Annotated in this window: 160 protein-coding genes and 4 pseudogenes (1 of these 164 running past the window's edge); 86 read left to right on the top strand and 78 right to left on the bottom strand. The window is 49.2% G+C overall.

Annotation, left to right across the window (positions count from 1 at the left end; translation table 11 throughout):
• Positions 1 to 76: 76 nt before the first annotated feature.
• A complete protein-coding gene (locus GmarT_RS14910) occupies positions 77 to 286 on the top strand; it encodes a hypothetical protein (protein ID WP_002643718.1) in 210 nt (69 codons plus the stop codon).
• Positions 287 to 366: 80 nt separating this feature from the next.
• On the opposite strand, the gene GmarT_RS14905 is transcribed toward GmarT_RS14910, so the two are convergent.
• Positions 367 to 2,466, bottom strand: coding sequence for an amidase family protein (locus GmarT_RS14905; RefSeq protein WP_002643719.1), 2,100 nt, complete (start codon positions 2,464 to 2,466; stop codon positions 367 to 369).
• Between the two features lie 608 nt (positions 2,467 to 3,074).
• Here GmarT_RS14905 and GmarT_RS14900 point away from each other — a divergent pair.
• From GmarT_RS14900 to GmarT_RS14880, 5 genes are all read left to right on the top strand, one after another.
• Positions 3,075 to 3,947 (top strand): sulfite exporter TauE/SafE family protein, encoded by an 873-nt coding sequence (locus GmarT_RS14900; RefSeq protein WP_044236055.1) that lies wholly within the window; start codon positions 3,075 to 3,077, stop codon positions 3,945 to 3,947.
• Complete coding sequence (locus tag GmarT_RS14895; RefSeq protein ID WP_002643721.1) at positions 3,947 to 5,410, top strand: MBL fold metallo-hydrolase; 1,464 nt, start codon at positions 3,947 to 3,949, stop codon at positions 5,408 to 5,410. The genes GmarT_RS14900 and GmarT_RS14895 overlap by 1 nt, the downstream gene beginning before the upstream one ends.
• A gap of 224 nt (positions 5,411 to 5,634) precedes the next feature.
• Positions 5,635 to 6,885 (top strand): NAD(P)/FAD-dependent oxidoreductase, encoded by a 1,251-nt coding sequence (locus GmarT_RS14890; RefSeq protein ID WP_002643722.1) that lies wholly within the window; start codon positions 5,635 to 5,637, stop codon positions 6,883 to 6,885.
• Positions 6,886 to 6,943: 58 nt separating this feature from the next.
• A complete protein-coding gene (locus tag GmarT_RS14885) occupies positions 6,944 to 7,960 on the top strand; it encodes a DsrE family protein (RefSeq protein ID WP_002643723.1) in 1,017 nt (338 codons plus the stop codon).
• 132 nt (positions 7,961 to 8,092) lie between these two features.
• Positions 8,093 to 8,923 (top strand): c-type cytochrome, encoded by an 831-nt coding sequence (locus GmarT_RS14880; protein WP_002643724.1) that lies wholly within the window; start codon positions 8,093 to 8,095, stop codon positions 8,921 to 8,923.
• Positions 8,924 to 9,012: 89 nt separating this feature from the next.
• Here the strand turns inward: GmarT_RS14880 and GmarT_RS14875 are convergent, their stop codons facing one another.
• Complete coding sequence (locus GmarT_RS14875; RefSeq protein WP_002643725.1) at positions 9,013 to 9,603, bottom strand: antibiotic biosynthesis monooxygenase; 591 nt, start codon at positions 9,601 to 9,603, stop codon at positions 9,013 to 9,015.
• A 357-nt stretch (positions 9,604 to 9,960) separates the two neighbouring features.
• Here GmarT_RS14875 and GmarT_RS14870 point away from each other — a divergent pair, with 357 nt between their 5' ends.
• Complete coding sequence (locus GmarT_RS14870; protein ID WP_002643726.1) at positions 9,961 to 10,566, top strand: YMGG-like glycine zipper-containing protein; 606 nt, start codon at positions 9,961 to 9,963, stop codon at positions 10,564 to 10,566.
• On the opposite strand, the gene GmarT_RS14865 is transcribed toward GmarT_RS14870, so the two are convergent.
• Together GmarT_RS14865 and GmarT_RS14860 are read right to left on the bottom strand one after the other, a co-directional pair.
• Complete coding sequence (locus tag GmarT_RS14865) at positions 10,563 to 15,680, bottom strand: WD40 domain-containing protein (protein ID WP_002643727.1); 5,118 nt, start codon at positions 15,678 to 15,680, stop codon at positions 10,563 to 10,565. The two genes, GmarT_RS14870 and GmarT_RS14865, sit on opposite strands and share 4 nt — an antisense overlap.
• A gap of 130 nt (positions 15,681 to 15,810) precedes the next feature.
• Positions 15,811 to 32,319, bottom strand: coding sequence for a LamG-like jellyroll fold domain-containing protein (locus GmarT_RS14860; protein WP_002643728.1), 16,509 nt, complete (start codon positions 32,317 to 32,319; stop codon positions 15,811 to 15,813).
• An 879-nt stretch (positions 32,320 to 33,198) separates the two neighbouring features.
• Here GmarT_RS14860 and GmarT_RS14855 point away from each other — a divergent pair.
• On the top strand, positions 33,199 to 34,098 hold the full coding sequence (locus GmarT_RS14855; RefSeq protein ID WP_149302919.1) for a hypothetical protein: 900 nt from the start codon (positions 33,199 to 33,201) through the stop codon (positions 34,096 to 34,098).
• A 78-nt stretch (positions 34,099 to 34,176) separates the two neighbouring features.
• Here GmarT_RS14855 and GmarT_RS14850 read toward each other — a convergent pair whose 3' ends face one another.
• Positions 34,177 to 35,367 (bottom strand): mandelate racemase/muconate lactonizing enzyme family protein, encoded by a 1,191-nt coding sequence (locus GmarT_RS14850; RefSeq protein WP_002643730.1) that lies wholly within the window; start codon positions 35,365 to 35,367, stop codon positions 34,177 to 34,179.
• Positions 35,368 to 35,505: 138 nt separating this feature from the next.
• Between GmarT_RS14850 and hpnH the strand changes: the two genes are divergently transcribed.
• From hpnH to GmarT_RS14825, 5 genes are all read left to right on the top strand, one after another.
• A complete protein-coding gene (hpnH, locus tag GmarT_RS14845; RefSeq protein ID WP_044236066.1) occupies positions 35,506 to 36,666 on the top strand; it encodes an adenosyl-hopene transferase HpnH in 1,161 nt (386 codons plus the stop codon).
• Positions 36,667 to 37,129: 463 nt separating this feature from the next.
• Entirely contained in the window at positions 37,130 to 38,569 is a 1,440-nt protein-coding gene (locus tag GmarT_RS14840) for a DUF1559 domain-containing protein (RefSeq protein WP_187782293.1), read from the top strand.
• 151 nt (positions 38,570 to 38,720) lie between these two features.
• On the top strand, positions 38,721 to 39,119 hold the full coding sequence (locus tag GmarT_RS14835) for a BlaI/MecI/CopY family transcriptional regulator (protein WP_002643733.1): 399 nt from the start codon (positions 38,721 to 38,723) through the stop codon (positions 39,117 to 39,119).
• Complete coding sequence (locus GmarT_RS14830; RefSeq protein ID WP_002643734.1) at positions 39,119 to 41,908, top strand: M56 family metallopeptidase; 2,790 nt, start codon at positions 39,119 to 39,121, stop codon at positions 41,906 to 41,908. Before GmarT_RS14835 ends, GmarT_RS14830 begins: the two co-directional genes overlap by 1 nt.
• 563 nt (positions 41,909 to 42,471) lie before the next feature.
• Complete coding sequence (locus GmarT_RS14825; RefSeq protein ID WP_002643735.1) at positions 42,472 to 43,845, top strand: DUF1501 domain-containing protein; 1,374 nt, start codon at positions 42,472 to 42,474, stop codon at positions 43,843 to 43,845.
• Between the two features lie 197 nt (positions 43,846 to 44,042).
• Here the strand turns inward: GmarT_RS14825 and GmarT_RS14820 are convergent, their stop codons facing one another.
• The 13 genes from GmarT_RS14820 to GmarT_RS14760 all read right to left on the bottom strand — a co-directional run bounded on the left by GmarT_RS14820 (position 44,043) and on the right by GmarT_RS14760 (position 54,237).
• Complete coding sequence (locus tag GmarT_RS14820; protein WP_149302917.1) at positions 44,043 to 45,200, bottom strand: hypothetical protein; 1,158 nt, start codon at positions 45,198 to 45,200, stop codon at positions 44,043 to 44,045.
• 29 nt (positions 45,201 to 45,229) lie between these two features.
• Entirely contained in the window at positions 45,230 to 45,718 is a 489-nt protein-coding gene (locus GmarT_RS14815) for a hypothetical protein (RefSeq protein WP_002643737.1), read from the bottom strand.
• Between the two features lie 271 nt (positions 45,719 to 45,989).
• The gene (locus GmarT_RS14810; RefSeq protein ID WP_044236068.1) at positions 45,990 to 46,190 is read right to left on the bottom strand and encodes a hypothetical protein; all 201 of its coding nucleotides are present in this window, start codon (positions 46,188 to 46,190) and stop codon (positions 45,990 to 45,992) included.
• Between the two features lie 107 nt (positions 46,191 to 46,297).
• Positions 46,298 to 46,699: a FoF1 ATP synthase subunit delta/epsilon gene (locus GmarT_RS14805; RefSeq protein ID WP_002643739.1), complete on the bottom strand. Its 402-nt coding sequence runs from the start codon at positions 46,697 to 46,699 to the stop codon at positions 46,298 to 46,300.
• 99 nt (positions 46,700 to 46,798) lie between these two features.
• A complete protein-coding gene (atpD, locus tag GmarT_RS14800) occupies positions 46,799 to 48,250 on the bottom strand; it encodes a F0F1 ATP synthase subunit beta (protein WP_002643740.1) in 1,452 nt (483 codons plus the stop codon).
• 74 nt (positions 48,251 to 48,324) lie between these two features.
• A complete protein-coding gene (atpG, locus tag GmarT_RS14795; protein ID WP_002643741.1) occupies positions 48,325 to 49,200 on the bottom strand; it encodes an ATP synthase F1 subunit gamma in 876 nt (291 codons plus the stop codon).
• Between the two features lie 54 nt (positions 49,201 to 49,254).
• Positions 49,255 to 50,772 (bottom strand): F0F1 ATP synthase subunit alpha, encoded by a 1,518-nt coding sequence (atpA, locus tag GmarT_RS14790; protein ID WP_002643742.1) that lies wholly within the window; start codon positions 50,770 to 50,772, stop codon positions 49,255 to 49,257.
• A complete protein-coding gene (atpH, locus tag GmarT_RS14785; protein WP_157158888.1) occupies positions 50,723 to 51,367 on the bottom strand; it encodes an ATP synthase F1 subunit delta in 645 nt (214 codons plus the stop codon). Before atpH ends, atpA begins: the two co-directional genes overlap by 50 nt.
• 79 nt (positions 51,368 to 51,446) lie before the next feature.
• Positions 51,447 to 52,037 carry a F0F1 ATP synthase subunit B gene (atpF, locus tag GmarT_RS14780; RefSeq protein WP_002643744.1) on the bottom strand — a complete coding sequence of 197 codons (591 nt, stop codon included), beginning with the start codon at positions 52,035 to 52,037 and terminating at the stop codon, positions 51,447 to 51,449.
• A gap of 140 nt (positions 52,038 to 52,177) precedes the next feature.
• Entirely contained in the window at positions 52,178 to 52,462 is a 285-nt protein-coding gene (locus tag GmarT_RS14775) for an ATP synthase F0 subunit C (protein WP_002643745.1), read from the bottom strand.
• 82 nt (positions 52,463 to 52,544) lie between these two features.
• Positions 52,545 to 53,405 carry a F0F1 ATP synthase subunit A gene (gene atpB / locus GmarT_RS14770; protein WP_002643746.1) on the bottom strand — a complete coding sequence of 287 codons (861 nt, stop codon included), beginning with the start codon at positions 53,403 to 53,405 and terminating at the stop codon, positions 52,545 to 52,547.
• Positions 53,406 to 53,470: 65 nt separating this feature from the next.
• Positions 53,471 to 53,866 (bottom strand): hypothetical protein, encoded by a 396-nt coding sequence (locus tag GmarT_RS14765; protein ID WP_002643747.1) that lies wholly within the window; start codon positions 53,864 to 53,866, stop codon positions 53,471 to 53,473.
• An 86-nt stretch (positions 53,867 to 53,952) separates the two neighbouring features.
• Positions 53,953 to 54,237 carry an AtpZ/AtpI family protein gene (locus GmarT_RS14760; protein ID WP_044235963.1) on the bottom strand — a complete coding sequence of 95 codons (285 nt, stop codon included), beginning with the start codon at positions 54,235 to 54,237 and terminating at the stop codon, positions 53,953 to 53,955.
• A gap of 924 nt (positions 54,238 to 55,161) precedes the next feature.
• On the opposite strand from GmarT_RS14760, the gene GmarT_RS14755 reads away from it, so the two are divergent.
• Complete coding sequence (locus GmarT_RS14755; protein WP_081459361.1) at positions 55,162 to 56,271, top strand: DUF4912 domain-containing protein; 1,110 nt, start codon at positions 55,162 to 55,164, stop codon at positions 56,269 to 56,271.
• A 48-nt stretch (positions 56,272 to 56,319) separates the two neighbouring features.
• Here GmarT_RS14755 and GmarT_RS14750 read toward each other — a convergent pair whose 3' ends face one another.
• The 3 genes from GmarT_RS14750 to ilvN all read right to left on the bottom strand — a co-directional run bounded on the left by GmarT_RS14750 (position 56,320) and on the right by ilvN (position 59,057).
• Entirely contained in the window at positions 56,320 to 57,189 is an 870-nt protein-coding gene (locus GmarT_RS14750) for a radical SAM protein (RefSeq protein ID WP_002643750.1), read from the bottom strand.
• 180 nt (positions 57,190 to 57,369) lie between these two features.
• Positions 57,370 to 58,374 (bottom strand): ketol-acid reductoisomerase, encoded by a 1,005-nt coding sequence (gene ilvC, locus GmarT_RS14745; RefSeq protein ID WP_002643751.1) that lies wholly within the window; start codon positions 58,372 to 58,374, stop codon positions 57,370 to 57,372.
• 167 nt (positions 58,375 to 58,541) lie between these two features.
• Positions 58,542 to 59,057 carry an acetolactate synthase small subunit gene (gene ilvN, locus GmarT_RS14740; protein ID WP_044235966.1) on the bottom strand — a complete coding sequence of 172 codons (516 nt, stop codon included), beginning with the start codon at positions 59,055 to 59,057 and terminating at the stop codon, positions 58,542 to 58,544.
• 342 nt (positions 59,058 to 59,399) lie between these two features.
• Here ilvN and recJ point away from each other — a divergent pair, with 342 nt between their 5' ends.
• Positions 59,400 to 61,163, top strand: coding sequence for a single-stranded-DNA-specific exonuclease RecJ (recJ, locus tag GmarT_RS14735; RefSeq protein ID WP_002643753.1), 1,764 nt, complete (start codon positions 59,400 to 59,402; stop codon positions 61,161 to 61,163).
• A 14-nt stretch (positions 61,164 to 61,177) separates the two neighbouring features.
• Here the strand turns inward: recJ and GmarT_RS14730 are convergent, their stop codons facing one another.
• Both GmarT_RS14730 and GmarT_RS14725 read right to left on the bottom strand, forming a co-directional pair.
• The gene (locus GmarT_RS14730; protein WP_187782292.1) at positions 61,178 to 65,518 is read right to left on the bottom strand and encodes an outer membrane protein assembly factor BamB family protein; all 4,341 of its coding nucleotides are present in this window, start codon (positions 65,516 to 65,518) and stop codon (positions 61,178 to 61,180) included.
• 76 nt (positions 65,519 to 65,594) lie between these two features.
• Positions 65,595 to 65,804, bottom strand: coding sequence for a hypothetical protein (locus GmarT_RS14725; RefSeq protein ID WP_149302915.1), 210 nt, complete (start codon positions 65,802 to 65,804; stop codon positions 65,595 to 65,597).
• A gap of 340 nt (positions 65,805 to 66,144) precedes the next feature.
• Between GmarT_RS14725 and GmarT_RS14720 the strand changes: the two genes are divergently transcribed.
• The 17 genes from GmarT_RS14720 to GmarT_RS14640 are packed head-to-tail and all read left to right on the top strand — an operon-like array spanning position 66,145 to position 92,846.
• On the top strand, positions 66,145 to 67,782 hold the full coding sequence (locus GmarT_RS14720; RefSeq protein WP_002643756.1) for a DUF1549 and DUF1553 domain-containing protein: 1,638 nt from the start codon (positions 66,145 to 66,147) through the stop codon (positions 67,780 to 67,782).
• Positions 67,782 to 69,473, top strand: a complete 1,692-nt coding sequence (locus tag GmarT_RS14715; protein WP_002643757.1) for a hypothetical protein — start codon at positions 67,782 to 67,784, stop codon at positions 69,471 to 69,473. The genes GmarT_RS14720 and GmarT_RS14715 overlap by 1 nt, the downstream gene beginning before the upstream one ends.
• Positions 69,474 to 69,510: 37 nt before the next feature.
• Entirely contained in the window at positions 69,511 to 71,133 is a 1,623-nt protein-coding gene (locus GmarT_RS14710) for a hypothetical protein (protein WP_002643758.1), read from the top strand.
• Entirely contained in the window at positions 71,130 to 72,173 is a 1,044-nt protein-coding gene (locus tag GmarT_RS14705; RefSeq protein WP_002643759.1) for an extracellular solute-binding protein, read from the top strand. The genes GmarT_RS14710 and GmarT_RS14705 overlap by 4 nt, the downstream gene beginning before the upstream one ends.
• Positions 72,170 to 73,639, top strand: a complete 1,470-nt coding sequence (locus tag GmarT_RS14700) for a hypothetical protein (protein ID WP_002643760.1) — start codon at positions 72,170 to 72,172, stop codon at positions 73,637 to 73,639. Before GmarT_RS14705 ends, GmarT_RS14700 begins: the two co-directional genes overlap by 4 nt.
• A 2-nt stretch (positions 73,640 to 73,641) precedes the next feature.
• Positions 73,642 to 75,501, top strand: a complete 1,860-nt coding sequence (locus tag GmarT_RS14695; RefSeq protein WP_002643761.1) for an ATP-binding cassette domain-containing protein — start codon at positions 73,642 to 73,644, stop codon at positions 75,499 to 75,501.
• Positions 75,498 to 78,560, top strand: coding sequence for a VWA domain-containing protein (locus GmarT_RS14690; RefSeq protein ID WP_002643762.1), 3,063 nt, complete (start codon positions 75,498 to 75,500; stop codon positions 78,558 to 78,560). The genes GmarT_RS14695 and GmarT_RS14690 overlap by 4 nt, the downstream gene beginning before the upstream one ends.
• Positions 78,561 to 78,588: 28 nt before the next feature.
• A complete protein-coding gene (locus tag GmarT_RS14685; protein WP_002643763.1) occupies positions 78,589 to 79,605 on the top strand; it encodes an AAA family ATPase in 1,017 nt (338 codons plus the stop codon).
• A 6-nt stretch (positions 79,606 to 79,611) separates the two neighbouring features.
• The gene (locus GmarT_RS14680) at positions 79,612 to 80,517 is read left to right on the top strand and encodes a DUF58 domain-containing protein (protein ID WP_002643764.1); all 906 of its coding nucleotides are present in this window, start codon (positions 79,612 to 79,614) and stop codon (positions 80,515 to 80,517) included.
• Positions 80,514 to 82,397, top strand: coding sequence for a vWA domain-containing protein (locus GmarT_RS14675; RefSeq protein ID WP_002643765.1), 1,884 nt, complete (start codon positions 80,514 to 80,516; stop codon positions 82,395 to 82,397). Before GmarT_RS14680 ends, GmarT_RS14675 begins: the two co-directional genes overlap by 4 nt.
• 30 nt (positions 82,398 to 82,427) lie before the next feature.
• The gene (locus GmarT_RS14670; protein WP_002643766.1) at positions 82,428 to 84,605 is read left to right on the top strand and encodes a hypothetical protein; all 2,178 of its coding nucleotides are present in this window, start codon (positions 82,428 to 82,430) and stop codon (positions 84,603 to 84,605) included.
• 39 nt (positions 84,606 to 84,644) lie between these two features.
• The gene (locus tag GmarT_RS14665; RefSeq protein ID WP_002643767.1) at positions 84,645 to 85,592 is read left to right on the top strand and encodes an ABC transporter ATP-binding protein; all 948 of its coding nucleotides are present in this window, start codon (positions 84,645 to 84,647) and stop codon (positions 85,590 to 85,592) included.
• On the top strand, positions 85,589 to 87,478 hold the full coding sequence (locus GmarT_RS14660; protein ID WP_002643768.1) for an ABC transporter permease: 1,890 nt from the start codon (positions 85,589 to 85,591) through the stop codon (positions 87,476 to 87,478). The genes GmarT_RS14665 and GmarT_RS14660 overlap by 4 nt, the downstream gene beginning before the upstream one ends.
• 47 nt (positions 87,479 to 87,525) lie before the next feature.
• Positions 87,526 to 89,403, top strand: coding sequence for a hypothetical protein (locus GmarT_RS14655; RefSeq protein ID WP_149302913.1), 1,878 nt, complete (start codon positions 87,526 to 87,528; stop codon positions 89,401 to 89,403).
• Entirely contained in the window at positions 89,384 to 90,343 is a 960-nt protein-coding gene (locus GmarT_RS14650; protein ID WP_002643770.1) for an ABC transporter ATP-binding protein, read from the top strand. Before GmarT_RS14655 ends, GmarT_RS14650 begins: the two co-directional genes overlap by 20 nt.
• The gene (locus tag GmarT_RS14645) at positions 90,343 to 91,905 is read left to right on the top strand and encodes an ABC transporter permease (RefSeq protein ID WP_002643771.1); all 1,563 of its coding nucleotides are present in this window, start codon (positions 90,343 to 90,345) and stop codon (positions 91,903 to 91,905) included. Before GmarT_RS14650 ends, GmarT_RS14645 begins: the two co-directional genes overlap by 1 nt.
• 38 nt (positions 91,906 to 91,943) lie before the next feature.
• Positions 91,944 to 92,846 carry a hydroxypyruvate isomerase family protein gene (locus GmarT_RS14640; protein WP_002643772.1) on the top strand — a complete coding sequence of 301 codons (903 nt, stop codon included), beginning with the start codon at positions 91,944 to 91,946 and terminating at the stop codon, positions 92,844 to 92,846.
• An 82-nt stretch (positions 92,847 to 92,928) separates the two neighbouring features.
• On the opposite strand, the gene leuB is transcribed toward GmarT_RS14640, so the two are convergent.
• On the bottom strand, positions 92,929 to 94,002 hold the full coding sequence (leuB, locus tag GmarT_RS14635) for a 3-isopropylmalate dehydrogenase (RefSeq protein WP_044236084.1): 1,074 nt from the start codon (positions 94,000 to 94,002) through the stop codon (positions 92,929 to 92,931).
• A 461-nt stretch (positions 94,003 to 94,463) separates the two neighbouring features.
• Here leuB and GmarT_RS14630 point away from each other — a divergent pair, with 461 nt between their 5' ends.
• On the top strand, positions 94,464 to 94,742 hold the full coding sequence (locus GmarT_RS14630) for a hypothetical protein (protein WP_002643774.1): 279 nt from the start codon (positions 94,464 to 94,466) through the stop codon (positions 94,740 to 94,742).
• Positions 94,743 to 94,801: 59 nt separating this feature from the next.
• Here GmarT_RS14630 and GmarT_RS14625 read toward each other — a convergent pair whose 3' ends face one another.
• Entirely contained in the window at positions 94,802 to 95,422 is a 621-nt protein-coding gene (locus tag GmarT_RS14625; RefSeq protein ID WP_002643775.1) for a DOMON domain-containing protein, read from the bottom strand.
• Between the two features lie 169 nt (positions 95,423 to 95,591).
• Between GmarT_RS14625 and GmarT_RS14620 the strand changes: the two genes are divergently transcribed.
• The 4 genes from GmarT_RS14620 (at position 95,592) to GmarT_RS14605 (ending at position 100,188) form a co-directional block, all read left to right on the top strand.
• Positions 95,592 to 98,114 carry an excinuclease ABC subunit UvrA gene (locus GmarT_RS14620; RefSeq protein WP_052301193.1) on the top strand — a complete coding sequence of 841 codons (2,523 nt, stop codon included), beginning with the start codon at positions 95,592 to 95,594 and terminating at the stop codon, positions 98,112 to 98,114.
• 138 nt (positions 98,115 to 98,252) lie between these two features.
• The gene (locus tag GmarT_RS14615; RefSeq protein ID WP_002643777.1) at positions 98,253 to 98,711 is read left to right on the top strand and encodes a hypothetical protein; all 459 of its coding nucleotides are present in this window, start codon (positions 98,253 to 98,255) and stop codon (positions 98,709 to 98,711) included.
• 193 nt (positions 98,712 to 98,904) lie between these two features.
• On the top strand, positions 98,905 to 99,132 hold the full coding sequence (locus GmarT_RS14610) for a winged helix-turn-helix domain-containing protein (protein ID WP_002643778.1): 228 nt from the start codon (positions 98,905 to 98,907) through the stop codon (positions 99,130 to 99,132).
• 105 nt (positions 99,133 to 99,237) lie between these two features.
• Positions 99,238 to 100,188: a tetratricopeptide repeat protein gene (locus GmarT_RS14605; protein WP_002643779.1), complete on the top strand. Its 951-nt coding sequence runs from the start codon at positions 99,238 to 99,240 to the stop codon at positions 100,186 to 100,188.
• On the opposite strand, the gene GmarT_RS14600 is transcribed toward GmarT_RS14605, so the two are convergent.
• Both GmarT_RS14600 and GmarT_RS14595 read right to left on the bottom strand, forming a co-directional pair.
• The gene (locus GmarT_RS14600) at positions 100,166 to 102,814 is read right to left on the bottom strand and encodes a ComEC/Rec2 family competence protein (protein WP_002643780.1); all 2,649 of its coding nucleotides are present in this window, start codon (positions 102,812 to 102,814) and stop codon (positions 100,166 to 100,168) included. The genes GmarT_RS14605 and GmarT_RS14600 overlap by 23 nt on opposite strands.
• A gap of 22 nt (positions 102,815 to 102,836) precedes the next feature.
• Positions 102,837 to 103,814 carry a glycoside hydrolase family protein gene (locus GmarT_RS14595; protein WP_002643781.1) on the bottom strand — a complete coding sequence of 326 codons (978 nt, stop codon included), beginning with the start codon at positions 103,812 to 103,814 and terminating at the stop codon, positions 102,837 to 102,839.
• A 134-nt stretch (positions 103,815 to 103,948) separates the two neighbouring features.
• Here GmarT_RS14595 and GmarT_RS14590 point away from each other — a divergent pair, with 134 nt between their 5' ends.
• The 5 genes from GmarT_RS14590 to GmarT_RS14570 all read left to right on the top strand — a co-directional run bounded on the left by GmarT_RS14590 (position 103,949) and on the right by GmarT_RS14570 (position 110,857).
• Entirely contained in the window at positions 103,949 to 105,820 is a 1,872-nt protein-coding gene (locus GmarT_RS14590; RefSeq protein ID WP_149302905.1) for an ABC transporter ATP-binding protein, read from the top strand.
• 173 nt (positions 105,821 to 105,993) lie between these two features.
• Entirely contained in the window at positions 105,994 to 106,428 is a 435-nt protein-coding gene (locus GmarT_RS14585; protein WP_149302903.1) for a CAP domain-containing protein, read from the top strand.
• A gap of 240 nt (positions 106,429 to 106,668) precedes the next feature.
• Positions 106,669 to 108,591, top strand: coding sequence for a peptide-binding protein (locus tag GmarT_RS14580; RefSeq protein ID WP_002649642.1), 1,923 nt, complete (start codon positions 106,669 to 106,671; stop codon positions 108,589 to 108,591).
• A gap of 109 nt (positions 108,592 to 108,700) precedes the next feature.
• The gene (locus GmarT_RS14575; protein ID WP_002649643.1) at positions 108,701 to 109,687 is read left to right on the top strand and encodes an ABC transporter permease; all 987 of its coding nucleotides are present in this window, start codon (positions 108,701 to 108,703) and stop codon (positions 109,685 to 109,687) included.
• A 60-nt stretch (positions 109,688 to 109,747) separates the two neighbouring features.
• Entirely contained in the window at positions 109,748 to 110,857 is a 1,110-nt protein-coding gene (locus GmarT_RS14570; protein WP_002649644.1) for an ABC transporter permease, read from the top strand.
• A 3-nt stretch (positions 110,858 to 110,860) separates the two neighbouring features.
• On the opposite strand, the gene GmarT_RS14565 is transcribed toward GmarT_RS14570, so the two are convergent.
• From GmarT_RS14565 to GmarT_RS14555, 3 genes are all read right to left on the bottom strand, one after another.
• Positions 110,861 to 113,179, bottom strand: a complete 2,319-nt coding sequence (locus GmarT_RS14565) for a transglutaminase TgpA family protein (RefSeq protein ID WP_002649645.1) — start codon at positions 113,177 to 113,179, stop codon at positions 110,861 to 110,863.
• Between the two features lie 32 nt (positions 113,180 to 113,211).
• Positions 113,212 to 114,624, bottom strand: coding sequence for a DUF58 domain-containing protein (locus GmarT_RS14560; protein WP_002649646.1), 1,413 nt, complete (start codon positions 114,622 to 114,624; stop codon positions 113,212 to 113,214).
• Positions 114,625 to 114,791: 167 nt separating this feature from the next.
• A complete protein-coding gene (locus tag GmarT_RS14555) occupies positions 114,792 to 115,256 on the bottom strand; it encodes a peptide chain release factor family protein (protein WP_223123515.1) in 465 nt (154 codons plus the stop codon).
• A 405-nt stretch (positions 115,257 to 115,661) separates the two neighbouring features.
• On the opposite strand from GmarT_RS14555, the gene GmarT_RS14550 reads away from it, so the two are divergent.
• On the top strand, positions 115,662 to 116,183 hold the full coding sequence (locus tag GmarT_RS14550) for a leucine-rich repeat domain-containing protein (protein WP_002649648.1): 522 nt from the start codon (positions 115,662 to 115,664) through the stop codon (positions 116,181 to 116,183).
• A gap of 17 nt (positions 116,184 to 116,200) precedes the next feature.
• On the opposite strand, the gene GmarT_RS14545 is transcribed toward GmarT_RS14550, so the two are convergent.
• Positions 116,201 to 117,586 carry a sulfatase family protein gene (locus GmarT_RS14545; protein WP_002649649.1) on the bottom strand — a complete coding sequence of 462 codons (1,386 nt, stop codon included), beginning with the start codon at positions 117,584 to 117,586 and terminating at the stop codon, positions 116,201 to 116,203.
• Between the two features lie 59 nt (positions 117,587 to 117,645).
• Positions 117,646 to 118,338: a phospholipase D-like domain-containing protein gene (locus tag GmarT_RS14540; RefSeq protein ID WP_002649650.1), complete on the bottom strand. Its 693-nt coding sequence runs from the start codon at positions 118,336 to 118,338 to the stop codon at positions 117,646 to 117,648.
• A gap of 117 nt (positions 118,339 to 118,455) precedes the next feature.
• On the opposite strand from GmarT_RS14540, the gene GmarT_RS14535 reads away from it, so the two are divergent.
• Positions 118,456 to 119,355 (top strand): TIGR01777 family oxidoreductase, encoded by a 900-nt coding sequence (locus GmarT_RS14535; RefSeq protein ID WP_002649651.1) that lies wholly within the window; start codon positions 118,456 to 118,458, stop codon positions 119,353 to 119,355.
• Positions 119,356 to 119,364: 9 nt separating this feature from the next.
• Here GmarT_RS14535 and miaB read toward each other — a convergent pair whose 3' ends face one another.
• The 3 genes from miaB to efp form a co-directional block, all read right to left on the bottom strand.
• Positions 119,365 to 120,897: a tRNA (N6-isopentenyl adenosine(37)-C2)-methylthiotransferase MiaB gene (miaB, locus tag GmarT_RS14530; RefSeq protein ID WP_002649652.1), complete on the bottom strand. Its 1,533-nt coding sequence runs from the start codon at positions 120,895 to 120,897 to the stop codon at positions 119,365 to 119,367.
• Between the two features lie 90 nt (positions 120,898 to 120,987).
• Complete coding sequence (locus tag GmarT_RS14525; protein WP_002649653.1) at positions 120,988 to 121,206, bottom strand: hypothetical protein; 219 nt, start codon at positions 121,204 to 121,206, stop codon at positions 120,988 to 120,990.
• 280 nt (positions 121,207 to 121,486) lie between these two features.
• Positions 121,487 to 122,059 carry an elongation factor P gene (efp, locus tag GmarT_RS14520; protein WP_002649654.1) on the bottom strand — a complete coding sequence of 191 codons (573 nt, stop codon included), beginning with the start codon at positions 122,057 to 122,059 and terminating at the stop codon, positions 121,487 to 121,489.
• A gap of 192 nt (positions 122,060 to 122,251) precedes the next feature.
• On the opposite strand from efp, the gene epmB reads away from it, so the two are divergent.
• Positions 122,252 to 123,259, top strand: coding sequence for an EF-P beta-lysylation protein EpmB (epmB, locus tag GmarT_RS14515; protein ID WP_002649655.1), 1,008 nt, complete (start codon positions 122,252 to 122,254; stop codon positions 123,257 to 123,259).
• Here the strand turns inward: epmB and murD are convergent.
• Positions 123,256 to 124,677 carry a UDP-N-acetylmuramoyl-L-alanine--D-glutamate ligase gene (gene murD, locus GmarT_RS14510; RefSeq protein WP_149302901.1) on the bottom strand — a complete coding sequence of 474 codons (1,422 nt, stop codon included), beginning with the start codon at positions 124,675 to 124,677 and terminating at the stop codon, positions 123,256 to 123,258. The genes epmB and murD overlap by 4 nt on opposite strands.
• A gap of 171 nt (positions 124,678 to 124,848) precedes the next feature.
• On the opposite strand from murD, the gene GmarT_RS14505 reads away from it, so the two are divergent.
• Positions 124,849 to 126,816 (top strand): sodium:solute symporter family protein, encoded by a 1,968-nt coding sequence (locus GmarT_RS14505; RefSeq protein WP_149302899.1) that lies wholly within the window; start codon positions 124,849 to 124,851, stop codon positions 126,814 to 126,816.
• 119 nt (positions 126,817 to 126,935) lie between these two features.
• Here the strand turns inward: GmarT_RS14505 and GmarT_RS14500 are convergent, their stop codons facing one another.
• Positions 126,936 to 127,400, bottom strand: a complete 465-nt coding sequence (locus tag GmarT_RS14500) for a hypothetical protein (RefSeq protein ID WP_149302897.1) — start codon at positions 127,398 to 127,400, stop codon at positions 126,936 to 126,938.
• A 560-nt stretch (positions 127,401 to 127,960) separates the two neighbouring features.
• On the opposite strand from GmarT_RS14500, the gene GmarT_RS14495 reads away from it, so the two are divergent.
• The 4 genes from GmarT_RS14495 (at position 127,961) to GmarT_RS14480 (ending at position 133,372) form a co-directional block, all read left to right on the top strand.
• Positions 127,961 to 129,076: a hypothetical protein gene (locus GmarT_RS14495; RefSeq protein ID WP_044237922.1), complete on the top strand. Its 1,116-nt coding sequence runs from the start codon at positions 127,961 to 127,963 to the stop codon at positions 129,074 to 129,076.
• Between the two features lie 72 nt (positions 129,077 to 129,148).
• Entirely contained in the window at positions 129,149 to 130,108 is a 960-nt protein-coding gene (locus GmarT_RS14490) for a S1C family serine protease (protein ID WP_002646544.1), read from the top strand.
• Between the two features lie 240 nt (positions 130,109 to 130,348).
• Positions 130,349 to 132,100, top strand: a complete 1,752-nt coding sequence (locus GmarT_RS14485; RefSeq protein WP_149302895.1) for a hypothetical protein — start codon at positions 130,349 to 130,351, stop codon at positions 132,098 to 132,100.
• 186 nt (positions 132,101 to 132,286) lie between these two features.
• Positions 132,287 to 133,372, top strand: coding sequence for an EF-hand domain-containing protein (locus GmarT_RS14480; RefSeq protein WP_002646547.1), 1,086 nt, complete (start codon positions 132,287 to 132,289; stop codon positions 133,370 to 133,372).
• 86 nt (positions 133,373 to 133,458) lie between these two features.
• Here GmarT_RS14480 and GmarT_RS14475 read toward each other — a convergent pair whose 3' ends face one another.
• Genes GmarT_RS14475 through GmarT_RS30395 form a run of 3 tightly spaced genes read right to left on the bottom strand, consistent with a single transcriptional unit; the run spans position 133,459 to position 135,463 of the window.
• Positions 133,459 to 134,136 carry a class I SAM-dependent methyltransferase gene (locus GmarT_RS14475; RefSeq protein ID WP_002646548.1) on the bottom strand — a complete coding sequence of 226 codons (678 nt, stop codon included), beginning with the start codon at positions 134,134 to 134,136 and terminating at the stop codon, positions 133,459 to 133,461.
• A 43-nt stretch (positions 134,137 to 134,179) separates the two neighbouring features.
• On the bottom strand, positions 134,180 to 135,133 hold the full coding sequence (locus tag GmarT_RS14470; protein WP_002646549.1) for an aminotransferase class IV: 954 nt from the start codon (positions 135,131 to 135,133) through the stop codon (positions 134,180 to 134,182).
• A 48-nt stretch (positions 135,134 to 135,181) separates the two neighbouring features.
• Positions 135,182 to 135,463 (bottom strand): phospholipase A2 family protein, encoded by a 282-nt coding sequence (locus GmarT_RS30395; RefSeq protein WP_369010750.1) that lies wholly within the window; start codon positions 135,461 to 135,463, stop codon positions 135,182 to 135,184.
• Positions 135,464 to 135,957: 494 nt separating this feature from the next.
• Between GmarT_RS30395 and GmarT_RS14460 the strand changes: the two genes are divergently transcribed.
• From GmarT_RS14460 to GmarT_RS14440, 5 genes are all read left to right on the top strand, one after another.
• Positions 135,958 to 136,878 carry an NAD(P)-dependent oxidoreductase gene (locus GmarT_RS14460; RefSeq protein WP_002646551.1) on the top strand — a complete coding sequence of 307 codons (921 nt, stop codon included), beginning with the start codon at positions 135,958 to 135,960 and terminating at the stop codon, positions 136,876 to 136,878.
• Between the two features lie 88 nt (positions 136,879 to 136,966).
• A complete protein-coding gene (gene dapA, locus GmarT_RS14455) occupies positions 136,967 to 137,854 on the top strand; it encodes a 4-hydroxy-tetrahydrodipicolinate synthase (protein WP_002646552.1) in 888 nt (295 codons plus the stop codon).
• A gap of 100 nt (positions 137,855 to 137,954) precedes the next feature.
• Positions 137,955 to 139,259 carry an ATPase, T2SS/T4P/T4SS family gene (locus tag GmarT_RS14450; RefSeq protein WP_002646553.1) on the top strand — a complete coding sequence of 435 codons (1,305 nt, stop codon included), beginning with the start codon at positions 137,955 to 137,957 and terminating at the stop codon, positions 139,257 to 139,259.
• 178 nt (positions 139,260 to 139,437) lie between these two features.
• The gene (locus GmarT_RS14445; RefSeq protein ID WP_149302891.1) at positions 139,438 to 139,686 is read left to right on the top strand and encodes a hypothetical protein; all 249 of its coding nucleotides are present in this window, start codon (positions 139,438 to 139,440) and stop codon (positions 139,684 to 139,686) included.
• A 432-nt stretch (positions 139,687 to 140,118) separates the two neighbouring features.
• Positions 140,119 to 140,304 carry a hypothetical protein gene (locus GmarT_RS14440; RefSeq protein ID WP_230682492.1) on the top strand — a complete coding sequence of 62 codons (186 nt, stop codon included), beginning with the start codon at positions 140,119 to 140,121 and terminating at the stop codon, positions 140,302 to 140,304.
• Between the two features lie 207 nt (positions 140,305 to 140,511).
• On the opposite strand, the gene GmarT_RS14435 is transcribed toward GmarT_RS14440, so the two are convergent.
• Together GmarT_RS14435 and GmarT_RS14430 are read right to left on the bottom strand one after the other, a co-directional pair.
• Positions 140,512 to 142,245 (bottom strand): alpha-keto acid decarboxylase family protein, encoded by a 1,734-nt coding sequence (locus GmarT_RS14435; protein WP_002646556.1) that lies wholly within the window; start codon positions 142,243 to 142,245, stop codon positions 140,512 to 140,514.
• 271 nt (positions 142,246 to 142,516) lie between these two features.
• Positions 142,517 to 146,233, bottom strand: a complete 3,717-nt coding sequence (locus GmarT_RS14430; RefSeq protein WP_149302889.1) for a family 10 glycosylhydrolase — start codon at positions 146,231 to 146,233, stop codon at positions 142,517 to 142,519.
• Between the two features lie 387 nt (positions 146,234 to 146,620).
• On the opposite strand from GmarT_RS14430, the gene GmarT_RS14425 reads away from it, so the two are divergent.
• Complete coding sequence (locus GmarT_RS14425; protein WP_149302886.1) at positions 146,621 to 148,555, top strand: hypothetical protein; 1,935 nt, start codon at positions 146,621 to 146,623, stop codon at positions 148,553 to 148,555.
• On the opposite strand, the gene GmarT_RS14420 is transcribed toward GmarT_RS14425, so the two are convergent.
• Entirely contained in the window at positions 148,552 to 149,964 is a 1,413-nt protein-coding gene (locus GmarT_RS14420; RefSeq protein ID WP_002646559.1) for a 6-phosphofructokinase, read from the bottom strand. The genes GmarT_RS14425 and GmarT_RS14420 overlap by 4 nt on opposite strands.
• Positions 149,965 to 150,310: 346 nt before the next feature.
• Between GmarT_RS14420 and GmarT_RS14415 the strand changes: the two genes are divergently transcribed.
• Positions 150,311 to 151,528 carry a S1C family serine protease gene (locus GmarT_RS14415; RefSeq protein WP_230682493.1) on the top strand — a complete coding sequence of 406 codons (1,218 nt, stop codon included), beginning with the start codon at positions 150,311 to 150,313 and terminating at the stop codon, positions 151,526 to 151,528.
• Positions 151,529 to 151,592: 64 nt separating this feature from the next.
• Here GmarT_RS14415 and rpmA read toward each other — a convergent pair whose 3' ends face one another.
• The 3 genes from rpmA to GmarT_RS14400 all read right to left on the bottom strand — a co-directional run bounded on the left by rpmA (position 151,593) and on the right by GmarT_RS14400 (position 154,615).
• Positions 151,593 to 151,844 carry a 50S ribosomal protein L27 gene (rpmA, locus tag GmarT_RS14410; RefSeq protein ID WP_002646561.1) on the bottom strand — a complete coding sequence of 84 codons (252 nt, stop codon included), beginning with the start codon at positions 151,842 to 151,844 and terminating at the stop codon, positions 151,593 to 151,595.
• Between the two features lie 166 nt (positions 151,845 to 152,010).
• Positions 152,011 to 152,850: a hypothetical protein gene (locus GmarT_RS14405; RefSeq protein ID WP_002646562.1), complete on the bottom strand. Its 840-nt coding sequence runs from the start codon at positions 152,848 to 152,850 to the stop codon at positions 152,011 to 152,013.
• 481 nt (positions 152,851 to 153,331) lie between these two features.
• The gene (locus GmarT_RS14400; RefSeq protein WP_157158946.1) at positions 153,332 to 154,615 is read right to left on the bottom strand and encodes a serine/threonine protein kinase; all 1,284 of its coding nucleotides are present in this window, start codon (positions 154,613 to 154,615) and stop codon (positions 153,332 to 153,334) included.
• A gap of 532 nt (positions 154,616 to 155,147) precedes the next feature.
• Between GmarT_RS14400 and GmarT_RS14395 the strand changes: the two genes are divergently transcribed.
• Positions 155,148 to 156,446, top strand: a complete 1,299-nt coding sequence (locus GmarT_RS14395) for a CPBP family intramembrane glutamic endopeptidase (protein ID WP_002646564.1) — start codon at positions 155,148 to 155,150, stop codon at positions 156,444 to 156,446.
• Here GmarT_RS14395 and GmarT_RS14390 read toward each other — a convergent pair.
• Complete coding sequence (locus GmarT_RS14390; RefSeq protein WP_149302884.1) at positions 156,433 to 157,782, bottom strand: c-type cytochrome; 1,350 nt, start codon at positions 157,780 to 157,782, stop codon at positions 156,433 to 156,435. The genes GmarT_RS14395 and GmarT_RS14390 overlap by 14 nt on opposite strands.
• A gap of 37 nt (positions 157,783 to 157,819) precedes the next feature.
• Positions 157,820 to 158,644: a PIG-L deacetylase family protein gene (locus GmarT_RS14385; protein ID WP_002646566.1), complete on the bottom strand. Its 825-nt coding sequence runs from the start codon at positions 158,642 to 158,644 to the stop codon at positions 157,820 to 157,822.
• Positions 158,645 to 158,846: 202 nt separating this feature from the next.
• On the opposite strand from GmarT_RS14385, the gene nadA reads away from it, so the two are divergent.
• The 16 genes from nadA (at position 158,847) to GmarT_RS14305 (ending at position 183,994) form a co-directional block, all read left to right on the top strand.
• On the top strand, positions 158,847 to 159,836 hold the full coding sequence (nadA, locus tag GmarT_RS14380; protein ID WP_002646567.1) for a quinolinate synthase NadA: 990 nt from the start codon (positions 158,847 to 158,849) through the stop codon (positions 159,834 to 159,836).
• A gap of 558 nt (positions 159,837 to 160,394) precedes the next feature.
• Positions 160,395 to 161,774 carry an MFS transporter gene (locus GmarT_RS14375; protein WP_002646568.1) on the top strand — a complete coding sequence of 460 codons (1,380 nt, stop codon included), beginning with the start codon at positions 160,395 to 160,397 and terminating at the stop codon, positions 161,772 to 161,774.
• A gap of 60 nt (positions 161,775 to 161,834) precedes the next feature.
• Entirely contained in the window at positions 161,835 to 164,795 is a 2,961-nt protein-coding gene (gene nirB, locus GmarT_RS14370; protein WP_002646569.1) for a nitrite reductase large subunit NirB, read from the top strand.
• A gap of 14 nt (positions 164,796 to 164,809) precedes the next feature.
• Positions 164,810 to 165,580 (top strand): ferredoxin reductase, encoded by a 771-nt coding sequence (locus GmarT_RS14365; protein WP_002646570.1) that lies wholly within the window; start codon positions 164,810 to 164,812, stop codon positions 165,578 to 165,580.
• A gap of 6 nt (positions 165,581 to 165,586) precedes the next feature.
• Complete coding sequence (locus GmarT_RS14360; RefSeq protein ID WP_002646571.1) at positions 165,587 to 167,332, top strand: DmsC/YnfH family molybdoenzyme membrane anchor subunit; 1,746 nt, start codon at positions 165,587 to 165,589, stop codon at positions 167,330 to 167,332.
• A gap of 40 nt (positions 167,333 to 167,372) precedes the next feature.
• Positions 167,373 to 169,571, top strand: coding sequence for a molybdopterin oxidoreductase family protein (locus tag GmarT_RS14355; RefSeq protein ID WP_002646572.1), 2,199 nt, complete (start codon positions 167,373 to 167,375; stop codon positions 169,569 to 169,571).
• A 314-nt stretch (positions 169,572 to 169,885) separates the two neighbouring features.
• Positions 169,886 to 170,926: an alpha/beta hydrolase gene (locus GmarT_RS30010; RefSeq protein ID WP_002646573.1), complete on the top strand. Its 1,041-nt coding sequence runs from the start codon at positions 169,886 to 169,888 to the stop codon at positions 170,924 to 170,926.
• Positions 170,927 to 171,249: 323 nt separating this feature from the next.
• Positions 171,250 to 171,774 (top strand): RNA polymerase sigma factor, encoded by a 525-nt coding sequence (locus tag GmarT_RS14345; protein WP_002646575.1) that lies wholly within the window; start codon positions 171,250 to 171,252, stop codon positions 171,772 to 171,774.
• Between the two features lie 44 nt (positions 171,775 to 171,818).
• Positions 171,819 to 172,379 carry an anti-sigma factor gene (locus GmarT_RS14340; protein WP_002646576.1) on the top strand — a complete coding sequence of 187 codons (561 nt, stop codon included), beginning with the start codon at positions 171,819 to 171,821 and terminating at the stop codon, positions 172,377 to 172,379.
• A gap of 4 nt (positions 172,380 to 172,383) precedes the next feature.
• Entirely contained in the window at positions 172,384 to 173,067 is a 684-nt protein-coding gene (locus tag GmarT_RS14335) for a hypothetical protein (protein ID WP_002646577.1), read from the top strand.
• A 51-nt stretch (positions 173,068 to 173,118) separates the two neighbouring features.
• Complete coding sequence (locus GmarT_RS14330; RefSeq protein WP_149302881.1) at positions 173,119 to 175,863, top strand: DUF1549 domain-containing protein; 2,745 nt, start codon at positions 173,119 to 173,121, stop codon at positions 175,861 to 175,863.
• Between the two features lie 92 nt (positions 175,864 to 175,955).
• Positions 175,956 to 177,254, top strand: a complete 1,299-nt coding sequence (locus GmarT_RS14325) for a DUF1501 domain-containing protein (RefSeq protein ID WP_002646579.1) — start codon at positions 175,956 to 175,958, stop codon at positions 177,252 to 177,254.
• Between the two features lie 81 nt (positions 177,255 to 177,335).
• Positions 177,336 to 177,854 (top strand): hypothetical protein, encoded by a 519-nt coding sequence (locus GmarT_RS14320; RefSeq protein WP_002646580.1) that lies wholly within the window; start codon positions 177,336 to 177,338, stop codon positions 177,852 to 177,854.
• Between the two features lie 299 nt (positions 177,855 to 178,153).
• Entirely contained in the window at positions 178,154 to 181,015 is a 2,862-nt protein-coding gene (locus tag GmarT_RS14315) for a DUF1553 domain-containing protein (RefSeq protein ID WP_002646582.1), read from the top strand.
• A gap of 15 nt (positions 181,016 to 181,030) precedes the next feature.
• A complete protein-coding gene (locus GmarT_RS14310) occupies positions 181,031 to 182,470 on the top strand; it encodes a DUF1501 domain-containing protein (protein WP_002646583.1) in 1,440 nt (479 codons plus the stop codon).
• Between the two features lie 168 nt (positions 182,471 to 182,638).
• On the top strand, positions 182,639 to 183,994 hold the full coding sequence (locus GmarT_RS14305) for a purple acid phosphatase family protein (protein ID WP_002646584.1): 1,356 nt from the start codon (positions 182,639 to 182,641) through the stop codon (positions 183,992 to 183,994).
• Positions 183,995 to 184,149: 155 nt separating this feature from the next.
• Here GmarT_RS14305 and GmarT_RS14300 read toward each other — a convergent pair whose 3' ends face one another.
• The gene (locus tag GmarT_RS14300; protein ID WP_002646585.1) at positions 184,150 to 184,350 is read right to left on the bottom strand and encodes a cold-shock protein; all 201 of its coding nucleotides are present in this window, start codon (positions 184,348 to 184,350) and stop codon (positions 184,150 to 184,152) included.
• A 453-nt stretch (positions 184,351 to 184,803) separates the two neighbouring features.
• Positions 184,804 to 185,052 carry a hypothetical protein gene (locus tag GmarT_RS14295; RefSeq protein WP_149302879.1) on the bottom strand — a complete coding sequence of 83 codons (249 nt, stop codon included), beginning with the start codon at positions 185,050 to 185,052 and terminating at the stop codon, positions 184,804 to 184,806.
• A gap of 601 nt (positions 185,053 to 185,653) precedes the next feature.
• On the opposite strand from GmarT_RS14295, the gene GmarT_RS14290 reads away from it, so the two are divergent.
• Positions 185,654 to 186,451, top strand: a complete 798-nt coding sequence (locus GmarT_RS14290; RefSeq protein ID WP_002646589.1) for a DUF2071 domain-containing protein — start codon at positions 185,654 to 185,656, stop codon at positions 186,449 to 186,451.
• A 50-nt stretch (positions 186,452 to 186,501) separates the two neighbouring features.
• Here GmarT_RS14290 and GmarT_RS14285 read toward each other — a convergent pair whose 3' ends face one another.
• From GmarT_RS14285 to GmarT_RS14245, 9 genes are all read right to left on the bottom strand, one after another.
• Entirely contained in the window at positions 186,502 to 187,839 is a 1,338-nt protein-coding gene (locus tag GmarT_RS14285; RefSeq protein WP_002646590.1) for an anti-phage deoxyguanosine triphosphatase, read from the bottom strand.
• A 140-nt stretch (positions 187,840 to 187,979) separates the two neighbouring features.
• On the bottom strand, positions 187,980 to 188,237 hold the full coding sequence (locus tag GmarT_RS14280; RefSeq protein WP_002646591.1) for a hypothetical protein: 258 nt from the start codon (positions 188,235 to 188,237) through the stop codon (positions 187,980 to 187,982).
• A 479-nt stretch (positions 188,238 to 188,716) separates the two neighbouring features.
• Positions 188,717 to 189,085, bottom strand: coding sequence for a hypothetical protein (locus tag GmarT_RS14275; protein WP_002646592.1), 369 nt, complete (start codon positions 189,083 to 189,085; stop codon positions 188,717 to 188,719).
• Between the two features lie 41 nt (positions 189,086 to 189,126).
• Entirely contained in the window at positions 189,127 to 189,579 is a 453-nt protein-coding gene (locus GmarT_RS14270) for a hypothetical protein (RefSeq protein ID WP_149302877.1), read from the bottom strand.
• A 129-nt stretch (positions 189,580 to 189,708) separates the two neighbouring features.
• Positions 189,709 to 190,227: a hypothetical protein gene (locus tag GmarT_RS14265; RefSeq protein ID WP_002646595.1), complete on the bottom strand. Its 519-nt coding sequence runs from the start codon at positions 190,225 to 190,227 to the stop codon at positions 189,709 to 189,711.
• A 35-nt stretch (positions 190,228 to 190,262) separates the two neighbouring features.
• Entirely contained in the window at positions 190,263 to 190,520 is a 258-nt protein-coding gene (locus GmarT_RS14260) for a hypothetical protein (protein WP_002646596.1), read from the bottom strand.
• 567 nt (positions 190,521 to 191,087) lie between these two features.
• Positions 191,088 to 192,563, bottom strand: coding sequence for a mannitol dehydrogenase family protein (locus tag GmarT_RS14255; protein WP_002646597.1), 1,476 nt, complete (start codon positions 192,561 to 192,563; stop codon positions 191,088 to 191,090).
• Between the two features lie 17 nt (positions 192,564 to 192,580).
• Entirely contained in the window at positions 192,581 to 194,341 is a 1,761-nt protein-coding gene (locus GmarT_RS14250) for a purine-cytosine permease family protein (protein ID WP_002646598.1), read from the bottom strand.
• A gap of 509 nt (positions 194,342 to 194,850) precedes the next feature.
• Positions 194,851 to 196,218, bottom strand: coding sequence for an IS4 family transposase (locus GmarT_RS14245; RefSeq protein WP_002646599.1), 1,368 nt, complete (start codon positions 196,216 to 196,218; stop codon positions 194,851 to 194,853).
• 1,609 nt (positions 196,219 to 197,827) lie between these two features.
• Here GmarT_RS14245 and GmarT_RS14240 point away from each other — a divergent pair.
• Positions 197,828 to 199,282, top strand: a complete 1,455-nt coding sequence (locus tag GmarT_RS14240; protein WP_002646603.1) for an ISNCY-like element ISPlma1 family transposase — start codon at positions 197,828 to 197,830, stop codon at positions 199,280 to 199,282.
• Positions 199,283 to 199,343: 61 nt separating this feature from the next.
• Positions 199,344 to 202,136: a reverse transcriptase domain-containing protein gene (locus tag GmarT_RS14235; protein ID WP_002646604.1), complete on the top strand. Its 2,793-nt coding sequence runs from the start codon at positions 199,344 to 199,346 to the stop codon at positions 202,134 to 202,136.
• Positions 202,137 to 202,353: 217 nt separating this feature from the next.
• Here GmarT_RS14235 and GmarT_RS14230 read toward each other — a convergent pair whose 3' ends face one another.
• Complete coding sequence (locus tag GmarT_RS14230) at positions 202,354 to 202,665, bottom strand: hypothetical protein (protein WP_002646605.1); 312 nt, start codon at positions 202,663 to 202,665, stop codon at positions 202,354 to 202,356.
• A gap of 403 nt (positions 202,666 to 203,068) precedes the next feature.
• Between GmarT_RS14230 and GmarT_RS30385 the strand changes: the two are divergent.
• Positions 203,069 to 203,617, top strand: a pseudogene (locus tag GmarT_RS30385) (IS701 family transposase); the annotation flags it as partial.
• On the opposite strand, the pseudogene GmarT_RS30485 reads toward GmarT_RS30385, so the two are convergent.
• The 10 genes and pseudogenes from GmarT_RS30485 to GmarT_RS30380 all read right to left on the bottom strand — a co-directional run.
• Positions 203,616 to 203,792: pseudogene (locus tag GmarT_RS30485) on the bottom strand (IS701 family transposase); the annotation flags it as partial. The pseudogenes GmarT_RS30385 and GmarT_RS30485 sit on opposite strands and share 2 nt — an antisense overlap.
• 98 nt (positions 203,793 to 203,890) lie before the next feature.
• Entirely contained in the window at positions 203,891 to 204,634 is a 744-nt protein-coding gene (locus tag GmarT_RS14210; RefSeq protein ID WP_198139418.1) for a DsrE family protein, read from the bottom strand.
• A complete protein-coding gene (locus GmarT_RS14205) occupies positions 204,624 to 205,124 on the bottom strand; it encodes a cysteine dioxygenase (RefSeq protein WP_002646609.1) in 501 nt (166 codons plus the stop codon). Before GmarT_RS14205 ends, GmarT_RS14210 begins: the two co-directional genes overlap by 11 nt.
• A gap of 13 nt (positions 205,125 to 205,137) precedes the next feature.
• Positions 205,138 to 205,791 carry a YeeE/YedE thiosulfate transporter family protein gene (locus GmarT_RS14200; RefSeq protein ID WP_149302873.1) on the bottom strand — a complete coding sequence of 218 codons (654 nt, stop codon included), beginning with the start codon at positions 205,789 to 205,791 and terminating at the stop codon, positions 205,138 to 205,140.
• 19 nt (positions 205,792 to 205,810) lie between these two features.
• Positions 205,811 to 206,407 carry a YeeE/YedE thiosulfate transporter family protein gene (locus tag GmarT_RS14195; RefSeq protein WP_002646611.1) on the bottom strand — a complete coding sequence of 199 codons (597 nt, stop codon included), beginning with the start codon at positions 206,405 to 206,407 and terminating at the stop codon, positions 205,811 to 205,813.
• A gap of 16 nt (positions 206,408 to 206,423) precedes the next feature.
• Entirely contained in the window at positions 206,424 to 207,044 is a 621-nt protein-coding gene (locus GmarT_RS14190) for a YeeE/YedE thiosulfate transporter family protein (protein WP_002646612.1), read from the bottom strand.
• Entirely contained in the window at positions 207,037 to 207,567 is a 531-nt protein-coding gene (locus GmarT_RS14185) for a YeeE/YedE thiosulfate transporter family protein (RefSeq protein ID WP_002646613.1), read from the bottom strand. The genes GmarT_RS14190 and GmarT_RS14185 overlap by 8 nt, the downstream gene beginning before the upstream one ends.
• Before the next feature lie 33 nt (positions 207,568 to 207,600).
• Positions 207,601 to 209,001: an MBL fold metallo-hydrolase gene (locus GmarT_RS14180; protein ID WP_002646614.1), complete on the bottom strand. Its 1,401-nt coding sequence runs from the start codon at positions 208,999 to 209,001 to the stop codon at positions 207,601 to 207,603.
• 530 nt (positions 209,002 to 209,531) lie between these two features.
• Positions 209,532 to 209,882: pseudogene (locus GmarT_RS14175) on the bottom strand (N-6 DNA methylase); the annotation flags it as partial.
• A gap of 249 nt (positions 209,883 to 210,131) precedes the next feature.
• A pseudogene (locus GmarT_RS30380) lies at positions 210,132 to 210,334 on the bottom strand (DUF1501 domain-containing protein); the annotation flags it as partial.
• A 97-nt stretch (positions 210,335 to 210,431) separates the two neighbouring features.
• Here GmarT_RS30380 and GmarT_RS30375 point away from each other — a divergent pair.
• Positions 210,432 to 210,608: a hypothetical protein gene (locus GmarT_RS30375; protein ID WP_002646618.1), complete on the top strand. Its 177-nt coding sequence runs from the start codon at positions 210,432 to 210,434 to the stop codon at positions 210,606 to 210,608.
• A 137-nt stretch (positions 210,609 to 210,745) separates the two neighbouring features.
• Here GmarT_RS30375 and GmarT_RS14165 read toward each other — a convergent pair whose 3' ends face one another.
• A complete protein-coding gene (locus tag GmarT_RS14165) occupies positions 210,746 to 211,933 on the bottom strand; it encodes an AraC family transcriptional regulator (protein ID WP_044237948.1) in 1,188 nt (395 codons plus the stop codon).
• Positions 211,934 to 212,191: 258 nt separating this feature from the next.
• Between GmarT_RS14165 and GmarT_RS14160 the strand changes: the two genes are divergently transcribed.
• The 6 genes from GmarT_RS14160 to GmarT_RS14135 all read left to right on the top strand — a co-directional run bounded on the left by GmarT_RS14160 (position 212,192) and on the right by GmarT_RS14135 (position 222,827).
• On the top strand, positions 212,192 to 213,157 hold the full coding sequence (locus tag GmarT_RS14160; RefSeq protein WP_002646620.1) for a DUF1559 domain-containing protein: 966 nt from the start codon (positions 212,192 to 212,194) through the stop codon (positions 213,155 to 213,157).
• A 105-nt stretch (positions 213,158 to 213,262) separates the two neighbouring features.
• Positions 213,263 to 213,673, top strand: coding sequence for a hypothetical protein (locus GmarT_RS14155; protein WP_044237950.1), 411 nt, complete (start codon positions 213,263 to 213,265; stop codon positions 213,671 to 213,673).
• Positions 213,674 to 213,711: 38 nt separating this feature from the next.
• Positions 213,712 to 215,256: an N-acyl-D-amino-acid deacylase family protein gene (locus GmarT_RS14150; RefSeq protein WP_002646622.1), complete on the top strand. Its 1,545-nt coding sequence runs from the start codon at positions 213,712 to 213,714 to the stop codon at positions 215,254 to 215,256.
• A gap of 68 nt (positions 215,257 to 215,324) precedes the next feature.
• Positions 215,325 to 216,422 carry an N-acetyltransferase DgcN family protein gene (locus GmarT_RS14145; protein WP_002646623.1) on the top strand — a complete coding sequence of 366 codons (1,098 nt, stop codon included), beginning with the start codon at positions 215,325 to 215,327 and terminating at the stop codon, positions 216,420 to 216,422.
• Positions 216,419 to 217,438 (top strand): dipeptide epimerase, encoded by a 1,020-nt coding sequence (locus GmarT_RS14140; protein WP_002646624.1) that lies wholly within the window; start codon positions 216,419 to 216,421, stop codon positions 217,436 to 217,438. The genes GmarT_RS14145 and GmarT_RS14140 overlap by 4 nt, the downstream gene beginning before the upstream one ends.
• Positions 217,439 to 217,661: 223 nt before the next feature.
• Positions 217,662 to 222,827: a PVC-type heme-binding CxxCH protein gene (locus GmarT_RS14135; RefSeq protein ID WP_002646625.1), complete on the top strand. Its 5,166-nt coding sequence runs from the start codon at positions 217,662 to 217,664 to the stop codon at positions 222,825 to 222,827.
• A 200-nt stretch (positions 222,828 to 223,027) separates the two neighbouring features.
• On the opposite strand, the gene GmarT_RS14130 is transcribed toward GmarT_RS14135, so the two are convergent.
• The 5 genes from GmarT_RS14130 to GmarT_RS30365 form a co-directional block, all read right to left on the bottom strand.
• On the bottom strand, positions 223,028 to 224,485 hold the full coding sequence (locus GmarT_RS14130; RefSeq protein WP_002646626.1) for a potassium/proton antiporter: 1,458 nt from the start codon (positions 224,483 to 224,485) through the stop codon (positions 223,028 to 223,030).
• Positions 224,485 to 225,369 carry a universal stress protein gene (locus GmarT_RS14125; protein WP_187782365.1) on the bottom strand — a complete coding sequence of 295 codons (885 nt, stop codon included), beginning with the start codon at positions 225,367 to 225,369 and terminating at the stop codon, positions 224,485 to 224,487. Before GmarT_RS14125 ends, GmarT_RS14130 begins: the two co-directional genes overlap by 1 nt.
• A 367-nt stretch (positions 225,370 to 225,736) precedes the next feature.
• Complete coding sequence (locus tag GmarT_RS29530) at positions 225,737 to 226,609, bottom strand: heme-binding protein (RefSeq protein WP_223123526.1); 873 nt, start codon at positions 226,607 to 226,609, stop codon at positions 225,737 to 225,739.
• A 334-nt stretch (positions 226,610 to 226,943) separates the two neighbouring features.
• Complete coding sequence (locus tag GmarT_RS30370; RefSeq protein WP_230682500.1) at positions 226,944 to 227,486, bottom strand: NAD(P)/FAD-dependent oxidoreductase; 543 nt, start codon at positions 227,484 to 227,486, stop codon at positions 226,944 to 226,946.
• Positions 227,487 to 227,525: 39 nt separating this feature from the next.
• Positions 227,526 to 228,188: an NAD(P)/FAD-dependent oxidoreductase gene (locus GmarT_RS30365; protein ID WP_232288125.1), complete on the bottom strand. Its 663-nt coding sequence runs from the start codon at positions 228,186 to 228,188 to the stop codon at positions 227,526 to 227,528.
• A 129-nt stretch (positions 228,189 to 228,317) separates the two neighbouring features.
• On the opposite strand from GmarT_RS30365, the gene GmarT_RS29990 reads away from it, so the two are divergent.
• Positions 228,318 to 228,815, top strand: coding sequence for a MarR family winged helix-turn-helix transcriptional regulator (locus tag GmarT_RS29990; protein WP_002646631.1), 498 nt, complete (start codon positions 228,318 to 228,320; stop codon positions 228,813 to 228,815).
• A gap of 200 nt (positions 228,816 to 229,015) precedes the next feature.
• Here the strand turns inward: GmarT_RS29990 and GmarT_RS14105 are convergent, their stop codons facing one another.
• Both GmarT_RS14105 and GmarT_RS14100 read right to left on the bottom strand, forming a co-directional pair.
• Positions 229,016 to 230,320, bottom strand: a complete 1,305-nt coding sequence (locus GmarT_RS14105) for a DUF1501 domain-containing protein (protein ID WP_002646632.1) — start codon at positions 230,318 to 230,320, stop codon at positions 229,016 to 229,018.
• 91 nt (positions 230,321 to 230,411) lie between these two features.
• On the bottom strand, positions 230,412 to 230,686 hold the final stretch of the coding sequence (locus GmarT_RS14100) for a DUF1553 domain-containing protein (protein WP_198139420.1). 3,433 nt of this gene lie beyond the right edge of the window; only the last 275 of its 3,708 coding nucleotides appear in the window; its start codon lies off the right edge, out of view — the gene reads right to left on this strand; it ends in the stop codon at positions 230,412 to 230,414.

The raw sequence follows: 230,686 nt of genomic DNA, 5'->3' as shown, positions 1-230,686 counted from the left end.
AACGACCAACTGCGACGCCGGGGCGATCAAGGGGCGATGTGTGTCGACCCACAGAGCATGTTTGAGCAGGTTTTTCATGAATCGTGCTGATACAAGGCTGTTTTATAGTGCCGATGTTTTCAGTGATGCGCGCTGTTTCGCTGAAGAAATACTGGATTGCGCGCGACGCAGTTTAGCGTTTATCGCCAGCGGCGCGGCGGGGTTAAGTCGAATTTTCTCAGTGGGAAGAAATATGAGCAGACGTGAGCTGAATGACACTGATGCGTTTTCTTCAGACGCTTTTTGATTACTCAAGTATGAAGGGGAGGGAAGCGAATGAATCCGCATCGCTTCGAATTTGAAACACAACAATCGGCGGTTGCCGTCTTATTCAATTACAGGGCTGTCGCGTTCGTTGCTTTGGATCTGCTCCAGATGTACGCCTTCGGTATTCTGTTTCAGCTGGTAGGTGATCTGTCGGCTTTTCCCCGTGGGGCGGATGTCGCCGGGATCGCTGGTATCGCTGGTATAGAGCGGATAGATTCGCTCGATCGTCGTTGCATTTACCGAAAAGTGATCATTGCCGTAATATCCCACCGTGTCAGTCAGGTGGGGGAAATCGATTCTGGTTAAAGCATCTTGATTATTGAACGTATAGATGAGCAGGGAGTCGGCGTCTTCTGCATCGCGCACGAAAATATAAGCTTCCGGGATACTGTCCTGATTGAGATCTCTGGCCTGCATTCCAAGGACTGAACCTTTAATTTCCTGGCGGATCGGTTTTGATTTGGTCTGTTTTTTCGCTGATTTCAGTACGAGCGTATTTCCGAAATGGATGTTGGGCGACTGCAGATCAAAGGTAACTCCCTGGAATCGATGAATCTGCCTGTATGGTTTACCTGGATTGATTCGATACTTTGTCGCCTGTTCGAAGGCAAATGCCCGGGCCAGTAATTTTGCATCTTCTCCCTGTTTGCCGATCAATGTGACGCCGATGGGGGAGCCGGCCTTATCCAGACCCAGGGGAATCGTAATCGCCGGATAACCGGCTGTGGCGTAGAGAGGGGACTGGTCATTTGCCAGACTGACGATCAGATCGATTTGATTGTCAGCGAAGATCCGGTCGAGTATGTCAGCGGCCTGCCTGCGAACTTGCAGCGCCAGTTGTTCATACTGTCTGGGCAGATCGTTTTCTTCTGAACCGACTTGATCTGCGAATTCACCAGTCATGCTACAGGCATAGGTGACCAGCAGCTGACCGAACGGGACACGTGTTTCGGGCTGTTGTTCATTGTAAATCCGTAGATCCGAGAGCGAGGTCACCGGTGCTCCTGCATTGACGAGATAGCCAACAGTGTCTTGAGCAAGACCAATAAAGATCAGTCGGCTTAATGATTTGAGCTCCTCCGATGGCAGTTGGATTGCCCGGGGACTGGCGTGCGATTTCTGCAGTCCCCGATCAATCCGCTGCATGATTGTGTATTGTTCAGATAAGAATTCCCAAGGAAGAGGAGGGGGAGAAGACCAGAGGATCTCATCCCGCAGAACGCCGACTGACACGTCTTGCAGCGCATCTCTGTTTAACAGTGGCAGATATGCAACGGCTTTTGTATCGATTATTTCCAGCATGATCGCGGCATCAGTGACATTTCTTGTAATGGGGCCGGCGGAATCCTGGAAGCGGACCAGCGGGATGATACCTCTGCCACTGACCATTCCCAGGCTGGGTTTCATGCTGACGCATCCATTCTGGGAAGCGGGTGAAATCAATGAGCCTGAAGTTTCGGTGCCGATACTGGCCGCCGTCAGATAAGCAGTGGTCGAAATTGCGGATCCGCTGCTGGAACCGGAGACTTCCAGACCTGGATGGTAAGGATTGACGCCGGCACCACTGACAGCATTGGCGCCCGTCGGATCCATTGTCAAAGCACCTGCGAATTCAGACAGACTGGCTTTTCCCAATATGACAGCACCGGCAGAACGCAGGCTGGTCACAAGCTCTGCATCCTGTTCCGGACTGTGATGGAGCAGGATTTCTGCACCACCTGTCGTATGAAGGGGCGACTTTGTATCGATATTATCTTTGAGATTGATGGGGATGCCGTGCAGTTGACTATGTATGATGCCTTTAGCTCTCAAGGCATCTGCTGCTCGGGCTTCTGATAATGCATTGGGATTCAGCTCGATATAGCTCCGCAGTTTCTCGTCATAACGCTGAATTCGATCGAGAAAAAAGAGCGTGAGTTCTTCCGAAGTCAGTTTGCCCGTTTGCAGCGCTGCCTGAAGATCCAGAATGGTTGCGTCCCTCAGTTGTTCCTCGATTTCTGCGGCGCGAGTCTCCGAAAATTGATCCAACGATTTTTGAAAAGGCGTGAAGTCGAGTTTTCGTAAACGTGGAGTGTTGTCTTCGTCGGCAAACAGTCTGTCCGACAAAGAAAATATTATCAGAATCAATAAAACGCCATAGATCCTGCCGCGGCGATTCATACAATCTTCCCTCTCAATCAGTGAGAACGATCCCAGGGCGAGCAAGATCAGTTACATACTGATTGACCGACGTGTGAACTGGTACATGCTACCCTGATAAAAAACATACTCCAAGACAGAGCATCATACTTCAGAAAAACCTTCTTCGTAATTCGTAAGTTAATCCCTGAAAGCAGAATATTGAGTTATTGCTTTGCAAAAATGGAGTTCCAGAGCGTTTTTTTTGAGTCCTCGTTGAGTGTCCAGTTCAATCGGAGTTCTCATCGGAGGGGAGAGGATGTAAGCGAGATCACCATTCCCGTGTCCGAATCACATTAGAAAACCGCTCTGAAACTGAACTGTCTGGGGTGTGTAAAATACATCTTAATATGCACTTATGATAAATCGGTGTGGTCAGCGTTTTTGAACATAGGATCTATTTCTAAGAATCAAACAGAAACGCGATTTTCCTGACAGCGACTCTCTTCGAGCAAAATCCTAAGTTATTCCGATGACATATTGTTATGTCGCAACATTACGATATAATAATGCAGCAGGAAAGAAAGTAATGACAAACCATTCGTCTGTTGCCTGCGAAACAGACAATCTGGATAAATCGGAACACTGTCATGGTGTATATTCTGGCTGGTTCTCTGCTGATTGGATTGACCTTAGGTCTGCTAGGGGCAGGAGGGTCCGCGATCACTGTTCCGGTATTGATTTATCTGGTGGGCCATGGGACTAAAGAATCTATCACGGAGTCAATGGCAATAGTGGGGCTGATTGCAGTTGCAGCAGCAGTACCCTATGCCAGTTCAAAGCAAATAGACTGGCGTAGTGTTCTCTTTTTCGGGCTTCCCGGGATGCTGGGAACATTGGCAGGGGCCTGGCTTGGTGGAGTGGCTGCAGAAGCCCTTCAACTGGTCGTTTTTGGTGGTGTCTTACTTGCGGCCGCTCTGATCATGCTCAGAAAACCAGGAAATACAGAAGCGAATAGTGACTCTTCCTCTCAACGGTCCCCGGCGTGGAAAATTGGACTGGAAGGCATCGTTGCGGGGATCGTGACAGGTTTTGTCGGAGTCGGAGGCGGTTTTCTGATCGTGCCGGCTTTGGTGATCCTCGGAAAACTTCCCATGCGTCTGGCGATCGGTACCAGTCTTGTCATCATTGCTTTCCAGGCCGCGGTCGGTTTTACAAAATACGAGTTCTATCTGGTGGCAAATCATATGTCGGTCGACTGGCAGACAATTCTGATTTTCACTGTCGTGGGCATCATTGGCAGTATCATCGGCCGCCACATTAACACCCGTCTGAACCAGCAAAAGCTGAAATCGGTATTTGCTGGTTTTCTGCTTTTACTGGGAGGGTTCGTCATAGTTCATGAAGGTGGTAAGTATCTGCAGGCTTCAGTGACTGACTCAGCCCCTTCTGGGCAAATTCATACGAAGATGATTCAAACTACAAGTCTCACATCAGTTTACAATAATATAGGAGAAGAGTGATGTTACTGAAATATTTCTATGATCCGAAACTTGCCCATGCTTCTTATCTGGTAGGGTGTCAAAAAACTAAAGAAGCAGTTGTCGTTGATCCGGGTAGAGATATCGATCAGTACCTGGAAACAGCCCGACGCGAAGGAGTCAAACTGACGGCGGTCGCGGAAACACATATTCACGCTGATTATGTATCCGGAGCGCGTGAACTGGCTGATCGTGTGGGGGCGAAGTTGTATGTATCAGATGAAGGCCCCGCAGAATGGAAGTATGAATATGCAAGTCAGTATAAATCGCAATTGCTGAAAGACGGCGATACGTTCCTGATCGGAAATATTCAATTTCAGGTGTTGCATACACCGGGACATACTCCCGAAAGTATCTCGTTCCTGCTGACAGACCAGGGGGGCGGAGCCAGTGAGCCAATGGGGATCTTTACCGGTGACTTTGTATTCGTGGGTTCAATTGGTCGACCTGACCTGCTGGAAGAAGCAGCTGGAATTAAAGGGAGTGCAGAAGCAGGAGCGCACCAGTTATATCATTCTGCGGAACGGTTCAAACACCTGCCGGATTATCTGCAGGTCTGGCCGGCTCATGGTGCAGGGAGTGCCTGCGGGAAAGGGCTGGGGGCAATTCCTTCTTCTACGGTGGGCTATGAAAAACGATTTAATCCAGCACTTCAGTATGATGACGAGGTAGCTTTCGTACAATATATTTTGTCTGATCAACCGGAAGCACCGAAATATTTTGCTGTCATGAAGCGTGTAAACAAGGAAGGCCCCGGCATCATCGGGAAGGCCGGTCTGTTTGAGTTTCTGGACTCAGATCGCATTGGGAAAATTCAGAATCAGGCGACGATACTTGATCTTTCCCCTTCAAAAGAATTTTCTCAAGCTCATGTGCCGGGCACAATGAATATTCCGCTTTCGATGCTCGCAGGCTGGGCCGGCTGGCTTGTAGACTACTCGAGGCCTGTGTATGTCATCACGGAACCTGATGAATTAGCAGAGGCGGTACGTGTCTTACAGAAAATTGGTATTGATGAACAGTTGCAGGGCGCATTTCGGCGTGCTGAGATCCTGGCTGACGGGTTGGCGACTGAAAACTATCCCGTTGCTTCCCCTGCTGAGCTGGCTCCACGTATCGAGGCGAATGAAGTCCACTTGATCGATGTGCGTACCGACGCGGAATGGAATCTCAGCCATATTCCTCAGGCAGAACATCGTTTTCTGGGTCGTCTTCCAGAACATTTGACTGAAATTGAACATTCCAAACCGGTTGTCGTGCAATGTCAAAGTTCTGCGCGATCGGCGATTGCCGCCAGTATTCTGCAGGCAGCTGGAATGGATGTCATCAATCTGTCAGGAGGATTCCAGGCATGGCTGGCAGCCGGTTACTCTTCCACTTCGATGGGGCAGGATCAAGTTACCTGCAGTCCCGGCAGCAAGAAAGCCTGTTCTCTGGAGAAATAAGAATGAATTCGTTCCTGGTTTTACTGACAATCATCGCAATATGGATTGTGTTTCATATGTATCTCCTGCCTCGTTTCGGAGTCAAAACATGTCTATTCCAATGCTGTCGCAGACCGGTCCCATCTCCGGCAGAAAAGTCCGGGGACAGAAGGCGGAATCAGTCGAAGACTGACCACTGCGATGACTGAACCCTGTTTCCTGTCGACGTCTAGCGGAGAACAAATATGATTTCCCACATCAGTGAAAATATCCAGAAACCTGACCAGGCAATAAATGACTCTGATCAGGTGATTCACCACCAGGTTGTAATTGTTGGAGGAGGGACAGCAGGCATCAGTGTTGCTGCCCAACTTACCCGCGGCTGGTCGAACCAACTTGATGTGGTCATCGTGGACCCTTCTGACAGTCACTATTACCAGCCCGCGTGGACACTCGTCGGCGGGGGCACCTTTCGCAGGGAAAAAACACGACGTGACGAAGCGTCTGTCATACCCCGCAAGGCGAAATGGATTCGTGATGCGGTGATCAAATTTGAACCACAACAGAACTGTCTGCGAACTCGTGATGGAAAAACCATTCAATACGATTACCTTGTGGTTTGTGCTGGCATTCAGATTCAATGGGATGACGTCAAGGGATTAAAAGAAAATCTGGGTCACGCAGGAATCTGCAGTAACTATTCCTTCGAGTCTGTCGGCAGTACCTGGGATAACATCAGTCATTTCAAGGGAGGAACGGCAATCTTTACGCAGCCCGTCACTGGTATTAAATGTGGTGGTGCTCCGCAAAAGATCTGTTACCTGGCAGACGATTATTTTCGTCAGCAGGGAGTGAGGGAGAAGACAGATATCATCTTTGTCTCTGGAACCAGTAGTCTGTTCGCCGTCGAGAAATACCGGAAGGTTCTGGAACAGGTTGTTCAACGCAAGAATATTGAGACCCGCTTCAACCAAAATCTGGTCGCAGTTTCAGCTGACACGAAAGAAGCGATCTTTCGAGACACGGAAACAGGAGAGGAGAGTTCGATCAGTTATGATATGATTCATGTCACTCCTCCCATGGGACCGCCGGCGTTTATCTCGGAAAGTTCTCTTGCTGATGAGAAGGGCTGGGTCGACGTCGATCAATACACGTTGCAGCACGTGCGGTTTCCCAATGTATTTGCGTTGGGAGACAGCAGTAATCTGCCGACATCAAAAACAGCTGCTGCCATTCGCAAGCAGGCTCCTGTGGTAACCAGAAATCTGAAGTCACTAATCGCGGGTAAACCGCTGACGGCCAGGTATAACGGTTACACATCCTGCCCACTGGTCACCGGCTACGGAAAACTGGTTCTGGCTGAGTTTGATTATGACAAGCTTCCCGACGAAACGTTTCCGTTCAATCAGGCTAAGGAACGCTGGAGTATGTGGCTGCTGAAAAAATATCTGCTGCCATTATTGTACTGGAGAGGCATGCTCAAAGGGCGGGTTTGAAACCTTTGAGCTGACTGATAATTGCACGAGAACTGAAATGATAATAGGGAAGAAACAAATGAAGACACCACTGCTGCGAAATGGAATGTTAGTGATCCTGGTCTGTGTGATAGCCGGTTCGGCTCTGGCTCAGCGAGGACCAGGCGGACGCGGGCCTGGTCGAGGTAAAGGAGGTCACGGGCAAGGGCATGACCGCGATCATGTTGACTTTCGTTATCTGCTGACCAATCATCAGAAAATCAAACGTAATGTACAAGAACTGCCTAACGGCGTTCAGACGTTAACGGAATCGGAAGATCCACAGGTTGCTGCAAAAATCAGGGAACATGTCTACTGGATGAAAGAACGCATTGAAAAGAAACAGCCCATTCGGATGCGGGATCCACTGTTTGCAGAATTATTCAAACATGCCGCGCAAATCAAAATGGTCACCGAGAATACTCCTAATGGAGTTCGGGTAGTGGAGACTTCTGAGGATCCCTATGTTGTGAAGTTGATTCAGGAGCATGCGAAAACGGTTTCCCAATTTGTAAAACGTGGTTTTCCCGAAGCGATGAAAAATCATCCTGTACCCACGACGCAGAAGGAAGCGAAAAAACCGGAATACATTCATCCGAACATTCAACGGTACGGGAAAGTGGTTCAATTACCTCACGCTGCTCAGCAACCGCGGGCTGAAAGTAAACTCTGTGTCGATCTGACCAGAGGAGGGGCAACCGACCAGTTGAATCCATCCATTGAGAAAATCGCGCGGTATGTCAATATTTATGAAGGAGCGGGTAAATCACCGGCCTCAGTTCAAATCGCCGTCGTTCTGCATGGAGATGCCACCTTGTGTGCCTTAAACGATGACGCTTATGCAAAACGGTTCAAAACAGAAAGCAATCCAAACCTTGACTGTTTACACGAACTCCACGAGGCAGGGGTTTCGATTTATGTCTGTGGTCAATCACTGATCGGAAAGGGAAGTCAGCCGGAAGAGGTGGTTGTGTTTGCGGATGTTGCGGTTTCTGCGTTAACATCACTGGTCAATCTACAGGCAGACGGATATGCATATGTCCCTTTATTGAAATAACGTATTGTATTAATTCTTACAGATCGTGAAATTCCCTGTGTATATAATCGCGAGATGAAGCGTGCAGGATGCGGCAGCCCATAGCATTTTGTTTCGGTTATGATTTTCGGGTTAATATAAAGCGAGATTGTCATGCGTCGTAGTGGAGGTGTTATTCTCTTTATTCTTTTCACAGGCTTTTATCTGCTGACGGCGTTGTCGGCAGATACACAAGAAAGATTAACTGACGAGTATAAAGTACCCGACGCATATCCTCCCCGTGAACTGGGTGAGATCATCAGGCTTGGGCGAGCGCTCGTCGAGCAGACGAACGTGCATCCGCTCTCGAAAGACTATGTTGGTAATTCCCTGACCTGCAGTTCCTGTCATCTTAAGGCAGGCACTGACCCGCGTGCAGCTACTTTTCTGGGAATTGCCACTGCATATCCTGCCTGGTCTCCTCGTGAAAACCGGGTGATCACTCTGGAAGACCGCGTGTTGAACTGTTTCATGCGCAGTCAGAATGGAATACGGCCTCCTCTGGGAAGTAAAGTATCTATTGCGATTACCGCTTACATCACGTGGCTTTCGACAGGTAATGCGATCAAAATGAATCATGAAAAACCGTTGGGCCCTAATCATGTCAAGCCTCTCAGGATTCAACCTGAACTGGCTGATACGCAACGCGGGGCGACTTTATATGCGAATCAGTGTGCCGACTGTCATGGAAACGAGGGAGCCGGAACGGAAGAGGGACCGCCCGTCTGGGGTGAGAAATCGTATAACACGGGAGCGGGATTGAGTCGTAATGATAAACTGGCCTCCTGGCTGAAAGTCGCGATGCCCCCTGATGATACAAATCTCTCGGAGCAGGATGCGCTGGATATTGCCGCTTATGTAAATTCGCATGAACGGCCTCGATTTCTGCTTCAGGAGCATTTGCCGGCTGTGGAACGAATGGGAACGTATGACTGGCAGAAATAATAATCAGGTCGCAGGTGCTGCGTTCTAAGCCTTCGAAGCAGGTATGATCAGCAGATTGAGTTCATTAATGATGAAGCAACGGGAAGAAGTCAGTCGTTTTTTGCCACTGGTTGATTTGAGCCGGGATACAGCCAGCCTTTCAGTATCCAGCTTAATAGGGGAATCATAACCCAGGTCATCAGAGGGACTGTGATGGTAGTGGTAATCGCAGAGGCGAGCAGAAAATGCAGTTCGCTCATGTAAGGGCGGATGAGATTGATAATGGGGATGACGGTAACATATACGGAAATCCACACGATGATCGCGATTTTATATTTGGGAGGATGGTCGACCTGCTGTTGTTCGTCATGATGTGTCAGTTCAAACCAGGTTTCCAGTCCTGTATTATGTGTGATTGCGGGAGGGCAGTGTTCCAGTGCATGCAGCCTGGAAATCCAGTACTCACGTTCCGGCGAATTCTTCCAGCGTTCCAGATTCTCCAGTTGATCGAAACGCAATACAATCTGATAAGTGGGTTTCCGGATGGATTCCTGTTTCAGGACCGTGGTTCCCATATGGCCGGGGAATTTGAGTGAAGCCTGAATCGTATTTGTCAGAGTTTCTTCCCACTCTTTTTGATTTCCGGGAGCAGGTTGCGCTGACACGACCATCGTTACAGGATCAGAATTGGGTGCGCGCATCGAAATATGGCTTTCATGGAATGTAAATTGCTACTTTTGTTATCTGATCAAACGCGTTTTCGTTTATGCCATCAGAGCACGGTTAATTCGCCATTATTATAGCAGTCACATCACAGGTTCATTGGGGTTTCAAAAAATAAAACGGTAAAAGATCAATACAAAACAGCTTAGGAAATCTGTTGCAGCCAGGTATATAAACTGGTTACAAAAATTGTCTATACAACATTTAAAATATCTGATAATGCATGTCTGTAATCCCGATAATATTTAGAGAGGGACTGTAGGACGGACTCTCTTACAATTTAGATAGCGCCAGGATTGTAAAAAGTGCAAGCGAAGGGTGGAAGGATTCACACAATGAACTGTCTGTCACGTAAATCAGGGGTTGCTCTGCTGGTTCTGGGGTTAGTGTCCCAGGTTGGATGCGCTTCGATGAACCATACCGAAGCAGGGGCCGCTCATGGTGCGGGAATTGGTGCCATCACCGGTGCGATTATCGGGAATTCTTCCGGTAACGCCGGGGCAGGTGCCCTGATTGGTGCTGCAACGGGAGGACTGGCGGGCAGCCTGATCGGAAATGCAGAAGATGCTCGAGAAGAACGTGACGTAGCCATTGCCCAGGCCAATCACGAACGGATGGCCCGTGCAGCGATTCATAATAACGATGTACTGCAGATGGTTCACAGCGGGGTAAGTGACTCGGTCATCATGGGCGCCATTCGCAGTCGGGGCGGTGCCTTCGATTTGAGCCCCCAGAGCATTATTGCTCTTAAACAGCAGGGGCTCAGCGACCCGCTGATCGAATTCATGCAGCAGCACAACTATGTGAGTTCAACACAGCCTGTGGTGGTCAAACAGGCGCCAGCGGTTGTCAGTTCGCCATCTGTCGTTTTCGTGCGACCACGTCCGCGGCCACGTTATGTTCGACCACGTTATGGCGTCCACAGTCACTTTCATTTTTAACGGTTTAGCTTCACGACCTGCGGGGCTTTATTCTTCCAGTCCACGGTAAGCCACAAAATCGCCTGCCCATCCTGGCTGCCTGTTGCTACAAATCGTCCATTCGGAGAGAAATCGACTGAAGTGACACCCTGTGCATGGCTACTGAGTGTCAGGATCTCTTTTCCTGTATCGGTATCCCAGAGTTTGGCCGTGCCATCATCACTGGCAGTAAAGGCGCGGCTGTCATCAGGTGAAAATACCACCGATGCCACCGGTGCAGTATGACCGGAGAGGACTGTTTTCTTCGCGGTATCAATATCCCAGATGATCGCTGTATTATCCTCGGAACCGGAGATCAGACGTTTGCCATCATGGGAGTAAGCAACCTCACGCACAGGCCATTCATGTCCTTTGAATGTTTTGATTTTCTTACCGGTTTCTGCATCCCACATGACCAGGGTTTTATCGTCTGAAGCGGTTACGATCTGTGAGCCATCGGGTGAGAAAATCGCACTTTTCACATGGGTACCTGATTGATCCAGGCTCCGCAGCATGGCCCCACTTTCGGCATTCCAGATTTTTGATGTACCATCCTCACTTGAAGTGAGGATGCGTTTTCCATCCGGGGAGTAGCGGACCGTGTTGACATAACCATTATGTTTCTGTTCCAGTTTCTTTTCCGCCTGGCCTGTCTGAGTATTCCAGATTTTAGCAGAATTGTCCCAGCTGCCAGTCACGAGCCATTTCCCATCAGGTGAAAAGGCTGCGGAAGCAACGACACCATGTGGGTGAAATGCCATCACCTGCTGCGCAGTCACATCGTTCCAGAGCCGCGCATCACGTCCGCCGACTGTCAGAATCGAATTATGATAAGGTGAAAAGATGGCAGTCCACAGCATGCCTCCCCTGGTACGAAAATCCAGAAACGGCTTCAGTTGACCATTCTTTCCGGGGATTCGCAGTTCTGCACCGGTTTCCAGAGCCCAAAGCTGAATCACCCGCTGCTGCACGTTGGCGGTCAGAAGTCGTTTGTTATCCTGTGAGACACTGACTGAGTTAATCAAGCCATTCACAGGTTGAATGGTCCGCGTGACTTTCGAACTCGCAAGGTCCCAGATTCGTACCAGTCCGTCAGCACAACTTGTCGCGGCCTGTTTACCCTGGTCAAAAATGGCCATGGACAGGATGGCATCGGGATGTTTCAGAATCTGAGCCTGATTTTCTTTACCTGACGCAACATCCCAACTGCCGACCGTGTTGTCGCCGCTGGCTGAAAGTACCGTTTTACCATCAGGCAAAAAGTCTAATGCTGTGATTCGTCGCGTATGCCCAGACAGTTTATGTAATAATTTACCAGCTTCCACATCCCAGAGCATGCAGTGCCCGCGTGCATCTCCACTGACGCAGTATTTTTTGTCAGGTGAAATGGCGACAGCACTCACTTCAGAATGATGCCCGGAAAGTTCTTTCAAAAGTTCTCCTGTCGCGATATCCCAGATACGAACCGTTTTTTCATCACTGCCTGTAACCAGCAGTTTTGAATCAAACGAAACATCAATGGCAGCACTGCGACCGGTGTGCTCAAACCGTTTGTGTTCGGTTCCTGTCTGGATATCCCAGATGCGGACGGAATTATCAACGGCTGCCGTGGCAAGTCGTTTGCCATCAGGCAGGAAGACCGCACTCGAAGCCAGAAACGCGTGCCCTTCGGTAAACTCTTTGTTGGGATTTCCGGTGGAGACATCCCAGGAAATAGCTGTTTTATCACGACTGGCGGTGACCAGCTGTTTCCCATCATGCGAGAAAGAGACATCAAGAATGGCATCGACGTGTTGTGCCAGAACGCGTCCCTTGAGCGTCCGGATTTCAGCATAATTAGCAATGTTCCACAATTTCAGCTGTGCGTCGTGGCTGGCAGAAAGAATCCATTTCCCATCGTTCAGGATCATGGCAGACTGCACCCAGCTGTCATGGCCACGAAATGTTTTCAGCGCTTTTGTCGTCTCGATATCCCAGAGTTTGACAGTATTGTCATGACTGGCAGAGATCAGCATTTTTCCATCATTAGTAAATTCGACAGACTGAACGCTCTCCTGATGACCTTCAAAAGCGACATAGGCTGGTGGTTCATTTTCTTTGCCGGAAACCAGTTTTGAGAAATCGTAAGGGACGATGTCTTCCGGTCGCCATAAAAGTATGCGGCGGTCATAACCACTGGTAACGACATGCGTGCTGTCTGCATCAAGTGAGAAGTGTGCTGAATAAACGGGTCCCTGGTGACCGGTAAAAGGGGCTCCTTTTTCTCCTGTTTCTGTATTCCAGATGACCGCGGTTCCATCCTGGCTGGCTGTGACAATCCGTTTTTCATCGGTAGAGAAGTTCGCATCCCAGACCCACCAGTTGTGCCCCCAGTATCGATTCAGTTGATCGCCTGTTTTCACATCCCAGAGTCGAGCGGTTTTGTCATAGGAACTGGTTAAAAGACGTTTACCGTCTTTCGAAAACGAAATGCTTAACACACCTTCGGTATGTCCCTGATCGAAGGGTGTTTTTTTCGAGGTGTCTTTGAATTTGGTTGGAATCGGTGCATTCGATTCCAGATTCCAGAGTTTGATGAAGCCGGTCGGATCTTCACTACCGGTTGCCAGAGTTTTCCCGTCAGGACTGATGGCGACGGCGAGAACCGGATATTTCTGGTGATCGAAGGCAGCGAGGACTCGTCCGGTCGTACGATCCCAGATGCGGGCGATGCCATCTTTACCACCCGTCGCAAACTGGGAGCCATCGTTGGAAATTGCCAGCGCGTCTATGGGAGCCTGCGCATCAAAAGTCCGGCTGCTCTGAGAGCAGAGGTGCATTAAACGGCCCCACTCCCAGTTGCGCAGATCGGGGGGGCATTGATTAAGTAATTCTACCGCGCTTTCGAATGCATTTTCATCAATTTTGGCAGCGGCCAGACCAATGCGGGCGATGTAAGCTTCGTATTCCTCCTGCCTTTTTGCTTCTTCTGCAATTTCTTTCTGAGCAATGGCTTTCTTTTCCGATTTCTGTGATTCCAGAAGAGCGATCTCTTCTTTCCGTTTTGCTTCAATCGCTTCATCACGAGCAGCGATCGCTTTTTTACGTTCTACTTCCTCTTGTGCACGGGCAGCATCTGCTTTTTTGCGTTCCTGGACTGCCGTGTCGCGTTCTGTCTCTGCGACTTTCTCTGCCGCTAATGCGCGATTGGCCTCAGCGCGGATCCAAAAGAAGGCACCCGTAACCACAAACATCACGGTTGCCAGCATGCCTACAAAAACGCGTTTTGCAGTGCGGAGCCGCTGTTGGCGGGCATCGCGTTCTGCCTGGGCATCACGAATTTTATCGATGAGCTCCTGGTGGGCGGGATCCTCTGAATTTAACAGTGAGAGTCCGAGGTCGTAGTCACCTTTGCCATAGGCCAGTCCCGCATAACTGAGCGTTGCCTTTTCGACGCCGGCCTGCGCTGTACTGTTTTCCGGCCAGAGCGAAAGGGCTTCCTGAAACCCAAACAGGGCACGGGAAAAGAGTTCGTAATTTTCTGACTCAATCGCTTTGTTCAAATCAGATTCGGCACGTGTTGCCAGTGAGATACTTTCCGAATGAGACTGATAAGCCAGAATCGCCTGCTGAAAAGCCTGCACACTGGGAAAGCGATCCTCTGGGCGCAGAGCCATTGCTTTCATGGCGATGTCGACGAGTTCGCCTTTTTTCTCAGTCGCAACAATTTTATTCTTCGCAGCCGCCATCAGACATTTCATGGCGGTCTTGCCGGTATGCGGTGGACGTCCTGTCAGAATTTCATACAGAATGGCTCCCAGCAGGTAAATATCCGAGAGAGGCGAAATTTTCGTAACGGGGCCAGTTGCCATTTCCGGCGCCATGTAAGCAGGGGTCCCCCCCATGCTGGAGGTCGTGATGATGCTGCTCGATTTGCGGAAGCCGGATGTGGATTGTGCCAGTCCCCAGTCCATGACCAGTACTTCACCAAATTCACCGAGCATGACGTTTTCCGGCTTCAGATCGCGGTGTACCACGCTGCGGGAATGAGCAAACGCGACTGCGTCAGCAACTTTCATCAGAATATTAAGGTTTTCCGCCAGGGTGTTTTTACGAACGGTTTTGAGCCAGGGACGTCCTTCGACTTTTTTCATTGAGTAGAACAGAGCGCCGGAGTTGTTGCTGCCCACATCGTAAATGGGAACAATATTCGGGTGATCTAATTCACCGGTGACCACCGCTTCTGCGAGAAACTTATGACGTTGCTCACTGCTTTGCGCGGTTTTGGTCTTCAACATTTTGACAGCGACCTGTCTGTCGATGGAGGTCTGTCGCGCTGTATAGACAACCCCCATCCCTCCCTGGCCCAGGATTTCCAGAAGTTCGTACTCTGCATTGTCATTAAATTCTGAAGTTGTGGTATCACTGAAATCACGTTTTTTGATCACCAGTGAGGTCTGATTGCTGATCAATTCCCCTGGCAGATCGGGAGCCTTGATCGTCATGTCAGGGCGATCTGCCATTGTCGCCATATCGTCCCCCCAGGCAGAATTCATTGTGGCCATCAGTTCGGGAGGGACATCATCGGAAACCAGGGTGGCTTCGATATCGGATGGCGAGTTCCCGTCTTCGACAAATGTGGCACCGATATCGGAATTCTCAACGGGATCATTCAGAATTAACGTCTGGTCATTTCTGTCTTCAGGTTGCTCATCCGGGTTTTCGTTGATCGTCTGCATGCCCGCCCAGTCACCTTGTTCATCCGATTCCATGGTCTGGTCCAGATCAACTGATTCCGGATCGACGATCGTCGCATAAATATCATCCTCGGGAACACTCTCATCGATCGTCTGATCATTCGATGGCAGATTTGCATTCGTATCCTGTTCCGATTCAGGGGCATCACTGGTCTGGAACAGTTCTTCCGATTCAGACGTGTCAAAGGTATCACTGTTGATCGTTTCAGAGTCCCATTGATCAGAAATAATTGTCTGATCAATTTCACTGCTTCGGTCATCAGAGTCAAATTCCGAATCAGATTGAGTCTGATCGTTTTGAGCATTCAGCTCATCAGACGATTCTTCGTTTTCTTCTTTTTTCTCTGGATTGTCATTCATAATGTTACCCGCGTTTTGCCGTTACAGTCGACTATGATTGTAACGTTGCTCTCTTTTTTAATTGAGAATAATGAGTGTGATCGGATTTCTGATTTCTCTATAACAGGAACGAATTCAGCAAATGCTGACGTCAGGGATTATTACGATAAATATTGTAGCGACGATTCAGCAGGCGGTTACCATATTTCTCGAGCGCTGTATCTCGCTCATTGGTTGTTGCCGGCTTCTTTAATAATGATTTTCCATGAAAATAACCTGAAAGCAGGGCCGCGCTACTCCAGGCCTGCTCGCTGCCGATTGTCTGCTGCTGATCGGCCCGAGTGTTCAGTTTGTTGAATTCCCGCATAACTTCGCTCGAATCCAGACGAGGAAACTCAGCTGCTCCCTCCAGGTAAGTTGATTCAGAGGGGAACCAGTTCTGCATGAAATCGGAAATTTCACTGTCGGCACGGATGACGGTCACCATTTCCTCAATCTGTCGCAGTGCCTCAGAAAGGGGATCTTCCGTATTCAGTTGACTCATGCCCTGCTGATCAGTGTCATTGCCGGGATCTGGTTCGGTTGGAGGAGCAGACTGTTCCTCTGTAACATCACTGGCTTTGCCGTTACGAATATCGACATCCATCAGCAGACGAACCCGTTCTTCTCCCGCTTCTTTCAGATAGATCTGATAGCGCCCGTCGGGCAGGGTTTGGAACAATTTCGGCAGATTGTCCAGATCCGATTCCTGCAGAGCAACATCTTCGATCAGATCCCCATTGGGTGCCAGGATTCTCAAAAAGACCAGGCGTTCCGCATTTTTATTTGCTTCGTTAATTGCGGCATCGATCAGCTGTGTATCTTTGTTTGTGAAGATACTCTGGAAATTTGATGTGGAATCGAGAATCACTTCCTGCTGAGGGAAGATCAGGAGTGGCACTTGCGGAGTCGTGTCAATCGCAACAGTCGCGAGTCCTTCACCGGGAGTTTCCAGCAACCCGGATTCGACAGTGAAATCCAGGCTGTTGTTTCCGTCAGAGAAGGTAAACTGCTTATCGCCTTGCATCGTGACCAGAATAGGAATATCTGCTGCCGGGTTTTGTGAGTTCGGATTTCCGGCATAAGTATGCTGAAATTCGAATGAACCGGGGTTATCAAAGTTGAACGTTTCAATGGTACCATCACCCCAGTCGATGGTGATGTAGAAGTTCTGTTCTGAGAAACGCCCAAAGTCACCCGTCACGGTGCCTACACCCGTTGGCAGAATCTGTGGGGTCATGATATTCCGTAAGTCAGGAGGTAAGCCTGCGATGGCACCGGTCTGTGAATTCAGAGTCGTGTTCGAATCAATAGAAACGCCACTGGTTCCATGCCCGGAAAAGATCCCGGTACCTGCTACGCTGTAGTCGGACGTATTTCCCGTATCGTTGATATCCAGGATACCGTCACCAGCCTCGACATTAATGTTCCCATTTCCGCCGAAGGCCCGGACAGGTGAATTCAGCGTTAAATCACCGGGCCCTGTTGATTCCAGATCAATATTTCCACCAGAACTGTTGGTAACTGGCGAATCGACGGTCAGCGGGCTCGCGTTCGAGATGATAATATCACCCGGTGTATCGGCTGAGTTTGTGATTCCAGCAACACCATCCACGGTGCCAATGGTTAATAATCCGCCTCCCAGATTGTTATTGATCTGAATGCTGCCTGCATCTGTATTAATTCCTGCCAGGAGAGATACGGCGGTCTCAATAGAATTAGCTGACCCGGCGCCTGTTGCAGTTCTGATCACTAACTGGCTGGAAGTGATATCTCTGCCGCCTGTATCGCCGGAATCGGTTACGCCACCGTTTGTACTCGTGAGCCGGGTAAAGGTGGTTGTGATTAACTGACCGACGTCGATGTTATCACCGGCATGTAAATCCAGGGTACCGGTTCCTGCATCAAAGACAGTGCCGTCAGACAGACTGATGCCACCGCCGCCCGCTCCCAGACTGGCAGAATCGGCCAGTAATGTGATCTGGCCATTGACGGAGCTGATATCGCCTTCATCACCGAAATTCAAGCTGTTCTGTGCTGTCAGGTCAATCGTTCCCCCGACGGTGCTGAACCCATCGTTAACTTGTATTGAGGAATTTAAACCAGTTGCAGTAACAGCGATGGTGCCTGACCCGTCCGTTGATACAACATTTGTCAGAATTCCCGGATTTTCAAACAGCATTGATCCGTCACTGATAATCGTGATTGCGGAATCGGTTGTTGCTACTTCTTCAAATGTCGCCTGCCTGCCGCCAGTTTGCTGGAAATCGATGGTTCCCAAACCTGTGGTAAGGCGGGTAAAGCTGACATCGCCAGTTTCGGTCGAAGAAGTGTTACTAAGATCAATGTTACCCGTTGTAGTGTTAACAGAGAGTGTACCGCCGGAAATTTCAACGGGATCTGCATTACCAATTCCATTTTCCGCTTGCAGGGTGATTGATCCGCCGGTGGCATCGACATCGATTTCTGGAGCCCCCTGATCATCAACCGCATCATTGATTTCACCAGCTGAAGTGATCGCAATGACCCCGTCCAGACCAGTAACTGAACCCAACAGAATATGACCCAATCCCACCGTTGAAATTGTGATTTCCGGAGTCGTGCCGCCGGCTGCTATCGAAGTCAGTGTCAGCAGATCTGTCTGCGCATCACCGGTATTGGAAACGATTATGTTGCCATCAAGGGTAGACGCAAAGTCTATTGTCAGAGACTCATTCCCGATCTGTTCCAGTTCTAAGTTCCCTGCCGCCGTCGAAAGACTTGTTGCCGTAGCGGCTGTGTATGCCGTGTTATGCAGCAGGATATCGCCTGTCGTTGTATCAGCCGAAAATGTCATAACACTGAATTCAAGTGTGTCACCTATGCCGATTCCCGTAGCTGCGTTGAGATCAAGGCTGGCGGCACGGATATTGAGCGGGTCGGGCAGCCCATCGTTCTGATCAATGATGGCCGCTTGAGAATCGATGAGCACATCGTTTGAAACCGTTTCGATAAATCCGGTGAGGGTTACATCGCCGCCAGCGAGGATTCGGATATCGCCGGCTGTCGACTGGATTATGTCATGTACGATCAGGGCATCGGTTTCGATGATCTGGATTTCACCTGCCGTCGCGTTGACGATGTTAATCTGGTCAACATTCATTTCAATATGCTGATTGGCATCTGCAACTTTACCGACTCCCTGAGTTGCAATAATGGTAACCAGTGCGCCGGATTCATTGGCGATCAGGTCTTCTCCCATGCTGTCACCCGAGTCGATCAGGCTGGAATCCGTTTCGATGCGAATTGCAGAAGCCGTTGCGTTTAAGGTCGTAATCTGGCTTAAATCAATGTCGTCGGTGGCATCCAGGCTGACGGTTCCATCGCCAGCGTTGATGAACGTACCATCGTTCATTGTAATTCCACCACCCGCACCAGCGTCTGCATCGGCTGTTAGGGAGACACTACCTGATGTACTGGTCAGATTTGTTGTGCCGTTGAGAATGATATCATCTGCGGTTTCAATGGTGACGAAGCCAGTCTCACTCTGAATGTTCGCATCGAGAACCAGATCTGCAGCAGTATCTGTAGTTTTGAGGAACAGAGTACCCGCTCCCTGGGTCTGAACCAGATTCGAGATCGTGATAGTGCCAACTGATGTGAGAGAAACGTTTGTGTCGCTTCCCCCGAGCAGGGCAATCGAATCGGAATTGATATCTACCAGTTCGAGGGCAGGGGAGTCATTGTTGATGATCAATTCGCTGCCGGTTGTTGTGCCATCAAATCTTTGAGCAGTGATCTTAACTGTTTCTGCTGACTGTGACTGGAATAAGATTGCGTCCACGGCATTGATATCAATGTCGCCACCACCGGCGTCGATGATATCAGGTGCATCCAGTCGCAGATTTCCGGTTTGCAAACCCGTTGGCACGGTAATAGAGTCATCCGAGACCAACGCAATCGTATCCTGTGTATTGCTGATGCCAGTGGTTGTTGAGACATCAATCGCTCCACCAGTTACTTTAATGAAAGTGGTTCCGGCTGATACGGTGTCCGCATCCAGGTTGAGCAGTTCTGGTGTGGTATTCAGGTTGTGGAGAGTGATGAAGTTACCACTCGTAATATCCATGTGGTCAACAGTCGTCTGAAGAGGATCAAAGCCTGCTTCTGTAAAGACGTTGGTAACTCCGCCCACATTGCGACCCGCGACAATCGTCAACAGATCGCCTGTCGTCAGGTTACTGTCGCTGCTGTCTGAATCCAATACATCCCGATCGGAAGTCAGGCTGATGTCGGCCGTGTTTTGTGCATTTAATGTGGTGACTAGAATATCACTGTCCACGCCCGTTGCCGTCAGTGCAATCCCATTGTTGATGTCTGAAGCAGAACTATTGACTGAGTTTATATTGACTGCATTGATGGTTCCGGCTGCATTGACAGTAATAAATCCATCAAAAGTGGTGAGCTGAGTCAAGGTCACGCTATCCACTTCATCGATGTGGATTCCTCCTGCGTTGGTATTTACTTCTGCGGTAATGCTGTTGACGTCGGTATCGACTTCAATTCCGTCGGCTGTCAATCCTGCACTGCTGGAAGTTAACTGCAGATCGTCTGCAGTAATCCGGTTACCATCAGTCGCTGTGTCGAGAATTCCATCATCGGCAGTTAGTATTACGTCAGCATTTCCGACCGCTGTAATTGCGGTGACGAGAATATCGCTGCTGCTGCCTGTGGCAGTTAAGGTGATATCATTATTGTCGTTGTCTGAATCATTGGTTGAGACAACAGAAGTAGCCGTGATCGTGTCTGTCGAATTGATGACGATTTCACCGTCAAACGTGGACAGGTCCAGCAGTACAATGGCGATACTGTTATCAATTAACAGGCTTCCTGCTTCGGACACCGTTGCAGAAAGTGTACTGATGGCGGTCTCCAGTGGATTGCCGGTTCCAATGCCTGTTACCGCGTTAAGCACGGCGATGGATGAAGTAATGTCGGTGTGTGTATCACCATTATCGAGGATCGAGGCCGAAAGCGAATCAATCTTAACCGTGCCTGTAGTGAGTAAACCTGCCAGCAACACGTTTCCGTCTGTGGTCAGACTGATGTCTCCAGTACCGGCATCAATCAAAGCCCCATCGGTCATGGAGATTACGTCTCCGTTGTTTCCGGCGGCATTATCGGCAATCAGTTTCACTGTACCTGAAGTCGAATCAATCAAAGCGACACTGCCGAAAAGAATATCGTCTTCGGCGGTCAGGGTTACAAAACCCGTGTTACTTTTGATTGTTGCATCAAAGTCAATGCCATTACCCGTTCCGGTGGAATTCCCCAGGAGTTCAATGTCACCCGTTCCCGAAGCGGAGATTACAGCATTGTCCGAGATTTCGATGCCGTCATCTCCATTTGCAGATCCGTCGACCGTGATTGTTCCGTTTACAGAAATGATCTGTCCTGCGGCCGTCTGAACTAAAACTCCCTCAGATGCAGAACCGGCGCCTGTAGAGATTCCGGTAATACTCACTGCTCCGTCGGTTGACTGAATATTGCTGTTGATCTCTACCCCCGACAGGTTAGCAGAGGTGGTGCCGTTGATGATGACATCTGCTGCGTTCACACCAGTGCCACTGGAGACAATTTCCGCCTGATCCACCAGCAGGAAGCCGACTCCAGAACTGGCGTTACCAGTGACCTCTATAGTTCCGTCTACAGATTTTACAGTCGTTCCTGCGTCTTCAATATAGACTCCTGAATTCTGGTCGATACCCGTTCCACCAGTTCCATTGATGTTAATGATCCCTGCTGAGACGCCGATGTCTGTAGAACTGACAGTTGTTCCCGAATGTAAATGCACGCCGTAGTGATTACTGGTACCAGCATCCAGCCCGCCAAAGCCAGTCAGGTTGATACTACCGGATCCTGATGTTGTAATACTGGCATTTTCAGCTTCAATGCCGGTAAAATCCCCAGAAGTTGTTCCTGCAGTATTGGCTTGAAGTGTGATGCCACCATTTACCGTCTTCAGATTACTGCCGCTGTTAAGTTGAATATTGCGGGTTGACGTCAGTAATAAAACACCCGCACTGAAGGTCGAGACGGTCGTCGTTACATCGACGGTCAGGGTGTCAGACGCATTGAAGGTGACCGAGCCCGTTGTTGATTGTGTGTCTTCTATGATGTGCAGAGTGCCCGTGACATTGACGAGCATATCAACGTCGGCGTCCAGCCCCACCTGGGAACTGATTCCCCCGATGGTCAGATTTCCGTTATTGTCAAGGAACAGGCCACCTGTCCCCGCATCGGCTTCAAGGAATGATACGGAAGTGTCAATCGCATCAGACAGTTGCCCGATGCTTAGATTTGAATTCATGATCAACTGACTGGCGGTAACATTGTCGACGCCTGTGCTGTCATTGTCAGTGATGCCTCCGTTCGTGGAGGTAATATCAACGAGCCCTCCTGTGGTCGTCATGGATGACAAGGCGACATCGTCGTAAGCAGACATGAGAATCTGTCCGCCCTGCGATTCGATGGAACTTCCGGAGTCGAGTGTAATTGCACCTGCACTGGAATTGTCATTGTCAGCCGTCAGAGTAATCAGGCTGCTGGACTGGGCGACAATACTGCCAGTTGAAGTCAGATGAATATCATTGTCGGCGAGGAACGTCAGGGGGCCATTAGTACTGGAAACCAGGGCGGTGATCAGTATGTCATTCCCGGCAGTTGCTGAGATGTATTCATCGGTCGTGAAGGCCCCGTTGATGTTGATGTCATTGGTTGAACTGATATCCACGGTAATGCCAGCGCCGCCAGTTACTGAGGCATTATATGTGATATCGCCTGTGGTGTTAGAAGTGAAAACCGTTGAAACTCCCAATACCATATCATCATGATAAGTTTGCGATCCCGTGGTTCTGACAATACCGCCATCAATATTTGTGGTACCACCGGTATTCGTTGTCAGACTGGTCAGTGCAGCAGTATTTCCGACGATGTCTTCAAAGTTCGTATTGCCTACTGTATTGACAACGAGATTAAATGAACCATCTAAAAGTGAATTGAAAGTGATATTACCACTGGAAGAACTCTCCAGTCGCGTATCATCACCCAGCAGAACCTCGTCATTAAAGGTTTGACTCCCGATGGTATCAATACTCCCCCCATTGATATTCGTGATGCCATTTGCATCCGTTATCAGACTGGTGAGTGCATTGTCATTGCCAACTGTGCCATTAAATGTGGTATCACTGTCCGTATTGATTTCGAGAGCGAAAGTTCCATTGAGGGTCATGTTGAAGATGATATCTGCAGTCGCAGTACTCGTGAGAACGGTATTTTCTCCCAGGATGACATCGTCATTATAAATCTGGCTGCCGGTCGTATTTACAATCCCACCATTGAGGTATGTGATACCGCCAGTGTTGGTCGTCAACGTGGTGAGGGCCTGAATATTTCCAACGACGTCCCCAAAGATCGTAGAGCCGGTGGAGTTGATGACCAGATCGATACTGCCGTCAACGGTTGAAACAAATTCAATGGTCTCCCCGTTGGAACTGGTCAAGGTAGAATTTGTTACGAAGTTGACTGCGTTGTTATAAAGTTGTGAACCAGTGGTCGATACGGTACCGCCATTGAATGTTGTGCTGGTCACCCCCGAGGTGCTGATGTCAACAGATGCGGCAGAGATGTCTGCGAGTATGTCGACACTCTCAGCTGAAATGAGCAGATTCCCGGTTACCAGGTTCGTGGTTGTCTGAAATGTTACTGAGTCGTCAGCACCTGCCAGAATTGTCAGGCTGGCGTCGAACATACTGTCAAGTGTGTCTACCTGAATGGTGTCAACGCCGACGGGAGTTCCCAGACTGTCGGTGCGAATCGTGATGGAAGTGGTCGGGTTCAAGAACCGTACAGATTCACTATGTGTGGAATCGATATAAGAATAGTTATCTCCAGCGTTACCATCATCCGATAGAGAAATGATTTCATCAGCATCAGTAAAGTCAAAGTCACGATCAGAGACCAGCAGGTTATCTATAATCGGTTCCAGGCCGGTGAAACTGATCGTGGTAGTGAGATCGCTCAGGGTGACATCTGAAATTGTGATAACACCATCTTCTCCCTCCGCCGGGACGGTATCTGGCGTGAAGACGTAGGCGACGGAATCCGCTTCCAGAGGAACCGCATGATTGAGCACCAGCGTATCTCCTCCAGTGGCATTATTCAGATAATTGCCGTCATTATTCTGAGAACCACCATTAAAGAAAATACCGCCTGATGGATTTGCAAATCCATTGTCGGGCTGGTTCAGGACTAATACATCGTCCCCATCAAGCCCATTGAATGTAATCGAAGTAATATCTTTCAGAACGACCGTGTCCAGAATTACTGGCGTTCCCGTAACATCGCGGGTTAAAACAAAGGTCGCTTCATTTTCACTGGTGAAAGTAATTTCGAGCAGGTCATCCTGACCGGTTCCGTAGACGACGATATCACCGGTTCCGTAAATTCCAGGGTACAGTGTCGGCGGATTCTGGTACGCTCCGATATGCGGTGTCGTAGTGTTAGTGTCTGCGTCAAATTCAGAAGAACCATAGGCGGCCGCGGAGCCAAAGCCGATGGTGAATTGTTCTTCCAGTGAATCGGTTGGCACGTAGTTCGGATCGTTGGCATAGGCAAACAGCGGGTCACCGAAGGTATTAGTCCCATCCAGGGTGACGTTAGAATCCAGATCGTTCCCATTGAATGTGTTGTAAGTGACATTTGCATTCAGGGGAGCTAATACTCCGAAGCCTTGAATCGGGGGCAGGGGAGGCTCTGCTTGAATATAGAGTTGAATCGTCGTGCCACCATTTCCAGCAGCGATGGTAGTACCGGCGGTATCATCCAGATTCCAGTAAGCAACCAGGCGTGGATCACCATTCAGAGCAGAGCCTCCAATGCTGTTGTTCATAATATCAAGGCGTTCTGTTTCTGACAAAACGTCGTTGAACCAGCCGATGTCGTCCATCAGACCATCGAAAGCACGTGCCGGGTCTCCAGGATCCCGTCCCACATTCATCAGGCCGTTGATCGTATCTGTGAAATGAGTGCTGTCAAAGCCAGACAGGTTTTCGTCAAAGCCGGAAAGATAAGGATCCTCAACACCATCAATATAAATATGCATTTCGCCGGTATCGGCGTCCCACGTATATTGAATATTGGTCCAGACGCCCGCTGCACTCCCCTGCCCACCATTCTGGATTGTGAAATCGGAGCCATCCTGTGTGCGTCCATAAAACTGTCCGCCACTATTGTTACGATACTGGAATTCCATCCCACCATTTTCGGGACCTTCGAAGAGCTGGTTCCGTCTTCCGGTATCATCCATTTTGACCCAGAAGTTGAGCGTTCCCTGGTAACCGACATCGAAACTGGCATCCTGGAAAGTTGCAAAATCGTCGATACCATCGAACTCCAGGGCCCCGTCAAACTGACCTTCTCCAGGTTTGAACTCCGGACCAAAGGGCACGATTCCATTGGTGGATATCAGCATTTCGATACCACTGACGTTATCAGTGGCAATATTGCCTGTCGTCTCATCAAAATCCCAGTGCGCTACCATACGACCATCACCTGAGAGTGCCGCTGCACCATTAATACTGGTGCGGATGGTATCGAGGTCGGCCTGATCTAAAGCTTCATTGAACCAGGCGACATCATCCATCAGACCATCAAAGAAGCGAGTGACGTCACCCGGGTCACGGCCCACATTCATCAACTCATTAACCGTACTGACGGTGGCTGTCCACTGACTCAGATCGGCATCGTAAGTTCCGCTGAGATAGCCGACCTCTGTGCCATCAATGTAAAGGTGCATTTCAGGGCCGGAAACACCATTGAAATCCCAGGTATACTGGATATTCTGCCAGACTCCCGTTGTTCCTCCGGCACCACCATTTTGAATGACATACGTGTTTCCATTGCCGTCGTTGCGATTCGGGCTGCCGAAGAACTGACCTCCGCTGTTGGACCGGTACTGGAATTCCATACCACCATTGTTGGGACCTTCAAAGAACTGGTTGCGACGGCCCTGGTCATCCATATTAACCCAGAAGCTGAGAGTTCCCGCGGTACCAACATCAAAACTGGCATCCTGAAACAGACCAAAATCATCGACGCCGTCAAATTCCAGAGCACCACCAAACTTGCCGCCTGCGGGATTCCAGAGTGGGTCGGTTGTCGGCTGCGGTCCATCGTAGGAGAAACCATTAAAAATATTGTCTGTTATGTTTACCGTATTCACAGCCACAGCCAGGGCAGGATCAAAATAAATGCCGCCTGGTTGAGCATAGATACCATTACCATTGGTAACGGCGGAGTCCTGCCAGTCAAACGTGTTATGGACGATATCAATCCCATCTGCGGTCATGGAACCATTGGTGATTGTCAGTGTGTAGTTCTGGTCTCCAGCTTCCTGGAAATCACCGGCAATCAAGCCATTACCAAAGTAGTTATAGGATATGACACCGCTGAATGCGTTGTTATAAGGATCTCCAAATGTTCCCTGTGGTCCAATCGAGATCGGCCCCCAGCGGAAATGGTCTTCACGGAATTCATTGCGGGTAATAAGGAAGTTTTCGCCACTGCCGCTATTTCCATCTCTAATTGCAGCGCGTCCGTAGATGCCTTCAAAGATCGAGTCCGAGACTTCCAGATTATCTGCACCCTCAAAAACGACAGCACTCCGGTAATTATCGCCGAACAGCAGATTATTCAGTGTCGTGAAGTCAGCTGATGTATACAGGACATATCCCCGATAATCAGTAGCGGACGTGTGAACTTCCCAGCCCAGTTGCGCGCCTGAGATGGTAACGTTATCCGCAGAAACATTTACAGCGATGTCGTACGTTCCTGTAGGGGCACCTGCTTTGCGAATTTCAACAACATCTTTCCCAGCGCCCAGCAAAGATACCGATTCGTCAACTTCCAGAGTTCCATTCGTCAGGTAACTGCCGGCAGCAATATTGATAATACCACCTGCACCGGCGATATCGACTGCGTCCTGCAGGTCCGCTCCGCCAGCCGACCCTGATACATTGATCGTTGCTGCATCACCGGAAACATTCGTTGAGACTAAATCGCCGTCCAGTTCGACTGAAGTCGCATTGAATGCAATGGACGAGGCGGCCAGCGTGATTCCGTTGGCGACGGTAATGTCTTCCACGTTGAATTCCAGGTTCTTGCCTGTATCCAGTGAAATACTACCATTTGCGTTGAGTGTATCAGCATCTCCCTCGCCGTTGATAATAAGGTTCGCAGTAAAGTTTGCGGATAAAGAATCGAGATCAATAATGTCTTCGCCGGCACCGGTGTTGATCGTCAGTGTTCCCGTCGGATTGGCAAAAGTGATGATTTCGCCGGCTGTCGAGTCTACCGTAGTCTGTCCGCCGCCCGCGTCTGTAACGGTAATCGTTTCGTCAACACCACTGTAGTTGAGAGTGACATTGGTTGTAATCACGGTGGAAGTAATGGGTTCGAGACCGCTGTAGATAAGAAAATCTGACATGGAACCGTTGACTTGAATACTGCCGGAACTACTGTCGGCGAAGTAGTATTCAACGGATGCAGCGGTACCCACGAGGTTCAAAACATCACCAGGACTACTTGTAATCTGCCCCTGTCCATCATAATTGATCACAATGCCTTCGGCTGCCAGGGCGGTGTCGACCGTCAGGCTGTCATCACCGTCTCCACCATTGAAGTTGATGATGTTAGTGGCTGTCAGTGTACTGGTACCGATCAGAATGCCACCGTTGTAGTATTCAATATTGGTACCTGAAACCAGAATTTCAATCTGATCGTTGTTGGTACTGCCATCCAGTTGAATATCCACTTCACCGGAAATCGCAAAGTTTTCGATTTCGCTGTAAGCGACTGTGGGGAAAGTTCCAGTAACCGAACCAGAGCCATCCCCATTTGAGGAAACCACGGCGGTACCAACTGTCGATGTATCAATATTGAGTTGATCGCCGAGTGGGTTGCTGGTGGGGTCACCGCCTGCAATTGTGTAGGCTTCCGTATCCGGCGTGACATTAAAAATATCAGCAGCACTTCCACCAGTCAGGTTGATAAAACTGCTGAAGTCGAGTGCATTGATACTCTGGTAAGTATTGGCCCCGGTCAGGGTCCAGGTCGCATCGCCGTTGATACCCGTCAGCGAGTTCGTACCTGAGCCGCCGGTGATCTCGTCAATATTCGCAAATGTGACAGATTTGTTTGCTTCCGTACCGTCAAAACCATCTGTACCTCCGAGTGCAGATAACGTGACGTCCAGATCCACGGTATAGCTGGAAAGGTTGAGGTGATCAGTCCCGTCCTGGCCATCAAATGTCCCGTTCAGAGTTGAACCATTATTGCTGAACTGCAGCGTGTCATTCCCTGCACCGGCTTTAATATCAACCGTCTGATTTCCTGTGATAGTGAAGAGGTCCGACTCACTGCCTCCCTGTAACTGCTCAAAACTGGAGAAGCCAAGGGAATTCGTACTGCCATAATTATTAGATGTCCCTATCGACCAGGTGGCGGCTGCATTACGACCGGTTAACTGGTCTGCGGTTCCTGATCCAGCGATGACCTGATTGATATTATCGAATCCACCGGATATGGATGATTCAGTTCCCTGATGACCGTCAAACGATCCCAGAACTGTCAATGTGACATTAATAGAAGATGTATAGAGTGAATAATCGAGGCGGTCTGAACCGGCCTGGCCATCGATGGTTCCTGTCAGAGTAGCTCCATCAGCAAAGGCAAAGACATCGTTCCCGGAATTACCGGCCAGATTGTGTGACTGACTGCCCGTGATCGTGAAGGTATCGACCTGTGTGCCTCCAGAGAGATTCTCAAATCCGCTGAAGCTGAGTGTATTGGTTGATGTATACTCGTTGGTTCCATCAATCGACCAGGCAGCAGTCGCATCAATGCCTGTGAGGCTGTCGGTATCCGTACTGCCTGTAATCGAATTGATATTATCAAACGAAGTTAACGAGGAAGATTCTGAACCGGAGAACCCGTTAGATGAACCCGTTGCAGACAGAACCAGATTTAATGCGAACCAGGAACTCGAATAGTCGAGGATGTCATTTTCTGCCAGACCATCAATACTGCCTGTGATCTGTCCCGATCCACTGAACTGAAACGTATCTACCCCGGCAGCTCCCACCAGGTGATTGAACGCTTCGAACGCGATGCCTGCAACGCTCCCCTGGTTGACGCCATCGATCAGGTAGGTCGTTCCGGCGGTAATACCGGTCAGTTTGTCGAGCGCACCATCACCGATGTATTTTTCGATTCCGGTCGCAAAATTAATTCCTGTCGCGCTGCCATCATTGAGATTGACCGTCACCGCTGCTGTTACCGCTGAAAAATCAATGCTGTCAGAACCGACGCCACCAGCAATCGTCCCGTCAATCTGCCCACTATCAAGAATGGCAAAGGTATCTGCGGCATCATTTCCAGTCAGGTTTTCCACATTCGAGAAGACAACGGCTCCGGAAAGCAGGCTGCCGGTATTGATGCCGTCGATTTCCCAGTCATTGTCCTGGTTGGGAGCCACGATGGTATTTGAGCCAGCACCACCATTAAAGTTGATGCCACCAGTGGCGACGATATCGGCTTCACTCAACTCGATTCGCAGAATATTATTGCTACCATTTCCCGTAATCTGCACATCGGTCACTTTGTCAAACGCATGAGATGGTACAATTTCGTTCGAAGTTCCGGTTTCCAGAATTTGAATCTGACTGCCGTCTCTGATGATGGTAATATCGTCCACAGCCCAGTCGGTTGGATTGACGACCAGCGTCTCAGCCAGGTCGTTCAGGTTGATGGTAATCGTCGCGGTTGCCGTTGAACCAGCATTATCATCAACAATGACATTCAGTGTGTATGTGGGATTGGTTTCGAAGTTCAACAGGCTCTGGTCAGCAACGATAATCTGACCATCGGAAGTGATATCAAATGCGGCAGATCCAGTGCCTCCGGATTCTGTAAATGTGAGCGTATCACCGGGAAGATCCTCATCCGTGGCGACGATCACAGCACCGACACTGGTACCATTGACAGAATTTTCATCGACATTGCGAATCTGATTGACAATGACCGGAGAGTTGTCATTCAGTGGATTGAGATTAATGGTAATAGTGGCGGTATCGGTCGCACCCGCACTGTCGGTGACCAGAATTTCCAACTCATATGAAGTCGCTGTTTCGTAGTCGAGTTGTGTTTGATCCAGAACTGTGATCTCACCCGTGGAACTGACGTCAAATGCCGTCTGACCGCTTCCCCCCGTAAGGCTGAAAGTCAGGCTGTCCGGTGGCACATCCACATCCGTAGCGACAATCGTTCCAACCGATGTGGTATTGCTGGTGTTTTCATCAATGGAGAATGCCTGGTTGTCGGCAACCGGAGGGCTGTTCACAATCAGGACCACATCGTTCCCGTCACCTCCCTGGTATGTTATGTAAACCTGGTTACCGTTAAAACTAAACAGGGTTCCTTCCGCACGATCGACAAATTCGCCTGTCACAGAATCAACATCATCGTTATCAATCAGCAGAAATTCTGTTCCCGCTGCCGCGGTAAATGTACTGGAGATATTGAGCTTCGCACCGGTGAGGTTGACTTCGCCCGTAACCTGTACCTGATCGTATTCTGAACCAGCAGTGGTTCCGTTGATTTCGACATCCAGTGCAGAACCGGCTTCCAGTGTCAGATACTCAGTGCTGATGAATCCAGGGCTTGATCCAGGCGTAAAGCTTCCATCGCTGTGAACAGTCACATCGGCGTTGATAACACCAGAACCACCAAGCACTGCATTTGCATCCACCGTCACTTCAGCAGTGGTGAGTGAGCCATCAATTATTAATGTTCCGTTGATTACACTTGTGGAACCGGTATATGAACTGGTTCCGGACAGGATCAATTCACCTTCACCCGTTTTGATCAGACTGCCATTGCCTGAGATATCTCCAGCATACGTTGCAGAAGTGACTGCAGGAGAATGAACGGTGAGGGTTCCTGATGCTCCTCCCAACAAAACACTGCCTGTCCCTGTCAGAGAAGTGATTGAAAGTTCCAATCCATCCAGATCCAGCACACTGGTGATCGAGGTGAGGTTCACACCTGAAGAGCCGGGAATCGCATATGACTGTGCTAACTGCAAGGTCCCATCATTAATAATGGTCTGGCCGGTATAGCCATTTAAAGCATCCAGAATCACAGTTCCGGGACCATTTTTGACCAGATCGATTCCACTCAACTGTGCCTGAACTGTTCCAGAGCGAAGGTCCAGATTGGACTGAGCAGTCAGCACACCTGTGGTTGCGATGACGGTCCCTTCTTCCAGGATGAAATTGTTGACGGTTTCATCATAGCTGTCCAGATCCAGAGTCGCTCCGCCAGCGAGTGTCAGGGAAACGGTATCTGCCAGCAGATCACTGGCAGTCAACTGGTACGTATCCCCAGTGTTGCCGGAGAGAATCAGACTGGTGGGGGCAAAGTCTGTGTCAAAGGAATCCAAGGTGACGATTGAATTACCACCGGATGTATTGATTGTCAATGAGCCTGAAGGGACCGCAAACGTCGTCAGCTCAAATGCAGAAGATACACTGCGAATCTGCATCTCACCGGGAATGACGGAATCTTCCAGAACGGCATCTAACGTGCCTGCAGGAAGATTGATGACAATGTTGTCAGCAGTACTGTCACCGCCGAAAACGGGTTCCAGACCGGTATAACTGATTTCGGTAATCCCGTTCCCACTGATGTCAATGGATCCAGAACCGGGACCGGTCAGATTGTGCGTCACAGTCGCAAAGGTACCGCCCATGAATTCCAGCGCATCGTTACCCCCCGTTCCCCCATCGAATATGATGGCGATCTCAGTCAGTTCCTGGTTGCTGTAATCCAGTGTCAGCAGATCCGATTCTCCATCTGAACCAAAGAAATGGATTGAAGCCACGCCTGCTGCCGGAGTCGAGAAGAGCAGGGGAGTCGTCTGGTCGGGGTCCAGAATTTCCAGATTCGAACCATTGATCTGAACCACGAATGCGTCATCAGCATCCAGTTGATTCGGTAGAATCACATTTAATTGATCGTTCGTGAGCTCAAATTGTGCGAGGTAAGTGACCGTCGAATCCGTGCTGAACTGGGGGGGCGTACCGGGATCGACCTGCAGTTGAATTCCAATATTCACGTCACCCGTGAATCCTGTGAGATCGATGGAACCCGTTAAGACAAGTGGTTCCTGTCCCAGAAACTGGACTGTCTGTGAAGGATCCGTGCCTGTTACCAGAATCGATGAGATCTGCGTCATGTCAAACTGCAGAATGCTACCAGGCATTGCCTGTCCGTCGTCAACCTGAAGAGTTGCGCCGCCATCGACAACAGAAACAGTGGCTTCATCGTTTGCCTGCGTCAGATTCAACTCAAGTACATCGCTGGAGACACCACCAACGACTGCAGAGACATTGAGAACAATTCGATCTTCAAGCCGGACCAGTTCCAGATCTGCGTTTCGGTCCTGTCTCAGACTGTTAAACTCAAGGTTGGGAGTAGGGTGAGATTTGCCCAGGCATCGATTCAGCCATTTAATAAATCGCACGTTTAAGATGCTCCTTAGAGTATTTGCCTGTGTCCAGGTTCATTTCAGTGTCATCAGGAAAATTTGCCCTGCAGGGGAGAGATCTGAAAACACTCTGGTTAAATAGATCGCGCTCTAAAATAGTTTATATATAAATATGGTATCCTGTTTGAGAGGTACCATTGGGTCTCTTCATTTAGAGGGGGATCTTTTTCAGGGATGGAGTCAGCAGGAACGGCCCTGAAATCCTGGCTTAATTTTGATACCGCAGTGTTTCCCGTGCACTCAGGAGGTTGCGTGTGTCATAGCAGAATATCTCCCCCATATTATCTTTACTCACTAAATGTTATGTCAACGATTTTTAATGGAGCAGATTGATCTGCTAAAAATCAAAAGCAGATGTCTGCACAAACGTTATATGCATCCTAATCAGTCATCTCGTCGCGGTATTCCGTCCTGTTTTCAACCACTCATTTTATAACCGGTTCAAGTGTTGTACGTATTGTAACTGATAAACTACGAAACCTGTTCGCTTAGATTTCATGAATGACTCATAATTCCCCGCTTTTAGCAGCTGCAGACAGCCAGGAAGTGCTGTTGTGTACACTTTGCCGTTGATGTAGAGGCATAATGCATCAGGCAGGTTAGGGGTCTTGCATAGACCTTACTGCTATACAAGGTGGTGATGCTCCAGTCTGAACTACAAAGCCGATAATTGAAAAGAGTACTCCCAGATCTCGAAATCGAGTCATTTTACTGTTGTTTTCAAACGGAGACAGCATACTTTCACGTGGAGCGCCTGATTCAATGAGGTTGCTAGCTAATCATCCAATTGTTTTGACATGCGTCTGCTGCCTGTTAATCAGTGGCTGTGCTGTGAATCAAGGTGCTCATTTTTCGGTGGCGCCAGAGTATGATCACGCCAGGTTCTCTGCCATTTCAAAAGCAATGGAAGCCAGAAGCCAGGATTCACCTCAAAGGACGATCTACGACGTAAAATCAAACAGTTTCAGGGTTACGGGATTTAATAAATTCAATTATCCAGCGAAACCGTTGGATCAGAGTCTCTCAGCTGAGTCGATTCAGGCAGATAAACCCGTAGTTCAAGATCTTGAATTTGACGAAGCTTCTCAATTTCATTCGATTGAACTGGTCGAAGCCAGTTTTGCAACAATTGAGGAACCTGTCGAAGCTCAAAAACCGGTTCTAGAGAAGCCGGAGATGGAGTTTGTTCTTGATCCCAGGCCAATGACTTTACCGACAGTACCACCTGCTCCCGCATCGGGGGCCGCGCTTCCTGGATCGAAACAGGAAAAACAGAAATCCGTTTCACCTCACCTGGTCGAATTGGGACTGAAACCCTTAACAGAGTTGACGTTAAATACGAAACCACCAACCGGCGATTTACCAGCAAATACAGCCGGCGCGCAACTGGAAAAGATTCCCGTGCAACAGGTTGTCATGGGAACGACGCGTGACTGGTCTTTGACGACTAAAGAATGGGAAGCCCCGGCGATTCCTTACAATCCTTTATACTTCGAAGAACCTTACCTGGAACGTTACGGATATAATTACGGACCCGCCATTCAGCCTTTCATTTCTGCAGGTCGTTTCTTTGGACGTGTACCAGCTCTGCCTTACATGATTGGTGCGTATCCGATTCATGAGTGCCAATATGATCTGGGCTACGAACGTCCTGGTGACTGCCCTCCCTATCAGGTGGAGCGGTTACCCTTCAGTGCACGCGGTGCCTTGTTTGAGAGTCTGACCGTGACCGGACTGATTTTCCTGATTCCTTAAGCGAGACTGTGTCCAGTTTCTCCATACCGTTTCAAGGCTATTTGGATCGAGTATAATAGATCGTGAGACGCTCTGGATTCAGATCAGAATCAGCTCATGCTCTTTGAACTTCTGGATTTGTTCCTCATCGACCGTGATACTTAATCCGGGGCCCATTAATGCAGGAGCACGCCCTCCCCACTGAAACGAAAGGTCTTCTTTGATGATGTTCTGTTGCAGTAGATAACGATCAAAGCTTCCTTCCAGAAAGTCAATCCCTTGAATGGATGTCGCGAAGTGCCGGCCTGCAGCAGACAGGATCCCTGTTTCACCCACCTGGCATCCCAGCTGATACCCAATTCCTGCCTGCCGGGCCAGGTGAGCCAGTCTGACCGTGGGAATCAATCCGCCGAGCTTCGAGATGCGGAGATTGAATGCATCACAATATCCCTCTGCGATAGCCACTTCAGCATCCCGATAAGAACACAGCGACTCATCAAGCATAATCTGAGTTGTAAGTTGTCCTCGAATCTGATGGAGGGTGCTGAGATATTTATGGGACACCGGTTGTTCAATTGATTGAATCGCCAGTTCAGAGAAATCAGAAGCATGTTCATCCAGGAGTTGCCGCGTCCAGGCTTCATTGGCATCAACGCGCAATCCCATCTTTCGTCCGGTGAGCATTCTGATTTTTCGAAGCAGGGCAAAATCATCGATCCCTGGTAATCCCACTTTGACTTTGCAACTCTGAAAGCCTGTCAGTCGGTAGAGCAATGCCAGGCTGGCCTGTTTCAGCGGTTTCATCGATGTGAGGACTGCACTGTAATGAACATTATCCCGGCTTTCACACAGTTCAGCGGCTCCGGGAAGAGAAGGAATCAATTCCGAAATCGAAATATTCCAACTACGGGCTGCGGCGTCCAGCAGACTGAGTTCAACCGCACAACGGGCTGCATTGCCGAAGCAGCCTCGTTCCCGATATTGAACGGGCGCTTCGGTCGGTTCAGACAGCTTAAACTCAGAGCAGACTTGTACGACGTCTTCGATCGTATCCAGATGGTTTTCAATGAGGAAACGGAAATCGGTTGCTGCAAACTGGTCAAAAACCGATTCCGCTGATTCTCCTGTAACGTATGTTCGCGGTACTGATTCTCCCCAGCCTGTGGTTCCGTCTGCCAACTGACATTTCACGATAATCGAGGTGGATTCCGAGCGACTGAACAAGGCGTGCTTGATTTTTCGCTTTAAAGGGACTGAAACCTGATACGCGGTAAGTCGGCTGATTCTCATGTGGGTGGCGTTAAACCTTCATTAACTCTATACACTATTGAGACATAGGTGCAAATTGGGGGTGACAGGAATTTCAGAAAGCACTAGGATTGGCTTATTCTGAATGGATTTCGAATTATTCGCAACATGGAGGCGATCGTGGGTGTTCCCCTTTCTCAAATGTGGACTGTAGCTAAGTATGTACTGACACAGCGTATAAAAGGTGTCGAACGCTATCCCCTGGTCCTGATGCTGGAGCCTTTATTCCGCTGTAATCTGGCCTGCGCCGGCTGTGGTAAGATCCAGTTTCCCGCGCACATTTTAAAACAGAATCTGAGTCCTGAGCAGTGTTTTAAAGCGGTTGACGAATGTGGTGCCCCCATTGTTTCCATTCCCGGCGGCGAGCCTTTGCTGCACCCCCAGATGCCGGAAATCGTGGCAGGACTGGTCCAACGCAAAAAATTCATTTATCTGTGTACCAACGCGATCTTACTGGAAAAGCATTTAGAGAACTATCCCCCCTCAAAATATCTTACATTTTCGATTCACCTGGATGGCATTCGCGAAGACCATGATGCAGCCGTCTGCCGGGAAGGGATCTACGATAAAGCAATCAGCGCGATCAAAGCAGCCGTCAAAGCCGGACATCGCGTGACAACCAACTCCACGCTGTTTGAGCATGCCGAACCAGAGCGGGTACGTCAGATGTTCGACGAACTGGCCGAACTGGGAATCGAAAGCATGATGCTCTCTCCCGGATATCAGTATGAGAAAGCCCCTGACCAGGAACATTTCCTGAAGCGGAATCAGACCATTCAGAAGTTCCGCCAGATCCTGTCTGCCCCGAAAAAAGCCTGGAAGTTCAATCATTCCCCACTGTTTCTGGAGTTTCTGAAAGGGAACTGGGAACTGGAATGTACTCCCTGGGGCAATCCCACCTATAACATCTTCGGCTGGCAGAAACCCTGCTATCTGCTGGAAGAAGGTTATGCCGAAACCTTTGCAGAGCTGATGTCGTCCACTCGCTGGGAACAGTACGGCAAAAAGAGTGGCAACCCGAAGTGCCGGGACTGTATGGTCCACTGCGGGCACGAGCCGACAGCCGTCGATCAGACTTTCTCATCCTGGAAAGGATTCCTGAAAGTGGCTTCCTTGACGTTGTTTGGGTCAAAAGATACAGATAAGCCATTACCGACTCCTTCCAGAGAAGGCGTTGGTGCTCCGCATTACACAATCAGCGACCGGGAATTGTTTCAATTGCCAGCGCTCTCTGAAGAGGCAGCTGACGAAGAAGCAGAAGCGCTTAATCTAACGAATTAGTCCCACTGCAGGCTCCTGTTCCATCTTTTGAAGCTTGAGAGTATTCCGAGCCTCTGGATTCGCCCCCCTTGACTTTCCCGGTACCGGCGAATAACACTATACGCTGTTCACATCCTTGTGGAACCCGCGTATCTGCCGCCGTTTCAGACGGGGCAGTAGTCTCTCGCAATCCATGCGTCTGGCTGTAATGGAATTACAATCACAGTTTCGACCGGTTAATCGTCAGGGGTTTTCAATGCGAATCAATTCAAGTCGTGGCAGATGTAACCGTTCTCTGTCGCTTTTTTTGACGATCTGTTTTTTTACTGTTGTCTGTGATGGGGGCGCGGTTTTTGCGCAGGACAGATCTGAGCCTGAAACTCAGAAGCAAACCCCGATACCAGCATTTCCGTTTAATGCGGTGCCTGATACAGCATTCGGAGTAATAGCCGTACGTCCTGCCCAGATTCTGGCAGAAAAATCAATGCAGCCCGTTCGGGAACTGATACAGCAGGAAAAACAGAAAAATCAAACCTTTGATTTATTTGGTCTCGATCCTGCTCAACTGGAAAGCGTTGTATTGATCTATCTCCCTTCCGTGAAGGGGGAACACCTAACTCCTACCTTTATCAAGTATGGCATGGTGATCAAATCAGGTAAGTTGATTGATCGTCAGCTGGCGAAAAAGATGTTCAGCAAACTGGAGCTGAAACAAGCTGACTTTAAAGGAAAGCAGATTCTAACGACTGGAGCCATTGATGGGGATGGTTTATGTTTCTTTGATGACAAAACGATGATCGTTTCAGACAATATTAGTGCGGTCCTGCAGATTATCGAGCAGTTGCAAAGCACAGCAGGTAAATCGTGGAGTCAAAGACTGCAAACTGTAGAACAGTCCTCCGTTGCTGCTGCTATTGATATGCGCATAGTTCGGGAACTTGCCATCGGCCAGCAGATGCACACGCTTGCAGAAAGAATACCATTCTGGCCTGTGCTTTCTCCCCTCTGGGACAATTCCGATGTCGCTTTTTTCAGTCTGAAACTGGATCGCGAACTTTCAGCCAAATTGATTTTTGAACAGAAGGAAAACAGTGAGCAAGTCAAACAGGCGCTGGAAGGAGTCCTCTCACTGGGACAAAATATGTTCGCCCAGATACAGGAAACTGCCAGGAAAAATCCCCAGCGCGTTCAAAAAGGCGATCTGGAAAAAATGAAAGTCATTGAATCTGCATTGCAGGCTGGCCGGGTAACTCAGAAAGTAGACCAGGTCACATTAGCAACTTCCCTGAATGATAATGAAAGTACCCGGCTGCTTGCCAGTCTGGTGCCGGGAATAAAACAGGCCCGGGAGGCGGCCCGGCGTTCGATGTCTAAAAATAACATCAAACTGATCATGCTGGCGCTGCATAATTACCATCAGGTTCACAAGCACTTTCCACCGGCTGTTGTGCTGGGGCCCGATGGAAAAACGCCACATAGCTGGCGAGTCGAGCTACTTCCCTTCCTGGACCAGCAGGCGTTGTACGATTCCTACAAAATGAATGAGCCCTGGGACAGTGAACACAATAAAAAGATTGCGGAGACCCTGGTGCCCGTCTACCACAATCCGAATTCAGAGACTCCGAAAAACGCTTCTTACTTTGTAGTAGTGGGGAAGGACACTCCCTTTGGTACAAAAAAGGGAGTCTCTTTTGCCGAGATGACAGATGGCACTTCCAACATCATTGCCATCGTTGAAGCCAAACAAGATATCCCCTGGACGAAACCCGAGGACATCTCTTTCGACGGTAAGAAGATACCTGACTTCGGCGGTTTTCATGACGGGGGGTATCACACAGGTTTCTGTGATGGATCAGTCCATTTCATTTCCAGCCGAATTGATCCAGAGACGCTCAAAAGTCTGCTGATCTTCAATGATGGTTAGCCTTGATCACCTGCCATGCAGTCCTGAATACTGTGTAAATAAATAATTTTCAGATTCAAGTTGACATCTTTACTTTTTGGATTACTATAAAACCAAATCTAAATAACCAAAACAGGGTGCATTGACCTGATATCATGCAAAGGAGCAGGGGATGGCTCGACCGAAAGCCAAAGAACTCACCGCACGTGAATTGGAAATCATGCACGTTTTCTGGGAACGCAGTGATTCTGACACACCGAAAGAATTAACTGTAGCGGAAGTGCGTGATGATTTAGAACAGGCCGGTAGAGAGTTGGCTTATACTACAGTCGCGACTCTGGTACGGATCCTCGTAGAGAAGTCATTTCTGAAACAGACGAATGAAGAACGCCCATTCCTGTATTGCTCAATCCGGTCTTTTGAAGATGTTTCCGGCAGTATGCTGGGGGACATGATCCAGAAAGTATTTGGCGGGTCCCGAGAAAAACTGTTGCTGCGCCTGCTCGAAGAACGTCAGCTGAATCCTCAGGAACTGAAGAAAATCAAGGAAATCCTGAAGGAGGAGTCCTGATGCATGCAATTGGAATCAGTCTGCTCTGGTTGGGCCTTCAGGTAAGTATTGTGGCCTTGGTTGCAACGATAGTCTACTGGAGCACAAAACGTCTGGGACCACGCACGCGATCCTTTGTCCTCTCGTGTTCAATCGGCATGACACTGCTGCTGGCGCTGCTCGCTTTCTGCCCCTGGCCACGCTGGCAGGCAAGCTGGAAAGCAGCATCTTCCGTGGTAGAATCAGAACGGGCCAATCAGAAGTCGCCACCCCCTGTTAATTCCAGCCAGGATTCAGAATCTACACTCCTTGAAAAGCCACGTCTGGAATCGGAGTGGGGGACCGTCTGGGACGGTTTTCTAAAAGGTTTAAAACAGGAACCGGCCGTCGACCAACCGAGGTCCATGCCTACCCCGGCCGGCATAGCGGGTTGGGTGATTGCAGGTGGATTTCTGGTTGCGATGAGCCGACTCTTTATCGGTTATGTGTCAGTGAAACGAATGGTTCGTCTGGCAATCCCTCTGAATGGTTCTACAGCTGAAGAAACTCTGGATATTCTGGCAGCGGAACAACAGCTGACTCGTCCCTTGACTTTACTGGAACATGATCAGCTGACAACGGCTGCTGTGATTGGCTGGTGGCGACCGACGATTCTCCTGCCAAAGGGCTGGTCTCAATGGAGCAGGGAGCAACTTCGTGCGGTTTTGGCACATGAACTGGCTCATGTGCAACAGCACGATTACCTGACGATCCTGGGAGCAGAACTCAGTCGGTCGCTTTATTTCTATCACCCGCTGATTCACTGGCTCGTCTCACGCTTGCGCCTGGAACAGGAACTGACAGCTGATGAAGCAGCAGCGGAAACCAGCGGTGGCGCAGACTCGTACCTGATCGTTCTGGCTGAAATGGCTGTTTCACAGTCTCCTCATCGGCTCTCAGGTCCGGCGCGTGCTTTCTTACCGACTCATTCCACATTTATGAGGAGAATCGAGATGCTCAAACAGAAGCGATCCCTGAAAACAGTCATCTCACACCCAGTGCGTGCGATGGTAATCTGTTCCATGCTGGCAACCGGTCTCCTGGCGGCAGGACTTCGGGGGCAACAGAGCAGTCTGGCACAACAGACTGCAGCAGAGCTCGTCGCACAGCCTGCGGCGGGGCCTGTTGATTTTAATGAAAGCTTGCGGCAAAAACATGAGGCATTCAAGATTAATACCGTCCCCAATGATGCGCTGGGAGTACTGGCACTCCGGCCGGCCGAACTGCTGTCGCTGCAGGCACTGCAATATGCCAAGGCTCTGATGTTGCAGGCAGAAAAAGAAAATCCCCGCCTCTATCCACTGGGGATACCACTTACCGAAATCAAAACATTGACCGTGATTTTTCTGGCTCCCGAGCCGGACGATCCGTGCAGCCAGCTTTTGGATTATGTGACTGTGATAGAGACCACAAAGGAGATCGATCTGAAGCAGGTGGCAGTCGCTTTCAGCGGCGGAAAGCTGTTCACTCAGGAGGGAATCCACCACCTGCAAGATAAAAATAACTCCGGGGCACAACTGGCAATCGTAAACAACCGTGAGATGATTTATGCGCGACGAGCAGGACCTTTTCGTCAAATCCTCGAAGTACGTAAGACAGATCAACCGAGTCGCTGGGCAGAGCAATGGAAGCCGATCGAGAAGGATTCCATTGCAGCACTGTTCAACCTGAGGCACCTGCGCGAACTGATCTGGAAGAATCAGTGTAAAATAGATTTTAATGAATCGGTCTGGAAAGCATCTATCGCACCGGTCTGGGAACATACCGATGTGATTACTCTGGGTGCCAATGTCAGTTACAAGACCGCGTTGCAGGCAACCTTTTATCAGCAACAGAACGGCGACCAGGTATTTAAAACTCTGGATGCTGCGCAGATTCTGGGGGCCAACATGCTGCAGCAGTATGAGCAGCAGATTCTCCTTCAAAAACAGAGGGAGCAACTTGTGAAACTTCCCCTCGTAAAACTAGCTCTTCAACTGGTCAAGTCAATCCAGTTGGAGCAGCAGGGAAAAGATGTGATATTGACTGCTGTCATGTCAGATCTCAGTGAATTGACCGATAGCACGGCAATTTTTGTACCCGCTATGGTGGAGGCCCGCCAGGCGGCGCTGCGGTTGGAATCCTTACGTAATCTGAAACATATAATCTTAGCCATGCATTATTATGCCGGTAAACACAAACATTTTCCGCCCGCTGTCGTGATCGGACCGGATGGTAAAACTCCTCACAGCTGGCGTGTGGCACTGCTGCCGTTCCTGGACGAGAATGAACTCTATAAGGAATATCGACTCAACGAGCCCTGGGACAGCGAGCACAACAAAAAAGTATTAAAGAAAATGCCGGCTGTCTTTAAAAATCCGAATGACAACCGGTCCGATTATTACACATCCTACCTCGCAGTCGTGGGCCCGAATACAGTCTTAGGCAAATCAATGCGTACTACTGGCGGCGCAATGGCCGGAGGGTCTGGAGGAGGCAGCAGTCCCCCTGCAAAACCAGAGCCCTCAGCAGGCGTCAAGCTCAGCGATATTACCGATGGAACATCGAATACGATTGCAATCGTCGAAGCCAGACGCGAAATCCCCTGGACAAGGCCAGAAGATATACCCTTCGATGGAGAAAAACTGCCGGAACTCGGTGGGTTTTATGCAGGGGGCTTCAACGTCGCCCTCTGTGACGGTTCTGCGCGGTTTTTGCCGAATCAGCTTGACCCGAAGACGTTGAAGCATCTGTTTCTGATCAATGATGGCAATCTTGTTGAATTTCCCTGACTTCGGCTGAGTTACTACTGAAGAGAATGAACTATCACTTCAGGCTGGCCTGAATATGCTGTCAATTGAAAATGTTCTGCTGCCAGTGTGAGCTGATCTTGCGGCAGAAATACAATGAAGTCTCCAGCGGTAGTGTATGACCACAACTGGTCCAAGACTGTCGCGAACTTGTGCACAGAGTGCAGAAAATGGCCGTTTTTGGTGACCTGTTTGTGTCTGAATGCCTCTGTTACGCATGGAAATGTGGTGAACGGGAAGCAGTATATGAAGAGTGTCAGTGATCGTTTTGTTGAATTTCAAGTGATATTTATGGGGAATCATTCAACAGTGACTACGATTTGACAGTAGCAGAAAAAACAGCCGCGCGCGACGCATAACCAGAAGAATAAGCAGATACCTCAGCACATCAAGCTGAAAATCGGGAAGGGGAAGGGGCAAAGAGTCAGGTGACTGAAAAGACAGGTTTTCGGTTTGCTTCGCTGGGCTAACTCCGCTATCATATCAACGACAGTTTATGTTGATTCGATGGTGCTGCGGATCAGAGTTCCCAGGGAAGAGATACTATGCTGACGATTCTTGGCAAACCGACCAGAAAGAACGGCCATTTCTGTGATGGCGTTTCCCGCCGCAGCTTTTTGAAAATTGGTGGCATGGCACTGGGGGGGATCTCACTGCCCGATGTGCTGAGAGCGGAAACAGAGAACCAGTCAGGCAGTAATCACAAAGCTATCATCAATATCTATCTGCCCGGCGGTCCGTCGCATATTGACTTGTGGGATCCTAAGCCGGACGCTCCGAAGGAAATTCGAGGCGAATTCAGCCCGATCAAAACCAATGTACCCGGCATCGAAATCTGTGAGTTGTTTCCGCGCATGGCTACGATGATGGATAAGTTTATCCCAGTCCGGACAATTTCAGACGCAGATGGCAGGCATGATGCCTATCAATGTATGACGGGTCGCAAATTTGGCAGTCGCCAGCCCCCCGGCGGTTGGCCGGCTGCTGGTGCATTTGTTTCTAAACTGCAGGGCCCCGTCAATTCTGCTGTCCCGGCGAATGTTGCCTTGATGTATAAGACGGGAAACGGGACATGGGGAGAACCCGGCACGGGTGGTTTCCTTGGCGTTCAGCATTCCCCGTTCAATCTCGTAGGTCGCAAGGCCCGCAGTTCGCCTGAGAATATGATTCTACAGGGAATTACCCTGGAACGATTGCGTGATCGCGTCAAATTACAGCAGGCATTTGACACGTTTCGTCGCGATGCAGACACTTCCGGTCTGATGGAGAGCATGGATGTCTATTCTGAGCAGGCTATGAATATTCTGACCACTTCGAAGCTGGCAGATGCGCTGGATCTTTCGAAAGAGGATCCACAAATTCTGGCCCGGTATGGCAAAAGTGTTGAGACATTCCAGCGCGATGGAGCGCCTCCCATGATCGAAAACTTCTGCCTGGCGCGTCGTCTGGTTGAAGCGGGTGCCCGTTTTGTTTCGCTGAATTACAGTCGCTGGGACTGGCATGGGCCGGATGGAATGAACTTCCCCAAATCACGCGAAGAGTTTCCACTGCTGGACCAGGGATTATCTGCCCTGGTGACTGACCTGCATGAACGTGGGCTCGACAAAGATGTCTCCGTCGTGGTCTGGGGCGAATTTGGACGAACGCCTAAGATCAATCAGAACAACAGCCGCGACCATTGGCCCAAAGTCTCTTGCGCCATGCTTGCCGGTGGAGGTATGCAGACCGGACAGGTCATTGGTAAAACCAACCGTAAAGGCGAATACGCGAGTGATCGCCCCTTAAAATTTCAGGAAGTCTTTGCGACTCTCTATCAGAAGGCGGGTCTGGATCTAAACGGAACGCGAATCTTCGACACAAGTGGGACGCCACAATATCTGGTGGACCAGGGAATAGAACCGATGCGGGAAGTAATCTAATCTCTTATTGCATTTTCCGCTACATTGCACTGAGGTGATCGGCGTTAAAGTGAAGCACATTAAAGCCTGTCAGTGCGAACGGTTTTTCCAGGTGATTCAGATCGATTAGACAGTGTCCAGCTTTACTGAAGCGTCCCCAGAGCCATTCAGACCGAGTACGTCAGATTGAGAGACGCTACGCTTAAATGTGATAGGTTCTAGAGTTTAACACGTCCCGGTGCTTCCTCTGTTTCTTCATCGAATGAAGTGGGAGGGCGAAATGGATTCTGGTCGGGCAGAGGAGTCGAGTCATTCGCAGGAAATGTTTCTGCCTCTTCGAAGCCGACGTTCGCTGGCTTCCATTGTGGCACTGATTCCGCCGGGACGGACCAGTTGGGTTCTGTCCGTTCTGCAATACGGGAATCAATTCGCATGGGGCGTGTGTCTTGCAGAGACGCCTGCTCTGATGGCAGATGTGCTCCCAGGTCAAGAACCGGATAGCCCGGATATTGTGGGACTTCCCATACTTCACCAGGTACGTTAGCCGGATTGACGTCGATATTTGACATCGTCATTGTCAAGACGATCCCCGTTTGAGGCCAGTCAAGTTTAATGACATGAGGCAGGATCGCATTGGTATTGCTGCAGTTCCGGTATTCACCAAAGGTCGCAGTGGCGATCCGCTGCCCCTGACTGTCATACAGGGACTGTTCAATGATGTAACCGGTACAGAGATTGACCACAAGAATTTTCTGAACAAGTTTGCCATTGGGCAACAGGCGATCTGAAATCAATTTGACATTGGGTGAATTCTGTCCCTCTTTTTGAATTGAAAGCTCTTTTTCATTCAGCGGTACGACACGCAAGGCTTCGAGCAACCAGTCCGGTTCGAAGGGAATATTCAACTGGGAGCCCATCGATTCATAGTGATCATGCCTGAGAGTAAAGACCTGTTTGGGCTCGTTCCGTTTGACCCAGAACCAGAAGCGTTCATCATTTGAGCCAAAGTCGACTTCAGCCCCCAGGGGAGAACTGGCACGTAAACGGAAGCGTTTGGGCTGTTCGACGATCAACATGGCGTTTAACGCCGGCATCGGCAGACCGCCTTTTTGACGCGCTTTGATTTTGACAGAAGAAGACTGCCAGCCATATACGCCCGCCGTCTGGTTATTCAAATGATTTACGATTTGGGTGTAAGTTGCATTGGGAGGTAGCACACAAACGGGAGCCTGCTGAGGCAGGAAAGTACGCACGGAAGCACAAGCGGGAAGGAACATGCCTATGCAGAGCAGAAGTACAAACTTTAGAGCCAGAAAGTAAGTGCGCATCAGTTGCGTAGGTCTGCTGATCTCTGTTCTTCCTTGAACATGTGACATAAGTTTAATCCATCAGCGGGGCGTACCCCTTATTCCCACTCTTCGAGAAATTGTGTATTCAGTTGCTGTTGTAATGCTTCGATCTCTGCTTCTTCGAGATTCTGATCACGAATATCAAAATTTCCTTCCCCATGAGTCCCTGACAGTTGCAGATATGATGTCTGATCTTCCGACCGAGAGCCTTCCAGTTTTAATCGTCGTTTTTGCACGAGAAATAAAGCCAGTACGTAGAGAAATTTTTCCTGTACCTGGTTGGGAGTTTCATACAGTTGCTCGAAATACTGCATCAAGGCATCCGGGTCAATTTTTTTCGGGCCGGTCGCCACTGCCTCCGGTACCTGCAGTTTCCATTCACCTACAGCCCCTTCAGGCGGACCGGACCAGGCTTCTTCCGAAAAATCCATTCTGATCAGTTGTCCATTTTTTTCAACTATCACAGAATGTACCAGTTCACCAGGCACAAAATCTTTGCCCGTTGAAGAGCAGGTTTTTCCTAATGGTTTTAAATGATAGTCCATTTAAAATGCTTGTTCCGTAGATTCAGATCAGATTTCCATTTCACGCCGAATGTATTTGTACACACGGCGAATCCTAGAGTAATCGTGAATTTACCTCAAGATGATTCTGCGGAGAAAGACGCGATTCCTGCTGTGATATTCAAAATAATATGGGTGATAAAGACATGACAGGTAGAGGTTTACGGTGCGTCGCATATTAAGGGAGCGTTTCCAGGTCCTTTTGGACCGAGTATCATCGATCGAGAGACGCTATCGTTAAATGTAATGCGATCTAGGAGCCTGTAAAGAAGCGGCTTGCAGAGCCACCCTGCTTAACGATGGGAATTTCAATCCGTGCTGTACAACGGGGGCAATGGCCTGCGTAGGCTGTTCCCGCATGATTCTGGTAAATATTGACATAGACATTACAGCATTTGAAATGCACCCCGACGGTGGGGCGAGGCTGGTGAGGCGTGGGGCTCTGATCCGTCATCCCGTGACTCCCGATACAAAAAGAAGCTGAAACGCGCGAGGCAGTTTCAGCTTCTTTATGAAATTCAACGTTGCAGATCAAGGTGAGTTTTTAAAATCTCAAATTGATTACTTCTGGTGTGCCAGAGCCAGCATGGCGCGGGCCCGGGTTTGATCTTTATCACGAGCATTACATTGCTCATCACCCACGGCAGTTCGGTTCAAAGCTTCGTCAAGCATTTTTTCAGCCTCGGCAGCATCCAGCTTACTGAGCGGGACGGCCGATTCTGTCAGTATCGATATGACAGTGCCTTGTACTTGCAGAAAGCCACCATCGACAAAGTACCTGCTTTCGGTGCCATCAATTGACTCAAAGGAAAGTTCACCATATCCCAGGCGGCCGACCATCGGCATGCGCCCGGGCAGAATTCCGATTTGTCCGTCGAACAGGGTACAGCGCAAACTCTGCACTGGCTGATCCAGCAGAGTCGTTTCCGGAGTGACTAACAACAGGCGAAAATCTTGAGCCATTGGTGCTCTAACCACATCTAAAACAGGATTGCAGATAAACTCTGTGACAGGAAATGAATTCACAGTCACAGAGATTTCGAATAACGATATGACCGAAAACTATTCAGCCATTCTCTTGGCTTGTTCTTCCGCTTCTTCAACAGAACCGACATACATGAAGGCAGATTCAGGAAGATGATCCCACTTACCCGCACAGATTTCTTCAAAGCTGCGAATAGTATCTTCCAGTGGTGTAATTTTACCAGCCTTACCTGTGAAGACTTCTGCCACGAGGAATGGCTGTGACAGGAAGCGTTCGATACGACGGGCACGATGCACGATCAGTTTGTCTTCTTCACTCAATTCATCAACACCCAGAATTGCGATGATGTCCTGCAATTCACGATATCGCTGTAGAGTCTGCTGAACTTCGCGGGCCACCCGGTAGTGACGCTCACCCACATATTGTGGATCGAGAATACGACTGGAAGAAGCCAGTGGATCGATCGCCGGATAAATCCCTTTTTCTGAAATCTTTCGTTCCAGATAAATGAATGCGTCCAGGTGGGAAAATGCAGTTGCAGGGGCGGGGTCGGTCGGGTCGTCTGCAGGTACATAAACAGCCTGCACACTGGTGATCGCACCGTTTTTGGTAGATGTAATACGTTCCTGAAGTTCCCCCAGTTCGGTACCCAGGGTAGGCTGATAACCTACAGCTGATGGCATACGTCCCAGCAACGCAGACACTTCACTACCAGCCTGTGAGAACCGGAAGATATTGTCGACGAAGAGCAGGGTGTCAGTACCGGTAGTATCACGGAACCATTCCGCCATCGTCAATGCGGACAGAGCGACACGCAGACGAGCGCCTGGAGGCTCGTTCATCTGACCGAACACCATACAGGTCTGTTCAATCACGGACCGGTCAGTCTGACCGATTTTAGTTTCCTGCATTTCGAGCCAGAGATCGTTTCCTTCACGGGTCCGTTCACCTACACCGGCGAATACGGAGTAACCACCGTGTGCACTGGCGATACGGGCAATTAACTCGGTCAGAATCACGGTCTTACCAAGTCCAGCTCCACCGAACAGACCGGCTTTACCACCACGAACGAAGGGGGTCAGCAGGTCAACCACTTTGATCCCGGTTTCGAAGAGTTCGGTTTTTGCACTCAGGTTTTCCAGCAATGGTGGCTTGCGGTGAATGGGCCAGCGCTCGTCTGTTGAAACTTCACCGCGACCATCGACGGGATCGCCCAGCAGGTTGAATACCCGTCCCAGAGTTCCTTTACCGACTGGAACCGATACCGGAGCTCCAGTATCGATAACGTCCATGCCGCGGACCATACCATCAGTCGATGCCAATGCCACGCACCGGACACGTCCACCGCCCAGATGCTGCTGAACTTCTCCGGTGACGTTGATCTCAACACCTTTGTTGTTTGTCTTCACAGTCAAGGCATTGTAAATTTCCGGCAGCTGTTTCTCAGGAAATTCAGCATCAAATGTAGAGCCAATGATCTGAGTGATTTTGCCAACGGTCTGTGTTGTGCTGGCTTCGGTTGTCGCCATTGATATGTCTCTGCTTTCTGATATTGATCAATCTGTAAAAAACCATAAAGTGCCCACGTAAGGCGTGACGGAAATTACTCCAGGGCAGCGGCACCACCAATAATTTCGAGGATTTCCGAGGTGATCTGTGACTGTCGTGCCCGGTTGTATTGAGCAGAGAGTGAGCCGACCATTTCGTTGGCGTTCTCTGTTGCTCCTTTCATCGCCACCATACGGGCAATCTGTTCGCTGACTGCTGCATCCAGGAAACATTTAAACAAACGTGCTTTAAATGCTGTCGGGACAATCTCTTCCAGGATTTCCTGGGCAGAGGGCAGAAATTCGTAGTCATATTTTTGAGTGGCAGTTGACTCTTCCGCAGTATCCAGTGCTCCAATTGGCAGCAGGGAGTGTACGGCAGGCTGCTGTCGAGAAGACGAAATAAATTCCGTATAAGCGACATCGAGTCGGTCAATCTTGCCTTCGATGTATTCAGTAATATATCGACCGGCAAGTTCGTCAACTTCTTCGAATGTCGGACGATCTTCAAAGTGAGTATAGGAATGGGAAGGTTCAATTCCCTGAAACTTCAGAAAACTGATCCCACGCTTACCGGAAATTTCCAGTCTCACATTCTGACCACTGGCTGTCAGTTCTTTATGGCGTTTTAATGCCGCCTTCAAAACACCTGAATTGTAACCGCCACACAAACCACGATTGGAAGTTAAAACAAGCAGTACAGAGTTTTTTTCTGTCTCATGTTTCTCCAGAAGTGGATGATGAAATTCCAGATTTGCCTGAGACAGATCTGAAACAAGTTCAGAGATCTTTTTGGTGTAAGCAGCAGCCTCCGATGCACGGTCCATGGCTTTCTTGAATCGCGCGGTGGCGATCAATTCCATGGTCCGTGTGATCTTACGGATGTTTTTTACCGCTTTTAATCGTTTAACGATGGCACGTGCTTTGGCCATTTGATTCTGAACCCGTTTTAGATTATCTGTTCAAACAAAGAATTCAAAAGTTGATCAGGCGTTCTTACGTAGAAACTGTTCTACGAAAGTCTTCAATACCGTCTTCAACTGTTCGATCGTGTCGTCTTCCAGTTTCCCGGTTTCAGTGATCTTATCGGTGATTTCCGGATACTGATCGTGGATAAACTGCAGCATTTCTGATTCTGCCTGCTGTACCTGGTTAATTGGTACCGCATCGAAGAATCCTTTCGTACCAGCATACAGACTGACAACCTGATCGGCCATTGACATCGGATTGAACTGCGGCTGTTTCAGCAGTTCTACCATTCGATATCCACGATCCAGTTGTGCCTGAGTTGCTTTATCCAGCTCTGTACCCATCTGGGCGAATGCTTCCAGTTCGCGGAAAGCAGCCAGGTCCAGACGCAGACTACCGGATACACTTTTCGTTGCTTTGGTCTGGGCATTACCACCCACGCGAGAAACACTGATCCCCACGTTAATCGCAGGACGAATCCCGGCGAAGAACAGGTCTGGTTCCAGGTAAATCTGACCATCGGTAATTGAAATCACGTTGGTCGGGATGTAAGCCGAAACTTCCCCTTCCAGAGTTTCAATGATGGGCAGGGCAGTCATGGAACCGCCACCCAGTTCATCACTCAGTCGAGCGGATCGTTCCAGCAGACGGCTGTGACAGTAAAATACGTCACCAGGATATGCTTCACGCCCGGGAGGACGTCGCATCAGCAGTGACAGCTGGCGGTATGCCTGGGCCTGTTTGGACAGGTCGTCATACACAACCAGAGTATGTTTACCCTGATACATATAGTGTTCTGCAATCGCAGCACCAGCGTAAGGGGCAATGTACTGCAAAGGAGCAGGGTCACTGGAAGATGCACTGACGACAACGGTATAATCCATTGCGCCGTGTTCCTGCAGCTGATTAACAATGCCGGCGATCGTCGCAGCGCGCTGACCACAGCCAACATAAACGCAGATGACATCTTTACCTTTCTGGTTCAGAATGGTATCGATGGCAATGGCGGTTTTCCCTGTTTTGCGGTCACCAATAATCAACTCACGTTGACCTCGACCGACGGGGGTCATGGCGTCAATCGCCTTGATCCCGGTAGCCATGGGCTGCTTCACAGGCTGCCTGGCAGCAACACCAGGAGCTGCATATTCCAGGGGACGGGATTCTGTCGCCACAATGGGACCTTTTCCATCAAGTGGAATTCCCAGTGGGTCAACAACCCGTCCCAGCAGTTCATCTCCAACGGGGATGGACAGCAGGGTGCCTGTACTACGGACTTCATCACCTTCCGCGATTGCCAGATAATCACCAAAGATAATAATACCAACCGAGTTTTCTTCGAGGTTGAAGACCTGTCCCCGCACCCCGTTTGAAAACTCTACCATTTCGCCAGACATCGCAGAAGAAAGACCGTAAACGCGTGCGATACCATCGCCCACTTCCAGGACTCGCCCTACTTCACTGGTCTCAATTTCGCCGCGAAAGTCTTCAATTTCCTTCTGGATAACTGAAGCGATCTCGTCCGCTTTGAATTTCATGAATGCTCCTATTGCTCAACCGCCCGCGTAACTGTTTGAGACGCGTACGAAGAGAACCATCATATACTGTGTCATCAACCTGAATCACCAGACCACCGATAACAGACTGGTCTATAGATGTTTGTAGTACTGGAGAAAAACCCAGTGTATCACTCAAGCGTTGTTTAATACTCGATAATGTTTCATCGGTCAGCTCAAAAGCAGAGCGAACGAGAACCATTTTTTTACCGGATTCCGTATCACGCATCGTAATGATCTGAGACATGATCTGCTCGAACAGTTCGAGCCGGTCATGCCGTGCCAGAACTCTGAGGAAATTAGTCAGCAGTTCAGAAGCATGCGGGGCAATCACACGATCAATCAGATTTAACCGTTCATCTTTATTCAAAGAATGAGATGTCAGAATCTGACCAAAATCCGGAAACTGAGTGGTCACCGCGTTCAGAAATTCAGAAACCTCTTCGATCGCTGAATCCTTATCAGACTCCTGAATCGTTCCCAGAAAAGCTTTGGCATACACCTTGGCAATTGATGTTGCACTGGGGTCTTCCATTACACTGGGAATATGAGTTTTAATTTTTTTCTGATCGTTCACGCGGATCATAACTCACAACTAAAGGATAAAATAATTCAAACAAAACAATTAAGTTTGAATAAGTCGCTTCTACTGCAAATCAGTTAGAACTGCCGGATATCTGAGACAACGCCTCGTTAATCAGCCGATCACGATCTGATTCATTCAAAGCACGTCCGAGGACCTGCTCCGTAGCATCAATCACACGTCCATTGATCTGGTCGAACAGATCTTTCAAAGCCAGTTCACGAGCTCGTTCAATTTCGTCAACAGCGTGAGTTTTAATGGACTCCGCTTCCTGACGAGCCTGTGCGAGTACGTCCTGCTTAATGCGATCTGCATCTGAACGAGCTTCGACCATCATTGCCTGGATCTCATCCTGAGCCGCCTCGATCTTACGTGCGTGCTCCTTAACTAATTCTTCAGACTCTTTCTGCTTGGATTCTGCCGTATTGATGGCAGTAATCACTCGCAATTCCCGTTCGTCCAATGCCTGAATCAATGGTCCCCAGGCAAATGCCCTGAGGACAAAGATAAAGACGACAAACACGATGAGTGACCACAGTGCCAAGTCTGTTTTCCAGTGCAGAGGTGGTCCTGATGGATGCTCAGCTCCTTCAGCCGCATACAATGATGCATCTAAGCCAAGCAATCCACTGCCCAGGATCACGCCACTGACTATCATCAGCATGATGAGACACCGGCTTGTAAAAAGACTTTTTAACATGATCAGAATTTCTCACATTGAAGTCGAAAGTAACAGTTGGGAACTCGCGCGTTCACAAAGAACGCGGCTAGTCCTGTAAGTTCGTAATACTGTTTAAAGTACAATTAAGACATGCAGATGATAAGTGCGAAGAATGTAGCACCTTCGATCAACGCTGCAGCAATAATCATTGCAGTTTGAATTTTACCACCAGCTTCGGGCTGGCGAGCGATGGCTTCTACAGCAGAAGCACCAATTTTACCAATACCGAAACCGGCACCGATAATGGTAATGCCTGCACCGAGAGCACCCAGTGAAATTCCGCCACCAGCTTCTTGCGCCATTGCAGGAACAGCTGTGGCCAATACAACAACGCATGTCATGTACATAATCCGTAAAGCCTGGATCATTGTTTTTATCCCCTGACCTTTCTCAACGAGGAACACTCAAACGAAATATACTAAGCAAGTCTGCGGGCAGGCTGACGATTCTCTAGTGAGGATTGACAGCAGCACTAATAAACAGAGTTGCAAGAAACGCAAAAACATATGCTTGCAGGAACGCAACGAACAGTTCCAGCAGGCCAACTAAAATCTGGGCGATGATGCTGGATGGCATCACAATTGCCCACATACCGGTATCAGCGGTCATGGCAATAAAACCCAGAAACACAGCAATCACAGTATGTCCGGCCATGATGTTGGCAAACAATCGAATTGCCAACACCGCATGTTTGATCAAGAAACCAGCCAGCTCAATCACCCAGATCATCGGCAGTAAAATCACTTTTAAACCAATGGGTAATTCCATTGAAGGAGCCAGTGACAACCAGAACTGAATGGGTCCCTGTTCCCGCGAACCGTAGATAACAACAGCACAGAATGTAGTAAATGCTAATGCTATTGTCACATTCAACTCACCGGTCGCAGACCCCATCCAGGGAAAGACCCCCAAGAGATTGCAGATGAGTACATAAAAGAAGCAGGAAAGCACAAAAGGCAGATATTTATCAGCAGGATGTCCTACTTTCGGGCCGTGGTGATGTCCATGTCCGTGGTCATCATCATGGTGTCCTTCACCAATGGTGGGACGTACGACTTCGTCACGCATATAGATGACAATCGATTCCCAGAAGTTCCACCAGCGTCCGGTTACCACCTGTCCCCCTGCAGCCCGTTTTGCCAGGCCTCGAAACACAAAAAACAGGAACGTAACAGCAACTAATTGCAGGAGCATGAACTTTGTGAGCTGCAAACCGAAAATCTGGGGCAAATCAATATGCATTTCCCAGGGGAGTTCGAAGTGCGAAATGTCGCGAACGTGATGGAATTTATCATCGTGACCGGCGGCCATTGTTTAAGCTCGATTCAAAATTATTTCTGTTTAAAACATTGTTAACTGAAAACAGCTTCGGCAGGTTACCGAATGATCAACAAGGTTTCAACCAATAGAGAAGCAAAGTAACAAATCAGTAACCAAATCAGAAAATTCAAAAACTCGGCGGAACCAAAATCAGTTCGCAACTTGATAATGATTAACGTACCGATACCGACAATCATTAATCGGAGCAGCGTAGAAACACCCATTACAGCAACCGGTGCCGCATCGCGATAAAGAAAACCCGATATGAGAAACACCAGTATTCCGGGCACCAGACACAAAACAACAGCGTATGTCAGGCCTTCAACAGCACGTGCCCCCACAATCGTATAAGCGGGCACACTCAGAAGAGCATAGAGACCCAGCAGACTGACAGCAAGAATGCTGCACTGTTTGAGCGGGTTTCTGGTTGGCGTATCTGGCGTTGATTGCATTTGACGAAATTAATATCGTTGTGTTTTAGTGTAGATCAATGAGAACCGTGGGGCTGATTGGATCTGGTCGTTCACAGTCATTGATATCAGTTGTTTGTGATCGTTTCATCGGCTTCATCCTTTGATCGATCTTTACTCTTTCGTTCTTTACGCTCCGCTTCTTTAGCCATATGCAGTAAATGTGTCATGCCGGTAACAAAACCGAGCAGGGCACCCACTGCTGTCAGCCATGGGGTAGTATCCCATTTTCCATCGAGCCAATGTCCCAGAAAAGCAGGCAGTGCCATTTCGAGACTCACTGATGTCAATTTACTGACCCACTGATGGGCTTCCGCTAATGACGAGCGAGTCTGCCGATCTGGTCGCGGCATGGTAGCTGCTTTCAGAAATGAAGCATTAACGCGAAATACGTTACAGAGCATCTGTCAGTTCATGTTAAACAAACAGATTAGAAACAGACTCTAAAGGCAATGTCCCGGATAGTCAAAGAACTCACCATTGGAATTACTTGAAAACCATTTTTCTCATTATTGACATCGACGCCGATCAGGACCTATTAGTCATAGGAATCAAAATCAGACTTAAAGGTCAAAGTAAGTGATTCCGTTTGAGGTTTCTGCCCTACTGTTCAATTCGATTCCTATATTCTGCCCGCCTTTCTGTGGGGTTATCTAAGTGTTGGTGTCAGAAGGACAGTGCGAGCCGCTGCAGATTCCCTGGAAGTGAGGTCGATGAATTTTTGATGAGGCTAAAATTATAAATACAATGATAGCAGTGTGATACAGCGCCATGCTGAATGAATCTTCACAAATCAGAATGCTCCGATAGTTGCTTTTTATAGTCTCTCGTGGTAAAACTAGGCTCATGTTTCAATAATGATTCATACGTCAGCCTGTCGTAGGTGGCATTGGATCTGTGGCAGACATTCACCTGTAAAATTGGTTTTCAGAGCATTAAACCGAGTTTGCAACCTGTTTAGACGTCCATTGTTGTGGCACCAGGATTACTTTAACAGCTATTACTTAACTGCTTATAGTTCCTGAAAATGAGAATAACTACCTAGTGGCTTTCTGTTCTGAGGAGAGTAGCGTCCTGGTCGAAATTTAGATTTGACGTTTACATATTGTTCATCGCATTCCGGTCGTCGGAAATAAAGGACTTTTCATCTCAGACGACTGGCTGAATGTGCTGGAACGGGGCAGATGTGCTAAAACTTGAACCCGAGTGTCATGGATGACTGAAGCAAAATTAAGACACCGACCAGTGTTTTGATTGATATTTGGGAGTCATTCCTAATGTCCCCAACGATTCTAAAGTCCCTCGAGAGTCAAACTCGTCGTGATTTAGCTGCCACTGCAAAATCTCATGGTATCGCCGGTTGGCATGGCATGCGAAAGCAGGAGTTGGTTAAGGCCATTGCCAAAATAAAGCTGGCAAAATCAAAATCCAAACCCAAAGCAACTACCACAACACCAAAATCCCCGCCTGCAGAGGCTACCAGACCTGCTTCTGTTCCTGCTTTCCCTTCTCAAAGTGCATCCAGCCAGACTCCCTCGGAGCATCAGGCTCGCATTCAAAAACTGCTCAAGTCGAACGGTCATACATCTCTCAGCGACAAAATGCATCCGACTTCTGAATCAGTTGAAACGAAGCTCAATGCACAAGTCAAAGATTCCCACTGGTTACTGGCCAACTGGACGATTACCCAGGGAAGTCTAGACCGGGCAAAAGCAGCATTGGGTGCCTACTGGTACCAGGCGGTTCCTGTGATCCGTGTGTACGATATCACAACGAATGAAAACAGCCGCACCAGTAAAGCTTATGTTAAAGATGTTGAGATCAAGATCGATTCCGGTTTGTGGTATGTTCAGATCGATCAGCCGGCTCGTTCATACAAACTGCAGCTGGGTTTTGTCACTCCCCAGAATAAATTCTTCGGGCTGGTTTACTCGCATAAACTGACCCCACCAATGCCCGAAGTCTGTGAGAAAGGAAGTAAAACCAAACGTGCTCTCGACAGTAATTATTCTGCAACACGTTCGCGTCGTTATACTTCACGGAATGAGAACAACGGGACTCCGATTTCCCGATTATCTCTGCCATTAACACTGGATTCGAATGGCGATTCAAACGGTTCGAAGAGTAAGAAAGCCAAAAAAGAGTTCCACGTTGAAACGGAACTGCTGATCCATGGTACTTCGGATCCACACGCAGAAGTCACTTTGCTGGGCGAAAAGATCCCGGTCAGTAAAGAAGGACGCTTCGCACTGCGGTTGAGCCTGCCTAATGGCAGACAAGTGATTCCAGCCGTAAACACGTCGTCCAACAAGCGTCGTCAGCAGACGATTGTGCTGGCAATTGAACGGAACACGAAAGATCTCGAGCCAGTCCAACTGGACGAGTAACGAATTTGCGCTCGCATCGCCAGATGACTGACAGAGAGCGCTTCTCTGTCAGTCGGCGTTTCCGTAATAGACTTCGACAGGTAGCTTTGTCTGCTCAGCCACTTTGTGTGCGATTTCATCAACTTGTGTGGTACTGAGCGAAGCAACATACTCTTCAGCAGTACGCCTGGCGATAGTATAAACCTGCACCAGCTTGATTTGCCCGCCAGCTTGAACAATATCATTCAGTCGGGAACAGTACGCGTCAATTTCCTCGTTTGATGGTGGCTGCTGATTCACCAGCATAAACAGGCTCTGAATCACAATGGGACGCTGCTCTGCTGCCAGATGCAGGTTATCAAGAACCTGGGAGAAGCGGATTTTCGTGCGATCAATCGTCTTGAAATAGTCTTCCGTCCCCGCATCGAGTTTGGCCCAGATTTCTCCCTGGTTTTCATCAAAAATCGCCAGGGCTGCCTGCGTACTCGCACGATGAAACATACTGGCATTGCTGATCAGCACCATTTTCACTTCAGACGCAGAGTGCTTCCGTTTCAACGCTGCCACTTGTTTGACGATCTGATCGAAGTTGCGGTAAGTGGTCGGTTCTCCGTCACCTGAAAAGGCGATGTCATTCAAACGCCGTAATTCTGCTGGAACTTCCGAAAACTTCGGGTCCTGATAAATTTCACCACTGAGCACAAACTTCAGCATGTGATCCAGTTCCTGCATCAACTGTTCGGTGCCGACAAAGCGGGTTTCTGATTCTTCACGGCGATCTACCTGACAGTAGATGCAGTCGAAGTTGCAGATCTTATCGGGATTCAGATTGATTCCAATCGAAATCCCCTTACTGCGGCGGGAAAGCACCGGATAGACAAACTTATTGTCATGATAAGTTCGCTGATGCTGCGAGTGCAGAGGCAGTGATGAAGACATGTTCTGTTTCCCGGTGAATGAAAAGTGGTTCTCTTTTTTTATATGACTCAGCAATGGTAAAGACAAGTCGTGCTGGAAATGTTATCACAATCATGTGGATGATTTAATCCATAAAAAAACGTGATAGAAACTTCATAAGCTTCTACCACGTTTCCAGTTATGTGTTATCTACTGAATGGATTAAACTTCTTTGGAATCAATCCAGCTCATCATGCGGCGAAGTTCTTTTCCAACGGTTTCAATCGGATGTTGTCGATTCAGGCGTCGAATGGCTTTGAATGAAGCCTGATTTGCTTTGTTTTCCAGCAACCAGTTCTTCGCGAATTCACCAGTCTGGATCTCAGTCAGGATCTTCTTCATTTCCTGGCGAGTTTCATCGGTGATAATCCGGGGGCCACTGGAGTAGTCGCCGTACTCGGCTGTATTGGAAACACTGTACCGCATGTAGTTCAAACCACCTTCGTAGAACAGGTCCACGATCAGTTTCAGCTCATGCATACATTCGAAGTAAGCCATTTCTGGCTGATATCCGGCTTCCACCAGAGTGTCAAAGCCGGCTTTGACCAGTTCACTGACACCACCGCAGAGTACAACCTGCTCACCGAAGAGGTCTGTTTCTGTTTCTTCCGCGAATGAGGTTTCAATCACACCACCACGTGTACCACCAATACCTTTGGCGTAAGCTAAAGCGAGCTGGCGGGTACTTTCAGCGGCGCCATCAACCAGAGCAATCAGAGAGGGAACACCGCCCCCTTTGACGTATTCGCTGCGTACCAGATGGCCAGGTCCTTTAGGAGCAACCAGAGCAGCATCAACACCAACTGGTGGAACAACCTGATTAAAATGAATGTTGAAACCATGTGAGCAGAGCAGGAGGTTCCCCTTGCTGAGGTTCGGCAGAATTTCTGTTTTGTAGAGGTCGCCTTGAACTTCGTCTGGCAGCAGGATGTTAATCAGATCGCCTTGTTTTGTTGCTTCTGCGATCGAGACTGGTTCGAAACCATGGCTGACGGCCAGATCGTAGTTTTCGCTCCCTTTGCGCTGCCCAATAATGACATTGCAGCCACTGTCGCGAAGGTTTTGCGCCTGTGCATGTCCCTGGCTTCCGTAGCCAAGAATGGCAATCGTCTTGTCTTTCAACAAAGACAAATCTGCGTCGTCATCGTAATAAATTGTTACTGCCATAATCCTGATCTCTTGTTATTTTCATGTAAGGCTGAGAGAAGCAGAACCAGATCTACTTCTATGGGAACTTGGGCCATCAGTTGTTGCTTTTTGAGAAACAACATCCTGCCCGGAGAGAACAATGCAACCGTCATTTACAGCTTGCGTAGTTTGTTCTGGTGGACGATTTAAACTGTTTCCACAGTCTCTGAATCCACATCTGCTTTCACTGTTTCTGAACGTAACAGGGCAATTCGTCCTGTACGTACGATCTCCAGTATTCCAAACGGTCGCATAACATCAATGAATGCATTGATTTTAGATTCCTGACCGGAGATTTCGATCATCACGTTTTCAGTGCTCACGTCAACGATTTTCGCACGGAAAATTTCGACTAATTCACGAATTTCTGATCGTGTTTTGCCAGGTGCCGAGACTTTCATCAACATCAGGTCACGTTCCACAAAATCCTGACCGGAAAAGTCAACCACTTTCACAACAGTGACCAGCTTTTCCAGTTGTTTTCGGACCTGATCGAGCTTGCTGTAATCACCTACGACAAAAGTAATTCGGGAAAATTCAGGTTCTTCAGTTTCGCCGACGGCCAGGCTCTCGATATTGAAGGCGCGCGAGGCGAGCATCCCCGAAATATGGGCCAGTACACCCGGTTGATTCATTACAAGAGCAGAAAGAACGTGTTTCATCCCAAAACCTTAATTCGTATTTCAATCAGTTACAGAAGTATCGTGAAATCGATAGCAGCCCACAGTTTAGTCAGGAAGCAGGGTCCCGACAAGTCAGGTCACTGTTATCTCCGATTTCTACCTTGATGATCAGTTCGATTGAGCCGATTATGCTGCTATCCTGCTTTCTGCACAGACAAAGTTCGGGCAATTCAGGTTCGATCTCTCTGAATCCAAACAAACAGTCTCACTTTTTGTACTTTTAGAGAAACCTGCTGTTTTGACAGGCGGACACGACTCTGTTTTAATTGATAAGCGCTGTACTTCTGATTTTGAACTTTAAGCATTGAATCGAGAGCAGGGATGACTCAAAACTGGCGTTTTGCCCCCCATGATGAATCACAGGTACGCCGCCTCAGTTCTGAAATGCGAATCTCGCCCTTACTGGCGCAGGTCTTGATTGCCCGAGGACTTCAGGACGCTGCCGCTGCGCGAAGCTTTATTGATGCCCGGATGACCGAGTTGCTGGAACCCGGTTCCATGCCTGGCGTCGAAACCGCCTCGGATCGAATTGTCGCCGCGCTCAAAGACAAACGTCGCATCACCATCTATGGCGATTATGATGTAGACGGAATGACGGCAACCAGCATTCTTCTGCAATGCATCACGCTGGCAAATGGAAAGTGTGACTACTTCATTCCCAACCGACTCGATGATGGATATGGCTTAAACTGTGACGCGATTCGACAGTTGCACGAGGAAGACCCGCAGCGATTGCTGATCACGGTCGACTGTGGAATTACCAGTGTGCAGGAAGCTGCTCTGGCTCGGGAACTGGGCCTGGAACTGATTATTACCGATCACCATCAGATGGCGGATGAATTACCGGCAGCAGACTGCCTGGTCCATCCGCGACTTCCTGACAGTGATTACGAGTTCCCCCATCTTTGCGGAGCTGGTGTGGCTTTAAAACTGGCGTGGGCGGTCTGTCAGAAACTGGGAGATGGTCAGAAAGCATCGCCGCAGATGCGAGAATATCTCAAGTGTGCCGTCGGACTGGCGGCCATCGGTACGATCGCTGATGTCGTGCCTTTGGTGGGCGAGAACCGGATCCTGGTCCGCTACGGGCTGAGTGCACTGGCAGAACGGGCGCCGCTGGGATTACAGGAATTGATGAAAGTTGCAGAAATCAAAGCGGGGCAGATGCTGGATACAGAAGACATCGGGTTCGCGATCGCACCTCGTCTGAATGCCGCCGGTCGCCTGGGACAGGCCCGCCTGGCAGTCGAACTGTTGACCACCAGTAACCAGGATCGTGCCTCTCAGTTGGCTGCGTATCTTGATGAACTCAATAAAAATCGCCGGACGGTAGAACGACGCATTTTCAAACAGGCCAAGGAAATGGTCGAAGAAAATGCGGAATGGGAAGAGCATCACACGCTGGTACTTGCGCATGCAGACTGGCATCCCGGAGTCATTGGTATTGTTGCGAATCGGGTTTCGGAGCATTTTGAAAAACCGACAGTATTGATAGCCCTGGATGCGACCACACGCACCGGGCAAGGTTCCGCACGATCTTTTGCCGGATTTGATCTCCATGCAGGTTTTTCCTCGTGTTCGGCACATCTGGTCCGCTATGGTGGTCACCAGGCTGCAGCAGGCCTCAAAATTGAAGAAGATAAAATCGAAAATTTTCGGCAGGCATTTGCAGAATATGCGGCCGATGCGCCTAAGCCTTCCGAAGACGAACTGCTCGTCCGCATTGATGCGGAAGTCTGTCTGAATGAAATTACCAAACAGGCGGTACGTGAACTGGATTGCCTGGGTCCCTTTGGCCAGGAGAACCCGCGACCTCAATTTGTGGCAACACGCGTGCAACTGGCTGAACCGCCACGTACGATGGGGGAAGGCGGCCGCCATCTTTCACTCGTCTTCCAGCAGCATAATACCAAAATACGTGCCATTGCCTTCGGAAAAGGGGAATGGGCCACTCAAATGGATGAAGATGGCGGGCCGTTTTCAATCAGCTTTGCCCCTGGCATTAATCGTTTTCGCGGTTTCGAAAGTGTGCAGCTTCAGTTGAAAGACTGGGTTTCGGAAAAGTCAGAAGCCTCTATTCCATCCTGACTCTTCGTACGGACTCAGTTTTCATTGATCAGTTCAATTCCGGAAATGACCGGTAAATATCTTGAGTTGTCAGCCGGTACCAGTTCCAGTTCGATTCGATCCTGAACCGCCACTTCATCGAATTGCAAAACCAGGCTCCGCATGGCCCGCTCAGTCTGTTTTCGGATATCCAATGAGTTCTGCACGTGCTTTCCCTGTAGATTGATGTGAAACAATCTTTGGCCGGCTGCTACTTTTTCGTCTGGCTCCGTAAAAGTCAGTTTGACTGTGTAATGTTTTGTATCAGCTGCAGGAGACTGTTTAGATTCCAGATCTTTTTGCTCGGAGGTATCTGCCTTCATCTTTAATACAAGGCGTGCGGAGCCAGATGAGGCCCCCTTATAGGAGCGGGCAATGCGGGTCCCCGTTCCTGTGATCAGAAAACAGACAGATCCTCCTTTGGACCAGCCTGGCTGAGACAGCACTTCCTGAAGCAGCTTTTTCAGATCGGGGGTGGCCTGACCTGCTCCATGCGCATCCAATTTGGTCCAGGCAGGGGGAGACCATGTGATATTTGTTTTGGTCCGCTTGCGGGAAGAGAGGTTCCGCTTTGATTCTACAAACGGTTGTGGATTCGCTGATGCTTCTGCTTCGATTTTTAATTGTGATGGCGATTTTCCAGTCTCATCCACGGTAAACTGAATCCAGGCCGACTCCAGCTGATCGCTGGCTGAGAGGGGAATCTCCGAAAAACGCAGTCCGACGACTTGAGGATCACCCGCATCCAGTCCCAGTTCCAGATCGCTGCTATGAAGTTTGACCTGTCCTTTAGAATCTTCTTCCGCATCATCCTCTACACCGGCGATGGGAATGCCAGGGAGTGGGGGGGCATTGGTCTCCTGTTGAATTGCGATTGTGATTTTCTGTGGATTAATGATTCCGGAGGCAGCGACCCAGTTCATCCCATCGCTTCCTGAAGAACTCTGAACTTTCAAAGCGTGATGGCGAAACAACTCATGTTTTTTGTTGGAAACAGTTACTTTCAAATCAGGTGACCGTCCGCCGACGCTGGGGTAGTCCAGCCAGAGAGTACCGTTTTCTGAACTTCGATCACCGGGTGCTCCAAAATTGATACCGGCCTGTTTGACTATCCCTGCAGACTTTGCATCGCTGCCTAACTGGCTGGTCGTCCAGAATTCAATCTCCGGCATATGAATTAATGCAAGCGAGGTCTGGTTCTGATAGGAACAGCTACAGGTGCGTGTGTAATCAGGGGCGTTCAGTACGCCGTTTGCTACAACCAGATTCGACGTGCAGCTTGATTTGAATCCTCCGAAGTTTCCGGTTCCACTCTGGGATTGCAGGTCATAAAAACCGGCAGCCCCAGAACGAAATGTCAACAGGTTTTCACTGGCAATCACATAATTGCAGCCATAGCTGCGTGTGAATTTAAGCGTTTCTTGTTGCTGAGTAATCGGATTGGTAATGGTATAGGGAGAGCCATCCAGAATATTGAATGCGCCTCCTGAGACTTCATAAGAATTTGCCGAAGTGATAATCAGGTCGTTATGCAGGACACAGGGACCGGTATATTTCCGTTTCTGATTTTGCCAGCGGATGGAGCCATCATTCGCATTGTAGGCAATCATTCCCTGTCCGATTTCATCACTGAGCCGGTCTTTCGCCCGTGCTCCTGCCTGCAACAGCAGGTCGTGTTTTTCGGAATATCCGAGCCAGGAACCAAATATACTTTGACGGGTCGACCAGAGCTCTTTACCGGATCGTATATCGAAACAGACAATACGATATTTTGAAGGATCAACGAGCCCGCGCCGCGATAGTTTTTTCTCGGCGCTGGCAGGTAATTTATCCAGGCAGTAGATCCGGTTTTTGCCTGCCACGATGGCGTTATGCAGAAAAGAATGAATCGCATCTGCCTGCCAGAGGATCTCACCGGAATGACGATCATAGGCGATTAATCCCTGGCTGGCGGAAAGGTCTGCCGCAACTGGTCCATCTTTTCCCGGTTTTTCATCAACCTGTTTTCCAAAATGACCGAACCCGTTTCCGGCCAAAAGGATGTCATCGTAGACGGCGATGAAGGCCCATTCCTTGCGAGAATCAGGCAGCTTGATAATGCGTTTTGTAGCGCCATCTCTCGTATCTAATACATGACATTCGTGCTGCATCGCCAGATAGACTTCATCGGCAGTTGCAATGTAATTTGTTCCCCGGGCATTCGCCCCCGGAATGTGGCGCTGGTTGTATTGAGTACTGAGAGGAGTGTCTTCATAGGTAGAGTTGAAGTAAATCCCAAATGTTCCCAGATCTTCGAATTCTCTCCGCCAGAGAACCTGACCCGTGTAGACATCACGGGCACTAAGACTGTTCATCCCTTCCAGGAAGGTTCGTCCGCCGATCACCTGTTCGGGAGGGCCGTGACCGTGGCGGGGTAAGATGTCCTCGTGTGAATTTCCACCAAACCAGAGAACTCCCAGTGGAAGCTTCACACGCTTGTCATTCGATTTGACTGTATTGGCGATGTCGCCATACTGGTGGGTCCAGTCCGCAGAATCGGGCAGGGCTCCCTCTCGAGAAATCAAGTGACCGTTGGCAGTCGTTTTCAGCTGTGCCTGTGCCAGATCGGATTCCTGCAACAGACGATTGAGCTTTTCAGCCAGCTCCTGGTCGGCATCAGGGATCCAGATCACACCGCCGTAGGGACGAACGGAACGATAAATCTGCTGTAATTGTTCCGCATTCAAAGCTTGGGCAAAGTCGTTACTGAGCAAAGTCAAGCGTGCAATATACTGAGGCGCCTGGTAAGAAACGGGAGTTCCCTCATGAATAGAAATTCGCGAGCCGTAGAATCTCAAAGCATCATACCTGGCTCTTAAACGGGCAATTTTGTCGCTGTTTTCTTCAATCACAATCAGTTGTAGTTTTGAGTTCAACAACAGGGCATCAATCAATGCCTGATTCTCTGCTCCATAGCACATCGCATATCCTTGATTCGATTGTGCCTCAGCAAGGAGTGCATTGGCCAGTTGCAACGCCTGAGGATCAGGCTCAGACAGCACTAACGGTTCCGAATGATCCTGTTTCTTACTCTTGCCGGAAGAACCAAATGCCAGGATGTCTCCGTTTAAAGTGACAGCAAACAACTTATCATCAGCCGCCAGTAAACGCAGGATTCCCTGGGGAACCGATTGTTCCCAGGCAACTTCTGGTTTTTTGTCAGGATCAGCGGGAAGCTGGATTGCTGATAATTTATTTTCTCCGGCTGCATAGAGTCGTTTGCCGGCGCGGATGAGATCTCCCTGACCATCGGCGGAGATGGACCAGAGTGGCTGGTGAGTGGCTTTGCTGGCTTGAATCAGTTTTTTTTTGTCTTTCACCATTGCTGAATAGATCAGCCCGTCGTGCAGTACCGGTTCATTATAAACAAACAGATTTGGTAAACCCGTTTCCAGGTTGTACGCACGCACGCCGCGGTAACGGGTATGCACAAAGAACTCTTTCTGGCCGGCGATCACAAATGAGCCTCCGTTGCCTTTGCCGCCCAGATGAAAATATTTGAGTGTTCCTGTTTTACGATCCAACGCAGCGGGAACAGATCGACCGCCGGGAACCAGCAGTAGATCTTCTGTTGCCACCAGAGTCCCCTGGGGAGCAACGCCAGCGAAGGAAGGCGCACTGTGAGGTTGTTTGATATAATCGGCGCTGGTTGAATCATTCACCCAGTTGACATTTCCGGTCTCTGCATCCAGTGCGTAGATAAACGTGCCCATAAAAGGCCAGATACTTGCCGCAAAGTAGACCGTGTCATCATAGAGAACAGGCCCCCCTCGCGCTGGCCAGGCTGAAATGACTCGTTTGTTGCCCAGGGCCTTTTGTGCCCCTGGTGCCCCCCGGAACTTCCAGACCAGTTGACCTGTTCCGGAATCCAGGCAGTATAAAAAACCATCATCACTGACCAGGTAGACTCGCGATTCTGTCGCAACAGGTGAAAACCGGATGGGGCCTTCTGCGAAAAACGTCCAGATTGTCTTACCGGTCTCTGTATCCAATGCAAGCAGTTTATCCGCATCATTAAAGCCGACATACATCTGTTTGCCGAACACCACCGGCTCCAGAATTTTGTCATACGTCATCAGGTCATTATTGAGCGTATCATCCCATACCTGTTCGCGTGCACCAAACGAGCGGGACCAGATCGGAGCCAGCTCTTCAGGCAGTTCGTCGGGAGAGGATGCGGTGTGACCTGCATCATAGCGCCACATAGGCCAGTCGCCCGCTAAGAGAGAATTCTGAAGCACAGGGACCAGGCAAAGCAGACAGAACCAGTTTCGAATGTACAATTTTATTAAAGACATGTGCGTTTCTATGGATCGGCAGGGAGGAGGTTGGTGAGACGGTATTCGTACATACTTTCCTGTTGATTTTAGTGGATTAAGCGTCCGCGTTGCTACCATTTTGTTTCTGGTTTTCTCCAGAACGTAAATTCATACATAAGGTAGCGATTCCCCAGATCAGAATAATAAATCCGGCAGTATTCCAGAACCAGCCCAGATCTCTATCAAGAGTCGCAAAGTAGAGCATGCCTGCTCCGGCGGCGATGACAAAAAGATCATCTTTATACCTTTTGATGAACAGCTTCACATGAGTCAGCATTCTTGGATCTGATTTCTTTTAGAAATGAGGTGACAATTGAGAAATAGTTACGCAAAAAGCAGGATAAAAGCGGTCTCACTGTTGAACCGAACCGACAAAATGGCCGTTCACCATCATGAAAGCCGGCTTTGACACCCCAGACGATTTTATCGACCTGTGACAGCAGTGTGACAGGTCAAATCGCCCTTGTATTCACAATCTGGCATTGTACAATTGACTATATAATACAGAGTCTTCATTTCAAAGTCCCGTCTGGGATAAAGCGTACCTTAAATCAGGCAAAATCAACGCCATTGAGGATAGTCGAGAAGTGTTGCGAGAACTCATAATGCGTTTCGATCCACTACGTAAGACAGCAGGACTGTCTGGATTACTCGTATTACTGATTACTCAGACAATGATCTCGGTCTCTCCTGCAACCGCACGCTCAGAAGTTCCGCAGAAAACCGGTTCGTTATCCGCTGAAATTGATCGATTGATTCAAGAGGCACAAAAACGTGAAGGAGTGATTCCAGCGCCTCGTTCGACAGATGCAGAATTCATGCGTCGCGTTTCTCTCGATCTGGCCGGGAAAATACCACCCGTCGCAGAACTAAGAAGTTTTATTGCAGATCACTCATCGCAAAAACGGGAACAGCTGGTAGAGCGTCTCTTGGCGAGCCCTGGTTTTGTGGTGCATTTCACGAACGTCTGGCGCGACATGCTGTTGCCGGAACTGAATACGAATCTCCAGGCCAGAGGAGAGATTCCGGAATTTGAAGCCTGGTTGCGATTACAATTTCAGGCAAATGTTCCCTATGACGAAATCGCCCGTCAAATCATCAGCACATCACTGAGAGCCAACTCACGAAGACAGCCCAGTGAAGTCATTCAGGAACTGACACCCCGTGCTTATTATCTTGTAAAACAGTTCAAGCCCGAGAATCTGGCCGCGGGAACCTCCCGGGCCTTTCTGGGGGTACGAATTGAATGTGCTCAATGCCATGACCATCCCTTTGACAGCTGGAAACAGCAGCAGTTCTGGGAATATACGGCATTCTTTTCGAATATCGATCAGTCAGTTTCAAGTCAGGTTTCCGCTGGATTACCCCTGATTCAATCGGGGCGTGCTCCCCAGATTAAAATTCCCGATACAAATCGGCTGGTTGATGCCACCTTTCTGGATGGACTTCGCCCGGAATGGGAGCCGGGGGAGGTGACTCCACGCTTAAGGCTGGCTGAGTGGATCACAGCAAAAGATAACCCCTATTTTGCCAAAGCAACAGCAAATCGTGTCTGGAGCCTCTTCTTCGGACGGGGAATTGTTGATCCGGTCGATGATTTTTCTTCTACGAACCGTGCCACTCATCCGCTTCTTCTGGAGTTGCTGGCAGATTCTCTGCGTGAGCATGATTACAACTTAAAATTCCTGATAAGCGAAATCGTGAACAGCCAAGCCTATCAGCTTACCAGTCGTCAGACTGACTCCAGCCAATCTCGGGTTGAATGGTATGGTAAAATGCCTGTCCGGGGGCTGACGGCGGAGCAGATCTTCGCCAATCTGGTACAGGCGACAGGATTCTTCAGGCAAACAACTGAGGTCGATCCATTTCTCATTTCTCAAGGGAATAACAGTCCCGAGACAGAAATTGGTGACCTGTTTCAGCAGGATGCTGAAAATCAACTGGACCCGCGGTCAACAATTTTGCAGGCCTTGGCCCTGATGAATGGCACTTTTATGACAAACGCCACCAGTCTTGAACAGTCAGACGTCTTTACGGCGATCGTAGAATTTCCCCAACTGACAATCGCAGAAAGAATTGAAGCTTTTTATCTGAGTACCTTATCACGTTTTCCAACGACATCAGAAACGAACAAACTGACCGACTATATTTCATCTGCCAACACAGAAGATGAGAAAACACATGCTTATTCCAATCTGTTCTGGGCGCTGTTAAACAGCAGCGAATTTTTATTGAATCATTGATGATGAATCCTGTGTCGAAAACCATTATTGTGTTATTTGTGATGGGAATATCTGGCCCCTTTTTAAAGTCCGATATTCAGGCGGGAGAGGTACCCCCTGTTTCGTCCAATCACAATTCTGCCCAGAGGGTCATTTTGCTGGCACCTACTGCTCCGATCATTCTGGAACTCGATCTGCTGGTTGATCAGTCAGACTTCCGATCGATCAGCAACGATTACATTGACAGGATATTTGCATCACTCGATCAAGATGAAGATGGTTTTCTCGATTTAAAAGAATTGAAGTCTCTGCCGGCATTTGGTATTCAGCGTTTCGATAAAGGAAAACCGCAGACACGCCTTCAACAGCTTGATTCAGATCTCGACCAGCGCCTCAGTCTGAGCGAAATTGCGGTCTATCTTCATAGCGGTCAGGGCACTGCATTTCGGATTGCCGGCGTTCCATCACGAAGCTCCCAGGTGATCGAGTTGTTTCGTAAACTGGATCAGGATCAGAATGGCACTCTCAGCGATACAGAACTGCAAAGCAGTCATCAGACACTGTTTCTGTTCGATCGCGATGAAGACGAAGTCCTTAATCTGGCTGAATTACGCCCGTTTAACTCTAACCGATCGAATACGGTGTCCCAGAGCCCATTCCGTCAGGCAGAAGTAGAAACTCCTTTTCTGCGGCTGGATCATGATCGCTCGGTCAACAAAGCCATTGATGAGATCTTAAAGAAGTACATTGAATATACCAATCCTGAAAAAGATGCAATCTCTGTCAGTTGCTTTCAACAGGCTCGACAGGATACTGCACGACTTCAGGATTCAGACCAGAACGCAGATGGCTTTTTAAATCGCAAAGAGCTGTTTGAGTACCTGCAGAGTCCCTTAGTAGATGTTCAATTACAGATCCATATTCCGCGACAGCAAACATTTCGACCGCAACTCAAGTTTCTCAATAAAACAACAAATCGCGTCAGTGAAGTTCAGACGGTTTCAAGTTCCAGAATTGAATTTCACATCGATGGGCTGTTACTGGAATTACGGGTTAAAAGTACCCGTCATCTGCTGGCAGATAATGTGAGATTTTATCAGACAAGATTTCGCGTGGTCGACGGTGATAAAAGCGGATATCTGACTGAAGCGGAATTCAGACAACTGAATTTACCGGGCTCTGAATATCAAAAAGTCGATTTAAATAAGGACGGGATGCTGTTTGTCGAGGAATTAACCGATTTTTTAATCAAAGATACTGCCGAAGTTCAGAATCAGGTTGTCATGACAGTAGCCAATGATGGAAAATCCCTGTTTGAAATCCTTGATTCAGATCTGGATCGTCGATTAAGCCCACGGGAATTGCGAAACAGTAGGCAACGTGTTAAAGAATATGATGGTAATCGTGACCAGGCACTCGATCACAGCGAGTTGAAAGGTCATTTTAAAATTACGTTTGAACTGGGTAAGCCGGAACTGTTTGTATTCGCACCGCGTTCAGGTGCCATGTCGATGCAACAGAATATGACGATCCCGCGAACGGCTAATGGTCCTCGCTGGTTTCAGCGTATGGATCGCAACCGGGATGGAGACCTGTCGCCACGGGAATTCCTGTTTGATCAGGCTCTGTTTCAAAAATATGATACTAACCAGGATCGTCTGATCAGTCCTGCAGAAGCAGAAGCTATCGGAACGTCTGCAAACCAAAACTGAAGCCGGCATTATTCATCCCTGTTTTGAGGTGAGACCAATGGAACAGATCACAAAATCGACTCGATTAATCAATCGCGTTCAACAGCGGATGGCTCTGGCCGTGTGGGGGCAAAAGATTTTCGTATCCTTCTGTATCACACTGGGGGTGTATCTGGCTCTCATGCTTTTCAGCCGATTCTCAGGGTACCTGTCGGACTGGTTTACGCTACCGTCACTGGGAGTCGTTGCAGTCGGGACGGTTGTTCTGTCGATCATACTGTTCCGCAAACCGGACAATGAACAGGCAGCGCGACTGATTGACCAGAATCAGAAAACCAAGGATCTGTTCCTGACAGTCACAATGCTGGAAGAAGCCATTGGGAACTATAAACCACTGGTGATTCAGGATGCCGAACAGCAGGCAGTGAAAATACAACCGACTCAAGTGGTTCCTTTTGTATGGGCCAGGCGTTTTGCGATCTGCTGCTCTGCCGGGCTGGTGCTGTTCCTGTTACTGGAATACACCCCCCAGTTTGACCCGTTTGGCAAAGTTCAGGCAGCGGAAGTCGAACAGGAGAAAGTCAAAGAGTTTCAGAATACGAAAAAGGCAACGCAAGCCCGGCTCGCGGAATTGAAAAACAAAGATGACGGCGACAGTGACGAAGAATCAAAAGAAGTCAAACTGGCTGTCGAAAACCTGAAATCGGATTTTCGCAAGATGGTGCCCGGAAAAAAACTGGAAAATGCAGAGACTCTCGCGGCTCATCAGAAATCTCTCGGCAGCCAGTGGCGAAAACGGGCTGAAGAGAACATGAAAAGCATGATGATGAAAACAGACCAGGCGCAAAAGTTTGGTGGAATGTCAAAAGAAGAGGGGATGCAGAAATGGAGTAAGGAACTGCAGGAAGGCTCAACTCAGTCTCTCATGAAAGAAATGGAAGAACTCAAAGAGAAACTGCAGAGATTACAAAAGGAGACAGACCCGGTAAAACGGGAACAACTGAAAAATGAAATTCAGAAAAAAATGAAAGAGATGGAATCGTTTGCCCGTGAGCAGACCAATTCCAAAGCAATGGCAGCAGCGTTAAAACGGGCCATGAAGCAGATGCAGATGGCTCAATCCAAGGGAATCCCACAGGAAGAAGCGCTTCGGGAAGCCATGCAGTCAATGGATCTGGCAAAAATGGAATTAAAAGAGGTTGCACAGTCGGCGAAAGATCTGAAAAAGCTGGAAGAAGCATTAAGCGCTTTGTCGAAGGCGAAAAAGGTAAATGATAAATCAGGTCTCGATGGAGAAGCGTGCGAAAACTGCCTGACCCTGGAAGACTATGAGGAATTGTATGCGAGGTTGATGGGAGATATGCAGGGAGAAGGGACCGGCGGTGAAGGGCAGGGTAGCGGAGGCAAAGTCGATGAAGATGATACGGGTGACAAAGGTTTCAAAACAGAAAAATCAAAGTCTGCCATTACAGCTGGTAAAGTACTGCTCTCTTTTAAGACAAAAGGACTCAGTGACCGGGGAGAAGCCCGTAAGGATTACAAGAAACTGTTCGGCGATTTGAAACAGGGAATGAGTGAAGCAATCATGCAGGAACAGATTCCTCCCGGATACCACGAAGGCATCAAGAAATATTTCAATTCGCTTGAGAAAAAAACTGAAGAGAACGCAACCGGCAAATGAATCAAACCAGAGGACGCAGGACCTGGTCGGGATGGTTGATGCTGGCGTTTGTTGAGATCGCTGCCATCGTCATGATCGGACTGGTCTTTTATTACCAGAACCGGGAGGAAGCTCTTGTTGTCTACTGCGCCCATGATGCTGTTTTCTCAGAGAAGATTCTCAAACAGTTCGAGCAGCAGACGGGCATCAAAGTCGAGCCGCGTTTTGATACGGAAGCCACTAAATCGCTGGGCCTGACAAATTTAATCATCAGGGAAAAAGATCATCCACGGTGTGATGTATTCTGGAATAACCAGGCTCTGGGTACAGCCGCTTTAAAAGAGCAGGATTTGCTGGCTCCCTACCAGGGACCAGGCTACCAGAGAATTCCAGCTGCCTTCAAAGATCCCGAGGGGCACTGGACGGGGTTTGCGGCTCGCCTGAGAGTTTATATTGCCAATACAGATTCTTATGAACTTTCCTATGAAAATGTAGCGAGTACATTCACAGGGCCTTTGAACCAGGTCGCGATCGCAAAACCTCTCTATGGTACGACACTTTCACATTTTACGGTTCTCTGTGACGCCTGGGGATTAGCCCGACTGCAGGAGTGGTATCGTGCACTACAGGAACAGGGAATACAGGTTACATCCGGCAACTCCAGTGTAAAAAATCTGGTTGCTACCGGTGCATGTATCCTCGGATTAACGGACACCGATGATTATTTTGTGGCCGTTGATGCAGGGCAGCCTGTTGCTGCAATACCGGTATTAGTTGAAGAAAAAGCCCTGCTGATTCCCAACAGTGTTGCCATCATCAAAGGTACAAAACGCCGAAAGCAGGCCGAAGCACTGGTTGATTACCTGCTTTCGGCGGAGGTTGAACTGGAGTTATCGCAATCGCAGTCGCGTCAGATTCCCTTAGGAAAGGTCAACTGGGATCAGGTACCGGAAGAAGTTCAGAAGTTTCGCCCCTATATCAAACAGGCATACCCCCTGTCTGATCTCGTCAATCAGAGAAAGCGGACCTTGGACTGGCTCAAGTCGGAGTACTTGAAATGAGCCTGACCACCGTCTGTGGTGTGACCGTGTTACGCAGTCTCATCATTTCACTGATTGGAGTCTACCTCTGTCAGCGACTGTCGTCTCTGATTGATCGAACTGAAACTCGCTACACCATTTTTGTATGGCTAGTGGCACTGGCTCCGATATTGGTTCCGGAGCTGATTGTCGGCTATACCTGGTCGCTGTTGACGACACATCTGATTCATTTCCCGGTTCTTGGAGAAGCTGTTTATTCGATTCTGGTATTACTGAGAGTCGTTCCAGTGGGACTCCTCTGTTATCACATGACTGCAGGAACGCAAATTTCAGTCGAAGCCGATTTCATCCGCAAGGCTGCTTCGAGAGCTGGAAATGCGATTTCCCGTCTACCCGTAAAGTGGAGTTTCTTTCTCAGAAAAACATTAGTACGCACGGTACCTGTGTGGTGCCTGCTGTTTCTGCTGGCTTTTCAGGAATTTGAAATGGCCTCCTTACTCTATCTGAATTCCTGGACGGTATGGATCTTTGATGCCCAGGCGGGTGGGGTACCAGTCAGAGAAACGCTGGTCTATCTGGTGATCCCGCTGATCATTGAAGTACTACTGATAGCGGGAGTGTTGTATCTGTTAAGAAGTCTGGAACAGCGACCAAGCTATCTGCAACAGCATCGTCACTCAAAAGTAAACCGAATGCAGCGATTTACGGCTGTCAGCTATCTGGCGGTCGCAACATGCTGCGTAGTCCTGATTCCCCTGGCAATGCTGGGCTGGGGTGGATTTCTTTCTCTGAAAATTGTGCTGCAAAATCAATTACAAATCATGGGAACCATTCAGGAATGTGCCTGGGGAGTCTTATATGCGACGACATCCGGGATTGCTGCTTGGGGATTGGCAACCTGCTTTATTAACCGAACGCAATCCCGTTTCATCAAGGTAATCGGCTTGATATGTTGTGTGCCGGGCTTGTCTGGATCATTGCCCCTGGCGCTGATCATTGCATCTGTTTTTTTGACGCGGGCAGGGAACTGGCTCTATGGAACCCCAGTCCCGGTTTTACTGGGTTTTGTGCTGTACCTGTTTCCCCGGGCGGTGTTCATCAAGCTGATATTTCAAAAACAGGAACAAAACGAGTCCATATTCCTGGCACATTTACTGAAACAAGCTGTTTGTTCTCATCAATCAGTGAACGGCGGTCGTCTGTTGTGGGTGACCAGAGGACGCATGCAATACTGGGCCGTTGCGGTCCTGGCTTTCTGGGTCTACTGGGATGTGACGATCAGTTCAATCCTCGCTCCGAACAGTGGTATGACTTCAGCAGTTCGTCTGTATGGGCTGATGCATTATGGCCAGACATCCGTTTTATCAGCAATTAGTTTGATCTGCTGCTGTATTCCTGTTTTACTGGCGATCATACTGTTTCCTGTCGTCCGAAGAATCTGGATTCAATTCAATCACCAGTCTGAATTTAATCATTTCGTGCCATAATAATGTCCACACTCAGTCCACAATCAGAATCGCTGTTATGGTCACTGACTGATGTCAGTCTCAACTGGGCCAAGGGTACGCGGTTGACTGAGATTAATCTTGAGATTCCTGCAGGTGTGACTGCCGTCATGGGATATTCCGGAGCCGGCAAAACGTCTCTCCTGAATTTACTCGTTCAGTTTGAACGCCCTGATCGCGGGACTGTGACACGGACTGAAACATTGCCGTCACAGGCGAACTGCCTGGACCTGTTCTGGGTTCCTCATACGCTGGGGCTCTGGCCGCAATACACCGTATTAGAACATTTGACATTAGTCTGCCCTCAAATCGAGTTGGAGCATTTTTCACCGGAATCACTGCTGGATGATTTTAATTTGAAACCTCTGGCTTCAAAATATCCAGGTCAACTCTCGCAGGGAGAAGCTTCCCGACTGGCAGTTGCCCGCGCCCTGGCGAGCCATGCGCGGGTCATTGTGCTGGACGAGCCTCTGGTACACGTGGATCAGGCACACTGGCCTGCCTACTGGGATGTGATTCGCCAGTTTTGTCAGGAACGTCAGATCTCACTCGTCTTTTCGAGTCATTCCCCAGAACTGGTTTTACGGGAGGCAACATATCTCGTGTGCCTGGAACAGGGGCGGACCGTCTTTGCGGGAGATGTGAATGAGTTATATTATGATCCACCATCTCGCCAGCTCGCCAGTTATCTGGGGCCTGTCAATGACCTGAGCATGGTCGATCGTCAAGCGATTGCAGAAAACGAGAAGCCTCCCCGTTTTACCCGCCCTGAGCAGCTGTCGATTGTCAGCGACGATCAGGGGGTCTATGAAGTACAGGATGTGAAGTTCTGCGGTTCGGTTGAGGAAGTCACTTTGAGCGGTGGTGTAAATACGCAAACCAGTCCGACATTGTATCATCGACCTGCACGAGCCAGTTTGCTGAAAGGGGAGCGTGTTTCAATTCGACTGCTGCTGCTTTTTTTATGCATCCTTTTTCAAACCAGCTGTAATGATAAAACGCCGCAGCTGACGTTTTCCGAGACGGTCCAATGGCCCGTACCCGCGGAAGGCCTGAAGGTTCCTGCGCCGCGCAGTTTGAATGTGGGGCCCGGTGATGAACTCTATGTACTGGATAATGCGGGGCGCGTCCTGGTCTATAATTCGGAAAATGAGCTGTTTCGACAATGGGAGATGCCTGATTTTGAAATTGGCAAACCTGAGGGGATCTGTCTGTTGAAGAATGGCCAGATCGCCGTAGCCGATACACACTACCACCGGGTTGTATTCTTTGATCAACACGGAAAGGTTCTTAAATATCTGGGGGAATTGGGAGAAGGCCCCGGCCAGTTTATTTATCCGGTGTCTGTCGTTCAGGATCCGTCTGGTAATATGTATGTCAGCGAATATGGTGACAATGACCGTGTCCAGAAAATTTCGGAGCAGGGGGATTTCCTGCTGGAATTTGGTAGTGTTGGCACCGGTCCGGGTGAATTTCAACGCGCTGCCGGGATGATCTGGCATGATGGGAAGATCTACATATGCGATGCAGTAAACAACCGGATTCAGGTTTTTTCTGATGAAGGACAGTTTCTCGAGATTCTGGGCACGAAAACCGGAGGTTTGCCTCTCTATTACCCGTACGACATAGCCATCGATCGCCATCACAATCAGCTTTATATCGTCGAGTATGGGGCCGGACGCATCACCAAAACAGAACTATCCGGTCGAATCTTAGGGGTATATGGAAAGACAGGAATGAATCAAGGGGAATTTCTGACTCCCTGGGGACTTACAGTAAATTCCAAAGATCAGGTATATGTGGCTGACACGGGAAATCGATTGATCGTAAAATTGATACCATGAAAATCAAAGAACTTTATCGCCAGTTAGTTCCTCGACCACGCACCCCGGTGACGTGGATGCGGGCGGTTCCTTTGATTTCCTTTCTGGTTCTTTATGCCGTCTTGTGTATCGTGCTGGAACAGTCGGGAGTTTTACTGTTTGCCAGACCGTGGGCTTTTGTATTAATCCTGTTTTCCGTCTGGGTGTGGTGGCTGTCCGTAGCAGGCTATGGTGGCTTGAGCAAAGGCCGGGCGCTGGCCGCCTTGATCTCTCGTCTGGTGATGCTGGGGCTGTTTGTGATGCTGATTGCAGAACCCCGGTCGGTCCGCGTGCGCGATGTCATCTCAGTCGTCTACGCCGTGGATCATTCCGATTCGATCGGTGAAACTTCGGTCGAAACCGCATTAGATTTCGTGATAAATACAGTGAATGGGAAACCCCAGACTGATGAAGCGGGTCTGGTTGTGTTTGGTAGAAACTCAGCCGTCGAACTCCCGCCCCGCGTCTCCTTTCCCTATGAGGCTTTAAATTCTCGGATTGACCGTGATGCCACAAACCTGCAGCAGACGCTTTCTCTGGCTGCTGCGATGCTGCCCGAAGAAAATCGGGGGAGGATCGTTCTGATCAGTGATGGTACTGAAACGGAAGGTTCCATTTCACGAGTACTGGATGAGTTAAAGTCACGAGATATTGCCGTTGATGTGCTACCGCTGCACTATGAATACGACAAAGAAATCTGGCTGGAGAACCTGGAACTGCCGCGGTTTGTCAAGCTGGGAGAAAACTATGAAGCAGCGATTGTGCTTTCTTCGCTGAAACCAGGTAAAGGCAAGCTGGTTTTACGCGAAAACGGCAAAGTAGTTGGTAATCCCCAGGAAGTGACATTTAAAGCGGGTAAAAACCGTTACGTGATTCCGATCTACTTAAGAACCCCCGGTTTTTACGAATATTCTGCCACCATCGAAACCGAACGTGGGGAAGACCACCTTACTGAAAACAATACAGTCTTGAATTATATTTATGTCGAAGGGGAAGGCAAAGTTCTGATTGTCACTAACCCTGCCACTCCTGGTGACGAGGCTGCCAATACAAAAAAAGACTGGCAATCTCTGGAGAATGCCATCCGTGAAGGGGAACGAAATGTAGAGACAATCTCTGCCTATGAATTTCCCAGCGACTCACTCTCACTGATGCCTTATGATGCGATTGTATTTGTCAATGTTCCTGCGGACGCGTTCAATGTCATTCAACTGAAGGCAGTTCACGACGCCATCTTCAACCAGGGGATCGGCTTCATGATGGTCGGGGGAGAAAACAGTTTTGGTCCGGGTGGTTATCATCGTACCGTGATCGAGGATGCGCTCCCGGTTACGATGGACATTACGAAAAAGAAAGTCCTGCCGAAAGGGGCACTGGCGATCATTTTGCATACCTGCGAATTTCCGGAAGGAAATACCTGGGGAAAACGGATCACCAAACAGGCCATCAAAGTGCTGGGCGCACAGGATGAAGTGGGTGTGCTGGTCTATGATTTTATGGATGGCGAAAAATGGCTGTTTAAACTGATGCCCGCAGGCGACTATGAAAAAATGGTTCCCAAGATTAATGGTGCGCAGATTGGTGATATGCCCAGCTTTGCCAATACGATGCAACTGGGATTGAATGGCTTAATTAAAAGTGATGCTTCCACCAAGCATATGATTATCATTTCAGATGGCGATCCTCAGCCCCCCACACCGCAGTTGATTGGTCAGTTTCTAAAGAACAAAGTCAGTGTCTCCATGGTTGCCATCTTCCCGCACGGCGGCGAGGATATCTCCAAAATGCGTGATATCGCCGGAGTGACGGGAGGACGTTACTATTTTCCTTCTGATCCCAATCAGCTGCCTTCCATTTTTATTAAAGAGTCAAAAACCCTGAAGCGGAGCATGATTCAGAACGAAACCATCACCCCAGAAGTGGGCATGATCTCACCGGTTTTAAAAGGGATTGCTGCTATTCCGCAATTGCATGGGTATGTGCTCACGACGATTAAACCGCGGGCAGAGGGGGTGCTGAATGCTCCTGAAAAGGAAGAAGCGGAAGGTGAGATCGACCCGATTTTGTCATTCTGGCGATACGGACTGGGAACCACAGCCGCTTTCACATCAGATCTCTCACCCAACTGGGGAGCCGACTGGGTCAACTGGGATCAGTACCGTGCATTCGTTAAACAGCTGATGATTAAAATCTCCCGAGTACAGAAACAGGATCACCTGAAGATGTGGAGCCATACTTCGGGTAATAAAGCCACAATCATGGTTGAAGACTTTCATCCAGAAGAGTCGTTCTTAAATGTGGCAGCCCGTATCTCGGGTCCGCATGATCGTCAGGAAACAGTTGTGCTTAAGCAGGTCAGCCCCCGTCGTTATCAGGCGACAGTTCCGTTATGGGGAAAAGGCCGTTACCAGGTGATATCGGTCGGGAAGTCAGGAGATCGGGAAGATCACGCAAACGGCGGATTTATCGTTTCCTATTCTCCCGAGTTTTTACGGTTCCGATCAAATCCGATCGTGCTGGATGAGATTGCAGAACGGACAGGCGGTAAGCGACTCTCACTGGAAGATACGTCCGATGATATTTACGGTCGACGGGATCCTAAAATGAGTTCCAATCCCATTTTTGACTGGTTCCTGATCGCATTAGCGATTCTGGTGCCTCTGGATGTGGGAATCAGACGCATTCAAATTGACTGGTACATCATCAAGGGCTGGTTTCAATTTGGAAAAGATGACAAAAACAGTACAGCCACCATGGGCGCCCTGCTGCAACGAAAACAGGATATTACCGAGGAGATGGATTCACGCAGAGGTCAGCCAGACCCGCTGAATCAGCAATCTACCATTGCAAAACTGCAGGAGCAGCGGCAGCAGACAACCAGGACACCTGAACCCGGTAAAACAGAAACCAGGCCGCCCGACAAGAAAACAAATAAACCTCCCGCGCCACCAGCAGGTGGTGCGGAGGGAAATCAAAGCACAACAGGCCGACTGCTCGATTTAAAACGCCGCAGAAATTCCGACGAAGATAAAGATAAATAAGACCGTTTAACATCGTGGAGATATGAAGATGAATCAGCCAGAAACCACTGAAGAACCGATTGTTCTGCAGGCGGAAGCCGACCATTTCAAAAAGAATTTCAATGAAGCCAGATCCGAAATCGCACGGATGATTGTCGGACAGGAGCGGGTGGTGGAATCAACTCTCTATGCCTTGTTTTGCGGCGGAAATGTTCTGCTGGAAGGAGTACCGGGACTGGGAAAAACCGAACTGGTCAAAGCCTTATCACGCGTGCTGGACCTGAACTTTCAGCGAATTCAGTTTACTCCGGACCTGATGCCCGCAGATATCATCGGAACGAATATCATGAGTACCGATGAGACGGGTACTTATCGTTTTGAATTTCGAAAAGGTCCTATATTCACGCAGTTACTGCTGGCTGACGAAATCAACCGTGCTTCTCCTAAAACGCAGTCAGCGCTTCTGGAAACGATGCAGGAAGGCACGGTAACCGCGGCAGGCACTCATTTTCGACTTGACCAACCTTTTTTCGTGATGGCAACTCAGAACCCGATTGAACAGGAAGGAACGTATCCACTTCCTGAAGCACAGCTGGATCGTTTCATGTTCAAGATTAATGTTCCGTTTCCCAGCCGAAGTGAACTCAATACGATCGTACAGCAGACGATTCTGAAGCAACCAGTCGAACTGAAGAAACTACTTAACAGTCAGCAAATTATAGAATTGCGAGGTATTCTGGATAAGGTGGTCGTTGTCGAACCGATCCGGGATTATGCCATTCGCCTGGTCCTTTCGACTCATCCCGGAACCGATTTTGCCGTAGATGATATTCGGCGTTTTGTGCATTGGGGAGCCAGTCCTCGTGCCGCCCAATCGTTAATTAAAGCAGCCCGGGTCCGGGCGCTCAGTGAGGGACGAGCCCATGTGGCCTACGAGGATGTGCGCTATTTTGCCAACGAAGTATTACAGCACCGCGTTCTTTTAAACTATGACGGGCAGGCGGAAAATGTCAGCGTGAAAGATCTGGTTGAACGAATTTGTCAGGAATTACCGGAAAAGGAATAATCACAGGTGTCGCAGGGATCTCCACTCACACAGTTCACAACGTTATTTGATAATAAAACATTATCGATACTGGAACGTATGCGCTTGAATCCCACGCGGCGACTGACAAATCGCAGTCGTGGAGAGCACCTCTCCGGAAAAGGAGGAACAAGCACTGAATTTTCCGATTACCGTAATTACGTTCCCGGCGATGATGTCCGCTACATCGACTGGAACATCTTCTCACGCTTGAACCGCCCCTTCATGAAACAGTATCAGCATGAAGAAGAAATGCATGTGGTATTAATTCTGGACGCGTCATCTTCCATGGATTATGAGAATAAATTTCTGCGCTGCCAACAGTTGGCTGCTGCGTTTGGTGTAATGGGGCTACTCAATTTTGAAAAGGTCAGCGCCTATGTTTGCCATAACAGGGGAGAGCGTCCCCAACAGTTCCTGCCGACAACCGGTCGTGGCAGCATGAAGAGACTGTTTGATTTTCTGAGCAACATAGAGCCCGGTGGCGATTCCCCCGTCGAGAGTGCGGTTGACGATGTACTCAGGTCACATCGCGGTCGTGGGATCGCGATTCTACTGTCAGATTTTGAATCTTTCGGCGATCTGCAACGTCCAATGAATCTGCTTTACAGTTCCGGGCTGGAAATATTTGGCGTACAGATCCTGGCACCTTCTGAAATAAATCCGGAAATCAATGGCGATTTGCGACTCGTGGACAGCGAAAGTGGTCAGACCCTCGATATTTCCTCCGCCGGAGACCTGTTAGGCCTGTATCATGAACATAGATGCTTGCTGGAAGAGCATCTGGCGACCCTGTGTCGTCAGCGTTCTGGTAAGTTTCTGATGGTGAACAGCGGCGACAATCTGGAATATGTCCTGTTCGATCAGTTGAGACGGAAAGGGTGGGTCGTATGAATTTCTGGCCTGGCTTTTACGCTCTGCAAAGCGCCTGGTTTCTGTTCCTGCTGGTACCACTGGTCATCTTTTATTTTCTCAAATTAAAACGACCACATCAGCGAGTCCCTTCACTGGCCCTCTGGAGTCAGGTGATCAACGATCGTCGGGTGAATTCGCCGTTCCAGAGATTTAAACGCAGTATCTTATTGCTACTGCAGATTCTGCTGCTGCTGTTTCTGGTATTAGCTTTAATGCAACCCTACATGCAAAGTGGCGCGGAGCGTGCCGAATATCTACCGATTTTGATCGACTGTTCTGCGAGCATGGCTGCAACAGATTCTGAATCGGGCAAAACACGACTGGACCTGGCGAAAGAACGTGTGACTGACCTGATTGACAATATGCTACCTGACCAGCAGTTCTCACTGATCGCCGTCAGCTCGACAGCCCGTCGACTCACGGCATTTACTGACAACCAGCGTGTCTTAAAGAAAGCACTTGCTGATTTGACTGTCGATGATGTCCCGAGTCAACTTGAAGATGCGTTACGAATGACACAGGCTCTGTCGCGTACCGCTCCCATCAAAACGGTTCTCTTTTACTCGGATGGCAACTTTCCCCGCGAAGTGAATTTTGATTTACCCTTTGACCTGAATTTTCAGTTACTCCCGGCGGCAGGGGGCAACATGGGAATCACATCGTTAAATGCACGAAAAAACCAGTCCGGGAACTGGGATGTGTTTATTCGAATTGAAAACTCCAAACAGGCGGACAGCCCCGCTGAGGTCGAACTGATTCAGGACGGCAACAGTGTGGCCAGAGAAGAGATCGTACTGGGGAGTGGTGATTCTCAGCGACTGGAATTTTCAATCGCTGCAGATAAGGAATCCAGATTGGAAGCGAAATTAACACCTCGATCACCCGACAGTCTGGCTGCGGATAACCATGCGTTTCTCACCATACCACAATCCAGACAATTACTGGTCTATATTGATCCGGAATTGGCCAGCTATCGATACGCGCTGGCTGACAATCCGGAACTGCTTCTCTATCCACAGGAAAAAAGCTCGACGGCTCCCCTGGAATACGATCTGATTATTGGTACCTCAGAAAAAGATCTTAACAGATCAGCGCTGGTGAAAGTGGGGGTCGGTTTTGTTCCCGAAGATTTAACAAAACTGATCTCTTTGGAGAGTAATCTAACGGATGTGGTTGACTGGAATCGCAGCTCATCCTTATTGCGTCATGTCGAGCTGGCGGATGTGCAGATTTCTCAGCAACCGGTCTGGGCTGAAAATGCCAACGTGGAAGATCTGGAAGCACTGGGATACGAAGCCCTCATCCATGGACGACTCGGCCCCCTGTTATTACAGAAACGGGATGCAGGCGAACTGGAATACTATTATCTGTTTAATACTGATCGCTCCACGATGCCTTATCGTGTCGGCTTCCCGATTATGGTATCGAACCTGGTTCAGTTGACTTTACAGGAAGCGGGGATTTCCGAGACCCAGGCAGCAGCGACCCCCATTCTCCCTCCCTTGGAGTTACAGCCTGATACTCAGTATGAAATCCTGACACCAGCCGGAAATGAATTGCGCGCAGAAAGCGACCAAAATGGGCGGATATCTGGAGTTGCCGCTTTACATACTGGTCAATATACCGTTAACGGTGCAGGAGCAAAGAATGTCAAAATCAGTGTAAGTCTTTTAAACCCTTTAGAGACTTCACTCGTTTCAGAAGATGAGATCCAATTCAGTGAAGTGCCTGTCACCGCGACTCAAACGCAAGTCGACAGTGACAAGCCCCTCTGGGGGGAGTTTGCCTTTATTGCATTTTTGCTGCTGTTAGGCGAATGGTGGTATTTCCAGAAACGGCCGGCAGGAACAATGTCATAAACCCGATTGATTAAAACAGGTTGGAAACGTATGAATTGGAAAGTCCTGCAACTGGTCTGGCTGGCTTGTGCCTTTACAGCGCATCTGGCGGCAGCACAGTCAAACCCGATCACAGTTGATATTCATCAGGCGACTCAGTTTCCCAAAGGTAATGGACCGCTTTCGTTAGTCTGGGAATGTACTGTCTCTACTCCGGATCTGCTCGAAGGGCATTTTCTGGTCACAGCCTATGATGGAAATGAGCAGTTTGGACAGTTTCAGTCGCATGATGTGGCATTGCATTCAGGATTCCATGAAGTTCCCATGATGCTGCCTTCAATGAAGGTAGATAACCCCTTTTCCGAAGTAAAATTACGCCTCAGTTTTATCACACCTGAAACTCGTTATGATTTCAAAGATGCGTATACACTGAAAGTCGGTCGCAAACACCAAAGAACACTGGCTGTCGGAGTCTGTGATCCGTTTATCGAAAATTTACCACCTGTTCTGAAGACCTTCCTGGATCAATTGAAATTTGAAGCGATCAGCCCCAAAGAGCTGGTTCAGCTCGGTAATCGACAGATTGAGATCCCATCCGAGATCGCAAAACAGGGTATTATAGATGCGCAACCGCTGACGATGAACCTGAAAACCCATTCGATACACGTGCATCCGGATGATTTTCCACAGCTTCCCATTGACTGTCATCAGTATGACATTCTTGTGATTACAGCCCGGGGGCTGGATGCATTAGAATCGCGTCATATGAAAGCCATTCTGCAGTGGGTCCGTTCGGGAGGCAGTTTATGTGTGCTCCCTGGTGAGTCGACGGACTCCAGTCGACTGGCCTTTCTCAATGCATTGCAGGAAAGCCGCGAGAGCGCTCCGCTGTTAGTGAATTCCAAGGGACAAATTGTCTTTTCAGAGATGAATCAGATCCTGTTTACCCGGACCGGTTGGGGACGGTCGATTATCCTGCGCCAGCAGGCACTGGAAAACAAATCACTCTCTTCTGATCAACAGGCCCGGATTCCGTTTTTTTTATGGAAACTGAAACAGTCACAAAAGGAATATTATGATCAACAGCATCACTGGGATGACAAGAAGCTGATTCAGAATTACTTTGAGCGGGAAAGGCAGGCAAATTACCGAAACTATAATTCGTATGCCACTTCAGAATTGCTCAGCCTGAAATACCAGCCTCTCTTTACGGGCGGGATGTTAATTAATGATCTCATGCCGGCAGAATTGCAGATTGTTCCCACCTGGGTGATTGGAACCATTTTGCTGGGATATGTATTGATGATAGGTCCAGGAGAATATTATCTGCTGGGATACTTTAAAATACGACGGTTCACCTGGATCACGTTTCCATTCATTTCAATTTGTGTCGCTCTGTTTGCTTTTATCATCTCTGACTATTACATGCAGGCTTCTCACGAGCGGAAAACGCTGTCGATTGTCGATCTGGACAGCAAAGGGTCACCAGTCAGGGAGAATGAGATCGAGTTGCTTTTCACAGGTTCCTATCAGACTATCGAAACCAGAATTAAGTCGGGATTATTCAGTCCACTCAATCAGTCGGAGTTGGGCAGGGGGTATGATCGCTTTAATTCTCCCCGGAATACTGCACCCGGGATGGTAGGGGCTCCCTTCTTCCAGGGATCCATTCCCACACAATACTCTGTCTATCAACGAATGCCTCAATGGACACCTCAGTTGAACCGGATTGTCAATAATTACCCTCAAAAAGAACAGGCTGGATTTGACTGGTCGTCGATCACTGTCGATCAACTGAATTCTGATGAAAGTCGCACGAAACTGAAATCCCAGGTTAAACAGACATTTGGTGAGAATGCTATCCTATTGATCTATCAAGGAACGACCGAAGGAAAACCAAAGCGATTTACTCTTTATCTGAATGAGCGACTCGCGGGAACCCCACTACGGCCCGGTAGGATCACAGCATTATTAACCCCCATCCACAGGCCGCATACGCAATATCAGGTTCAGTCGCAGGAACAGGTCTGTTTTATGGATGATCTGTGTGTCCGGCAACAGCAGGGTATATTTCAGATCGTTTCCCAAACGTCTCCTGCAGGCGGAAGTGATTTCGAGGACTTAAGTATTCTGGACTCCTCTGATTCCCGGCAGTGGCTGGTAGTCGTTTATGTTCCGGGCAATGAGCGGGATACTATTTATCGTCAATTCATCGTGTCAGACACTTAAGATGACAACCCATTCTCCAGTTAGAACGTTACAAATTCTATGAGCACGCAACCTGCAATGGTGGAAGTTAAAAATCTCTGGGTCCGCTATGGGAAGTATGAAGCCGTCAAAGGTATTTCCTTTTCCATACCAAAGGGAGAAGTCTTTGGTTTTATTGGGCCGAATGGAGCAGGGAAATCTTCAACAATCAAAGTTCTGGCAACGCTGCAACGCGAGTATGAGTGTGATGCGGTCAAGATTAACGGGATCTCTGTTAAGAAAGCGCCCCATCTGATCAGAGAAATGATCGGTTACATGCCTGATTTTTTCGGCGTGTATGAAGATCTGACAGCCCGGGAGTACCTGCATTTTTTTGCAGCCGCTTATCGTATCAATCGCAATCGCAGAAAGGCAATTGTGAATGATGTTCTGGAACTGACCGATCTGACTGAAAAAATCGACGCACCTGTGGATTCGCTTTCCCGCGGCATGAAACAACGTCTGGCACTGGCGCGAGTCTTACTTCATGATCCAGACCTGCTGTTACTGGATGAACCCGCCAGTGGTCTGGACCCGCGTGCCCGTATCGAAGTACGGGAACTGCTCGTCGCGCTCAAAGAGATGGGAAAAACCATAATCATCTCCAGCCACATATTACATGAACTTTCGCAGCTATGTACCAGTATCGGAATTATTGAAGCGGGGCAGTTCGTCACCCAAGGATCATTAGACCATATCTACAAACGGCTGGAACTCAGTCGCGTCATTCATGTGCAGGTTGTCGGTGAAATGAACGGCATCTGTCAGACAATTGAATCCTTCGAGGGCGTCATATCTGTCAGTGTTCAAGCAGACCGCCTGGCGATCCAACTTCAGGAAGATCAACTGTCGGTGGAAGATTTACATGCCAGGCTGGCTGCCACGGGTGCCAAAATCCGCAAGTTTCAGGCAGAAGCCATGGATATGGAAACCGTCTTTATGAAATTGACGGAAGGGAAGACGGCATGAAAAAGCATTTTCTTCCAACTGGTCTGCCACTGCTCTCGAAAGAACTGATCGAAATGGCCAACCGCCGTCGCACCTACATTATTCGCACGGTCTATGCCCTGCTGTTTCTGGGATGTGTGGGTTTTATTTATATGGACAATCTGGCGCCTTTAATGACTAATCCTCTGGCGATGCTGGGGCGGGGGCGAGATATCTTTAAAGCTATGGTCTCTCTGCAGTTTGCCGCTATCTACATCCTGCTGCCGGCTATCACCTGTGGCGTGATTACACAGGAAAAAGAGCGTAACAGTCTGGGGCTGTTACTGATCACCAGGTTAAGCCCGGCTACCATTATTCTGGAAAAATATCTGGGGCGACTGATTTCCATGCTGACGTTTCTCATGCTGGGACTCCCGATTCTGGCTTTTGCCTATTCACTGGGGGGAGTTTCTCCTGCCATGTTTGTCAACGGTCTCTGGTTGCTTCTGCTGGCCATGCTTCAAGTCGCGGCTTTGGGGGTGCTATGTTCCAGCTATTTCCGAACAACGGTTGCGGCCTTCATCGCAACCTACCTGATTGGTTTTCTCATGTTGTTTGGTCTTCCGATCGCTTATGAATTGAATCTGCTGTATTATCAGAATGCAGCCGATCTGATCGTCGATGTGATACAGCGTATACCGTACATGGGAGAATTATTACCACCCGGGAATCGTCCAAACCAGGAAATTAACTTTTTGTTTTATGCTCCCCACTGGTTTGATCGGTTCTCCTGGACAGCCGGCGGAACTTCTGTCGTAAGAACCGTTATCTTCAGCATTCCCATTCTGCTGAGTACATTTGTGTTTTTAATATTTGCGCATTTCTATCTGGTTCGACGTGCATTTTTACCTTCCAACAACTTTCTGCTGAAAGTTTTCAAAAAGCTGGATCTTCTGTTTTCCAAGATCAATAATAATCGTGTGACACGTGGAATCGTGCTGGTGAAAGACAATGTTCGCCTCCCGGAAACTAAGCCGATTGCCTGGCGTGAAACGTCCAAGAAGTCGCTTGGTACATTTCGATACCTGTTTCGTATCCTGGTCCTTATGGAAGTCCCGATTCTGTTTTTGTGTATTATTATTGCCACCGGTGATCCGCAGCCAATTGTTCCGGGCGCGGTCATGTTACTGTGGTTGATCTGGGGGATCACCGCGTTGTTTCTGGCCGTCTCCGCCACCAGCCTGATTGCCGGGGAGCGGTCTCATGAAACGCTTGACGTATTGCTGACGACTCCCATTTCAGGTGCCGAATTACTGGACCAGAAGATTGCCGGGGTAAAACGCTTATGCCTGGTCTTACTGATCCCGCTGTTGACGATTGTCCTGTTTGAAACATGGTGGAAATGGGAAAATTTTCAGATGAACCGGGGACATCAATATGAGACTCAGTGGCTGCCGTATTTAGTCGGCTCCCTACTGACCCTGGGGATTTATCTGCCAATGCTCGTTTACCTGTTCTGCTGGATTGGTATGAAAATCAAATCTCAAACCAAGGCGATTCTGACAGCCCTGGGAAGTATTCTTGTGTGGTGTCTGCTGCCGTTTATCCTGGCATTCCCGCTGTTCATCCTGATTCCCAACCTGAAAGAAGATTCTGTGCTTTACGGTCTGTTTCTGGGACCGGCTTCCTATCTGGTGATGAATGAAGTCGCCGAATTTCATGCTTTTGGTTCGGCGTGGCCTCCACTGGTCGTCAATGCCATCATCTATGGGGGATGCCTTTTGTTGTTTCGTACGCTCTGCCGTAATCATATTGATGAAAATCTGGGGCGTCTGGGTTATAATAACAGTAGCTACTATCGTCCCGATTTTGATTCAATTGATGGCATCTCTTTTGATCAACAGTCTCCGTTGAGCTCTGATCTATGAAATACCGCTTCACAAGTATCCTGCATTCCATTACAGGGAATATCAACTTGCGTTTCATAATGGGAATAATCCTGTTATTGCTCCTGCCCGGCTCCGTTTTCGCAATTGATATCGAGGAAGTAGTCTGGGGATTTAATAACCAGCAAACCCGGAATCAATGTATTCCCGTTTCGATTCTCCTTCGTAATAACACCCCTGAGGCTTTTGATGAACCGCTTCATCTGAACCGACTGCAATTCGATGGCAGCAGAGTGGGGGCACCGTTGGTGCGAAAAGTGTTTCTGGCTCCGTTCACTTCCCAATGGGTTCAATTCTATCCATATATCAGCAATTCATACCAGACAGACTGGTCATTGAACTGGGGGCCCGGATTTCTATCCGGAAAGAAACTGACCAGGGCTGAAAATAACAGCAATCCCAACTCAGATCTTTCCGATGTGCGATCGCGCATTATTTTAAGCCGCTCTGACGGAATCATCAGGAAAGTGGGACACTTCAAGCAATTTCCGGAAGAGTTATTTCCCCCCTCCGTTACAGCAACTGATTCACTGGACGAAATCATCATAGGACACGTTCCCCGTTGGGATGCAGCCCGTAAGGTCTCCTTTATGGACTGGCTTTATCAGGGGGGGATCGTGCATCTGTTGACCGATGATACGACAGGCGAAAATCTGATTTTCACAACCAGCATGGTCGAACTAAATTCACCACTGGAGTTTTTTCGGATAGGTGAAGGGCTGGTGATACGCCACAATCTTAAATTGTCTCAGATGACTGATAATGTGCTGATTACGGCGGTCAATAAAATTCATGAACGGGAAGCGGAAAACATCCTGAATCATCCACCTGAAGTCAAGCAGAGTATAACCGTCAACAGCCAATACAATAATAACGGATATGGCGATATCAATTATAATTTATTACATGAACTGACGGAGCTGACACATCCTGATCACAACTGGCCTCTCATCTATCTGATGTCGCTGCTATATCTGTTCATGATATATCCCGGATGTTTCCTGTTTCATAAACGTCAGAAAAACTCACGTTACCGTAATACCCTGTTATTCGTTCTGTTTACCATAGTCTGTTTCAGCACCATTTTCTGGAGTATCGGAAAACGGGGTTACGGTGAAAAAACAACAATGAACAGTTTACTGGTCGCGACCCCCTTACCGGGAAACTATTTCGACACGACCTGCTGGATTAACTCCTTTGTGACAGATGGTGGCTTGTATCAATTTCAAACGACAGCAGAAAGCTCCATCTTCACCACCGCGCAGGACATGGAACGTGTCAAAGGTTTTATTGCTAATGGGATTGATGGAAAGATTCAGGCAGACATCCCGGCGTTTACCAGCCGCCCGTTCATGTTTCGAGCTAAAGTGCTTTTTCCAAAACCGGAATGCGAAATTGTTGATTATCAACTCAATCGTGACGGGAACCTGGAAGATCTTATACTCAAATTTCAGCCAGGCTTACCGACCGCGAATTCTCGAATCCAGATCCTGTTTCGCGAAAAACTGTATTCGGCCAGGCAGACAAAAGAGAAAGACGGATCTACTTTCAAGCTCAACCAGGGAGGGGTGATTCCTCTCGCGACCTGGAGGGCAAAACTTCATGATAATTTCGGTCTCAGTACGTCCTATCCATACCGCAATCAAACCAAAAACATCTCCGAAGTTTACAACAAACTCTACGAAACCCTTGTCATTAAATCATTAGATCTGACATCAGAGGAGGAGGTTGTTCAATTCCAAGGCCATCAGTCTCGTTTTAAATTATTTTATTATTGTGATATTCCAGACGAATTTAAGCTCAAGACAGATGTACGGGGAGCACAGCAGGGGCGCATCCTGTTCGTCTATGATTTCGCCTTACCTGAGAAACAGATTGCGGAAAATAATGAATCATCCGATCAATAGTCAACCAGTCATCGATATTCAGAATGTGTCTCATTCCTTCAAAGGACATCGCGCATTGCAGGGGATCAGTTTCCAGGTCCAGCCTCAATCGCTGCATGGATTTGTGGGTCCGAACGGGGCAGGTAAAACCACCACGCTGAAAATCATCTGTACGCTACTGCGTCCCCAGGGCGGTAAAGTTGAAGTCTTCGGACATGATGTACGATCGTCTGTGAAAGAGATCCGAAAACGAATCGGATTCATGCCCGATCATTTCAGTACTTATCGTCAGATGACCGTATTTGAGTATCTCGACTTTTTTGGGGCTGCTTATGGTCTGGGACTCGAACAGCGGAACCAGGTGATCAATGATGTTTTGACATTGACTGATATGGACGGCCGTAAAGATTCCCTCATCAGTGGATTGTCGCGGGGGATGCAGCAGCGCGTCAGCCTGGCGCGTGTGCTGGTCAACGACCCTGATCTGCTCTTACTGGATGAGCCGGCTTCCGGCCTGGACCCCCGTGCACGAATTGAACTGATGGAAATCCTGCAGGAACTGAAACGTATGGGGAAAACTATTTTCATCAGTTCGCATATTCTGAGTGAACTGGCAGAATTGTGTGACAGTGTGACAATTATTGATCGGGGACTGGTCAAGTACAGTGGTACGATGGACGGACTGCTGACACACGAACAGGAACATCCGATCTACAAAGTCATGCTGGAATCAGAAGTGGCAGGACTGAGCGATTCGCTGTTAGCCGAACCTGGAATTATGAAAGTAGAACCAACAGAAAAACTGCATGAATTTCGCATCACGTTCGATGCTTCGCTCACAAATACAGGAATACTGTTATCAAAAATCATCGAGCTAAACGGAACCATTCATTCGTTCCAGCGTGACAAGAAACACCTGAACCAGGCATTCCTGGACCTGACAGAGCAGGGAGTGCGTTAATGTTACAGGGAACGTTTGCACTATTTCACCGTGCGTTATGCGTCGACTTCCGGCTGACGCGAACCCATTTATTACGATTTTTGTTCGCCGTCCTGATTCTGTTTTGCCTGATTGTTGCGCATTCCAGCAGCCGTTTCATGGGAGCTGCCGGACTTGCTTTATTTTCCAATATCATTTATCTGAATTTTGTGTTTATTCTGATGGCGGGTCTCAGTTTTTTTGCCAGCGCCATCACAGAAGAAAAAGAAGAACAGACGATCGGTTTGCTATTGATGGCGGGCGTAAATCCCATTTCACTGTTACTGGGAAAATCCCTGCCGCGACTGGTTTCTGCTCTCATACTGCTCTCGATCCAGTTTCCCTTTACGCTGCTGGCGATTACTCTGGGGGGAGTCACTTTCTCACAGGTAATCGCGACATATGCGACTCTGTCAGCATTTCTGATTGGATTATCCAACCTGGGACTGGTCTGCTCGGTGGTCTGTGCAAGGTCGCGGACTGCCTCAGCTCTGGTGCTCATCTCCCTGGTCCTGTATTTCCTGGGGCCTCCCTTACTGGGCTTGTGCATTGATGGGGCCGTTTCTGCGAGATGGATTGCATCCAACTCACTAATTGCCCGAGGAGCAATGGCATTTGTAGAGAACTGTTATGAATCCTCTGTCTTGAGACAGCTCAACCTGATCCTCGCTTCCGGATTTAGTGAAAGTGCCTGGGGATTCCAGTTCTGGACCAACCTGATTGCAGGTGCTGTGTTCTTCCTGTTGGCCTGTTTGTTCTTCAATCGGTATGCGCTGACTGAGATCTCCACAGATCCCGGCCGCGGGCTGATTTCCAAAAAACGGAACCGGATTTTTTCCCCAGGTCGCGCCTGGATGCAGGCATTAGCATGGAAAGATTTCTATTTTGTGAATGGTGGCCTGGGGATGGCGTTAATCAAACATGCCTGTTACGGAGCCGCGCTGTTTTCTCTGTGTGCCTATATCAATTTTTCATCTCAGAGTTATTCTCTGCGTGAAATGGGACTGACTGTATTCTGGACCATGCTGATTGTGGTGCTGATTGAAATCAGCCTGATTTCTTCCAGGGTATTTCATGTGGAGATTCAGTGGAAAACTCTGGTTTCGACAGCAATGCTTCCGCAATCAATGGCGCAGATTGCCTACGCCAAGCTATTTGGATCAATGTTGGCTGTCATACCTGCCTTCTTTTATCTGATCATTGGAGGGTTAATCGGGATCGAAGAAATGACGCAGGATCTGGGTATGGTGCTCGCAGAACCTAGTTTCTGGCTGACCTGTATTGAAGTTATCTTTTTCTGGCACCTGACGGCCCTGTTATCGACGTTTATCAAATGGGGGGCATTACCACTGGCATTCGTCCTGATGTGGGTTGGCAATATGATCTTCTTTATGGGCATGAGCATGATCGCTTTTGGAAGCGGTGGGAGTGGGCCGGAAGTCTTTGAAGCGATCATTATCCTGTTTACTTTGTTTCTTTCAGCCGGTATTGTAGGATCACATTTTGTCATTAATGAACGTCTGACTTTCCTGGCTTCCCAATAAGCGGGGGCATTGAATTGGTGCAGAGCACTGGAGTTGCAATGGAATCTAAAGTAAGTCGAAGAAGACTGTTACAGTCATCAAGTATTTTAGCTGCTTCCGCGCTCGGGCTGGATTTACAGCAGTCAACCGCCGGCGAAAAGCAACCGCAGGTTTCGCCTCAGCCGCTGAAGGGAAATATTAATCAATCAGTCGTGCACTGGTGTTTCAAAAAGTACTGGGATATTGAAAAAACCGCGCAGATTGCCAGTCAGCTGGGAATTAAAAGCGTCGAACTGACACCTGCAGAGAACTGGGACACCCTGAAAAAATACGGTTTAACCTGTGCGATCGCATCCAGCCATGGTTTTAAATCCGGTTTTAATAACCCGGCCCATTGGGATGAATGCATTCAGATTTTACGTAAACGGATCGATGAGTGTGCTGCCGGCGGGGTAAAAAATGTCATCACTTTTACCGGAATGCGTGACGGCATCGATGATGAGACCGGGGTGAAAAACTGCGTTGCCGGTTTCAAAAAGATCATCGGCTACGCGGAGAAGAACAATGTGAACCTCTGCCTGGAAATGCTTAATTCCCGTGATGCCAGCCATCCGATGAAAGGGCATCCCGGTTACCAGGGAGACCATACCGAGTACTGCATTGATATCATCAAGCAGGTCGGCTCTGATCGGATGAAACTCCTGTTTGACATCTATCATGTGCAAATTATGGATGGGGACGTCATTCGACGCATCCGCGAGCATAAAGATTATATCGGTCACGTCCACACAGCCGGTAATCCCGGGCGAGGTGAACTGGATCAGAAGCAGGAAATCAACTATCCCGCAATCATGCAGGCATTACAGGAGATCGGCTACAAAGGCTATGTCGGGCAGGAATTTATTCCCACGCGCGACCCTTACGAGGGCTTACAGCAGGCAGTCCTGCTATGTGATGTTTAAACTCAAACTGTCTATAAAATAAAAGCGGCGGAGAACTGATTGATTCTCCGCCGCTTTTTATCTATTGAATTCAGGCAACGATTCAGGAAGAAAGTTCCTGAATGACACAGTCACCCATTTCTGTTGTGGAAATACTCTTGCCTCCCGCAGCGATATCAGCAGTACGATGACCGGCTGCCAGAACCCGGGCGACCGCTTCTTCGACGGCAGTCGCTTCTGTTTCCAGGTTTAAGGAATGCCTGAGCAGCATAGCTGTTGCCAGAATTGTCGCCAGGGGATTGGCGATCCCTTTCCCGGCGATATCCGGGGCAGAACCATGAATTGGTTCATACAGTCCCGGTCCATCAGCGCCTAAAGAAGCAGAGGGAAGTAATCCCAGGGAGCCAGGCAGCATCGAACCTTCGTCAGTCAGAATATCACCAAACATATTTCCTGTGACAACGACGTCGAAATCCGACGGGCGGGAAATCAGGTGCATTGCCATCGCATCAACGAGGACCACCTCGTACTCGATATCGGGAAATTCATTTTTGATTACATCAGCGGCGACCTGACGCCAGAGTCGTGAGACTTCCAGCACATTGGCTTTATCAACCGAGGTCAATTTACCACGACGATTACGAGCCGCTTCGGCTGCCAGTCTCACAATGCGGGCAATCTCTTTCGTGGTGTAGGTCATGACGCTGAATGCTTTTTCGCCGTCTGGATGTTCCATTCTGCCGGATTCGCCGAAGTAAATCCCACCGGTCAATTCTCGGAAGAACAGAATATCGGTTCCTTCTATGATTTCCCGCTTTAAAGGCGATGCATCGAGCAGCTCACTGTAAGGTTTAATGGGACGCAGGTTCGCAAACAGGCCCAGTTCTTTACGGATTTTGAGGAGCCCTGCTTCGGGACGAGTTTTGGCCGAAGGATCATCCCATTTGGGTCCCCCCACGGCTCCCAGCAGGATGGCATTGGATGCTTTGCAGGTTTCCAGAGTTTCAGCAGGAAGCGGGTCGCCAAATTCATCAATGGCATTGCCACCCATCGGACAGCTGGGAGTTTCAAACTGATGATCATATTTCTGTGCGATTGTATCGAGAACCCGTTTGGCCTGTGCTACGATTTCGGGACCAATTCCATCGCCGGGCAATAATGTTATCCGCGCTTCCACAATCATTTCCTCATTTGTACTTATCAACGTGATGATTCAGGTGATTTCCTATACGAAAGAGTTAATTTAGCGACTGTACATCCAAAACTCCAGCCGGCGCCGACATGATTTTTGCGGAGGGGAACTGACAAACTGTGTCAGACCGAGATTTAAATCAAATCTGAAGTTTGTACAGCACAAACACATGATCCTTAAAAACTGCATAACCGGACTCGAAAAATATGTGTAAACACTTAATTTTATCGGCAAAATCAAGAGTTTCGCTCTACGGTCCGATAAGAAAGATTAGATCCCGCTATGGATTATGTGTCTTGCCATAGCAGGTTAAACATTCAAAATTGTCGTCGATTCGCATTCACAGCCCTGAAATGACTTCAGGAAGATACTTTGAGACAAGGGCTTACGCTCAGGAGGAGCAAGCGAAATAGAAATCGATGTAAGCTACAGGACAGGGACATCGCATGTTTCGCTCTTCATTTTTTGCTGCCGGTTTATTCGTCTTACTGACTGGTACTTCATTCTTATTTGTCGACAAGATGGTTCTCACCCACAAAGTAGCCGTGGAAGAAGAACCGGAACCAGTACGCGAGCCTGAATTTCGCGGATTTCTGGGGATGACAACGCTGAATGAAGAGCAGCAGGAAGAATTAAACCCACCTGACTGGGCTGCTTTCAGCCTCATGTCAATTGGTGCCGTCACAATGCTCTACGCAGCTGCATTACCTAAAAAACGGTCGTAAAACAGATCTACTTGCAGAATCAATTACCGTGAGGAGCGATTGCCGCTCCTCGCGGTTTTTTATTGTTCAAACCTTAATGTCGCCCACAAACTTGGATCCTGGGCGAAAGGGAACTCATGATCCACAATCATGAACTGCTCTCCCAGTTCGGAATCTGTGATTTTGTAGTAGAATCCTGTCTGTGGATAAGAAGCGGGATCGAAACCATAGAGTTCAGAAGCAGGCAGCCATACGTCCAGAGCGTAGCCTGTTTTACTGATCTTTGACCAGAGACCAACCTTTTTCAGATCACATCGGGGAGCATCTTCCTGGGCACGATGAACCGTCTGTTGTAGACAAACCGGTTTCCCTGAAAGACCCACTGGTTGAAATTCAAAAGAATGACAGTAGCGGCTGGCACGATGGATTGTCTTGGTATCGCGGGTATCGATCCAGACCTCAAGCGACTCTGCTGGTGTGACTGGATGTTTTTTTTGATTGACCTGCAGGCTGATCGCCAGGCCTTCTGCATTCCAGGCGACTTTGAGTTCCCCCCATTTATTTGACTTGTCGTACGTCAGATCGGGGAGCAGTGCAGACCCCGGGAGGTTCAATAATCGCCCCCGCTTACGGGGGATATCCTGTATCTGCGGCAGCGTGATTGAATGCCGAAACAAAAATGAACAGGGAATGATTGACATGGTAATTCAGACTCTCGGATTGACGTGATCTTTAAATTTAATCCTCACGATGTAGAATCATAGCATTCCCGTTCCAGATATTCTATTCCCGATTATTTTACTTCACCGTATTCAGCAGCTGATTTACGCTTTCTCCCTAAGGCTCTCCATGCGATATCAGAACACTCAGATGATTCGAATCAGGGGCGCACGCTGTCATAATCTGAAAAATATCGATGTCGATCTGCCTCATAACCAGATCTCTATCGTGACTGGAGTCAGCGGGAGCGGGAAGAGCAGTCTGGTCTTTGACACTCTGCATCAGGAAGGTCAGCGGCGATTTCTGGAAAACCTGTCATCGGGTACCAGACAACTGTTTAGCCAGGCCCAGCCGGTTGCCGTTGACCAGATTCTGGGTTTGCCCCCCACCATCTGTTTTGATCAGACACAAAGAGTGCAGTCAAAGCGCAGCACACTGGCAACCCTGACTGAGTTGTACGATTTATTTCGACTACTCTATGCAAAACTGGGAATCGTTCATTGTGTGAATTGCGGCCGGGCATTGCATCAACAGACTCCAGAGCAAATCGTCGATCTGGTACTGGCACTCGAAGATCGTAAAAAAGTCATGATTCTGGCCCCGGTTGTCTCAGCCAGAAAAGGAAATCATTCTGCACTGTTAAATCAGGTTGCCAGGGAAGGGTTTGTTCGCGCCAGAATTGATGGGGCAGTCATTGATATCACTCAACCGCACGAATTACCGGAAGATGTTCCGCATGATATCGAAATCGTGATTGATCGCATCATTGTGAAAGAGGGAATCCAGTCACGTCTGAAGGAATCGGTAGACCTCGCTTTAAAACAGGGAGGTGGTACCTGTCTGATCAGCCATCAGATTGAATCAGGCTGGTCTGACCGTTATGTGAGTACACGCCTGGCCTGTGGAGAATGTAATCTCAGTTTTCCCGATCCCGAACCGGTCACATTCAGCTTTAACAGTCCCCATGGTGCCTGTCCCACCTGTGAAGGTCTGGGAATCATCGAACCATCAGAATCTGAGTCAGGTCAGATTTGTCCAGATTGCCAGGGCGCCCGCATCAGTCAGTATGGACGCTCGATCCTGCTAAACCAGCAGTCAATTGACCAGGTCGTACAGTTTACCGCTCCCGAAATCATCAACTGGCTTGATCAATGGAAGGCAGGGGAGGCTCAGGGAATGAGCCTCCAGGACCAGGTCATCGCAGATCAGATCGAGCCATCCATACGAAAAAGACTGGAGTATCTGACTGAGATCGGATTAGGTTATATTCAGTTATCACGTCCTTCCAAAACTTTATCGGGTGGTGAATTACAGCGTGCCAGACTGACTGCCTGTCTGGGAGCGGGGACAACAGGTGCCTGCTACATTCTGGACGAACCAACGGCGGGTTTGCACGCGAATGAGACTCAGAAACTGCTGAGGATTTTACAGCGTCTGAAGCAGGCCGGGAATACAATCATTGTTGTTGAGCATGATCACGATGTCATTAAAGCCGCAGATTATCTGGTGGATATTGGTCCGCAAGCCGGTGCAGAAGGGGGAAAACTTGTTTTCTCCGGCGACTATGACGCATTCATTCAGCATCCGGAATCCATGACCGCTCAAGGCTTAACGGCCCGATTTCAGAATTCGCCACAGGCCCATCGCTCGAAAACCAGCCATGAGCAGTTTGTACAACTTACGGGAGCACGAACCAATAATCTGAAAGAGATCTCAGTTAAAGTTCCTCTGCAGCAGCTGGTCTGTGTTACCGGTGTCAGTGGCTCCGGAAAAAGTTCTCTTATCATGGAAACACTGGTTCCTGCTATCAAATCGGAATTGAACCGACGGCCGAATCCTGCTCTGCAGTATGATTCTTTGCAGGGGGTGGAATATCTGCAGCAGATTAAAATCATAGATCAATCTGCTTTGGGAAAGAACGGGCGTTCCAATCCCGCGACGTATTGTGGTATCTGGGACGAAGTCCGAAAACTGTTTTCGAAAACAAAAACTGCACGACTGCGAGGTTATACGGCACGACGATTCAGTTTTAATTCCGCTGAGGGCCGTTGCGGAGCATGCCGTGGGACTGGTGTGAAACGAATCGATCTGAAATTTCTCCCACCCGTATTTCTTCCCTGCGAAAAATGTCATTCAAAACGATTCAACAGGGGGACTTTATCGGTTACCTATCGAGGCAAAACAGTCAGTGACGTTCTGGAAATGTCTATTGCTGAAGCCGGCGAGTTTTTTGAGTCGATCCCTCGCATCAAAAGGATCCTGCAGGTATTACTGGATCTTGGCCTGGGATATCTGGCTCTGGGGCAGCCCGCTAATCTGTTATCGGGTGGTGAAGCGCAGAGGCTCAGGCTCGCCTCAGAACTGTTCGCTCCCTTAAATGGCATGACGCTGTTTGTTCTTGATGAACCAACACGCGGGTTGCATTCACATGATATTGAGTGCTTACTGCAGACATTAAACAGATTGATCGATGCAGGAAATTCGGTACTGGTGATAGAACATCATCCTCAAGTGATGTGTGCCGCGGAATGGTTGATTGACCTTGGTCCTGAAGCTGGTAATGCGGGAGGTTACCTCATCGATGAAGGTCCACCGGCATTGATTGCTGCCAACCGGCGGGGAGCGACGGGAAGAATGCTGTACGAACTGATTGGCGATTCTGTAGACGATTGAGTTTTTTTCATAAGTCAACCGAAAGTAACTCCTGCAGAATCTCTACACATTCATTATACTGATCTCAGGTTTATCAACAGCCACCTGAATGTCCGTCAAGATCCCCGATTGTTTAAGAAAAATTAAGCTGCACGAATCATGAAACTATTTAATGAGTATGGCGTTTCGTTTGAATATCCTGATGATTGGGAACTGACAAAAGAAGTAAATGAAAAAAACGGAGAAATTCAAATCAGTGTCGCTGCAGCTGACTCTTCGTTCTGGATGATTTCTCTGTTTCTGGTTGATATTCCAGCAGAAGAATTACTGAAAAAGTCGCTGGAAGTCTTTCAGGAAGAATATGAGGAACTGGATGTGTATGAAGCTCATGTCAGACTGGCTGGCAAGGAGTGTTCTGGTTACGATCTCGAATTTGTCTGTTCTGAATTGATCAACAGTGCCTTCCTGCGAGTCTTGAAAACCAGCCTGTTCACCGCATTTATCCTGTATCAGGGAACAGACCAGGATTTACAGAATTCTCTGAAAGATCTGGAAGCGATTTCTCTAAGTCTGGATATTTTTGATAATGAATTTGACGGATATCTGGATATAGTTTAAGTTTAAGTCCTGTGAATGAACAAAACTCCGAAAATCAATGATTGCTTACTTAAGACGACCGGAATTATAATACTGAGACAAAACAGTTATTAACTGGCATTCAACGGTATGACACCGATGCAACGTATTGGCAGTGGAAGCCGCAACCGTACTGTTACCGAAAACTGCAGGTTTATCGTTCAGGAGCATTTTGATGTCAGCGGAAATTGAATCACATCAGGTTGAGAGCATCGGCGTTGTTGCAGGAGTTGTCTGGCAATACTTAAGTGAACATGAACCTGTGACGCTGAGTAAACTGTCGCGTGAAATCGAAGCCCCCCGTGATCTGGTCATGCAGGCAGTCGGGTGGTTAGGCCGAGAAGGTAAGATTGAATTTCATCAGGGATCTCGCAGCAAACTGATCTCACTGGTGAATGAATAATTACGAGGATTTCTATTGCTCCTCTGACTGCAAAATACGGGGCACATTTTTGCAGAAGAGAGCGGCGTTATCTTTCCCGCCATCTGCCCTGAGGAGGTCACAGCGTTGAGTGACTCAAAAATCAGTGAACTGTATCAACAGGCACGTACTCTTCAGAAATCTCGAGAAATTGTAAAAGCGATCGAGATTTACGAGCGGATTCTGAGTATCAAACCAGCAGAAAAAAAGGCGCATGTCTCCATTGCGACAGCTTACTTTCAGTTACAGCAATACCCTGAGGCGATAAAGCATTTTGAGGAAATGACTCGCCTGGCCCCCATGGATGCTTCACCGTATATCAATATGGGCGCCATCTATAACCGTATGGGTGAATACAAAACGGCGCTGGACGTACTAAGAAAGGCCGTTCAGAAAGACAAAAAATCAGCAGACGCATTTTACAACATGGGAATAGCTCACAAGGGTTTAAATCAGTTGAGCATGGCGGTTACAGCCTATAAACAGGCAATCGTCATTAATGGTCAAATGGTCGATGCTTATTTCAATCTGGGTAATGTGTATCTGGAAATGAAAAATCATTCACAGGCACATTCCAGCTTCACACGGGCGCTGGAAATCTCACCTGGTTTCAAAAAGGCCAGAAATGCAATGAAAATTCTGGATGCTGAAACCGTAAAGGAGAAAGAAAAACTGAGCCCATTTGGACGCCTGGTTGATGAATCGACACTCCGCAAAAAAGGCACCAGTGTTTCCACTTGCGATCTCAGTATCGAAGAGCGTGAGAATGACCGCCGTGTCATTCATAAACTCTGTGATGATATCACTGAGATCAGTCATACCATTGTTGAAGATTTAAAGAAAGGTGTGAATCCGGGCCTGTTGAACCTGAATCGATGTATCTCTCAGGGTGAAAAGCACTATTCTGAACTGGATGAAGTTTATGCGACATTCCAGAAGAAAGTGAAATCGCTGGCTGAGATGAGAAAGCTGCTGAATCATCGTATGCTCGAGTTGAAGAGTCATGAAGAATTAATCAATTCAATCGGTAGAGATTGAATTCAGATTCCTGACCTGGTGAATCTGAACAGGAACGATCCCCCCGAAATGGAGTTACCTTCAGGTGACCAGCCTTGTCTATCAGACAGGTAATCGCTCCGTGCTGGCGAGTCGAGTAAATTTGTACGTTTTCTGAATAGATCTTTTTCAACTCCGGAATCGTCTGCTTCTGTCCTCCACTGACAATCACATAGACAGGCTTCGCCCACTCATTCAAATCCCGGGTATTCGCAGATCGACTGCCATGATGTGGAGACAGGAGCACATCCACCCTATCAGTTGTCGGTTCGCTTAACAGTTTTTTGAGTCCCGCGCCTTCTAAATCTCCAGTGAGTAGAATCTGACGCCCGCCATAACTGACTCTCAGGGTCAGGCTGGATGGATTGTCTTCCTGATAGAGATCACCATATTCGGGATGCAGGACTTCAATTTCCGTTTTTTCTCCCAGGGTAATGTGGTCACCTTTACCGATGAATTGAATGGGCACACGAAACGCCAGTGCCGTATCACATAATTCGATCGTTCCCCGTTGTGATCGCGTCAGAAAAGATTGGGGAAAAGCAAGTTCGCGCACATAACCGTTTGCAATCAATTCTTCTGCAGAATTAAAGTGATCACGATCTGCGTGTGAAATCAACAGCAGATCAACCCTGCGAATTCCACGCGCGAGTAAGGTTTTCTTAATTTTTGAATAAGTTTGTTCCACAGGCGACATTGACCCTGCATCATAGAGAATGGTCTCTCCATCCGGTGCCTCAATCAAAATTGATACTCCATGATTCACGGCAATAAAAGTACATCGCAGGCACGGCTCCTGTGGAATCAACAGCGGAACCAACAGCCCCGTCAAGATCCAGACCGGTAGCAGCGAAAGCTTCAATTTATTGACAACTCTGCCGGAGGCCCAATTAAGCTTCCAGATACCTGGCAAAACGGATAACAGCAGCAAGATATAATACACCAGTATCCACCAGGGGGCAGGGGCAGATAATTCGAAATGGGACAACGGCAGATTAGAAGTCCACTCCACGACCCAAAGCAGAAACCGCAGACTCTGGTCAAAACAAAATCCAAAAATACCAGCAGTGAACGGGAGCAGGGAGCCGACAAACATCAGCAGATAGCCCAGCAGGAGAATCAGAAACAGAAACGGGAAGATCAGACTATTCACAATCAGTCCGGCTGGGGCCAGCAGTTGAAAGTGACAAAGAACCAGGGGGGCTGTTGTGATCCAGATGAAGAAGGTAACCAGAAAAACAGTGTAAAGCATGCGAAAATACTGAAAGCAGAACCGCTGTAAAGGTGTCTGCAGAAGTGGATCACTGGCTTTCAGTCGCCAGCGTAACGGCAGCCAGGTTTGCTGGTACAGGTTCTGATAAAAGTCCTGATTAACCGTCCAGAGGATTGCTGCAACGGCCAGAAACGAAAGCTGTGTTCCCACATCAAACAGGTCTGTTGGATTAATCAGCAGGATAATCAGTCCAGACAGACATACCAGATTCAGAGTGGTAATGGTGCGCCAATTGACCAGCCCCCACGTAACAAGCACACAAAATGAAGCGGCTCTTAAAATCGGCGGACGGATCTCAATGATCGAGAGGTAGAACAGAATCGCCAGGGTCAAAAAAGTGACCGTCACTGTCCGTGGCAGGTTCAGGATATGGCAAAGACTCCAGACAAACGCGCTGAAAAATCCAATATGCAACCCGGAGATCGCTAAAAAATGGATCAATCCGGACTTGCTGAATTCCTGACGTACTTTGGGGCTCAAATCTTTACGCTCACCCAGCAGTAGTGCCAGAGCGACTGGCTGAACAGACTCTGATGTATTCTTAATGATGAGTGTTTTGAACCATTCATGAACTGACGTCCGTAATCGGTTCCAGGAATAGTCATTTGATTTCTGGATCAGTGTTACCGCTTCAGGTATTTTGACAGAGAGTATCGCATCAATTTTCTGTCTGCGATAATAGGTCGAAAAATCATAATCTGCGGGGTTGTCAGGTTCTGTACAATGCTTCAACTCACCACAAAGATTGATCAAATCTCCTGCTGCCAGCTGATCTGAAAGCCCTGGCGCGGATGGTTTTCGATTTTCCGTTATGAAAACACGCACTTTTCCCGCAACAGGAATCTCGGAGTTTTTGACCAGGAGTTTCTGACAGGTAAATGTAAACTGAATCCGCCGCTGAGGCTGTTCCGGATTCAGTAATTCGCCTTCGCCTAACTCGCGTATTTCCGGTTTAGATGAAATGAGACCAGTCAGTCTGACAATACATTTTGGAGCCGGATGCTGTTTGACAGAGGGGAGCAGTCGGGTGACATCTTCTGAACTTCGACAATACCAGAATTCGTGATGCCTCAAAGCACCCAGGCAGACGACCATCGCCAGCAACATGAGTGTGGATACTTTTCGCCAGTGAAACCGGTACGTCAGTAGCCAGCAGGTTAAGGCAGCGAGAGCTGGCAGGAACCAGAAATAAATCGTCAGATGCAACCAGGCATCCAGCAGAATCCCCACAGCAAAACAGATCAACACACTTAAGGCTGGAAATCGTTGAGGAACAGGCAGAACCTGATCCCCCGAGCCTGGTCTCTGGTCAGTCTGGTCAGGGGATTCGTTCATCAAAACTGGAACCCCGGCGATTTCAAGGGACTACGGGTAGATTTAAATCAACCTGATTGTGCATTGTATAAAAACGAAATCGATTCGCATCAGGAATCAATAATCCGCTTGACTGATTGACTTCGGGCCTGGTCAACGGGTTTCCGGAATATTTAACCCAGTCAATCATATTTTTGGAAGCAGCGATATTTGTTGTCCATAATGATGGTTTTTGCGCAGCGTCTGTACCGTGAAATATCATGTAATAGGTTCCCTGGTACTTGATCAGCTGATTCATGGCAATCATTTTTTGATCATAAGATTCAGGGCCGGGCAGCATAACTGGCTGGTCGTTGTTTATATTTGTCCAGACTTTCATATCCGGTGAAGTCGCCAGCCAGATCCCTGCATCCCGTCTTTCATAAAACAGATACCAGGTTCCTTTTTCATACCAGACGACAGGTGTTCCATAGGGACCGGCGGCAATGGGTTTCCCGTCCGACATGCGAACATCCAGTGCACCAACGCGGGTCCAGTTTACCGCATCAGTGGAAGTCAGATGCTGGGCAATGTCATCCTTACCTTCGGCAAACATGTGGTAGGTTTCACCGTGTTTGATCACCATCATGTCTTCGACCCAGTGTTGCTGGTAGATGGGATTACAGGGAGAACGCGTCCAGTGAATGCCATCGCAGGACCAGGCATAACCGAGTTTTTTTATTCCTTCGCGGGTTCCATCGTAGCCGGTAAACCAGAGGTGATAGAAATCACCTTCTTTGAGAATCCAGCCACGCTCTCGGATTTTTACGTCCCAGTGACCGGGCCCCTGGGCCTCAAAGATCGGGTTGGAAGCATAGGGTTGAAATCTGGTTAATTCCTCCGGAAAACGGATTTCTTCAGCAACAAGCGTCGAAGAGATCCCGCAGAACAGTACCGTGATTACGAGTCGTAAGGAACATTGTAAATATGTGTAGAATTTCACCGTGGGTCCGTTCATTTTATAACAATCATCAGGTTTCATGTGTTTCCACTGCCATCTCATTGAAGTTTCGTTATTATACGCAGATCACTTTCCGAAATTCAAAGTGTCAGAGATGAATTCTGAGTGCACCTGCGAGACAGGTCATTTTGAAATCAGAACCAAAAGGATTTATCATGCCAGAGACAGCAGCGTTACTCGATATTCAGGGACTGAAAACCTACTTTCATACCAGTCGCGGAGTGGTCAAAGCAGTAGAAGATTTAACTGTCACCATCGAAAAAGGGAAGACCCTGGGACTGGTGGGTGAATCGGGTTCCGGCAAATCCGTGACTTCGCTTTCCATCATGAAACTGCTGCCTGACGCCGCTGCAAAAATTGATGCCGGATCGATCTCGTTCCTCGGTAAAGATCTCGTGAAATTGTCCGATCCGGAAATGCGCAACATCCGGGGACGTGAAATCAGCATGATTTTTCAGGAACCGGGAACTTCTCTGAACCCCGTGTTCCGTGTCGGAAAGCAGGTGATGGAAGCAATCATGCTGCACCAGAAGGTGACGGCTGAGGAAGCGAAAAAGCGAACAATCGACCTGTTTCATGAAGTAGGGATTCTCGATCCAGAAAGACGATTCTCAAGTTATCCCCATGAGATGTCCGGTGGTCAGAAACAACGCGTGATGATCGCGATGGCATTGAGTTGTAACCCGGAATTATTAATCGCCGATGAACCCACAACGGCACTTGATGTAACGATCCAGGCCCAGATCCTGAACCTGATCCGCAAGTTACGTGATGAGCGCGGGATGTCTGTGTTGTTTATTACGCATGATTTAGGTGTCATTGCAGAAATAGCCGACGATGTGGCCGTCATGTTTCGGGGTAAACTGGTGGAATATAAACCGGTCGTCGAGATCTTTGAAAACCCGGAACACCCCTATACCAAAGGCCTGCTGGCCTGTCGACCGTCATTGGATTCCAAATTTAAGCGGCTGCCGACTGTCTCAGATTTTATGGATTTTCAGGAAACCAGTTCCGGCGAATACCTGATTCAGGAAAAGCTTTTTGACGAAGCTAAATTCAAGGACACCACAGCGCATGGGCGCCCCCGGATCCTGCATCCCCGTTCAGAACTGGAGTCACTCGGGTACCACTGGGATGATGTTCATAATCTACCCGAATCCCGATTTATCGAAGCGGGAGAGAAGCCGATTTTAAGACTGGATCAGCTTCAGGTCTACTACCCGATCAAGAGTGGCATTATCAAACGAACCGTCGACCATGTGAAAGCCGTCGATGGCATCTCTTTGAATATTTATCGGGGACAGACGATCGGACTGGTGGGAGAATCCGGGTGTGGTAAAACGACAACCGGTAAGGCGATTGTCGGGCTGGCTCCGGTGACCGATGGTAGAATTCTGCTGGAAGGAAACGATCTGGCACATATGACGCGTTCCGAAAGAAAACCGTTTCGGCGAAAAGTGCAGATCATATTCCAGGACCCATATAGTTCTTTGAATCCGCGCATGATGGTCTCCACGATTATCACTGAATCCATGATTGCACATCAACTGGGTAAATCGAAGTCAGACCGACGCGATCGGGCAGCCTCACTTCTGAAAGAGGTCGGTCTGCCTGTTGATTATCTGGATCGATATCCCCATGAGTTTTCCGGTGGGCAACGTCAGAGAATTTCGATTGCCCGCGCGCTGGCTGTCGAACCAGAATTTATCATCTGCGATGAATCGGTATCTGCACTCGACGTTTCAGTGCAGGCACAGGTCTTGAACCTGCTCAAAGATCTGCAGGAACAACATAACCTGACATACATTTTTATCAGCCATGATCTGAGTGTGGTGAAGTTTATGTCCGATATGATGGCGGTAATGAATGCGGGAAAACTGGTAGAACTTGGCCCGTCCGAAGCCATCTATCAGAACCCGCAACAGGAATATACTCGAAAGTTGATTGAATCTGTACCGGTTGATGATTTGTCACAAATTAAGGCACGGGTTGCACATAGAAAAGAACAGGCAACAATGCACAAATAAGAAAATATATGTGGATTTGTCTATATGATTAGAGGTCTCCCATTTCTGCTTTCCGTACAGTAGACCACCGGAATTGCCATTGCTAACCTTGCCGTGCAGTCTACGGAACCGGCAAGGTTTATGCCGGTGAAATATTTTAACATCCTAGGTACGGAAAGATTAGGAAAGTGGTAATGACTATAAAACCATCATGGAAAGTCGTTTTAACTGGTCTGTTTTGTCTGCTGTTCATTCAGCCTGTTTTTTCAGAAGAAGAAAAGAAGGAAGGCGAACACGACTGGTTACTGAAAAACCCCACCATTCAAAAGCTGTTGAAACTGCATAACGCAGAACGCGCACGCAATGGAATGCCAGCCTTGACATTGAACACGAAGATGTGTCTTCAGGCTCAGGAACATGCTAACTGGATGGCTCAGACTGGCTACTATCAGCACAGTAATTTGCCCTGGCCAGAAATTATTTTTCAGGGCCCCACTTCAGCCGCCGCTGCTGTGAATGGCTGGATCGCTTCACCCGCTCATCACTCCATCATGTTGACGGGGACCCAGGCCGGATTCGGGTTCATGGTTTTAAATGGTAACTATTACTGGGTGGGAGTCTTCAAATAAGCACACCCGTGAATAAGCCGATTCAAAAGCAGTCGGCACAGATTTAAAAAAACAAGGCTGATTTTGGTTGACGGTAAGTCTAAATGTAACTTACCTTTAAACCAGAATCAGCCTTGTTCTATATGGATGAGTCTGCCACAATCTACGGATAGCGTCTCACACTCTGGTTCTGGATCAAACAAACCAATTGACCTCCCGTGATTTTTCCGACTTTTCAATGGAGTAATTGAAGGAATATCCATGCATCAATATCCCCGTTTCAACCTGTTCTTCCTGTCCCTCTTCCTGATGTTTGCCCTGACAGGCTGCCCCGGCCCTGCCACTGAGGAGGCCGAAGATACTGAAAAAGAAGCAGAAACGAAAGAAGTTCTATTGGAGCCCTTCGACGCTCCCAAACTTGCTGATTTAGATGCGCAGGTGGAATGGGAAGAACAACCTGTTCTGGACAGTCTGGAGCTTTTACGGGAACGCCAGAGTCAGGAAAAACCGCTGGTGAGTGTGGACGAAGCTCTCAAGCTGAAAAACACCAATCAGGAAATCAATGAAAAAATCCTGAGTGCTCTGGGAAGATTACCCAAAAACGACGAAGAAGTAGACTGGGGGGCAACCATCAATCGACACGTGGGGGCCGACCTGAAAAGTACCAACCCGATTATGGGAAGTTCGGCAGTTGAATTTGAAGTCTCTTCTCTTACGGGTTTTGGTCTATTCAGTTTCGACTGGAATTTCAAACCATTCGCTGTTTCAGACACTGTGGTTTCCTGGCAGTCCAGTAAAGATAAACTTTATGACAAAGTGGTTCTGCGGGATGACCTGACCTGGTCTGACGGCACTCCCATCACTGCACATGATATCGTGTTTACTTTCAAGACGATCATGAACCCGGAGGTACCTGTTCCTGCAGTTCGTTCTGGAACAGACCAGATTCGCTGGATTGAAGCTTATGATGACCAGACACTGGTATTCTTTCACAAAGAGTCTCTTCCGACCAACGTCTGGAATCTGAACTTTCCGATTATCCCCAAACATATCTATGAAAAAGAACTGGAATCAGATCCAACACTACAGGACAGTCCCTACCATGTCAAATTCGAAAATGCACCCGTCACAGGGGGGCCGTATGAAATTGAAAAACGGGAACGGGGACAGGAGATTCTGCTGAAACGCCGCGAAAGCTGGTACATGCAGGATGGCAAGCAGGTCCGCACAAAACCGTACTTTGAAAGGGTGCGTCTGCGCATCATTGAAGATCCCAATACTGCGTTACTTGCCTTGAAGAATGGGAAAATCGACGAGATGGCACTCAATCCCGAGCTGTGGAAAACACAGACCGAGGATGATGATTTCTACAAGACCTGTACCAAAGCGAACGGTCTGGAATGGGTATATTTCTACTTTGGCTGGAACTGTGAAACCCTGTTCTTCAAGGATAAAGAAGTGCGACAGGCAATGTCCTACGCTTTCAATCATAAAGAGATGCTGGATGAACTGTGCTACGGGCTCTATCAGCCTTGTACCGGCATTTATCATGAGACAGCCTGGATGGCCCCTAAACCCATGAGCAAACCTTACACGCAGAATCTGGCGAAAGCAGAGAAACTGCTGGATGACGCCGGCTGGATTGATCACGATGGTGATGGAATTCGCGATAAAGAATTTGATGGCAAGGTCATTCCATTCCGCTTCAGTATCATGACATCCAGCCAGCCTTTGTCCCTCTCGATCTGTACTCTACTGAAAGAGAATCTGGCCCAGATCGGGGTTATCTGTGAAGTGAAACCCACGGAATTCACCGTCATGCAGGAGAAGGCACGAAATCATCAGTTTCAGGCCATGTTCGGAGGGTGGGGAACAGGTACGGATCCGGACACTTCGATCAATCTCTGGAAGACAGAAGCGGCTCGCAATTATGTCAATTACTCCAATCCCGAAGTGGACAAGCTTTTCGAAGAAGGTCGTCGTGAATTCGATGTCGAAAAAAGAGCAAAGATCTACGGCAAAATCCATGAGCTGCTGTATGAGGATCAGCCTTATACCTGGCTCTACTTCCGTAATTCCTTCTATGGCTTCAACAAAGATCTGAGAGGCTATGTATTCAGCCCGCGCGGCCCTTATGGGTATGGGCCGGGCTTTTCCAGTCTCTGGAAACCAGCCGAAAACTAGTCTGTTACTGACTCACCAAACTGATCATCAGGCATTTCTGTTCTCATGCAGAAATGCCTGACGGGTCTCGGGAAGAATGCTGTTACTCATTACGGATTGATTACGAAGCATGTTCAGCTATCTCGTGCGAAGGCTATTCATCGGGTTAATTACCCTGTTATTGATCACCTTCATCATTTTTGGTCTGATCAGAAACATGCCGGGATCTCCGATCTCCGTCAACATGGCGATGATTGACCCGGGAAAAGAATTGAACCCAGCTGATATCGAACGGATGCGTAAAGCTTATGGTCTGGATAAACCCTGGCCTGAAGCCTATGTACTCTGGGTGGGGAATGTCTGCCGACTGGACCTGGGACGTTCTATTTCCCGGAAACAGCCTGTCACCAGGCTGATTTATGAACGCATAGGGCCGACGCTGATTTTATCCATTACATCCCTGTTTCTGACCTATCTGCTGGCAATTCCATTTGGTCTGTATTCCTCAGCACGCCAGGGAAAACTGGATGAGCGTACGATGGGAACGATCCTGTATATGCTCTATTCGTTTCCCAGCTTTGTCGCGGCGTTGTTTTTACAAATCTATTTTGCCAACAAGCTGGGCTGGCTCCCCCTGTATGGCATGAAGAGCGATAACTATAGTTCGATGAGCAGCAGTCAGCAGGTCTGGGATATTTTCCAGCATGCACTGATGCCGGTCATCTGTTATACGTATGGCAGTCTTGCATATTACAGCCGTTTCATCCGAGCGAACATGCACGAAGTACTGCGGCAGGATTATATCCGCACCGCTCGTGCCAAAGGCCTGGGACCGATTAACGTGCTGGTAAAGCATGCCTTTCGAAATACGTTTATCCCCCTGGTCACCTTGATCGGATTAACGTTACCTTCGCTGCTGGGCGGTTCCGTGATCATCGAACGAATCTTCAGCTGGCCTGGCATGGGGCAGCTATATTTCGAGTCGATTCTGGAACGAGACTATCCGACCATCATGGGTTTGACTTTGATGTTTTCGATCCTGACGCTGGCCGGCCAGCTGCTGGCGGACATTTTTTATGCATTAGCAGACCCCCGGGTTAAGATTTCAGATCACTGAAATCCATGCATCTCGAATTCACGTGTTTATTGCAGATCTTTTTTGAATCACTAAGTCACTATGCAAGAACAATCAGAAAACAAGACGGAAACTTCAGCAGAGCTGAAAACCCTTAAAAAGTCCCCCAGCTTCTGGGCAGAAACCTGGCAGCGTTTCAAGGGACGTAAAATGGCAATGATGGCCTTGATCTATATCGGTTTCCTCTGTTTTGTCGCAATCTTTGCTCCCGCGATTGCGGGAACCAAACCGATCATTTGTAAATACAAAGGTCATATCTATTTCCCGGCGCTGGGATACTTCCGGAGGCAGTGGGAAAACCCGGTCTTTTACAAAGACCGCTTTCGTAACCGCTATCCGGAAAATCTCAAACAGAAAGATCCTGACAGCTGGGCGATCTGGCCTCTGGTTTACCAGGACCCTTATCGCCGCGTTTATGACGATGAGTGGAAAGGTCAACCCGGAAATCCGACACAGGATAACGGGGCCCCCAGTCTGCGCAACTGGTTTGGTACAGATCAGCGTGGTGTCGATGTGTTTGCGCAGATGGTACATGGCACCACAATTGCATTGCTGGTGGGCTTTGTTTCGATGGGAATTGCGGGAGTGATTGGGATTCTGGTCGGCGCTTTGGCCGGATTCTATGGCAAATGGATCGATATGGGGCTCAGTCGAATGATTGAAGTCGTGATGTGTATTCCCACTCTGATTTTAATTCTCGCCATCATTGCCATTATTGATTCGCCCACGATCTGGCATATGATGGCGATTATCGGGCTGACCGGCTGGACCGGGATTGCGCGGCTGGCGCGGGCGGAATTCATGAGACTTCGTGAAAGTGACTTTGTGCTTGCTGCCAAAACGACCGGTGTCGGCCAGTTTCGCATTATCTTCCGGTATATTCTTCCCAACTCACTGGCTCCCGTGCTGGTACCGATCACGTTTGGAATTGCAGCTGCGATCCTGATTGAAAGCGGGCTCAGCTTTCTGGGCTTTGGCGCACCACCGCCTAATCCCAGTTGGGGAACTTTGCTGAACCTCGGGCGTCAGAACCTGCAGATGTGGTGGCTGATTTTCTTCCCCGGGATGGCGATCTTCCTGGCAGTCCTGGCTTACAACCTGATAGGAGAAGGCCTGCAGGAAGCATCAGACCCGCGTTTGCGTGACGCCTGATCCTCAGGCTTTCTGATGATCCTCGGTTCTGGTCAGAGCAATCTCAAGTGCTGCGAGCTTCTGCTGCAGTTCTTCTGACTGCTCTGGATTGAGTGGATGATCTCCATAGCGAACCTGGTAAAATAATTGTGTGAACAGATCTGGGGTCTCATTCAGGTGTGCCTGAGTGAGTTCGGTACTCAAATCCGTTTTGACATGATTGGTGAACTCTTTCTGCGTTTCGACAGGATTTCGCACCAGGCCACGGTTTGCCAGCAAAGCCTGGAACTTTTCATAGAATACTACATTTCCCGCACGCAGTTGTCGCGTCTGCTCTCCCTGCCTCTGGAGTAGTTTTCTAAACAGCCGAATGGTTACTGCCAACAGCCACTTTATCCCAAAGAACAGGCCAGCAATGATGAAAACGGCAGCAGCCCCCTCCCAGCTGAACCAGCGTCGCGGGGATGAAAGAAAAGCCCTGATCGACTTAACTATACCAACTACCGTTACACGAAAATCATACAGTCGATTTTTTAATCTCTTACCAGCACGCAGCATCGGATCGTAGAAGGCAGCTTTCTGACGTTGAAACGAGACACCAATGACATAATCATTCCAGAATTGTGTGAGGGCATTGGAGATACTTTTCCAGCTGCCTAATGGAGCCGCGTTCTGCGCAACGCTTTCCGCACGCTGCAGACTGGGTGTGGCGTCCAGAGTCTGCCAGCGGTCGTCAATAAAAGCTTCAACCCAGGAATGGGCATAACGCTGCTGTACTTCAAATTGATTCGAAATATACCCCTCTTCGCCTCCCTTAAAACCGCTGATCACGCGTGTGGGAATGTCGATGGCACGTAACATTAATGACAGGGCAGATGCGTAATATTCACAGTGCCCCGATTTACGGTTAAAGAGAAAATCCTCGACCGGATCGATTTTCGGATCCTGAATTGACATATTCAGCGTGTAACTGAACTCCCCGGAATCCCGAAGATATGATTCAATGAACTTCGCTTTTTCAAGATCGGTCTTCAACTCCGGTTGATCAGCCATCAGTTTCTTAGTAAATGAAATCAGTCGTTTCAGATCCTCTTCCGGTAATTCAAGATAAATTGCTTCATTATCCAACTGATCCATCACGATATTGTCAGACTGTTTTTTCGCAGTAAAGACGTTGTACCTGGTCTCTCCTTCGCCATCAGGAGGTTGTGTCTGACGAATTTCCAGTGTTTCCAGATTTAAACTGTTTTCGGTTTTACTCAACATATCCATACCGACAAAAGGCTGCATGATAAACAGGACTTCGGTACCGATGGAATCCAATACCATTTCCTGTCGATAAAGCTGCCTGGTGTCAAGTTCTTTCGAGTTATAGAGCCTCCAGCGCGACCGGCGTCGTATTTTACTCCAGCTCCCGTTCTTGTAACTTGAAAGTACGGCCCCCCTGAACAGGGGTTCTTCCGTGCCGAATCGCGCTACAAAATCGGAGACGGATACGGGCTCATCGGTTTCGTTGTCGTAAATGGAAAGTTGCAGTACGCGTTCCGTGCTTTCCAGAATTTCTCCCATTTCTCCCAGTTGGACTTTTTCTGTAAATCCAACCATCGGTTTTTCACTCGCGGCCAGGGATTCATTATCAAAGATTGAGCGGTTCACCCATAAGCGGGGAATCAATAAAAAGAAACACATGGAAATCAGCAAGGCACTGGCAAAATATCCAAAACAGACCCCAATAAATTCTATGGACAGCCATTGCCTGGAAAGATCTGTTTGAATACCACCGCGAACATAACTCTTCTGATTAAAAGGTGAATACCCGGGATCTTGCCTGACAGTTCCGGATTTCGGAAACGGGGATGACGAATCATATTGCAGAAAGGAATTGCGTGTCCGTTGCAACGAGAAGACGGAAAGCGTCCAGATCGACAGGAACAGGTAAATCACAAGCAAGAAACCATAGTAACCAGATTCGGTCAACACGGCTCCCACAGCAATCTGCAGAAAACCCAGCGCGCATAACCACCAGTACTGAGTATCACTTTTTTTCTGCAGGAGAATGATCCAGGTCAGATAAACCAGAAAATGTGCTCCAGAGAGTAACCGGCTTTCGATATCGGAAGTAAATTCCGCACACACAACCAGAAATGCCAGAAGCCCCAGAATATTTGCCCAGAGGGGGCTGAGACTGAATTTTTCCCAGCGGTCTGTAAAAAAAAGAGTGATCAGACCGAGAGGAATTGTTATCAGCTGTGGAAACACTCCCCCCTCTGCCATCATAAACATGATGCTGGATAAAGAAACAAGCAGGTATATGCTGATCTGAAATGTGAGAGTTAAATTCACCTGTCAGGCTCTCAAAAATAATGTGGTTACTATCAGTCCGATTCCAGTACCAGCCAGCGACTGAGAATTTCCGGATCGGCCTCAATCGTTTTGCAGGAACCGGCGATCTCTTTTCCGCGGGACCCCAGCAGAGAACTGAAACTGAATCGATTTGAAGAACTTTCTTCTTCCCGTGTTGTAACGAGAACTGTTCGTGTACGCGCCGAGGCCGTTTCGGAGACAATTTTGGCAAATTCCCCTAACGCGGATTGTTTACCCGGATCCAGCGTCGCCAGAAAATCCAGCAGATATTCCAGCCCCTGTGAACCAATGCCGACTTCTAATACTTCCAAAGTCGCTGCCTGTGAAACAAGTGTTAATTTAGTATCACGGCTGTTCTTGAGATGCTCCCGACACAATGTCCCAACAAACGAGATGGCCCACTCCACACGTTCCCGCTGCATTTGGTTTGCATTTCCCGGCTGCCACAAATCCAGGCCAATCACCAGATCATAGTTTCGAGTCTGATGATATTCCTGAACCATCAGTTCTCCCTGTCGCGCAGAACTGCGCCAGTGGATCGCACGTTGACTGTCGCCTGTTCGATACTCGCGAATATGATTAAATTCGTCATCAAATACACCACGACGACTGCGGTTCTGTTGGGCCATCTCTGCGATGGAAAAAAAATCTTCCGCCCAGTGTGAACTTAAACGACCAATCTGTGGGTGTACTATAATTTCATTTTGTTCGTGAAAAATGGCCCCGCGTTTGACCAGCCCCAGTGGATAACGCGTTGAAACGTGAAGTGGTCCAAACTGATAAATACCCCGATGCATTAATTTGACATAATAATGCGCAGAGAGTTTCTGCCGCGGTCCGACCCGTCGAAACACGACTGAGGCTTCCAGATTCTCATTCTGATTTTTAAACGTGTCGTTGACCTCCATCAGGTAGGCTGCGATGACCCGTTTATTGTTCTCCATCAGAATCTCTGCAGTAAACGTTTCTCCTACCATTACGCGTTGAGGAATAATCCGTTTCAACTGGATGTTCTTCAGCATGCTGTATGTAATCCAACCATTCAACACAAAAGGGCCGGTCATCATGGCGAACACCAGCATCAGCATATTTTCACGAGACAGAACCGAACCGATAAACAGCACGGTCATCATCAAAAGATAGACAACACCATCGCGGGGCAGTGAAACTCGATTTCTCCCGATCCGTTTTACCTGAAAACGTTCTAAATCCGGGAAGAAGACCAGCAAGATGTTAGCCAGGCCCCACAAGAATAATCCAGCGCTGGCAAATCTCAGGATCAGGGGGAGATTGTGGTGTATTTCTTTCAGAGTCAGCGGGAACTGGAAGGTGTAAGTAAAGATGAAGATGCCCACCAGCATTAAGATCAGCCAGGGGCGCCACTCACTTCTTTTGTGCCAGAACTCAAGCAGGTTATTTATCATGTATGGTCAATACTGTGGAATACCCTGGAAGACTGTAGATTCACAAGAAAGTACCTTCCTCTTGATTCATTTATTCTAGCAGCAACCGGAGAAAGATCTACGCTGAATTCAAGCGAGTTCAAGAAGGTTTCGATTCCTGTCAGTCCTGATTTGCACTACTGAAGAAATTATTTCAGAAGATGCAGGCCCGCTTCGAGTCGACGTTGATTGACTGCTGCAAATGCTCGAGGTTCTTTCTTTAAAAACTTGATTAACTGGGATGATGAACATTTCAGAAACTCACTCGCGGCTTTCACATCGAATTCAAAGCAGGTAATTGTATCGAGTGCCTCAGCAAGCAGCGCCGGAAACTCATCATGCTCTGAATTGACTTTCAGAGTTCCCTTCATGATTCTGCGTTGCCAGAGTAAAGAAGGAGCATCCGATATTTCTGAGATGCGATAGCCTAACGCCAGATTTACACGCAAGCGAAACAGGGCCATTGAGCGGTTACGCCCCTGTTGACGTCTTTCAGACGCTTCCCCGGTAAAGTTTGTAGGGATATGTTTGATGACCACGCCGGTTTCGACTTTATTGCGATGCTGGCCTCCCGGGCCAGACCTCCTGACCTGCTCAATCTGGCAATTTTTCAATAATAAATCCAGATTACAACACGCGGGATGGGTTCTTCCAGAAAGTTCGCGTTCCGAGTCAATTGCCGCCATCATAGGTCACACTCACTTGAATTCGTAATGAAATAACGTCGAATTGAAATTCAGACCGTCATTCGTTTTTTACAGTTTGTTTTAGTTCATAAAAGAAAGAGGGAGTTGTTTCAGCGTGCTTCACAGATCAGCAGTCAAGGATTATGATGCACGAGTGATCTGTTATTATAGGCTGCTTTATATTGATTTCGCCAGCCTGTCATCAGGTATATATTATTTCGACTCTCAGGTCTGTCTGATTGAAATCAGGGAAATGTGGTTGTTATGCCCGGGTATCATGAAACCGGCCCTTTTTCACTCTGAGAGCCTGACCTTTGATCATCAGGAATCAGCATGCGAGCCAATCTCAAAATGTCAAAATCAAACCGCTGGCTGAGGGGACTTCTGTTAAGCGTTTGTGTTCTGATTGCGGGTTGTGGTAGAGCACATGATCCGAACAGTAAAGAAGCCACCGAATATGTGCTCAAACTGGGCGGAACCGTGATTCCGGTACACAGTGAGCTTCCGATCGATACCGCAGCTAAAATTCCCGAGGGAAATTTTGCGATCCGTGAGATTGACCTGACCAATGCAAAATTTAAAAATATTGATCTGGTTAAGCTGTCTAATCTACCTTATCTCGAATCATTGAATCTGCATCGAACGAATCTGACCGATAAAGGACTGTCATTAATCACGGATTTACCGAAACTGCAATCTCTGGAAATCGCCTATACGCGCGTCACCGACGCAGAGATCAGTAAGTTGACACGGTTCCCGCGCCTGCGGAAAATCTTTCTGTATGGAACCCCGGCAAAGCCTCAGACGCTTGAAGATCTGAAATCAAATCTAAAGGGTTGTATCATCTATAAATGACCGTGAAGGGGGAGTTCTTAATCTTTTGAGTATGGCGAAAGCGGTTTTTGCCAGGGGACACTCCCATACCGCTGAATCTCTGCTCTTAACAATCCTGAGAGCTGATTAAATTTTTGGCGATTGCTCTCAGCCAGATTTTTCTGTTCGAGAGGATCTGTCTGCAGGTCATAGAGTTCCAGTGGCTTAAACGGGCTGTTCTGGAGAAGTTTCCATTGTCCGCTGCGGACTGCTTCGATCGTTTTTCCTCCGTAACGATTTCCCCCCTCACGACGTCGAAAGAACCAGTGAGCGCGTAAAGGTTTCTGCTGTCTGCCTTGCAGGGTTGGCAGAAAACTGACGGCATCTAATCCACTGGGAACCTTGATTCCACCTGCTTCACAAACCGTGGGAAATATATCCATACTCATTGCCATGAAATCCGTTTCGGTATGCGGGGCGATATGCTTTTTCCAGACCACTCCCGTGGGAACTTTTAACCCACCTTCGTACATACTCTGTTTGCCATCACGCAGGGCTCCGTTATTGGCTCCTACACCTAACTGTCCTCCGTTATCCGAACTGAAGACGATTAAAGTGTTGTCACTCAATTTTGTTTCATCAAGTGTCTGAATCACTTTGCCGATTCCTGCATCCAGGTGTTCGATCAATGCCACCAGCCTGGCCCGGTCGGGATCGATACCGGTTTCACGCTGTTTCACTTTTCCCAGCCAGTCCTCTGGAGGCTGAATGGGAGTATGTGGAGCGTTATACGCCAGGTATAGAAAGAAGGGGCTTTCGGAGGTCGCCTGCTGCTTTAAGTACTCACACGTCCAGTCGGTAAACAGATCAGTCGCATGGCCCTGGGGATCAACGGTTTTCTGATTCCGCCGCATGTAGTTCACACCGTGCCTGCGATGGAGATAGTAATCGTCCATCATATCTCCCAAAAAGCCACGAAAGAGATCAAATCCCCGTTCGTTGGGTGTATTCGGTGATTCCAGACCCAGGTGCCATTTGCCTATGATTGCCGTCTGATATCCGGCACTGTGAAATACATCAGCCAGCGTAACCGCAGATGGTTTGAGATAACCCCAACTGTTTTCGGGATGAGTACGAATCACTCCCGGAACCCCGACCATATCCTGGTAGTGACCAGTTAATAAAGCGGCCCGTGTGGGTGAGCAAACAGGACAGTTTGCGTAGAAATTACTAAACTTCATACCCCGGTTTAACAACTCGTCAATATGAGGTGACTTTAAATCGGTGGCACCATAACTGCTTAAATCTCCATATCCCAGATCATCCACCAGTATCACCAGAACATTCGGGCGAGTCTGTTGCGCAGTCGTTGCCTGTGCAAACGGTTGCCAAAACAGTGTCAGCAGAATGAATAAAGAGGCTCTCAACAGGTTCGTTTTTTTCATCGTCAGCACTACTTTCTGATTGAGTGGAACCAGGGATTCGATCTTTAACTTAGCCGATATTATACGAGGAAGTCATTCCAGAGTTTTTCAAATTCGGACTCAAAACGTACCAGCAGTCCGGGATCATTGGTGATCACCAGATTTTCAGAATTATTAAAAGAAGCACTGCGCGTCCAGTTGTAACTGCCCGTTAAGACAAACTCGGAATCAAACAGGGCAAATTTATGATGCATATGAAATTCGCTCTGGTCAATTCGGACCGGAATGCCCGACTCCCCCAGGCGCTCAATGTCGGAGCCTCGATCGAATGACTTATCATTATCAGTAATAATTCTGACTCGAACCTGCCGTGCATGAGCGTCGAGAATTGCTTCTGTAACGCGATCATCGGTGATGGTAAATACACAGATATCAATATTTTTTCTGGCGGAAGAGATCATACGGCAGATTCGATGCGAGCAATCATCATGCGGACTGAATAACGCTTCCGAGCTGAGGGTCGCTTCCCTGGTATTGGTATTCGCCAGGATTTTCATCAGATCTTCCAGCCAGGAAAGTGCATCTGTATCGGAAGCGTCAGCTGGTTTATTTTCGCGAAATATCTGGAACGCTTCATTGCGAATTAAGGAGAGATTATGATCTGTCAGGGTGATATGAGAAAAAATCTGATTTAACGCAGAACGTTCACTGCGTGTCATCTGAAAATCTTCAAACGTCTGCAGTAACATATTTCGAATTTGTAAGCGATCCATATCAGACAGTTGCCTATAATGATTATTAAAGATAGACGAGACGACAGATTGTGATCATGTAAGAAGTCTGCTTTAATTTATACTAACGTGAACCCTCACCATGGAAAAGACACTCGAATGAAACTGTTGATTTCAGGCAGCTCCGGACTCGTTGGTTCCCACTTATGCCAGAAACTGGACGCTGATCCAGCTTATGAAACTGTGCGACTGGTTCGAAAGCAGTCTGCAGAAAAGCAGGGTACGACCGTCTTGTGGCAGCCCGGCAGTGACTGCATGGACTTGAGTCTCTTTGCAGGCATTGATGCTGTCATACATCTGGGCGGCGTAAATATTGCTGATAAACGCTGGTCACCTGAGATCAAACAGAAAATCTACAACAGTCGTGTGCAGTCAACCAGTCTGCTGGCAAATTCCATGGCCCAACTGGAGCAGCCTCCTGCGACTTTTATCTGTGCCTCCGCGATCGGTTACTATGGGGATCGCGGTGATGAGCGGCTCGATGAAAACAGTCCTCGTGGAACAGGTTTTCTGCCCGATGTCTGTGAAGGGTGGGAAACAGCAACTCAACCAGCCAGAGATGCGGGCGTCCGTGTCGTCAATACGCGGTTTGGGATGATTCTCGATAAGCAGGGAGGGGCACTGGGGCAAATGCTGACACCGTTCAAATTCGGCGTCGGTGGAAAACTGGGAAGCGGCTCACAGTACTGGAGCTGGATTGCATTACCGGATGTCGTAAATGCGATTCTGTTCTGTCTGCAGCATTCTGAAATACAGGGGCCTGTTAATTTTGTTGCCCCCGATGAAGTCACAAATCTGGAATTCACCAAAACCCTGGGAAAGGTCCTTGCGCGACCTACGTGCCTGCCGGTTCCTGCCTGGGCTATTAATACGATCTTTGGCGAAATGGGACAGGCGCTGATGTTGTGCAGTGCACGGGTGACACCCCAGAAGCTGCAGGCAGCGGGATACGAATTCGCGTACCCCAAGCTCGAGGAGGCATTTCGAGGCCTGTTATAATCGGCCGCGTTACTGCAGAATCGGGAGTGACGAACCAGGATTGTGTTGAAACTCTTTCGTGACAATTCCGCCAATCAGCGTCGTCGGGGTCACATCGAAGATTTCGACCGTCGCCAGTGAGCCTGCTAATCGCGGGTTTCCATCAAAGACCACAATGCGATCGCAGTTGGAACGACCAACCAACTGCTCTGCCAGAGATTCCTCAATTGCCTTCTGAGCTGACTTACTGGGGCCTTCGACCAGAACTTCTACCTGTTTGCCTATGAACTCCGCATTGTCTTCTTCACTGATCTGGTTCTGCACAGCCAGCATTTCATTGTTGCGTCGTTTTTTGACTGCATCTGGAATTTCATCTTTAAAACGCTCTGCGGCTTTGGTACCGGGACGTTCGCTGTATTTGAAAATGAAACTGTTTTTGAATCGAAACTCGCGAATTGATTCCAGACTGAGTTGATGCGATTCTTCGGTTTCACCGGGGTGACCGACGATAAAGTCGCTCGACACAGAGCAACCGGGGAGAATCTCATTCACGCGCTGCATCATCTCCCGATAATCTTCAACGGTATACCCCCGTTTCATCACTTTCAGAACATCATTACAACCGTGCTGAAGCGGAACATGCAGATAACGGGTTGCTTTCGGCAGATCCCGAATCGCCTCCAGTAAGTCAGTGGTCATGTCTTTGGGATAGCTGGTGACAAACTTGATCCGGCTGATCCCTTCCACATCGTGGATCAGGTAAAGCAGATCGGAGAGGCGAAACAGCTTACCGTCCTGGGTGTGTTTGTAACTGTTGACGGTCTGCCCCAGTAGTGTGACTTCTTTGACGCCCTGATCGGCAAGCACTTTGACTTCTGAAAGGATCTCACGGGGAGAACGGCTCTGCTCGGGACCGCGGGTCGAAGGCACAACGCAGTAAGAACAGAACTTATCACAGCCAATCATGATCCGTACGAATGCCTGGTAAGGAGAGGGACGCATTTCCGGATCGCGCAGTGGATCATAACTCTGAAAACTGTTGGTAATCTCCGCGAGCTTACCATCCTTGCGGCCCAGGCCGACTGCCAGTTCACGACTGCGCACATTCTGACTGTGATTGACACGTGCTTTATCAATAAGGCTGGCAACTTGCGCCAACTGCCCGGTTCCCACAACGAAATCGACCTGGGGGGCTTTTTGAAAAATCAGCTTCTGATCTTTCTGAGCCATGCAACCCATGACCCCGATCACTTTTTTGGGATTTTTCCGGGCACCGTAACGGAGTCTGCCTAGAGAACTGTAAATCTTGTGTTCCGCATGCTCCCGGACACTACAGGTATTGAACAGAATGGTTTCCGCTTCTTTCACATTCTGAGTCAGTTCATAGCCACGTTTCCGTAGATCGGCTACGACGAGTTCGCTATCCAGCATATTCATCTGGCAGCCAACCGTTTCGATATATAGTTTATGGTTGTGATCTGTCACCACATCTGGCTGGCATTCGGCAGTTTCAACCGACGTGTGTTCGGAATTGGATTCACTGGTTTGATCAACGTGAGACATGGACTGCTTTTACTACTGGTTAAATTTATGGGTCGACGTTCGTGCCGTAAACGAAATTACTGGCGTGTACTGAATCAGCGACGCCAGTATTCAAGCTGCGGAAGCTTTTTGATCTGCAGAGTTCCGTTCCATCTGCTGCTCGGTAGGATTGTTCTCGGCCGCATGATTCCCTGGTGGGGAGATTTCCTGGGTATATTCAAGTGCCAGTTGCTGGACAACGACTTTCTTATGATGCGTCATCAGGGAAGCCAACGACTTCAAAGCCAAAAGTGATGCGACGACATACAAAATCAGATTCCAGACATCCATGTCAATCCTCCTTGAGATCCATGGTGGCGTTCAGTGCGAATTCCTTGAGACTCTACTCATCACTCCCTTAAACTCTTCGCTCAGTTACTGATACGAAGATGATTCAGCTATTTTTGGCGACGCCAGTGAATAATTCAATATCATTTATGCCTGATTCATGAAACCTGCGCAAAAGAATCATAAAATCTAAGCATTTGGAGCCTGTTTGGGGGCTCTTATTCGTTCTCAAGGCAAAAATCAGGCAGAAAACTCTGAATTCACCCTGAGACCTGATCTATTTTCAGTCGCGAATTCGTTCAATATAAGAACCGGTTGCCGTATCCACTTTGATTTTTTCGCCCACATTGATGAAAGCGGGAACCTGAACCGTTGCGCCGGTTTCAATTGTGGCCGGTTTGGTCACATTGGTGGCCGTATTTCCTTTGGCTGCGGGTTCGGTATAAGTGACTTCCACTACGACCTGCTGAGGAGGATCCATACCGATCAGCTGATCATTCCAGAACAGCAGATTACAGATAGCACCGTCCAGCAGATAATCCGCTGCATCTCCACAAACCGATTCGTCAATGGTGTACTGCTCATAGGATTCATTATCCATGAAGTGCAGACCTGTCGCATCTTTGTACATGTATTGGCCGTCACCTTTACGAATATCGGCCTGTTCCAGACTTTCACCGCCACTTTTATAGGTGCGGTCAAGGATCGTCCCTTTGAGCAGATTCCGTAATTTCGTGCGGTACAAAGCCTGGCCTTTGCCCGGTTTGACAAAGTTGACTTCAATCATTTCATAAGGATCACCGTCGACGATCACTTTGACACCCTTGCGAAAATCGCCTGTACTGATTTGTGGCATCGCTTAATTTCTCTGACAATAAAAGTGTGGGGAAAAGGTCATTTGAGTTTTGTTTCCAAGGGCGAGAGAATAACATATCTTCGAACCGTTGCAAACGGAGAGCAACCGAAATGTCATTCAATTTCTGCTCCCTGATCATACAACGTCCTTCTCCGGAATCATGAGCTAACTTACTGGATTACACACTCTATAATGGCAACATCACTTTCAGAAACGACCTGGCAGAAATCGCTTGCCCAGGCAATCCGTGATCCTCAGGAACTCATTTCCCGACTGAATCTGCCTCAGGACTTGCTGGAACCAGCCCGGAGAAGTGCCCATTTGTTCCCACTCATGGTTCCAGTGAGTTATCTGAATCGAATAGAACCCGGCAGTCTCGACGATCCGCTCCTGAAACAAATCCTGCCCGTCGAACTGGAAAACGCAGATATTCCAGGGTTTGAGACAGATGCGGTTGGCGATTTAAATGTGCGAGCCACACCGGGAATCCTGCAGAAATATCATGGCAGGGCATTATTGATGGTCAGTGGAGCCTGTGCGATCCACTGTCGCTATTGTTTCCGCAGGCATTATCCTTATGGCGATGAACCCCGCACATTAGCAGATTGGGAACCCGTCTGGCAGTCGCTGCAGGCGGATTCCACTGTTCAGGAGATCATTTTGAGCGGCGGAGATCCACTCTTACTCACAGATCTCCGCCTGAATGATCTCTGCGAAAGAATCGCTGCGATTCCTCACGTAAAGCGACTCCGGATTCACAGCCGTCTGCCTGTGGTACTACCCGATCGAATCCACGCTGGTTTGCTGGAAATGCTACACGGTCTGACGGAGCAGGGCACCATGCCCTGGATGGTGATTCACATAAATCATCCCAATGAAATTGCGCCTGATGTCGAACTTGCGATCAAGCAGATGCTCCAGGCAGGTATCCCGGTTCTGAATCAGTCCGTTTTACTCAAAGGGATTAATGATACCGCAGAGACGTTGATTGAATTATCAGAAAAACTGGTCAACCTGGGGGTCATTCCTTATTACCTGCATCAGTTGGATCGTGTGACCGGTGCAGCACATTTTGAAGTCCCCCAAGCACAGGGGCGGAAGCTGATTGAAGAACTTCGCACCCGCCTGCCAGGTTATGCAGTTCCCCAGTACGTCCGGGAGATCCCCGGAGAACCACATAAAACGTCGCTGTTGGGTTAGTCTGCCCCGTCTTTTTCAGACAACTGCTGAAAAAGGGTTCGAAAACGCTCCCCCCGTGCGACGAAGCTGGAAAACCAGTCATAGCTGGCACACCCCGGTGAGAGTAAGATCACATCTCCTGGTGAAGATTGTTGAAACGCCCAGCGAAATGCGTTTTCAAAAGAGGTGTGAGGTTGGGAAATCACTGCCCCATACTTTTGATCTGAACCCTGCGGTTCCGACAGGGAATCAAACATCAGTTTACCGGTTTGTCCCATCAAAGCCGTGGCTTTGGTTTGACTTCGAAATCGATGCGCAAATTCCGAAAGGTCCACCTGTTTATCAGAGCCTCCCGCCAGCAGGATCACCGGAGTCTCCTGGAAAGCATCCAATGCACAGATGGCAGATTCCGGGGTCGTCGCCAGGGAATCATTGTAAAACTTGCGCTGCTGATATTCGCCCACGAATTCCAGGCGATGCGGTAATCCCCTGAAAGACTCGAGTCCCAGTTTTAATTCAGGGACAGCAATACCTGCAGCCCGACATGCCAGTATTGCTGCTGCTGCATTGCAACGATTATGTGCGCCGGGAACATGCAACTCGGGGGTTAGTATTTCGCTCTGATCTTTCAAGAGAAACCGATTCTGATCGACCAGCAAATCAGGGGAAAGGTCAGAGTGCGTGCCGAAAGTGAGGATGCTTCCTGCGGTTCGCCAGGTTTGTAATTCCGGATCATCCTGGTTGAGAACTGCCACATCAGATTCCGTCTGCCAGCGCAGAATCGTCTGCTTGGATTGACGGTAATGTTCCAGATTCTGATGCCAGTCGAGGTGATTGGGACTGAAATTGGTGACGACTGCGATCTGCGGGCTGGCTTGAATTCGGTTCAGTGCCTCCAGTTGAAAACTGCTTAATTCCAGAACCACCCAGTCCTCGGACTGAATCTGATCCAGTTCAGGTAACAGACTGATGCCTATATTCCCTCCCAACCAGCAGCGGTGACCGGCTGCTTTCAGGATACTGTGGATCATGGCGGTCGTCGTCGATTTTCCATTGCTCCCGGTAACCCCGATGACGCGTCCCGGATTGAGTTGCCAGAACAACTCAATCTCACTGGTAATCGGAATCTGTTGTAGAGCGGCGTTTCTTAACAGGCCATGATCGGGTGGGATCGCCGGGTTTGCAACCAGTAACTGCGTAGTGGGCAGTTCAGCGGATTGGTCTCCCAGTTGAAATATTACATCAGAACAGTTTTCCAGTTGCCTCAATGACTCCTGTAGTGCCTCTGCCGATTTGGCGTCGATGACGGTAACCCGCGCACCGCGTTCAGTCAGAAAGCGGACGGTTGCCACGCCTCCTCCAAATTTCCCGAGTCCCAGGACAGTGACATCCTTCCCGGCCAGGTCATTGTTCTGAATGAAATAGGGCAAAATGCTCATGTAAAGTCGTTATGCTCTTATTACTGGTCGGAAAGAACGATGCTGAAAAGTCGTCGAAGGTATCATGGGAAATCACTCAGGCATCAGTAGGTTTGCATATTTGATGAATCCGCGGTAGTCTGATTTCGAAACAAAAGTTACAAATCAACCATTCAAATTGAGGGTCAGCCAATGCTGTTTGCTGCTGAAAAGAATACCTGGTTGGGACTGCACACAGCCGACTGGATCATACTGGCTCTGTACTTTGTTGTCATTCTCGCCATTGGTCTCTGGTCTGTTAAAAAAGTCAAAGACATGGCAGACTTCTTCATGGGGGGCCGTCGATTCGGTAAAGTCTTCATGATGTTCTTCGCCTTCGGCTCGGGAACGAGCAGCGAGCAGGCTATCAGCGTTGTCGCTGGTACCTGGCGGGCAGGATTGGCGGGCATCTGGTGGCAGTTTCTCTGGTTATGGGCCACTCCATTTTACTGGATTGTTGCGCCACTCATGCGCCGCATGCGTGCCCTGACGACAGCCGATTTCTTTGAGACCCGCTTCAACGGGCCGACAGCCGTCATGTATTCATTTTACGGGATTGCCATCTCGATTACCTTTATCGCCGGCGGTCTGTTTGGTACGGGAAAGATGGTCGATGCATTAACTGGTAATGAACTGGATCGGCTTTCCGTTGAAGTGAATATCATGGTTCCAGCAGCAGAATGGGATACCACTGAAAAGACATTTCATATCACAGAGCGCCGATTGCAGGGGTATGAATTCGCGATTCTGGCCGTGACGGTCATGTTCGTTATATATGGGATGGCAGGGGGGCTGGGCGCCGCCATCATCACCGACTTTATTCAGGGAATCCTGACGATTATCTTTTCATTCCTGCTACTGCCGTTCGTGTTTTACGAGATAGGCGGGTTTGGAATGCTCCACGAGCAAAGTGATCTCAAAAAAGGAATGCTGGATCTGACCGTCAGCCCGGAACTGGCTGCCACGATGGGAGAACCGATTACCCCGTTTTACGTCTGCATGCTGTCCATCACTGCGCTGGCCGGCATCGTGATTCAGCCGCATATCATGGGGGTCTGTGGAGCGGGGAAGACCGAATACGAAGGCCGCTTTGGTTTCACCGTCGGTAATTTTCTGAAACGATTCTGTACTGTCGCCTGGACGTTTACCGGCCTGGCCTGCATTGTCTGGTATATGGGCGATAACAGTCCGCTGAAAACATCAGCGGATCCGGCGGATCAGGCAATTTACCAGTCATTACTGGTTCGCGCCAGTCCTGAATATGATCAGCTTTCAGACGAGGAAAAAGCAAAAGTTGAGACGACAGACAAGAATTTCGCAGACAAACTGTTTGGTATGGCGGCACATGATATTCTGCCACGCATTGCACCTGGTCTGGTTGGACTGCTGCTGGCATCCCTGCTTGCGGCCGTCATGAGTACCAGTGATGCCCAGATGATTATTTCCAGTGGCTTATTCACGGAAAATATCTACCGAAAATGCATCGCCAAAAACAAGTCGCAACGGCATTATCTCTGGGTCGGACGGCTGGCAGGCCTGGTGATTGTGATCCTGGCACTGATTCTTCAGACCACGTTCACAGACATTATCGACGCTTTAAAAACCATTGTGAAAACTCCCGCCTGCATCGGGATCAGCCTCTGGTTTGGAATCATCTGGCGTCGCTGGAATGTCATCTCCGTCTGGGTCTCGACGATTACGGGAATCGTGGTCTGGAGCGTTGTCGCGTTTCATGCGGACTCATTATATAACTCGGGCCTGTTGCCTGAGAGCATGTTCAAATCGGCGACGGAAATGAAAGATGTCTGGCAGATGTTCAGTTTCATGAGCCTGGCGATACTGAGTGGCATTCTTGTGAGTTTCCTGACGCCACGACAGCCACAGCAGAAACTGGACCATTTCTTCAGGCTGATGCATACCCCGGTGAAGCTCAATGAAGTGATCGATGCCCCCTGTACGCTGCCAGCAGAGCCGGAACCCATGGGGCGAAAATTGTTCCCCAACTCGAAGGATATTGAAATCCCTTATCCCACATTTCAGGATCTGGCCGGATTTGCACTGGCATGGGGTGCGGTGGCTGCAATCATCTTCCTGACACAATTCCTGGCCAAAGTCGCCTGACCCTTATGCTGCTTGTGCCAAAACAGAGAGAGGCCATCCCAAAGCTGCGTAAAAAAACAGCCGAAAACATAACTGTTTCCGGCTGTTAATTATTGTGATGAAGCTACTACTCTATCTTCTTAGCTACGGTAAGTCACAGTGACTTTTCCACGGTGGGATTCAACGACCACGCTGTATTTTCCGTAATCAAAAACTTTGCGTCGACCATCTTTAGTGCAGCGAACGCATTCGCAGGCACAAGTGGGAGCACAAATTTCCACAGCCACACATCCTGGTTCGCAACAGCTGTGTTTGGGTGCACATGGATCAACAATCAATACAAGTTTCGGATTCGAACAGGGAGCGATGTTGCGAGGACGTTTGTATTTGACACAGTCAAATACAGGAATCTCTTGTGAAGCAACATGCCGCTCATACGGTTGAGGTGCCAACTCAGGCATTGGTACAGGACTCACTGCTGGCGGTACTGCAGTAGTCTGGCTCAGCAACTGCCCCTGTCCCAGATTAAATGCGGGACCCTGAGCTTGAGCGGTTGAAACGGTCAAGGCAATCATACCTAAAGTGTAACAAACAATCTTGTTCATCTCTGAATACTCCTTTTGCTACCTTGGTGAACTCCATTAAGGCAGCTGATTGATAAAAATCAATTTTTGTTTTCCCCCGACAGCGTGCTTGTTGGCATTCTCCAGAATGTAAGTAATCAAGCAGGTGAATAGTCAGTTCGTTTTCGCGGTTGTCCACCACTCAAATTATACTCTACTGTCAACACGAGTCGCCAATTAATCAGTAAAGCAGGTGAAAAACCGGTATCAGTTACGTACCTGATAATGGTCAGAGATAATAAGTGGAGTTTGAGATGACAAGGGTTGATCGATAATTTTTTGCGTAATCAACCAAACGGCCCTCTTTTTACTTATCGGAATAATTTTACAGCCAGTCAGATTATATCTATATCCCGTTTGAAACAGACTGGTTTCGATTTGCGGTAGACACATGGGATATATGAAAAGGATCGATTCTGACTTATGAAACCTGTACAGATTGAAAGAAGATTTTTACAATCCCTCAGAGATGCAGTTGCAAGCCGTGCTTAGATATCACATAATCTAATTGGTTTAATTTCAAGGACTTGAGGGAGACATTCATGAACAGACCGGCCTTCCGGTGGTACGGGAAACCGTTCTATTACACGCTTGCATTGATGTATGGCACACTGTCATCCGCTATTTTCACTGGATGTGGAGGAAGTGAACCTGCACCTGCACCTGCCACAACACAGCCAGCTCCCCAACCCGTAACTCCTGCACCTGCTGCGCCCCCTCCGCAGGTAGCGCAGAACACACAGACTACATCAGTTAAAAAAACAGAACAGCAGGATGATGGCCGTAAAATGATCGATGGCATCCCCTACGATGTCTGGTTTGATAATCCTCTGGCTGTCGCAGGGAACCAGCAGTCAGTCACCCCGGTCGCGCTGCCAGGGAACACTGTCGCAGCAACTCCGACGAATCCCGCTCCTGCAACGGAAATGAAAACAGCTGATACTCCTGCTGCCGCATCAGGTGGAGCCGACTGGAAAACCATCATTCCCATGCCGGTTCTGGATTCGCTGGTCAAGGATATTCGAAATCGTCTGACCAAGAATATGCAGTCTGTCGGAACTTATAATACGACTTATCTGGAACTGCCCACGTTTACTTCTACTCTGGCAACACTTGCCGGAATCGCATCAGAGCATCCGGACGAGATTGGCTGGAAAAAAAATGCGAAATACCTGCGTGATCTGTCAGCAGGGATTTCGTCGAAGCAGTTAATGCGTGGTGCCAAATCATACCGGGAAATCCAGATTCCATACGAGCAGATGATTGTAATTATGAATGGCAGTCTGCCCGCTGGGGTTCCCGATTCCAAAGATAAAATACCATTCAGTGATGTCGCCTCGATGGGGGACCTGATGAAGCGGATTGATATTGCTTCCAAGTGGCTGAAGTCCAATGTTGGCAATGCAGATGCTTTAAAATCGGAAAAAGAGAAAGTCATTGAAGAAGCACATTTACTGGCAGCCATTGCCAAAGTCATCACGACGGAAGGTTATGGATATGTCGACGACAACGGGTTTCTGGGACATGCAAATCCTATGCAGGAGGCCAGCCTGCAGATGGTCCAGGCAGCGAAAGACGATAACTTTCCTGAATTTGACAAGGGGTTAACCCGTGTCTACAAAGCCTGCACTGAATGCCACAGCGAATATAAAGAATAGTATTTCCAGAAATCAACGCCTGCGCCAGACATCAAATACCAGCCCCCCACAGTGAGAGAGGAAATCGACGGAATGATTCGCAATTTATGGCACCTCGGACTACTGCTTTGCTTTTTATTGACCGTTCCTGGCTTTATCAGTCCTGCCCAGGCAGATTGGATTGAACTGGTCAGTGGTCATAAAATTGAAGGCGATGTACTCAAGCAGAGTAACGATCATCTTCTGGTTGATATCGGGTTTGAAGTACTGAGGATTCCCCTGGAACAGATCCGGTCTCGCAGTAAATCGGAAAAAACGGCTGATGGTAAAATACCTGTATCCAAGAGTAAGGACAAAATTTACTCCGTAGCCGAACTGCCGATCAAGAGTATTAAGGAACTGGCCCGGCTTTATGGAGAAGCCGTGACTCTCGTGCAGACCCCCAGTGGTCTCGGGTCCGGTTTTATTATCAACGACAGAGGGTACTGTGTCACCAATTATCACGTCGTTGAGAAAGAAACCCGGATTGCCGTTACCATTTTTCATCGTACAGCCAACGGTGAGTTCCAGAGACGCCAGATCAAGGATGTCGAAATCATCGCTTTAAATCCGTTTTTTGATCTGGCACTGCTTCGCATTCCGCAACAGAAAGATTTCGCATTTCGAACCGTCTATCTCGCAGAAAATGATCAGCAGCGGGAAGGAGAGGAAGTCTTTGCCATCGGTAATCCGCTAGGTCTGGAACGATCCGTTTCCCGTGGGATCGTCAGCACACGCAATCGTAACATGCAGGGAATTGTCTATATTCAGACGACAACTCAAATCAACCCTGGTAACAGTGGCGGCCCCCTGTTTAATTCCCGAGGTGAAGTCATCGGCGTCACGAATATGAAGCTGATTCTGGGTGAAGGACTGGGGTTTGCGATTCCCATCACCTACGTCAAACATTTTCTTGATAACCGCGATGCATTTGCTTTCGATAAAACCAGCCCGAATACAGGGTATCGCTATTTTGATGCACCGCGCAGAAAAACAGCCGTTTCCGAAAAGTAAATCAAAATTATTGCAACCCGCGTCCGAGTTTCATGGTATTCCCCACAGAGCGGTTCTTGAAATCGTTTTTTGCCTCTGACCAGGTTGGAACTCAGGTTGGGGTTGTCAGAAAAAGAAGAATTGCTACAAATAAACAGTATAATTTTCGTCACGCGTAAAAGTATTAGACAGGGCCATAAAGTCGGATCTAGCGTGAGGTTCCCTTAAATCCCCTCTGGAAGAGAAAGAATGAAGGCTCCTATGAGAAAGCCACTTTTGTTACTTGCATTCATGTTCATGCAGGCGATGTTCCTGCAGACTGCCCAGGACAGTTTTGCGCAAGATCGTGTTTCTGCAGCACAGAGACTGCCTGAGGATTCACTGTTTTATTTTTCCATCCCTGACGTCGAAGTCATGGAAGAAAAGTGGGCACAGACTTCAATGGCTGAAATGATTCGTGATCCCGCTTTTGCAGGAATGCGTGAAGATCTGGTGAAACTGGTAGAGAAATATTCAAAACAGTTTGAAGACGAAACCAAACTGGGATTAAGCAATGTTCTGAGTATTCCCAGTGGCGAATTCTGCATCGCCTTCGTGAAAAGCAGCGAAGGTAAGTTTGGTGGACTGGCCTCGCTGGAGTATGGCGAGAGCGGTGAGACCCTGGAAAAGATTCTGGAAAAAACGGCTGACGCCATGGACAAGGAAGGAGCCCGTCGCTCGATTCGCAGTATTTCCGGCACAAAGATCGTGATTTTTTCCTTTGAAGCGGAAGATGCTGCTGACGAACCTGTCAAAGTTCCTCTCGCCAAGCAGTTTTCCTACTTCCTTAAAGACAAGACGATTGTCGTTTCGAATGATGATAAAATTCTGGAAGCCGTTCTGGCGAACTGGGATGGTCAGGACCAAAGATCTCTGGCTGCCAAAAAAGAGTACCAGTATATCCAGAGTAAGTGCACCGATCCGGGAGCACCGGCGGTCGCTAAATGGTACCTGAACCCGATTGGCGCATTACAGTCGATTCTGGGAGTAGCCAGCCGCGTCAATCCTCAAATTGGCATGGTCCAGGGTTTTCTGCCTGCGTTGGGAATTACCAACCTGAAGGCCGTCGGGGGAGCCAGTTTCATGGCGACCAAAGAATTCGATGCGATCTCAAAGACATTCACCTATGTCGAGATGCCAACCTCGGGTATTATCGATATGTTCAAATGCCCCGCCGTGGCGCAACAGCCCCCTGTCTGGGTTTCAGATAAAGTCTCATCCTACTACTCCATCAACTGGAGTATCATCGGAGCTTATGATTCGATTGAAACTCTGTTCGATGGCTTCCAGGGGCGTCCTGGTGCAATGTCTGCCTTAATCGATTCGATGGCTGACAATCCGGATGGCCCCAAAATCCACATCAAAAAAGACATTGTGGATAATCTTAGTGGGCGCATTCAGGTTGCGACCCAGATCGAAGAGGGCGAACAACTGGATCTGACAAAAATGACAGGTCAGTTCACTGTCGCATTGGGACTGAAGAATTCAGATGCCTTCCAGAAAATCATCGCCTCACTGACTGCCCGTGATGATTTCCCCGGCCAGGCACGTGAATTCCAGGGAACCACTCTGTATGAAATTCCCGGCGCGGTCATTAACTCTCCCACCTCAGCAGCCTTCTGCATCGCAGAAAACCAGCTGTTCATCTCAAACGATGTACAACAGATCGAAGGTGTGTTGAGAAAAGATCGCGGCGCAGGTTCTTTGATTAACGACGCCAACTACAAACTCATTGCCGAAAACTTCCCTGAAAAGACGTCCATGATCACCTACCAGAATGCAGATGCCCAGGTACATGCCGTCTATAACTTCATCAAGAAGAATGATTCAGGGATCGATATTGAAGGTATAGATCTGTCAAAACTGCCACCCTACAGTTTCTTTCAGAAGTATCTTCCCATTTCAGGCGGTTATACAGTTCCTGATGATCAGGGATTCTTTACCGCGACTTTTTCTGTCAAGAAGTCTCGGTAAGTTACTGAATTCGACAAATTCTTAACAAAAACCCGGCGAGCCAGCTCGCCGGGTTTTTTTATTGATGGCATCGGTTTTTGAGAAAGCAGCAATACTTTTCAGACCGGTCCGAGTTAAATAAGTAGCAACGGACACTCAATGTTTAAGTCCGCGTCTGATCCCAGCATACCCATGAAAGGGGCTATAATGCAGAATTCTTTCTTTTCACTGGCGGCACTGGCAGTTCTGAGCCTCTCTGCCGGCAGCGTTTCAGCCGCTCTGGAACAGGATGAATCCGCGTCCCAGAATATTTTTCAACAACTCGACAAAAACTCAGATGGCACTGTGACAGCCGACGAGGTCCCCCAGGACAAAGAACGTTTTTTTGACCATCTCATTCGAACAGGCGACGAAAACAAAGATGGAAAACTCACGAAAACCGAGTTTGAATCAAGCCTGAAAAAAGAGGACCAGAAATTCCCTGCTGCAGGAGGTACTGACCAGCAGCGAAATCGACGTGGTATGCAGGAATTCATGAATCGCCTGGACCGTAACGGCGACAAAAAGATTTCACGTGACGAATTGCCGGAACCTCTTCGTGATCGCATGGAACCGCTTTTTAAACGAATGAATACAGACGAGATTCCCCTCGAAACCTTTCAGCGTATTGCCGGCATGAATCGCGGCAGACCCGTTGGTAACCGTGAAGAACGTCCTCGCGCTGGTGACGAAAAGATGGACCAGGAACGATACGAGCGTTTTTTCCAGTCTCTTGATACTAACAAAGACGGTAAATTGACCCTTGAAGAAGCTCCGGAAAGAGGGAAGCAGATCCTGAAGCAGATTTACAGACAGGCGGATAAAGGAGCTGACAGTTCGCTCTCAAAACAGGAATTCCTGGAAGCAATCAAAAAACAGCCACGCCCTGGCCGGAGACCCGGAGATCGTGACCGTGGCGCAGAAATGAAACGCCCTGAAATGAGTAATCGTCCTCAAGGCAGACGCGGTGACTATCAGGGAAGAATGCCTCAGCCTGCGTTCATGAAATCACTCGATACCAATCAGGACGGAAAACTGGATTCCAGTGAACTGGAGCAGATGAAAGATCTATTGAAAAAGCTGGACCGTAACGAAGATGGCTCGCTGGATCTGAGAGAATTGATGGGCGGAGACCGTGGTGGGTTTAATCCACGGGGCCGGGAACGGGACCGTATGAATCGTCCGCGTCGCCCCTCTACTGACTCACCGGAAAACAAACAGCCGGAAAGTGAATCGAAAAAACCAGCTGCCTAGACTGTGTCCAGATATACCCTGGCCTTTCCCGCGCCAGGGTTAAGTATGATGCGATCCAGGCACCGACTCGCGAGTTTCTCGTGAGCTTAAGTCTGATTTTGAGAGGCAGTTTGCTCGAGCTCGGGTGAACTGCCTTTTTCTTTCTGCAGATGTTGAACCCAGGCCGGAGGCAGGTTGCACCAGACCCAGCTTCGACGAACCCGGAATTGACGTGTATAGTCGCCCATGATCTGATCAATCTCACGAATTCGCAAATTCTCATCCCCCCGGGAAACAACTTTCCGGACAGGGCGAACATACATATATTCAAAATAGGACAGCACGCCTCCCGGTTTCAGCAGGCGAAAATAGGCTTTAAATATATCGCTGACCAGTTCTGTCGGGAAATTATTTAAAGGCAAACCGGAGACAATATAATCGTATTCCTCAGCAGCGCCATAATCCTGTAAGGGACAATTATGGATCGCTGTCTGATGTTTGATTTCCTGGAAGCCTCGTTCGGTATCGAAGCGCTTATGCAGGATCTCAACAAACTTATCATTCAATTCAACCAGATCGAGTTGATCGCCAGGGCGAATCTGTTTGACGATCTGTCGGGTGACGGCACCGGTACCAGGACCAATTTCCAGAACTTTCTTGGGCCCCTGATGCTGCTTCATCGGCCCTGCCATATTCGCAGCCAGAAAACGGCTACTGGGAGCGATTGCACCTGTGGTTTCGAAGGTAGTCCGAAACTGACGAAAGAATTCCAGATAATGTGACAAGACAATAATTCCTGATCGATGCGCTATATGATGAGTTTGAATTTCAACCTGACGTCGATAAACAGGCCTGACGACGCGCGGCGCCGATTTCCTGTGCCTGCTGTAAAATATCAACTCCCACCGTCTGGCTCCAGGCAGCAATCAGTTTCTGGAAGACTGGACCGGGACTTCCCTGTGACATCTGGTGATCCTCAAAACGCGTGACAGGCATCAGACAGTATGCTGTCGAGGACGTCAATGCTTCGTCTGCTTCGAGTATCATATTGGGAGAAATATCTGTTTCCTGGTAGTCCAGTCCCAACTGTTTTGCCAGCCGAATGACCATTCTCTGACTGATTCCACCGAGAACATATTCCGGACGCGGAGAGTAAATCTGATTTCCCTGCACCAGAAAAAAGTTACCAATGGTTGTTTCTGCCACGTAGCCTGCCGGATCAAACAATAAAGCCGAAGCCTCAGGATTCTTCCGCCGCACCAGTTTGTCCGCGCGATACAGATGAATTCGGCTGCGTGATTTCACACCTGGATCAAAAATGGCAGTATTGAGAGGCTGAACTTCTGATCGCATCAGATGTTGTCCCCCAGCGTATTTACGGTCCCAGAGTTCAAATGCGAGTGGGAACGTGTGCACGCAAACGGTCGGTGTCTGACAGACTTCCTGTTCAGCCAGTCCCAGGTAAGGCAGATTGTGACCGGCTGTGATAAAGACGGTCAAACCCAGGTCATGCTGGCCTGGTAACAGGGCTGCATTCTTCTTTACCAGTGTTTCACAGATCTGTTTTAATTCGGAAGCAGAAACAGGAGATTCAATGCCGACATACTCCAGCGCCATAAACAGACGCTGCAGATGATCATCCAGCATAAACAACTTATGTTGAAACGTCCGCACCATCTCTGTGACTGACGCGCCATACACGATTCCCAGATCGGTTACTGCCAGCTTTGCTTCAGAGTCAGGAATGAAAACGCCATTCAAATACGCCTGGGCTTCGGACATGGAGAAAGATTCGTTCAGCAAGGAGAGAGGAAAACGCGTTAAAACTGATCAATATCCGTAATACACAACAGGATTCGAATAGACAGGATAAGGCATGGGAGGTGGATATGTCGCGGGATATTGCGAATTCAAATAAGGTCTCCTGCCAAATAATCGGACCTGTAAATACATGGTGTTGGCGAGCATGCGGCATCCCAGAGGAAAGACTGAACTGTCACACCTTCGATGTAGTTCATTGCGGAACTGTAAATCACAATACCGACGATTAATTCCGGGAACCTGGTAACAGCGGTCATGCTGAGTGCAACTGCCTCGAAAATCCGCGCCCATAAACCCCTGGGGAGTCAACATCTGTAACAGCGGGGCTCCATCTGGGCCGCAAGGAAATCCGTTCCCGCAGGTCTGCGCCTGCAATTCAGATCTTACTGAGCAAATGCAGGCAATACAGAACATCCACCACACTACGAATTTCAATTTCATGACATAACCTGAAGCCGCATCTGAAAATAAGTCAACCTGCACTTGGCACTGTTCAAAAGCGCGCACCAGATCGTTCGTTCGATTTTCCCTACTTGGCAATCCAATCGCAAGTTTCTTTTGCCCCGGTTGCCGAATTCCTGTCAGAAAAGAGGCTGCTGGCGTGATAGTTGACAAAAAAATGAACCAGTCGTATGACTTCTGAGTCTGACCTCGATATACTTCGAAGGAGAATGATTGGTCTAACTTGAGATATACCAATCATTTTTTTACGATTTCAATGGACGTAACTGCCTTGATGATTAAGTAATTCGACAAAACTGATTCAGATAAAAGGATTGAACAAGATGACGATACCAACCATTCAACCAGGTCAGACGAAAATTGGCTGGATTGGAACGGGAGTCATGGGAGCCAGTATGGTCGGGCACCTGATGGATGCTGGTTTTTCAGCGACTGTGTACAATCGCAGTAAATCCAAAGCGGACCCACTCATCAAAAAAGGAGCAAACTGGGCTGATTCCCCCAAAGCAGTTGCCGAAAATTCAGATGTCATCTTTTCGATCGTTGGCTTTCCTGCAGACGTCCGGGAAGTACTCCTCGGAGAGCAGGGGGCTCTGGCTGGCGCGGCAGCAGGTAAGATTCTGGTTGACATGACCACCAGTGACCCGTCTCTGGCGGTTGAAGTGGCGGAAGCAGCCCAGGCTCAGGGAGTCTATAGTGTCGACGCTCCGGTTTCCGGCGGAGATGTCGGCGCCAAAAACGGAACCTTGTCCATCATGATTGGTGGTGAAGAGGCCGTTGTAGATGCACTCAAGCCCTGCTGGGATGCCATGGGAAAAACGATCGTTTACCAGGGGGGACCGGGATCAGGACAGCACACCAAGATGGTGAATCAGATTCTGATTGCGACCAATATGATTGGGGTCTGTGAAGCGTTGCTGTACGGCTACAAGGCTGGACTGGATCTCCCCACGGTACTCGAATCCGTCGGCAGTGGGGCAGCCGGCAGCTGGTCGCTTTCGAACCTGGGACCAAGGATTATGGACAACAATTTTGATCCTGGTTTCTTTGTAGAGCACTTTATCAAAGATATGGGAATTGCTCTGGCAGAAGCCAAAGCGATGAACCTGAGTCTTCCCGGCCTGGCATTAGGACATCAGCTTTACCTGGCTGTCCAGGCACAAGGCCATGGACGTGACGGAACACATGCATTGCAACTCGCTCTGGCGTCATTGTCGAATGTTGACTGGGAACAGCGAGCATAGCAGCAACTCATACTCAACTGATTATAAAGAAAAACTGATCCGGCCTGTCTGTACTGGCTGGAAGATTTTGTATTAAGGTACTAAAAGCATGGCGAATCAAAGTGACCTGTTCGCAGGTCTTGCGGTAGCAATGATCACCCCGTTTGAGAATGGTGAAATCGATGAAACAGCGCTCCGCGCTCTGGTTGATTATCACGTGGAACAGGGAACCGACACATTGTGCCCTGTCGGGACAACTGGTGAATCACCAACACTTTCCCACGATGAACACAAACAGGTAATTTCAATTGTCTGCAATCAGGCTGCTGGCCGGATTAAAGTAATGGCGGGTACTGGATCGAACAGCACTCGTGAAGCGATCGAGCTGACAAAATACGCACAAGGAGCAGGCGTAGACGGTGCCCTGCATGTGGCCCCCTATTACAATAAGCCGACACAGGAAGGCTTCTTCCAGCACTATCAGGCAATTGCGGAATCGGTCGAGATTCCCATCGTCATCTACAATATTCCCGGACGGACAGCAAAAAATATTGAGCCGGAAACGATTATCCGACTGGCGGAAATCCCGAATATCGTTGCCGTCAAAGAATCCACCGGCTCCATGGATCAGGCATCGCACATCCTGTCTGCCTGTGATCTGGCCGTTCTATCAGGCGATGACAGCCTGACTCTGCCGTTGATGGCATTGGGTGGAAAAGGTGTGGTTTCAGTCGTAGGGAATATTGTTCCCGGCGATGTAAAAAGCATGCTGAACGCTTTCAATGCCGGAGATTTAGCACTCGCCCGTGAATGGCATTTCAAACTGTTTGCTCTATGTCGCAATCTGCTGGGACTGGCGACCAATCCCATTCCCATCAAAGCGGCGATGCAGTTACTGGGACGTGACAATGGCGAAGTTCGTCTGCCCATGACTCAGTTGGACAGCAGTTCCATGCAGGTTCTGGAAAAAACCCTGCAGGATTATGGTCTGCTCTAAGAATTGCACTAAACTAAACAGCATCAACAGTTGCTCCGGGTAAGAGACTCCAGGAACAATTTTCAATTAGGCACTTAACCTGTTTCAAGAGGTATCTCTGGTGATATTTGGCTTTGGAAAATCCCGGGAAGAGGAAGACGATGAACTGGAAGATGAAATTGAGCCGGTCTCGTTTCAAGGAGCCCTCAATGGTCAGCCGGCTAATCTGAAAGACAACGCACGACTGGTAAAAGCTGGCCTGATGCCCGCGAAAAATATCATTACCGATGCATTGGCATTGCGTTCAGAATATATACGATTTGAACCCAAGGGTGAGCGCTACCAGGTTCTGTTTTATGTTGACGGTGTCCCCAGTGCTGGCCCGAAACTTTCCAAGCAGCAGGGAATGGCTGTGGTGCAGGTCATTAAGCTGTTATCGGGATTAAATATCCAGGAACGCAAACGTCCCCAGACAGGGGGAGTCGCTGCGGAACTGGAAGAAGTTTCCTACCAGTTACGGGTGGCAACCGCACCAACACCGGGCGGCGAGCGTCTTTCCATCAAAGCCATCAACATGAAATATCCTCTGGATCGCGCAGATGATATTGGCATAACAGAAGAAGTGAAAGAAAAGATCCGGGAATTGAGCCAGGGACGCAACGGGTTGATCATGATCAGTGGTCCTCCCAATTCCGGAACCACCACAACGACAGTCGGCGTAGTTCGCTCAGTGGATGCTTACCAGTACACGATCTTTGCATTAGCCGACCCCGAACATAGGGAACTGAGTCATATTGCGACCCTGGACAAAAAAGAAGGGGACACATTTGATGATGAATTGCGCCGCATCATCCGAATGGAAGCGGATATCATTTATCTGAATCCCATTACGGATGAACAATATGTCGCCAGTATCCTGAATGTCGCTGACGAAATTACGATGATTGCGGAATTATCGGCTAAAGATGCAATCGCTGGAATTATCAAATACTGCAAACTGGCAGGCAGCCTGGAAAAAGGAGTGAATTCCCTTAAGGCTGTGATTGGTCACAAACTGATCAGAACCCTGTGTGATCAATGCAAAGAAGCCTTTCGCCCCAACCCGAAGCTCATTGAGAAAATGGGACTCCCTAAATCCACGAAAATGCTGTACCGCCCGCCACGCCAGACCGTGGATGAGGATGGAAATGAAATTGAGCCCTGTGAAAAGTGTGATGGCCTGGGATATTACGGTCGTACACTCCTGCTGGAAATGTATGATATGACTGATGAAATGAAACAGTTGATCATCAGTGGGGCCGAACCTGCGAAAATCAAAGCATTGGCCAAAAAACAGAAAATGCCCAACTTCCAGAAAGATGGCATCCGGCTGGTTGCGGAAGGTAAGGTTTCAATGGATGAATTGCAGCGCGCTTTCAAATCATAAATAGAAACGATATTTTCCCCAGCTGAATCGAAATCAGAGAGCGCAGTTGACATCAGGGGAAATGCGCAAAGTTTCGGGCTGGCCAGGCCGATAATATGTTACGCATCTCCTGAATCCTCCCTGATCATCTCATCGATTCTGTCTTTTAAGTTCGCTCTCCACTATCGCGAGGTCACCGATGATCACACGCCTTTCGATGCTTGTGCTGTTAGCTCTTCTTACAGGATTCATCGTTCTTTCTGTTACCACTTCAACTTCAGAACAACGCAGGGAAGTTCAACCAACGGCTTTAACTGAATTCTACAGCAGAGATGCAGTACAGTATTACCCTGCTGATGTTAATGGTGAGTTTGCTGACCAGCGCACTCTTCTGGAAGCATATAAAATAGAATCTGCTCGACGGTCTGCCCATTCTGAGCTGAAGTAATTCTGCTGTGCTTCAGGACCCAGATCTGACTTTCTGATAATCAATTGCGTGTGAAACCGGTGACGTTCAAACAGTGAAATTGAAAGCAGACCCCAGGCACAGTGTTCATACACTCACAATCCGCCACATCTATGCTCTGCAGACTTTCTTTATACAAAATCTTGTCCGATTAAACAGAATATACCGAAGATTCCGGTTTTACGTGTCGATAAAAGAGGTACACACGTTGTAGTTTTGTGTGGCCTTGCAATCACTTTACATCGAAGTGACTGGATTCAGTACATGGACGGACTGTTCCCAAGGTGTTCCCGGCTCCTGTCTTACCCTGTTTACACGTCTCCCCAACAGGTGCCATTTGACAACTTTATCATTCCGAGGAAAATCATGGTGATTCGCCAGCTAAAAAATTGGTCAAGTGTTGGAGTTCTGGGTTTGGCATTAATCGGATTAACCAGCACCGGTTGCCAATCCAGCATTGGTGGCCAGACATTGCCTTCAGCGTATTACCTGAATGACGATGTCCAGTTCTACCCGGCAGGACCTGAAGAACAGCTCTATAATCAGCGGGAAGTACTGGAGCAATATAAGCTGGAACGCAAACTCCAGCAGGATCAATAAATATTAAGTAAAAACACCAGCAGGCATGGTTTCGATCAGCCTGCTGTTTTTACCATCATCGACTCCAAACAGGGGGGACCCTTTCGCGTCTCAAGACAGTTCAATGCACTTAAATTATGAACTGTCAGCGAAAGGATATTAGCCGGACGTAGAGAACGGGACTCTCGCCCGGCTTTTTTCTTTTTTGATTTCCAGACACTTTGCAGCTTAAAGTGTTTTGGACATCTTATCTGCCAGGCGTGTCAGTGCCGGACTGACATCAGTGGGTTTGAGATGTACATTGATGACACTCAAACTGTCTTTATTCGCCAGTGCGGCCTTGATGGCTTTTTCCAGATCTCCTTCCGTGCTGACTTCAAAGCCCCAGCCTCCTCCGATCAGATCGGTAATATTATGATATTTCCAGTCGGGAATATCATTGAACGGACCTTCCTGCAGAAAACGTTCGGTTGTGTACCCCTTATTGTTGAGCACGATCACAATCGGGTTGAACCCCAGTTTGAGAGCCGTCGAAAGCTCCAGGCACGTCATCTGAAAGGCGCCATCACCTACCAGAACAATCGGCCTCAGGTTCTGGTTAGCAACCTGCGCTCCCAGAGAAGCCGGAATCGCAAATCCCATCGACGTATAGTAGGCAGGACTGAGGAACTTGGTATGCGTATTGATCATCAGATCGACGGCTCCGAACAGACAGTCACCGACATCCGTTACCACCACCGTTTCATCTGTCAGAATCTGGTTGATGCTTTCAAAAAGATGTTTTGTCGTGACAGGCTGGGCCGGTTTGACTTTGAACTCCAGCTGCTGCGGACGGACATTATCGGGGATTTTCCGAGTGACCACTTTCATTTTCTGTTTTTCCAGGGCAGTAACAAAGTCCGAGAAAATCACGTCATGAAAGTGATGATAACTGATTCGTAATTTTTCGCTGGTAGCATAGATACATTTGCCCGGGTCCAGATGGGCTGTATAAATCCCGAGATTGATGTCTGTCATAAAGGTCCCCAGAAGTATGACACAGTCACTCTCTTCGACGTACTTCTGCACTTCGCTTCGCCCCATCGCGCCTTCATACACTCCCAGGTAAAGCGGGTGAGATTCGCTCACGACCGACTTTCCCAGAATCGTGGCACACATCGGAATCTTAAATTTTTCCGCAAAACCAAGTACCTCTTCCCGTAAACCAAAACGATGGACTTCAACCCCTGCGATGATCACAGGCTTTTTACTGGCCTCGATTAATTCCTTCGCTTCTGCCAGCGATTCTCTCAGTGCATTACTGTCACTGACTGGCTGACTGTCATCAGGCACATGGGGAATCACAGCCTGCTTGTGAACACAGTCACGCGGCAACTCCAGATAAACCGGCCGCTTGAATCTGACACAAGCTTCCAGACATCGATCGATCTCCAGGAAAGCCGTCATGGGATCATCAAGTAATGCTGTTGCAACTGTAATTTTCTCAAAGACATCGCGCTGTGTATGAAAATCTTTCACACGATGATGAAGCAGGGGATCGGTGGCCCGCTCTGACATGCCCGGTGCTCCACTGATAACAATCACCGGGGATTTTTCTGCATAGGCACCCGCAATGGAATTACAAAGACTCAATCCGCCGACGCAATAAGTGACACAAACGGCTCCCAGACCATGCACCCGCGCGTAACCATCGGCTGCATAGCCGGCATTATCTTCACGGGTTGTACCCACAACTCGGATCGGACTCTCTTCCAGCATGCCATAGAACTGCAGTACAAAATCGCCGGGGATGCCGAACAGATCGGTGACACCATAATCCTGCAACCGCTGCACCAGATAGCTGCCAATGGTGTGTACTTTTCCGTTGTGTTTCGCTGCTTTGGAACGGGTAGCCTGCTTTGAGGTAATGCGTGATTTCGTTGAAGCAGGCTTTGAACCGGTTGTGGATTTTCGCGCTGACATCTCAATTCCTTCCTTGCAGATATGCTGGACTGTGGCGAGTTATGCTTTAGCGTCTCCAAGACCGTTTGGACCGACTAGAATAGATCGGCAGACGCTATGCGAAATGTAATACGCCGTAATTCAATCAGGGAAATTGTGATCATAGTTCTATCTATAACTGATTATAACATGCGCGCGGGGTCAAATAAGGGATAATCTCATAAGCGTCTCTAAGAAAAGAACTTACGACCCGATGAATCCGTGTAAGACAGACAGGCAGAATTTAACATACTCACCGCTGGAGCAGTTTTCTGATACCTCTTCGCTCTGCATGTTTTACAGGTGTCTGCTCATCCGCGGGAGTGGCAGGCAGTTCAGCGGTATCGCCAAACTGACCCCAGTAGCTGCATAAGAGTCGATAGCAGTCGAGATAGCGTTGTGAGTCCCAGGCAAGCGCAAGTGTCGATACCAGCTTCGTCAACTGGCGATCATCTTCCGGCGAAATCTGATGGATCTGCAGATCAACATCATCAATCCACAATTTTTCTGATCCCAGCTTTTCAACCACAATGTGGGCATTCCGTATCTGATCGACGGGTATATCTTTCACGCGAAACAGATATTTGCGCCATTGCTGATCCACAGAAATGATCGCTGACTGAACTTTCAGCCTTCCATTCTGTTCTGCCTCCAATGCAATCCGAACCTGCATGTCACTGGCATTTGACTTCATCCAGACGCTCATATTCAGATAGCGGGAATCCTGAAGTGGAATTTGATTTGTGCGAAGAAAATTATTTCCAGGTGCGGTTCCCAAAACCAGTGATGTCTTTCCCGAATGCGATTCGGTCGAATCGATCGTCCAGGCATTCCCCTGTGAAACCTTCGACTCCCAGCCAGCCAGGATATAATCCCGCGAACTTTTAGTTTCAAAATCGGCATGAAAGACAACCGCCGTCAGCTCATCCATCGACTGATGAAGCTTTACCAGACTTTGTTTCTTCTGTTCAATTTTCGCCTGCAGATGCATGAGATCCTGTTTGGCAATCTCGCAGCGAACCGACTGAATCTGAATCTGTGAATCATCAATTCGAAATGCCTGAAAATCAAATGGTGTGAGTGTGATCGAATACTGCCTGGATTCACCTCCGGACCGCGAGGCGGCCAGAATATCACCAGATTGGAGAGAAATCACAGGCGCCTTCGAGGGAACTGTCGCTTCAACCGTAACATGACACTGGTAAGGGAAATCGTTCACGAAGTAGAAAAATGCTTTTTCTTTACCGCGTGACAGCCGGGTCACCACAGGCTGTGATGCTGTATCGACTGTCTGAAAAGGACGCGATGGAAGCTGCTGAAACTGGCTGCGAATGGATTTGGTCGCACGTTCCTGCCCAAATGGAATCGTCCAGCCTCCATCAAAAATGTAATAAGGATCCTGCCTGGCGATCGAATGAATATACCGTTTTCGATTACTTTCGTCAGCAGGTGACACCTGTGAAACCAGCCAGGTAAATGCCGGCTGCCAGGGTGAAATCCTGTCAAATTCGGCGATCCGGATTTCAACGGGATCATGATAATATAAAGCGCCCCCGACGCGAGACTTAAATGCGTCATCAACTGAAGGGTGCGTATTCAGAACGTGCGCAAACGAGGAAACCTGTTGCTGTGAATTGTACTGACCGGGCCGGAGTACAACTGCATTTTCGATCTGATCGTAGTGTGAAAAATCCAGGCCCAATTCCATTAAGATCGGCCGAAACATGGTTCCCCCTTTGAGGGCAGTGACCACGTCTCCATTTCGACTGCGGGAAGGCAGTAATTCACGGGCAGAGAAAACGATTTGTGCATCTGGTGACTCTGCCTGGAGAACATCCGCCAGTAATTGATGCAGCTCCCGGATTTTCTGGCAACGCCATTGCGTCCACTGCGGCAATGCTGTTGTCGTCAGAAATCGATACCGATCCTGATACCTGTTTGCTTCCGAACTGAAGGGAATCTTGATTCCCGTCTCTTTCTGGAACTGCTGAACAGTCTGATCGTCATAGCCCCAGTCCAATCCAGGAAGCTGCAAGTATCCATTCAGACTCAATTGAACGGCCACCCCCTGAAACGAAGGGTGGCGTTTATAGCGAACTACCAGTTCACGGAATATTTTGACAATCTCAGCCTGAACCCTCGGATCGAGTGGATTATAAAAGGGAGCCTGCCCTCGCGAGGTTCCTTTTGCTTCACGCCAGGTCTGTCCGGCCGAATTGACCAGTTCAATTCCCGCGGAATTGCGGGAATCATCATGCAGCATCTGCTCCAGTGAGTTCAGCATGGAAGAAAACTGTAACTCAGGAACGAGTGTCAGCTTCTCCCGGTTAAAGATCTGAAACAACAGCTCCAGAACATCCTTTCGCACCACATCCTGACCGGAGGAATGATAGACTCCCGAATCGTAGCGGGGTGTCGGTGCGAGGAACTCTGAAGGATAGATGGCACTTCCATCCGCTGAAACAGCCATCAGGATACTATTGAAACTGTGATAATTTAAATAGTAAGCCAGGCGCTCGCCCGCTTCCCGAAATGTCTGCCAGTCATCCAGACTGCGATTACTTTTACTATCCAGGACCTGTGTTGCACCAAATATTTCCGGCAACAATGGCTTCTGCAGATAAGGCCCGGTCAGCCGACTCTTTTCAACAAGAGAGCTGACTTCGCCTGCAGACACAGCGCGCGAATGCATGCGTGCAGGAAGCTCATAAACTTCGACTTTTGTCACTTCTGCGGGCTCTGAGGATCCCAGGCTATGAAATAACAGGATGGGATCATCTATTTTCGGCCAGAAAAGTATTTCCACCTGGGATTCTTCGGACTGGTCTTTCGCAGTCATATCAGTACCCGCCTGGTAAACTCCTGAATCGATACCGACGGGAACCAGTTGGCCAGCTGCATCAGGCTCCAGAATACTGAACCCCAGTCTGGTGCCGGGACGCCGCGGATAGGTTAACAGCAACTTGTGAGGACGATGCCGATTTCTAATCTTCAAATGACAGGCAGACCAGGGGGGAGACCGCGTGGCAGCCTGCTCAATCGCTGGATTGGCTTTAAAAAATGACTTCAATGAATTTCTGAACCGACTGCCTGGACGTCGTTTTATCAGATCATGATGATCGAGAGTGCCGCTCAGAGAAAATTCATCGACCAGAATTCCGGAATCAGGAATCAGGGCTTTGACAGGCAGTGGAGACTGTTTTTGTGAAAGTACGGCAAACTGGACTTCAGCGCGATGATTTCCGAAGTTCACCACCAGATTATATTCACCTGTCTCAGGTGCTTTAACAGACAGGCTGATTCCCTGTTTCAACAGTACTGCCAGATCCTGTGTTGGCAGTGGGAGCACCCCGGAAGTAACAGGGTCTCCTGAACGTGCCCGTTGAATACTCCAGTTTAATTCACCGCCTGGTGAGACTTTCTCATCGAAGAGAAACTGGGGGAATGCCTGAATCCTGATTTCTTCATCTGGTTTGAAGATAAGATATGGGTTCCTGACGCGTAAGGCAAAAGCATCCCCGGGAGCCTGCTGTACAATCAACTGTGCCGCAGTCTGGCTGATGGGAATGATTGCTTTCTGAGCCAGAATGTTCTTCAAATCAAACTGCTGATTCAATGAGACAAGAGGATCATCGCGGTCCTGTACCTGCACCTGGAGCTTCGCGTCAGCAATACCACGAACCATGAACTCAACACTGTTAAACACACGTTGCGAATGTGGCTGATACCGAACCGTCTGACCAGCAGACTTCAATACAGCAGCTTCATCTGCATCAACGCCCAGGGATTTTGCTGAAAGTAGCTCACAACCTGTTAAATCAAATTGTGCCTTCCAGTGGCGGGGAATCGATTCTCCCCACTCAATCCGAATCCTGACTGGAATCGTCCGCGTATCCGCGGCCCCTGCATACGCGGGAGCCAACAGCACCATCCCGAGGATAGTCCAGGTTACTATTAAGGTTCGTTTCACAGAAACCTACTTTACCGTTTGATGAAAGTTCCGGAATCGGGGGCCCGCTCGAATTGAGCAATCGATTGAATGCCAACAGGCTGTGAAGAAATGAACGAAAGGTGAGCGTGGAGATTATATGAATTTCTGAATCTGGGCCAAGAGCAATTATTTTCCAAAAGTACTTCGAAACATGCCGTTTTCCCCAGGAACCATCTTGACTCAAATCCATAAAAATGCAAAAAAACGCATCCTCTCTCGCAACTCGTTTCCGGGCTCTCAAACCAGAAGCAGTTGTCACTTACAATTTCTGAGTTGAAAACATTCTGAGTCGTTCAGTTCAACAACTCCGGGATTGCTGACAAATCTCACTCCTCTCAAAACCCACAATACCTACCTGGACTAATCATGATGTTAAAAAACAGTTTCTCTCTGGTAAGCTGCTTTTTCCTGCTGGCCTTTGCGACCAGCTGCGCTTCATTAGTTGAAGTGACAGCGATTGAACAGTTTTCCAAAGCCATCGAAAATGAAGACCTTAAGTCGCTGAAACATCACACAACGATGAAATTTTCAAAAGTTGCTTTGCGGGACAAGTCTTCGATGGACGATTTGAAAATTCTCAAGATCCCGACTGGTGAAACAACGATTGTGGAGATCACAGATATTTCTGAGAACCACAAGAAAGTGGTAGCAGAAGTCGGCAAAAACAAGAAAAAACTCCTTTACGAACTCAAACGAGTTTCCAAAACAGGCGAGTGGGTCGTCGACGATATTTATATCAATCAGAAACAAAAGAATTTGAACGTGATGAAATCTGTTACCGAGCAGATGGATTTACTGCTCACTGTCCGGGAATTCGTATCTGCCTGGGAAGAAGGCAATCGCGACGATATCCTGGGGACTACAGATGGCGAGTTTAAAGATAGCCTGGAACAACTTCACCCGGCTTTCCTGGCAAAACTCTCCAATAAGGTCGCTGGTGAATCGAAAAGTTCCAAAAAGAAACGACCTGACGCTCAGTTGGATACGAACATTGCCATTATCCGACTGCCACGTCGCACAGGGGAAATGGTCATTTCCATGAAACTGAATGACGGAAAATGGAAAGCGACCGATGTTGCCGTCGAGTCTCGAGTGGATGGGCAACACATCGCTTCCGCCAAAAAACAGGCAAAAATGCTCCTGACCGTCAGTAAATTCCTTGATGCCTACAATCAGAATGATAAGAACGAACTGAAAAAATACTCGACGGGACAGTTTTTCAAAGGGGGGCTCGATTTTGCCGACCTGAAGCTGGCTGCATTACCCCATTCACAGGATGCTGCTGCAGACTACGAGTTGAAAATCGAAAACAACCTGGCTAACTTTGTGACCCAGAATAATGGTAAAATGATCAATTTATCTCTGGTCAGAGTTGAATCAGATGAAATCGATATTCCCGATAAATATCTAATTGAAGAAGTAACACTCTTCCAGGATCAGGGGAATCAACAGGTAACGTTGACATCGCTGTTCTCAACACGGGCAATCACACTGCTGTTCAGTGAAGCTCTATCGAAGCGGGATATGAAGATTCTGGACTTCAGTTCGACTCCCGATTTTTCCACCCGAGTCTGGAAACGAGTCGCCCCCCAACTGGTTGCTCAGTTGCCACTGGATGAAATCACGGAACCCGGCTTTGAGATCCTGGACATCCAGTTCAACGGTGCCATCACAAAAGTGTACGCTCGACAGGGGAATCTGCCAGTTACGTACATCTTGCGAGAACACCTGGGGCAACTGCTGGTTGACGACATTCACCTGGACCTGAAAGACCGTCCTGCATCGGTGAAAGCGACACTGGAGATGATGGTACGGGTTCAGAACTATGCCTTCTCAATGCACGAACAGAATATTCGAGACCTTCAGCGTCATTCCTCGCGCGACTTCAATGAGCTGGTCTGGCGACAGGTGGAACACGTTCCGCAGACAGCCTTCAACATCCCGGAACTCCTCATGTCCAATCTTGCCAGCCTCGAAATCAATGAAAATGAAGGCTACTCGCGAATCCAGCTGGGGAATAAAGAGCGGGGTGCGACTGTCCTGTTTATCAAACAGCAGGGACAGTATGTAGTAGACGACATCATGATCAACTCAGATTCCGCGGTCTCACGCTACCTTTCCACCAAAAAAGAACTGCGCATGTCAATGGCTGCCACTTCGGGCACATTGAAGCAGAATGCCGTGCAGGCAGCGTACACCATCTCGAACCAGAGTGATGCAGGGAATTCCACTTCTCCTCAACCTGTAACCGTTCCTGAGATTCAACCGGCGGCATTTGAGGTACCGCAGCAGGAACCTTAGAACTGCTCGGAGTTTTCCGACATTACATCGGAATTCAAATACCGAATGTGTTTATGAACGCTGACGTTGATACTTTGATACCGGGTTTTCAAATGCCCGGTATCAAACAGGTCTTCACGTAACAGTTCCAGGTCATCAGACCCTACTGCATTCGCGAAGATCCTGGAAAGATAGCTGACGCCCAGCCTGGAAGGCTGATAACGGTGTTCATCGTAGAAGGCCGGATGTAGAGTCCGCGGGTGAATTCCGCGCCAGGCATCCCGCAGTGAATTTCCGTTGATCGAACTGACATAAAAACCGCGTTGCTCATTCCACTGTAAAATTGCGACATAGTTATTCTGTCGCTGCACCAGCAAATCAACGGCTTTGCCCCCCAGTTGTGTTGCGTAGTGACGATCAAAACGGATCGGACGGCCGCCGCGTTGAGTATGCCCGATCTTTCGTGTGAAAGTTGCCTGTTTCGCAAGTTCATGCCTTTTGCGTGAGACAAAATAGTGATCCCCCAGTGATTCGATCAACATATTTTCCAGCACTTCTGCTGCACCACTGAATATGATATTGCCTGCCGGATCGACACTTTTCGAGATATCCCCCAGTCGTTTTCCTTCCTGATCACGTAATCCTTCGCCAATGACGATGACTACATTCTTCTGAGTTTCATAGAGATCGCGGACGCGACGCTCGAATCGTTCATAATCCAGTGGGACTTCAGGAATCAGAATAATGTCAGGCTGGCCATACGCTGCGCCCAATGCCAGGTAACCTGACTCGCGTCCCATGACTTCAATTATGGCAATTCTGCGATGACTTTCTGCGGTCGAACGAATCCGCTGGACCCCCTGCACACAGACATAGACGGCTGTTGCATAACCGGGAGTCGCAAAGTTGACGATATCATCCAGCTCCAGATCCTGTTTTCCAGGCATCTTGCGAAACTTGACTTTCTGAGTCTCAGGATTGACTTCGCGTATCCATTCATTGGGTTCGTCTGGATAATTGAGTCCCAGATCATTATCGATGGTTTTGGGTGCCAGGACACAAGGCATAAACTGCGAAATCGGCTGCATCCCGTTCAGGGTCCCATCCCCGCCAATGCAGATGAGCCCCTCGATCCCCAGCTGATCCAGCCGCTTTTTCACCAGCTGTAATTCTCCCGCATGAGATTCGTCAATATAGGTACGGGATGAACCGAGAATGGTCCCGCCACAGCGGGGGTCCAGCTCCGGAAGTGTTGAATACAGCGGATTCAATCGAATATGAGGGACGGTAGGATCGAGCAACCCCCCAAAGCCTTTAATAATACCGACAACCTGAACTCGGAGTTCATTGGCTCGTTCGACAGCCCCGAAGATCGTGGCGTTTAGAGCTGGCGTATCGCCACCTGCTGTTAAAAGTGCAATCCGACGCATCTCAATCCTTTCGTCACGCTGAAACGGGTACGCTATAAAAAAACTTCAGTGCTTCCTCTGAGGGGCCCCAAACAGATTTGCTTCCACTGCAAATGACTGGTTGAATTCCTATTTACGCTGGCAGGAGAATTGTGATAATGACTTACGATTCTTTGGCTGGTCATCTATTTTATCAGTGTTTGAACTTCACTGATATTCTGGCAAGGAATTATGATGGAGTTCAGTCGAGATTCCATGCCTATTTTAAAAATTCTTTCAAAAACGAAGTTTAACATCGTTCTTCGTCAGTTCCCTGACTTCTTGTTTTACCCAGTTTGCTTGAGTTTCGTGTTGTGCGAGGTGTCACATGAAATATGTACTTGGTTGTTTTATATCCGCGGTAATTGGTGGTCTGGTCGTAGCTTCATTAGAATCTCCCGGAGCCGTCATGATGTCGACTTCGGAGGCGCAGTCACCACCCCGGCTCTCAGGTCCACAAATCGTACCTCCAACACCATTAGTTACTGAGTCTCCCCGATCAACGGCTAATCAGACGCTGGCCGTTCCAGAAACGGTTCTGTTCAATCAGCGTGGGTTGTCCCCCGAAGAAGAGATTAACGTCAGTGTTTATGAAAAATTAAATAAAAGCGTTGTGCATATCACCACAAAGAGTACGAAGACAGATGGATTTTTCCTGTTGGAATATGATACAGAAGGAGCCGGCTCCGGAGCAATCATCGACCAGGCGGGACACATCCTGACGAATTACCATGTGATTGAAGATGCGCAACAGGTAAATGTGACTCTGTTCAACGGGAAATCTTACACTGCCAAGTTTGTGGGCGCTGATGCGATTAACGATATCGCCGTCATTAAAATTGAAGAGGATGCGGGTATTCTGAAACCGGTGACCATCGCCGATTCCAGCAAACTGAAAGTCGGACAGCGTGTGTTTGCCATCGGAAATCCCTTTGGCCTGGAACGAACCATGACCTGCGGAATCATTTCCAGTCTGAATCGCTCTCTGAAACTGCGAGGCAACCGTACGATCAAGTCGATTATTCAGATTGATGCCGCAGTCAATCCAGGTAACTCAGGAGGTCCCTTAATTAATTCGCATGGCCAGTTAATCGGAATCAACACCGCCATCGCCAGTAATACAGGTCAAAGTTCCGGCGTCGGGTTCGCGATACCTTCTAACCTGGTTTCGCGCGTGGTCCCCCAGCTTCTGACCCATGGCCACATGATTCATCCTGAAATCGGGATCCAACGTGTGTATGAAACCGAACAGGGACTGCTGGTCGCGAAACTGACTCCAGGCGGACCGGCGGAAACGGCAGGGATTCGCGGCCCCAAAATTGTCCGACAGAGAAGGGGACTGATCACGATTGAACGTGTTGACCGTGGTGCCGCTGACCTGATCGTTGCCGTTGACTCAAGACCTGTAAAAACAGCGTCTGATTTCCTGGACTACATCGAAAGTAAAAAGCCGGGTGACACAGTTACGGTATCCGTATTGCGCGGTAAAGAGCAGGCGCCTACGAAAATCTCGGTCACCCTCACAACAGGGCATACGAACCGGTAAATAAAAAAAGGCTTCCTGAATGCGATGTTCAGGAAGCCTTCCATGTGTCTACTCTGGAAGAGTATTAGTTCAATACAGGCTCAACGTTGATGCGTCGACCTTCGTTATCGAAGTAAACCTTGCCTTCCACCAGTGAAAAGATAGTGTAGTCGCGGCCCATGCCCACATTTTTCCCGGGGTGCCACTTCGTTCCACATTGACGGGCGATGATGTTTCCTGCCAGCACGCTTTCGCCGCCGAACTTCTTGATTCCGCGTCGTTGTGCTTGTGAATCACGACCGTTACGGCTGGAACCCTGACCTTTCTTATGTGCCATTAAATCATTCCTCAGGTAGCAAAAGTTGCCCCTGTACAGGAGCATTTTAAGAAAATACTGTTAATTGAGGCCGTATATTGGCGAATCCAGCCTGAACTTGCAAGAGATAATCCAATTTCTGGACAACTTCCCACTATTTTTTGATAAGAACCGGTTAAATTCTGATTCAGGGAGCAGGCTTCTCTTCCATGTTCAGTTCTTTTTTCATCTTTGCCGCAACTGCGGGATCGTCGGGTAGATAAACCCAGTAGGGTTTGCCTTTAGGCCGAAACTCCTGTTCCTGCTGGCCAAACTCATCGCCGGGGCGCCAGTACTGCTGTACCAGAGTCTTCCGCAGGGTCACGGTTTTTCCATCCGGTCCTTCAACATTTTTGTAGCCATTCGTGAGACCGGAAAACAGGACTGTGAAATAATCAGTCCCCGGATCAATGCCAGTCCAGAGACAGACCCCGTAAATGGCATTTTCTTCTTTAGAATCAGCCGGTGTTTCAGGAGGCAATTCTCCGATAATGTCGACAGCATTTTTAAATTGATGGCGTTCCCGCTGATTGATGATGAGTTCGGCTTCAGGAAGAATCTGATTGGGATAGATCTTCTGTTGTCCGTTATCATTTGTAATCAAGGTGATTTCCGGAACAAATAAAGGTGGCCCTGGTGGAGGAACCTCGGCGTTTTCCGGTGTGAACTCAGTGGTTGAATTCGGTCGTTCAATCGGACGCAGGACACATTTATAGACCAGGTACCAGACAAGGGTTTTCTCTTTCTTACCGGTAAGCGGGTCAGTCAGGTCCATCCGCACCATGCGCATGGGCTTGAATACCGCTTCCATGACCCACAGTGATTTCTGTGAGGCCAGTTCTTCACCCGTTGCCACCAGGTCCGGGCTGATCGAGAATCCACGATTCAACGTATTTTTCTGAGCGAATACCTGATTTCCCTGGGAAGTTAAAAACAGGCAACTGCAGGCAAAAACGGTCGCAAAAGAATATTTGAGTGATGGACGCATGAAATACCCCGGAATTACTCTTCTCGATCAGAATGGAAAGTGGTTTTGCAGACCACAAATGTATTAAAAGTATATCGTCTCTACCCTGGAAATTCCCACAGAGACTTTGCTGAAACAGGCTGAAAACCTGAAGTCCTGTCTCCAGCACCCGTAACCCGTGTCGAATGTACACACATAACGCCTGGCGGGGCATGGATTCAGTCTGGTGAGCCGGAAATGGCATTTTTGATATGATATTGACTATATCAGTGTCAGGAATGGAGGGTCAAGCTCTTGATTTAAGTTCTCACTGGAATCGGGCATGATTCCAACATAGCGCGTAGGTTCGCCACAGTTTTAATGACTGGCATGTCTTTTGAGAGAGGCCAGTATATCCGGAACCGTTCACAAACTGTTCGACGTGACAGCCCAGTGTCTCTGACAACAATGATTGCTACAATCACTACAGGTGGACCTGCTCAGCCAGGGAGGGAAAGTGGAATTAATGCAGATCGTGTCCAGTCAGTTTCTTTTCCACATCGTCAGCATGCTGGGCGACGGCCACGACACTCTTGCGGATATCTTCAGCATCCACGGTCGAGCGGGGGAAGGTATCGACCATCACAAACTTCGTTTCACCATTCACTTCGCGAATGGAAATCCCGCCATGTGAGATTTCCGCATTCAGCCTGAGTGCTTCTTCGTAATACTCAGGCTGTGCATCACAGCAGGTACTGTAAATCAATAACAGACGCTCGTGCATCTGATGATCGCTCGGTTCGATGAAGACGGTCTGCTTGCGTTCTTCTGACTGCCGGACCTTGACAATGTATTGATGCCCTTTGCGTTTCCAGGTAACCAGGCTGTTATCTGCAAATGCTTCGTGAAGCATCGCTTCAATATTCTGCACCTGTCCCAGAACCGCATTCAGAAACAGAGCCGCCATGTATCCATTCTGAAATCGATTCGCGGGACTCTTATCAAGCATCAGCGAAACACATTCGGCAATCTCCAGCGGGATATCAGGGCAGAGATCACGTATGCTGGGAGCAGGTTTTGTCGTGACATCCTGAATCAGCGAATTAAAATTCGAACCTCGATGCGGTAACTGCCCGGTTAGCAGGACAAAGAAGCAGACCCCTAAAGAATAAATGTCGGAGGTTGCCGATGCGGCTGCCCCCTGGAACAGTTCCGGAGCCATATAATTGGGGGTTCCGGCCAGGTTATGTGATGTAGCCTGTTTTTCATCAGCGTTAATTCGTTTCGCCAGGCCAAAATCGGCGATCTTGGGGATACCGGTCGCTGTAAGCAGTATATTTTCCAGTTTGAGATCCTGGTGGATGATGCCTTTCACATGCGCGGTTCCCAGGCCGGAAGCAACCTGAGCGATCAGCGAAGTGGCATGCAGAGGCATTAAAGGTCCATCTTCACGAACCACGTGGCTTAATGCGCGACCGGAAATCAGTTCCATTTCCAGAAACCGGTACCCGCGTTCTTCACCAATCGCATGCGCCGTGACAATGTTGGGGTGATTGAGCGTCGCAACAGCGCGTCCTTCGTGTAGAAAACGCTGGACATATTCGGGGTCGCGCTCCGCAAGATGCGGCAGTAGAATTTTCAAGGCACATTGCCGTCCCAGATCACGGTGCGTTGCCAGGTAGACCATGCCCATTCCGCCACGACCGATCAGTGACTGACAGCGATAGACGTGCAGATCCTGACCAGTAATCGGATCTTCCCACTGACAGTCTGTCACCAGAGCAGCAGGATCTCCGAGATCTTTCATTACGATCGTTTCCTGAAGATCATTCACTGAAAGGTCATCGACCACCGCACCACAGTCAGGACAATGCAAACTGTCTTCTTTCTGAAAGAAGGTCGCGTTACAATTCGCACAATACTGCAACTGACTGTGCTGGTCTTCTATTTCAGAATTTGAATCCGGAAGCATTTTAGAATCTTGCCCAGTCAAACGGGGAAAAACAGTAAAAAATGACTCTTTCATATCAGGGCCCTGCTGTTATCATAACCGTTTGTGAGTGAATTGAAATCAAGAGTTTTCAACCGTCGTGATTCTGTCTCTGTCAAATTCGCTCAGCAAACCCGATTATTCCTGAAAAAATCCCGGTTTCCTCGAAAAAATTGAAATTCATCTCTCTTCACAACGACTATTAAGACATAGACTGAATGAGGGACGTTCTGCGTTCCTTTAACTCATATATTTCACATAAAACCCTGCAAGTCTTATACTTAAAACGTATCTCTGCCTGCAAATGCAGGGATGCTTACCGCATACTTTCCGGAAACTGATATATACTATGGCTGCCTCCGAAAACCCTTCATCCGAGCAATCGGAGCCTGTATTCGATTCGCCGGGTGAGAATGAAGGTCCTCAGACAGAGAATTTTCAGAGCGATCCCCTCTCGGAAGATTCGAAGAAGACCATGGACGATCTCTTAAACGAAGCGGTGCAGGTTGCGGGCGCAGAAGAAGCGCCCCGTCTCACCAGGACGGTTCGACCACCGGGGCCCGGACTCTTCGAATCGATCTTCTGGCTGATTGGTGTCATTTTGGCCCATTTTGCGGGAATGATTGTATTCTTGTTCGGTTTCTTCGCCTTGCTGATGGCAACAAATCAGCTTCCCGACACGAGCGCCGAAATGCGAGAGCAGCTTACCGGTCTCACAGAGACTCACACTCTGGAACTGGCAGGAGTCGAGCAGGGGGTTTTTGTATTCATCGTGATCGCGGCAGTCGCGTTGCGTTTCGGAAAAGGTGTGCTCTCCAAGTTAAACCTGCAGCCATTTGCAGTCTCTACTGGTTTTCTATTACTGATCTGCGTGTTACCGTTGTCGATGCTGTCTGGCGAATTTTATCGTATCGCCTATGGTATCTGGACGGGTTTTGCTGAGCAGATACCCTGGCTGCAACAGTTTGATAAGATGCAGACGATGGAAATCGTCAAGGATATGGCAGAAAAGAGTTCGTTGTGGGCATTGGTCCTGGTCATTGCCGTCTGTCCCGCGATTGGAGAAGAGCTTGTATTCCGCGGTGCCATCGGTCGCGGCCTGCTGGCACGGTGGGGTTTGATTCCCGGCATTCTGATTACATCAGTCATGTTTGGCATCGTCCACATGCATCCGGCGCATGCGATCGCCGTGATTCCCCTGGGCATGTTCATGCACTTCGTCTATGTTGTGACGAAAAGTTTCTGGGCCCCGGTGCTGGTGCATTTTCTGAATAATGCATTCGCAGTTACGGTGGCCAAAATGATGAGTCAGTTCCCCGAGAATGCTGCGAAACTGGGCGATGAATCGCAGTCGGTCCACCCCCTGATTACACTCGCGGCAGTTGCGTTTCTGATCGTTGTTTGTCTGTATCTGTGGAAGACGCGGGTCAGATACATCAAACCGAATGGCGGCGAATGGACGCCCGGTTATCTTTCCAATGAGAAACCACCGGCGGGTGCACCAATTACCATGGAACGTTCAACCGCAGCTGCAGGATTTTATCCCGGGCTGGCAGTGCTGTTCGTAAACTTTCTGGCGATGATGTATCTGTTTGGCATGGAACCGGAAGCGGAAGCGGGATTCCTGCATTTCATTACAGCGTTTTAAGATATTCCAGCACGGATTTCTTCTGTTCCTGTGTGAGTTCATCAGGGTAGTCGTGGCCTCTGGCAGATTTCCCAAACTGGCTCGTATCAAAATAAAGTCGTTTCTGTACCGTGGAGAGGCCCTTCGGCACTTTCGTAAACGTCTGAACTTCCAGCCCGACCTGAGTCTGATCGTATCCGTTTTCCGTACGCTGCCAGATTTCCGGACGTTCCTGAGGATTCAACACGTGCCACAAGGTGGGTACGGAACCGTTATGAAAATAAGGAGCAGAGGCCCAGACTCCGTTCAGAGGAGGAGCCACATAACCACCGGGGTCTTCCACCACAGGATCTTTGCCGTAGCGGGACAGCCAACTCAGGTTCAATGCGGCGCGATAATTGGGTGGTAGCGAATTCAAACGGGCGGGATCGGTTTTGAGTTCTGTAATCGCAACCGTTTTGAGCGGATAAACGCTTTCTTTGCCATAGGCACCATGACAGTCGGCACAATGATCGTTGAAAATCATTTCTCCCTGCTGGGCCAGTTTCTCATCAATGGTCCAGCGATAACGGGGGGCTTCCAGTGATTCAATGTAGGCCAGAATATCTGCAAAGTCGGATTCCCATTTTTTGATTTTATCCGCGTTATTTCGTGGAATGAGAATAAACTGCATCAATGCCCGGTGATTCTTGGTGATAAAGGCATCTGCGTATATCCGCGATTTCCGTTTGACGTTCCACCAGGGTTGGGGATCCATATCATGATGCAGCAGACTGGGAACGGGACGGTTCCTGTCAAAATTCATATCCGGATCACGGAGAGAATCGAGAACCACCCCAAAGATCACGGCATTTGTGGTGCCATGCGTCGTGCCCAGCGGAATTCCGATCGCAGCCAGATCCATGTGGCTCAGCTTTTTCAACTGCTGCAGTTTGACTTTACTCACATCTTCGGTCAGGGTATGCAGGGCAACATGGCTGTTAGGGGCTCCGGGAATCACAGTCCCAGCCACCTTCCCCCCATGGCAGGTAAAACAGTTCATGACCCACTTCTGCTCGGGCGTCACAACGTAACCCAGCGGTGCCTCTTCAGCACCAGGCCGGTGCATGATTCCATAATAAGAAAAAATCAGTTCGCGGCGTTCTTCCGGCGAAGCCTGTTCGGCTTTCTGTCTCCAGTCCTCCGGCCAGACCTTCCATAAGTCTTTCAGAACCTCCTGATCAAAATCAGGTGGTAAATAAGCCTTTGTCGTCAGCAGGCGATAGCCACGTTCGGCGGCAGTTTCCTCTGCCACGGTGGAATCAATTCTCACTAAGAGACAAACGGCAGCCATCAGCAATAGAACTGGTATTCGCATGGAAGGGTTATTTCTCAAAAGTGAAACTCAAAATGCATCAGGGCAGGAAAGGGAACAATACATTGCGATTTTCGTCTGTCAGTGGGGAACCATATTCACATGGCTCAAAGGCTTCGATCAACTGAATTTCCCGCCCTCGTTTTTCTCCGTAAGTCTGAATGACTAAATCACGGTAGCGATCAGCAAGCGGGCGGATACGGTCTTTCATTTTCTTACTTAGAAACGCTTTGCGCTGCGCGGGGTCTGCAGGGACTTCCTCTTCATAAAAATGATTATAAGGCAGCCAGTCATAAAACTGGGACTGGTGACAGTCCAAAGCGTCAATCATGCGATCCCAGACCGGTTCGACATCCACTACAACTGTCGGCGAAAACGGGTAGGGGCGGGTAAAATGATCGGAGAGATACGCGATGACCGGGTTTTTCCTCAGCGCGGGAACATCGGGCACGATGGGAGGGACTGTCACCATATACGCGGCGTCGCAGACCAGTTGAGAAGTATATCGATGATCAGGGTGATAGTCGTTGGGGCGATGGGTGAGGATCAGATCGGGTTGAAAGTTTCGGATCAGGCGGATGATTTCAAACCGCGCTTCGATGGTCGGTTGCAGATAACCATCCCGGTTATGCAGCACCTCATATTCGATTCCCAGAGATTTTCCTGCTGCCGCAGCTTCTGCGCGGCGGATTTCTGCTAATTCCGTACCTGAAAGTCGTTGATGCCCCGACTCGCCGTTGGTCACACTGACGAATTTGACAGTATGCCCGGACTGCTGATACAGGGCCGCTGATCCGCCCGCTTTGATATCGCAATCGTCCGGATGAGCGCCAAAAACCAGGATTCGTAATGATTGATCTGTCATAGAGTTCTAAACCTTTGGGTAATTATATAGAATATCACCCGCTTGACGAGGATGAATTTCCATTAACAATAGTACTGTAGTTGTACTCGAAGAGTTTCAACTCATCCAGATTTAACTGATTGAAGTTATTGAACTTTTGACTGGTATTCCGTGTCTGTCACAGAAACGGAGTATGGACAGATATTCTATAAGGTAAAAGCCAATGTCGTTGCCCACAATTGATCACAGTGATGAAGTCTATGAAGATCCCCTTGATCTGATGGATGAAATTGAATCACTCAAAAAAGAGAAGGATGCGACACTCCTGGCTCACTTTTATATTGATGGTGAAATTCAGGAAATTGCTGATTTCACGGGCGACAGTCTGAAACTGGCCCGCGATGCCGTCAATGTAAAGACCTCGACGATTGTTTTTTCCGGCGTCCATTTCATGGCTGAGTCGACAAAAATCCTCAGCCCGGAAAAAACGGTTCTCCTTCCCGACCTGACTGCAGGCTGTTCGCTGGCTGACAGTTGTCAGTTTGGAGATCTCGATCAGTTTCAGAAGCAACTACGGGCAGAAGGTCGTGACTTCGAAACGGTCGCTTATATCAATACCAGTGCCAGAGTCAAAAGCCTGTGTGACTGGATCGTCACAAGTGGTAATGCCCGGGAAATCATTGACCGGGTCCCCGCTGATAAAGAAATCCTCTTTGTGCCTGATCAGCATCTGGGACGTTACCTGCAGGAAGTGACCGGACGGGAAATGATTTTGTGGCCTGGCTCCTGTATGGTGCATGAAATCTTCAGTGTCCAGGATTTACTGCGTGCCAAAAAGAATAACCCCGGTTCCCTGGTACTGGCACACCCGGAATGCCCGCATTCCATTCTCGAAGTTTCGGACATCATTGGCGGTACTGAAAAATTACGCCAATACGTCATGTCAGTCAAAGAACCTGGAACCTTCCTGATCGCGACCGAAGCGAATATGATTCATCCTCTGCAGAAGTCAGCTCCGCAGCACACTTATCTTCCTGTGCCTGGTATCATGGCTTCCTCGGGAGAAACCTGTGCCTGTAATCGTTGCCCCCACATGGCGAAGAACACACTGCAGAAAGTGCGCGACTGCCTGAAATACGGTAAACCGGAAATCGAATGGCAGCCTTATTTCGATCAGGCGAAAGACGTACTTCAGAAAAGCCTTCTGCAGTAATTAAAACGCAACTTGCACATTATTTATGCCTTATTTCTGTGCAACTTGAGGTAAACACTGCGTATTTATTAGAGTGAACAAGCTGTTCTACTAATATTTTTTGACACATTAAAACGTCATTTTCCTCATAAATAGTAGAACAATTCTTCATATCGATTAAAGCTGCCCATTTCTTAATATAGTTGTCTTATTTTCTGGCATACACTTTGCCTTAACCATCAAATGTCACTGCAAATTCATGTGTTATTCATTACATGGTTTGCTTTCCTTTGAATCGCGGTTGCGCTGACTGTGAATTCAAACAGAACATTTGAAGCCAAAGAGCAACTAATCACGATAGCAATAATTCGGGGCCTGTTGAGAAATCCAGATGATCTAAATAGATCATTTTGAGCGATGTTTCTCGCAAATGATTGCACGTTTTCCGTGTTGTTGACTCCGATCCCCACTCTCGCATTCCCGGGCTGATTGTGCGCCTTTTGATTGTCTGAAAGTGAATTGCTATCGATCAAATTCACCTTACGAACGCTCTCAGACATCAGCAAAAGGCACACTGAAATGGAAATTCAAAATAAGGCAACCAGAATCAATCTGTTCAATTTTACCACGCCCCAGATGCGTGCATTTCATATGTCCTGGTTTGCCTTTTTCCTCTGTTTCTTTGCCTGGTTTGGTATCGCCCCGCTTATGAAGATCGTGCGGGAGGAAATGCATCTGACCCAGGAGCAGGTCGGCTGGTGCATTATCGGCTCGGTTGCCATTACTGTCATCGCCCGACTGTTTATCGGCTGGCTCTGCGATCAGATTGGACCCCGGCTCGCTTACACATGGCTTCTGGTTCTCGGTTCACTGCCTGTGATGGGAATTGGTTTCGCACATGATTATACCACATTTCTAATCTTTCGAATTGCAATTGGAGCAATCGGCGCTTCGTTTGTGATTACCCAATATCACACATCAATCATGTTTGCTCCGAACTGTGTCGGGACCGCAAACGCAACCTCTGCCGGCTGGGGTAACCTGGGTGGGGGTGTCACACAGATTGTGATGCCTCTGATTTTCACAATGTTTATCGGCGTATTGGGATTCAGTGAATCGATGGGCTGGCGGGCATCAATGTTCGCCGCCGGTCTGGTGTGCGCTCTGACGGGAATCGCGTATTATTTTCTGACACAGGATGCTCCGGAAGGGAACTTCAAAGAACTTCGCGAAGCTGGCAAACTGCCTGAAAAGAAAATGCAGAAAGGGATGTTCTGGAATGCCTGCAAAGACCATCGTGTGTGGGCGTTGTTTGTGATTTATGGTGCCTGTTTCGGCATTGAGCTGACCATCAACAATATCGCTGCACTCTACTTTCTGGACTACTTCGATTACTTCAAGAAAATGGAGACTGCAGAAGCCATCAAGATGGCGGGCCTGTTCGCGGGGATGTTCGGGTTAATGAATATTTTTGCCCGGACCCTGGGTGGTGCCTTCGGCGACCGCTTCGGTCAGAAGTGGGGCCTGAGCGGACGAGTGAAATGGTTATTTGTTGTCATCTTCTGTGAAGGAATTGCTTTAATGGTCTTTTCACAGATGAGCGTACTGGCGATGGCATTGCCGGCCTTGATCGTCTTCAGCCTGTTTGTGCAGATGTCTGAGGGAGCCACGTATTCTGTTGTTCCTTTTATCAACAAAAAAGCACTGGGAGCGGTATCCGGAATCGTGGGTGCAGGTGGAAATGCCGGGGCAGTCTCTGCCGGATTTCTGTTTAAAACGCAAGCCATTAACTGGCCTACCGCTTTATTCATTCTCGGGGCAATTGTTACCAGTTGTGCCTTCCTGACTTTTTTAGTCCGGTTCACTGAAGAAACGGAAGAAGAAGCACGTCTGGCTCACGATTCTGCCATCACACTGAAAACCGGCGAAAAGGAACTTGCCGCTTCTCTGGGACAATAACCGTTCGACTGCGAGAGACACAAATTACGCGCTCCTCTGATTTAATAAGGTATTGATAAAGTGATTCAGCAATCTTCGGGACAACAGAAAAATGTGGTTGTGATCGGAAACGGCATGGTGGGCTTGCGCATGTGCGAGCAACTGGTCGAAAAAGATCTGGCCCGGGAATACAAAATTGTCACCTTCTGCGAAGAACCTCGTGCTGCTTATGACCGGGTGGGACTCACGCAGTTTTTTGCCCACAACGACGCCGAAAAACTGATGCTGGCGCGTCTGGAATGGTATGCAGAGAACAATATCGACCTGCATCTGGCCGATCGCGCTGTCAGTATTGACCGTCAGAATAAAATGATTCGTTCGCAAAAAGGGGTTGAAATCCCCTATGACAAAGTAGTCATCGCGACAGGATCGTATCCTTTCGTCCCGAACGTACCTGGCATTAAAAACCGTGGTGTCTTTGTTTACCGCACAATCAACGACCTGGAACAGATCATTGATTACGCTAAACATTCAAAAAAGGCAGCCGTAATTGGTGGAGGCTTACTCGGGCTGGAAGCAGCGAAAGCGGCCCTTGACCTGGGTCTGGAAACTCACGTTCTGGAATTTGCACCACGACTGATGCCGCGCCAGATCGATGATGCGGGTTCAAAGATCCTCGTACAGAAAATTGAAGAACTCGGGGTCCAGGTGCATTTGAACAAAGCTACGGACTCTGTTCTGGGTGAATCCAGTGTATCAGGCATCCGTTTTCAGGATGGCGAGGAGTTAGAACTCGACATGATTATTGTCTCCGCGGGGATTCGTCCACGAGATGAACTGGCGCGAGAATGCGAACTGGAAGTCGGCGAGCGGGGCGGTATCCTGGTCAATGACAAGCTGCAGACTTCCGATCCTGATATCTACGCGGTAGGCGAAGTGGCTTTGCATTCCGGCATGGTATACGGTCTGGTCGCCCCCGGTTACCAGATGGCAGAAGTCGCAGCGACTCATTTATGTAACGGTGAAGCGGAGTTTTCCGGCAGCGATCTCTCTACCAAACTGAAGCTGATGGGAGTCGATGTCGCCAGCTTCGGTGATTACGAGGCGGGGCCTGACATTTCCAAAAGTCTGACTTTCGAAGATCCTTTTAACGGCGTTTATAAGAAACTGGTCTTTAATAAAGAAGGTACAAAACTGCTGGGCGGGATCCTGATTGGCGATGCCTCTGATTACGGCAGCCTGTCTATCATGGCGAAATCCAGCGATGCACTTCCCTGTAAGCCACACGAACTGATTGTGGGGGCAGGGGGAGGCATTCCTGGTGGCAGTGCGGCAGACATGGCTGATGACGCACAGATCTGTTCCTGTAACAACGTTTCGAAGGGACAAATCTGTACCGCCATCAAAGAGCAGAATTTAAGCTCGGTCGATGAAATCAAAGCCTGCACGAAAGCCGGCGGGGGCTGCGGAGGCTGCCTGCCTCTGGTGACGGATGTCTTTAAAGCCGAAATGAAGGCCGCGGGAATCACGGTCAGCAATCGGCTGTGCGAACACTTTGATTATTCGCGTACCGAATTATTCGACATCATCAAAGTTAAGAAGCACAAGTCCTTTTCTGCAGTAATTGAAGATTGCGGTTCCGGAAATGGCTGCGAAGTCTGTAAACCGGCTGTTGCCTCCATCCTGGCCAGTTTGTGGAACGATCACATTATCAATCATTCCGGCCTGCAGGATACCAACGATCGTTTTCTGGCAAACATGCAGCGCGGGGGGTTGTATTCTATTGTGCCTCGCGTTCCCGGCGGTGAAATCACTCCGGAAAAATTGATCGTGCTGGGTGAGGTCGGTAAAGAATACGGGCTCTATACGAAAATTACCGGTGGTCAGCGTGTGGATCTGTTCGGGGCAGAGGTCCATCAACTGCCGGAAATCTGGGAGAAACTGATTGATGCCGGCTTTGAAAGCGGGCACGCTTACGGTAAAGCATTACGAACCGTCAAAAGCTGTGTGGGAACCACCTGGTGCCGCTATGGGATCGGGGATTCAGTTGGCTTCGCAATTAGACTGGAAGAACGCTACCGCGGAATCCGGGCACCACATAAACTGAAAGGGGGCGTCTCAGGTTGTGTTCGCGAATGTGCTGAAGCCCAGAGCAAGGACTTTGGACTGATTGCGACTGAGCATGGCTATAATCTGTATATCTGTGGAAACGGTGGTGCCAAACCGCGGCACGCCGATCTGTTTGCATCAGACCTAGATGAAGAAACCTGCATTAAATACCTGGACCGTTTCCTGATGTTTTATATTCAGACTGCAGACAAATTAACGCGTACTGCCACCTGGCTGGAAAAGCTGGAAGGGGGCATCGATTATCTGCGAGAAGTGGTCATTGAAGACAAGCTGGGGATCTGCGATGAGCTGGAAAGCATGATGCAATCCCTGGTTGATACTTATCATTGCGAATGGAAAGAAGTGGTCACCAATCCGGAAAAACGACGGCTGTTCGAGCAGTTTGTCAACACGGATGAGCATGAGACATCAATTGAGCTGATTCCGCAACGCGGGCAGACCCGGCCCGTTGACTGGGCACCTGATTTTGTTGCTTTTGACGACATAAAAATACCTGAGAAAAAACCTGATCAGAACAGGGAGCCACGAGAGTGGGTCAAAGTCGGAACGATCAGTGATTTTCCTGCAGAAGCCGGTTCTACTGTAAAATATGGTAATTCACAAATTGCGGTTTTCAACTTCGCCAGCCGTGGTGAATGGTATGCCTGTCAGCAGATGTGTCCTCACAAAAAGGCAATGGTCCTGTCGCGGGGAATTATCGGTGATGCGGCTGGTATCCCGAAAGTCGCCTGCCCGCTACACAAAAAAACCTTCTCGCTGGAGAATGGTTCCTGCCTGAGTGGTGAATCAGAATATGAAGTCAATGTATTTAAGGTTAAAATAGACGAACAGGACAATGTGTACCTGGAATTACCGGACTCCAGTGTACTGGACGAACTGATCAATCACAGGGAATGTGCTGGCGCTCACTAAGCACAGGTTATGGAATGATACAATTCAATCAACAAGACTGCAAAATACATAAAGATCAACTGATATCGCTCCCCGTCACAAAGGTTATCCAGGAAGCGGACGACGTCTGTACTTTTCGACTTGATAATTCACAGGGATTGATTCCCCCTCATCAACCGGGGATGTTTGTCAAAGTCTGCCTCGACATTAATGGAGTGGAAGTCTGGCGCAGTTTTTCGATCAGTTCTTCTCCCCATCAAAGGGAACGGATTGATTTAACCATTAAACGTAATCACGCAGGACAGGTCGGGAATTATTTTTTTGATCACATTCATGTTGGCAGTCATGTGTTTCTCAAAGGTCCGTTGGGACAATTTCACTTTGATCCTGCGCAACATGTCGAGCCTGTCATTCTGCTGTGTGCTGGCATTGGGATCACTCCCATGATGAGTATCGTGCGTTATCTGCATGCGACCAACGTGAACCGGATCTGCTATCTGTTTTATGGTGCCCGGACACATCGAGATATTATCTTTGATCAGGAAACACGAGACCTGATCACTGAGATGCCGGACTTCCATTACTTTCTGACACTTTCTCAGCCGGTTCCTCACTGGCTGGGATATTGTGGACAACTCAATTTTGATTTCATGATCTCGAAGATCCCCCAGGTTGAGTTATCCCGATTCTTTTTATGTGGCCCGCGGAATTTCAATCAGGATTTCACACTTCGACTTCTTGAAATGGGAGTACCACACGAACTGATTCACAGTGAACAATTTCATAAAAAAAACAAAACCAGATAGAGACACATGAACTTCGACGTTGACGGACCCAATCTGAATCAGTCTTGTTCCAGTAATGCTGGTTCTTCTGTGGCGCCGCGGGGAACTTCCTCCGAACAGGAATTCGATCTGATCTCACTGCTGCTGAAAGAACAACAGACACTGACAGCCATTGATCAGTTTGCCAAACAATATGATGCCAACCAGTTACCCGTACAGTCGCGTTATTATGCGGATTTGATTCCTTCAGCAATTCCCCAGTCTGGTGAGCAGTATGCGTTCGGCGTGGACCTGGATCGCTGTTCGGGCTGTAAAGCCTGTGTGACGGCCTGTCACTCTCTGAATGGTCTGGATGAAAATGAAACCTGGCGCGATGTCGGGTTGCTCACGGGGGGAACCAACCAGGACCCGATCTATCAGCACGTCACCACTGCCTGTCATCACTGCCTCGACCCGGGGTGCATGCAGGCCTGCCCGGTCAATGCTTACGAAAAAGATCCGATTACGGGAATCGTCCGGCATCTGGATGATCAGTGTTTTGGCTGTCAGTATTGTACACTGGCCTGTCCTTATGATGTGCCCAAATATCACAGCAAAAAAGGAATTGTCCGTAAATGCGACATGTGCAGTCAGCGATTGTCCGATGGAGAAGCCCCCGCATGTGTGCAGGCCTGCCCGCACCAGGCAATTTCCATCAATATCGTCAACAAAGAACAGGTCATCGCCGATTCAGAAATTGATCAGTTCCTGCCCGCCGCTCCCGATCCACAACATACCTATCCGACAACCACCTATAAATCAAAAAAACCGTTCCCCCGCAATACGATCCCTGCGGATTATTATTCCGCCAGCCCGCAGCACGCCCACATGCCTCTGGTAATCATGCTGGTGTTAACACAGCTTTCAGTCGGCGCTTTTCTGACCAGTCTCGCGCTGGAATATTTCCTCAGTGCCGAATCGACTGCCGGCATGACGCGGATTACGGCCACGTTTGCACTCTTCTTTGGCCTGGTCGCGCTGGGTGCCAGCACACTGCATCTGGGGCGACCACAATATGCCTTCCGGGGAATTCTGGGGCTTAAACATTCCTGGTTGAGTCGTGAGATCCTGGCGTTTGGTGTCTTTTCCAATACTGCCATGGCATATGCGCTGTTGACCTGGCTCTCCGGCGACTCATTCGCATATTTGAAAACCTGGCAGCCTCTGACAGGTCAACTGGTCGGACTGACGGGAATCATCGGTATCTTCTGTTCGATCATGATCTATGTATTCACAAAACGTGAGTTCTGGAACTTTGAATCCACGTTGATCAAGTTCGGGCTGACGGCCGTACTGCTGGGAATCACTTCCACTCTATTCACGCTCTACTTACTGGGCATTTATTCCAGTTCTCCGGAATCAAAGTTACTGGTGACCCAGGCAGGTCCGATGCTGGCGAAAGCGTTGATTGTCACTGCAGTCTGCAAACTTGCGTTCGAAGCGTCCCTCTTCCGCTATCTGTTGCGGCGTCAGAATTCTCCATTAAAACGTTCTGCACTCTTAATGAGTGGGGAGCTGTCCAATATCACGCTGGCACGGTTTGCCTGTGGTATTCTGGGAGGCATTCTGATGCCGGCCTTTTTGTTAAATCACCAGTCTCAACCTTTACATACCTTAAACCTGTTAATCATTGTCACCTTCCTGTTTGTCGCCAACCTCGCTGGTGAACTGCTGGAACGCTACCTGTTTTTCTCTGCGGTCGCCGCTCCCCGCATGCCAGGTGTATTACGATGACTCACTTTTTATCGCACTGGAATCGGTTTCGATGTCTATAATGGACCCCTCAAATTTAGGCTCCCTCATTCATCAGAAAGAGGGGCACCTGACCAGAGAGTTGTTACTCTCTCCCGGCGGATTTGGTCTGGGCAAGGTCCCCGAAAAGAACCTGCCTGATTCCACAACCCAGATGGTTTGTGGCTTTTGTGGTACGGGATGTAACCTGAATATTCATTTAAAAGATGGAGAAGGAATCTGCGTCAGTCCGACGACAGAGTATCCGGTCAATCTCGGCATGGCCTGTCCGAAAGGCTGGGAAGCCCTGTCTGTGCTGGAGTCGCCCAACCGTGCCATCAGCCCCCTGGTCAAAAAATCTCCCAACCACTGGGAGCCGGTTGACTGGGATACCGCCTTGAGCCTGTTTACCCGCAAATTTAAAGGTATCCAGCAGAAGTATGGCGACGATTCCGTTGCCTTTCTGAGCACAGGTCAAATGGTCACGGAAGAGATGGCTTTCCTGGGCGCACTGGCTAAATTTGGCATGGGCATGCAACATGGTGACGGGAATACCCGCCAGTGCATGGCCTCAGCAGTCACCGCTTACAAACAGTCGTTTGGCTTCGATTCCCCACCATTCACCTACCAGGACCTGGAAGAATCAGACGTACTGGTCTTTGTCGGCGCGAATCCCTGCATCGCCCATCCCATCATGTGGGAACGGGTGATGCGTAATCCCAATTCGCCTGAAATTATCGCCGTCGATCCGCGCAAAACAGAAACCGCGATGCAATCCAGCCTGCATCTGCAGATCTATCCGAAATCAGATCTGCCTCTGTTTTACGGGATTGCCCGTATTCTGATCGAGCAGGGCGCGATCGACGAACAATATATTCAGGAACATACCGAAGGGTTTCAGGAATTTGCCGCACATGTGGCTGAATATTCGCTGGAACGGGTCATCTCAGAAACGGGACTGAGCCAGACCGCGATCGAGAAGTTTGCCGATCTGATCAAATCAGGCAAACGGGTTTCGTTCTGGTGGACAATGGGAGTGAATCAGAGCTACCAGGGTGTCCGTACCGCACAGGCTCTGATCAACCTGGCGTTAATGACTGGCAACATCGGACGCCCGGGAACCGGCGCCAACTCAATTACAGGGCAGTGTAATGCAATGGGCTCCCGGTTATTCAGCAATACCACGAATCTATTGGGGGGACACGATTTTCTGAACGCCGAACACCGCGATAAAGTCGCCCGCGTGCTCTCGATTCCCACTGAACGGATTCCCGATCAGAACAGTTGGCCTTATCACAAAATCATCGAAGGAATTCTGGCTGGAAAAATCAAAGGACTGTGGGTCATCTGTACGAACCCGGCCCATTCCTGGATTAATCAGGGTCAGGTACGCGACATTCTGGACCGTCTCGACTTCCTGGTGGTTCAGGACATGTACCATAATACGGAAACCGCAAAATTTGCTGATCTCATTCTGCCGGCTGCCGGCTGGGGTGAAAAAGAGGGGACCTTCATTAATGCGGAACGGCGGATTGGTCGCGTGAAACGGGTCAAACGCGCTCCCGGCCAGGCATTGTCCGATTTCTCCATCTTCAAACTGATCGCCCAGTACTGGGGCTGTGGCGAGATGTTCAAAAACTGGAAATCCCCGGAAGATGTGTTTCAGTTGATGAAACAGTTAACCAAAGGTCAACCGTGTGACTTTTCCGGGATCGAAAACTACACCGCGGTGGACGAGCAGGGGGGAATACAATGGCCGTTCCCCGATTCTGAGTCACAGCCTCCTGAGTCGCAACGCCGACTCTTTGCAGACGGTCACTTTTTTCATGAGAATGGACGGGCGCGTTTTATCTTTTCAGAGCCTTCCAAAATGCCGGAGCCACCTAACGAGCAATACCCTTTCATTCTGTTAACCGGACGAGGGACCGCATCTCAGTGGCATACACAGACCAGGACCAGGAATTCTGATGTGCTCCGCAAGCTGTACCCCGAGCGGATCTATGTGGAGATCAATCCCCAGGATGCCCGCGCCAAATCCATCCAGCCCAATGACTGGATTATGGTTGAATCACAGCGTGGTCATCTGAAAGCACGGGCCTTCATTACTCAATCGGTACAGCCGGGACAGCTTTTCATTCCCATGCACTATGAAGAGACTAACCAGTTGACAGATGCGGTGTTTGATCCGCATTCCAGTCAGCCATCTTATAAGTGCTGTGCAGTTAAAGTGAGTACAAACTGACTGTAATAACGCACCTGAAGTCAGCGGCACACTATTATGGTCTCTTAAAAATATTGCCCGTTCGCACGCCTTCCACTTCTGCCCCTGTTTTCCCCATCCGACTTTAACATAATATCCGTATTGTCGACATTGCCCTGGTAATATCTGACGGCAGTCGTCAGAACCGGAGATTGTATTAAATCGCGCATATCGGTTCAGAAGAATACCGATATCAATTTCAAGCGCTGATCGTACGACCAAACAGGAAGTGCGCGCTGCATGTGAGAAAAGGTGCCCCCCCAACACTCATCCATTGAATTCAATAAATCAGGCCAATGAATTTATTACAATCTCAATTCATGCAGCTCAAAGTCCTTACTTTCTGCTGCCTGCTGTTGTTTATCACACCAGGCTATGCCCAGTCTGTTCCTCCCGCACCCGCATGCGATACCCCTGCTGCAGAGTGTCTCAATACACCTGACTGCGTCAGTTGTGTTCCCGAGATCAACTACTGGGTTGTCAGCAGTCGTTGCTGTATTCAGAAAAGTAAATGCTGTTGTCCCTGCTGCGAGTTTGACGTGTATCATTCCAACGCCGAGGGCAGTGTTACAGAGCAGTCGATGGAGAGTCTGGTCCAGTCGATTCATCCGGAAGCCCCCATCTGTATTATGGTTCATGGCAGCTTCGTCGACTGGGACAGTGTGCTGAACGATTCTTACAATACCTATCTCTGGTTGCGAAGTGCCGCACCGCAGATGCCGTTAAACGTGATTTTCTTTACCTGGCCCAGTGATGAGATGAAGACCAGGATCATCCCCATTGATGTCAATATCCTGGGGAAGCGTGCAGAGTATAATGGGCATTATTTGACGAGACTGATTGCGAAACTTCCCGAACATCACCAGATCAGTATGCTGGGACACAGTCATGGAGCTCGCACGGTTGCTTCCGCCATGCATCTGATTGGCGGAGGGAGCGTGCAAGGCGTCTCGTTGCAGGATTGCGGCATTCACATCTGTTGTCGGTGTCGACATTTTCGAATTGTCTTCGCTGCCGCTGCCATCAATCACAACTGGTTAAATCCGGGAGATCGGTATGGCTGTGGCCTGAACTGTACCGACTGTCTGATCAATTTACGAAACCACAAAGACCGGATCCTGCTGTTTTACCCGATCCTCGCTCCTATCTCCCGCCGGGCGCTAGCCCGAACGGGTTTCACTTACCTGGACAGACGGGCGCTGGGGGCTGACGTCAATCGAGTCCATGATATTGATGTCTCAGAATGCGTCGGAGCAGGACATATGTTTCCGAATTACTACAGCCATCCGGAAATCGCGGAAACGATTGTTCCCGCCATCTACTTCCAGAACCCATAATATCTCTTCCTGAACCCTGAGCTACTGCAATCTGGCAGAGAACCTGTCTTTACGTCCACTTTTAGAGCAGAGAGTCTCTCCCAATCTCCTTCCGGATCAGGAATTTATTTTGCAACTTAACTCTCAGAAGTATATTCTGATTGAGGATTTCCCGCCTGCTGACAGGCTGAAATGTCTGTACTCTTCTGCTGTGTAGGGACTTACGCGAATTCCACCTTCTTCGGATCATTTTCAAAAAGCTGCGATTTTCTGAAAATAAATCCGCCAGCTCGTGCATCTGTATTACTAAAAGCCGTGGTTTTGTTAACAAACGGGAGTTGAAATTGGCCACCGGAAACGATGGCAAACTCGCCCCCGAGCTCGTCCATCAACTATTTGAAGACCATGCTGGCGAATTGCGCGCTTTTTTACTGGGTGTATTACGCAACCATGATCTGGTTGATGAAGTATTACAGCTGACGTTTTCCAAAGCCCTGGAATCAGGGGGCACCTCGAAAGAAGAGACCCGCAAAGGCTGGTTGTTTCGGGTCGCCTATAACGAAGCGATGGGACTGATCCGTTGGAACACGATACAGAGGAAATCACTGAATCAACTGGGACAGACAACAAAGTTTTTCTCGAACGATTCACCCGATCAACGGCTGCTGGATGACGAAAACATTGAACAGATCCGACTGGCACTCACTCAATTACCTGAAAGTCAACAGGCGGTCGTGAAAGCCCGGATTTATGAGAATAAAACATTTAACGAAATTGCACAGGACCTGGATATCCCTCTGGGAACTGTACTGACGCGGATGAGACTCGCCCTTAAATTCCTTTCAAGTCGGCTTGATCATCCTTCTTAATAATTCGGAACGGAATATCACTGCTGCTTGCCAAGAACATGACTATGAATCACTTAACCCCTGAATCTGATAACCCTGCAGACCGTGACCTGAACTGGATCGCGTTCCAGTACGTCACAAATGAACTCTCTGCCGATGATTCACAGAAATTCGAATCACTGCTGGCAGAGAATCAGTCGGCACGTGAAGCTTTGGCACAGGCAACCCGTCTGATGGAAGGTTTACATGCCATTGAATCCATGCCTGTCACAGTGACTCCCCGGATTCACCCTGTTGCTCACCGCCGGGTGCTGAAATGGACTTTGGCCAGTTGCTCAGTCGCCGTGATGCTGTTCCTGGCGATTTCCCTGCTGCCTGAATCTCAGACTCCCGAAACCGAACTGGTTTCACAGTCAACTCTCACCGATGCTTCGGAAGAAGACCTCGAACACCTGCTGAGCCTCTGGTCCGAGTCGGCAGAAGACAATCAACTGATCTCACAGAATACCACGACGGAATCCGTCGACGGGCTGGATCAACAGACAACACTGGCTGAAAGCCATTCGCTCGATATTCCAGACTGGCTTTACACAGCCGTCGCTCTCCCGGATGAAAGTGTGAACTGAATCCATGCTATCAAGCCCTCATAAACCTGATACGTATTCATGCCTGCTGCTGTTACTCCTCAGTGGCAGCTGCCTGCTGTTGCCTGCTTCTGTCTCTGCGCAAAACGGTGCGAAAGGCGAAACAGTCAAGATTTCTCGAGATGCTTCCAAAGCGAAAGAAACGGTCTCTCCGGAATCCAAATCAAATAAAGAACAGAAATCCAATAATGCGATCAACGCGAAACGGGAAAAACTGGCGATGGAATTTGCCCGCGCCCATCATCCTGAACTGGCAGACCTGATCCAACGTCTGAAAAAACACAAACCACGCGAATACAAACGTGCCATTCGCGACCTGGACACCACCCTCACCAAACTGGACCGATTCAAGAACCGGGACAGTGATCGCTACCGTCTGACTCTGGAACGCTGGGAAGTTGATTCGCGCATTCGGCTGATGGCCGCCCGCGTTTCCATCATGGGCAGCAGAGATGATCAATCAGAATTAAAAACACTACTGAAACAGCGAATGGATCTGCAGCTGGAACTGTTAAAACACGAAAAAGCCATGGCTGAAAAACGCGTGCAGAAACTGGAAAAATCCATCGCCGATATCGAACAGAACCATGACAGGCTCGTTGAGACCGAGTTGACTAAAATCAACCGCAGTATCAAAAAATCGGGCCCCTCGAATAAAAAACAAAAGTAAACGGATTACTCTTTGACAGACTTCAACGTCGTCTTTAATGCAAGGTGTGATATGAAATCAATTCGCATGACAGGTTGTTTCTTCTCTTTACTGGCCGTCATCTCGTTGCCCGCAACGCTTGAGGCAGCTGATCAGGCTGACATCAAACAGCCGGTCAATCAGCGATTTTCTGATCCAGCCAGTACCGAAGTCCCTCAGTTCCAACAACACGTCGTTCCGCTGCTGGGCAAGCTGGGCTGCAATGGTCGTGCCTGCCATGGTTCCTTCCAGGGGAAAGGCGATTTCCGCCTTTCGCTGTTCGGCTATGATTTCACGATGGATCACCAGCAGTTGACCGATAAAGATGCCGAACGCATCAACCTGAAAGATGCCGCTGAAAGCCTGATCATCCAGAAGCCGTTAAACGAAATTGAACACGAAGGGGGCAAACGCTTCGAGAAAGACAGCTGGCAGCATCGCCTGCTGTTGAGCTGGGTGAAAGCGGGCGCGAATGGTGTGCCTAAAGAAGCCCCAAAATTTGAACGACTGATTGTCACCCCCGATGCAATTCAGTTCAAAAAAGAAGGGGAAACCGTCTCTTTAAATGCGATTGCAGTCTGGTCTGACGGAACCCGCGAAGACGTGACTCCCCTCTGTCGCTTCCAGACCAACAACGAACAGATTGCGACGATTTCCGAAGAAGGCCTCGTCACTGCTGCCAAACCAGGAGACACCCATGTGGTTGCCTTCTACGATGCCGGCGTGATTCCAGTTCCGGTTCTGCAGCCTGTCTCCGAACAGTACGGCGATAAATATCCGCAGATTGCCGCTGCCACAGCAGTCGACAAACATGTGGTCAACAAATTGCAGAAACTGGGTATGGTCCCCGCTGACAAATGTGATGATGCTGAATTCCTGCGTCGAGTCAGTCTGGACATTTCCGGCACACTTCCCGCACCGCATGAGATCGAAGCTTTTCTGAAAAACACCTCGCCCGACAAACGCTCACAGAAGATTGATGAGCTGCTGGAAAGCCCTGGCTATGCTGCCTGGTGGGCCACCAAGCTGTGTGATTTCACTCAGAATAACTACGACGACCTCGTCAACGTCTCTCCCGTCCGTGAACGTCCCAGCCAGGACTGGTACGACTGGATTAAAAAACGTGTCGCCAACAATGTCGGCTACGATAAAATCACCGAAGGTATCCTGCTGGCAACCAGCCGTGAAAAAGGAGAAAGCTTCGAAGAGTTCACTAAAAACATCAATGCCATTTACCAGGACAAGCCCGGAACAGACATTACGGACCGCGATCACATGCCTTATTACTGGGCGCGACGTGACCTGCGGAACCCCGATGACCGTGTGCTGGGCTTTGCTTACACCTTCCTGGGAATCCGCATTCAATGTGCCCAGTGCCACAAACATCCGTTTGACCAATGGACCCAGAACGATTTTAAACAGTTCCGCGGGTTCTTCACACGGGTGAATTTCGGCGTCAATCCGGAATCAAAAACAGAATACGCGGCAATGGTGGATGAACTGGGTGCCGACAAGCTGCGTGGTAACCAGCTGCTCCGCGAATTGAGCAAAGAAGTCAAAAAAGGTAAAGATGTACCTTTCATGGAAGTGTATGTACCTAAAGCACGTCCTGCGAATAAGAACAACAAAAACAGGAAGAATCAGAATAAGAGAAGGCGTAACGCTCAGACTCCTGATACGGCCAAGCTCCTGGGGGCCGAAGTGGTTCAGATCAATGAACTGGACGATCCACGTACTGCTCTGATGGAATGGTTACGTCGTGAAGACAATCCTTACTTTGCGAAAGCCTTCGTCAACCGCGTCTGGGCCTCGTACTTCAACCGCGGCATTATTGAACCCGCGGACGACTTGAACCTGGCCAACCCACCCAGCAATGGACCACTGCTGGATTATCTGTCACGCGAATTCATTCGTCGCGATTTCGACATGAAATGGTTGCATCGTGAAATTACGAATAGCGACACCTACCAGCGCAGCTGGCAGACCAATAAAACCAACGAACAGGATGAAGTCAACTTCAGCCACTACATTCCTCATCGTCTGCCGGCAGAAGTTCTGTACGATGCCATTCACCAGGCAACTGCTTCTGATGATGCGATCGATAGTATGAAAAACAGCCTGAGTGATCGTGCGATCGCGATTGCTGCCTCGGGAACCCGAAACCGGGCCATGCGGGATCAGCAGTATGCGTTGACCATCTTCGGACGATCCACACGTGAAAACAACTGCGACTGTGATCGTTCGGTCGACCCCAGCCTGTTACAGACGATGTATATCAAAAACGACAACGATGTGTACTCAGCCATCAACCGTACCAACAGCAGCTGGCTGTTCCAGGTCGGTCAGCAACTGGGTGCCGTACAGAAACCAAATGCTCAGAAAGAGCAGATGAGTGATCGCCTGGAGAAACTTCAGAAACAGGCCAAAGTGGCAAAACAGCGTGTGGCCGAACTGAGAAAGCAGGATGATAAACAGAAACTTCAGCAGGCACAAAAACGATTTAAGGAATTGAATGGGAATATACGAAAAGTGCGGCAGATGGCCAGCAAGGCCGGTAATAGTCCTGCAAAACTGCAGTCCTTTGACGGGCCGATTTCCGCTGAGAAATCAGAAGAGATTATCACGAATACGTATTTGAGAAGCCTGAGCCGTTATCCAACAGAAGATGAAATTGCTTCTGCCAGAAAATACCTGGGTGACTCGCAGAATAAAATTGATGGCTTGTATGACCTGATCTGGGCTGTGATTAACACGAAAGAATTCATGCTCAATCACTAAAACATTCTGAAACACAACAACAATCTACTGTATCACCAAACAACTTTCGCCTGGTTTTCAACTTCAGGCATCACAATGTGAAAGGAATTCTCATGGCTTTATCAATGACCTGCGATGGAGTGAAACGACGCGATTTTTTGAAAATCGGAACACTCGGCTTCACTGGCTTGACCCTCTCTTCCTATCTGCGAATGGTGGATGCTGGACAGGCAAAACCGGAAAAAGCGAAGTCGGCAATCTTCATCGAACTTTCCGGCGGTCCTTCGCACATGGATACGTTCGACCTCAAACCGGAATCGTCCAGTGAATACCGTGGGGAATTCAAACCCATTAAAACCAATGTCAATGGAATCGAAATCTCCGAGCATCTGCCAAAGCTGGCTGCCTGTATGGATAAGTTCGCTCTGCTCCGTGGCGTCTCACACTCGGTTGCCGCTCACGCGTTGGGTCGCGCTTATGTGAACACAGGCAGCCGACCTTTACCATCACTGGAATATCCTGGCTATGGTGCCGTCTATACCAAAGAATATCCCGGTCCGGCAAACCTGCCTCCGTATGTTTCGATTCCCAATTCGACACAAAAACCGGGTTTCCTGGGGGTCAAATACGCTCCATTAAACACCGGCGCGACTCCTCGTCCTGGCCAGCCGTTTAACGTACGCGGTATTTCACTGCGTTCCGGCCTAACGATTGAAAATATCGAACGTCGCGAATCACTGCTGCGGGAGATCGATCAGAAATTCAGCAGTCTGGAAAAGAATTCACAGCTGATTGAAGGGCTGGATCGATTCGGCCAGCAGGCTCAATCGATTATCACTTCAAAACGCGCCCGTGATGCGTTTGATGTTTCCAAAGAATCACCGAACTTTGTCAAACCGTTTGGCGAATCCAGTTTCGGCCAGAGCTGTCTTCTGGCTTCGCGCCTGGTGGAATCGGGCGTACGTTTCGTAACGGTCTCCATGGGAGGCTGGGACACGCACAACAAAAACTGGGATGCCCTGGAAAACCGTCAGCTGCCTCCGTTCGATGAAGGGTTGTCTGCTCTGTTCAACGGGTTAGCTGAAAAAGGCTTACTGGAGTCGACCGCCGTCTATGTGACCGGCGAGTTCGGACGAACTCCCAAAATCAATCCCCAGCGTGGCGGACGTGATCACTATCCACGCTGTATGTTCATGCTGATGGCCGGTGGTCAGGTCAAAGGGGGACAGGTACTCGGCAAGAGTACCGCTAACGGAACGGAACCGGCGGGTGATGGATTCTCTCCCGATGACGTCGCCGCTTCTTTCTACCACAACCTGGGTATCGATTTTACCAAAGAATATCACACCAACACCGGACGACCGATTACCATCGTGCGTGACGGTGCTGTCATTAACAAGCTGTTTTCTTAAGAGAATCTTATCGTGGCACTTCCCGCCAATATCCATGTTGGATGTCTGGCATTAACTGTTATTTCCTGAGGGGGAATGAGAATGTTGAAAGTATCGAAAGCGCTTGTGGCTGTAGCTTTAATCATGGCGTGTGTTGCATCTGTCGATGCAGCAGAGAAAGGTGCCAAAAAGAAAAAAGGCAACAGAAAGCAGGCGAACGTCACGATTCAGGCTTTGAAATTACCTGAAACGATCGAACTGAATGCGGAGCAGAAAGAAAAAGTGGAAGCACTCAAAAAAGAGTACACACCACAATTTGCTGCACTGCAGAAAAAGAACCGGGAGATCCTGACAGCTGATCAGATCAAAGCACGTCGCGCCGCAATGAAGGAAGCCAAGGACGCCGGCAAAAAAGGAAAAGAACTGCGTGAAGCAGTCAGCGCTGCCCTGAATCTGACTGATGATCAGGAAAAACAGATGAAAGCCGTCACCGGAGATATCCGGAAGTTGAACGGCGAAGTGGTCGGTAAACTGGAAGGCGTCTTAACTGCTGACCAGTTTGCTAAAATCAAAAAGCCTGCGAAAGGTAAGAAAAACAAAAACAAAAAGAAAAACAGCTGATCTTCAGATCAAGCTGATTGATTTTCTGCGCTGAATGCATTTGCAGGCCATGAAGCCATTTGCGTTTCCCCCTGATTCAGGTTTCTGAATCGGGGGTATTTTTTTATCCTGTCTGAATTCGTACTCGATAAAATCGATTCAAACGTCGTAAGTTCAGAAGTAGAGACAATTTGACGGCGTCTCCCGGCTGAAAAAGAGTTGTTTTCGGTCTCAAATCCTGATATAAACATTAGTTGATTCACTTTCGATAAATGGACGAGCTGAAGGGTCATCCCCATACCGAGTGAGGAGCAGGCTGAATGTTGCAGACTGAACCAAAAACCTGCCTGATACGAATACCAGTTTTGATACTACTGGTGTCAGGTCTGATGTCACCTGCCTGGAGCGCGGAAGCTGCAGGAAAAGTGAGTGACAAGGGAATTGAGTTTTTCGAATCGAAGATCCGCCCGGTCCTGATCAAACACTGTTATGAATGCCACGCTGCTGATTCCAAATCGATTCGTGGTGGTCTTTTGCTCGACACACGAGCCGGCCTCTTAAAAGGTGGCGATTCCGGACCTGCTCTGGAACCAGGCAAACCGGCAGAAAGTATGCTGCTGGAATCATTGCGGTTTGAAAGTTTTGAGATGCCGCCTTCCGGAAAACTGTCTCCAGAAATCATCGCCGACTTTGAAACCTGGATCACAATGGGTGCCCCGGATCCCCGGGATGGCGAAAGTAAAATCGTCAAACAAAGCATCGACATCGAAGCTGGAAAACAGTTCTGGGCATTTCGCCCTATCACTGACCATCCTGTTCCCACGGTCACCGATGCGGACTGGAATGAAACCGACATTGATCGATTGATTCGGGCACGTCAGGAACAGCAGAAACTCAAGCCCTCTGCGACCGCTTCGCGCACCACGCTGGTTCGTCGATTGTATTACGATCTGACCGGTCTGCCTCCGACTCCCGCTCAAATAGATCGCTATCTGAAAGATCCGAGTCCTGCCGCAACGGAAAAGCTGGTAGACGAACTGCTGGCATCACCGCATTTCGGCGAACGCTGGGGACGTTACTGGCTGGATATCGCCCGCTATTCTCAATCCACGGGGGGCGGTCGATCACTGCTGTATGATTCTGCCTGGCGGTATCGAAACTACGTCATCGATTCGTTCAACGCAGACAAACCTTACGATCAGTTCATCACCGAGCAGATTGCCGGAGACCTGCTAAAAGCGAAAGACTATCAACAGCAGCGCGAACATCTGGTGGCGACCGCCTTCCTGCTGCTGGGCCCGACCAACTATGAACAGCAGGATAAAGAACAACTGCGGATGGATGTAATCGACGAACAGATCCAGACTGTTGGCCGGGCCTTCCTGTCGATGACACTCGGTTGTGCCCGTTGCCACGATCACAAATTCGATCCCATTCCTGCTTCCGACTATTACGCGCTGGCAGGCATTTTTCGCAGCACAAAAATGTTGACCCCCGGAAATGTGTCTGGCTGGACCAAACGCCCATTACCACTGCCGACTCCAGAGAAAATGAAGTACGATGCCTATCATCAAACCCTGGCCAGCCTGGATTCACAGATTAAATCAAAGCAGGGTGAACTCAAGCTGCTGCGCGAGAATCTGAATACGATTACGCTGGATGATTCCTCCGCGACGCTGATTGGCGACTGGAAAGAATCCACGTTTTACAAAGACTATATCGGCAAAGGCTATATTCACGACCAGCATACTGCCAAAGGAAAGAAGCTGGTGAAATTTTCGCCCCGCAAGCTCAAGTCCGGTCGCTACGATGTCCAGTTGGCTTACAATTCGGCTGAATCACGGGCTTCCCGCGTGCCGATTACGATTAAAACCCCCAAAGGGGAGCAGACCGTTTATCTGAACCAGCGACTCCAGCCCACGGATGGTGCTTTCGCTTCTGTCGGCGAGTTTGAGTTTTCGGGAACGAAGGCCGATGAAATCATAGTTTCCAACGAAGGAACCGACGGCTATGTGATTGTCGATGCCATCCGCTTTATTTCCGCTCCTGTCATTGCTGCTGACAAGAATCAACAGCAGGCAGCTGTCTCGGAATATAAACAGACGCTGCTGAAAATCAAAGAAACGAAACATCAGCTTACTGCTCTCAAAAAAGAAATGGAACAGCATAAGAAGGCGGCTCCTCCCGCAGTTCCCGAAATCATGGCAGTCGATGAGCAGGACGAGCCGGGAGATTTTCATGTGTTGATTCGCGGTGACGTCCATCACCCGGGCAAACAAGTCCCCCGTGGGTTTATCACGGTCGCGCAGACATCCAAAGCCCCCACGATTCCCGCTGATGCCAGTGGCCGCAGAGAGCTGGCCCGCTGGATCACCGATCCTCAAAATCCACTGACGGCCCGCGTGTATGTCAATCGGATCTGGCATCACCTGTTCGGTTCCGGCCTGGTACGCACGGTCGATAACTTTGGTTTTCGTGGCGAGAAACCTTCTCATCCCGAACTGCTGGATCACCTGGCTTTGAAACTGATCGAAAACGGCTGGTCGACCAAAGCCATGATTCGCGAAATAGTCCTTTCGAAAACGTATCAGCTTTCCAGCAGATCCACAGCGGAACAACGGGAATTGGACCCGGATAACCGGTTGCTATCCCACCAGAACCATCGCCGCCTGGATGCGGAAGCGATCCGGGATACGATTCTGTTCATGAGCGGAACACTGGATCTGTCACAACACGACCAGACCATCCGCCCGGATACCAAATCGGAATACGGTTACCAGTTCCATAATCAGTTTCGCAGCGTCTATGTCCCGGTCTTTCGAAACCGCCTGCATGAGCTGCTGGCGATCTTTGATTTCCCCGATCCTAATCTGTCGGTGGGACGACGAAACACCAGCACACTGTCCACGCAGGCGCTGTACCTGATGAACAACCCGTTTGTGATCGAACAGGCCCAGCACACGGCTGAACGGTTGCTGGAAAAATATCCCGATGATGAATCGGCCCGCATTGATGCCTTGTTTCGCATGTCACTGGGGCGACTTCCCAGCACGGCGGAAAAAAACAATACCGCTTCCTTCCTGAATCAAACCAATCCACAGGATTCGACAACAGAACTGGAACGCTGGACCGCCTGTTGTCAGACGATTATTGCCTGTATCGATTTTCGCTATATAAAATAAACCTGGAGTGATTCCATGTTCCCACAACATCAACCCGTTACCCGACGTCAGTTACTGGCCACCTCCGCCTGTGGTTTTGGTTCCCTGGCGCTCAATGGAATGTTGAATTCCGCTCGCGCGAACAGTCCTTCTGTCTCCCATCAGAATCCGCTGGCTCCCCAGGAACCGATGTTTCCCCCGCGTGCCAAACGCATCATTTTTATCTTCATGCAAGGCGGTCCCAGTCAGGTTGATACCTTTGATTATAAACCGCTGCTGGCGAAAAAAGATGGGGAAGAACTGGAATTCAAGGACTCCCGCAAGATCGCCAAGACAGGCGGCTATGGCAAAGAAAAGGTAATGCAGTCCCTCTGGAAATTCCGCCAGTACGGTGAAACCGGTCACTGGGTCTCCGATCTGTTTCCGGAAATCGGCAAACAGGTAGACGATCTGTGCTTCGTGCACAGCATGCACACCAACGGCGTAGCGCATGGCCCGAGCACTCTGTTTCTGCATACCGGAACAACAAACCTGATTATGCCCTCGGTTGGTTCATGGGTCACTTACGGACTGGGAACCGAGAACGAGAACATTCCCGGTTTCATAACCATTTCTCCTTCTTCCTCGAACGGCGGTCCCCGCAATTATTCAAACGCGTTTCTGCCTTCGCATTACCAGGGGACTGCATTGGGACGGGCCGCCCAGCCGGCGAAAGAGGCCCGTTTTAATAATGTCAAAAATCAACAGTGGTCCCTTACGAAACAGCGTCAGCAGTTAAATCTGCTGCAGTCACTGAATCAGAGTCAGTTACAGTCGAACCGGGAAGATGACGAACTCGCGGCCGTCGTGAATTCATTCGAACTGGCCTTCCGAATGCAGCAGCATGCACCGGGTCTGACTGATCTGTCGGGAGAATCAAAGGCCACATTTGATTTATATGGAATCGGACAGCCAGAAACCGATGATTTTGGACGCCAGTGCCTGTTGGCCCGTCGCATGGCAGAAGCCGGAACGCGCTACATCCAGGTGAATTACGCCGACAACGGCAATACGCCCCGCTGGGACCAGCACAGTAAAATCCAGAAACACGAAATTCATGCAAAAGCAAGCGACAAACCGGTCGCTGGATTAATCCAGGATATGAAGCAGCGTGGTCTGCTGGAAGACACACTGATCTGGTGGGGCGGGGAGTTCGGTCGTAATCCCTTCAAGCAGGGCGTGGACGGGCGAGACCATAATCCCAAAGGCTTCACCCACTTCCTGTGTGGTGCGGGCGTCAAAGCTGGTTTCTCGTATGGCGCGACCGATGAATTTGGCCACGAAGCGGTCGAAAACAAAGTACACATGCATGACATGCACGCCACGCTGCTGCATCTGCTGGGCATTGACCACGAGCGATTAACGTATCGTCATGCCGGCCGGGATTTCCGGCTGACCGATGTGGAAGGCCGCGTTGTTTCAGAACTCTTTTCCTGAAGCAATTGCTGTCACGCTCAATGAAGATTCGATGAAATCAGCCACATCTGCAGTCCGTAGACTTAATCTGTCATATCCCTGCGCGATATAACCAGACTGATAATCACCGTCAGGCTCCTGCCATTCTACAAGTATTCATTCCCGCTGTTTCACAGTCCAAGGCACACCATGTCCCACCACTCCTGCATCCTGTTTCTCACACTCAGTCTGCTCGGCTTCACTTTGCCAGCTCATACTTTAACCTATGCTAAAGAACCGGGCGCACAGATTTATCAGCCAACTCCCGTTCCAGACCGAATCATGCTGACGTGGAAACAGGACCCCGCTCATACTCAATCAGTCACCTGGCGAACCGACACTTCCGTTACAAAATGTTATGGAGAAATCGCCGTCGCTGAAGCAGGGCCGGACTTTGCCAAAACAGCGCGTCAGTTCAAGGCGGAAACCAGTCAGTTGAAAACAGATCTGGGGGACTGTCATTTTCATGCCATCACATTTACCGACCTCAAACCGGACACACTCTATGCCTACCGGGTCGGTGCTGATGACACCTGGAGTGAGTGGATGCAGTTTCGTACCTTGAGTGATCAAGACGATCCGATTACCTTTATCTACTTCGGCGATGCACAGAATCAGATCAAATCGCTCTGGTCACGCGTGATCCGACAGGCGGTACTCACCGCTCCCGAGGCCCGTTTTCTGCTGCATGCGGGAGATCTGGTTAATCGAGGTAATAAAGATGAGGAATGGGGGGAATGGAATTATTCGGGAGGCTGGATTAACGGGATGCTGACTAATATGGCTATTCCGGGGAATCATGAATATGACGTCAATCGTGTGAACCCGACGGCTGAGGAACAGAAAACCAAAAAAAGACATCTGGCGCGACGCTGGCGACAACGATTTGAATTTCCGGAGAACGGTCCCAATGGAATGAAAGAGACCGTTTATTATCTCGACTTCCAGGGAATACGCTTCATCGGCCTGAACTCGATGGACGACAGAGAGGCACAGGCCAAATGGCTGGAAACCGTCCTCAAGGAAAACCCGAACCGCTGGACGATTATCACACATCACCACCCCATTAATTCCGTCAGTGAAGGGCGGGACAACCCGGAACTTCGCGAGCACTGGCAGCCGCTCTATGACAAATATCAAGTCGACCTGGTGCTGCAGGGGCACGACCACTCTTATGGTCGCACGGGATTACAACTGCAGCGTAACACCAAACGCAAGGCATCGCATCAATCAGCTGGAGGAACAGTGTATGCTGTCTCGGTGAGTGGCCCTAAAATGTATGAGCTCAAGGCAAAGAATGAATTTTTAAGACGGGCCGCTGAAACTCAGCTCTACCAGGTGATAACAGTTGAGCCGAAAGAAATTCGCTACCAGGCATTTACTGCAACAGGCACCCTGTACGATGCGTTTACACTGCGAAAGAATTCTCGCGTGGGAGGACCGAATGAGCTGATCAATCAGATTCCCGATACGCCGGAACGGACAGGCTCTGCGAAAAAAGATTGAATCAATAAAAAAACGCCCGGAAGAAATCCGGGCGTTTTAACTGTAGAGTTCAGCGGTCTATGACTAGAGCGCATCACATTTAACCATAGCGTCTCTCAATCTAGTATACTCGGACCAAATGGCCCTGGAGACGCTACAGTAAAACTGGACACAGTCTAGTCGACGACTTTCACGCCTGTCGCACAGGGACCTTTACGACCCTGACCGACTTCGTATTCGACCATCTGACCTTCCTGAAGTTCTTCGAGTGTCACACCCTGTACTTCAGAATAATGAAAAAACAGGTCGCCCCGTTCGCCTTCAATGAACCCGAATCCGCGATCTGAAACAATTCTCTTAATCTTACCTTGTGGCATTTCTGCTCTCCAACCAAATAAACCGGTGACACACGACAGCTCACATACAGAGCCAGCGATAGTCAAATAATGAAAGCAGATAAAGCTACAAAAATCGAAGCGGATACTTACGTAGTAGGCCAGCTACGCACAATGGAGCGGGAAGAGATGAACGACCCGAAGGAGGTTATTCTACACCTTGTCTCTGCTCGTCATACTTTCATGACAGGTTCATTATACTTGGTACTGTTTTTTTGTAAAGTTCGACTAAACTGCTTTAGCCTATTTCTGGACAGTCCCATAAGTACTGTCCAGAACCACCAGACAGGCATAAAAATGGGAAGATTTTCGCAGGCCCCCCTATTTACCGGACTACTGGTTGTTCCTGCTGGTCTATTTGGAGTTGAAACGTTTCCCCAGCAGAGGCCAGATGGCGAAATCCCGGTATGATTCTCTCTATCCTGTATTGATACATCAGATGATTTTCTCCCAGAGTCCGATGTAAAATTCCACGATCGGCACCAACATCGGTACTTCAAACAGGGGCGTGTAAAACATACCGATATAATACATGGCAGGGGACGGCCCGACAGGGCTGGCGGCGAACTGGCGGCAGATTGCGATGATCGGTCCCGCACTCAGCAGATAGAGTGTCAGCAGGATAGCGATACTGTAGCCGCAGCGACGGATGATTTTCCTGGTGAGTTCATGACTGGTTTTCACAGATCCTGACTCCTCAATAAAACAGAAACAGTGGAACTGGATCCGTGCAGGAAATGACTCTCCCGGGATTACCAAGTTTCATTTCCTTAAGCGAATGAGCTCGTAATACTCAGTGTAGAACTTCGCGAATAATTCGTTTCTGTTAAGTGCCCCAATCACAGGTGCGTAGAACATTTCCAGCCGCGCATGATACGCGCGGGGCACTTGTCCGTATTGGTCTTCCAGAAAGACCAGTACCGGGCCGAAACTCAGGACATAGATCAACAGTAAAACAATTACCAATGAGCCGCATGAACGCAGTATTTTCAATTTCCTGTTCTCGGCCATGCAGGATTTCTCCAGACAAGATCCATCGAAACGTGCCTGATTATTTTAGCGGTCCTGCTTCAGAAAGATATCACAATTTTCGATATTCAGCGGCAACCTGCGATACCTGCTTTCTGTCCTGATGCCGGTTTCCTTATCGTATAAGATCACAATGACTCTTTCTCATCGATCAATGTCGTCTGGAATCATTCGACAAACCAGGAATCAGCTGCTACAGTTTCTATCAGGCAATTTGAGACATTCCCACACATATTGCCCCTGCGGATGATTGAATATGGAACCATTAGCATTTAATAAGGACTTGCTGTTCCGTCAGCCTCCCCGGGGGATGGACGTCGATACGACACTGGCCCACTTCGCCATCATCACCTGTCTGGTGGATCCTGAAGTCGCCCGCCTGCAGCTGCATCCCCGCTTTGAACTTGATCTCATTAACGTCGATGGCCAGGAATGGGCGCTGGTGTCTGTGGTGCCTTTCGTCGATCAGGACTTTCGCTTCGCCCACATCCCGTGGCTCAAGTGGCGGTTCGGGCAGACGAACTATCGAATGTATGCGACAGATACTGAAACCGGCGAACACATTGCCTGGTTCTTTGGAACGTCGCTTGCTTCCTGGACCGTTTCTGTGCCGCGATTTCTCTGGAAACTTCCCTGGCATCGCGCTCACATTGAATTCGATTGTGTCTTCGATAACACGTTACAACGTTACACGACCTATCGCATGCAGGCCACGAACAGCTGGGCCGACGCGGAAGTAGAACTGACCGATACAGGCGAACCGCCGACAGAACTCACTGGCTTTGACGATCTGGAATCGGGGCTGGTTCTGCTGACGCATCCACGGAAAGGCTATTTCTATCGGCGGGATGGCCAACTCGGCTCCTATTCCATCTGGCACGATCGTTTGCAGACTACCGTCGGCAGCGTGCAATCTGCCCGCTTCGACTTGCTCACCGAACTGGGTCTGGCTGAACCGGGTGAGGCACTCCATGTACACAGCGTTCTGATGCAGCACCAGACCGAATTCACGATCTATCTGCCGCCGCATCGTGTGAAATCAACGTTGGGGTGAACTGGAACTGCTGACTCACAGCATCTCACACAAGTTTGTCTGCTCCGAATTCAGAACTGATCAAATAATGACCCGGACTGGGGCAGAAACAGGCTGCTGTAGAGGCGGCTGGCGTACAGGTCGGTCATCCCCGAGACATAGTCAGACAGGACCCGTTTTGAGTTAGATGTTTTATAAAGCTCATACTCGTCCGGCTTCAACAATCGCTCGGGATTTTCGAGGAGGGCCTCGAACAGTTTGTCGACAATCATCTGGCCTTTGATTTCCAGAATCTGATTTTGACGCTGACGGATCACATGTTTGAGCACGAATGTTTTGAGGATATCAAGAATGGCAGCCGAGTCGGCTTTGAGGCAGGCATTATAACGGATCAACTCATGTTCGCCCGATTGCAGATCCCGGATTTCGGTATCGCGAATCAGTCCGCCGACGATGTTGCTGATGCCGTGCTTGAGCTGTTTATGCGAGCCGGAAAACAGTTTTTCCGTATAACGGGTGACGACATCCGCCAGGTAAGAATCTTCAAAAGACTGAATCTGCTCCATGACTTCAGCATTCCAGATCTTCTGCGACACGAGTCCGAGTGCGATGGCATCTTCCAGGTCGTGCACGCCATAGGCAATATCGTCTGCCAGCTCCATGATCGATGTATCGAAAGACTTGCGGACCGTTTTTGCATGCCCACCCGGTTTTGTCTTGATCTCTGAGAGGATCGCTTTATCACTGGCGGAGAAGGGCTGCAGGATCCATTCCAGGAGATCGGCGTCATCATCGTGAATGCATTTCGGGGGCCCATAGAGCGAGAGTTTTGAGGGGGAATCGTCGCTGTGGTTCTGCAGTTTTTCATAATTGGCCACCTGCGAATGCGTGGCGGGATATTTTAACAGGCCCAGCAGCGTTCTCCTGGTCAGGTCCAGACCATGATGATCGGAAAATTCCCCCAGGCGGCAGACGATGCGCAGAGTCTGTCCGTTGCCTTCGAAGCCGCCATTCTGGTGCATGTGCTTATTCAGCGAATATTCACCGCCATGCCCGTAGGGAGGATGTCCCAGGTCGTGGGCCAGACAGACTGCTTCGATCAGACTGTTGGAGGGAATCAGCGTGGAGAGCTGGTCCAGTGGTGAGGAGAACCGCAGGTGCGAGGCAATACTGGCGCCGATCTGCGCGACCTCAAGGGAGTGCGTGAGACGCGTGCGGTAGAAGTCACTGTCGCCCAGAGAAAACACCTGCGTTTTCGACTGCAGCCGACGAAACGCGGACGAATGAATAATCCGGGCTTTATCTCGCAAAAATTGCGATTCAAAGTTTTCGGAGTCGGGATCGTTAAACGTTTTTCGCGGGTGGCCTTCTTCGTCCTCACGTCTGCGTAGTATCCAGTGATCTTCCATCGTAGCCCTGAAGCGGTTTTCCTGTGAATTTGTGGTCTTGTTATGTCAGCACGGTGCAGGATTATACACACATCTGGCGCAAATCAGAAGTATGGCCAGAGCAGGAGACCGATCACTGATTATTTGAGAGCCGAATCTGCTCAGATCAACCTTAACCAGAGATCAACGTAGGACTGAAACAGACTTCGATACGAGGCACTGCACTCGACGGGCCAGCTTAAGGGGGCATACAGAAAATTGACGAGGCGAATCTGCTCGGGGGACATATAACCATCGGAATAACTGAAAATGGCGATGACCGGTCCCACGCTGAGTACATAAATCACCACAAACAAACCCAGCATGCAACAAAGCGAACGCAGAATGCTGATGACTTTCGTTTGGTGATGTGCAGACATGTTCGGATTCCTCAGGATGACTTCTTACAGATACAGATAGTTTAAACAAATAGTGAATCAGTGTAAGTTCAAATCGGAAAGCAAAGAGAGCCATCGGGAACATTGACTCATGATTTCAATGAAATCCGGAACAGCTTTTGATTAAGTTGGATGCATTTATGAACTCAGCCACAATCACGCCGGGTGGACTTGAACCTCGTAATCGGGTCCCAGGCAGCACAGAAGGAGTAACAATATTGGCGGCATACAGATCCAGAGCAGAAAAACGAATACTATCGATACATCGGCTCTGAGAAATCCGAGAAAGGAACGATTATTGTTTTTTATTGAGGGAGCGGGATGGCGTTGTTTGACGAAGTTTGCCGAGTCGTAGGCGATGCCGAGATCGGCAATGGATTGAAAGGGGGACACGGCTTCTTCAAAAGGCCGCACTTCTGAACTGGGTGACTGAAGAAACAGCAGCAGAAGGGATACGAGCCCTATCGGGATAAAGTACAGAAATAATTTTGTGTAAAACCGGTTAACAGTGCGATGACCAGACAGATAACTAACAGCGCTTCGGCGACAGGCTGTGTCCAGAGTCGGTAAGGAGCAGCCTGCCAGGAAACCGTTGAATTCGAATCCAGAAGCAGGAGCAGTCGTTGAAGATAATCCCAATCCTGTTTTGACAGAGTGTTCGCAGTCTTCTCTGAGTAATACGAGAGCTCTAACGAAACATGATAAATGGCTTGATCAGCGGAGATGTAATTTTCTAACTGACACTTTTCGAAATCAGCAGCATCCGCTTTTCCATCCAGGTAGCGGCGTATCAGTGTCGCCAACTGGTTGCGTCTTTCGCGATCAATCATCGTCAGTCTTCCCGTTATGAGAGGGGGCTCAAATAAATGATTCAGCAGCGCACGTCGTAAAACAGAGAGTAGCAGTTGACGGTGCCAGCCTGATCGTAAACGGCCATGATCAGTTCACCCGGATTTTTGAACTGGATCTGTCCTTGCTCTTTACCGCACTGCCAGTAGAGTCCTCCTTTGCGGGTGAATTCGTCCTGATCGGCATTGGCCCGGAAGATCCGCATCGAGGCCGGCAGCATACTGACTCCTTCCTTGAGATCGGTCGGTTTTCGCAGGGCCGAGGTGAAAAAGAGACGGTGTCCAGATGGTGTGGTCTTGAATGTCCGCTGAGCCGTGAACATGAATCGGGATGGATTTTCGAGGGCATCCTGCAGCATTTTATCTGCCGGCTGAGCGGTCTCCGCGCCCGCAGTATCTTGTGCTGCCAGTGCCCCCATACCCAGACCGAGCCCCGCGACCATTTTGACGGCCTCTCTTCTGCTTAAATCATTCATGTCTGCCTCCCGATGGCCAGGCTGGCTTCGTCTGTTAAATCGTTGTTGAAGAAATGATCCCTCTGATAGAACTGCGTGTCCATTGAGTCTGTTTTCTCTCCCTGAATCATATCAGACCGCAGGCAGCATTCAACGTTTTTCCGCTGGAGGTTCATAGCGGGAGAGAAACAACTGATAGTGTGTTTTGGACTTAGAAATGGTTGTGATCGATCCCTGTGTGCTTTCTGAGTCTGTTTCAAACCCGCCGACCAAGGTCGCTTTGTTGAGTTTCACTGCGACTGTCGTTTGGATTTCGTTTCGACCCAGTACGGGTTCGGTGATGACGGTGCCCTCGTCATCAATGGCGATGGGGACAACGCTCCCCGTGTCAACCAGTCGCTGATAGTGCAGGCGGACATTTAATTCCCCTTCCTCAGCATAGAATTTGCCCGACAGCACTTGGGTCTCTGGACCGGTTTTAACTTTACTGTGAAACAGTTCATTGAGGCGTGCCACGACTTCGACACTTTGCAGGACCTTCTCCTGCGGCGTGTCTTCGGAAGATTTGACGTAGCCCACGGCATCCAGACGCAGCAGATAGAGTTCCTCTGCTGCCGCGGTTCTGCAGGTGGGGAAACAAACGAGAATCAGTAAGAGCCATTTCTGCATCTTGGTTTCAGATTCCTGTAAAAGCAGTACGGGTATTAAAGAATGTCTTCCCAGAACTCAACGTATTTAACAGCGATGCTCAGTAAAAAATCGTTATTGTTCACAGCCCAGGTCACGGGAGCGTAGAAAGACTCAATCCGTCCAAGTGTTTCAGAAGAGACATCGTCCCGCAGGCCGTTTGAAGTTATCAGATATCCGGAAACGGGGCCAACACTCAAGACATACAGTACCAGCAACAGGGGAAGTGCCCCGGACAGAAAACGCATGAGAATGGATCGTTTATTTTCCGACATTGGAATGTCTCCTGCGGTCATCCGTTTGAACGGTTCTATTTTAATCAATCTCAGGCATAAGTTAACCGCAATTCTTCAAAATGAGTGCGACAGCTTCAGTACGTGGTGTTCCTTTCTCTGGATATGCCCCATTGTCCGATTTCGTGTTTTTTCGTGTTTTTTGTGGTAGAAAATTCTGATTGGAATGTTTTATTCCATTCCCATTGCTCGTGATGACAGGTCGATATTCGTCAGGCGGGCGGACCCATGGGGCACGTCCAGACCGTTGAGCAAATCGGCACGTGAATCTTGATTGTGCGATTGAGCCGACAATTTCCTGTTGTCTGCGACAAACCCCAATTGCCTCCGAAGGCCCCCTTACTTTGAAATTAGCCATATGGCATATGCTGCGATTTCTGAAAGCCAGACTGTATCCAGTTTTACGGTATCGTCTCCTGGCTTATTTGACCCGAGTAGATTAGATTACGAGACGCTATGGTTAAATCCGATGTGCTCTACATAGAACCCAGGGTGTCGTATACTAACGAAAGGTGTTGGTGCTGATCATGTCGATCGCGGGGACTTTTTTTAATTCGTAACCTGTCGCATCAGGATAGTCACGTCAGGGTTGCTATAGATTTGTGTCAGCATTTTCTGATAGGTCTCAGCAAAACGAGCGTTGTCAACGAGATCGCCAAATACGGATTTGAGCCTGATGAAGGCGAGTGGGTCGGTGACCGTTTTTCTGGCTGCTTCGTGCAATGCCACTTTCTTTTCATCAACCACATCAAGTTCGTTACCGTGACGATCCGTATGCTTATCACTGTAATAGCACCATGCAGCGATCACGAGCACCGCATGCGCAATTGGGCCGCCTTGATCTAAGTTCTTGCGAATCGTGGGGAATAAAAAGACGGGCAGCTTACTTGAGCTCCCCAGACAGATCCGGGCCAGATTGTCTTTGATGTTGGGATTGCCAAAACGTTCGATCAAAGTGTCTTTATATAGCTCCAGGTCGATACCTTCGACTGCATCCAGCACTGGCGTCGCTTCTTGATCGAAGAACCCTCTTAAGAATGCAGCAAAGAGATCGTCGCCGATGGTCTGGTCAATGGTTTGATAGCCGTAGACAGCCCCTGGCAGACCAAGCACGGAATGGCCGGCATTGAGCAACCGCAGCTTCATCGTTTCGTAGGGAGTGACATCAGCAACGAATTGTGCGCCGACCTGTTCCCACTCGGGTCGCCCGCTGGAGAAGTTCTCTTCAATAATCCACTGACAGAACGGCTCACAATTGACTGGCCAGCCATCTTGAACGCCGCATTGTTGTTCCAGGTACTCGAGATCGGCGGGAGTGGTTACCGGAGTGATTCGATCCACCATTGCATTGGGGAAGCAGACTTCGTCTTCAATCCACTTCGCAAGGTCCGCATCTTGCAGCCGGGCAAAGCCGAGTAGCATTTTTTGAGTCAGGTCTCCGTTATGCTGGATGTTGTCACACGATTGGACAGTGAATGCAGGTAACCCGCGTTCGCGTCTCAATCGCAGTGCTGCTGTCAGGTAACCAAATACCAGGCGGGGTTGCATTGGGTTCTGGACGTCGTGAAGTACATCTGCGTTGTTCGCATCGAACTCACCACTGGCGGGGTCAACGTTGTAGCCCCCTTCGGTGATCGTTAATGAAACGATCCTTGTGTCGGGACTTGCCATCTGCTCTATGACTGCCATCGCATCATCACAACCGAGCAAAAATCCGACCAGCGATCCGATCACCCGATTCTGCACCAATCCATCGGGATGTTTGATGATGAGCGTGTAGAGGTAATCCTGTTCCTGAAGCGTGGTTGCTATCTTGCGATCTGCTTCCCGCAGACCGACGCCACAGATTCCCCAGTCAGATCCGTTCCCCGTACGCAGCAGTTCATCGGTGTAATACGCTTCGTGTGAGCGATGAAACCCGCCTACGCCAACATGGACGATGCCGGCCTTGATCTGCGAGCGATCATAGGTCGGCAGATTTAATTCCGCGGGGAGTTGCGTGAGGTTCTGTTGATTCAATTGCATGGAAGTGCTCCGTATATTCAAGCGATAGTGCCTGCAGTGACCGCATCATTTTGAACAGTTTTGCTCCGACGAAGCGCCCAGTACGATGTAACGAAATAGATGATTGTAAAGACAAAACCCCAATTGTAAAACATGGCAACATTCTTGTCATACGTGACCATATCCGGGCTACCGAACATCACAACCAACGCAAGTATGAGGGTCAGGCCTAAGCTGGTCCAGGCCAAAATACACAGGGCATTCGACAGCAACGTTGTGTCAACGATTGGCTGTCCGTCATCAAGCGATTGCTGTTCCTGCAACTCCTTGATTGCTTCGTCGAGTTTACGATCTGTTTCCAGTTCGGCCGTATAGTCCTCCGCTGCACCGGATCGGCGGGCCAAAAAGGTATAGAGGATCATCGTAAAGATCCAGGTTGGCAGGAAGAGATAGAAGAACGACATGACCTGCAGCGCCTGCAGCCCGAATGCGAACACCAGACCGGCGATCCAGGACGCCACTGCCGGGGTACTGTGCGTCAGTTTGCGGTAATGTACCCAATATCGAGTCAAACCGATGCGAGGAAAAATGAAGTGCTCGGCAAACACGATCGCGCCCACAGGAACCACCAGCAGTCCTGCATACGTCAGCAGAGGCAACATCTGGCTGAACACGAACGGAAAACAGGCAATTACTACAGTAATCACACCAACGGTAGCAGTCACCTGCATTCGTGAATGGTTGTGAAAGATCGCTTGTGCCGCCAACCCGGCGCGGTACAGATTTGCATTCGCGGTGGTCCAACCGGCTACGATCACGATGACATAACCCGAATAGCCAAGCGCCCGAAACGCCACATCGCCCGGATCCAGTTCGACAATCGATGACTTGAGCAACGCCGCGGTTCCGGCCCCCATGATGCCAGCGGCAATCCAGGCGATATAATGACCGAACAGCATACCCGCACTGGTACACAGCCCGTAAACTGATCGTTTCGCATATCTTAGCAATGCCATGTCGATCAATCCAAAGTGGGTGATTGTGTTGGCCGCCCATGCAAAGCCGATAACCTCCCACAGCCCGATACCCGGTTCACCCTGGCTGTTGACTCCCGTCCAGATCGAACGGTCACCGATAGTGATAAACTCCCCCAGATTGTCGAGCCGCATTCGTCCGAGCACCGATTCTGCCAATGCTGGAAACAGCACCAATGCACCGCTGATGAACATGACGACCAGCCACGGACCACATAGTCCCGAAAAATCAGCAACAGCATCGAATCCATACATCGCCACGACAACAACGATCGCGCCAACGGCCAGCACCACAGCGACGAATAAACTGTTGGTGGGATACCATTCCAACTGGGCAGGAATATTGAACAACAACCGTACCGCCGTGCTTGAAACGGTAATCATCGCCGCCGAGATGACCGTGAAGATCAGTACGTTGGCCCAGTTGTACAGATTGGTCATTGAGTCGCCTGCGATCTTCTCAAGATACGTATACAGACTCAGTCGCGTCTGAACGGCAATCGGTGCGGTGATGAACGTCCAACTCAGAACGGCAAGCAGATTACCAATCAGGAGTCCGATCAGGATGTCACTCGTGTTGGCTCCCAGGGCAACGAACGTCGCACCGATCACAAACTCAGTCGCCGCAACATGCTCGCCGGCATACAACCCGGCAAAGTGAGTCCAGCCATGTAACTTGTGCTCGGGAATGGGCAACTGCTCCGGCTTCATTCCGGCGACGATTGACTGGGGGGTATCTGTATTCACTTTGTCGGACTCCCGCATTACCAGATCTATACAAGTCTACCCAACCGAATCGATTCACTCTAAAAACGATATCAGAGCCGTATCCGTATTGCAATCCGCGGTATCAGAACTGGAAAAAAGGTGAAGACACCGGGTGAACTTAAAACATAATAGCAAAAACTGGTGAGTCAGGCATTCTTTGTTGGAGATTGGAAAAGACGTCCACGTGCCGCCGAGCAACTACACAGGCTGTAAAAAACAATTTGCGGCCTTGAAATCAACAGACTGCATTAAAAACTGCTCAGGCTTTTTTATGTCTTGATCTGGAAAGGGAAGAGCATAATCCATGCTTAATTTTCAAGACAGTCGTTATGGCTGAATGGGTCAAAAGTTCTTTTTCTGGACTGAGCGTCTGCCTTGACAGTTTCCTGTTGTCTGCGGCAACCCCGGATTGCATCCGGGGGCACCCTTTCTTTCACATGAGCCCTACAGCGTTAGCCGCGGTTTCTGCAGATCGGGAGCCAACCGGGGCTAACGCCTAATGGCACTTACTTCAGATCAGTGTGTTTCAATTTCTCTGGGGGCTTTTTTCTTTTTTCGAAATGGTCTCTCTTTGAACGTTTGGCGTAGCATTCTCTTTTTACGCTTCGGCTGGCAGCGCGATTGGGTAGTTTATCTTTGGTCGCGTAGAACAGTGCTCGCTCGAAGGATTCACGCCATGATTCTGGCTCAGTGTGCAGGTGCTTCAACAGGAACGTTTGGAATGTTGTCCAGGTTCGCTTAAAGCTCATCCGCCGCGGAGCAACCTGATTCAGTTCAGCCGCCTGTCTGCGGAATTGACCAACTAAATTGTAGGCGACCACTGACGTATACAGCTCTTTCAAAAACGTGTCTACCTTCTTGGCGCGAATGTTCTCGGTGTCCAATACGACCTTCAAGTTACGAATATCAACTTCGACATTGACCCTTTGATTGTAGAGGTTGCCCAGGGTGGCAGCGTCTTGCGGCAGGCTGGTAACGCAATACAGCGTCAAGGTTTCATTGACGATGATTTCGTGCAAAACAACAGCCAGCGAAGCGTCCCTGGGGAGCCCGGGTTGTGTTTTACGGTTTTTGGGGGTCGGAGTCCACTGGTGTTGGTAGGTCTTATGTTTTGGGCTTTGCGATACGAGTTTTGCTTTGGCTCGAAGTGACTCAAAGTTTAACTTCTTCATGCGTAGAAAAAAATCATGCCCCAGGAGTTGTGCCTGGTAAGCAACGCCAAAGATCCCAAATCCTGCATCAGCCATGATGATCGATTCGTCTGGCAGGCAGTGCATGCCATTTCGGGCAAGTTCCGTTTCGGAAACCGCTTCAGGTCCATACATGGCCCCCAGCTGTGGCAGCAAGGCACATCCACTACTGAGTTCGTGAAAAACGGTCAGATTGACAACAGGCCAGACACTTTCACCGTGCTGATTTGAGGCGGGCGGAAATTTCGTTTGTAATTCTTTTTCCGGTGCTAATGTGATCGTGGTTCCATCGAGTAAAAATATTTGACGACCGTCCAGCAGGGTTTCAGATTGCCCGACGATGGCACGAGTGATTTCATTGGAAAACCATTTCACAACATCCAACGGCAGTTCGCTGCGAGCCCGGCTGTATGCTGCACTGTTGGACGAGAGTGTACCCTGGCTTAATCGTTTGTTTTCAGGAAGGTAGTCAGGTTGATTTTCAATCAGATGCTTCACCGCCGCTTCGAGTGAGGCATCTGGTTTGAGGCGTTGAAAAATCAGCATCCACAGCACAACGCAGGCGGTATAGATTGCATTGGGCCGCCTGGGATGCAGCTGATCGGCTTGGCGTAAGTCCACCAAATCTTTAAGTTGTTCGAAGGCACGATCGAATTCAAGAATCTGTTCCGGTGATTGTTTCACAGCGTGATTACTCCTGGCAAATTGGCAGTCTATTTTCAAGAATAGAATCCTGCGCAAATCCCATGCCAAACGGCTGGGGTAACCAGCTTAATTTAAAGTAAGTGCCATTAGGCTAACGCCCTGCGGCTAATCGGGAACCAGCCTACGGCGAATGGCACAGGCACCTTTCTATTCATTCTTTTTGAGCATTCAGTGGTTCGGGATTTTCATCTGTGGGGTATGGGAGACGATCTTTATAATTTGATGTGAACCAGGTAGTGATGCTGTTTACGTAATCACTGTCGGGGCAAGCCAACTGTGCCACACGCATATCTGATTTTGTAAGACACATTGCAATTAATATAGAGGTTTCCGTGTCACAGCCCGGCTTGTCCGGCCGTATCGAATGGATATAGGAATCCCGGTTCTGGATTGTACGTGGTAGCTGCGACTTCCTGCTCGCTCCGCTCGGCCCGAATTACATTCGAGCTTACCCCTGCTTCAGGAGTGGGAACAGGTTTTTCGGGCACCGTCAGGCAAGCGACCTGTGCCACCGGCATGAGAGGGCGTTGAGTAATGTACGTTGTTTTGGTGTTCAATCTGCTTTTCTATCTGGAGTGGCTGGTGACTGTGATACCGTTGCATGGTGGATTATTTTCTATAGAGGCGCGGGGGCGTCAAGAGGGGCTGATCAGAATCGGGTGGCGATGTTTGTTGATACTGGACCGATGCTGGTGTGAGCAGTGGCGGTTCCGGGATGAAAGGCTGCGAAGTGCGTCGACCCGCAGGCATACATCACGAACAGGTGCTGTTCTGCGAACTACTTATCTGGAAAAAAGGGGCTGTTTTATAGTGATGACTGCGAACAAGTGTCGCGTGTTTCAGTGCACTGTAAACTCGACACGCGCGCGACCCAAAACAACGCTTATCGATGTTGGCGCGGTGGAGTCAAGTCGAATTGATGCAGTGAAATTGATGCAGTGCACATTGAGAGCAGGAACTATTTATAAAGTTCATGTCCGGGCTTGAGCTGCTCGGAAAATTCGTGAGAATTCTCACAGAGATAAGAGGTGTAATGGTTACTGCCTCTTAAGATTTTGACAGGGGGTGCGCCGCATTCAGGGCATTTCGCCTCAGAGTGAAAGATCGATTTCAGGCAACGGTTATTTTTACAAACCATTATTTCGGACGCTTCTGAATCAGACTTAATTTTGACCATGGTCTGAAAACAGGCAGGACAAGTGAGCATCTTGTCTATCTCCTTGATTGACCCTTTATAAAAAAAGTCTGGAACCCCCGCGTTTGTTAATTATACCCCGAAACTTGAAAGCAGAACACTGATGATGTCCGCATGAGCCGGATATAAAACAAAAAGCCCTGGGGTTGCCACAAATGCAGCAAACACAAGGCTTCAAAGTGCCCCCGCTAGGAATCGAACCTAGAACCTACTGATTAAGAGTCAGATCAGTTATGCGTTTTATAGCTAGTGTCTGATCCGAAAGCGTTTTGGTTCGTAAATAATAGCGTGAAATTGTAAGAACGCTCCTCGAAGATGAGGCATTGATTCGTATTACTTGTTGAAAAGACCAGTAAAACGGAATCAACACATTCAATCTTCGAGGAGCCAATGATGCGAAAATCATACTCGAATCAGCTGCGACTGGACAGCGTTCCGATCGAACAGGTAGCGTTAAATCTGGAATCGCGGGACCGCATCGTTCCCATTCTTCGCGCACTGCAGTTCCTGTATTCGGATCGCAGGCTTGTCGATGAAATACTGCAGTGGATTGCCGCCGACGTTAACAGCGACAGTCGCACTGACACAGGTCGAACGGGGATGGAATACTGGCATATCTGTGTGCTGGCAGCCGTGCGACTGGGCTGCAACTTCACCTTCGATCAGCTGCAGGATCTTGCTGAAATTCACCGCAAGCTGCGCGGCATCATGGGAGTCGGCGACTGCGATGACAGGCCCTTCAAATGGCGAACCATCCGCAACAACATTCGACTCCTGCGACCGGAAACCATTGCACGTATCAACCAGGCCATCGTCAGTGCAGGACACACGTTTGATCCCACGGCGATCGAAAAAGTGCGGGCCGATTCGTTCGTGATGGAAACGAACATTCATTATCCCACGGAAAGCAGTTTGCTGTACGACGGGCTGCGGAAAATCATTCCTCAGTGTGTAAAACTGGCCGAAGCACACGGCGTGAACGGATGGCGTCAGTATGCTCACCTCTTGAAAAAAATCAAACAACTCAATCGAGACATCAATCGCATCGCGACAAAGAAAGGCCCCCGCTACAAGAAGCGACTCCAGCCGCTTTACCGCGAACTCCTGCAGAAAGCGGCCATCTTGACGCAGCGTGCCCGCGACCTCTGCCTGGTCACCGGCCAGCGGCTGCCGGAGAGCGCCGACCTGTTCGGGCCGAACACGCTACAGGCGTTTATCGTGCGCATAGAGCGCGTCGCGGACACGACCCGGCGACGTATCATCCACGGCGAAGCAGTTGCCAACAGCGACAAGCTCTTCAGTATTTTCGAGCCGCACACTCAGCTTTACAAACGTGGCAAGGCCGGTCAGCCGATGCAGTTTGGTCGACAGGTTCTGATCTTCGAAGATGCGGCTGGCTTCGTTGTGCGCGCTGTTTTAATGAAACGCAATGAAGGCGACAAACAAGTGGCAGTCCGTGAGACGAAGTCTTTGCAAAATGATTTTCAAAACGGCGTGAAGCGCCTGTCATTCGACCGTGGATTTCATTCTCTCGACAACCAGAGGGAACTCGCCGAGCTTGTCGATCACCTGTGTCTTCCCAGACCCGGCGTCAAGCAGTCGGCGGTTCAACAGACCGATGACGAGTTTCGGTCAGCTCAGCAGAATCATTCGGGAGTGGAATCAATGATCGGAGCGTTGCAAAGTGGGAACGCGATGAAGCGATGTCGCGACCGTTCGGAGATCGGTTTTGAACGCTACCTGCAACTGGGCATTCTGGGGCGAAACCTGCACACGCTCGGTCGGATGCTCATCGCCCGGGAGAATCAAAACGCGGCCGCCGCTCACAGTCGCCGCAAAGCGGCCTGAGACAGTCGCGATCGATACGAGAGAGCAAAACCAGGGAAGAACGTACGCGAGGCATTGTCTGATGAAGTCGAAATCCCCGCCAAAATCACCCGAACGCAGCCAGCAGAGACCCGATAGCGACAATCTCCACGATCCACTACCGCCGCGTTACCACGTAAAATTCTGTACGAAGCTACTTTCGGGACACCCACTAGCTAAGGCAACGAAGTCTGAGGGGTTTCTTGTAGAAGAAATGCAGTTCGTTCTGGTCTGGGAAATGAGAGATCGGTTCAACAAAGAATTTATGCAATCATTTGCTGGTTTGGAGAAACCGGTAAAGCAATTCCTGGAAGAAAATGGATATGAAGTAGAGCTTACTGGTCAGCGACCAGATTTACTCCCTGAACCTAAATGGGGAAAATTATCCAGTAACAGAGCTAGTGATCGTCGTATGATCCGATTCGTTCAGCAGAATGAACGCGGGGTGATTGCATACCGAAAAAACGAGGTGGAAGTCGAATCCTTAATAGCCCAGATAGCATTGGTATGGCCTGAAGAATCCATAGTCGTGATAGTCACCAGACAACGAGATGCCCAAACGCTTTTTAATAAGCTTAAAAGACGAGGGCTGTATCAAGTATCGGTGGCGACTACACACAAAAAACCAGTGGCTGGAAGACGAATCGTGATAGCCACTGATAACGCACTCAAGCATAATGAGGTTCAGACCGAATCACGCTCTATATGTATCTGCTTGAATCCCACAGAAACGGTAAATAGAAAAGACTGGCCTATCCAAATTACAGGACGCTTATATGCATTGCATAGTGACGTTCTGGCGTTATCTAAGCAGCAAGTAGACTTCCTGGATATGTTTTTTGGTCAAAAATGGTTGTATATTCCTCGGCATGGTTTTTTACAACTGGTTCCGAATGTGAATTTTCTGGAATATAAAGGGAGATACTCATCAAGGGACGAAATGACCTTGTGTAAATTGAAACGCGAGGCAATATGGCGAAATGATAAAAGGAACCGTTTAATATCTGGCCTTGCTAAAGCGATAGCATACGATGATTTCAGAGCAATTGGTGCGAAATATCCGTCACTTTCTAAGCCACTATTGCCAAAAGTCTCAGAAAGAGTAGTAGTCTTAGTGGAAAATATTGAGCACGCAGCCAGATTGTTAAAGTTCTTGAAAGGATGGCCTATCGTTGCAGGATCGGTTGCGGACATTAATGCACATGGCTCCCAGGTTCAACATGCTTTAACAGAGGGGCAGAAACCACAATCAGTTGTATCTAGTGACATCATCATTACCAGTTCCGCCTTGCAAAAGATTAATTGCGATGGGGTATTGATTCGGGCTGATGCCGGTACGGGATTGCCGCCGTTTTCACGAAAATGTTTGACTGTCGGAGATCGAGTACCGTCTAGTTTTACGATCATCGATATGGCTGACCGACACCACCCATATTTTCGGAAGCAGTCTCAGTACCGGAAAGAAGAATACCTGGATCAAGGTTGGGTTGTGAACGGTGAGTCTATGATGCCAACTGAAAGGCGAGAATTACTGTTTGCTACTTCGAAGCCGAATAGAGCAACCGTTATGTTACTCCCCTATGCACGGCGACAGTTCCCCAAGATAGACACTGCCTACGATTATTATTTGCATCGCAAAGAGAAACGTGACCAAAAGAGTGGTAAATCCTCGAATGTAATCACACTTAAGCAGATCGCCGATCACGAGTATCTTCTGTATTGTTTTCAGGAACTCCGCAGATATGGAGGACTAGGGGCTGGGAAAGATGACATCTCGTACTTTGACATTTCGACATCCGACTGTGCAAAGGTTTTCCGCAAGCTGTCAGAGTCACTTTTAAGAGGGCGTTATCGACCTCAATTTCCCAGAAAGGTGCCGATCCCCAAGCCTGGGACGGATGAAAAAAGGACTTTGAAGATTAATTCAATCTTTGATCGATCAGTGTCCATGGCATTAGACAAAACGCTGGCTCCTCAACTGGAAAAGTTGTTTTTGGAAGGATCATATGGAAATCGCACAAATCGAAGCCCATGGAAAATGCTGGCACAGCTTAAAAAAACGGTAGAAGAAACAGGTAGATGGGTTTTAGCAATAGAAGATATAAGGAAGGCCTTTGATAATGTCAAAGTGAAGGACATCGTCAAAACACACCAACAGGCTCAACTGGAGCTAAAAGAGAAGCATGGCATCAAGATTAATGACTCTGTAGTAAATTTGATCTCGACAATTGCGAAGGGGGTGACACAGAAAAGAAAAAAAGGGATCGATCAGGGGAGTAATTACTCTCCCCAATCTCTCAATGTATTGTTACATTATATACACGACGTGCCGCTAAATGCGGAAGTCGCGTTTCCGCTCTGGTACAGGTATGTTGATAATCTGACTTATCTTTGCAAGAGCGTGTCCGAAGGCCAGCGAGTCCTGATAAAAGTTCGACAAGTTCTCAACAGTGCGAGTCTCAAGCTAAAAGGTGAAGATGGTATTGTCGATCTACGGAAAACCACAAGCTCCTTACTAGGTTTTAAACTTCGTAGATCAAACAATCAACTCATCTATCTTATAGCTCCTCGTTCCTGGGAGAATTTAAAAGAACAACTCGCTAGCGCCCACCAAACCGTAGATCCAGCTACAAGAAGCCGCGAGGTTATTGTCGGCTGGTTAAACGCAATGGGGCCGGCCCTAGAGAACGACGGTGACATCGTCGCTAAGGTTTGTGGTATTGCCGCTCTACAAGGGTTTCAGGAACTTGATCCGCCTCTTCTAGAAACGACAGCAACACAAGCACAAAAGCGATGGGTGGAGTTACTGGGTAATATCAATTACTCTTGTGTGTAAACTGAACTTCAAACGTCTCCGCCGGTTACAGAGTCACAAGTAGGTTAACTGCTTGATGCCGGGGATTATTCTCCGGCTTTTTTTATGCACCAATAGTGGCACAAAACGAAAACACTGAAGTTGTTTAGGGGGATTGATTTCCTTTCTGCTTCAGTTTACTTCAGAAATAAAGTAGGCAGAGAAATTGAACCTTCTGTTTGATCGAATCTGCGCGATTTCATTTTGCCGTTTCCAGGGGAATCGGTGGCGTCAGTGAAGTCTGCTCGTCCCGCAGAGCTTTGACGTCAATCGGATCGTCAGTCGTCCACTGGCTGACTTCCGGTTGATGCACCATCGCGAACGAGGTCTGCAGCGGGTAATTGCAAATGCAGCCGGTCGAGAAACAGGGCACGCTCAACAGACCGTCGGCGGCGACCAGGCTGTTGCTGCACCCCGATCGCAGGTTCCGCAGACTGAACTCTTTCTTTTGATCCATGTCCACATACGTGGCACAGTTGTTTCGCAGAAAGAGCAGGTTCTGATTGCCCACGGTGTAGTTACAGCCGCTCCGCTTAAACAGGGGGAGGCAGACAGCTGCTTACCGGCCAGCGTAAAGTAAGTCGCCCGCGAGATCATTTTGTCTCTGTTAAAACAAAACAGAATTCGTTCTGCTTTCGTTGAAACGGGGATTCTTCCAGCTGCGCCGACGTACCCACCAGAAAGCCGCCCCAGTCGGCAGCGCCCTGGCCCCAGTGACCGGTGCGAATTTCTCTGATCGCGGCATCTCGCGGGTCATACACCCTGTTTCCCTGAACCGTCAGCAGAGGACTGTTCAGACTCATTCCGTCATCCTCTTCTGAAACCTGAAATTCGAGCAAGTTCGCTGCTTTCAGGTTTGAGCCCGGAATGGGAAAGGAGTATGTTTGAGGCGTCTGGGGTTGAATCTGTCCCATGGGGTAGTACGCACATTGCAGAAGTTCATTGCCCAGGCCGTCTGGTCCGATCAGGAGGTGCTTACAGAACTTCGGCAACATGTCTGCGAAGCCCTGGGCGAAGACAATGGTCTTCTGATCGTTGATGAGACTGGTTTCCCCAAGAAGGGCAAGCAGTCCGTGGGGGTAGCCCGGCAATATTCGGGAACGCTCGGTCGTGTCGACAACTGCCAGGTGGGCGTCTTTGTGAGTTATTGCAGTTCGCAAGGCGAAACGCTGATCGATCGTCGGCTGTGTCTTCCTGAACAATGGATAATAGATAAGTAGCGTCTCGCGCAAGCCGGTGTTCCCTCCAGCGTCATTTTTCGCAGCAAGCAGGAATTGGCCAGCGAAATGATCCAGCAGGCAATCATTGAGGGCGTACCGTTTCAATGGGTCTGTGGCGACAGTATTTACGGCACCAGCCCGGTATTTGTGCAAACCGTTCGGGAGTTGGGAAAGTGGTATGTCGTGGAGACATCGTGCGATGCCAGGGTGTGGACCACCAAACCGAAGTTACGGCCTGTCGGCCACCTTCGATTGTTTCAGCCATGTTCTCCACGTTCCGCCGGTCACCGCCAGCCAGCAGTCCCTGCTAGATCGTCATCGCATGCGCATGATTCTGCACCCGTCCAAAGTGAGACAGGTAGCGGCTCACAAAAGATTCCAGCTCCGGCATCAGCGACTCAATCGCTTTCACGTCCATCCTTGAACCTCCCAGCTACAGAAAAACCGGTCAAACGATGGATGTTATACTCCAAAATTACTTTAGCGTAAAAGAGCAATCGTTCAGGCGCTGTAGCACTAGTAGAAAGGGATGTAAGCGTACCCCTCCATCTGCTTGTTGATATTCACTGTGGCCGCGGAAACGGCGATCCTCACAGGCTCCGCAACTTCGCCCCTGGCGTAACCATGGTGCGCCAAAGCTTGGGCACAGACGAAAATTTCGACGCCGTGATTCTTAAGCTCTTGGAGCAATTTCAGATTCGGATTCTTGTCAGTCCCCAACGACCGCGCATAGGGTTTGGAATGCTTCTTATAGGCCTCATGGCTCAGAGCCGCTTTGGTCGCAGGGCCATGCAAAACCAATGCCATCTTGAAACCATTATCAGTCCCGGCGCCTGCCTGAGTGTATTGATTGAGGATCAAGGCCGCCCGGTCTAACCCCTTGATTATGCCCCCAGACTTCTCGTCGGAGGTGATGTCAAGCAGTACCTTGGAATCCATCTTAGGCTGCTGGCTCGCATCTGGGACTGCAATAATTCCTCCGTGGCCTTTGATCAGTGGAAACTGAAAATTGGTACTGTCGGTCGGGGCGGCATTTTGGACTTGTGCGCTTGCCGTAGTCACGAACAGAGCATAAGCGAATATGAGTGTGGTGGAGCGTGTCATTTTTAATCCTCCCAAGTAAGAACTCGTAACCTCAATCCCTAATTCGATCGAGTAATCAGATAAAGTCCAATCGCAGCTGCGATAAACAGGACAAAGCTCAGGATAGCCAGTATTCTCCAATGCATCTCGTCGATCCGTGGAAGCGTCATTCGTCATACTGCCTCTCCGAGAGCGGTCGTAATGGCGGTGAGTACACGTGGAGAGTTGCTAGATCGCCCCGGAACGATTGCTCATGACCGCAGCGATGAATTTCCCACTCATTTCGAGAAAGGATTTCTCCAGCTTGGAGGTCAACTCGTCTGATCTGTTTCAACTCCTGACTCACACCGACGTGGTAATCGACATTCGTGAGCACACCCTCTAAGACACGCACGCAACACGAAGTTCCTCGATGGTCGTGTACAGAGCTGAACTGTCCCCTGCGCCAGCCGATGATGTTGATTTCGAAATTCGCTGAACCGTAGATGGTTCGAAAACAGAACCGATGTGGATCGAAACTGAGATATTTGTGCCATTCGCTGGGAGTGAGCTGGATTTGGGATACTAGTTCCAGAAGTGCCCAGGGCTTCAGTGGCTCTGAAAACGTTTTTAGTACCGAGCGAAGCTCATCAACGGTAGCGATCGTATCGGTGCGGACTGGCTCCATTCTACACACCTTTTCAGTAACCAGCCAGTTCGAGAATAATGACCACGGCAGTCAAAGCCGGCACTGTGACTGCGATGAAGACGCCTTGCGAGACGCCAACTAACTCTGGAAACGTGAGCTTACCACGCTTACCCCAGCGGATGACCTTTCCATTGTTAAGCTTCGAGCTAAGGGCGTAAAAATAGGAGCCGAGAATCAATCCGATGATACCCACCAAGGCATCAAGGTTTCCTTGGCCGACGGCCGCGGCATTGGTGCCTGGGCAATAAGCCAGGAGGCCAAAGCCGACGCCGAAAATAAGCCCACCAATGATATTAGCGCCGTACTTCGTCTCGTTGATCTGAAATTCGATAATGCCCCTTCGCCGCAAAATATAGCTTCCCACCATCCCGACAATGATCGCGGTCAGCATCACCTTCACGACCACGAAGTTCTCCAGAAGCAGCACACCGATGAGGATGTCAAACTTGGCCACGCCCCCTTTCTGCAGTAGAAAACCAAAGATCAAACCAAAGAACAGTCCGGCAGCTAGTTTGCCAGGCGAATCTTCCAGCCACCCCCAGTCTTGTGGGTCCATGCGACCGGAATCAGTCTGATGCAAACGCTGAGACCGCTCCTCGTGCTCTGCAGCGATCTGTGGCGACGGTGAATTAGATGTGGTTTTCATAAAAATCCTCCCAAGCGAACTACAGGCGGTACATCAACATGGCTGCTGCGATTCCGCCGATGAAAAAGCAGATCACTGCAATCCATGAACTAACTGCCAATTGAAGCGTGCCGCTGATCCCGTGCCCGCTCGTGCAGCCTCCGGCCATTCGCGCTCCAAAGGCCATCAGTGCTCCACCTAGCAGTGCAACAACAGTCCGCAGTAAGGTGCTGTCCGCACCGAAGCGGGCAATCCACATATCTTGGAGGTACGTTCCGGTCTGCTCACCACCCATCGCGGCCGCAAGAAATGAACCAAGAATGGCACCCAGGACGATTGTAAAAGTCCAACCAATCATCGGTTTGCTTTTATGGTAGTACGGCAAAGAAGCTATGTGGTGAGGTGCAACAAGGCGACCTAACAGTCCGGCCGTATCGGAGTAGGCGCTGGAAGCGCCGATCTTTTTGCCCGCCAAAGCCAGTGTGGAGAGCACGAGTACCCCGATCAGGCCCCCGACCACATAGGGCGACCAAGCGGGTTCAGGATAAGGGTACAGTGACGGCAGTTCACCCGCAGCTTGTGCGGCGGTTACTGGCCAGAGTAAAAATGCAGCTAACAAACTTGCGTAAGCTTTCATGACCTGGATTCCTTCATCATCGGTCCTGTATAGAATGTGCACCACCTTCTACCCGTGACACTTCGTCGTGATTCTCTCCTTGAAGTCCCGGAGTCGATCCCCTGGAACCGCGATCAAAAAGGGCAATTGCTCCCGCAGCAAAAAGACCGAGTCCACCTACCCACAGCCACGGTGAGGTACCGCTTATCTGCGGGAGTGTAATCTTTCCAGCATCCCCCCAATTCTTCAGCCATTCGGAAAGCGGCGGGTATAGAGCCACGTAAACGCCCGCGCCGAGCAGCATACCGAACACTCCCACCACAGCGTCGCGGCGGCCTTCGCCGCAGGCAGCCACGCTGGTCCCGGGGCAGTAGCCCAAAATAGCCATACCCACGCCAAAACAGATTCCTCCAGTTACAATACCCAGCCAGACAAGCGGTTTGATATGCAGCGCCACAGCTTCCGTTGGCAGCAGTAAGTAGATCCCTACCGCTCCGACAATGACGGCCGTCCCCATAACCTTAACCACGGTCCAGTCGCGAAACAGAAACTGATTTACAATCACATGAAACTTTGCGACGCGGCCTTTCTGCAAAAGGAAACCGAAGATGATTCCGGTTAGCAAACCGAGCGTTAATTTCCACAGTGGATCAAACATTGCGCGCCCTCCTACCATACACGAATAACGCAGTCAGAATCGCCGCAGAAAAGAAAATCAATGAGAACAGCCAGCTCGAAACTGACAGTTGCAAATTTCCGCTAATCCCGTGACCGCTAGTGCAGCCCTGGGCCAGCCGAGCACCGAACATCATCAAGCCTGCGCTTAACAGGGCAATGGCCAGTCGCAGCGGAACGCTGGAGCCAAAGCGGCTCTTCCACAGCGGTGGCACGGTGATAGGCTCACGGTCGCCAGAAATAAATGAGCTGATGAAACTCCCAAGCAAGACCCCAACGACCAACATCCATTCCCAGCCGATTTTCGGCGAGTGCTCTTGATAGTAGCTGCTGGACTCCGCAAGCGCCGGTGAAGCCCCCTGTATCAACAAGGCAGCGGTGTGCTCAAATGCTGTGGTGATCCCAAGCGGATGATCGGCACTCCAGAAGGTGAACCAGCTCAACACACCGATCCCTACGCCCACCAAATAAGGCGACCACGATTTTTTTGCAATGGGGTTGTTCATCTAATTTCTCCTCGGACTTAAAACGATGAGGACCTACTGCTCCACCTTGAATCCGGCATTTTTCCAAGCCTGCATGCTGCCTGGGACGTTGTGAACCTCTTTAAATCCATCCCGCTTCATCACGCTGGCTGCGATGCTGGCCCGGTATCCACTTCCGCAATACACGGCGACGGGCTTATCGCGGTCGAGGCCAAGATTTCCATTGACGCCATCGCGCATCTCAGCCACATATTTGTGCTTGGCTCCACTGATGTGACCATTCTCAAACTCGCTGGGAGATCGCACGTCGAGGACCTGGAATTCGTCCTTTGCTTCATCCAGACCCTGTACTGAAATCTGCGGAAGTGTTGCCAATGGTAGGCCCTTATTGTCCCAAGCCTTCATACCTCCGGCTAGATAACCTTCAAAGTTCGTGAGCCCTACGTATCCAAAGTGCCAGACGATCCAGTCAAGCTGCGTCTCATCTTCCATTACTAACAGAATGGGCTTGTCATAAGACAGCAAGTCTCCTGCCCAAACAGACAATTCCGGCCGGTCACCGATGTTGATTGCCCCGGCAATGTGTCCACCACCGAAAGCCAGCATTTGTCGGGTATCAACGAGTTGCGACTTGCCTTGTTTGACAGCGTTATGGAATTCATCCGGCGGAAAGCCGGTAATTGCCGGGGCTGTCCCGATCAGCACCGGCCCTCTAGCGTTGATCTTTTTCAGAATCGGATAATGCTGTGGCACTGGGGGCGCGCCTTCTTTGACAAATGATTTAAACTTTTCGAAGTCAGCATGCTTGAGAAAGTCATTTGTTCTCCGCTCATAACCGATTGTTGTCATCGGCCGCTCGCCGATGTCCGCCCCGCACGCCGAGCCCGCGCCGTGGCAGGGGTAGATAATGACCCCATCATCGAGCTTCAGGTAGTAGTCGCGGAGCGTCTGAAACAGTTGCTTGGTAAGTTCTTCAGTCTCATCTTCGCCAAGTAGATCGGGCCGTCCGGCCGAACTGACGAAGAGAGAATCGCCGCTAAGCACACCCCACGGATCATTCTCCCGATCCTTTTCCGCAAGTTCGTAGGAGATGTGCTCCGGTGTATGGCCGGGCGTATGCCGTACCGTGAGGGTGACCGAGCCAAACGAGAAGCGATCCCCGTGTTGAATCTTTTGGATTGGGAAGTCATAGGTTGCGTTTCCTTCGCCGCTGGCGAGGATCTCGGCGGAGCCTAGTCGCTGCTTCAGCTCCCGAGCGCCACTCATAAAGTCGGCGTGAATGTGCGTTTCAAAGATGTGAGTAATTGCCACGCCGTGTTTGCGGCTCAACTCCAGGTAGACCTCAACCTCTGGTCGCGGATCGACCACGGCGGCTGTTTGACTGCCGTCATCCCCAATCAAGTACGAAATCTGAGCTATGCCTGCGGTCTGAACGCTCTCAAATACCATTGTCATAAGGAGGATCTCCTAAATCTAAAGTGCGAGATCGGGGGCGGTGAGGGCCGATCGCCGCTAAGTACCATTTCTCACCGAGAAGGCAGCAAATATCGTACCGTCCCAACCTGTTGATGTCTTTATTACCAGGATGCACCAACATTATGACTGACATATGATCTGCATCGCCACCACAGGGTACTGTTCTGCCGCGGTAGACGTGGACTTGCCCGCTCGTGTGTCGCGTACTGGATTGAGGGTGGGCGGAAGACTTTGGGAGAAGCAGAGTTACCCCAACGAAGATGCGACAAATTAACACTGCTCCACATGCTGGAGGAAGCCGCTGAATGTCTCAAGACGGTGGGCAGAGTTGCAACCCGCGTATTTGAAGTGGAGCAAGTGTATTGCTCAGTACGTCGAGTCGATCACTGTAATGATGATAGCTCATACGATCTAATGAGTTCATTCATTAAATCTTTTTGAGAAGCGTCAACATGCCCTCGGCGATTGAATAAATAGTCTGAACTCGCTGTATATGACACGTCACCAACTCAGCAAAACAAAAGTCTGCAGCAGCAGATCACAGTTTTGAAAGTCTCGATTATTCGTAGCGGATAGCGGCGGATTTCGCTTTCTCCACTGCCCGCGTTGCCGGTAAACAGCGGGGACCCGTTGAGAACTATACCGAACCGGCTGCCGCCATCTTTGGCAGGTCGCATCTTGGAGATCAGGAACAGCAGCGACCCATCACTGACACGGGGCAGACCAGGACCGAACCGTCCGTTGAAGCCGTCCTGTTCATGTTCCTTTTTAATTTCCTTTTGAATCTTTTTCCATTCGACGCCGAACGGGGGATTGGAAAGCATGTAGTCGAAGTGTTCCCCGGGTAGCCCGTCTGATGATTACAAGATCCCTGGAATGGTTACGTAGGAGACTGTTTCAGGGCGTACGCTATCAACGGCTTGTTCATGCAAGGGGGAACGAACGACTTGACGAAGCTTGCTTGTTCATCGTCAAGATACCTGAAGCCTTGCGGCGGCTGAAAGTTCGGCCACGCTTGTCGCAGCCTTTCGAGCGTCACTGGTTCCAAGAAGGAAATCGGGTTCAGAACGACCACTTCGGGTTGGCTTGCCCGAGCCGATCTGTGCGCTTCCCCGTCTTCTACCGCTGTCATATTCCGGTGGACGACCATATTCTGTCTTGATGACGATCAGAGTTTTATCCAGGAGTTTTTCTGTTCGGAATCGGAAATCAAGCTTGCGACCGCCGTATCCATTTCCTGGATGAGTTTGTGCTGCAGCAAACTCCCCTCGTGATGCACATCCCAGCCGGCCCCGTTTAGAAAGTCCAGGTTGGCTTACTCCGTGAACGACTTTCATTACCTGCTCAATGGTGAATTGTTTCTGACGAATAGCTGAAGTGAGGGTCGGCCGCGGTACAGGGAAGCAATCATGACCGATGAGCAGTTTTACCGTCCCAAATGGGAGATCGTTCTTAAACAATACGACCGAGTGATCACGCACTGGATTGAGTTCGAGTGGCCCAAAATCGACGAAGGATATTGCTCGAAAGTGTTTTTTGAAGGCTTTGAGCGAGCGTGGCCAGAAGTATTTAACGGAGGTCCCTGAGTCAATAACCAGTTGTCTGACACATCCCAAGATTACCTTCCGACGCAGCCAACAGAATCAGACAGCGAGTCGAACACAATATGAGGCCACTCAATTAATCTGAAATAGTCCAACATTCACTTTAAAGTACAGATTAACTACCCTGCTCGAATAGACCTTCGAAATTCTATCGGGGTCTGTCCAATCTGCTTTCTGAAGGCAAAGCAGAGTTGACCAGGACTACAGAAACCGGACGACGCGGCTATCTGTTCGACTGTTTTGTCAGTAGAGATCAATAACTGTTTGACCCGTTCTATTTTGATACGACGAATTTCATCTGCGGGCGTGCAGTTCAATAGTTGTCTGAATCGCTGTTCGAGAGACCGACGTGAGATGGGAACGGTCTGCAGGACGTCGCTGACCTGAATGCCGGTATGGGCCCGTACCCGAATAAAGCGGAGGGCGTCGACCAACAGGGGGTCGTCGATGGCCAGCATTTCAGAAGACTGCCGCTCAATTACGTGTAGAGGAGGCAGAGCATGTACCTTCGATTTCACTTTCTTGCCTTTCAGCAGTGACTCTAGAATCCGGACACTGGTCATACCAATCTGCTCGCTGGCCAGGACGATGCTGGAGAGTGGCGGTGCCGAGATATTGCAGAGCAGATCATCTGTGTCTCCTACCAGGATCGCGATTTCCTCTGGTACACGGAAACCAACTGCGCTACAGACCTCGGTTAACAGGACTCCGGAATGCGGGTCGGCGGCAAAAATAGCCAGCGGGCGGGGTGCTTGCTGTAACCATCGGAGTGTGCGCTCCTGAATCGATGATTTCTCACGCGTCGTAGTTCTACTGCGAAATGTGTCACATACGAATCCCGCGGCCTGTACGACATCCTGGAAGTAATCCCCCCGCGATTGTGAATACCGCTGGCTGGGTGGACCATAGTAGGCAAAGTGGCTGAAGCTCCGCTCGCGAAAATGGGAGAACGCCATCTCAGCTCGCCTGGTGTCATTTGTTTTAACGCGGTAACAGTCGGGATAGTCTTTTTCCCAGGAAGAAACATTGACCGTAGGCAGGTCGAGGCCGCTGACGTGATCGGCTGTCTTGTCATCACGGATAGCTGCGATGATGCCGTCACCCTGCCAGTTCCGGGGGACGCGCAATCGCCATTGTTGATCACGGGGTGCAATCCACAAACTCCAGGGCAGAACATTACGAACTGCTGAGGCGATGCCCTGGATCACACTGCGCCCCCATGTGTCATCTGGATCAATCAGCAAGGCGATCTGTTTGTTATCAGGGATCTTTAGAGATCGAGATCGAGAGCGGGGGCGAGGAGACATAGACTGGGACCTGGAACAGCTAAATAAGGGTCTGCGCATTTTCGATATTAGTTTGCGCAATTTCGGATTGTTTGACAAGCCACCGGCAGTAGAGTGGTAACAGTGGGTAAGCACACTTCGCTTACAAATATATTTTACAGATGCATCGGCGCAACACACGCTGATCTAAAATCATTCCCTGAGAATCCTTCCTTTTATCGCTCGTTCTTTAAGGTGATCCCTATTTGATTCTAGTTTACTTTTCTCCAAGGAGCCGTCATGTACCGGTACAGTTCACGCAGGAATGGGTTTACGCTCATTGAATTACTCGTTGTTATTGCCATCATTGCAATACTGATCGCTCTGCTTTTACCAGCGGTACAGCAGGCCCGGGAAGCAGCAAGAAGAAGCCAGTGTAAAAATAATCTGAAGCAGATTGGACTGGCATTGCACAATTACCACGATACCCACCGGACATTTTCTCCAGGGGCAGTCAGCCTGGTATCTAACACAACGAGTTCTACCTGGTGCACGAGTAGTTCTTCGAATCGAGGCCGTGCCCCCTGGATGGTATTGATCCTGCCTTATCTGGATCAGGCACCTTTGTATCAGGAGTTCGAATGCGATGAGGACTTCACGACCTGGGAGACCACCTTCTCAGGCTATGGCGGGAGTACCAGTAACTCAGCAGCCTGGAAGCATACGATGGTCGCTTACAAGTGTCCGTCTGATCCAGTCGCTGGTGCAGAACCAGCGGCGGCAAGTTATCGAGGTGTGCAGGGAGGCTATCAAGCTTCTACCGGTTATTGTGGAGTTTCATCGCGCCGGTTCTATACGAACGGTATTCTGTATGTCAATTCAAAGATCAGTTTTCGGGATCTCGTTGACGGGTCATCCAATGTTCTACTGGTGGGGGAAAGTCACTACAACACCACCACTGCGAATACGAGTAATGGTTCGTACGTTGGTTGGGCATCAACTCCGAATGTTGGTTCTGGAGGAAGTCGGCATGCGATCAATCTGACTGCCGCTGACGGGGGAATCAACGCCGCGCCTGTAGATCCGAATACGGGAGATCCGCGAGACTATCAATCGCATCACTTTGGCAGTTTTCACACTGGCGGCTGTCATTTTCTCCTGGCTGATGGATCTGTGCATTTTATCAGTGAAAATGTCGATATCACGATGTTTCGAAGTTTGGGAATTCGCAACGACGGTCTGCCCGTGGGTGGGTTTACGCAATAAAACCACCTGTTGAAAACAAGGTGACAATTCAAGCAGAATTTGTGAGTTCCCCACCGGAGTCAACTGGTCCGGGAAGCGATGAGATCCATGAAAAGGGACAAGGAAATGTTTGTGGCACGACGGACTTTAGTACTGGCAATCATACTGGGCGACTTGGTTGGTTGTTCGGCTTCTAATTCAAATGAGCTGGATCGCTATGCACTCACGGGTGAGGTGACCTTTCGGGGAGAACCGGTTCACAATGGTACGATTACGCTGGAGCCTGATTCCGCGAAAGGGAATACGGGTCCTGCGTCGACCGCCAGGATTGAAGGCGGGATGTATCAAATCGAACCAAGCCGCGGTATTGTAGGAGGTGCCTACGTAGCAAGACTGACTGGATATGGTGATACTGAAAAGAACTCAGGTCCCGATCCTGATTTCGGTCCACCGCTGTTCGAAGAATATAAAGTACGGCTCGAGCTTCCTGCAGAAAGTTCAACCCGTTCATTTGAGATTACTCCGGAGGAGAACTAGTGACTTTTACCTTGAAGATATGCTTTGGATTACCATTCTTGATTTGTCTGCTGACCACAGAGCATGGTTTCAGTGCAGAACGGGTCGACTATGTAATCGAAAACGGTACCATCCATGATGGTACCGGTAAAGTGATTGAGCAGGGATATGTAGCAGTCCGCAATGGAAAAATCGTTTCGGTAGGCCCGGGTGAAGGTCCGGCATGTGAGCAGCGTATTGATGCAACTTGTCTTGTGATCAGCCCCGGATTCATCGATCTGCATACTCACAGTGATCGCGGCATCATCGATCCTAAATCCCGGGGTGCTGTTAATTACCTGCTGCAGGGATGTACGACCTCGGTGACCGGAAACTGCGGCATGGGGCCGATTGATGTTCAGGAATTCTATGATAATGTTGACAAAGCAGGAGCCGGAACCAATGTGGCCCACCTGTTACCACAGGGAGAGCTGCGATCACAGGTGATTGGAAGGGTCAATCGCAAGGCAACCAAAGCGGAACTGCAGGAAATGCAACGCCTGGCAGCTAAGGCGATGAAAGAAGGTGCCTGGGGGATGTCCACAGGACTGATCTACACCCCCAGCACATACGCCAACACGGAGGAACTTACCGAGCTTGCTAAAGTGATCGGCGCCAATGGGGGGATTTATGCCAGCCATATTCGCGGGGAGGAAGAGGGGTTGGTCAGTTCTATCCAGGAAGCGATTCATATTGGGCAGGACGCGGAAGTTCCGGTTCATGTTTCACATCTGAAAGTGAAGGGGACGCCGAACTGGGGCACACTGCGGCTGGCGATTGAACTGATCAAGGAAGCCCGGAAAAAAGGGCAGCGGGTTACAGCGGATCAGTATCCTTATATTGCAGCGAGTACTTCGCTGGCGGCCACTATTTTTCCCCCCTGGTCAATGTCTGGCGGTGTTGATCAACTGGTCAAGCGACTGGATGACCCGGAGGCCGGTGCGAAAGTTCGTGAGGCGGTTGGAAATAGCCTGAGCATCAAAGAGGATGGTAAGCAGATTGTGATTGCTCAGTATAGTCCACGTCCAGATTGGGTCGGAAAACATTTGCGAGAAATTGCCAAAGCCGAACAGAAAACAGCACTTCAAATTGCCGAAGAGATCATGCGAAGTGGTGGCGCGCAGATTGTAAACTTTGCCATGAATGAAGAAGAGGTGCGGGACGCGATGATCAATCCCTGGGTTGCGACTGCCTCAGATGGAGGGGTAATGGTACCAGATGCAACGCGACCCCATCCGCGTAATTATGGTGCATTCCCCCGTAAGATAGGCCATTATGCAATTCGCGAACAGGTTATCCCTCTGAACCAGGCCATTCGCAGTGCTACCGGTCTGCCGGCAGATGTACTGGGCCTGACTGATCGAGGCTATTTGAAACCGGGGCAGGCAGCAGATATCGTGATTTTCGACCCCAAAACAATCATTGATACCGCGACTTTCGAAAACCCGCACCAATATGCAGATGGCATGCGGTATGTCTTCGTGAATGGAGTGGCGGCTGTTCATGAAGGTACCCCCACCGGTGCACTTGCCGGACGTGCCCTGCGTAAGAAATCTACTCCCTGAACAGGGACAACAATCTGAATAAAATAATGTTCTCGGTTCTTATCTCTTATTTAACACTGGTTTAAACTATGAATACTGCTGCACTCGATTCTTTAAAATCGTCTGTGTCTGGATTGGAAACAATCAGCAAATATCGACGCATCGCCATTGCAGTGGGACTTGATGCAGCCTTGTCTAACTCCAAGACTGCCATGAGCCTGTTACGCTACCGAGGTGAACACTGCCTGGCTGTAATCGATCCGGCGCATTGCGGAAAAACGACTCAGGAGCTTTACGGCGTTGGCGGGAACACTCCTGTCGTTGCCTCCCTGTCGGACGTGGATACGCCCGATGCACTCTTTATTGGGATCTCACCTCCCGGTGGACAAATGCCGGAAGATTTGAGTCTGGTAATCACGGAAGGGGTCCAGCACGGTTTGGATGTCGTTTCCGGACTGCATGACTTCCTCGTGGACAATGAAGTCTTCTGCCAGGAAGCGGAACGGAGTGGAAGCCTGCTGATTGACGTGCGCAGGAACCAGCATCGTAAAACGGCGACGTGTGCTGATTTTCGTCCCGGCTGCCTGCGGATTCATGCTGTCGGTCAGGATTGCAGCGTTGGTAAGATGGTCACCATGCTGGAACTGGAACGCGGTCTGCAGAAACGTCAGGCGGATGCAAAGTTTCTGGCAACCGGTCAGACCGGTATTATGGTTGTCGGAAATGGAGTGCCTGTCGACTGTGTTGTGTCTGACTTCGTGAACGGGGCTGTCGAAGAACTGGTGCTGCAGAATGAGCAACATGAGATATTACTCATTGAAGGGCAGGGCAGTATTACTCATCCTGCTTTCTCTGCAGTGACACTGGGGCTTCTTCATGGCTGCGCACCTCAGGGGTTAATTTTCTGTTATGAAGCAGCCCGACCTCATGTCAAAGGGCTGCCCCATGTTCCTCTGAAGACGCTGGAACGCTACCGGGAACTCTATGAACAACTGGCCTCTGAACGCTTTCCGGCGGAATTTGTGGGAGTTGCCATGAATGGTCGAAATATTTCTGCAGCGCAGGGGGAGATTGAGAAGCAGCAGGTTCAGGAACTACTGGGGTTACCCGTCTGCGATGTTTATCGCGATGGTCCGGCTGTTCTCGTTGACGCCGTTCTGGGACTGAAAGAGAGGATGTCGACGTGAAACTGTTTTGGCAGCGGGTTGAACTTCCACTCAAGGATCCGTTCACAATTGCACGCGGAACACTTCGTCATCAGCAATGCCTGATAGTGAGTCTGTCTCATCAGGATGCAACTGGCTATGGCGAAGTGACCTGTAATTCCTACTATGGTCACAACTACGAATCACTGGAAGCTTCATTAAGCCAGATGAGAGAGTTGATCGCGGATTGGGATCTGATTCACCCTGGTGAACTGTTCGATCGCTGTGATGAGGTCTTTCCTCACGACAAGTTCGCACTCTCAGCAATCGACGGTGCCGCCTATGACCTGTATGGAAAGTTGCATGGAATTCCTACAACGGAAATTCTCGAACTTCCTGCGATGGGACATACACAATCCAGTTATACGCTGGGGATCGATTCGATAGAGGAAATGGTACGTAAGTACCGCGAACAGCCCGGCTGGCCTGTCTATAAGGTCAAACTGGGAACGCCGCATGATCTCGAAATCGTACAGGCTTTGCGGCAGGAGACTGATGCGACGATTCGCGTCGATGCCAATTGTGCTTGGACCCCGGAGCAGACCATCGCGAATTCCCGTGTGCTGGCTGAACTGGGAATCGAATTTATCGAGCAACCCCTATCTGCTGATGCTCCCGAGGAAGCACACCGGCTGGTATTTCTCAATAGTGTATTACCTGTGATTGCTGATGAGAGCTGTCGGACTGAACCGGATGTGGGAAAGTGTCATGGTCTGTTTCATGGTATCAATGTCAAACTCTGCAAGTGTGGTGGACTGACTCCTGCCAGTCGTATGTTAAAACAGGCCCGCGAACTGGGAATGAAAACCATGGTCGGGTGCATGATTGAATCAACGGTCGGCATCTCGGCGGCCGCGCAATTGCTGCCTTTACTGGATTACGCCGATTTCGATGGTGCCACTCTGCTGGCGGAAGACTCTGCACGGGGAGTCAGCATTCGAAATGGCAGGGTCGATTTCAGTTCGATTTCGGGCAGCGGGATTGAACTATTGATATGATTGTCTTGGAATCAAATTCAACGGGAAGAAGGTCACCAGATTTTCTGAAGCTTTAAGTCCTCAATAAAAAAATGCCGGAGCCCGCCAGAGACTGCCTCGCGGTGATTTCTGGCTTGAGTGTTGTTTACCAAACCAATTTCCTCATTTAAAAGTATGGTGTCAGGTCTCCTGAACCGCTAAAAACAAGATACTATCATCACTGACTGATTGACCTGGAGAGAAAATGAACTTTCACTTGAAACGACTGATATTCCTCATCTGCATCATGGGCCTGCTCCTTGTGGGAGCGAAATCCCCGGCCTGCGCCTCGGATTTATTTATCGGAGCAGCCACGACCAATATCACTCCCCCATTGCCGGTTTCATTGACCGGCCATATGCGCACTCGGATTGCCAAAAAAGTAGAGAGCGAAATTAGTGCCACAGTGCTGGTGCTGGAATCGCGTCAGGCTGGAAAAACAGAAGATTATGCGATCATGGTCTCGTGCGATGTGATTTGTATCCGGGGCGGCATTCTGGAAGCGGTACGGGATAAAGTGACACCACTGCTGAAAGACGTGGATGTAAAGAAGATCGTTCTCAATGCAACGCACACACATACGGCTCCCACTCTAATTGAAGGTCGCTACGATCTTCCAGAAACAGGAATTACTCATCCGGCCGAGTTTGTAGAGTTTGCATCAAATCAGATTGCTAATGCCATTGTTAAAGCCTGGAACTCTCGACAAAAGGGAAGTGCAGGCTGGGGCCTGGGGCATGCTGTGATCGCGCAGAATCGTCGCGCCCTGTATGCTAACGGGAGTGCCAAAATGTATGGCAGTACTTCCGTCGACAGTTTTCGTGGAATCGAAGGCTATGAAGATCATGCCCTGGAAGCTCTATTTTTCTGGAACGAAAAGAATGAATTGATTGCGACAGCGATCAATATTGCCTGCCCGGCACAGGCCGTCGAAGGTAACAAAGGGGTCAATGCGGACTTCTGGCATCCGGTGCGTGAGCAGTTACGCGAAAAATATGGCGAGCAACTGCACGTTCTGGGCTGGGCCGGTGCTGCAGGTGACCAGGTGCCACGCGTGATGTACCGTAAAAAAGCAGAAGAGCGGATGCGCAAACTGAACGGGTTAAGTTTACTTGATTCACTGGCCAAACGCATTGTTGCCGGCTGGGAAGAAGCCTATGCGGGAGCAAAGCAGGAGAAGCACGCGACGCCAATATTCGAGCACCAGGTCAAAACCATCGCATTGCCGAAACAGAAAGTGAGTGACGACGATTATACCCGCATTCAGAAGGAAGTGAAAAGCTATGCCAAAGATCGTTCTAAATACCGGATGATGAAATGGAAGCAAACAGTTCTGGAGCGATACGACCAACAGCACGCGGGAACTGAAGAACCATACCAGATGGAACTGCATACGATTCGCCTGGGTGATATTGCAATCGCGACCAATGACTTTGAACTGTTCAATGATTTTGGAACCCAGATGAAATCGCGGAGCCCAGCTTTACAGACGTTTGTGATCCAACTGTGTGGCCCAGGTACTTACGTTCCCACAAAACGAGCCGTTCAGGGGGGAAGTTATAGCGCCATCATCGAGAGTAATCTCGTAGGACCCGCGGGCGGACAGGTATTGACCGAACAAACCATCGAATCAATCAGCCAAATGTTTTCAAAACCGAAACAGGCAGTAAGTCAAAAACCGAATACTAAACAGAAAACAGTTGCTGTCGCAAACAGGAAAACTACAGAAATGAAAGCGGATTCCAAAGGCTGGCGTCCTCTGTTTAACGGTAATAACCTGGATGACGTGGATACCATTCTCGCCACAAAAACGCCCATCAAAGATCCAGATAAATTCGTGCAGGTCAAAGACGGTGTGTTCCATATCTATCGAGATACTCCGGCAGGTAAGAAGTCACCCTTTGGGTATTTTGCGACCAAAGACGAGTATTCTCATTTTCATCTCCGCCTCGAATACAAATGGGGAACAAAAAAGTTTGCCCCACGAACCAATGTCGTTCGCGATGCCGGGATTCTGTATCACATCTTCGATAAGCACAAAGTCTGGCCGAGTAGTATTGAGTGTCAGATACAGGAAAAGGATACCGGCGACCTGTTTCTGGTCTACGGAACCGGCGCGACGATTAACGTGCTCCAGAAGGGGAAATCACCACAGTACGTGGATCCGGCTGCAGGCGGTAAGTCCATCTTCCTGGGAAAAGAGACCGGCGTTTCGCGGGTGATCAAAAGTGAGACCGTCGAAAAAGAAGGTTGGAATACCGTGGAAGTCATTGTCCGCGGTTCTGAAAGTGCCGAACACATTGTGAATGGAAAACTGGTAAATCGATATACTGATTTGAAGAAATTCAATTCAGAAACAAATAAATGGGAACCGGTGAGCCGGGGTAAGCTGGCGTTTCAGGTAGAAGGTGCAGAAATTCTGTATCGGAATATTGAGATCAAAATTTTAGATCCTGCTGACAAAGCACAGCCTGCTGCGAATGTCAGTGCTGCCGAAACGCCCGCTCCGGACGCCCCCCCGATGTCACCGGAAGAATCGCTGGCAGCAACGCATGTTCGTCCGGGCTATGAACTGCAACTGGTCGCTGCGGAACCATTGGTGAAAGACCCTGTGGCGATCGCCTGGGGAGCCGATGGCCGGCTCTGGGTTGCGGAAATGGCAGACTACCCTTACGGCATGGATGGGAAGGGAAAGCCGGGAGGACGCATACGCTGTTTACGTGATACGAACGGTGATGGAAAGTATGATCACTCAACCTTGTTTCTGGACAATATCTCGTTTCCCAATGGTGTCATGCCCTGGGGTGATGGAATTCTGGTGACGGCGGCTCCTGAAATCTTTTATGCGGAAGATACAAACGGGGATGGCGTGGCTGATAAGCGTGACGTCATTTTTTCGGGGTTCCTGGAAGGGAATCAGCAGTTGCGCGTGAATGGCCTGCGGTGGGGTTTAGACAACTGGGTCTATTGCGCCAGCGGTGCCCATCATGGGGGCTATGGAGCAGATCGTAAGATCAAATCCGCGAAAACAGGTGAGCTGCTCACCATCGGCTCGCGGGATTTTCGGTTTCAGCCCGATACGGGTGAACTGGATCCCCAGTCAGGTCCTTCACAGTTTGGCCGTAATCGGGATGACTGGGGAAACTGGTTTGGTGAGCAGAACAGCCACCCACTCTGGCATTTTGTGCTAGACGACCGCTATCTCAGACGGAATCCCCATATCGCTTCACCCGATCCACGTCAGCAACTGGTAGTTCCTCGTAACCCAAAGGTCTATCCCGCAACGGATCCTCAAAAACGCTTTCACAGCTTTGAACATTCCGGTCGCTATACGTCTGCCTGTTCCGCAATGATTTACCGGGATGAACTGCTTTTTCCACGCGCTGATCAGCAACACGCTTTTACCTGCGAACCGTTTCATAATCTCGTGCAGCATAACATCCTCAAAGAGCAGGGGGTGAGTTTTGTTTCACACCGGGATCCGGCGGAGAAACCTTTCGACTTTTTCGCTTCGGAAGATCGCTGGACACGCCCGGTCATGGCACGGACCGGACCGGATGGCGCCCTGTGGGTCGTGGATATGTACCGGTATATGATCGAACATCCCGACTGGCTCACACCGGCAGGACGTGAGGAGTTGAAGCCTTTCTACCGGCACGGCGATGATAGAGGCCGGATTTACCGGGTAGTGAAGCAGGGGACGGCAGTACGTCCGGTTCCCGATTTTACTCAAATGAGCACGCTTGAACTGGTCGCGGCACTGAATAGTCCGAACGGTATCCAGCGCGATCTGGCTTCTCAGACACTTCAATGGAGGAACGATCCTGCTGCGGTAAAGCCTCTGCAACAACTGGTTAAACAAGGCAAATCAGCATTGGTCCGCTTGCAGGCACTTTGTACTCTGGATGGTCTGTCCCAGCTGTCAGCTGACGTATTGCGGGCCGGGCTGACGGATCAGAATCCAGGTGTTCGGCGACATGCGATTCGGCTCAGCGAAAAGATTGCCAAAAAACATCCGGAACTAATTTCTCAGGCTGTGAAACTGGCCCAAGATGCCGATGCTAAAACGCGGCTGCAACTGGCGTACTCACTGGGAGAGTGGGATGCTCAGGCCAGTGCACAAACAATTGCCCAGATGCTGTTGGAAAACTCAAACGATACCTACCTTTCAGCTGCTGTGTTAAGCTCTTTGAATCAACAGAATATTGCCGGGGTGATGCAAGCAACTCTGGCCCAGACTGAGAACCCTGCTGCTCAAAAAATAATCGGGGAACTACTCACCTTATCTGTGGCGATGCGACAGGGTTCAGCAGCACAAAGCGGGCTGCAAAAGATTATCAGCCTGGATAGACACAAACATTTTGTCTGGCAGTGTCAGAACATTGCCAGTGTGCTGGATGCGTTGAAAGCACAGAAAAATTCGCTAGCTACTCTCGTGGACCAGGAGACAGAGCAGGGACAAAAACTGCTCAGCCAGATTGCTTCGCTAACAAAACAGGCACATAAAGTTGCTTTCGATTCTGAAGCCGATCAGGCGGAACGAATCGCGGCGATTGGTTTACTGGGACGTGCTCCCAAGACCAGAGCGCGCGAGATTCAGGAACTGGGGGCACTGATTTCTCCTCAGGTATCGTCTGCAATTCAATCGGCGACGGTGCAGCAACTTGGCACTTTTTCAGATGATGCTGTCAGTGAAGTTCTGCTCCGCGGCTGGGACAGTCATGGTCCCCGGTTACGATCAGAAATATTAGGACTGCTGATATCGCGTCCCAACTGGACTTCACGATTACTGGATACGATTGAGTCGGGGCAATTGGGGGCTGGAGAGATCAACGCCAGCGTGCGACAGACGCTGGCTGGTTCGCGGGATGTGAAGATCAAAAACCGTGTGAAGAAACTGCTGGCCAATTCAGGGAGCGCTGATCGTCGGGCTGTCGTCAAGGCACATCAGTATGTGCTGACTCTGAAAGGTATTCCGGAGCGAGGCGTACCCCTGTTTAAAAAACATTGTGCCACCTGTCATAAACTGGATCAGGTAGGCTTCGATATCGGGCCGAATCTGCGTTCCCTCACAGACCGCAAACCAGCCAGCCTGCTCACTTCCATTCTCGACCCGAGCGCCTCCGTGGATGGAAAATATGTGACTTATATTGCGGTCACAGATGACGGATTGACGTTCACAGGCATGATGGGTTCCGAAACAGGCAACAGCATTTCCTTGGTTGCCCAGGGTGATAAGAAAAAAACAATTCTGCGCGGACAGCTGGAAGAAATTCGTAGTACCGGAAAATCGTTAATGCCAGATGGTTTGGAAAAGGAATTGACCGCGCAGGATCTGGCTGACCTGATTGCTTATATCAGCAAACCATAATAGCTTGTTAATTTAATACGACATCGCAAATGTGAGAGCTGGGGAAGTATTGACCCGGATCGAAAGCCTGTTGCAGAAGTCGAGAAGTCTACCGACGTTTGACTTTGTATGCATAAGGAAACACATATGCGAATTCCGTTTCTTTATGGATTGTCTGAATCATTCTGAATCGACAGCCCGTGGGCAGCTTCCGGTGGGCCTCACTGGCGGGAAAAAACTCGATCGACCTGGCCGCGTAGTGCTGGACGCATTACTACAACCACGTGATCGCCGCTTTCGATTTTCGAACTTCCTTGTGGCATGATGATTTCGTGACCACGGGCAATCATCGCCACCACGGCCTCACCAGGCAACCCGAGATCTTTCAACTTGCGGCCAGCCGCGCGACAGCCGATCTCGACGTAGTAGTCGACAATGTCTCCATCGACGTCTCGTAACGAACTGATTTCGAGTGTCAATGGCGGTGCAGGCTGGTCCGGTACGTCTAGTTTCAGGAATCGGGCCGCTGCTGGCAGCGTCCATCCTTGAATGAGCGCTGACACAAGGACGACCACAAAGACAGTGTCGAACATCACTGACGCGCCGGGCAAACTCGCGAGCATTGGAAACGTCGCCAGGGTAATGGGAACCGCTCCCTTCAATCCGACCCATGACAAAAAGAATAATTCGTTACGAGAAAACCCAAACCGGGAAGCACTCAGGAACACAGCAAGCGGGCGCGCAACGAAAATCAGGACAGCGGCGATCAATAGTGTCACGCCCGCGACATCCAAAAGTCGACTGGGGAAACTCAAGAGCCCGAGTGTCATGAACATCAGAATCTGACAAATCCAAGCCGCGGCATCGTAAAATAATAGAATGCCGCGATGGAAGACGGGGCGCTGGTTCCCAATGACGATACCAGTCAGATAGACGGCCAGAAAACCGCTGCCGCCCAGAGTGGCCGCCAGTCCAAACGAAAACAAAGCAAGCGCGGTCGCCATCACCGGGTACAGACCAGCCGAGTCGAGGTGAATGTGCTTGAGCGCCCAAGCACCAGCGTAGCCTATGAACAAGCCAGCGACCGTACCTACGACGAGTTGAGTCAAGAATAACCCCAGTAAAGCTGGTCCGGGCGCAACTGCACCAGTCAGTACCTGAATCAGCCCAATGGTCAGGAAGATGGCCATCGGGTCGTTCGATCCACTTTCGACCTCCAGTGTTTCTGCCAATCGCCGCCGGATGTTGACGCCACCAGATCGAAGGACTGAGAAAACCGCCGAGGCATCCGTCGAACCAACGATGCTTCCCAGCAACAGTCCTTCAAGTACAGATATTCTGAGTATCCAGGACGCTGCCAATCCAGTGACCGCGGTAGTAATCAAGACGCCAATACTTGCAAGCAACGCGGCTAGTTTCCAGACGGACCGAATCGCGTGGTGAGAAGTACGCAGTCCACCATCGAATAAAATCAGGCACAGCGCGACCGTACCGATCGAGTTGGCCAGCGAATAATCCTCAAATTCGATCCGCCCGATACCTTCGGATCCGGCCAGCATTCCCACTACAAGAAACAGGAGCAGTACGGGCACACCGATGCGCGCGGACAATTTATTTGACGCGATGCCCAGCAGGAGCAATATGCCTGTGATCAAAATGACTGTTTCGATTTGCAGCATCAGGATACCGTGCCATTTTGCGGTGCCGGTATCGCGAGTACGTCTCGATCGGAGTTTCGCAACACCCCTTCTGTCACACTTCCCATGAGTGCCCGAATAATCACTGACCGACTGCATGTTCCAATCACGATCAATTCGGCAGACAACTCGTTCGCTGTCTCACAGATCGTTTCAGCGATGTTGGTAGTAGCAGGTTTTAAGATCGTTGACATCCCGTCAATTTTGATTCTGTCCATGAATGACGAAACCTCTTCCCGCACTCGTTTTCGTCCTTCTTCGATGTACGATTGGATATCGTCGTCATTCATCGAAGCACGGTTCATCAGAGCAACTTCTGGGGCGCTGAACACATGAAGCAGAGAAACGTTCAGCCGATCGAGCAATCCAAGGGATGTGGCGTTGCGAATCATTGTTTCCGAATACGCGGAGAGGTCTGAGGCGGCAATTGCGCGTCGGTACGAGCCAGTCGGCACACCGTTGGCCATCAAGACGGGGCGGTCTGCGGTCCGGATCGTCCGCTCGGCAGTTGTGCCAACCAGAATATCTCGGAGTCGCTGTCGACGATGCGGACCAATGACGATCAAATCAGCGCCGAGGTCTTGTGCTGCCTGTGTGATACCGATAAACGACTGGCCGAGGACAACACGAAAGTCGCATTTGACGGCGTCGATCTCTCCGAGAGAATACGTCAGTTTTTCAAGAAGTTGGGTCGATGCGGCCTGTTCTGCCAGCACGATCTCCTGTGCCTGATCGTCATCAACAACATGAACCAAATAAAGCATAGCATCAAATTCACGCGCCAGCAATTTCGCGCGTTGGATCGCACGATCCGAGCGTTCCGAAAAATCCGTTGCAACGACAATGGTCTTCATTACTTTGCTCACTAATACATTCTTGTGGGGTGTTGAGGTTGGTTTGACGCGACCGCGAGGGATTGGGGGATGTCCCTCTTTCATACAGCGGGGTATGATTTGCTCACGCAATCTGTGAACCGACTAAGATGGCGAGGAACAATTTAACTGCAACCAGTTCGTTGCGACTCATCCATCGATAAGTATCTCACACAAATGGTTTCAAACTACTGCTGAGCATTATCGTCATGGTCAGTCGAATCGGCGAAAAGTACCTGTCAATTTTCGAGTACGTTTTATCATTTGCTTTTTCACTTGGTTTAAGCGGTTTGGGCCTGGGGATTGAGTTCCGCAGGTGGGAAAACTGTTGCAGGGCTCGATACTCATTAACGATTTGAATTTACTTTACTCTGGATGCGCGCAGAAGCATCATCTCTTTATCATCGACCAGATACAACAGTCTTTTGTCATCGATGTGAAACTTTTTCACTTTCTGTAACGCTGTCAAAAACCTGGACTCCTGGTCCATTAACGCTGGCGGACCGGCGGCGCGCGTTGTTATTGGTCCTGGCTCTATTTTGATGTTCTGGCCATCAAGCTTCGCCTTAGCCATATACCGGTTCACTCCAGTGTTGCCGGTTACAGAACGATCTTCAGCTATCTGAATTGTTGTTTGAGCATTATCGATCACGCCATGACCTTCGATATCTTCGATCAGCCAATTACCAAAGATTACTTTTTCTTCCGTCGATGTTTGCGAGTTTTCGACACTCTCTAAAGCTTTTGTCAGTTCTGCTACACCAGCAGCTGCCACTTCTGCGTCTTGTTCGCCAGTGGCGCCGCCCACGCCGATCGCGCCGATGACTTGTCCTCCGTAAATGATCGGAACGCCTCCCTTTAGCGTCGTAAACTTGCCACCGCTGACTGCTGCGGCGTTCTCCACAGCCAGACTCAGCTGCGTATTCACGGCATCTGCGTTTGGCAATGGTCCGGTCGGCCCTCGTTTGGTTGCCGCCGATGTCGCTTTCGTGATCGACGTGTAAACGCTTCCCGGTCTGGCACCATCCATGCGTGCGAATGCCAATAGATGTCCGCCATCATCGACGACAGCAATGTTGACCTGAATACTCATCGCATCCGCTTGTTTACGACTCGCAACAATTGCCCGTTCAGCTCCCGCCAGCGTCAATTGTGCGCGATTGGTTCGCACGAGTGGGAGTGGCTGCTCATTTTCGAATAAGACCTTTGCCTGGTCAGGTTGTGCCAATGCCATGTTGACTCCAATCAGAAGAGTCAAAACGAGGGGCCAAGCGAAAACGAGGTAGCTCTGTAGGACATTCTTTAACATCAGGTGTTCCTTTTAATTCCAGTCAATATTTGAACGATAATACCTGAATCTCTGGGTTTCTGATTTCAAATAGAATCTTAGAAATCAGAAATCCTATAATCATCATGTTTGGCAACAGCCGTTGAGTACAGCGCCTGTTGCCGGAGCGGGGCAGATAAGTCTCACTCATGTCTGTTTTACTTTTATAACGTACATATTTAAACTTCCAGCAACATCCACATTATCTTCAAGAGGGAAGTCGAAATTACTCCCTTATCTGTCAGTGTTTGTTTGCGGTTGATTTTTCCTCAGATTTCATTTGATCAATATCCAAAAACACTTGATCAAGATCAGCTTTGAATAAATCACCAATCAGCAAATCTGTGATATTGCCTTTATGATGTGGGAAACGTCTCACAAAATCTCCAAAATTAAAACCATTATAGAATTCAACGACCAATCGCCGCATCCGGTCCATGCCTTCAAAATATTCTTTTGCCCATACTCCGAGCTGTTCTTCCGAAGTGTCATTTCTGTTGAGACCATCGACGATCGCATCTGCAGCCAGTTCTCCCGACTTGAGAGCTAACAGGATTCCCGAAGAATAAAGTGGATCAAGGAACCCTAATGCGTCACCAACTAAGACCCAACCATTTCCTGCTGCCTGTTTAGTGCGGTATGTAAAGTCTTTCGTTGCTTTCATCGCCGCTACCTGTTTTCCGGTTGAAATTCGTTTTTTAACGACAGGACAATTTTGTAATTCTTCATGAAAGGTTGTTTCATGATCCTGCCTGCCTTTGAATAAATAGTCGAAGTCAGCCACCACTCCAACACTTACGCTATCATCGTGCAATGGAATATATCAAAACCATCCCTTTGAGTTTTTTAAACTAAGTACAATTGTTGCTCCTTCATTTTTTCCTTCATCTCGGAATGCGCCCTCGTAGTATGTCCAGATGGCTCCCTTGTTGAGAGACGGGTCTGGTGCTCGTAATTTGAACTTGTTGATGATCATGGAACTTTGTCCGCTGGCATCCACGATCACGTCTGCAAATAATTTCTTTCGATTTCCGTCAGCATCTTTCACCAGGACTCCCACTGCCCGATCATCATTAAAAAGTACATCCAGAACTCGTACTCCCTGATTGACTGCGACTCCTTGCTCTCTGGCATTTTGTAACATCATTGAATCAAACTCGATTCGACGAATTTGCCATGTCTGGGAACATTCACCTGGTTTATGTTCATAGAAATAAAATGGAGCTGAAAGCTGCCCCGATGAGTTCACAAACTGAACACCATTCTTTTTAACGAAGTGACTGGACTTTAATTTTTCCAACATTTTAAGTCGTTTAAAAGTCCAATAAGTTTCGGGGATCAATGATTCACCGACCCTGTATTGTGGCGTAAGCTCACGTTCCAATAATGTAACGGAAAAACCCCGCTGTGCGATTAACGTAGAAGCAGTAGCCCCACCCGGTCCGCTTCCGATAATAATAACATCACTATGATTTGTAGAATTCATTTTCGACTCACGATGCAGAGGAGAGTTTGAATCAGTAGTAATCAACATAAACCTTACTGTCCCATCTTTTCATTTGTCAAGACAATATATGTCTTGACAAATATTGTTTAAACATACATAGTTGACAATATGGAATTATCAAACAGCATTACCGATGTTCAACCAATGAATTTCGACTCAAAAGAACAGGAGTCCTTTCTACACTTGTGGCGGACATATGATTGCCTGAAGGTGTTGGAAGACTCGCTTTTTCTGCAATTCGAACTCTCCCCGCAGCAGTATAATGTCCTGCGACTATTGCAAATGTACTCTCCCAGAACGATGCAGACCATGGAACTAGGACGTCGGTTGATTTCCCGTTGCCCGGATACATCCAGGATGCTGGACCGGTTAGAGAAACGATTGCTTGTGAAACGCAGTCGGCTTCCTGAAAACCGCCGTGTGGTCGAAATAGCCATCACAAAGCAGGGCCTGGCGTTGCTCAAAAAAATGGAAAAGGCTGTCCTTGAAATGCATCGTCAGCAACTGGGACATCTGAGTGAAAAAGAACACAACAGTCTGATACAACTACTCAAAAAAGCGCGCAAACCGCACGAAGATTCTAGTTGCGACTGGCTGGAATCATAATAGAACGGAACTGTATTCTATGGTACTCGCGCGAAAATGTTTGGTATTTCGTGACAAACAGCAGTGCAATCCCGAATAGCCATCTGAGCCAGAAACTGGTTTCGCGCTGGTGAAGGAGTTAACTCGCCCGGAGAAAACGCCTTCTGACACTCTCCGGTTCTTGAACACCGGATTGAATTCGAAGATTGACTACATACGGTCTATGCAAACAGTTCTTTGACAGGCAGCCCCCCATCTGTAATGGGAATTGGTCTATCGTTGTCATAGAGATTTTTCGTGTAGTCGATCCCGAGAGAGGCCAGAATCGTGGCAAAGAAATCCGGGAGGCCCACCGGGTTTTCGACGATTTTCTTTGATAGCTCGTCGGTCACTCCCCACGCGCCACGGTGTGCCAGACCACCACCGGCGAGAACGCAGCTGAACGCGGTTCCCTGATGTCCCCGTCCGCCGCCGCTGTCAAATTCAGGTGGACGACCAAATTCCGTCGTGATGACGATTAGAGTTTTATCCAGAAGTTTTTTCTGCTCCAGATCGGAAATTAAGGCGGCAACAGCGGTATCCATTTCCTGGATCAGTTTGTGTTGCAGCAAAATCCCTTCATAATGCACATCCCAACCGGCCCCATTTAGAAAGTTCAGGTTGTGCGAGACTTCAATGAATCGAACGCCTCGTTCCACAAGTCGACGGCTCAACAGGCAGCGTTGACCGAATTCTCCACCGTACTTTGTCCGCAGGTCTGCTGGTTCCTTATCCAGTTGAAAGGCTTGATTAAATTCCGGTCCACTCAGCTTCAAACTCTGTTGAATCGCGGCTTCGTAGTCGCGTACCCTCTGTTCGCTGGCTGCTTTTCCTTGATTCTGTAAAACAGCAAGGAACGATTCTCGTCGCGCCTGTCGGTCAGATGTGATATGATCGGGTCGAGACAATCCTGCCGGACCTTCATGAGTATTGGTCAGGTAAAGATACCCATGGCTGGCGCCTAGAAAGCCTGGACCACGCGTCACATTCGGATAGCCGATTAAGACATAAGGAGGAGCGCCGTCAGAGACCGCACCTCGTTCGTGGGTCACCAGTGAACCAAGAGAGGGATAGGTGACCGTACCACTGATAGGACGACCGGTGTGCATGCGATTTGTAGCGGCAGCGTGTTCGTCAATCGATTCATGATTGACCGTACGCATAGCCGTGACACGATCCATCAAAGGGGCCAGCGTCTTAAGGTGTTCACAGAGCTGCACCCCCGGCACTGCAGTATCGATCGAGTCATAATATGCTCCCGCCTTCCTGGTTTTTGGGTCTCCTTTACGCTTGGGATCGAAAGTGTCAATTTGTCCCATCCCCCCGCCGAGCCAGATCGAAATCACATGCTCTGTTTTACCTTGAATCAGCTTTGGCGTTGTTTCTGCCACGCTGAGTTGCGAAGTCGCCAGTCCACCTGCCAGTGCCACTCCCGCGGCCAGACATTCGCGTCGATTGAAAGCGGGAACCGTATTTTGGTGCTTCATGATTGAGTCTCGTGATGTTCCGGTTGGAGTCTGTTAAATCGAGTATAAATGCTGTTTTTTTTCGGTGATCGAAGCAGTACAACAGTAGCTACTAGGGAATCCAGACAAACTCCCGATGATTCATCAGACTCCAGATAATGTCTTCATAAATTTCCCGCCATTCGGGACGAAAACGGGGATCAGCCGGTGGTCCCTTGCGGACTCGCCGCTCCACATTCTGTTGGATAGTATTCGCTTCCGGTCGCAAGTGATTAAACCACGTCACTTGAGGTAAGGGAACTGGTTCTTGTACAGGAACGATTTCGCCTGTCGGCAGCAGACGGGAATCAAACCCTTGAGCCAAGGCGTTACTGAACGTATTCAATT

The organism is Gimesia maris (genome assembly GCF_008298035.1).
Taxonomy (GTDB): domain Bacteria; phylum Planctomycetota; class Planctomycetia; order Planctomycetales; family Planctomycetaceae; genus Gimesia; species Gimesia maris.
This window is presented reverse-complemented; position numbering and strand designations above follow the sequence as displayed.

Bases quoted from the DNA above. Each gene is read 5' to 3' on its own strand.
- GmarT_RS14910 (WP_002643718.1), top strand. From the start codon at position 77: ATGAATCGTGCTGATACAAGGCTGTTTTATAGTGCCGATGTTTTCAGT.
- GmarT_RS14905 (WP_002643719.1), bottom strand. From the start codon at position 2,466: ATGAATCGCCGCGGCAGGATCTATGGCGTTTTATTGATTCTGATAATA.
- GmarT_RS14900 (WP_044236055.1), top strand. From the start codon at position 3,075: ATGGTGTATATTCTGGCTGGTTCTCTGCTGATTGGATTGACCTTAGGT.
- GmarT_RS14895 (WP_002643721.1), top strand. From the start codon at position 3,947: ATGTTACTGAAATATTTCTATGATCCGAAACTTGCCCATGCTTCTTAT.
- GmarT_RS14890 (WP_002643722.1), top strand. From the start codon at position 5,635: ATGATTTCCCACATCAGTGAAAATATCCAGAAACCTGACCAGGCAATA.
- GmarT_RS14885 (WP_002643723.1), top strand. From the start codon at position 6,944: ATGAAGACACCACTGCTGCGAAATGGAATGTTAGTGATCCTGGTCTGT.
- GmarT_RS14880 (WP_002643724.1), top strand. From the start codon at position 8,093: ATGCGTCGTAGTGGAGGTGTTATTCTCTTTATTCTTTTCACAGGCTTT.
- GmarT_RS14875 (WP_002643725.1), bottom strand. From the start codon at position 9,603: ATGCGCGCACCCAATTCTGATCCTGTAACGATGGTCGTGTCAGCGCAA.
- GmarT_RS14870 (WP_002643726.1), top strand. From the start codon at position 9,961: ATGAACTGTCTGTCACGTAAATCAGGGGTTGCTCTGCTGGTTCTGGGG.
- GmarT_RS14865 (WP_002643727.1), bottom strand. From the start codon at position 15,680: ATGAATGACAATCCAGAGAAAAAAGAAGAAAACGAAGAATCGTCTGAT.
- GmarT_RS14850 (WP_002643730.1), bottom strand. From the start codon at position 35,367: ATGAGAATCAGCCGACTTACCGCGTATCAGGTTTCAGTCCCTTTAAAG.
- GmarT_RS14840 (WP_187782293.1), top strand. From the start codon at position 37,130: ATGCAGCCCGTTCGGGAACTGATACAGCAGGAAAAACAGAAAAATCAA.
- GmarT_RS14835 (WP_002643733.1), top strand. From the start codon at position 38,721: ATGGCTCGACCGAAAGCCAAAGAACTCACCGCACGTGAATTGGAAATC.
- GmarT_RS14830 (WP_002643734.1), top strand. From the start codon at position 39,119: ATGCATGCAATTGGAATCAGTCTGCTCTGGTTGGGCCTTCAGGTAAGT.
- GmarT_RS14825 (WP_002643735.1), top strand. From the start codon at position 42,472: ATGCTGACGATTCTTGGCAAACCGACCAGAAAGAACGGCCATTTCTGT.
- GmarT_RS14820 (WP_149302917.1), bottom strand. From the start codon at position 45,200: ATGTCACATGTTCAAGGAAGAACAGAGATCAGCAGACCTACGCAACTG.
- GmarT_RS14815 (WP_002643737.1), bottom strand. From the start codon at position 45,718: ATGGACTATCATTTAAAACCATTAGGAAAAACCTGCTCTTCAACGGGC.
- GmarT_RS14810 (WP_044236068.1), bottom strand. From the start codon at position 46,190: ATGACGGATCAGAGCCCCACGCCTCACCAGCCTCGCCCCACCGTCGGG.
- GmarT_RS14805 (WP_002643739.1), bottom strand. From the start codon at position 46,699: ATGGCTCAAGATTTTCGCCTGTTGTTAGTCACTCCGGAAACGACTCTG.
- atpD (WP_002643740.1), bottom strand. From the start codon at position 48,250: ATGGCGACAACCGAAGCCAGCACAACACAGACCGTTGGCAAAATCACT.
- atpG (WP_002643741.1), bottom strand. From the start codon at position 49,200: ATGGCCAAAGCACGTGCCATCGTTAAACGATTAAAAGCGGTAAAAAAC.
- atpA (WP_002643742.1), bottom strand. From the start codon at position 50,772: ATGAAATTCAAAGCGGACGAGATCGCTTCAGTTATCCAGAAGGAAATT.
- atpF (WP_002643744.1), bottom strand. From the start codon at position 52,037: ATGCTGATGATAGTCAGTGGCGTGATCCTGGGCAGTGGATTGCTTGGC.
- GmarT_RS14775 (WP_002643745.1), bottom strand. From the start codon at position 52,462: ATGATCCAGGCTTTACGGATTATGTACATGACATGCGTTGTTGTATTG.
- atpB (WP_002643746.1), bottom strand. From the start codon at position 53,405: ATGGCCGCCGGTCACGATGATAAATTCCATCACGTTCGCGACATTTCG.
- GmarT_RS14765 (WP_002643747.1), bottom strand. From the start codon at position 53,866: ATGCAATCAACGCCAGATACGCCAACCAGAAACCCGCTCAAACAGTGC.
- GmarT_RS14760 (WP_044235963.1), bottom strand. From the start codon at position 54,237: ATGCCGCGACCAGATCGGCAGACTCGCTCGTCATTAGCGGAAGCCCAT.
- GmarT_RS14755 (WP_081459361.1), top strand. From the start codon at position 55,162: ATGTCCCCAACGATTCTAAAGTCCCTCGAGAGTCAAACTCGTCGTGAT.
- GmarT_RS14750 (WP_002643750.1), bottom strand. From the start codon at position 57,189: ATGTCTTCATCACTGCCTCTGCACTCGCAGCATCAGCGAACTTATCAT.
- ilvC (WP_002643751.1), bottom strand. From the start codon at position 58,374: ATGGCAGTAACAATTTATTACGATGACGACGCAGATTTGTCTTTGTTG.
- ilvN (WP_044235966.1), bottom strand. From the start codon at position 59,057: ATGAAACACGTTCTTTCTGCTCTTGTAATGAATCAACCGGGTGTACTG.
- recJ (WP_002643753.1), top strand. From the start codon at position 59,400: ATGACTCAAAACTGGCGTTTTGCCCCCCATGATGAATCACAGGTACGC.
- GmarT_RS14730 (WP_187782292.1), bottom strand. From the start codon at position 65,518: ATGTCTTTAATAAAATTGTACATTCGAAACTGGTTCTGTCTGCTTTGC.
- GmarT_RS14720 (WP_002643756.1), top strand. From the start codon at position 66,145: ATGCGTTTCGATCCACTACGTAAGACAGCAGGACTGTCTGGATTACTC.
- GmarT_RS14715 (WP_002643757.1), top strand. From the start codon at position 67,782: ATGATGAATCCTGTGTCGAAAACCATTATTGTGTTATTTGTGATGGGA.
- GmarT_RS14710 (WP_002643758.1), top strand. From the start codon at position 69,511: ATGGAACAGATCACAAAATCGACTCGATTAATCAATCGCGTTCAACAG.
- GmarT_RS14705 (WP_002643759.1), top strand. From the start codon at position 71,130: ATGAATCAAACCAGAGGACGCAGGACCTGGTCGGGATGGTTGATGCTG.
- GmarT_RS14700 (WP_002643760.1), top strand. From the start codon at position 72,170: ATGAGCCTGACCACCGTCTGTGGTGTGACCGTGTTACGCAGTCTCATC.
- GmarT_RS14695 (WP_002643761.1), top strand. From the start codon at position 73,642: ATGTCCACACTCAGTCCACAATCAGAATCGCTGTTATGGTCACTGACT.
- GmarT_RS14690 (WP_002643762.1), top strand. From the start codon at position 75,498: ATGAAAATCAAAGAACTTTATCGCCAGTTAGTTCCTCGACCACGCACC.
- GmarT_RS14685 (WP_002643763.1), top strand. From the start codon at position 78,589: ATGAATCAGCCAGAAACCACTGAAGAACCGATTGTTCTGCAGGCGGAA.
- GmarT_RS14675 (WP_002643765.1), top strand. From the start codon at position 80,514: ATGAATTTCTGGCCTGGCTTTTACGCTCTGCAAAGCGCCTGGTTTCTG.
- GmarT_RS14670 (WP_002643766.1), top strand. From the start codon at position 82,428: ATGAATTGGAAAGTCCTGCAACTGGTCTGGCTGGCTTGTGCCTTTACA.
- GmarT_RS14665 (WP_002643767.1), top strand. From the start codon at position 84,645: ATGAGCACGCAACCTGCAATGGTGGAAGTTAAAAATCTCTGGGTCCGC.
- GmarT_RS14660 (WP_002643768.1), top strand. From the start codon at position 85,589: ATGAAAAAGCATTTTCTTCCAACTGGTCTGCCACTGCTCTCGAAAGAA.
- GmarT_RS14650 (WP_002643770.1), top strand. From the start codon at position 89,384: ATGAATCATCCGATCAATAGTCAACCAGTCATCGATATTCAGAATGTG.
- GmarT_RS14645 (WP_002643771.1), top strand. From the start codon at position 90,343: ATGTTACAGGGAACGTTTGCACTATTTCACCGTGCGTTATGCGTCGAC.
- GmarT_RS14640 (WP_002643772.1), top strand. From the start codon at position 91,944: ATGGAATCTAAAGTAAGTCGAAGAAGACTGTTACAGTCATCAAGTATT.
- GmarT_RS14630 (WP_002643774.1), top strand. From the start codon at position 94,464: ATGTTTCGCTCTTCATTTTTTGCTGCCGGTTTATTCGTCTTACTGACT.
- GmarT_RS14625 (WP_002643775.1), bottom strand. From the start codon at position 95,422: ATGTCAATCATTCCCTGTTCATTTTTGTTTCGGCATTCAATCACGCTG.
- GmarT_RS14620 (WP_052301193.1), top strand. From the start codon at position 95,592: ATGATTCGAATCAGGGGCGCACGCTGTCATAATCTGAAAAATATCGAT.
- GmarT_RS14615 (WP_002643777.1), top strand. From the start codon at position 98,253: ATGAAACTATTTAATGAGTATGGCGTTTCGTTTGAATATCCTGATGAT.
- GmarT_RS14610 (WP_002643778.1), top strand. From the start codon at position 98,905: ATGTCAGCGGAAATTGAATCACATCAGGTTGAGAGCATCGGCGTTGTT.
- GmarT_RS14600 (WP_002643780.1), bottom strand. From the start codon at position 102,814: ATGAACGAATCCCCTGACCAGACTGACCAGAGACCAGGCTCGGGGGAT.
- GmarT_RS14595 (WP_002643781.1), bottom strand. From the start codon at position 103,814: ATGAAACCTGATGATTGTTATAAAATGAACGGACCCACGGTGAAATTC.
- GmarT_RS14590 (WP_149302905.1), top strand. From the start codon at position 103,949: ATGCCAGAGACAGCAGCGTTACTCGATATTCAGGGACTGAAAACCTAC.
- GmarT_RS14585 (WP_149302903.1), top strand. From the start codon at position 105,994: ATGACTATAAAACCATCATGGAAAGTCGTTTTAACTGGTCTGTTTTGT.
- GmarT_RS14580 (WP_002649642.1), top strand. From the start codon at position 106,669: ATGCATCAATATCCCCGTTTCAACCTGTTCTTCCTGTCCCTCTTCCTG.
- GmarT_RS14575 (WP_002649643.1), top strand. From the start codon at position 108,701: ATGTTCAGCTATCTCGTGCGAAGGCTATTCATCGGGTTAATTACCCTG.
- GmarT_RS14570 (WP_002649644.1), top strand. From the start codon at position 109,748: ATGCAAGAACAATCAGAAAACAAGACGGAAACTTCAGCAGAGCTGAAA.
- GmarT_RS14560 (WP_002649646.1), bottom strand. From the start codon at position 114,624: ATGATAAATAACCTGCTTGAGTTCTGGCACAAAAGAAGTGAGTGGCGC.
- GmarT_RS14550 (WP_002649648.1), top strand. From the start codon at position 115,662: ATGCGAGCCAATCTCAAAATGTCAAAATCAAACCGCTGGCTGAGGGGA.
- GmarT_RS14545 (WP_002649649.1), bottom strand. From the start codon at position 117,586: ATGAAAAAAACGAACCTGTTGAGAGCCTCTTTATTCATTCTGCTGACA.
- GmarT_RS14540 (WP_002649650.1), bottom strand. From the start codon at position 118,338: ATGGATCGCTTACAAATTCGAAATATGTTACTGCAGACGTTTGAAGAT.
- GmarT_RS14535 (WP_002649651.1), top strand. From the start codon at position 118,456: ATGAAACTGTTGATTTCAGGCAGCTCCGGACTCGTTGGTTCCCACTTA.
- miaB (WP_002649652.1), bottom strand. From the start codon at position 120,897: ATGTCTCACGTTGATCAAACCAGTGAATCCAATTCCGAACACACGTCG.
- GmarT_RS14525 (WP_002649653.1), bottom strand. From the start codon at position 121,206: ATGGATGTCTGGAATCTGATTTTGTATGTCGTCGCATCACTTTTGGCT.
- efp (WP_002649654.1), bottom strand. From the start codon at position 122,059: ATGCCACAAATCAGTACAGGCGATTTTCGCAAGGGTGTCAAAGTGATC.
- epmB (WP_002649655.1), top strand. From the start codon at position 122,252: ATGGCAACATCACTTTCAGAAACGACCTGGCAGAAATCGCTTGCCCAG.
- murD (WP_149302901.1), bottom strand. From the start codon at position 124,677: ATGAGCATTTTGCCCTATTTCATTCAGAACAATGACCTGGCCGGGAAG.
- GmarT_RS14505 (WP_149302899.1), top strand. From the start codon at position 124,849: ATGCTGTTTGCTGCTGAAAAGAATACCTGGTTGGGACTGCACACAGCC.
- GmarT_RS14500 (WP_149302897.1), bottom strand. From the start codon at position 127,400: ATGAACAAGATTGTTTGTTACACTTTAGGTATGATTGCCTTGACCGTT.
- GmarT_RS14495 (WP_044237922.1), top strand. From the start codon at position 127,961: ATGAACAGACCGGCCTTCCGGTGGTACGGGAAACCGTTCTATTACACG.
- GmarT_RS14490 (WP_002646544.1), top strand. From the start codon at position 129,149: ATGATTCGCAATTTATGGCACCTCGGACTACTGCTTTGCTTTTTATTG.
- GmarT_RS14485 (WP_149302895.1), top strand. From the start codon at position 130,349: ATGAGAAAGCCACTTTTGTTACTTGCATTCATGTTCATGCAGGCGATG.
- GmarT_RS14480 (WP_002646547.1), top strand. From the start codon at position 132,287: ATGCAGAATTCTTTCTTTTCACTGGCGGCACTGGCAGTTCTGAGCCTC.
- GmarT_RS14470 (WP_002646549.1), bottom strand. From the start codon at position 135,133: ATGTCCGAAGCCCAGGCGTATTTGAATGGCGTTTTCATTCCTGACTCT.
- GmarT_RS30395 (WP_369010750.1), bottom strand. From the start codon at position 135,463: ATGGGCGCGGATTTTCGAGGCAGTTGCACTCAGCATGACCGCTGTTAC.
- GmarT_RS14460 (WP_002646551.1), top strand. From the start codon at position 135,958: ATGACGATACCAACCATTCAACCAGGTCAGACGAAAATTGGCTGGATT.
- dapA (WP_002646552.1), top strand. From the start codon at position 136,967: ATGGCGAATCAAAGTGACCTGTTCGCAGGTCTTGCGGTAGCAATGATC.
- GmarT_RS14445 (WP_149302891.1), top strand. From the start codon at position 139,438: ATGATCACACGCCTTTCGATGCTTGTGCTGTTAGCTCTTCTTACAGGA.
- GmarT_RS14435 (WP_002646556.1), bottom strand. From the start codon at position 142,245: ATGTCAGCGCGAAAATCCACAACCGGTTCAAAGCCTGCTTCAACGAAA.
- GmarT_RS14425 (WP_149302886.1), top strand. From the start codon at position 146,621: ATGATGTTAAAAAACAGTTTCTCTCTGGTAAGCTGCTTTTTCCTGCTG.
- GmarT_RS14420 (WP_002646559.1), bottom strand. From the start codon at position 149,964: ATGCGTCGGATTGCACTTTTAACAGCAGGTGGCGATACGCCAGCTCTA.
- GmarT_RS14415 (WP_230682493.1), top strand. From the start codon at position 150,311: ATGAAATATGTACTTGGTTGTTTTATATCCGCGGTAATTGGTGGTCTG.
- rpmA (WP_002646561.1), bottom strand. From the start codon at position 151,844: ATGGCACATAAGAAAGGTCAGGGTTCCAGCCGTAACGGTCGTGATTCA.
- GmarT_RS14405 (WP_002646562.1), bottom strand. From the start codon at position 152,850: ATGCGTCCATCACTCAAATATTCTTTTGCGACCGTTTTTGCCTGCAGT.
- GmarT_RS14400 (WP_157158946.1), bottom strand. From the start codon at position 154,615: ATGAAAGATCTCGGAGATCCTGCTGCTCTGGTGACAGACTGTCAGTGG.
- GmarT_RS14395 (WP_002646564.1), top strand. From the start codon at position 155,148: ATGGCTGCCTCCGAAAACCCTTCATCCGAGCAATCGGAGCCTGTATTC.
- GmarT_RS14390 (WP_149302884.1), bottom strand. From the start codon at position 157,782: ATGCGAATACCAGTTCTATTGCTGATGGCTGCCGTTTGTCTCTTAGTG.
- GmarT_RS14385 (WP_002646566.1), bottom strand. From the start codon at position 158,644: ATGACAGATCAATCATTACGAATCCTGGTTTTTGGCGCTCATCCGGAC.
- nadA (WP_002646567.1), top strand. From the start codon at position 158,847: ATGTCGTTGCCCACAATTGATCACAGTGATGAAGTCTATGAAGATCCC.
- GmarT_RS14375 (WP_002646568.1), top strand. From the start codon at position 160,395: ATGGAAATTCAAAATAAGGCAACCAGAATCAATCTGTTCAATTTTACC.
- GmarT_RS14365 (WP_002646570.1), top strand. From the start codon at position 164,810: ATGATACAATTCAATCAACAAGACTGCAAAATACATAAAGATCAACTG.
- GmarT_RS14360 (WP_002646571.1), top strand. From the start codon at position 165,587: ATGAACTTCGACGTTGACGGACCCAATCTGAATCAGTCTTGTTCCAGT.
- GmarT_RS14355 (WP_002646572.1), top strand. From the start codon at position 167,373: ATGGACCCCTCAAATTTAGGCTCCCTCATTCATCAGAAAGAGGGGCAC.
- GmarT_RS30010 (WP_002646573.1), top strand. From the start codon at position 169,886: ATGAATTTATTACAATCTCAATTCATGCAGCTCAAAGTCCTTACTTTC.
- GmarT_RS14340 (WP_002646576.1), top strand. From the start codon at position 171,819: ATGAATCACTTAACCCCTGAATCTGATAACCCTGCAGACCGTGACCTG.
- GmarT_RS14335 (WP_002646577.1), top strand. From the start codon at position 172,384: ATGCTATCAAGCCCTCATAAACCTGATACGTATTCATGCCTGCTGCTG.
- GmarT_RS14330 (WP_149302881.1), top strand. From the start codon at position 173,119: ATGAAATCAATTCGCATGACAGGTTGTTTCTTCTCTTTACTGGCCGTC.
- GmarT_RS14325 (WP_002646579.1), top strand. From the start codon at position 175,956: ATGGCTTTATCAATGACCTGCGATGGAGTGAAACGACGCGATTTTTTG.
- GmarT_RS14320 (WP_002646580.1), top strand. From the start codon at position 177,336: ATGTTGAAAGTATCGAAAGCGCTTGTGGCTGTAGCTTTAATCATGGCG.
- GmarT_RS14315 (WP_002646582.1), top strand. From the start codon at position 178,154: ATGTTGCAGACTGAACCAAAAACCTGCCTGATACGAATACCAGTTTTG.
- GmarT_RS14310 (WP_002646583.1), top strand. From the start codon at position 181,031: ATGTTCCCACAACATCAACCCGTTACCCGACGTCAGTTACTGGCCACC.
- GmarT_RS14305 (WP_002646584.1), top strand. From the start codon at position 182,639: ATGTCCCACCACTCCTGCATCCTGTTTCTCACACTCAGTCTGCTCGGC.
- GmarT_RS14300 (WP_002646585.1), bottom strand. From the start codon at position 184,350: ATGCCACAAGGTAAGATTAAGAGAATTGTTTCAGATCGCGGATTCGGG.
- GmarT_RS14290 (WP_002646589.1), top strand. From the start codon at position 185,654: ATGGAACCATTAGCATTTAATAAGGACTTGCTGTTCCGTCAGCCTCCC.
- GmarT_RS14285 (WP_002646590.1), bottom strand. From the start codon at position 187,839: ATGGAAGATCACTGGATACTACGCAGACGTGAGGACGAAGAAGGCCAC.
- GmarT_RS14280 (WP_002646591.1), bottom strand. From the start codon at position 188,237: ATGTCTGCACATCACCAAACGAAAGTCATCAGCATTCTGCGTTCGCTT.
- GmarT_RS14275 (WP_002646592.1), bottom strand. From the start codon at position 189,085: ATGATTGATCGCGAAAGACGCAACCAGTTGGCGACACTGATACGCCGC.
- GmarT_RS14270 (WP_149302877.1), bottom strand. From the start codon at position 189,579: ATGAATGATTTAAGCAGAAGAGAGGCCGTCAAAATGGTCGCGGGGCTC.
- GmarT_RS14265 (WP_002646595.1), bottom strand. From the start codon at position 190,227: ATGCAGAAATGGCTCTTACTGATTCTCGTTTGTTTCCCCACCTGCAGA.
- GmarT_RS14260 (WP_002646596.1), bottom strand. From the start codon at position 190,520: ATGTCGGAAAATAAACGATCCATTCTCATGCGTTTTCTGTCCGGGGCA.
- GmarT_RS14255 (WP_002646597.1), bottom strand. From the start codon at position 192,563: ATGCAATTGAATCAACAGAACCTCACGCAACTCCCCGCGGAATTAAAT.
- GmarT_RS14250 (WP_002646598.1), bottom strand. From the start codon at position 194,341: ATGCGGGAGTCCGACAAAGTGAATACAGATACCCCCCAGTCAATCGTC.
- GmarT_RS14240 (WP_002646603.1), top strand. From the start codon at position 197,828: ATGCGAAAATCATACTCGAATCAGCTGCGACTGGACAGCGTTCCGATC.
- GmarT_RS14235 (WP_002646604.1), top strand. From the start codon at position 199,344: ATGAAGTCGAAATCCCCGCCAAAATCACCCGAACGCAGCCAGCAGAGA.
- GmarT_RS14210 (WP_198139418.1), bottom strand. From the start codon at position 204,634: ATGACGAATGACGCTTCCACGGATCGACGAGATGCATTGGAGAATACT.
- GmarT_RS14205 (WP_002646609.1), bottom strand. From the start codon at position 205,124: ATGGAGCCAGTCCGCACCGATACGATCGCTACCGTTGATGAGCTTCGC.
- GmarT_RS14200 (WP_149302873.1), bottom strand. From the start codon at position 205,791: ATGAAAACCACATCTAATTCACCGTCGCCACAGATCGCTGCAGAGCAC.
- GmarT_RS14195 (WP_002646611.1), bottom strand. From the start codon at position 206,407: ATGAAAGCTTACGCAAGTTTGTTAGCTGCATTTTTACTCTGGCCAGTA.
- GmarT_RS14190 (WP_002646612.1), bottom strand. From the start codon at position 207,044: ATGTTTGATCCACTGTGGAAATTAACGCTCGGTTTGCTAACCGGAATC.
- GmarT_RS14185 (WP_002646613.1), bottom strand. From the start codon at position 207,567: ATGAACAACCCCATTGCAAAAAAATCGTGGTCGCCTTATTTGGTGGGC.
- GmarT_RS14180 (WP_002646614.1), bottom strand. From the start codon at position 209,001: ATGACAATGGTATTTGAGAGCGTTCAGACCGCAGGCATAGCTCAGATT.
- GmarT_RS30375 (WP_002646618.1), top strand. From the start codon at position 210,432: ATGACCGATGAGCAGTTTTACCGTCCCAAATGGGAGATCGTTCTTAAA.
- GmarT_RS14165 (WP_044237948.1), bottom strand. From the start codon at position 211,933: ATGTCTCCTCGCCCCCGCTCTCGATCTCGATCTCTAAAGATCCCTGAT.
- GmarT_RS14160 (WP_002646620.1), top strand. From the start codon at position 212,192: ATGTACCGGTACAGTTCACGCAGGAATGGGTTTACGCTCATTGAATTA.
- GmarT_RS14155 (WP_044237950.1), top strand. From the start codon at position 213,263: ATGTTTGTGGCACGACGGACTTTAGTACTGGCAATCATACTGGGCGAC.
- GmarT_RS14145 (WP_002646623.1), top strand. From the start codon at position 215,325: ATGAATACTGCTGCACTCGATTCTTTAAAATCGTCTGTGTCTGGATTG.
- GmarT_RS14135 (WP_002646625.1), top strand. From the start codon at position 217,662: ATGAACTTTCACTTGAAACGACTGATATTCCTCATCTGCATCATGGGC.
- GmarT_RS14130 (WP_002646626.1), bottom strand. From the start codon at position 224,485: ATGCTGCAAATCGAAACAGTCATTTTGATCACAGGCATATTGCTCCTG.
- GmarT_RS29530 (WP_223123526.1), bottom strand. From the start codon at position 226,609: ATGGCATTGGCACAACCTGACCAGGCAAAGGTCTTATTCGAAAATGAG.
- GmarT_RS30365 (WP_232288125.1), bottom strand. From the start codon at position 228,188: ATGAATTCTACAAATCATAGTGATGTTATTATTATCGGAAGCGGACCG.
- GmarT_RS29990 (WP_002646631.1), top strand. From the start codon at position 228,318: ATGGAATTATCAAACAGCATTACCGATGTTCAACCAATGAATTTCGAC.
- GmarT_RS14105 (WP_002646632.1), bottom strand. From the start codon at position 230,320: ATGAAGCACCAAAATACGGTTCCCGCTTTCAATCGACGCGAATGTCTG.